This window comes from Paenibacillus sp. NFR01 (assembly GCF_900111565.1).
Lineage (GTDB): Bacteria > Bacillota > Bacilli > Paenibacillales > Paenibacillaceae > Paenibacillus_AQ.
In genome coordinates this window covers 1,129,995-1,360,680 of sequence record NZ_FOIK01000001.1, presented here as the reverse complement: position 1 = coordinate 1,360,680, position 230,686 = coordinate 1,129,995, and the positions used below count along the sequence as shown (strand labels likewise).

Below are 230,686 nucleotides of genomic sequence, written 5' to 3'. Positions count from 1 at the left end.
TTTTCGGCTTCCTGATCCACGAGCGTCGTTGTAATCAGGTTGTCGAGCGTCGTTTCGCCGCCGGCTTCAACCAGTTTATCGTAAAGCTGTTCCTTCGTAATTTTTGAGCCGTTTACCGTTGCTACGGCCGTTTTGCTGTCGTTCTTTTGGAACGGCTGAACAATCAGCACCACAACAAGCGCGGCAGCGAGAACGATGGAAGCGGCCATCCAGCCTTTTCCGCTTTTCGGAGCAGAAGGAGGAGTAGGGGCGCCGGCGCCGACTTTATTCATTACGGGAACGCTTTCTTCCGCAGTCACAGCAGCAGGAGCAGCTTCAGCCGGTTCAAGGTTTACCGGTTCAGTTTCGGTTTCGGAGGCAATAACCTCCGCATCCGGATGGGTTACTTCAGCTTCGGTCGCTTCGGAAGAGGTAACTTCCGGTTCCGTGATGTTCTCAAGCTCTTCGTTGCCGTTCAGATCTTTCTTGTCCATTATAAGTAATGACTCCCTTCAATATAGGTGATGCCTGTCTTTCTACAACTTTACCAGAAAACAGGATTCCAAACCTTAAGAATGAATAAAAAAACCGCCTGAACTTTTTAAGAATTATTTAATAATGAACTTTTCCGCAAATAAAAAAACCGAAGCGTCATGGATTCTCCACGCGCTTTCGGCTTTTCGGGAAAATACAGGGGTACGGCGGTATCAGGATCGCAAGCCTTGAAGCAAAAGGCGGATGTTTTCCTGTTTCCGGCGCGGAACGCGAACATTTTTGGCATAGTGGCCTTTTTCACCAAAGTAGATGCAGTCGTCCTCGATGGTGCTGATCTTGTTAAGATTGACGTAGCAACCTCCGTACACATGATAGTAATTGGAATTTGACAACAGGCGTCCAAGCTGCTCGGCAGACATTCTCTTTTTAATGTTGTAGTTTCTGCCGTGAAAAATGACCAAATCATGGTCTCCGACCTTAAAGAACAGAATGTCCGTATCCACCTCGAAGTCCTCGTACACATTTCTGGCTTCCAGCAGGCTGCTCATTCATGTTCCCCCTTTAAATTGAAAATAAACTCAATGTTAGCGCTTTCATTATAGCACATTGGATTATTCTTGAAAAGTCTAATTTTTAAAATGTTTTGTGTCCTTTTTTTCGTAGGATTTGTCATAGACGTTTAAAAATTGTAAATTATAAAGACGGCTTAACGTACAGAGGAGGAGACAAACGATGAGTGAACAGTCCAGACTGCTGATCTTTACGGGTTCTTACGCAGCGGCAGGGGAAAACGGTGTGCAGGTGTATGCCTTTGATCCCGAAGCGGGAGGCCGGCTAGACAAATTGAGCGGGATCGGGGGAATCACCAACCCGACGTTCGTGAATGTGGATCCGGACCACAAGCGGCTGTATGCCATCGGAGAACAGCCGAACGGCGAAGGCGGCAAAGCCGGGGAGGTGGCGGCATACGCCATTGATGTGAGGGAAGGAACGCTGGCGGAGCTGAACCGCATCCCGACGATGCCGGCGGAGGGCAAAGGCCAAACGACCACCTGCCATATCAACCGGGACAAGGCAAGCGAGTTCCTGCTCGTGAGCAGCTACCATGGGGGAAAAGTCGGCCTGCTGACCCTGGATGCCGAGGGCAGACCGGAGAAGCTTGCCGATACCGCCGTACATAACGGAGCCGGCGCAACGCCACAGCAGGATCGTCCGCATCCGCATTCGGCGATTTACAGCCCGGACGAGCGGTATGTGTTCGTATCCGATCTGGGACTCGACCTGATCCGTACGTACCGGATTGATAAGGAAGCCCGGAAGCTGGAGGTTGTCCGTGACACGAAGCTGCACCCGGGCGCGGGACCGCGGCATTTTATCTTCCATCCGGACGGCCGCTCGGCCTATGTTATTAATGAAATCGAATGTTCGATTACTTCGTTCCGTTATCATGCGGAGGAAGGCATGCTCGAAACCGTCGCTACCGTATCGACTTTGCCGGAGGGCGTTTCGGCCGAGAATAACGCCTGCGCCGAAATCGCGATCTCCGAAGACGGCCGCTATATTTACGGCAGCAACCGCGGGGACGACAGCATCGTTGTCTTTGCCGTCGATGCCGAAATGGCAAAACTAACGCTTGTCGAGCATGTAAAAACGCGCGGCGGCCATCCCCGGCACTTTGCCTTGCTGCCCGGCGGGGCTTTCCTGATCGTCGCCAACCGGGACGGCAATAATCTGGTCGTCTTTGCAGTGGACCGTAAAAGCGGAAAACTTACGTTCACCGGCCATACGGCCGAGCAATCGAAGCCGGTATGCGTAAAACCGGCCGTGTTCGGACTGGAGTAAAATAAATAGCGGTGTAAATAATAAATGAAGGAACACCGGACAGGCATCCCGGTGTTCCTTCGATTTTGTTGCCATGCAGCGAGGAGCCCCGCTGCTACTTCAATGAGACCGGCTTCAGCGGGACTACGGTCGAAACCGCGGACTTGAACAGTACGTTCTGCTTGCCGTCGCCTTGACCCTGCAAGGTGATTGTATAAGCGTCATAGGAGGTCACAAGTCCCTGCATCTTAACCCCGTTGGTCGTGAAAATCGTTACAGGCATTTTGCCTGCAATGCATTGGTTTAACAAACGCTCCTGCAGTTTCAGTCCGTCCACAATGGCAGCACTCCATTTTTAGTTAGTCTACTCACAGCGATTATACCACCGAGGGGGATTATATGTACAATTATCATGGGGGAGCCAGAGGCTTCCGCCTGTTCGTTCTTTTTTTGTTGTTCTTTGCAGCAATTGCATTGTATGTGTTGTCGGGCCGGGTGAGCGCATTCGATGAATCGGTCATCTCGTTCGTTCAGAGCGCGGAATCGGATCGCCTGACTGCCCTGGCCAAAGGTCTATCGCTGGTCGGGTCCACCAAACTGGCCATCGGCATTTCGCTAGCCGCTATGGCCGTGCTGTTTTTTTTCCTGAAGCACCGGATGGAGCTGGTATTCTTTCTGTGGGTTTCCATCGGTTCGCTCCTCCTGAACAAGCTGATTAAAGCTTGGTTCCATCGCGAGCGGCCCGATATTCACCGCATCATCGAAGAAATCGGCTACAGCTTTCCGAGCGGCCACTCGATGGCGGCTTTTTCGCTGTATGGCGGGCTGGCTTACCTGCTGTGGCGTCACATGCGCAACCGCCGGGAGAGGTTTGTGCTGGCTGCCTTTGCGGTGGCGATGACCGCCGGCATCGGATGGAGCCGGATTTATCTGGGCGTACATTATCCCAGCGACGTAATCGGCGGATATGCCGCCAGCGGCGCTTGGCTGATGCTCTCGATCGGCCTGTTTGAAGCCTACCGCAGCAGACGAAGCGGAGCGGGGAGACGTTAGGCTGAGCCGAAAAAACGGACATCCCGCTTCACGTAAGGGGATATCCGTTCAAGGTAAAGACATGCGAGGATCAGGATTCGTTCTGCTTGAGATAGTTGACCCCGGCCGGTTTTTTCGTGTGGAACTGCTCGGCATGGCTGATGCTCAGCTTAATGAGGGCCGGGAGTCCGGCTTTCAGCTTGCTGACTTCATCTGCCGTCAGTTTGCCGCTCTTCACCGATTCGTCCAGCTTGGCGCTAGCCACCTCGCTCAGTTTCTGGATGTAATCGTCTTCGCTCCAGCCCTTTTTCTCTTTGGCCAGCTGGTAGAGCGTTTTTCCGCTTTTCAAACTGGCGGCAAGCTCATCGCGGCTCAGCCCGAACAGCTTGGCCGATTCATTGAAGATGAAAGGCCCGCCGGTGCGGAAGCCGCCGTGCCCGTGACGGGGATGCGGTTTTGCTGTGCCTGCATCCGCGGAATCCGGCGCCGCCGTGGACAAGTCGCCGGGTGCGGCGGACGCGGAGTGCGGAGCCGGCACGAGTGCGATCATCGCGGCCGCTGCCAAAGCGGCGGCCGTTTGAAGGCAACGTTTCATATCATTCACCTCCTTTTCAGGAACTTGGCAGTGCCGTACCCAGTATTCCCCGAAAGCTGAAAGAATCCTGAAAGCGGGCTTAAGGCATACTAAAATTCGCCAGCCGGCTTCATGGGTAATAAAAACATATGCAATTCTTATAAATTGGCCTAAATGCCCAAAGTTATACATAAAGTGCTTGTAAACGGGCCTCTTCGCGCCAGATCACTTTAGAAGGAGGGAAATCCCGTGGCCTTTGGCGCCCGCATTCTTAAAACCGGGCTGGCGGTGACGCTTGCCCTGTATTTATCCATGTTATTGAAATTTTCGTCACCGGTTGGCGCGGCCATCGCGGCCATCTTCGCCATGCAGCCCTCGATCTACAGGTCCTGGCGGTATTTTCTGGACCAGACGCTGACCAGTACGCTCGGTGCGGTTTTGGCCCTGCTCGGCGGCAGGCTGCTTTCCAATGAACCGATCGCGGTCGGGCTGGTATGTATTCTGGTCATCATGATCAGCATGAAAATCAAGCGCGCAGACACGATCGGCCTGTCGTTGGTTACGGTGATTTCGGTGATGGAGGCGTCCGGCCAGTGGGAGTTCGCGCTGACGCGATACCTGCTGACGCTCACGGGCATTGCCTCCGCATTCGTCATTAACCTGACTGTCCTTCCGCCGAAGCCGCATAAACAATACATCCAGCAGATCGAAAAGGTGTTTTCGAGCCTTTCATTGCTGCTGCGCACCGCGGTATCGGATGAAATGAAGGAAAATGTGTTCCGCGACCAAAAAAACGCGCTCGAGGGTTCGATCCGCGCCTTGGCCGACAAATATGCCTTGTTCGAAGAGGAGCAAAAGAAGCTAAAGCGGGCGAAATACAGTGAAACCCGTAAAATGGTTGTTTATAAAAATCTGCTGGCTTCCCTGCAAAAGGGGGCTGAAGTGCTGGAAGCGATCGACCGCCACTATTTCCAGGCCGAGCGAAGCGAGTACACCGACCGGTTGTTTGACGGCCATCTGGAGCAGCTGATCAAATATCATGAGTCGATCTTGCTGAAATTCGAGGACAAATTAAAGCCTGGCGTCGTGGATGCGGATCCGATCAGCCTGCAGAACGACCGCTTTCTTGAAACAGCGATCCGCCGGTATGATGCGGAGAAAGCGGGGCAGCTCCGCTTATCCATCGTGGCTGCCGCCATCTATGATTACGGTTACCAGCTCGAACGTCTGGACAAGGTCGCGGACCAAATTCACCGGCAAACCGGCGAGGAAAAAGAATAAGCCGGAAGTGGACAAGGACAACGGCGGCCGGACAGCGAACATAACATAAAAAAGCCGGTCCCTTAGGACCGGCAACATATGTGGAACGAGCGAAATCACCTTGAAAAGGATAGCAAAAATTGCTACAATAAAAAAATATGAGATAATCACGTTCATAAAAACGCAACTCCTCAACGGTAATTATACCACGTAAGGAGTTTGATGTCAACCTTTTGAAGGGGATGAATTGCAGTGGAGAAGCAGGACAATCTGTGGCAAGCCGAACAGAACCGCGTGAACGGCATTACGAAGCTGCTTGCCGCCCATATCCGGCGTTTGTCGGAGGAATTGGGGATGCACCGCACGGATGTGGTGGATATGCGTAAGGATTTCTGGGATGAAGTTACCGTCAATTTCAGCAGCCCGGACGATCTGGGAGAGACGTCGACCAGCTTGCGGCAGCAGTCGCAAATATTGAACGAACGCGAACGGCATCACTTGCAGTCAAGCAAAGCGTTGAAAAAATACCGCAAGCTGATCGATTCCCCCTATTTCGGGCGGATCGATTTTGCGGAGGACCCGAATACGGCGGCCGAACAAATCTATCTCGGCATCGGCTCGCTGATGGACGACGACGGCACCTTCCTGATCTACGACTGGCGGGCACCGATCTCCAGCCTCTATTACGACGGCGCGCCAGGCCCGGCCGCCTACGAGACGCCCGGGGGCACGGTCTCTGGCAGGATGGAGCTGAAACGGCAATTCGTGATCGAGGACGGCCAAATCGAAGTGATGTTCGATACCGGAATGACGATCGGGGACGAGCTGCTGCAGCAGGTGCTCAGCCACAGCGCGGACGACAAGATGAAATCAATCGTCGCTACGATCCAGAAAGAACAGAATGCGGTCATCCGTAATGACAGAAGCCGTATGCTGGTTGTGCAAGGGGCCGCGGGCAGCGGCAAAACCTCGGCGGCCCTGCAGCGCGTCGCGTATCTGCTGTATAAATACCGCAGCGTGCTTGAGGCCGATCAAATGCTGTTATTTTCGCCGAACCCGCTGTTCAACAGCTATGTCTCGACAGTGCTTCCGGAGCTTGGCGAAGACAACATGCAGCAGACGACCTTCCAAATGTATCTCGAGCACCGGCTCAGCCAGGAATTCCAGCTCGAGGATGTATTCAGCCAGGCGGAAATGCTGCTGAACACGCCGGACAGTCCGGAGGCGACGCTTCGCCGGGAGGGCATTTCGTATAAATCCTCGGTTCAGTTTCTGAACTGCATCCGCCGGTATGCGTCTTTGCTAGAGCATGAAGGCATGAGGTTCAAGCCGCTGATGTTCCAGGGGCGGGCAATCGTAAGCCGCGACGAAATGGAGCGGCAATTCTACGGCTATGACGCGAACATCAAGCTGGCCAACCGGATCGAGCTGATGACCGGGTGGCTGCTCAAGCGCATCGCGGCGTTTGCGGCGGAAGAGCGCGACAGCGCATGGGTGGAAGAGCAGATCGAGCTGCTCGACACCAGCGATTACCAGCGCGCGTATCAGGCGGTGCGCCGCAAGGGAGGCGCACATGACGATAGCTTCGACGATTTCGAGGCGGAGAAGAGCATGCTGGCGCGATATGTCGTCAGCCAGCGGCTGAAGCCGCTGCGCAGCTGGATCAAGCGCGGCCGGTTTGTCGATGTGCCGGGCATGTACTGCCGGCTGTTCCAGGACCGTGAGCTGCTGGAACGTTTAAACGAGGGCGCCAAATTGCCTGAAGCGTGGGCAGGCATCTGCCGGCAGACGCTGGAGACGCTGTCGGAGGGCGGCATGAGCTACGAGGATGCAACGCCGTTCCTGTATTTGAAGGAGCTGAGCCAGGGCTTCCGCACCAATACGCGGATCCGGCATGTCATTATCGACGAAGTGCAGGATTATTCGCCGTTCCAGCTCGAGTTTATCCGGCGGCTGTTCCCGCGGGCCAAAATAACGGTGCTGGGCGATTTAAACCAGGCGATTTTCGCCCAGGGCGAAGTACTCGGCGAATTGTCCGGGCTGGTCAGCATTTACGGCGAGGAGAATACCGAGGTCATTTCGCTAACCCGCAGCTATCGCTCCACGTACGAAATCGTGGAATACACGAAGGCGATGATCCCGGGGGGAGAACATATCGTACCGTTCAACCGCCGCGGCGAGGCGCCGTCGCTGACGGTCGTCAACTGCGAAACGGATCTGCTTGAAGCCGTCAAGCAGGATGTTAGAGACATTCATGCCGCCGGCTACAATTATGTTGCGGTCATCTGCAAAACCGCCGAAGAAAGCGCTGCGGTCTACGGAAAGCTGAAAGACAGCCTGCCGGTACGGCTGGTGACCAAGGAAACGCCGAACTTCCAGAAAGGCACGCTGGTGCTGCCGGCCTATCTGGCGAAAGGCGTCGAGTTCGATGCCGTTATCATTTACGACGGCTCGGCGGAGCGCTACGGCAGGGAGCATGAGCGCAAGCTGTTTTATACGGCCTGCACGCGGGCGATGCATCTGCTGCATATCTACAGCCTGGGGCAGCCGAATGCTTTTCTGCAGGATGCCCGGCAGACGGTAGGTGCTGGCGCGCGAGCGGAGTAATAACGAAAGTGAAAAAGCCGGGCTGCGATCCTCCATAAGGCGGAGGAAGCAGCCCGGCTTTTTGCATGGCAGCGTTTCGTAATGAATGCGTTTATTGCCCCAGCACTTTGTGGTTTGCGTCCGCGTTTGTTCGGTTGCGGCCTGCCACCTGCGCCGCAACGAAGGAGAGCAGCAAGAGCAGGGGCGCCAGCGCCGACAAGCGGTACATACCGGCATAGCCGGTTTGCTGGGCGATGGCGCCGAGAATCATCGTACCGATCGCGACACCGAGATCCAGCGAGTTGAAGAACAGCCCGGTGGCCGTGCCGCGCTGGCGCGGAGCAACGCTCTGGATCATCCAGGTCTGCAGGGCAGGCTGCATGGAGCCGAAGCCGATGCCGTAGCACAACGCCGCCGGGAATAATCCGGCGCTTGAGGTGGCAAAGGATAGCAGTACAAGACCGCCGATGATAAACAGGCTGCCGGGGGCGATGATCGCCGCCGGTCCGTACCGGTCGTAAATGCGTCCCGACAATGGCCGGACGATGACGACGGCTGCGGCGTTGAACAGGAAGAACAACGCCACATGGCTGAGATGCGCTTCCTGGCCGAACAGCGCCATAAAGCCGAGCAGCCCGCCGTAGGAGAGCGACATCAGGAAGTTCAGCAGGCTGGGCAGCGCCAGCTTGCGCAGGATGCCGCCGGTTTCCTGCGGCTCGGGGTCCTCGTGCCGCAAGGCGGTACGGGCGCCTACCGGCTTGCGGCTTGTCAACCGCAGGCTAAGCGGCACGATGAGCGCAAGGGCGATCCCTGCGGCGAGCAGCAGCGAACCAAAGCCGGGACCGTCCAGCAGGCTGAGGCCCATGAGCGGACCGGCGGACATCGCCAGGCTGGTGGACAGGCCGAAATAGCCCATGCCTTCGCCCATGCGGCGCAGCGGGATAATGTCCGAGGCCATGGTCGGAAACGCCGTGCTGGCCATGCCGAAGCCGATGCCAAAGAGCATGCGCAGCAGCAGAAAGGCCAGCATGCTGCCGGCGAAAGCATAGCCAGCAATGGCGGCAACGGTGGTGACCAGGCCGCCGTAGATCAGTAAATTGCGGCCGCCGCGTTCCATTGCTTTACCGGCAAATAAGCGGGAGACGATGGCGCTGAGCGCAAACAGGCTGGTGACGAGGCTGATTTGCAGAGGCGAGGCACCAAAATGGTCTTTTGCATAAGCGGGGAGTGTCGAGAGCGTCATCTGCAACCCGGTAAACAGCATAAGGTTACAGAAGGTCAAGAGGATAAAGGACTTGGTCCATAAGCGTTCTTCGTAATCGTTCAAGTTCAGTTCTCCTTTTCCGGATGTGTGAGTTCTATGTTGCGGTTCATCTGCAGGAGCATTTGCAGCATATCGTTTTGCTGTTCAGCGCTCAGTCCGGCTACGGCGACTTCGATATTATTCGCTTCGAGCGCCAGCGTGTCCGCGATCAGCGTTTTGCCGGCATCGGTGGCATACAGCAAAAAAGCGCGGCGGTCGGCCGGGCTGACGCATTTGGTAATAAACTGCTTGCGCTGAAGCTGCTCGATAATACGTGCGGTAGTCGGCTGGTCTTTGGCGGCAGCGGCGGCGATTTCCTTCTGGTTGACGCCTTCATGGCCGGTAACGATGAGCAGGACGGACCATTGTTCAGGGGTGATGTCGTAGGGCTTCAGTGCTTTGGCAAATCCGGCGGAGATGCGCCGGTACGTCATGCCGAGCAGGAAGCCGAGCATTTGCTGGGGGGAAGGATAAGCCATGTTCAAAACTCCTTGCCAAATTAGTTGTCATAACAATTATATCTAAGACAACTAAATGCGTCAATGCTGCGGCTGGAACCGCGGATCGTGAATCGTGAACTGTGAACCGCGAACCGCACTATATCGCTGCAGCCCTAGTGTTTTTTTTGCGGCACAACAAAAAAGCCCTCCCCGCCGGAGCGGAAAAGGGCATGGGTCTGTATATGGCAGCCCGTATACGGTTAAGCTTTCGGTACGGATTCCCAATCCTTCAGGAAACGGGCAATTCCGTTGTCCGTGAGCGGATGTTTCCACAGGCTAGGCAGCAGGGAGCCCGGAATGGTCGCGATATGCGCGCCGGCAATAGCCGCTTGTTCCACATGGGCAATGCTGCGGATGCTGGCGGCGATGATTTCGGATTTCAAGCCGTAGTTGGTCAGGATCGTCTTCAAATCCTTGATCAGCTTCATGCCGTCCACGCCGATGTCGTCGAGGCGTCCGACGAACGGACTGATGTACGTTGCGCCGGCTTTGGCGGCCATCAGGCCCTGGGCGGCGGAGAAAATCAGCGTAACATTGGTTTTGATCCCTTTTTTCGTCAATTCATAGCAGGCTTCGAGACCGTCTTCGGTCATCGGCAGCTTGATCACGACGTTCGGTGCCCATTCGGCGATTTCAAGAGCTTCTTTCAGCATTTCTTCGGTTTTAAGGCCGATGACTTCTGCGCTGACCGGTCCGGGAACAATTTCAACGATTTCTTTGATGACATCCTTAAAGAGCCGGCCTTCTTTGGCAATCAGCGATGGGTTGGTCGTAACGCCGTCCACCAGGCCGAGACGGGTAATCCGTTTGATCTCTTCAATATTTCCGGTATCCAAGAAAAATTTCATGTCCTCTTCAGTCCTCCTTGATTTCCTATGGATTGAATAGCCAAATGTACAACCTCATTATGAGTCATGCCCCAAAAAGTTTCAACTGTTAATCTGAATATTTCAAAATAACTTTTTAAAACGGCGTTTCCGCCGCGTCATGGACATGATAATATAGAATCGGCAAAGACCATTCCGGGTATAAGATGAGGTGAGCCGATTTTGTTGGTCAGTATTGGAAGCGTCGTGGTATTCCTGCTGTTTGCAGCCGGATTGCTCGCTTATCAGAACAGCAGGTTGATTGCCGAACGGGAAGCTGCCGAGCAGTCGGGCCCAACCGGAAAACGCGCCTATACCGTTTTTTACGAATCTTTTGCCGACACGGGCGAACGGCCCGAGGCAACGCCGCTGTTTGAATACAGCCTGCAGGATGCGCCTGAGAACGGTTCCTTTAAGGATGGCGCTCCCCCGGAAACGGTGGCGTTATGCCGCGTACCTGCGGGAACGGGCGAGCTGGCGCTGGCCGATGCGCAGCGGTATATGGTGCACAGCATCCGTAAGACCGCGATGTCTGGGAGAACGCTGAGCTACATGACTTATAAACCGAAGGATACGCGGAGAGGCGAAAAAGAACTGGTCGCCCGGCTGGAGGCGGCGGCAAAGGAGGAAGTCCGGTATGCAGATCAAAATTCGTAATGCCGAAATTGCTTCATCCCTTGGCGATATCACCAAATGGAAGGGCGACATCATTGTAAACGCGTCCAATTCAGGGCTCTACGGGGGCGGAGGCGTCGATGGGGCCATCCACCGTGCCGGCGGGCCGCAGATTGCCGAGGAATGTGCGGTCATCCGGCAAAAGCAGGGCGGCTGCCTCCCGGGCGAAGCCGCGTTTACGACCGCCGGGCAGCTGCCGCTGCAGGGTATCGTACATACCGTCGGGCCGATCTGGAAAGGCGGAAACGCGGGCGAGAAAGACATTCTCGCTAAGTGTTACGTCAGCAGCCTGGAGCTGGCCATTATGCATGGCGCGCAAAGCGTGGCTTTTCCGAATATCAGCACAGGCATTTACAATTTTCCGAAAACGCTGGCCTGCGAGATCGCGGTGGCAACGACTGTCCGTTATGTACAGGAGCGGGGCGATGCCTTCATGACCCTGAAGCGGATCGAGTTCGTCTGCTTCGAGCCGGATAACGCGGCTTTGTACGAAGCTGAACTGGGCCGGTACCCCGGTGACCCGCAGCGCTAAAGATGATAACTGCCGGTCGGGGCGTCCAGCACCCATTCGAGCATGAGGATCATGTCTTCGAGCCGCAAATGCTGGGCAAGGAGGGATTCGCGCTGCGGATGGTCCCCAGGAAGCTGCGTCAGGCGGGCTTCGAGATTTTTTTTCTGCAGGGTAAGTTCGTTGATCTTGGACTGAATTTGCTGTTCGGTTCTCATTGGAAGATCAGCCTCCTGTATTCAAGGGTTCAAGGCGCGACAGCGCCATAATTTCATTAAAAACCATTATAACGGATCATGTGGAGGGTTCAAAATGAGCATCAATGTAAAGCAGTTGGCGGCCGAAAAAGCGGTAGAATACGTCCAGGACGGCATGAAAGTCGGTCTCGGCACCGGTTCGACGGCGTATTACGCGATCAATAAAATCGGCGAACGCGTGAAGGACGGGCTGCGCATTACGGCGGTCGCCACTTCGCAAGCCTCCGAGGACCAGGCGCGGGCGCTGGGCATTCCGCTGGTCGCGTTCGGCGACATCGACCGGCTGGACCTGACGATCGACGGGGCCGACGAGCTGGACGGCAAGCTGCAGCTGATCAAAGGCGGCGGCGGCGCGCTGCTGCGCGAGAAGATTGTGGCTATGGGCAGCGGGCGGATGATCGTCATCGCCGACGAGAACAAAGCGGTGGACACGCTGGGCAAGTTCCCGCTGCCGGTGGAGATCGTGCCGTTTGCCTGGGAATGGACAGTGGCTGCCCTGGCCAAGCTTGGCTGCAAGCCGGAGCTGCGCCGCAGCGGGGAAGAGCTGTACCGGACCGACAACGGAAACTACATTGCCGATTGCCATTTTGGGGCGATAGAGTCGGCTCCGGAGCTGGCAGCGTCGCTGCAGCGAATCCCCGGCGTCGTCGAGCATGGTTTGTTTATCGGCATCGCTTCCCTGGCCATCATCGGCAAAAAGGACGGCAGCATCGAAATCGTGGAAGCCGAATAACGGAAGCATAGGGGAGGAAATTCAGCATGTTGATTGATCTGAAAAACAAACTGGACGACCCGGAGATTGCCGAGCTGCTCGGTTATGCCGTAATCGACGATCCGCAGGAGCTTGAACGCGCGCGGGTTGAATACCGCGACCAAAGCGCTCTGCAGCTAGCCGGCTGGGAAGAGGACGGTCTGGTGGTCGGACTGACCGGGTTCGAGGAGACGGAGGACGGCTCGCTGGTGCTGCGCCATATTGCGGTACTGCCGGAGAACCGGGGCAAGGGGTATGCCCGCGGGATGATTTTGGAGCTGCTGTCCGCCCGGGAACCGCGCTATGTGCTGGCGGAGACCGAGGACGAGATCGGGGCCGATTTTTACCGCAGTCTGGGGTTTATGGTATACAGCCTCGGAGCGAATGCCGCAGGCATTGAAACCTTCCGTTGCGTGTACGAGGTGGACGAATCGGAAGAAGAATAATGAGATCACATCACAAGCCGTCCTTTGCCGTTTGGCAGGGGGCGGCTTGTTTGCGTCCCGGGATGCGAAGACAGCTGCGGTCCTGCATCAAAGCATTCAAAGGATTGCGGTAAACAAATAAGAAAAAATACGGCAAACGCCGTTGACAAATCAGCTACTACGTGATACTTTATAGCAGTAGTAAGTAACACTTGATACCAGTCATACAGAATAGCAAAGGGTGATTACGCTGGAAAATTTAACGGAAATGCTCAAAGGTGTGCTGGAGGGCAGTGTCCTTGAAATTATTAGCCGCAACGATACCTACGGTTACGAAATCACGCGGCGGCTGAATGCCCTCGGCTTCACGGATGTCGTGGAAGGAACGGTATATACCATCCTGATCCGGCTTGAAAAAAACAAACTGGTGGAAATCACCAAGAAGCCTTCCGAAATGGGACCGCCGCGAAAGTTTTTTTCGATCAACGACGCGGGGCGCGAGGAGCTGCGGAGGTTCTGGGAAAAGTGGGAGTTCGTATCCTCGAAAATGAACGAATTGAAGGAGGAGAAAGAATGAATTTTTGGGAAAAAATCACCGGCAGCGACATGACGAAACAATTCAAAGCATTTGAAGCCCGCGCCAAACAACTGCCGGCCGAATATCAAACCGCATGGAAAGAGATCCAGACGAATCTTTGGGGCCACTCCGATTTCACCGGCCGTAATCTGATGCCCATTCTTGACGGCGTGCTTGGCCTGCTGGAAGAAACGGCGGCGGACGGTCAGAGCGTACAAGAGGTTCTGGGGGGCGATATCAAAGGTTTCTGTTCCGCGCTGGCCGGAGAAGAAGGGGCTAAATCCTACCGCGACAAATGGCGCGAGCAGCTCAACAGCAATGTCGCCAAAAAATTAGGCAAATAGGAGGGGGATTCAATGAACATTCGCGATATCATCGAAGGCAAAAAAGAGTGGAAGGCTCATGTGGCCCGCGTCAAAGCGCTCCCGCAGGATTATCAGATCGTGTACAAAGAGATCCAAAAGTATCTGTTTAAGGTTGGCCCAGTAGAATTGACTGAGGGAACGGGGCTGCTCTCGGGGATCGTCGATCTGTTTGAAGAAGGAGCAGCGTCTGGAAAAGGCGTACTTGAAGTGACGGGCAATGACGTTGCAGCGTTCAGCGATGAATTAATCAAAGATTCAAAAACGTACGCTGACCTCTATCAGGATTCCGTGAACCGTGAAGTGAACAAGGCCATTCAAAAGGCTACGGATAAATTAAAGTAAGGGGAGGAATATGGGATGGAAAAAGCAATCGAAGTGCGGAACCTGCGTAAATCCTTCAAAACCACGGAAGTTCTGAAGGGTGTCGATCTTGAAGTGAACCGGGGCGAAATTTTCGCCCTGCTTGGCTCCAATGGCGCGGGCAAGACGACGATGGTCCGAATTCTTACTACGCTGCTCAAACTGGACGCCGGCACCGCAACCGTCAACGGCTTTGATGTCGTCTCCAAACCGGAGAACGTGCGGCATGCGATCAGTCTGACCGGCCAGTTTGCCGCCGTGGACGAAATTTTGACCGGTCGGGAGAATCTGATTATGATCGCCAAGCTTCGGCATCTCGATCATCCGCGTCAGGTAGCGGACGATTTGCTGAAACGCTTCGGGTTAACGGATGCCGCCGACCGTAAGCCGTCCACATATTCGGGCGGCATGCGCCGCAGGCTCGACATCGCTTTAAGCCTGGTCGGGAAACCGCAGATCATTTTCCTCGACGAGCCAACCACCGGGCTGGACCCCGAGGCAAGGATCGAGGTTTGGAAAATTGTGAAGGAGCTTGCCGAAGCCGGCACGACGGTATTCCTGACCACGCAGTATTTAGAAGAAGCTGAACAGCTCGCCGACCGGATCGCCATTCTGCATGAAGGAAGGATTATCGCAAGCGGCACACTGGCGGAACTGAAAAAGCTTTTTCCAACCGCTAGGGTTGAGTATGTTGAAAAACAGCCGACGCTCGAGGAGATCTTCCTCGCCATCATCGGCAAAAAGGAGGTTATCTAACGTATGGATACAGCTAAAAATCATTTTTTCAGCGACATGGGCGTGATGCTTGGCCGTTCTATGCGCCATATTTTCCGGAGTATGGACACTATCCTAACGGTCTGTATTACTCCGATTGCCATGATGCTGCTGTTCGTCTATGTGTTCGGCGGGGCCATTGAAACGGGTACGGATAACTATGTGAACTACCTGCTGCCGGGCATCCTGCTGATGGCGATTGCCAGCGGCGTGGCCTATGTCGCATATCGCCTGTTCATGGATAAGCAGCGGGGTATCATTGAGAGGTTCCACTCGATGCCGATTGCGCGCTCCGCCGTGTTGTGGGGGCATGTGCTGACTTCGGTGGTATCCAACGTCCTTTCGATTGTCGTCATCCTCCTGGTAGCGCTAATGATGGGCTTTCGTTCGTCGGCCGGGGTATTGTCCTGGCTTGCCGTAGCCGGTATCCTTGTGCTGTTTACGCTGGCGTTGACCTGGGTGGCGGCCATTGCCGGATTATCAGCCAAAACGATGGAAGGCGCCAGCGCTTTTTCCTACCCATTAATCTTTCTGCCCTTCATCAGCTCGGCGTTTGTGCCGACCGGTTCGATGCCGACCGTTGTCCGCGTTTTTGCCGAACATCAGCCCGTGACCTCAATTGTGGAGACGATTCGCGCCTTGCTGTCCGAACAGCCGGTGGGCAATGACATCTGGGCCGCGCTTGCGTGGTGCACCGGAATCTTGCTCGTAGCTTATCTCTTTGCGGTGCGGGCCTACAAACGGCATGGGGCAGCTTAGAAATGAATATGTCAGAACAGACTGCTGCGGGCAGTCTGTTTTTTTATTTTGCCGGAGCCGGCTGAACCTTTATAAACGCCTAGAAAGCGGGTTGACTTTTTGGGCGCTCCGCCATATAGTTTTACTGTCGAATAGTTCTACTGTGAAACTAATTACATCAAGAAGGTGAGCGGATTGAAAGAAGAGACGAAAGGCTGGATCCGAAGGTACCTCGATGCTTATGTGATCGTGACCCGGCAGATTGCCGCCCGGATCAAGGAGCGGATTCCCGAAGGACTGACGAACGACCAGTTTACGATCCTTCGTTTGATCCACGGTCAAATCCAGTGTACGTCCACGTACCTGGCGGATGTCATCTCCGTCGGCAAAAGCTCGATTACCGCCATTATCAACCGTTTGGTTGAAGCCGGATTAATCGATCGGACGCGCGACGAGGAGGACCGGCGGCAGGTGTATTTGACGCTGACCGAGGCGGGGAGACAAGTGTTCGACGTGTCGGAGAAAGAGGTCATGGAGGTCATTTCGCCTTATCTGTCCGAATTTGAGGATGAGGATATCGAGAAATTTATCACCATGTTCGAGAAGCTGGCATCGTTAATGCAAGAGAGTGGAGGGAAGAGCAATTGAAAACCATACTGAAATTTAGATGGGCCTTGATTGCCGTATGGGTGGCGGCAGCGGTCCTGCTCGTGCTGACGGCGCCGAAATTTGGCGAGCTGGTCCGGGAAAAAGGGCAGATTAACGTGCCGGACGGCTATTCGTCATCGCGGGCATCGGAAATTATGAAAGAGGTTGCCGACGCCAAGGGCGGAGCGGTCGTCCACCAGGTCGCGCTGGTGTTCAACAAGCCGGAAGGGCTGTCGGATGCCGACAAGGACAGCATCAAGAAGGGGATCGAGACGCTTGCGGCCAATAAAGACGCGCTGCAGATCGATTCGATCACCGATCCTTTTTCGCAGGAAGCGCTGAAAGATACCTTGATTGCCAAAGACGGCAACACGATTATGGCGGCATTGTCCGTCAAAGACGGGGAGGGCAACGTCAAGGAGCTGCCGGATAAAGTCGACAAGCTATTGAAAGATGTCTCCGCCGACCATTATCTGACCAGCGAGAATCTGATCACCGAAGATACCATTGTCAGCTCGGAAGCCGGGCTGAAGAAATCGGAATACATCACCGTTGTCTTTATTTTGCTGATACTGTTCGTGGTGTTCCGTTCGTTCGTGGCGCCGTTCGTGCCGCTCTTGACCGTGGGCATCAGCTACATTGTCTCGCAGTCGATCGTGGCATTTCTGGTGGACCGGTTTGACTTCCCGCTGTCGACCTTTACCCAAATCTTTATGGTTGCCGTCATGTTCGGGATCGGGACCGATTACTGCATCCTGCTGATCAGCCGGTTTAAAGAGGAGCTGGCGGAAGCGGAGGATACGCGTTCGGCCATCGTTTCGACTTACCGCAAAGCGGGCGGCACCGTATTCTACTCCAGCCTTGCCGTATTCGTCGGGTTTGTGGCGATCGGTCTGTCGAAGTTCATGTTGTTCCGTTCCGCGGTGGCGGTGGCCGTCGGCATTGCCGTTATGCTGCTCGCGCTCGTCACGATTGTACCGTTTTTTATGGCCGTTCTGGGCAAAAAGATGTTCTGGCCGTCCAAAGCGGCGCTGGGCCACAGCGAAAGCCGGATTTGGGGTACGGCGGGCTCGTTCTCGCTGAAACGCCCTTGGGCTGCCTTGCTGATCGTTGCCGTTATCGTTGCGCCGTTCCTGCTGACGTACAGCGGCAAGCTGTCTTTCAACAGCCTGGATGAAATCGGGTCGGATTACGCTTCGGTCAAAGGGTTCAACATCATTTCGGAAAGCTTCGGGCCGGGCGAATCGATGCCGGGAAAAATCGTCATCAAAAACGACGACAAAATGGACTCTTCCGAATATATCGGCTTGTCCGAGAAAATTGCCCGCGAGCTGGAAAAGGTGGAGGGCGTCAAGGCGGTGCGCGGCATGTCCCGTCCGACCGGCGACCTGATCGAGGATTTCCTCGTGCCGAAGCAGGTGGCGACGCTGTCAAGCGGCCTGGATCAAAGCAGCGAAGGATTGACCAAAATCCAAACCGGGCTGGAGGATGCCAGCAAGCAGCTGAAGGATAACGAACCGAAACTGGCTGAAGCGGCATCCGGCAGCACGAAGCTGACGCAAGGCACGGCTGATTTGAAAAAAGGCATCGACGCCCTGGCCGGCGGCCTTGGCCGGATCGAAGCCGGCATCCGCAGCGGGTCCGCCGGTGCCGGCGAGATCAAAGCCGGCCTGTCGCAGGCGGCGGCCAGCGCCAAGCAGCTGGCGGCGGCGAACGATTCGCTGCTCGCCGGCTACAAGAAAATCGGCGACGGGCTGGGCGCGCTGGACGGCGGCCTCGCGGGCGTCCAGACGCAGCTGAAGGGCGTCGCCGATGCCCTGACCGGACTGAACGGTTCGTTCAGCGGTCTGGAATCGAGCCATCCTGAATTGCTTCAGGATGCCGATTACCAGACCATCAAGGGAACCGTCACCCAGTCCGGCACCGGCGCGGCGCAGCTTGCCGCCGGCCTCGGGCAAATCTCCGGCCAGCTGAAAGGCGCGGCCGCGGGGCTTGGCGAAGCCAACAGCGGCTACGCCAAAGCGGCGGCCGGGCAGGCGGCGCTGGCCGAAGGACTGGCGAAGCTGACCGCAGGCATCGGGCAGCTGCAGGCCGGACTGGACCAGGCAGCCGACGGGCAAGGCCAGATCGTCGATAAAATTCCGGCGATCTCCGGCGGGTTAGACCAGCTGCAGGGCGGCCAGCAGCAGCTTGCCGACGGGTTTGGCCAGCTGAGCGGCCAGCTCGGACAGTTGACCGATGGCCTCAGCGCCAGCGCCGACGGCCTGAAACAGATTACCGGCGGGCTCGCTTCCGCGCAGGATTATCTGAACCAGCTTCAGGGTACTAAAGACGATGAACTCAGCGGCTTCTTTGTACCGGATGAAGCGCTGCAGAACGAGTCGATGCAGACGATATTCGACACCTACCTGTCAACGGACCGCAAAGTGATGACGATGGACATCGTCTTCGCCGAAAATCCGTACAGCGCGAAAGCGATCGACAGCATGGGGGATATCGAAGCGGCGCTGGACCGCGCCGTGGCCGGCACCAAGCTGGAGAACGCGGATATTGCCATCAGCGGGGTAACCAGCACGTACCATGATTTGCAGACGATCTCGAACGAAGACTACACGCGGACCGTTATTCTGATGCTCGGCGGGATCTTCATCATCCTCGTCGTGCTGCTGCGTTCGGTCGTAATGCCGGTCTACCTGATTTTGTCGCTGGTCGTAACCTACTACAGCGCGCTTGGCGTCACGGAAGCCATCTTCGTCCATCTGCTCGGCTACTCCGGGATTACTTGGACGACACCGTTCTTCAGCTTTGTTATGCTGATTGCGCTCGGCGTCGACTACAGCATCTTCCTGATGGCGCGCTTCAACGAGAACAAGACGTGGGAAGTGCGCGAAGCCATTCTCCACGCGATGCGGACGATGGGTACCGTCATCCTCTCGGCGGTCGTCATCCTGGGCGGAACCTTCGCCTCGATGATCCCTTCGGGCGTACTCTCGATGATGCAGATCGCCACGGTCGTACTGGCGGGCCTAGCGCTGTATGCCCTGGTCTTCCTGCCATTCTTCGTACCAGTGATGGTGCGGATGTTCGGACGGGGCAACTGGTGGCCGTTCGGAATGAAAGGCCATGAAGACCGTCCTGCGAAGGATATTAGCCTGTAAGGACATCCAACTGTAACCACAACAAAGAACCTCTTACGGATTGCCTTAAAGCATGTTATCCGCAAGAGGTTCTTTATTCATCCGGCAGGTCCCGGTTATTTCATGCCGGCAAAATAGCTGCGCAGCGCCCAGCCGCGTTCCTGCCGTTTCTTGTATTTGGGTAGCGAGCGGTAGACCGCGATCGATTCGCGAAAGGCTTGCTTTGCTTCTTCATTTCGGCCAAGGGCTTTGTACATCGATCCGGCCAAATAATAAGCTTCGCTGGAAGAAGATTGGATTTCCTGAAAATTGTGCACATAACGCAGCGCCTTATCGTGGTCGCTGTGGCGGAACGCTTCGGCCAGCCGCAGGTATGGCCGCCCGTACTGTGAGCGTTCATTGAGGCTCAGGCCCTGCAGCATCTGTGTTTCGCCTTCGGCCAGCTGTCCCAGCTTCAAATTCACGTAGCCCAGCTCCACCCAGTAGTCGGCGGAATCTTCATAACGGCTTTCGATCTGCGTCAGCAGCGTTTTCGCTTCCTGGAAGCGGCCCCGTTCGCTTAACAGCCGGGCGAGTTCGAATTTGGAGGAAACGTCGTTCGGATTGAGCGAGATGACGGTCCGCAGCTTGGAGGTTTGCCGGCTCCGGCGAAACGGTTTGGCAATGCTGGGGAAAATCCCGACATATCGCCGGTCCAGCACATACAGGATCACCAATAGTACGATCAGTGCGAGAAAAGGATTGCCGAGCAGGCGGTAAAGCAGCAGGAACCCGAAAATTTTTAACATGATTTCCCTCCGTGAAATGGTGTAGCCGATTGCCGATGCAGCCCATGCGAAATCGCAGGGCAATTATACCATAACGATAAATGTTTCGGATATTACAAGTTAACCTAATATTTACAAGAAGGGAGCCGAAAATGCAGATCAAGGCCATCGTATCCGATCTCGACGGGACGCTGTGAATTTCGTGGGTGCAGATCTTGCAAGCCTTGGCATTGTTGTCTGTTATAACGGGGCTTTGTATCATTGTCCTGCAGCGGACATGACCTTTCATCACCCAATCCCGGCACCGCGGGCGGCGGAAATTATCGATTTCTGCATGGAGCTTGAAGGGGAAGCAAAGGTCAGCATCGAAGTAATGGACCGTTGGTATGCTCGGTATCCCCTGGACGAAGGAGAGAAGCTTCATTTCAAAACGGATCCCGAGGTTATTCCGCTTCTGCAAATGAAGGCGATGGATTGCACAAAGGTCCTGGTAAGCGGCTTCGGATTCCCGGACAAAGTTACCACCCGCTTCGGTTCCGTTTGCAATGTGATCGTTACGGATGGCGGCTCGCTGATTCAGATCATGTCGTCTTCCGCCTCCAAGGAAGCGGCCGTAGCCCAGCTCTGCGCCGGACTGGGCATCGAAATGGAACAGGTGATGTGTTTCGGAGATGATCATAACGATCTTGGTATGTTTCAGGCCTGTGGGTATCCGGTCGCCATGGGCAATGCCGTGCCGCTTCTCAAGGATATCGCCGCAGAGATTACGGAAACGAACGACAACGACGGCGTAGCGCTGATATTGGAAAAAATCATAGCAACTAAATGATGGTTACTATACGGAAAGAAGGATGAGCGATGGAACACGGTCAAAATCGTTTGGGACTTCGGCGGTTGGGGCAATCGGAGCTGATGCTGTCGCCGCTCGGGCTGGGCTGCTGGCAGTTTAGCCGGGGCAGCGGTCTCGTCGGCCGGTATTGGAGCAATCTGGATGAAGGAGCGATTCTGGATATCGTCCGGGCGAGCCTTGCCGGGGGAATGAACTGGGTCGATACGGCGGAGGTCTACGGCGGGGGCAAATCCGAGGAAGCGATAGCCCACGCGCTCGACAAGCTGCGCCAGGAAGGCAGCCCGCATGCCGAACCGGCGGTCGCCACCAAATGGTGGCCGATGATGCGCACGGCCAAATCAATTCCGGCGACGATCGATGAACGGCTGCGCTGCCTGGGCGGCCGGCAGATTGATTTATACCAGATCCATCAGCCGTATTCGTTCTCTTCGGTTGCCAGCGAGATGAAGGCGATGGCCGGACTGGTGAAGGCAGGCAAAATCCGTTATATCGGGGTCAGCAATTTTTCGGCTAAGCAGATGGCTGAAGCGCATCGGCAGCTTGCACAATACGGGCTGAAGCTGATCTCCAACCAGGTGAAATACAATCTGCTCAACCGCCGCATCGAACAAAACGGGCTGATGGAAACCGCCAAGGAGCTGGACATCTCCATCATCGCGTATTCGCCGCTGCAGCAGGGCGTGTTGACCGGGCGCTTCCATAAGGATCCCGCTCAGATCGGAAAGCTCTCCCGTATCCGGCGCATGCAGTCCGGACTGGACACGGCGGGCCTGAACCAAAGCCGTCCGCTGATCGAGGCGCTGGGCATGCTTGCGGAGCGGTATCGGGTTACCCTGGGTCAAGTCGCGCTGAATTGGCTGATTACCTATCATGGCGAGACGGTTGTGGCTATTCCGGGGGCTTCCAAGCTGCGGCATGCCGAGGAGAACGTCGGAGCCATGAGCTTTAAGCTGACGCCGGATGAACTGGCGCTGCTGAACGATACCTCATGGGCGGCGGTTAAACCGCGGACCTGAATTTGACGGATAGGTTGCATCTTTCTGCATGATCCCTATCGAAATTAAACATGCTTTCAGCGGTTAACGCCGCCGGGAGCATTTTTTTTCGAAAAAAATACCAAAAAGCGTTTGACGATGGAAAATTGCGGTTAATTAGGGATAACAAATGATGCACATTCATGCAAACCTGTGCCAAGTATCCCAAGGAGGCGGAACCCTATGAGTATGGCCGTACATAATTTGATGGCATTCAACCACCAGTACTTCAGACCTCAGCCGGTGGTCCAGCCGAAGCCGCAGCGTAACGACGATAAAGCGCAGAGCTTCCAGGATATTCTTGACGAAAAGCTGAAATCAATGAATTCGATGAAACGATAGAAGATCAACAGATGTGAAAAAAGCTGCCGGAGCCCATGCTCCGGCAGCTTTTATTATTCTTCACACGGCAGGACCAATGATGCGGCAATCCCGCTCCTGCTAGGGTCTAACCTCGTAGAACTGGCAGGAGGACCGGGAATAGTAGGTCAAATCGCTGACCCGGGACTGGATGACGACATCGGAATCGGTATAACGGACGATGATGCCGCCGTTCAGCACGAAATGGTCGTTCTCAAAAACGCGTACGGGAAGCTTCCGGTCTGCGGCTTCCTGCAAATCGGCATCGGTAAGCAAAGGCCGGTTAATCGGCATGTCTTTTTTCTCCTTTACATTTTGCGGAATGAAGATGAACATCAACAGTATAAACGCGAACGCGAGCAAACGCCATAAGGTTACAGTCGTCACTGCCGCCGCGGCAAAACTTTATGCTAGAATAAAAGAGCAGGAACACAGCTGAACAAAAGGATGGCAGATATGCAGAAGTGGCATCATATTTTTCATAAAAGCACGGGACTCAGCCCTTATGTATGGGTGGTCTTTTACATTCTGCCGTTTTATTCGATTTTCCGTACGTCGCCGATGGACCGCTGGGTGTATGGGATCGTCATGATCATGGTGTTTTTCGCCAGTTACGTGCTGGCGTTCAAATCGAAGAACTGGCTCATGTATATTTGGACCAGCGTACAGATCGTCGTGTCGATTACGATGACGCTGATGTTCGGGTATATGTATTTTGCGCTGTTCCTTGCTTTTTTTATCGGGAATATGCGGAACCGGATCGGTTTTTTTACACTGTACACCATTCATTTGCTGACGACGATCGTCGCCATCAACTATGAGCTGATTACCCGAAATCAGGTATTTATTTCGCAGCTGCCGTTCGTCCTCGTCAGTATCATTGCCGTTGTGCTGCTCCCGGCTACGACCTATAACCGCAACAGCCAGGACAAGCTGCAGGGGCAGCTGGAGGATGCCAACAAGCGGATCGCCGAGCTGGTCATTATGGAAGAACGCCAGCGGATCGCGCGCGATTTGCATGATACCCTCGGGCAAAAGCTGTCGCTCATCGGGCTGAAAAGCGATCTTGCCGGCAAGCTGATCACCAAAAATCCGGCGCAGGCCGTGATTGAAATCGGGGATGTGCGGCTGACGGCGCGCAGCGCGCTGAAGGAAGTGCGGGAGATGGTCACGCAGATGCGCGGCATCCGGTTAGAAGATGAAATGCCGCGTATCCGGCAAATTCTGCAGGCGGCGGAAATCGATTTCCGGCTCGAAGGAGATCTCCAGCTGGCGAACACCTCTTTGTTTACGGAGAACATGCTGAGCATGTGCCTTAAAGAAGCCGTCACCAATGTGGTCAAGCACAGCGGGGCGACGGAATGCCTTATCCGGATTGAACCGGCACTGTCGGATCTGGTGATCGCGGTGGAAGACAACGGCAGCGGTATCGGCAGCGGTGTAAAGATGGCCAAAGGCCACGGGCTGCAGGGCATGCGGGAACGGCTGGAATTCGTGAACGGCAGCATGGACATCCAGAACGGAACGGAAACAGGAACGGGAACGCAAATCGTGATCCGGGTTCCGAATGTGATTAAACAACCGGAAAGAGAGGCGAAAGAGAGCCCATGATTAAAATCGTTATCGCGGAGGACCAGCGCATGCTGCTTGGCGCGCTCGCTTCGCTGCTTGATCTGGAAGAAGACATGAAAGTGGTCGGCCGGGCGACAAACGGCGAGGAAGCCGTGAAGCTGGTGCGGAAGCTGGCCCCGGATATTTGCATTATGGACATTGAAATGCCGGTGATGACCGGACTCGACGCGGCTGAAGCGCTCCAGGATTCCGCATGCAAGGTCATGATTCTGACCACCTTTGCCCGGACCGGCTATTTCGAACGCGCTTCGCTGGCCGGCGTGGATGCCTACCTGCTCAAGGACAGTCCCAGCGAGGAGCTTGCATCGTCGATCCGCAGCGTGATGGCCGGCAAACGGATCTATGCGCCCGAGCTAATGGACGGTGCGTACGGCCAGGAGGCCAATCCGCTGACGCAGCGGGAGAAAGAAGTGCTCGGGCTGATCGCCGACGGGAAAAATACGAAGGAAATCGCCAGCCAGCTTTACCTGACAACAGGGACGGTGCGCAATTATATTTCGGTTATCCTCGACAAGCTGGACGTGGGCAACCGGATTGAAGCAATCACAAGGTTCAAGGAAAAAGGCTGGTTTAAATAATCGCAATTGGAAGGGCGGCGGAAGCCGTCCTTTTGTTATGCCTGAATCCTTTCTTTGGGTAAAAAGAATTGGAAGCGCAGGTCATTTTTGCTAAGATATAGGCAAACATGTGCTCTTATCATATCCATCTTACCAGTCGGGAGGAACCAAGTTGCCAGACATTACATCGACCTATGTGGATTCACTGGCCCCGAATGCGGCGGCGGTCAAAAACGGCCAGAACCTGGTGCGCAAGAACAGCTTTACGGAGCTCAGCCGGACGGATTCCGGCGACCTGCTGTTCGGATTATGCGCGGGGAGCGGCAAGCTACCTTATGCCTGCTCCGTGGATTTTATGGTCCCGGAGAAGCCGGTTTTCCGCTGTACCTGCCCCAGCCGGCAATTTCCATGCAAACATGCGCTGGGCTTGCTCTACGCCTATGCGGAAGGAAAGGACTTTGCCATGAAGGAGGTTCCCGGGGAGATTGCCGCCAAGCGGGAGAAGGCGGAGAAACGGGAAGAGAACAAAGCCAAACAGGAAGAGAGCCGTGTGGAAGACAAGCCGAAAAAGGTCAATAAATCGGCGCTGCGCAAAAAAATGCAGGCCCAGCTTGAAGGACTGGACCAGCTCGAGAAGCTGGCACTGGGAGTAGTCCGCGGCGGGCTGGGGGCCGTGGATGCCAGACGCATCAAAGAGCTGAAAGGCTACGTGAAGGAGCTGGGCAATTATTATTTGCCCGGGGCGCAAAACGAACTGCGGCGCCTGCTGATCGTGCTGGGCGAAGAGCCGCGGAATGAAGAAGGCTATTCCTATGCGATGGAGCAGCTGACGGTCATTCATGCGCTGATCCGGAAGGGCCGCGCCCGTTTGCATGCGCGTCTCGAAGACCCTGAGCTGGCGCTGGATGCGGAATCGACTATCGAGGAATGGCTGGGCCACGCCTGGCAGCTGTCGGAGCTTAAGAGCTTTGGCCGGATCAAGGATCATGCCGAACTGATCCAGCTTGCCTTTCATAGTTACAATGACCTGGCACGCGAGGAATTTGTGGATGAAGGCTATTGGCTTGATTTGGGCTCGGAGGTTGTCCATCGCACGGTGAGCTACCGTCCATACAAAGCCGCCAAACTGATGCGGGAAGAAGACAGCTTTTTCGAGGTCGCGCAAATCCCTGCATTATACGTGTATCCGGGAGACATGAATACGCGTGTTCGGTACGAGGAGATGACCAGCCGGCCTTCCGGGGCTGAAGATTATCAAAAAATTCGCAAGGCAGCGATCCGTACGTATGCCGTTGCCGTGAAACAGGTCCGCCAGCAGTTAAAGACGCCGCTCGGCGATAAGCGGCCTGTACTCCTGCTGCATGCTGCCCGGATCGGCGTGACCGAAGGCGGGCAATTCACAGCAACGGATGAAGCGGGGCAAACCATCGTCCTGGAGGATATTTATTCGCTGGCGGAAGGAACGGTGCACCTGCTGCCGTTTTTGCCGGCGGAAGCGCTCAGCGACTGCACACTGCTGGCCATGTTCCACCATAATCCGGATACGAGCCGGCTCAGCGCGCAGCCGTTGACCGTCTTCAAGGGCGATGAAGCCTACCGGCTGTTGTACTGACAATCCGCATGACCCGAATAGGATTCAAAGGAGGAGAAGAAGTGAGTACAACACTGCTGCTGGAGCTTCATCAGGAAGCGAAAAGACTGTATATTGCCGGGAGCGAGCTTGCGGCTGGCGATTTCCGGCTGAAGCGGCTGCTTCCGCAATTCCGCCAGCTTGGAGAGCGGTCGCCCGTGTTCAAACGGATCGGGGAGGGCATTGCCTCCTTGGTGGAGCCGGAGCCCGGCGCCGAACCGCCGGCGGTCAAACTGCAGGAGCTGGCATTGCTTCTGGAATCGGTTCTGTACACCCAAGGCTCAATGGCCCCGGATGGTGAACCCGGACCGGTTGAGGCGCCGACGGTTCAAGGCGTAAAGACCACGCTATCGTATCGCCGGTTGGCAAAGGTCCGCGAAGCGCTGACCACGACGGGCGGAGGCCGGTATGAAGTCGTGATAGAGGCGTTCAAAGAAGGCTTTTTCCGGGATTTGCGGCTGCTGCCGCTGGCGATCCGGGCGCTGGACGATCCGTACGCGGAGCTCGCAGAGTATGCAATGACGACCATTCTGCCTTCCTACGGGCCGGAGATCGCCGGCGTGCTGGCCGGCCAGTTCGACTTGCAGGGCGGCAAAAGCGAAGTGCGCAAGCTGAAGGTGATCGGTACAGCCGGTGGCCCGGCCTGGCGGGAACTGCTGTTTACTGCGGCTAAAGAGGGCAAAGAAGCCATCCGTACGACCGCCATTGAATTTCTTGCGGAGGATCCGGAGGCGCTTCCCGCATTGCTGGAGTGGTCCAGTGAATCGCGCAGTGCCATCCGCAAAGCCGCTTTTGCGGCACTCGCATCCGGCGGGACAACGGAAGGTGAAGCGCGAATTCTTGAAGCCTTTGCCGGGAAAGACAGGGAGCTGGTTGCGGAGGCCATATCCACCCTCGTCCGCCCAACGCTGGCCGAGCGGTTGACGGCGCTTTTTCAGGCGGAGCTCCTCGAAATCAAGGAACCGGTCACAGACGCAAAGGAGAAAGAGAAGGCATGGAAACGCCTGGAACCGTGCATTGTAGCGCTGCGCGGCACGGAAACACCGGAGCTTCGCGAAGCCTATCGGCATGTGCTGCGCCATCTCCATGTTTATGCGCCATTAGGCGGCGGAAGTTTAATCACGTATGCGGCTAATTATATGGAAAGATACGGGGAAGAAGCCGATTTAGCTCTCCTGCAGGAGCTGGAGCGCCAGCAGCCGGTATACGTGTCGCAGCATTTTCATCTGGCCCGCCGTCTGCTGGAACCGAAGGAGCTGTATCAACGGTTCGCCGGTTCCTTGCTGGACATTCTCAAAACGATCGGCTCCAAGAAACGGGAACAGCGCGAGCGCATGCTGCTGGATATTATCGAGAAGATGGTGCTGCACCGGGAATGGTCGGGCGTAGAGCGGGTCTGGAGTTATTCGGGATATTACAACTCGCTCAATTATGAAATGCCAACGCAAACGGAGCTCGAGACATGGGACCCGCGCTGGCTCGACTGGTTTGTGGCACGGGGCTCGGTGAAGCTTACGGCTGCCTTCGCCCGCCCGGGCCACGCCAAGGCTCAGGACTTTCTACTGAAACAGCTCCATAACCTGGAAGCGCGGGACCGAAACGAGCTGGTGCCGATTCTGTTTCAGGGCCTGGAGCGGACCGGCTTGACGCTGGGTGAACGCCAGGAGCTGCTGGTGTCGCTGCTGGAGCAAGAGAAAAAATATTACCGGCCTTATGATTTCGATCCCCATCTGTTCAACATGCTGATGGAGCTTCCGGCAAGCTATGCCGGCCGCATTGAAGCACTGGTGCCGCGTTACCAGTATGAAACGGCGAAGCAGCTTGAATATGTGAAGCAGCAGCTTCAAGCCAAAGGCTGATGCGCTGGATGAAACCAATTCTAAGGGAGAGATGACGATGTCGACGGAACAGAAGCAGCAACAGGATTATTTACGCCTGCCGGCGGAAGTGCTGTACCGGGAGGAGCTGGAGGCGCTGCGCCGGGAAGACAAAGGCAGCATTCCGGCTGGCTGGCAAATGTCGCCGCGTTCGGTCCTAACATTCATCGCCGGCGGCAAAGCCGGCAAAACGCCGATTACGCCGAAATATATCGGCAATACGCGGCTGATTGAGATGGCCGTTGCGACGCTTGTTACCGACCGCGCGCTGCTGCTGATCGGCGAACCGGGTACGGCTAAATCATGGCTGTCGGAGAATCTGGCCGCGGCTATTTACGGCCATTCCGGACTGGTGGTGCAAGGGACCGCGGGAACCAGCGAGGAGCATGTCCGCTACTCCTGGAACTATGCGATGCTGCTGGCAAACGGTCCGAGCCCGGAGGCCTTGGTTAAAAGCCCGATTATGTGGGCCATGGAAGCCGGCGGCATCGCCCGGTTCGAGGAAATCTCCCGCTGCGCTTCGGAAGTTCAGGATGCGCTGATCTCAATCCTGTCCGAGAAGACGATTTCCGTTCCCGAGCTGGGAAGCGAAACGAGTGCGCGCAAGGGCTTCTCGATTATCGCGACCGCCAACACGCGGGACCGCGGCGTCAACGAAATGTCGGCCGCCCTCAAGCGCCGCTTCAATATTATCGTGCTGCCGGCGCCCTCCGATCTGGAGACGGAAATGGCAATCGTGAAAAAGCGGGTGGGCGAAATCGCCGCTTCCTATCAGCTGCAGGCTGCAGCTCCGGCGGACGAAGCGCTGATGAAGGTCGTAACGATCTTCCGCGAGCTGCGCAGCGGCATGACCCTTGACAAGAAGGAGAAGGTCAAATCGCCGGCCGGCGTCATCTCCACCGCTGAAGCCATCTCGCTTCTGACCAACAGTATGGCGCTGGCCGCCAGCTTCGGCAGCGGCGAGCTGACCGACGGCGATCTGGCCGCCGGACTGCAGGGAGCGATCGTCAAGGACGACGACAAAGATAAACTCGTCTGGAAAGAATATCTGGACAATGTGATGAAGAAACGGGGAAGCGAGTGGCGCAGCCTGTATCAGGCCTGTAAGGAGATGAATGAGTGAATACGGTCGTTAGCCAGGGCGTAAATATCTTCGGGGTCAGACATTTGTCGCCAGGCGCGGCCAACCATTTGCTCGCCGCACTCAAAGACATCCGGCCGACGGCGGTGCTGATCGAGGGACCCTCCGATGCGGATCACGAAATTCGCCACCTGACGCATCCGTTGACCCAACCGCCGGTGGCCATTCTTGCGTTTACAGATGAAATGCCTGTGCGAACCGTCTTGTGGCCGTTTGCCGTGTATTCGCCGGAATACCAGGCGATGAAGTGGGCGGCGGAGAACGGGGCGGAGGCTTCGTTCATCGATCTTCCGTCATCCGTAACGCTGGGGTTTCAAGAAGTGCTGGACCGCCGCGAAGCTTCCGGCGCCAAGGCGCAGCCTGACCCGTCCGGGCAGGCCGGTCCGGACGAACCGGCGGAAGAATCGCTCTACAGCCGGATCGCCGCTCTGGCGGGCGAAACCGACTACGAGATGTATTGGGAACGCCACTATGAACACAACCTGAATCCGGGGGCTTACCGGGAAGCGATTACCGCATTTTCGGGGCAAATGCGCGAGCTTTCCGAAGGACGGGAGGAGCTGGAGCGTCCGCATGACTACGCGTACAACGCGCTCAGAGAAGCGTACATGCGCCGCAAGATCCGAGAGACCATCACTGCCGGACATCTGCCAAGCAAAATTGTCGTTGTCTGCGGCGCCTACCATGCCGCTGCGCTGTCGATGGAGGCGGAAGGCATCGACGATGCGGAGCTGAAAGCCCTCCCGTCACGCAGCTCGAAGCTGACGCTGATGCCGTACTCTTATTATAAACTCTCTTCGATGTCGGGTTATGGCGCCGGCAATGCGGCGCCGCATTACTTCCAGATAATGTGGGAGATGATGGAGAGCGGGCGGATGGATGCACTGCCCCACCGGTATTTATCATCGGTAGCCGGACATGTGCGCAGCGGCGGAACCTACCGGTCCACGGCGGAGGTCATCGAAGCCGTGCGGCTGGCGGAATCGCTGGCAGCCCTGCATGGCGGCAGCGCCCCGACGCTGCGCGATCTGCGGGATGCCGCGCAGACGCTGCTCGGCCACGGTGAGCTGGCGCCGGTGTCCGAAGCGCTGGCCCGGGTCGATGTGGGTACCGCCATCGGCAGCCTGGCCGAAGGCGTCAGCCAGACGCCGATCCAGGAGGACCTGGGCCGGCTGATGAAGCGCTACAAGCTGGAGAAATACAAGAGCACCGTTGCCGCCGAGCTGATTCTGGATCTGCGTGAGAACCGCAGAGCGGCCAGTGAGGAATCCGCGTATCTCGACCTGGGGCGCTCTACGCTGCTGCACCGGCTCCGATTCCTGGGCATCGCCTATGCCCATCAGCGGCCGGCCCGCCAAGACGGGGCCAGCTGGGCCGAAGAATGGGTGCTGCAATGGTCGCCGGAGGTGGAGATCCAGGTCGTGGAAGCGACGCTCCTGGGCGAGACCGTGGAGACGGCCGCCGCTTACCTGCTACGGGAGAAGCTGCAGCAGTGCCGGGCGATTGGCGACGCCTCGGCCTTGATCCGGGAAGCCTGCCTTTGCGGCATGACCGCCCAAATGGAAGCATCGGTCCGGGTGCTTCAGGGGCTGGCGGTCGACAGCCGCGATGTCGCCGGCATTGCGGCGGCGGCGCGCGATCTGGCCGCCATCATTGGCTTCGGCGGCATCCGCAAGGTCGACACCGCGCCCCTGCTGCCGCTGCTGACCGAGCTGTTCACGCGCGGCTGCCTGTTTCTGCAGGAAGCGGCCGGCTGCAACGATGAAGCGGCCGACGCGATGGTAGCCGCGATGAACGGGCTGAACGCCGTCTCGCTGGATTTCGGCGAGACGGTCGACGCAGCGCTCTGGCAGCGCGAGCTGCTGGCACTGGCGGAGCGGGATGACCGCAATCCGCGCCTCTCCGGTTTGGCCTGCGCCATCCTGCTGGAGCGGGGCAGCATGGACGGCGAGCGGCTGGCCGCCGAGGTCTCACGGCGGCTGTCGCCCGGCAGCCCGGCGGACCTTGGCGCCGGCTGGTTCGAGGGGCTGTCGATGCGCGGCCGATACGCGCTGCTGTCGCGGCTCAACCTGTGGGAGCAGCTGAATGAGTACATTAACCTGTTGGACGACGACGAATTCAAGCGGGCGCTGGTGTTCCTGCGCCGGGCCTTTAGTTCGTTCACCGCGCGCGAGAAGACGCTCGTCTCCGAGCTGCTGGGTGAATGCTGGGGTGTCAATGCTGAGGCGGCTGCCGAGTTTTTGACCGGCGAGCTGAAGGAGGAGGAAGCCAAAATGCTGGATGAGCTGAACGATTTTGACTTCGAGGATTTGTAATGGAGGATAACGATCACGTAAAGTCCCATACCGCGGCCCGTTGGCGGCTGATCCTCGGACAGGAAGCCGAGACATCGCTGTCCTCTAATGCGCCGGGCGGATCGATCCGGCTTACGGAGGAAGAGCGCATAATGGATGCCGCCCTCGCAGCCATTTATGGCGGAGACTCCACCGAACCCGCTGGCGTACCGGGCGGTGCAAAAGGTGCCGGAAGCGGACGCGGAGCGGTGCATCTCGCCAAGTGGCTGGGCGATGTGCGTAATCTTTTCCCCGAAGATGTCGTATCCGTAATCCAGAATGACGCCATGGAGCGCAAGGGCTGGAAACAGCTGCTGTTAGAGCCGGAATTGCTGGCTTCGGTCAAGCCCGATATTGCGATGGTCGGTACGCTGCTCTCCCTGAAGGGCAAAATCCCGGAGAAAACCAAAGACACTGCGCGAAGGCTGGTTCAAACGCTGGTGGACGAACTCGTCAAGCTGCTGGAGACCGACATTCGGCGAGCCGTGACCGGGGCGCTGAACAAACGCCAGCATTCGCCGCTGCCTTCGCTGAGCGGACTGGACTGGAAGACGACGATCCGCCGTAACCTGAAAAATTACGACCGTGAACGGAAGATCGTCATCCCCGAGCGGATGTATTACTTCGACCGATCGCGGCGCAGCAAGGAATGGACGATTATCGTCGATATCGACCAGAGCGGCTCGATGGCCGACTCCATTATCTGGGCGTCAATCGTTGCTTCGATCTTTGCCAGTATCCCGGCGCTCAATACCCGTGTGGTTGCCTTCGATACGGAAATCGTCGATCTGACCGAGCAGTGCGGCGACGATCCCGTGGATATGCTGTTCGGCATTCAGCTGGGAGGCGGAACGGATATTCACAAATCCGTCAAGTATTGCGAGCAGTTCATTGAAGAGCCGCGTAAAACATTGTTCATTATCGTGTCCGACCTCTATGAGAACGGCAACCAGGCCGGCCTGGTGCGGCGGATGCGCGAGCTGCGGGAAGCGGGGGTGCGGACGATGACGCTGCTGGCGCTATCGGACAGCGGCAAACCTTCGTATGACGAGCGGCTGGCGGCCCAGCTTACCCGTGACGGCACACCGTGCTTCGCCTGTACGCCTGCGTTGCTGCCGGCGCTGGTCGAGGGAGCGCTTAAAGGAATGGATCTCGCCGAGCTGGCAAAACGTCTGGGAACCGCATAAGGTAACCGTTACTTTTTAAATCACATATTGTGTAAGCAAGGTATATCCTTTATAATCGGTTATTAAAAAAGCACCTATCCCATTAGGAGCGGCCTGAAAGGAAATGAACTGCGAATGTCTAGTAAATTGAGAGCGGGTATCGTTGGCGGTACGGGCATGGTGGGTCAACGTTTTATTGCACTCCTGGAGAATCATCCCTGGTTTGAAGTGACGAGCATTGCGGCAAGTCCGAGTTCGGCCGGCAAAACGTACGAAGAATCGGTGAAGGGCAGATGGAAGCTGGACACGCCGATGCCGGAAGCCGTTAAGCGCATTATGGTTCAGGACGCTTCCAAGGTGGAAGAAGTCGCCGCTGACGTGGACCTGATCTTCTGCGCCGTAGATATGAAGAAAGAGGAGATCAAAGCGCTGGAGGAAGCGTATGCCAAAACCGGCACGCCGGTCATCTCCAACAACTCCGCGCACCGCATGACGCCGGACGTCCCGATGGTGGTTCCCGAAATCAATCCGGACCATCTGAAAGTGATCGAACAGCAGCGCAAGCGTCTGGGCACGGAGACCGGCTTTATCGCCGTCAAACCGAATTGTTCCATTCAAAGCTATGTTCCCATGCTGCATGCCTTGCAGGAATTCAAGCCGTCCAAGGTCGTGGCTACAACCTACCAGGCGATTTCCGGCGCAGGCAAAACGTTTACGGATTGGCCGGACATGGTGGACAACGTCATTCCGTACATCGGCGGCGAAGAAGAGAAAAGCGAGCAGGAGCCGCTGCGGATCTGGGGCGAAGTTACCGAAGCAGGGATTGTAAAAGCTCAGGAGCCGGTGATTACCACGCAATGTATCCGCGTTCCGGTAGCGGACGGCCATATGGCCGCCGTATTCGTAACCTTCGACGAAAAGCCGTCCAAGGAAGACATTCTGGACCGCTGGCATAATTTCAAGGGCCGTCCGCAGGAGCTGGAGCTGCCGAGCGCACCGAAGCAGTTCATTACCTATTTCGAAGAAGAAAACCGTCCGCAAACGCGGCTGGACCGCGACATCGAGAAAGGCATGGGCGTATCGGCAGGACGTCTCCGCGAGGATTCGCTGTACGATTTCAAATTCGTCGGCCTGTCGCACAACACGCTGCGCGGGGCTGCCGGTGGCGGCGTGCTGATTGCCGAGCTGCTGAAAGCGGAAGGTTATATTTTGCCGAAAAAATAAATCGCTGCACATAGAAAAAGGTCTCACCGCCATCCCGGCGGTGGGACCTTTTGATTGTGTGCGGGTCAGCAGAACAAGCGGCGTGGCAGTTATCCCGGTAAGTCCAGCAAAGGCGCAGTGCTCCCCGCAAGCGATCCCGACATACTTTAGACCTCTACCCCTGGACAACCTGCGGCTTCGCGCCGAACTGCTTGTCATGCAGCTCGCGGTATAAGCCGCTATGCTCCAGCAGCTCCACATGCGTGCCTTCCTCGATAATGACGCCGTCTTCGATCACGAGAATATTGTCCGCGGCGCGGATCGTCGACAGGCGGTGCGCGATGACGAGACTCGTTTTGTCGCGGAGCAGCAGCTGCATCGCCTGCTGAATGGCATGCTCGGACAGCGTATCCAGCGCCGAGGTTGCTTCGTCCATGATGATAATGGGCGGGTTTTTAAGCAGCACGCGCGCAATGGACAAGCGTTGTTTCTCGCCGCCGGACAGCTTGATGCCCCGGTTGCCGACGATCGTGTCATACCCTTCGGGTAACCCGGCAATGAACTCATGGATGCTCGCCGCCCGGCAGGCGGCAATGATCTCCGCTTCGCTGGCTTCCGCATTGGCATACAGCAGATTGTCCCGGATTGTCCCGTTGAACAGGTACGTATCCTGGGTAACCAGGCCGATCTTGGCGCGCAGCGAATCCAGGGTTACGCTTCGGATATCGGTGCCCCCGATGGTAATGCGGCCTTTGGAGGCGTCATAGAGCCGCGGCAGCAGGTTCGTGATCGTCGTTTTCCCGGCGCCGCTTGGCCCTACAAGTGCAGTTAGTGTGCCCGCACGCGCCGTAAACGTGATTCCCCGCAGCGCCGGTTTATCTTCCTGATAGGCAAAATGCACGTCCTCGAATCGGACCTCCGTATCCCGATCCTCCAGCGGTGCCGCATCCGGCAGGTCGGCGATCCCCGGTTCCATATCGAAATATTCGAAGATCCGTTCAAACAGCGCCACCGAACGTTTGATGTCCACATACAGGTTCGTCATTTGCATCACCGGCGCATAAAGCCGTCCGAGCAGCGCAACAAACGTGACAATGGCCCCGACCGTCAGCTCTCCCTGAATAAACAGATACCCGCCATACAAATAAATCAGCAGCGGCCCTAGGCTGGTGAAGGTGCTCATCGTCATCATGAACCAGCGTCCGGCCATCGATTCGCGGATTTGCAGCCGCGTGACCTCGGCATTCGTATTCCGGAAAGCGGCATATTCCGCCTTTTCCTTCGTGAACAGCTTCATGAGGAGATAGCCGCTGATGCTGAGCGTTTCCTCGATGATCTGGTTTTGCCGGGCAAACTGCTCCTGCGTTTCTTTGGCCAGCTTCCAGCGGACATTGCCCATTTTGCGCGTCGGTACTATAAACAGGGGAATGACGAGCAGACTAAGCAGCGCGAGCTTCCAGTTCATGACCATCAGCGTCGCCGCGGTGCTGACCAGCACCAGAATATTGGTGGCAAAGCTGACAACCGTGCTGTTGAATACGCTCTGGATGCCGGTAATATCGCTGGTCATGCGGGTGATGACTTCGCCGGGCTTTACGGTAGAGTAGAACTGCAGCGGCATGCGCTGCAAATGGCGGTACATCTGGTTTTTCAAATCGTGGACGATATTCTGCGAGATGACGGCATTCAGATAACTTTGCAGCACGCCGAGCAGACCGGAGATCACCGTTGTCGCAAGTGAGAGCCCGACCAGAAGTGCGAGGAGGCGCATATTTTTGTCCGGTAAAGCTTGGTCGATGATATGCTGCACCAGCAGCGGCGGGAGCAATCCGAGTACCGAGGTGAGGGACAGCACGGCGAGAACCAGCAGCGTTCGTTGCCAATAAGGAATGAAATATCGCGCAATCCGCAGCAGCATGGCTTTGGAGAAGTCCGGATGAAGCGAGCCGTCGTCGAATTTAAGCTTGCCGAATCCCGGGCCTAAGCCGCCTACTCCTCTCGACATAAAGAATCATCGCCTTTGCTCATGGAAGTGTGCATCTGTGTCAGATGCGCTAACAGCTCTTTGTTCAATCGGGCCAGACTGCGGACTTCTTCGTCGTTGAACCGCTCCAGCGCCGAGCCAAGCATTTTGTAGGAAAAAGCCTCTTCATTATACCGCTCGCTTAATGCTTTGCCTGCAGGGGTGATGAACAGCCGCGTCTCCCGGCGGTCCACCTCCGAGACGGAGCGGGTGACCAGTCCTTTGTCGACCAGTGCTTCGATGTGCAGGCTGACCCGGCTTTTGGCAAACACCAGGCGTTCCGTGATCTCCTTCTGCGTTTGTCCCGGATGCTTCACGACGGAATTCAGGATGCCGATCTGATGAACGGTCAGGCCGAAGGCGCCGGCGCTTTGATGGGCCAGCCGCTTAAGCTGCCGGGCAATGGCGAAAAAGTGATTATGGATTTCAATAATGTGTTCGGGTTCATGCAAAAGGGCAATCTCCTCTCCGAATATAGTTGTCCTTGTAAACAGTTGACATTGTAAACTAATAATAAGCCATGAAGTCACGGATGTAAACATACGGGCGAACGGTGCCTCGGACAAAAAAACAGCGCCGTAATTTACGGACGCTGCGGAGTTGCAGGGTTATGGAGCTGAAGCGCCTGACGGAATCGCTTCGCCATGAGTTCGGGATGCTCCGCCGAAGCGATGGCGGAAATGACGGAGACACCGTCCGCGCCGGCGGCGATGACGGGAGCGGCGTTCTGCGGCGTGATGCCGCCGATGCCCACGACCGGAACGGTAATCCCGGCGGCCCGCAATTGCCCGATCAGGGCCGTACCGGCCGCAGCCTTCGCATCGGGCTTGGAACTTGTCGGATACACCGGTCCGACGCCAAGGTAATCGGCGCCGTCCGAAATGGCCCGCTGCGCTTCCTCCAGCGTGTGGGCCGAGACGCCGACGATTTTGGAAGGGCCGAGCTTGGCCCTGAGTATAGCGGCCGGAGCATCGTCCTGGCCGACATGCACGCCGTCGGCATCCAGCTTCAGGGCGAGCCCGATGTCGTCGTTGACGATAAAGGGAATGCCGTGCGCCCGGCAGATGGCCTGCAGCTGCCGGCCGAGCTGCTCGGCGTCCGCTCCTACCAGGGCTCCGGCACCTTTCTCGCGGAACTGAAACATCGTAACGCCGCCGGATATCGCTTGAAGCAGCGTATCTGGCGGGGACAGGAGGCAGTTCGGGCTTCCTGCGATAAAGTACAGGCTTAACAGACGGCGGATTTCGGATTCGTGTTTTCTTGTCATCCCCGTTCACGCACCTGTCTGTTCCGGAAGGCGAAATGATTGGTCGGGCCGTGGCCTGAGCCGATGCCCAGGCCGTCCCCGATCGCCGCGGAGATAAAAGCTTTTGCGAGATTGGCCGCTTCGGGAACCGATGCGCCGCCGGCCAAAGCTGCCGTTAATGCCGCCGAATAGGTGCATCCGGTTCCATGCGTATGGCGCGTGGGAATGCGCGGGCTCTCCAGCGCGGTGAATCCGGTTCCGTCGTACAGGAGATCGGTAACCGTTTCGGAATCCGGGCCATGTCCGCCTTTCAACAGGACGTAGCCTGGTCCCATGGCGTGGATGATCCGCGCGGCGGCTTTACGGTCTTGAATGCTGACGATGGGCATGCCGCTAAGGAGCTCCGCTTCCGGAATATTCGGGGTCACGACAAGCGCAAGGGGGAGCAGCTCGCCGACAAGCGCGTCGACGGCCTCCGGCTGCAGCAGGGCGGCGCCGCCTTTGGCGACCATGACCGGATCGACGACCAGCTTATCCCAACCGTAAGCCCGGACCTGTCCGGCCACGGTGCGGATAATTTCGCTGTTGAAGAGCATACCGGTCTTGAGCGCGTCGGGCGCGAGATCCGCTGCGATGGATTCCAGCTGTGCCTTCACCGCATCGGCCTGCAGCGGAAAAACGCCCTGTACGCCCAGCGTGTTCTGGGCGGTGACGGCGGTGATCGCCGACATGCCGTATACGCCAAGCTCCTGGAAGGTTTTGAGATCGGCTTGAATGCCTGCACCGCCGCCGCTGTCGGAACCGGCGACGGTAAGGGCTTTGCGGATGGCAACCATGGTTTATTTTCTCCTTTCGCTTTTTGTAGTTATAACACCAGCAAGCGGATTCGCGCTCTTTCAGCCGCGGCGCTTGCCGTCAGCACGGAAAGCTGGTTAAGGAATTCGATCTGGAAGCTGCCCGGTCCTCTGCCATCCGTGATTTCGGCGGCGATTTCGGCCGCAGCGCCGTAGAAAGCGACCGCTTCCGCCGCGGCCTCCAAGTGTGAGCCTTCGCTGACGGCCAGGAAGGCGCCGACGACCGCACTGAGCAGGCAGCCGGTTCCCGTCACTTTGGTCAGAACGGGATGCCCGTTATCGACCATGAATACCCGTTCGCCGTCGGTAACGCAGTCCTCCTTGCCGGTAACAATGACGACGCAGCCCAGCTTGCGCGCCGCCTTGAGTGCCAGGGCGACGACGTCGCCGTCGCCTTGGCCGGCATCGACGCCTTTGCTTGCCCAGTCGACTCCGGCTACGTTGGCGACTTCGGCGACGTTGCCGCGCAGGGCGGTCAGCTTCAGCTCGCGCACCAGCCGCCCGGTAACGTCGCTGCGGTATGCTGTCGCTCCTGCGCCGACCGGATCAAGGACGAGCGGAACGCCGGCGGCATTTGCCGACTGGCCGGCAAGCAGCATGGAATGGATGGCGTAATCGTTCAGCGTGCCGATATTCAGCACGACGGCGCCGGACATGGCCGCAACGTCGGCAACCTCCTCATGGGCGTCGGCCATAAACGGCGAGGCGCCAAGTGCCAGAAGGCCGTTGGCGGAGAAATTAGCGACGACGATATTGGTGATGTTGTGCACCAAAGGGTTTAACTGACGGATTTTTTCAATATACAGCATAATTGTGTTCGCTCCTTTTGGAATGAGTTATAGGTTGATAAAAGCATCCTTGGCGGCAAGTTGCCCGCTGAGCAGGGCATTGTCCCGCAGCCACTGCGCGACATGTTCCCACGATTCGGGGTCTTGATAGCCGAAGAGCTGATTTCCGGCGTCCATCAGCGGAAGCAGGAGCTTCAGGCTTTGTCGTTCGATTTCGGGATCAAGGGGCGCCGTTTCATCCTGTTGCTTCATAAGCAGTTCGAGGGCTTCCTGCGGATGCTCCTGTACATATTCCTGGCCTTTGCGCAGCGCATCGAGCAGTTTGCGGAGATCGTCGGTTTTGCTTTGGATGCCGCTTTCGCTAGCAACCAGCACCAGCTCGTAATAGTCCGGCACGCCATAATCGGCAGGATCAAAAGAAACGACGGGATAACCTTGTTTCTCCAGAATCAATTGTTCGTGATTGATGAAACCGCCCATAATCGCATCGGCATGCCCGCTGGTTATCGCGGGGACGAGATCGAAGCCGACATCCACGAGCTTCAGCTTGCGGGGATCGCCTCCGTCGTAACTTACCATGCTCTTCAGCATCGCTTCATAGAGCGGAATGGAGGAAAAGCCCGCCGTTTTGCCGGTCAGGTCTCTCGGGCGGTTGATCCCGGAGCCTTTCCGGACCATTAGATGGTTCAGCGGATGCCGGACAATCGCCGCAATCGACCGGACAGGGAGTTCCTCGCTCCGCGCCAGCAGCACCTGCGGCTGGTAGCTGAGCGCCAGATCGGCCTGGCCGGCAGCGACCAGCCGCAAGGCGTCATTGCTGTCGGACGGCATTTGGATATCCACTTGCAGTCCCTGTTCGGCGAAATAACCGTTGTTTTGGGCTGCGTACAAAAAGGAATGCACGGCATTCGGATACCAGTCGAGCACAAGACTTAGTTTATGAGGTTCAGAAACGGCCGGCTGCTTGCCGGCGCTACCCGAATCCTCCGGGGTGCCGCCGCTGCAGCCCCCCAGTACAAGCAGTAGGGCGATGAAGACGGCATGGGCCGCGAATTTAGGGTTCATTATCGATAACGGCTCCTTTTCTTGAGTATCCATTTTTCGAGCATGCTGACTGACAAAGTTAATGCAGCTCCTAGCAGAGAGAGGAGCAGTACCGCCGCGAACAGCTTCCCGCTCTGCAGGCTGCCCGCCATGCGCCGGCTGTAATACCCGAGTCCCCTGCTGCCTCCCAGCCATTCACCGATCGTCGCGCCGATAACGCTGTACACGGCAGCGAGCCTTGCGCCGGAGAACAAAGCGGGCAGGGCCGGCGGGAGTTGCGCTTTTCGCAGCAATTGCCCCCGTGTTGCTCCCAGCGTCAGCATCAGTTCGCGGTATGTGCATTCGCTTTGCTTCAAGCCGTCGTATGTACCTGCCGCTACCGGGAAAAAGGCGGTAAGCCAAACCACGGCAACCTTGCCCCATACGGAGTATCCAAACCACACCATAAAAATGGGTGACAACGCGACCAGCGGTATAGTCTGGCTGAAGAGAAGCAAAGGATACAGAGCTCTGGCAACCGGCTCGTAACGAAACATTAGGATGCCGATGATGATGCCGAGCACCAGCGATAACGCAAGGCCAAGCAGTGCTTCCTGAAGCGTAGCCGGTAAATGCAGGAGCAGCAGCGGGCGCCATTGCCGGACCAGCTCCGTCATCACCTCCGAAGGGGCGGGCAGAATGAACCGGGGAATAAGGCCAAGCCGTGCTTCCGTTTCCCAGCCGCCCAGCAGCGCGCCGGCCAGCAGCGCGAACGGGAAATACCTGCGGAGCGCTCGGCGCCTTTCAGTCTTCACGGGCATCCAGCTCACGCTCCAATAAAGCCCGCAGGGCGATAAACGATGGCTCAAAACGCATATCCCCGTGTCGCGGACGGGGCAGGTCCACCCGGATCTCCTGCAGCCGGCCGGTTCCGGCTTCCATAAGATAAATTCTGTCGCTGAGCAGCAGCGCTTCCTCCAGATCATGGGTGATCAGCAGAACCGTGCGGGACAAGCCGCTCCACATTTCCAGCAGCCAGCGGTGCAGCTCGCGTTTGGTGATCGCATCCAGAGCGCCGAACGGCTCGTCTAGCAGCAGCGGCTCGCCTCCGGCAACCAGCGTGCGCAGCAGAGCGGCGCGCTGCCGCATCCCGCCCGACAGCTCTTCCGGATAGGCCGTCGCCTTGCCTGCAAGGCCAAAACGTTCCAGCATTTTCAAAATCTGCGGCACAACATCTTGCCGGGGAGCGCCCCGCTTTAGCTCCCAGGGCAGCAGGCAGTTGCCGAGCACCGTTCGCCATGGCAGCAGCAAATCTCCCTGCGGCATATAAGCGACTGCGCCGAGGCGGCCGGAAGCGGGGGCGGTTGTTCCGCCCAACCGGATTTCTCCGGCGGCCGGTTCGAGCAGGCCGGCAATCAGCTTGAAGAGCGTGCTTTTGCCGCAACCGCTGGCGCCGACCACCGAGACAAATTCGCCTTCCTCCGCGTAGAGGGACAACCCATGAATCAAGGGCGGCTGTTCCGCCGCGGGATAAGCAAAGGTAAGCTTGCGTACATCAAGAACATTGGCGATTTGGCATTCCTCCTTGGCAAACCAAAAAGACCCATCGACTCCCGGAGGGAGTCAATGGGTCTGAAGATGCGGCAGAAGGAAATGCCTCTTGGGGCAAGACTACTGACGAAACGTTCTGCTCCACTTCCCTCCGCTGGTATGATCCAGATCAGGTTCAAAGGGTCCGAAGCGTAACGCTCCGTCTCAGCCTGGGCGGCTCCCCTAGTGATTTCAAGGTCGTATTTGTTTGTAATTGGATTCTACTATATCATCCGGCACCTTTGAGATGCAAGAGTTTCCATTCCATCTTTCAGGATTTTCGCTCTGCCCGGATTCCGTCAACGAAGAGCTTGATGATACCATCGGCGATCTGCGTTTTGCCGGCTTGGTGCAGCTTCTGCTGATAGAGGAACAGATCCGGGCTGAGCGCGGAGATCAGGGCGGTCGCGGTAAATGGGATATCTATGCTCCGAATTTCCCCGCGTTCAAGCGCACGAAGCAGCAGCGTGGCCATGATGCCGTTTAATCTTTGAAAAATCGGATGCTCGAACTGGGTCAGCTGGCGTTTGCCGGTGAACTCGGTTTTGATGGTATACAGCAGTTCGGCGTGCTGGTCGATAAAATCCACGATCTGTACGATGCAGGTCTGGAGATGCTCCAGCCAAGGCTGCTGCCGGCCATCTGCATGCTCCAAGTCTTGTTCGAGCATCGTTAAAAAACGTTCGGAGCCGCTGCCGAGCAGGTCGGAGCAGATTTCGCCCTTGTCGGCATAACGGCGGTACAACGAACCTTGCCCGATTCCGGCTTTTTTGGCGATCTGGTACATGCTGACCGCTTCCAGCCCTTGCTGCGCGAACAGCGTCTGCGCGGCCTCAAGAATGCGCTCGCGGTAGGCGTCGGGCGGCTGATTCTTATATTTGCTCATATAGGCGACCTCTTTCGGATCGGACCAATTGACAATGCGGACAATTGTCCGTAGACTGTGAGTATTAAGGACGGACAATTGTCCGGTCCAATCCATTATAAAGATAAAACCGGTAGGCGGTCAATGAAGCCATGCCTCCGGTCAACAGGAGGAGAAAAGAATGGAACTGACGTCTAAAGCGGACCCCGAATTCAAACTGACAAGCATCCTGGTTCCGCTGCTGGCGATCATCGCCGGCGTATTTATGGTCGTTCTGGATAGCACGGCGATGAATGTGGCGCTCAGCACGCTGGTGAAGGATTTCGATACAAACTTGAATACATTGCAATGGGTCGTTACCGGCTATATGCTCGCCCAAGCCTCCGTGATCCCGTTATCCGGCTGGCTGTCCGACCGCTTCGGCGCGAAGACGGTGTTTTTGTCGGCCGTTGTGCTGTTTACCGCAGGCTCGATTCTGTGCGCCACGCCGAATTCGGCGCCGCTGCTCATTGCTTTCCGTGTGCTGCAGGGCCTCGGCGGAGGCTTTGTGCTGCCGGTGGCAATGGCCTACGTGTACCGCTTGGCCCCGGTGAGCAAGGTCGGCGTCGTTATGGGCATTATGGGCATTCCGGTGCTGTTCGCGCCGGCCATCGGACCCGTGCTGTCCGGCTGGCTGGTGGAATACCACTCCTGGCGCTGGATTTTTCTGATCAACATTCCCATCGGCATCCTCTGCCTGCTGATCGGCCTCCGGAAGCTGCCGAAGGTGGAACGCAATACGGTGGGCGGCATCGATAAGTTCGGGATGGTGCTGGGCCCGCTGGCATTCGCCTCGTTGTCCTATGCGGTGAGCCAAGGGGCGGAAAGCTGGACCTCCGACAAAACGATCATCGGCTTAATCGTGGGCATTGTTGCGCTGATTGCTTTCGTCATTGCCGAATTCCGCACGGCGAACCCGCTCATGGAGCTGAAAATATTGCGCTCGGTGGATTTCAGCGCCGGCATTATCGTGCAGTGGGTGGCGCAGTTCGGTCTTTACGGAGCCCTTTTCCTGTTGCCCCAGTTCCTGCAGCAAGCGCGCGGCTTCGGCGCCTTCGACACCGGCCTGACGCTGCTGCCGCAGGCCATCGCGTCCGGACTCATGATGCCGATCGCAGGAATTCTCTTTGACCGCATCGGGGTGCGCTGGCTCGTGGTATGCGGGCTGAGCCTCGTTTCGGGTGCACTGTTCCAATACTCGCATGTGGATTTGACGACAGAAAGCCGCGATGTCATTGTGCCGCTCATCATGTGCGGAGCGGGGATGGGGATGATGATGATGCCGATGAACACGCATCTTCTGAACAAAGCGCCGCGAAATCTCGTAAGCCGGGTAACTTCGTTGACCAACTCCATGCAGCAGGTCATCAATTCCCTGGCGGTATCGACCCTCGTTACCATTCTGACCGCGAGAGCGACAACCCGCGGCAACGAAATGAAAGCCGCAGCGGCGGCGGCCGCCAAAGCGGGCAAGGCTGTGGATTCCTCGCCCGAAGCCATGCAGCATGCGGCCCAGACGGTGCTGGCCAAAGGTTTTGACGATACCTTCCACATCATGATGTTTGTGGCGATCGGCGGCGCTCTGCTCGGCTTGCTGCTTCGCCGCAGCAAGAAGGCCGAAACGGAAGAGGGAGCCGACAAGGTCCGGCCTGAACCAATGCACGGTTAACTTGAATTACGACGATTTATTCAATGATTAGGATGCAGCTATCCCCGGAGCACTTTTAAGAAGGTCTTAAAGGTGTCCGGGGATATTTTTGTCTCAGAAAGGGCAAAAGAAGAGAGCAGAGACTGGAAGAGAGGAGAATAGCGATGAAGAAGTTTAGCTTGACCATTGCATTGATCCTGACCCTGATGCTGGTCGCGGCATGCGGGAATAACAACAATAACAATAATGCCGGGAATACCGGAGCCGGCGGTAACAATGCATCGGCAACCGAGCAGCCGGCGGCTGCGCAGAACAGTCTCGACGCGGTGAAAGCCAGCGGTAAGCTCCGGATCGGAACCGAAGGCACTTATGCGCCGTTTACGTTCCATGACGCCAGCGGTACGTTGACCGGGTTTGACGTGGAAATTGCCGAGGAGGTAGCCAAACGGCTGGGCGTGAAAGCCGAATTCATCGAGACCCAATGGGACGGCATGTTCGCAGGCCTGGATGCCAAACGTTTTGACGCCATCTTCAACGAAGTGTCAGTCACCGACGAGCGCAAAGTTAAATACGACTTTTCCGATCCGTACATCATCTCAAAAGCGGTACTGATCGTTAGCGAAAATAACAAGGATATCAAGAGCTTCGACGACCTGAAAGGTAAAAAATCCGGCCAGTCCCTGACCAGTAATCTGGGTAAAATCGCCACGGACCACGGCGCCGAAATCGTATCCGTCGAAGGCTTTAACCAAGCAATCGATCTGCTGACCTCCGGCCGTATCGACGCGACGATCAATGACGGTTTGTCTTTCCTGGATTTGAAGAAACAAAAACCGGACGTCAAGATTAAAAGCGTCGACGAAATCGACAACGGCTCCCGCAGCGCGGCAACCTTTCTGAAAGGCAACGACGAGCTGGTGAAGGCGGTCAACGATGCGCTTGCGGCCATGAAAGACGACGGAACGTATTTGAAAATCTCTGATAAATATTTCGGTGCGGACGTCTCCAAATAATATTTCCGAAGAAGGATGTATGCATGATGGATGACCGCAAACTGCACATCTTGCTGGATTCACTGCTGCCTCTGCTCAAAGCAGGGGTGGCTTTTACCATTCCGCTTACTTTATTATCGTTTGGCTTTGGGCTTATTTTGGCGGTGCTGACGGCGCTGGTCCGTTTATCCTCCTGGACCATCCCGCGGCAAATCGCGCGCTTTTACGTCTGGATTATTCGCGGAACGCCGCTGCTGCTGCAATTGTTTATTATTTTTTACGGATTGCCTTCGGTCGGCATCATTCTGGATCCGCTGGTTGCGGCCGTCATCGGGTTCTCGCTCAGCGTAGGCGCTTATGGCTCGGAAATCGTCCGGGCCGCCATCCTGTCGATCGCCAAGGGGCAATGGGAAGCGGCGTTTTCGGTCGGCATGACCCGCAGCCAGGCGCTGCGCCGGGTGATACTCCCGCAAGCCGCCCGGGTATCGGTGCCGCCGCTGGCGAATTCCTTCATCAGTCTGGTGAAGGACACGTCGCTCGCCGCCAGCATCACTTACGTGGAGATGTTCCGGACGGCACAGCAGATCGTCGCAACGACTTACGAACCGCTGCTGCTGTACGCTGAGGCAGGGGGCATCTACCTGATCTTCAGCTCCGTGCTGTCTGCCGTGCAGAATGTGCTGGAGCGCAGGCTCAGCCGGTATTCCGCGCATTAAAAGGAGAAGATCCATTTGATTGAAATACAGGATTTGCATAAATCGTTCGGCGGGCTGGAGGTGCTGAAAGGAATCAGTCTCAAGCATGCGCACGGCAAAGTGCTGGTCGTTATCGGACCATCCGGTTCGGGAAAAACCACGCTGCTGCGCTGCTTCAATCTGCTGGAGATTCCGGACCGCGGAACCATCACGGTGGGAGAGACGGAGCTGGATTTCACGGATTCGCGGAAGCTGCCGCTAGGCAAGGTTCTGGAGCTGCGCCGCAAGACGGGGATGGTCTTCCAGTCCTATAACTTGTTTCCGCACATGACGGCGCTCGGCAACGTGATGGAAGGACAGGTTACCGTACAGAAACGGTCCCGCGAAGAGGCGCGCAAGCTCGCGCTGGAGCTGCTGGAGAAAGTGGGACTTGGCGATAAAGCGGATGCTTATCCGCATCAGCTGTCCGGCGGCCAGCAGCAGCGGGTCGGTATTGCCCGGGCTATGGCGACCCAGCCCGAGGTGCTGCTCTTCGATGAGCCGACCTCGGCGCTTGATCCCGAACTGGTCGGCGAGGTGCTGAAAGTCATCAAGCAGCTCGCAGCCGAAGGGATGACGATGGTGATCGTCACCCATGAGATGAAGTTCGCTGCCGACGTGGCCGATACCATCATTCTCATGGACGGCGGCCACATTCTGGAGCAAGGAACGCCCGAAGAGGTCCTTAAGCACCCGCGGAGCCAACGGGCCCGCCAGTTCCTGAACCGGCTGAACGGGGAAGAGGAATAAAGCTTCCACCTCTATGTATGTAAAAAAATAAAGCTGTCCTATCAGCCATTTTAATGGCTTTTGGGACAGCCTCTTTTTATACCTGCTGAATATCGTTTACGGTTGGGCCGTTTTGTTGACGGTCTTCAAGTAGTCCAGCGCATTGTAGAGCATTACCGCCGCTTCGGCGCGGGTCAGCTTGCTTTTCGGATGGAACTTGCCGTTTGCGTCGAGCGAGACAATCTTGTATTTCAGCGCGCGCTGGATGCTGCCCTGATAGGAAGGATCGAATTCGCTTTCGTCGGCGATATCGGCCGGCACGATGTTGATCATCGGCAAATTGCCGACATGCTCTACGCCTTGAACCAGCAGGTTCGTAAACAGCTCTTTGGTGATCGGTTGGGCCGGATCGATATCGGCGTCGATGTTCACCCCGTTGTAATAGGCGTTGATGAAAGCTTCGGTGTACCAGGCATTGTCTTTGACTTTGCTAAAAAGGTTGCTGGCAACCGGCGCTTTGTTGAAATCGATGGCCGCCAGGCTAAGCTGCAGGCCGCCGGAAATAAATTGTACCGCCTGAGCCGTCGTCACTGTGGACGCGGGCAGGAATTGGGTATCCGAGATCCCCTTGATCAAGCCTTGCTGCTTGAGCGAGTTGATCTTTTCTTTGCCGCTGACATTGTCGATGTCCTTGAAGCTGCCGGTTGCGGCAAACACGGTGCCGCCGAGGGAGAACGTAAGCAGGGACACGGATGTTATGACAGCGAATGCGCTTTTTTTGATATTCATTGTTATCCACCTCTATTCATAGATTAACCAGTTTGGAACCTGTTCACCTGAATAGACGCAGAAAGTTTTGGTAATGTTGCAGCGCCTTCAGTCCGTGTCCTGAAAAATCAGATTGCGGTACGGATATTTACTGTAAGGCGTCCGGAACAGCAAGGCGATGCCGACTTCCTCGATCGTTACGGATTTCAGCAGAGGACTGACGACAACGCTGCGCACCGCCTTGCGTACGGCAGCCGCATCGTTGTTGCGGATCGCTGCCGCCAGGCGAATCGCGTAAGACCGGTCGAACGCAAGCCGGCGGTACAGCGGAATCACAGCCGCGGCAATGGCGCGGTGCGCCCGTGTGCTGAAGGTGAACTGCACGGTTCCCGGAGGTATCGTCGTACCGTTCACATCGTACAATTCCGAATTTTTGCGCGGCAAAAAAATAAAATACCCGATTCCGTTCGTTGCATAGTTGTTGACGCCGGCAAGCGTCTTGATTTCGGAGAGCAGAGTACCCATTTCTGCTAAATCGGTATGGATGACCGCTTCGCTCCAGCGCTGCGCATAACGGCGGTTAGCTGCGATTTTCATGTAAAAAGGCAGCATCGCCCGGCCCACCTTTTGCAATGAGGCACCTGTAACCATCATAAATCCACTCCATTCCGGTTATGATGTTACAGCATATGCCCGGGGTCAGGATCGGGAAGGGACGAACGACTTGATCCAGGTACCGAAGCTGCCCGGATTGCGCGTCTGGACGAGCACGACGCCTTCGCCGCGAAACCGGCAGACCAGCGCCTCGCCGCTGGTGAAGCTGCTGAGCCAGCCGGAGGCGGCTTTTTCCACCTTGTAGTCCATATAGTCTGGCCAAGCGACCAGATGCCCATTGTCGATGATCATCTCTTCGCCCGGAGCCAGGTTGATGGCGTGGATCGCGCCGAAGGAAGAGAGGAACACTGTGCCGCGCCCGCTGATCTCGACGATAAAGAAGCCTTCGCCCGAGAAAAGGCCGCGCGTCAGGTTCTGCATTTTGGTGTTGACCTGAATACCCTGCGTCCCGGCCAGAAAACCGTCCTTCTGCACATACAGCTTGTACGAGCCGTCCAGTTCAATCGCTTCGATATCGCCGATGGCGCCGGGGGAGAGCAGCACTTCGCTTGCGCCGCGCGTCGCCGTCAGCTCCTGGAAGAAAAATTTCTCGCCGCTTAGCATCCGTCCGAGCCCGCGCATAATCCCGCCGTCCACCGTACCGCGGAGCTCCACATTCGGCGACATGGCGACCATGGCCCCCATCTCGGCTTTGACGCTTTCCCCTGAATTCAGTTGAACCTTCAGCATGGCAAATGCGCCGTCGTATAAAATGTCGTATTTCACAGGCAAACCCCTTTCGCGTGCCAACCATTTAATTTTAAAAGAAATGTACCGCCAGTCTTACGCTTACGTATGTTAAAATAGCAATAAATGCGTGGTGCCTGTTTCTATTGTCGGGCAGGAAACGCTGCAAAGCAAATGTTTCATATCAAATAAAGGAGTGAAGCCCTATGGCCCGCACGAAAACGCAAAAAGCGATACGCAAGGCCGATTTAAGCGGCCTCCGGTGCCCGGAGCAAAACCGCAGATCCAATGAAGATTTTGGCGCCATTTCCCAGCATACCCGGCTCACGCCGACCAAACGCCAGCAACTGAATAAAATGAAACACAAGGAGCGAATCTATAACGAAGATGGCGCTCCTTTTTTGTGCCCGATTATTGTATGGAGGCCGGGTTTCACTTTGCGGGAGAGCTAACCGCCTGACGGTTCCGTTCGCGGCTGGTCTGACGGTATTCCTTCGGCGACATGCCGAAGCGGTTTTTGAAAATGCGGTGGAAGTACGTGTAGTTGGCAAAACCGCAGGTTTCCGAAATATGCTCCAGCGGCAGCGGGCTGAAGGTGATGCGCTCGCGGGCCATTTCCAGCCGGACTTCATTGATGTATTTGACGATCGTGGTATTGAATGCTTCTTTGAATAAGTGAACCGCCCGGGAGACGGAGATATCGACATGCGCCGCCACGTCCTCCAGCCTAAGCGAAAGCGCAGCATGTTCTTCAATGTACTGCTTCATCCGGTAAGCCAAATGGCGTTTGGCGGTGACGGAAGGCTGATCGGCGGTCAGGCGGTCGATTTCCATGCAAAAAATCTGAAGATAACAGGCCGAAATTTCCGGTGAGAAGTTGGCTAGGCGGCGCTGTTCCAGGACAAGCTGGCGCAAAATGCCAAGCAAATTGTCGCTGGGCGGCAAATGCACGACGAACGGGCGCTGCTTCTGCTGCCACCATTCCTCGATCCACGGCCCTCCGCAGAAGATATGGTAGTCGCCGCTTTCGATCCGCGGTTTGCCTGTCGGATGGTTTTCCTTGTCGATGCTCAAATAATACGGGTCGTTCGGGGCGAACAGCATCAGGTCGCCGGTCTCCACGGTGGTGATGGCGCCGTCGATCATCGTCCGGCTGCGGCCTTCGGTCTGATAACGGAGCAGGTAACTCTGTACGCCCTCGCTCCGTGACATATGAAAGGGCTTGCGGTGAAACGAAAAGCCTGCTGACAAAACATGGCAGGCAGGAACATTGTTCATGGTTGGCCTCCCGGACGGATATTAAAAGACAAGCAAATTGTTCATGTTTCAATCATATTATTCATTTTATTATAGACGCTTTCATATTACCATGTAGCTAGGCAAGACGACATAGAAATATGACCTATGAATGTCGTTTCGCGGCTCCATTTGCTACATAATCCACGACCCGGAACAAATTGGGTAATTACGGAAGGGATGCAACTTGCTGTGTGTGCAGCCCTTTTGTTCAGGTGTACAAATTCGAAATTAACTCTAGACAAACAGGAGTGAAGTCCAAATGCTGAAGATCGGCCTGCAGCTGTATACCGTTAGAGAAGAGCTGGAGAAAGATTTTGAAGGAACGATCCGCAAAGTCGCGGAGCTTGGCTATGCCAGTGTGGAATTTTTCCATTTCTTCGGTCGCAGTTCGGCAGAGGTTGCGGCGCTGCTTGAGGAGACCGGGCTGGTTGCGCTCGGCGCGCACCGTCCGTATACCGAGATGCTGGAACATACCGCAGAAGAAATCCGCTACAACTTAGAAATCGGCAACAAAAACTTGATCATCCCTTATTTGACCGAAGAGCAGCGGAACTGGGAACAGGTGGTTTCCGATCTGCGCGCAATCGGCGCGAAAACCGCCGAGCAAGGCGCGGTGCTGTTCTATCATAATCATGATTTCGAATTCACTCAAAAAGTCGGCGAACAAACGGCGTTTGATTATATTTTCGCCGGCGTGCCCGCCGAGCAGCTTCAGGTAGAGCTGGATACCTGCTGGGTGCATTTTGCCGGTTACGATCCGGTTGCCTATATCGAAAAATACGCCGGACGCCTGCCGATCATTCACTTGAAAGACGTAAAGAGAAGCGAAGACGGCTCGCCGGAGACCGTCGTGCTCGGGGAGGGCGAAGTGAACCTCGCCGCCATTCTGGAAGCCGCCGATAAGGCCGGTGCCGAATGGGCCGTCGTGGAACAGGATTTTTGCGCGCGTCCGGCTATGGATAGCATCGCAGACAGCATGAAATGGATAAAAGCATATGCCAATCAAGGGGGAAACGTACATGTCTAAAGTTTTGAAAATCGCCATCGTAGGTTGCGGAGGCATCGCGAACGGCAAACATATGCCGGCGTTGTCCCGTCAAAAAGACGCAGAAATGGTTGCCTTCTGCGATATCGTGAAAGAACGCGCCGAGAAAGCGGCTGCCGAATACGGCGTTGAAGGCGCTAAAGTATATACCGATTTCCGTGAAATGCTGAGTGAAGGCGGATTCGAAATCGTGCATGTCTGCACGCCGAACGACAGCCACTCCGAAATCACCGTAGCCGCTTTGGAAGCCGGCAACCATGTGCTGTGCGAGAAACCGATGGCCAAAACGACGGCCCAAGCGCAGGAAATGCTCGATGCGGCCAAGCGCACAGGCAAAAAGCTGTCCATCGCTTACCAGAACCGTTTCCGTTCGGACAGCCTGTATCTGAAACAATTGATCGAAGCCGGCGAACTCGGAGAAATCTATTTCGGCAAAGCCATCGCGCTGCGCCGCCGCGCCGTGCCGACCTGGGGCGTATTCCTCGACGAAGAGAAACAAGGCGGCGGCCCGCTGATCGATATCGGTACGCATGCACTGGACTTGACGCTGTGGCTGATGGACAACTACAAACCGAAGATGGTTGTCGGCTCCACCTTCCACAAGCTGGGCCAACGCGCGAATGCAGCAAATGCCTTCGGTCCGTGGGACCCGGAACAATTCAAGGTTGAGGACTCCGCATTCGGCTTTATTACGATGGAGAACGGCGCAACGATCTCGCTGGAGTCCAGCTGGGCGCTGAACGTCTCCGAATTCGGCGAAGCGAAAACGCTGCTCGCCGGAACCGAAGGCGGCGCGGATATGAAAGACGGACTGCGCGTCAACGGCGAACGCAATAGCCGTTTGTTCGAAACGAAATATGATTTGTCCGCAGGCGGCGTAGCCTTCTACAGCGGATCCGAAGAAAGCGATGCCGACCGCGAAGCCCGTTACTGGCTGGAAGCGGTACGCGAAGATAAAGCACCGGTAGTCAAACCGGAGCAAGCCATCGTTGTTACGCAAATTCTTGAGGCGATTTATGAATCGGCCCGCACAGGACGCGCGGTATACTTTGACGGAAGCTCCGATAACTAAGACTAGAGAAACAGGAGTGGAACAACCATGAGTCAAGCAGAACATTCCGTAGTGATCATCGGATACGGAGGTATGGGCAGCTACCATGCGGAACTGATCAAGGAGAACGCCCGGCTGAAAGTGGCTGGGACGTTCGACTTGCTGGAGACGCGCCGCAGCGCTTCGGAAGCCAGCGGATACCGCGCATACGGCAGCTACCAGGAAGTGCTGGATGATAAAGGCGTCGACGTCGTGCTGATCGCGACACCGAACGATGTGCATAAGGAGATTGCCATTGCCGCGCTGCGCGCGGGCAAGCATGTCATCTGCGAGAAGCCGGTAACGCTGGATTCCGCGGAGTTCACGGAAATTCTCGCCGCGGCGGACGAAGCGGGCCGCATCTTTATGGTGCATCAGAACCGTCGCTGGGATGAGGATTTCCGGATCATCAAGCAGATGTACGAGAAGGAGACGATCGGCTCGCTGTTCCAGCTGGAGTCCCGCGTGCATGGCGCGAACGGCATTCCGGGCGATTGGCGCCATGTCAAAGCCCAAGGCGGCGGCATGCTGCTCGACTGGGGCGTCCATCTGCTTGACCAGCTGCTGTTCATGATCGACAGCAAGGTAGTCAGTGTCAGTGCGAACCTGAGTTTTATTCTCGGCAACGAGGTGGATGACGGCTTTGAAGCAACCCTCCGTTTCGAGAATGGCGTCAAGGCAATTGTCGAGGTGGGGACGACCAACTTCATTACGCTGCCAAGATGGTACGTTAAAGGCACCGAAGGAACAGCAGTGATCGAGGACTGGTCCCTAACTGGCCGCAGCGTCATTCGCAACCAGGAAAGCGAGCACCGCGAACCGACGCCGATTCGCGCCGGCGTGGGCTTGACCAAAACGATGGCGCCGCCGTCCGAAGGAGCGACGCTGACTGAAGCGCTGCCTGCGGCTGCCGAGCTGCCGTCCGGGTTCTTCGACAACTTTGCCGATTGCCTGGAAGGCAAAGCCGAGCCAATCGTCAAGAATGACGAAGTGATGCGGGTGCTGAAGCTGATCGAAGCCATTTTTGCCGCGGCGGAGACGGGCGAAGTCATAAAGGATTTTGATGTTTACCGGAGCAAAGTTACGGTATAACTTATACAAGGAGAGGCGGACAGGTATGAAATTAGGCGTATTTATGGTACTGTTTGGCGGCCGCAAGCTGGAGGATGCCCTGGATTACGTGGCTTCCAAAGGATTGAACGCGGTCGAGATCGGAACAGGAGGCAATCCGGGTAAAAGCCATTGCGACCCGAAAGTGCTGCTGGAGAACGAAACGGCGCTCAAGGAGTTCAAACATGCGGTGGAATCGCGCGGCCTTATGATCAGTGCGCTCAGCTGCCACGGTAACCCGCTGCACCCGCAAAAACATTTGGCCCAGCAGGATCATGAGGATTTCGTGAATTCGGTGCTGCTTGCCGAGAAACTCGGCGTGCAAGTCGTGAATACGTTCTCCGGCTGTCCGGGCGACCATGAGAATGCAAAATATCCGAACTGGCCGGTGGCGCCTTGGCCGAACGACTACCAGGAGATTTTGGCATGGCAATGGGAACAAAAGGTAATTCCTTATTGGAAGGAAATGGGCGAGTTCGCATCCGCACACGGCGTGAAGATTGGTCTTGAGCTGCATGGCGGATTCTCCGTGCATACACCGGCTACCCTGCTGCGTCTGCGCGAAGCAGCCGGCGAAGCGATCGGCGCGAACCTGGACCCGAGCCATATGTGGTGGCAGGGCATCGATCCGGTGCAAGCGATCCATATTCTCGGACGCCAAGGGGCGATTCACCACTTCCACGCCAAGGATACCGTAATCGATCCGGTGAACGTGAACATGCATGGCTTGACCGATATGCAATCTTATACAAATATGCTGGACCGCGCATGGCAGTTCCGTTCCGTCGGCTACGGCCACGACGTGAAGACCTGGGCGGATATCGTCAGCGCCCTGCGCCTGGTCGGTTACGACTACGTGGTCAGCATCGAGCATGAGGACGGCTTGATGTCCGTGGAGGAAGGATTCTCCAAGGCTGTAAGTAATCTGCGTCAGGTGCTGATCGAAGAGCCGCTGACGGAGATGTGGTGGGTGTAATACGCCTTGAAGTTGACGTTCCGGCGTGAGATATCTGCTGAATTGTCCGTTTGAACTTTACGATGATCCTATTGTTATGTTAGGATTATTGACGGCGGTACAAGAGTGAGTTTCATGTCGGAATCATGAAGGCCGGTGCTCCGCCGCGGAGCTGCCGGCCTTTTTCGCCTTATTATAGAATAATCCGCTAACGAACAATGCGACGGAGGAGATTTTCCTGGAAAGCGCAACGAAAAATAAATTAACGGCGGAGCAGCTGGACCTCATCGTTGCCGGGGCTTTTGGGGACCATGTGAAGGTAAAAGCGTGCCGGGAGCTTACCGGCGGATATTTCAACGCTGCCTATGAAGTGCTGCTTAGCGATGAAAAAGAGCTGGTGCTCAAGGTCGGCCCGCTTCAGGATACGGATACGCTGAGTTATGAGCGCAATATCATGAGCGCGGAGGTATCGGCCTTGCAGCTTATTCGTAGCAAAGGTACGGTTCCTGTGCCTAAGGTGCTGTTCTATGACGACAGCCGGAGCAAGATCGCCGGCGAATATTTTTTCATGGAAAAAGTCCACGGAGAGCCTTACAGCGACATCAAGGACGGGCTGCAGCCGGACCAGCGGGCAGCGGTCGAGACGGAGCTGGGCCGGTACAACCGGATGATCAATGAGATCCGCGGCGAGCGCTTCGGGTTGTACAGCACGCTTCCGCGAAGCGGCGGCCGCTCCTGGCGGGAGACGTTTCAAGAGATCATCGGCGATTTGCTGAATGATGCCCGGCGGCTTGGCGCCGTCATGCCGGTTCCTCTGGAACGGATTGAGGAAGAGGTGGCGAAGCTGCTGCCCGCACTGGAGGAGGTCACCGAGCCGCGGCTCGTGCACTGGGACCTCTGGGACGGCAATGTGTTCGTAAAAGGCGGCAAAATCGTTGCGCTGATCGACTGGGAACGGGCGCTTTGGGGCGATCCCCTGATGGAATATTATTTTCGCTATATCGAGGATACCCAGCATTTCCTGAGGGGTTACCATGGCGTTTTTGACAGCCCGAACGAACGGGCCCGCATCAGGCTGTACGATCTGTATATCGATTTAATTTACTTCATTGAATGTTACTCCCGCAAATATGACAGCGCCGGGCATTTCGAATGGGCGCATGACAATTTGCTGGCCGGTTGGGAACGGTTCCTAAAATGAAAATTGTTTGAAAATTCTTGACTTCATGTCGGAATTATAGATAAAATATTACTTATTGCTTGTTAATATAATGAGAACCATTATCATAAACAAGATAGCAGAGAGGGTGACAGGATGGATCGCCTTTTAGAGGTCAATGATCTGGCAATTTCGTTTAAAACCCGTGGTGGAGAAGTGCAAGCTATCCGCGGCGTAAGCTTCCATGTAAACAAAGGTGAAACGCTCGCGCTGGTGGGCGAATCCGGTTCCGGGAAAAGCGTTACCTCCCAAGCGATTATGAAATTGATTCCTCAGCCGCAAGGTCAATACAAGCGCGGACAAATTTTGTTCGACGGCCAGGAAATCATCAGCAAAAATGAAAAGCAAATGCAAAAAATCCGCGGTAAAGAAATCGGCATGATCTTCCAGGATCCGATGACATCGCTGAATCCAATGATGAAAGTCGGCCGCCAAATTACCGAAGTTCTGTTCAAACATGAAAAAATCACGAAAAGCGCCGCTTACACGCGCGCCATCGAACTGCTGCGTCTTGTAGGCATTCCTTCCCCGGAACGCCGCTTCCAGCAGTATCCGCATGAATTCAGCGGCGGGATGCGCCAACGCGTCGTAATCGCCATGGCGCTGGCTGCCAATCCGAAGCTCCTGATTGCGGACGAGCCTACCACTGCGCTCGACGTTACGATTCAGGCGCAAATTCTGGACCTGATGAAGGACCTGCAGAAGAAGATCGGTACCGCGATCATCTTCATTACCCATGACCTTGGCGTCGTGGCCCGTATGGCTGACCGCGTAGCGGTTATGTATGCCGGCCAAATCGTTGAAATGGGCACCGCGGAAGAAATCTTCTACGATCCGCGCCATCCGTACACTTGGGGTCTGCTGGCTTCCATGCCAAGCCTGGAGAGCAAAGGCCAAATGCTGACTGCCATCCCAGGGACGCCTCCTGATTTGATCAAGCCGCCGAAGGGCGACGCGTTCGCGCTGCGCAGCTCGTACGCCATGCAAATCGATGTGGAGAAGGAGCCTCCGATGTACAAGGTTTCCGATTCGCATTTGGTAAAATCGTGGCTGATGCATCCGCTTGCGCCGGCTGTGCAGCCGCCGGAAATCGTGCAAAAACAGCGCCGCGAACTGCCGGGCAACTACCCGCAGCCGATTTTGGCCCAATAAACAGTAGATATGATAAAGCGTCAGGCGTGATAAGCGTCTGGCGTTTTTTTTGATGTTTTGGGATTTATTTATTTTAAATAAACATAAAACGAATCATGTATATATAAATAAAAAGATTGACTATTCCGCTGGCCCGTTGCAAAATGTAGAAATGTAAGGGTATACATAGGGAGGCGGAAGCATGAAAAAAGCAAAAATGACCACTATATTGTCTTTGGCGCTGTTAACGGCCTGCAGCGCGGGTAACGGCAGCACACCTGAATTCAAGAACGTATCGGTGCATGATCCATCCGTAATCAAAGTGAAGGATACCTATTATGTGTTTGGGTCGCATCTGGCCTCCGCCAAGACCAAGGATCTGATGAGCTGGAAGCAAATTTCGTCCGTCGTGGAAGACGGGAACCCGCTGATCCCGAACGTCACGGAGGAATTGAGCGAGACCTTCAACTGGGCACAGTCGGACACGCTTTGGGCCCCGGATGTCATCGAACTGGCCGACGGGAAGTTCTATATGTATTACAACGCCTGCCGGGGCGATTCGCCGCGTTCCGCCATGGGCATTGCCGTTGCCGACAAACCGGCCGGGCCGTACAAGAACCTTGGCATCATTCTCAAATCGGGAATGTCCGGCCCGGGGGAGGACGGGGAGATGTATGACGCCACGCAGAAGCCGAATGTGGTCGACCCGGATGTCTTTTTCGATAAGGAAGGCAAGCTGTGGATGGTCTACGGTTCGTATTCGGGCGGGATTTTCATTCTTGAACTCGATCCGACAACAGGCTTCCCGCTGCCGGATCAGGGCTATGGCAAAAAGCTGCTCGGAGCAAATCACGCCCGCATTGAGGGCCCTTACATGCTCTACAGTCCGGAGACCGATTATTACTACCTGTTCCTCTCGTACGGCGGCCTCGACGCCAAAGGGGGCTACAACATCCGTGTAGCGCGTTCCAAAAATCCGGACGGTCCGTTCGAGGATTCCGAAGGCAAAGCAATGATCGAAGCGCAAGGCACCAAAGGCAAGTTGTTCGACGATCCGGCCTATGCTCCTTACGGCGTGAAGCTGATGGGCAATTTCGAGTTTGTTGCTCCGAACGGAGGCATTGAAGGCGAGGGTTACGTATCTCCGGGCCATAATTCCGCTTACTATGACGATAAGACGAACCAGTATTACCTGATCTTCCATACGCGCTTCCCGCGCAGAGGCGAAGAGCATGAGGTGCGCGTGCACCAGATGTTCATGAACAAGGACGGCTGGCCGGTCGTGGCGCCGCACCGGTACAGCGGGGAGAAGATCGGTTCCTACAAAGCCGAAGAAGTGGCAGGCACATACAACTTTATCAACCACGGCAAGGACATCTCGGCAAAGATCGTCCACTCCAAACGGATCGAGCTTTCGGCGGACGGACAAATCACCGGCGCGGTAACCGGAACCTGGTCGCTGGAAGGCGAGAATAATGCGGTTCTGAACATCGGCGGAGAAACATACGACGGCGTGTTCGTGACGGAATGGAACGAAGAGCTGGCAAGCCATGTCATGACCTTTACGGCATTGTCGGCAAAAGGCGTATCCGTATGGGGAAGTCATGTAAAAACGAACTGACATAAGCTAATAAAATTAATTTATGCAATCATAAAAAACAATAAATATGCAATGGGGCTTTTGCCGTATATACTCCTTGTAAGAGGTTTATTCCCATGGGGACGGAAAAGGAGCAGTGTACATAATGGCAAAAGTAACGGGTTTGGAAGGCGTAGTCGCCGGGGAGACAGATATCGGCCTGGTAGACGGGGAAAAAGGGTATTTGGTCTATCGCGGGTATTGGGCGAAAGAGCTTGCGGTCAGCAAAAGCTACGAAGAGGTGGCTTACCTGCTGTGGTACGGGCACTTGCCGAATGAATCGGAGCTTGCGAAATTGAAGCGGGAGATGGCGGAAGCGCGAGAAATGCCGGAATATTTATGTCAAATGATCGATCTGCTTCCGGCGTCGGTTCCGCTTATGCTTGTACTGCAAAACGCTGTCGCTGCGCTGGGCGAAAAAGGGAGTGCGACCTGGCCGCCAAGCTTGCAGCAGGGAATCCGCTTAACGGCCGTGCTGCCGACCATCATCGCCTATAGATACCGTAGGCTGAAAGGCCTGGAGCCGGTTAAACCGGACATTACTCTGGGGCATGCAGCCAACTATTTGTATATGCTTAGCGGAAATGCTCCGGAAGAAGCGCATGTCAAGGCGCTTAGCGCTTATCTGATTTTATGTATGGAGCACGGCATGAATGCTTCGACGTTTGCGGCCCGCGTGGTGCTGTCGACTGAATCGGATATCTGTGCCGCCATCGGCGGCGCGATCGGCGCCATGAAAGGCCCGCTGCATGGCGGCGCGCCGTTTGAGGTGATCTCGATGCTGGAAGAGATCGGTACCGTGGACCGCGCTGAAGCATGGATCCGCAATGTACTGGACAACAAAGGCAAAATCATGGGCTTTGGGCACCGCATTTACAAAACCAAAGATCCCCGTGCGGAAGCGCTCAAGATCGCCACGCAGGAAATGATCGGCAAAGATCCATCCTTCGACGTAGCGATCGAAGTTGAACATATCGCGATCGCGCTTCTGGAAGAATATAAGCCGGGACGCCGGCTGTTCACCAACGTCGAATTTTACGCGGCAGCCATTCTCCGCGCATTGGAACTGGATCCGGAAGTGTTTACGCCCACCTTCACCTCCGGACGCATTGTCGGCTGGACGGCCCATTTGATGGAGCAGGCGGCCATTAACCGCATCTTCCGTCCGCAGTCCGTCTATACCGGACCGATGCCCGAAACGGAAGCGTAACTGCCAGCTGCCTAATCTATGCTGGTTTGAACTTACCCAAAAGCCTCTCCCGAAAAAGCTGCGGGAGAGGCTTTACTTTGGTAAAAAACAATTATAGTCATTGACCGTTTACGCTTGTGAGAATTACAATTAATTACATTCCAAGAAAGGATGTGTTGTTATGAGTAGCATTGTGCGTGTTCGGAAGGTGAATTTTAAATAACCCTGTAAAGGGCATAAACATGCAAATGAGTTCTTTATGTCCTTTGTTGTAATGACCTTTACAGGGATTACAAAAAAGGAGAATGAATACATGCGATCTTATCGTTTTAAAGCAAAATACGGCGAACTGATCAACGATCTAATTAAAGACTACGAAGAGGAAACGAACAGCCCATATATTATTGGACCGGATGCGGTATGCCTGCTCGAACTGCTGTGCGAAAAGATGGAATTGTCTCCGGGGATGCGCATTTTGGATATGGGCTGCGGTGCGGGATTCACTTCGATTATCCTGGCTAAAGAATTCGGCGTAACCGTATTTGCGAACGATCTGTGGTTCAGTGCCAGCGATAACTATAAGCGTTTCGTTAAGGCGGGAATCGAGAACCAGGTGTATCCGATGCGGGCGGATGCCCGCGCATTGCCATATGCCGACGGATTCTTCGATGCGGCCGTAAGCATTGATGCGTACCATTATTTTGGTACCGATGAATGTTATTTCGGCAATCATTATGCCCGTTTGGTGAAGCCGGGCGGACAGTTCGGGATGGTCCTGCCTGCGCTCACGCGCGAATTCGAGCACGGGCTGCCGGATGGGCTGGTTCCGCTCTGGGAGCCAGATATGTATGCCTGGCACAGCGCCGATTGGTGGAGCCGGATGTGGCAGAAGACCAACCTTGTCGATGTCCGTTGTGCGGAAGAAATTTCGGGCGGCAAAGCCTTATGGAATGCGACAGCCGATCATGAACTGCATGAAGCCGATACCGAGAACTATTTGACGCTGATGCGATTGACTGCAATCAAACGATAGTGCTTTCCGTTACGCAAAGAGACTGGAGCGACACAGCTCCGGTCTCTTTGCCGTACAGTTTATTCGGCATATACCGTGGATTTGGTCAACGGCTCATATTTTTGATCCGATTCCGCCAGACGTTTGGACGCCTCTTGGGCAATCGCGTAGGCGGTTGTTCCCATCAGCAGGTGTAAAGGCGGATCGCCCATTTCGGCCAAGCTCCAGACGGCATCCGCAATTTTGGCCGGATCACTGAGCGTTCCGATCCGTTCTTCGGCTGAAGCAGCGCTCATGCCGCGCAAATGCCGGGCGACTCCGCCGATCAGTTCTTTATAAGGTTCGCTGACCGGTGGAACATCCATGGATGATCCAGCCCAGTCCGTAGCTATGCCTCCCGGCTCCACGACGGTCACTTTAATCCCGAAGGGAGCGACCTCTTTGGCCAGCACTTCAGTGAAGCCGTTAACCGCAAATTTGGAACTTTGATAGGCGCCAAGCCCTGCGTTGCCGACCCGGCCTCCGATGGACGAAATGTTGATGATGGAGCCGCCGCCCTGCGAGCGCATGGCCGGCAGAACGGCTTTGGCGGCATAAACGACCCCGAGAAAATTGGTCGCTACCTGCTGCTCGAAATCGGCAATGGTTATGTCTTCGATCGACGAGACATTCGCATAACCGGCGTTGTTGACCAGGACGTCGATCCTGCCGAAGCGGTCCAGCCCCTTCCGGACGGCCGCCAGCACACCGGCATTATCCGTTACATCCATAGATACCGGATATATTTGTTCACCGTATTCAGCCGCGAGACTCTCCAGCGAAGCGGCATTGCGTGCGGTTGCGATGACCCGCTCCCCATGTTTAAGCGCGGCCAGCACGATTTCCCGTCCCAACCCCCGGGAGCTTCCCGTTACCATCCATACTTTGTTTGACATTAAAGAGCACCTCGTTTTGTATTGGAATGAAATGAAGTATAATCAATTCGAGTAACTCGAAGTCAACAGTGAAATGACAAAGGTGGTTAGGAGTTTGTCTTATTCCGTTAAAGAGGTTGCCGAGAAATTCAACATTTCGCCGCATACCGTACGTTATTATACCGATATGGAACTGATCCCCGGGGTGAAGCGGGATGCCAATAACCGCAGGTTGTTTGATGATGCTTCGCTTGGCTGGCTGAAGACGATAATCGCTTTCCGGACGGCAGGCATGTCGGTGGAGCTGATCAAAAGTTATCTGGAGTTGTATGAACAGGGCGACGCGACGATTCCCGACCGTTACGGGCTGCTGGTGGAGCAGCGGCGGCTCACCGCGGAGAAACTTGAAGAGATGAACAAACAGATGAAAGTGATCGACGAAAAGGTGGATACGTATTACGACAAAATGGCTCAAAACAAAAAGCAGGCCGGAAATTAATTTCCGGCCTGCTTTTTTCTCTTCGTTTGCTTCACCGTTCCCAGCGTCGTCCCTTCCGGAACTGTCAGAAAATGGGATTTCGGGACCCCGATTTTCTGCGAGGTATAGATCCCGGTATGCCCGGAGAACAGGAAGCTGACCAGGCAAGCAATAAACAGATAGACGGCTCCGCTGGACCCGAACAGTTCAATACCCATTATGAAGCAGGCGATCGGCGTATTGGTTGCTCCGCAGAACACGGCTATGAATCCTAACGCGGCCAGAAAAGGGGCGTATAATCCCAGGAATCCGGAGAGCGCATTCCCCAGTGTTGCTCCGATTGCAAACAGCGGCGTCACTTCGCCGCCCTGGAATCCGGTGCCCAGCGTCAGGGAAGTGAAAAGCAGCTTCCAAAGGAATGCGAACGGAGACATCTGCCCGGTAAAGGAATCCTGGATAAGCGGAATGCCGAGGCCCAGGTAATCACGGGTGCCCACTACATAGACCAAGCCGATGACCAGGACGCCGCCGACGGCGCTTTTGAACACCGGATTCTTGAACCATTTTGTAAAATTCTTCTTTAGCGAATGGGTCAACTCGCTGAAGAATACGCTTGTCAGTCCGAACAGCACCGAAGCGAAAATAACCTTGGCCAAGACCGAGAGAGAAAGCACGGGAACGACTCCCATATGATAATGGATGTGCGCTACGCCCCAGAAAGATGTCGTAACCAGATTTCCGACAAACCCCGCGATAAAAGCGGGAATGAGCGCCTCGTGAGAGATGAGTCCGATCGCCAGCACTTCCAGGCTGAAGACGGTTCCGGCCAGCGGCGTGCCGAATACGGAGCCGAATCCGGCGCTGATGCCGCAGATAAGCAGGATTTTTCTGTCGACGGCATTTACGCGCAGCGTTTTTCCAAGCCATTCGGCTAGGCTTCCGCCCATCTGGACCGCGGTGCCTTCCCGGCCGGCGGAGCCGCCGAACAGATGCGTCACGACCGTTCCGAATAATACCAGAGGCGCCATGCGCAGAGGAATGGGCTCGCTCCCGGCATGTATTTGTTCCAGGATGAGATTGTTGCCTTTGGCGCTGTTTTTGCCATACTTCATATAAATAAAGCTGACGAGCGCTCCGCCGAGCGGAAGAAGATATAACAGCCACGGATGCGCGATACGTTGATCCGTCACATAATTGAGGCTGGTAAGGAACAAAGCGGATGCCGATCCAGCCAGAATGCCGACGCCGGAACCGAGCAGGATCCATTTGATAAAGGAGGAGAGAAGAGCGATTGAGATTGTTTTTCTGGAAAAATGGTCTAGCTTTGTTCTAAAATTATCCATTCCGCGTCCACGCTTCCCTTCAGGGGTATTACCGCTTAAAACGAACAGACTCCTACCAGGAACTCGTGCATTCGCTGGTAGGAGTCATTAGCCTTGCGGCGGTTATGGCGAACTCCATCGCCTATTCAGCTATGTTATATTTTATGCGGTCCCGGCGGTATAGTCAATACGGTTTCTGGTGTTTTTGGGATGGCTTGAGGCCGGCTGTGCCTGACATCGCATCGGGTCTCCGACCTCAGTTTTTCTTTTACCCAAGCGTTCGATTGGAAGGAAACAGGCTTCCCATGTATAATTATATCTATTAAGAAACAAACAATCGGGCAGGAGCGGGGGAATCCAAGCAGCAGCTTAGGCGGAGGCAGACAATAACTGTAGCGTTTTTCACACATTGCTGGAATTAAAGTCTACGTGATATAATAGCAGGAAAGTTTCTCTCAGGTCTTGAATATACTTCTGAACAATCTAATCGAACCGATGGGGGTACGTCATATGAACAAATCCATTAACATCCAAGATACGTTCTTGAATCAGCTGCGTAAAGAGAATATCCCTGCTACAGTATATCTGACCAACGGATTTCAAATCCGGGGAATCATTAAAGCCTTTGACAATTTTACCATTGTGATTGACAGCGACGGGCGCCAGCAAATGGTGTACAAGCATGCCATATCGACCTTTACTCCGCAGCGCAGCGTATCGCTGATGCAGGACAGCGGATCGGAGGAATAAGCTTTTATCGATTCAGCACGAAACCTTTTTGTTTATAAATCGTTTGAATAGATGGGTGAGAGAGCAACCTGCACAAGGTTGTTCTTTTCATTCTGGGAATGTATGTAATCAAAATGATCAAAATGCAGCAATTCCGCAAAAGGGAAGTCAGGAGGCAACATGTCCAGAGACGAAATATCACGGGTGAACCGTAATCGAGACAGGGGAACAAGCCCTTCGAATTCCAAAGCCAAAGGAAACGGCAAGGGCGGGGGCAAGAAAAAGAAGTTTCTAACGAAGAAAAAAGTGCTGTGGAGTTTGTTTTTTGCTATGGCGTTGGCGATCTTTTGCGCGCTTGGCGGGTATCTTTTCATTATGGTCAACGGTGAAAAGCTGCTCATGGAGAACCAGGATAAGCTGACGGTCAATGAAACGACCAAAATCTACGACCGCAATGCGAACCAGATTGCCGAGCTGTCGCTGGAGAAAAGCGATCCGGTCGAATACGAAGCGATTCCGAAGCTGCTGATCGATGCGTTCGTGGCAACGGAGGACCGGCGTTTCTTCGAGCATAAAGGCGTCGACTTCTGGTCCATCGGCCGTGCGGCCGTGAAGGATATCGCAGCCCGCAGCATGGTCGAAGGCGGCAGCACGATCACCCAGCAGCTGGCGAAGAATATTTTTCTGACTCGGGACAAAACATTCTTCCGCAAAGCGACGGAGATGTCGATTGCCGTAGCGCTGGAGAACAAGAAGACCAAAGAAGAAATCATCACGATGTATTTGAACCGGATTAATTTCGGCGGCACCGTATACGGCATCAAAGCCGCTTCAATCCGTTACTTCGGCGTAAGCGATTTGAACAAACTGGATCTGTGGCAGATGGCGACGCTGGCGGCTATGCCGAAAGGGCCTTCCCGCTACAATCCGCTGCGCAATCCGGAGCTCTCGAAGGAGCGGCGCGCAGTCGTACTTCAGCTGATGTATGAACAGAAGTATATTACGAAGGAACAGATGGATGAGGCCAAAGTCGTCGATTACAACTATAAACCGCCGGAAACGAAGCAGCGGTACCAGGCATTCATCGATTATGTCGTGGATGAGGCGGAAGATAAATTCGGCCTGTCCGAAGATGATCTGAATATCGGCGGCTACAAGATTTATACGACAATGGATAAACATGCACAGGAAACGGTCGAAGACGCATTTGCGGACAGCGACAATTTCGAGAAAAGCGTGGACGACGAGCTGGTGCAGGGTTCGATGACGATCATCAACCAGGAGAACGGCAGCATCGTCGCTCTGCTGGGTGGCCGTAACTATGAGAAAAAAGGTTACAGCCGCGTAACGGGCAGCCGGCGTTCGCCGGGATCCTCGATCAAGCCGCTGGCCGTATACGCGCCGGCGCTGGAGAGCGGCAAATTTACGATCGATTCGCAGCTCAGCAATGAGAAGCAGTGCTTCGGCAAATATTGCCCGAACAACCTGCATGGGTACTCGACGAGCATCAGCATGACGGACGCCTTGACCAAATCGGAGAACATTCCGGCGGTCTGGCTGCTGAATGAAATCGGAGTCAATACCGGCTTCCAGTTTGCCAAGAAGCTCGGCATAAACCTCAGCGACGATGACAAAAATCTGGCGCTGGCCCTCGGCGGCGTTAGCCAAGGCACGAATACGCTGGAAATGGCGCAAGCTTACAGCGCCTTTGCCAACGGCGGCGAGCTTCGCGAGGCGTATACGATCAAATCGATCACCGACAGCACCGGGGAGACGGTCTATAAAGCAAATACGTCTCCGACCCGTGTGATGAGCGAAGAAACCGCGTACCAAATGACGCAGATGATGCAGCATGTCGTACAGGAGGGTACCGGTAAAAAGGCCAAAATCGACCGGCCGGTCGCCGGTAAAACCGGTACGACGCAGAGCGGATACGAAGGCATTAGCTCCAACCGCGACGTCTGGTTCGTCGGCTATACGCCGGAATGGACCGCTGCCGTCTGGATGGGGTATGACAAACCGAGCAAAAGTCATCTGCTTAAGAACAGCAGTCCGCTTGCGGCAGCGTTCTGGGGCAAGGTCATGGAGAAGGCGCTGGAGGGCATCCCGTCCAAGTCCTTCCCGGTACCGAAGGGCATGAATGAAACCGAACCTTCGCCGACGCCGGATGCGGCCCAGCCGGTAACAGGGTTGACTGCCTCCTACGATCCGGCCACGATGACGGTGAACCTCGCGTGGGATGCGGTGCAGACGGCCAATGCCGAATACCGTGTATACCGCCGCGAGTCGTCCGAGACGGATTTCTCGTCGCTGCTTAACACGCCGGCGACTAGCGTGGGCGATATCAGCGCCATGCCGGGCTTGACCTATGAGTACTACGTAACGGTGTACGATCCGGAACAGGAGGTCGAAAGCGCTCCTTCGGCTACCGTCACAGTGTCCGTGCAGGATGAACCGGCGACGCCGGAGCCGGAAGTGACGCCGGATCCGAACTTCCCGGAAGGCACGCCGGGCACGGATAACGGCGGCGCTGGCAACGAGGGGGGCGGCCCGGGCAATGGCCAGGGTAACGGTCAAGGTAACGGTCAAGGCAACGGGCAGGGTAACGGTCAAGGCAATGGTCAAGGCAACGGCCAGGCCACCCCACCTGCAGCTACTCCGTCACCGTCAGCTCCACCGCCTTCCACTTCACCGGTTACAGCGCCGGGTGGCACAGGGGATGGCACGGGCGCCGGGGCCGGCAACAGCACCGACGGCACCGGCACCTTATAAGGCACTGCAAGCTGAAGAGTACTCAACCGTCCGCCAAAGCTTTCGCACCTGAATTGCGGAAGGTCTGGCGGACGGTTTTTTTGCGATGAAACAGGCAATCCTTGGCGCCCCGAGTTGACGCGGAGATTCCGGAAGAATTAACATAGGGATAGGAAATGATTTCATTAGCCTCAGCTTTCTGCAGAGAAACGATGGAAAGGGTTATTCATATGAAACGTAAATTCGGAGACCGGGCCAACTGGCGCCGGATTACGCGCCGCCATTTTGCCTGCCGCTATGTGGAAACCCGGGAATTCAGCGGATATATCACGCTTTATACCATCTACGGGCTGAAGGAGCCCTTGTGGAAAAGCTACGGCAGGCATACATATCGCATTGCGGATAAGGGGTATTCCTGGCTGCAGTATTTTCCCAAGGACGGCCATTATATCGTGACGGCAATGTTTGACGAGAAGCAAAATATCGTGCAGTGGTACATCGATACATGCAAGGTCCAAGGGGTGACGGACCAGGGCGTTCCCTGGTTTGACGATTTGTATCTGGACGTCGTCGTGCTGTGGAACGGGGAAGTGTATCTGCTGGACGAGGACGAGCTGGAAGAAGCGCTGGAGCGCGGAGAAATCACAGAATCGGATTATCAATTGGCATGGAACACCGCGAGCAGCATTATGCGCAGTATCGATGCGCACGCCTTTCCGTATTTTGCGCTGTCGCTGAAGCATCGGGCGGATTTGTTCCATCACGGAGATTTCAGGAGGAAATAAGATGGATTGGTATGTTTATCAAAGGGGCTCATCCCCGATCCGCAAAGTATCCGGCAAACGGATGAGGCGGCGCAGTCACCGGAAATGGGTGGCCGCCGCTATGGTGCCTGTCGCCGCCGGGTTGGTCTGGTGCGCGTATTGTCTCAGCGTGATTAACGGGGCGAAAACCGCGGTTCCGTTGATGGAAGCGGATACAGCCGTGGTGCTCGGCATGGCCATGTGGGGCGACGAGCCTAGCCCGGGCCTGAAGGAGCGGCTTGACTACAGCCTGCAGTTATACCAGGAAGGGAAATTCCGGCATTTCATCGTATCCGGGGGATTGGACCGGGAGGGCTATAAATATACCGAGGGCGAAGGCATGAAGAATTACTTGGTCGCCCAAGGCGTACCGGAGTCAGCCATTCTCGTGGAGAACGAAGCTACCAGCACTTACGAGAATCTAAAGTTCAGCGAGGAAATCATGAAGCGGGAGAATCTGCAGACGGCCATCATCGTGACCCACGACTTCCATGGCAGACGTTCGCTTGAAATGGCCAAAGAGCTTGGCTACTCCCGTCCGGAGCTTGCCCTGACGGAATCCGTGACGATGTCGAACTTCAAATACAAGACGCGCGAGATTTTGGCATACACCAAGTGGAAAGTACAGCAGCTGTTTTTGTAAAACTGCTAATAACGCCCCGTCCCGGGGAATAGACTTGAGATAGAGCAAGCTAGCCCTTGGGATATGAGGTGAACCGATGAACGGACGCGTAGCGGCGGCAAGCGGGCGGGAGGAAGGCAGACCGTCTCGCCAAATCAATATTGTGCTGCGGAATCAGGAGCCGCCGGCGGCGGCAAACGGAGAACGTGAGCAGGCAGGAACGCAAGCGGCAAAACCCAGCGGACACAGCGTCTTGTTTCAGGAATTGAGCAAGGAGCTCGATGCGCTGGTCGGGCTGGAGAATATCAAAGAGCTTGTATTTGAGATTTATGCACTTCTGCAGATTGCCCAAATGAGAAACGATGCCGGACTGGTCAGTGGAGCCCAGGCGTACCATATGGTGTTCAAAGGCAATCCGGGAACCGGAAAAACAACGGTGGCGCGGATTGTCGCCAAGCTGTTCTCGCGGATGGGTGTTTTGAGCAAAGGTCATCTTATCGAGGTGGAACGGGCAGATCTGGTCGGCGAATATATCGGCCATACTGCGCAGAAGACGCGGGATCTGGTGAAAAAGGCGCTCGGCGGCATTTTATTCATCGATGAGGCCTACAGCCTTGCGCGCGGCGGGGATAAGGATTTCGGAAAAGAAGCGATCGATACGCTGGTGAAAGCGATGGAGGATCACCGCAATCAATTTGTGCTGATCCTGGCCGGTTATTCGGGCGAAATCGATTATTTTTTGATGAGCAATCCCGGACTCCCATCGCGGTTCCCGATTCAGGTGGAGTTTCCGGACTATACAATTGACCAGCTGCTGCAGATCGCCGAGCTGATGGCGAAGGAACGCGATTATATTTTGATGCCGCAGGCGATACTCAAACTAAAGCAGCATTTGCTGCTGGAAAAAACGGAAAGCCTGCATGCCTTCAGCAACGCCCGTTATATACGCAATGCGATTGAAAAAGCGCTGCGGGCCCAAGCGGTGCGCCTGCTGAACCAATACGAGAATTCGAGTCCCGGCAAACAGGAACTGATGACGCTGCGGACCGAGGACTTCAAGCTGTAGGCTCACCGGATACGACATTCAACCAAGATACCCCCGGTGGGTATGTAGATGAGGGGCAAAGATAAGTATGGCTTCAACGACCCATGATACAATGACAGAGATGCAGGACCGGGCCATTCTGGTCAGCCTCGTTACGGACGGCATTAAGCGCAGCGGCATCGATCCCGAGTTGTCCCTGCAGGAACTGGTACAGCTTGCCGAAACCGCTGGCGTCGAGGTGCTGGATGTGCTGCGGCAAAACAGGGAGACGCCTGACTCCCGATGGTTTATCGGAAAAGGTAAAGTGGAGGAGCTGCGCATGGCCGCGGAGGCGCTTGGCGCAAACACAGCGATATTTGACCAGGAGCTGTCCGGCGCGCAGGTCCGCAATCTGGAAGAATCGCTGGACCTGAAGATCATCGATCGGACACAGCTGATTCTGGACATCTTTGCCGGGCGCGCCAAGACGCGCGAAGGCATTATCCAGGTCGAGCTGGCCCAGCTCACCTATCTGCTGCCGCGGCTTTCGGGCCACGGCATTAATCTGTCCCGGCTCGGCGGCGGCATCGGGACGCGCGGTCCCGGTGAAAGCAAGCTGGAAACTGACCGCCGCCATATCCGCGGACGGATCACCGAGCTGAAGCGCCAGCTGACCGACGTCGTGAAGACGCGCGAGCTGCACCGCGAACGCCGGCGCAAGGCCGGTGCCGTTCAAGTGGCGCTCGTCGGTTACACCAACGCCGGCAAGTCGACGCTGCTGAAGCAGCTGACCGCCGCAGACGTCTATATCGAAAACCAGCTGTTTGCGACGCTGGACCCGACCTCGCGCGTGCTGGCGCTGCCCGGCGGCAAGGAAGTCGTGCTGACCGACACCGTCGGCTTCATTCAGAACCTGCCGCATGATCTGGTGGCGGCGTTCCGGGCAACGCTGGAGGAGGTCAATGAAGCCAACCTTGTGTTGCATGTCGTCGACGCCTCTTCAGCGATGCGCGAAGAGCAAATGCAAGTGGTCGACGAAATCCTGCAGGACCTCGGCGCGGCGGGCAAACCGCAAATCGTGTTGTTCAATAAAAGCGATGTCTGCCAGCCAGAGCAGCTAGAAATGCTGACTTCGGATGCAACGCATCTGAAGATCAGCGCGCTGGACCGCGCCGATCTGGAGCGGGTTACGAAAGCCATTGCCGATGTGCTGGCCGGCGAGACGCTGCGCTTCCGCATTCCCGGCGACCGCGGAGATTTGTCCGCGCTTCTGTACCGGGTGGGAGAAGTGCTGAAGCAGCGGGTCGAAGACGGAGATATTTTGTACGAGGTGCGATTGAACAAGGAAGACTATGCGAAGTGGGGCTATAAGCTGGAAGATTATAGCTATACGGAGCAAACCGAATAAGCGAAACGCAACTAAGGAGCGAAACAGGGGAAATGGCAGTTTTTGCAGAGGATTTGTTACAAGCGGCGGAAGCCGCGGAGTTGGAAATTGGACAAGCCGTCAAAACACTGGAAGGCATCGTTGATTACAACCAATGGAAGGTGATTGAAGCTTTTCAGAAGCGGCAGGTCAGCGATTTTCATTTTGCGGGATCAACGGGGTATGCCTACAACGACCGGGGCCGGGAAGTGCTGGATCTCCTCTATGCAGATATTTTCGGCGCGGAGGCGGCGCTGGTGCGGCCGCATTTCGCTTCAGGTACGCATACGATTGCAACGGCGCTGTTTGGCGTGCTGCGCCCGGGCGATGAATTGATGTATATTACGGGCCGTCCTTACGACACGCTGCACAAGGTTATCGGCAAGCCGGGCGACGGAACGGGCTCTCTTGCGGATTACGGCATTACTTACCGGGAGATTGCTTTGACCGGAGACGGCCATGTCGATTGGGATGAGGTCGCCTTGAATATCGGGGAGCAGACCAAAGTCATCGGGATCCAGCGCTCCCGGGGGTATGACTGGCGTTCTTCGTTTACCGTTGCCGAAATTGGTGAAATGGTGGACAAAATCAAAGCTCTGAAGCCGGGCGTCATTGTCTTCGTAGATAACTGCTATGGGGAGTTTACCGAGAAAATAGAACCGACACAGGCCGGCGTCGACCTGATGGCCGGTTCCTTGATCAAAAACCCCGGCGGCGGCATCGCCGAGACCGGCGGCTACATTTGCGGACGCGCCGATCTTGTCGAGCTGGCGGCATACCGCCTGACGGCACCCGGCATCGGCGGGGAGGTCGGTGCGATGCTCGGCACAACGCGCGGTTTGTATCAGGGGCTGTTCATGGCCCCGCATACGGTTGGGCAGGCGCTGCGCGGCAGCATGTTCGCCGCTGCCGTCTTCGCGCGCTGCGGTTTTACGACCAAGCCGGCGTGGAACGAGCCGCGTACCGATTTAATCCAGGCCGTGTCTTTCGACGGGCCGGAGCAACTGATTGCCTTTGTCCAGGGTATCCAGCGGGCCGCGGCGGTCGACAGCCATGTCGTGCCCGAGCCGTGGGATATGCCGGGTTATGAGCATCCGGTCATTATGGCGGCCGGAACCTTCATTCAAGGCGGCAGCCTGGAACTGTCCGCCGATGCGCCGATCCGCGCTCCTTACATCGGCTATATGCAAGGCGGATTGACGTATTCCCACGTCAAATACGGCGTGCTGATGGCTCTGCAGAGCATGCGGGACCGCGGGCTGCTGTAGCCTGCCAAACGGCGGAGCGGTAACTGACAGACTCGGGGAATAACCGCCCCCTAAAAAGATAGGAGAACCGTTAAGCCGGCGCTTGCCGGGCGATCTGCTTCGCCGGCAAGCGCTTTTTCACATAGAAAAGGCTTTCATGCAGTGCTTTGCTTCCAACTAACAGGATGTGTTATACTTCTGGAGTCCAGATTCCATAGAGCTTACATTTCTTTGAACCGTATTATGGCGTTGTTGAATAAAAGCTGTAAGTATATCTAACATACCATTGACACGCCAAATGAGGAAATGTACAATGAGATGAGAAAAAGATCATTGGAAGGTTGGATGAGTCATGGGTGATGAAATCCGCAGAAATATGGCATTATTCCCAATAGGAATTGTAATGAAATTAACCGATTTATCTGCAAGACAAATACGCTATTATGAACAGCACAGCCTGATCGTACCTGCGCGCACCTCCGGCAACCAGCGTTTGTTTTCATTTAACGACGTTGAGCGCCTGCTTGAAATCAAGGCCTTGATCGAGAAGGGCGTCAACATTGCCGGCATCAAGCAAGTCATGAATCCTGTGTCCAAGGAATCGGAAGAAGCGACGGTCATTACGCCGGATACCGAAGTCAGACGCAGAGAATTGTCCGATTCACAGCTTCACCGTTTGCTTAAGCAGGAACTGGTTTCCGGGAAAAGACCGGGACAGGTTTCGCTTATCCAGGGCGAGCTATCCCGGTTTTTCAATAAATAAACATAACGCACTCGTGAAAGGGAGAGGGTAAAGTGAGCTTTTCTAAAGAGGATATTTTGCGCATTGCCAAGGAAGAAAACGTCCGTTTCATCCGTTTGCAATTTACCGATCTGCTCGGCACGATCAAAAACGTCGAGATCCCGGTAAGTCAGCTTGAAAAGGCACTCGACAATAAAATGATGTTTGACGGTTCTTCCATTGAAGGTTATGTCCGCATCGAAGAATCTGACATGTACCTGTACCCTGACCTCAGCACCTGGGTTATTTTCCCATGGGTAACCGATAGCCGCGTCGCACGGTTGATTTGCGATGTCTATATGCCGGACGGCACACCGTTTGCCGGAGACCCGCGCGGCATTCTGAAACGCTGCCTGAAGGAAGCGGAAGAGATGGGCTTCACGGCAATGAACGTTGGACCAGAACCGGAATTCTTCCTGTTCCGTACCGATGAGAACGGTAACCCGACCAGAGAACTGAACGACCAAGGCGGATATTTCGACCTTGCGCCGATGGATCTGGGCGAGAACTGCCGCCGCGAGATCGTACTTACGCTTGAAGAAATGGGCTTCGAAATCGAGGCTTCCCACCACGAAGTGGCTTCCGGCCAGCATGAAATCGATTTTAAATATGCCGACGCCATTAAAGCGGCTGACCAAATTCAAACCTTCAAGCTTGTCGTGAAAACGGTAGCCCGTCAGCACGGCCTGCATGCAACCTTTATGCCTAAGCCTTTGTTTGGCATGAACGGATCCGGGATGCACGCGCATCAATCCTTGTTCAAAGATAACACCAATATGTTCTATGATGAAAGCGATGACCTGGGCCTTAGCGAAACCGCCCGTTATTATATGGCGGGTATCCTGAAGCATGCCCGTTCGTTTGCGGCCATCACCAACCCGACGGTAAATTCGTACAAGCGTCTGGTTCCTGGCTACGAAGCGCCTTGTTATGTGGCTTGGTCGGCGAGCAACCGCAGTCCGATGATCCGGATTCCGGCCTCCCGCGGACTCAGCACACGCATCGAAGTGCGTAATCCGGACCCTGCGGCGAACCCGTACCTGGCTTTGGCGGTTATGCTGAAAGCCGGCCTTGACGGTATCAAACGCCAGCTTGATCTTCCGGCTCCGATCGACCGCAACATCTACGTGATGTCCGAGGAAGAACGGATCGAAGAAGGCATCCCAAGCCTGCCGGCCGACCTGAAGGAAGCGCTGAACGAAATGATCCGCAGCCATGTGATTGCCGAAGCGCTCGGCGAGCACGCCCTGGCCCACTTCTATGAGCTGAAAGAAATCGAATGGGATATTTACCGGACCCAAGTGCATGAGTGGGAAAGAGATCAGTATATGACGCTGTACTAGGACAAATCCAAAAAGCCTTCGACACCATTGGTGTTGAAGGCTTTTTTTGAGGATACTAATAATTTTTTGAGTTTGAACACAATCTTCCAGGTTGCCGCGCTTAATATATTGTTCTATGGACTCGCAAGTTGTCCGTAAATCAGCAGCATAACCGCCCCTAAAGTTCCCAAAGAATATTTACTATATTCGATGCATATAATTCTCTCAAACTAGGCGTAACCGCGCTAGATGCGCCAGGGACGCCGGGAGAAGGTATGCGTCAATGGTGCAAAGACAGGAGACGATGGACAGCGCGAAAGGACTGGCGATTTTTCTGGTGGTGTTTGGCCATGCCCTTCAATATACGATAGCGCCGGCAGGCGGAGACTATTTTGGCAATCCGCTTTTTCAGGCTATCTATTCCTTTCACATGCCGCTCTTTATGTTGATCAGCGGTTATTTGGCTGTATTCAGCGTGCAAAACCGTACGCTTCACGCCAATCTCCGCAACAAAACAACAGGGATACTCGTTCCGTATACCGTTTGGACAGTAATTTTAGTGTTCATTTCGGCTGCAGCAAATATAATCGGGGTTGGAGGTATCCATCTGGGCGAGATCCCGTCAGCTTTGTGCTCCGCTTTGTTCCGCTCACCGGATTTGTGGTTTTTGTATGCGCATTATTTCATGTATTTGCTCTTGTTCTTGTCCGTTGCTTTGGCAAGATGGATCGGGCCGGCTGCATACGTGCTGATGCTGATCTTGCTGTGGACTGTTCCGGAACCCATTCATTCACAATATGGAATCTATTATTTGCAGTTTTTTTATGTGTTCTTTCTAGGCGGGTATGCACTGAACAGGCCGGCCGTAACTGAAATATTGAGGCCGATGACCCGAAAATGGACTGCCGTACTGCTCCTAATGGTTATTGCTTTGGAAGTAGTGCTCATTGCGGAATGGAATACGACGGATTTTATTTATGTACACAAAATGACGCTCGGTTCAGGCAGCCCGATCCTTGAAATGGCACGAATGGCTTACCGGATGGTCACGGGTTTCACGGGAAGCCTGCTGGTGCTGTATCTGTGCAAAGGACTGGTAAAAACAAAGCTGGGTCAACCGTTTATTCTGCTGGGACGTTATTCCCTGGACATCTATCTGCTCCAGCATGTGCTGTTTAATGTCGTGTATGAGCGAGTCTATCCGCTGCTTCATTGGAAGCTAAACGACGGGCAGGCGCTTTTTTATGGCTATTGCCTTTTCGGTTCTGTTATAGCAGTCAGCTGCTGTGTGGCTTTCTCTCAGGTTGTCATCCGACGCTCGAAGGGATTGAATGCGCTGCTGCTCGGAGGAAGAGGTAGCAAATGAAAACTCCCATTTAGGTATGCCGAAATGGATAAGCCATTGATAATATCAATAACATGCTTGAACAACCCTGCCGGTCCGGCGGGGATTTTTTGGCTTACGGGGAGGACAAGCATGGGATCCCGGACTTGCGTTCCTATCAGGTTTCCGCTATATTGTAGGTCTGGCATATTGTACGGAAAATAATCGTAGATAGAGACAAGGAGGAGAATCATTGAATTCAACCTATCGAGTACTGGAGACGAATGCTGACCTGCTGACAGCAGCGCTTTCGGAATCCAAGGTATATGTAGTCCAGCTCAAAGACGGTAAGCCGCTTGTCATCGCGGATTATGCGGGTCCGCTGCAAAAATGGACGCCGGAGACCGTTACCGTGGCCGGGATGGAGTACCGGCGGGACGCTTACGAGTTTCGTGTTCGTCTCGCTGCCGAAGAGAAATAAAAGATTGGCAGATTCATTCGTATAATCGCACAAGCCGAGCCGGTTGCGGCTGCATCTCTTATAGGAAAACGAAAAGAGGTGTGGAATATGGCTGCTTGCTGGCGTGTAAGACGTTCCATTATTCTGCTAAGAAAACAAAGAGCCGTGCTGCTTGACCGGCTGGCGGATATTCGGCATAATCTCCGCCGTGTGCCCAATCCGAGCGTGGCACGCACCGAACTGCTGGAAGCTAAAGCTTCCATTAAAGAAGCGCTTCGTTTGAACGCCGCGGTTATTCAGACCTTGCGCAACATCCCTTAAGGCTTCTCGGCCGGAAAAAAGATAAGCTTCCCGATAATCGGGGAGCTTTTTTGTGTCGCGCGATAGTAAAACAGAAGTTGACCGAGAGAAGATCAGGCCCGGATGGTGACGCGAGTGCCGATGGGCACGGTCGCGGCGAGGGAGAGGACGTCTTCATTATACATACGAACACAGCCGTGCGATACCATATGTCCGATGGAAGCGGGGTCGTCCGTGCCGTGAATGCCGTAATGCGGCTTGGACAGACCCATCCAGAATGCGCCGAACGGTCCTCCGGGGTTGGGTTGTTTGTTGATAATGGTATATTCGCCCACAGGGGAAGCTGTCAACATTCGGCCGATGCCGACCGGAAATCCGCGGGTGACCTGGTCGTTATCCAGCAAATAAAGCATGCGCTGCGATAGATCGACAATGATGCGGTAATTGGGCATGTTTATCCACGCTCCTCTCTTTGGAGCAATATATGTGTTTGTTGTGGCGCTTGTGCCTGCAGCCGAGAGTGAATAAAGAAAGACGCTCCGGCGTGAACGAACACGCGGGAGCGTCTGATGCAACAAAATGAAATATCGCGGAAGCTGTGCACTGCGTCTTACATTAATGGATATCGCGGAACAGTCCGATTACCCGGCCAAGAATCGTGACCCGGTTCAAGCGCAGCGGTTCGTACGTTGGATTCTCCGGCTGCAGACGAATGTGGTCGCGTTCCTTGTAAAAGGTCTTGACGGTCGCCTCATCGTCTTCCGTCATCGCAACGACGATATCGCCGTTATCGGCCGTCTGCTGCTGGCGGACAATGACGTAGTCGCCGTCCATAATGCCTGCTTCGATCATGCTGTCGCCGGAAACCGAAAGCATAAATACCTTGTTGTCGCCGACATAATGCACCGGCAGCGGGAAATAGTCTTCAATATTCTCGGTGGCCGTAATCGGAACGCCCGCGGTTACCTTGCCGACAACCGGCACACGCGCAACAGTCTGCACGAATTGATGCACATTCTCCGATTCTTCCTGACCGAGCAATTCAATCGCGCGCGGTTTGGTAGGGTCGCGGCGGATCAGGCCCTTCTTCTCCAGACGGTCCAGATGGCCGTGTACGGTTGAACTGGAGGCCAGGCCGACAGCCTCGCCAATTTCACGAACAGAGGGAGGATAACCCTTGCTGCGGACTTCGTTACGTATAAATTCCAGAATCGCCAGTTGACGGTTCGAAATCTTAGACATCGGAATCAACCCCATATCATATGTTTGGGAAAATTATAACATAGAACTGCCGTTCGTACAAACATAAGTTCTTGAACGGAAAGAGATTCGCAAAAGATTAAGAGAGTCTAAAAAACGTCCTCCGAAAAAATAAGGGAACAATTGTTCGAAAAAGGGATTGAACGAAACACATGTTCGTGTTATATTGTGAGTAGAACTAAGAACAAATGTTTGGAGGTTATGTACATGTTAAAATACAGCACCTACCGGAGCATCTACGATAAAGAGCCCAAGACCGGAGCTTCCGCTCCTTCAGGAGCCTTGTCTTCCATACAGTCCCTTAATTTCACTTCTGCAACTTCTACGGCATCGGCGATTGTCCGCAGACTGCTGCTGCGCGGCGGATTTATGAAGCTGGCATTGATTCTCATGCTTATTATCTCCGGGTTCACCGTTGTAAGTAATGTATTTGCCGGTTCGGTAACGCCGGTGAAGCAAGGAAAGCAGATCGTTGTAGAATATGGGGACACGCTATGGGGAATTGCCCAAGATAACAAACCCGCGGATATGCGGACGGTAGTATATATTGAAGGAATTAAACGCTCCAGCGGGCTGCAGAGCGGGGATATTAAGGCCGGAGATGTACTGACATTGCCTGTCTATGAATGATGGGTGAACAGATAGGCAGGATGCGAGAGCTTGCAGGGAGTAAACCTTGACAAGCTCTTTTTCTCATGGCAAAGTTAGTATGAATTTATAGGGGAGGGAATCGAATTGAACATTGACGATCTGGTCGCACGCATCAACGAATTGGCCCGCAAACAAAAGAGCGTCGGCCTGAACGAAGAAGAGCTTGCGGAACGTGCAAAGCTCCGGGAAATCTACCTTGGCAACGTCCGCCGCAATTTCCGCGCACAGCTCGATAACATCGAGATCGTGGACGAACCTTAAATGAGCAAGACACCGGCCTAAGCCGTTGTTTTTTTCATAGCATAAATTGATTTCTCGCTGATCACGGGAAACCTAGGGGGAACTGACAAATGGCCCGTTCTTGGGAAAGAATGGTTCAACGCAACCAGCAGCAAGTGAACAAGCAGCGCAAAAAGCAAGGCAAAGATTCGATTTACGCGGCAAAAGCGGCAGGCGCAACGAAAAACACGGATACCTTTAAAGGCCGGAACATTATTTTTCCGACGATTCTGGTGTTGCTCGGCATCATGTTCTGGGCGATCAGCGCCGTGGATTCGACCAAAGGCAGCGGTATGCTGACCAACTGGGTCGGTACGGTATTGTACTTCCTGCTTGCGGCACTGATGTTCTTCCGCCGTCCGTATTTGAAGGTGGACCGCTCCAGACTGTCGACGTTTAAGTTCAACCGGGAACGGGTGCTGACCGCAAATGAGATCGAGAAGATCATTTTGTCGCGCGGCATGGTTTCGATCAAATACAAAGGCAAACGCAAGCATTGGGTATTCACCCGGTTGACGAACCGTTATGATATCAAAGCCATGGGTGAACGGCTGACCGAATTTGCCAAAGTGAACCACATCGAGCTCGTGCATGAATAAAATTCGCTTCATATAAAAAGACAGGATAGGGAGAGGGAGACCATTATGCCGATTACTGCCGTACTTTTTGATCTGGACGATACGCTGCTTTGGGATGAGCGAAGCGTGGAGGAAGCGTTCCGCGCTGCGTGCGAAGCCGCCGGCCACGGGGTTGACCCTGCAGAGCTGGAGGCGGCTGTACGCCGCGAAGCGCGCGGCCTTTATGAATCGTACGAGACGTACGCTTTTACCAAAATGATTGGCATTAACCCGTTTGAAGCACTCTGGGCGAATTTTACGGCCGGAGAACAGCCGGAATTCCGCCAATTGGAGCAGCTTGCTCCGGTCTACCGCGAGGAATCGTGGCGGCGCGGCCTTGCCTCTCTCGGCATCCAGGAAGAGGGTCTGGCTCTCAGGCTGGCGGACACCTTCGCCGCGGAGCGCCGCAAACGCCCTTATATGTATGAAGAAACGCTGCAGGTGCTGGAGGCGCTGAAGGGCAAGGTGAAGCTGCTGCTGCTCACGAACGGCTGCCCGGCGCTGCAGCAGGAGAAGCTGGAAGGCGTGCCGGAGCTGACCCCGTTTTTTGACCATGTCGTAATCTCGGGAACGTTCGGCAAAGGCAAGCCGGATGTGGGGATTTTCCGCCACGCCCTTTCGCTGCTGGACATTCCGCCGGAAGAGGGCGTTATGGTCGGGGACAAGCTGACGACCGATATTCTTGGCGGTCTGACCGCGGGCCTGACGACGGTCTGGATCAACCGGACCGGCAAACCGGCTGACCCGGAGATCACCCCGGATTACCGGATTAGCCATCTGGGCGAGCTACTGCCGCTCATTCAAGGTCTTTAATACCATTAACCGGAGCCATATTGGCTTCGGTTTTTCTTTTTTTGCCAAGATGCCAGGTTCGGACTCTCGTAAAAGTGAATTTTGTGTGTATAATGGTAAAAATGATTCTTTGACGCCGGATGTAAGTTGTGCAGGCGAATGGGAGGAATGCCGGATGGTCGAAACGGTCAAACGATGGCTTTTAGGCGGATTCATGATTCTTCTCGTGGGCGGATGTTCCGCCGGAGGGACCGGTCATGAAGGAATGGCCCATAATATGTCGGGGATGTCCATGGAGCCGATCCATGTCGAGCTGAGCTGGTCACCGGAGGAAGTAAAGGCCGGCGAGCCGGTCACTTTTACGGCTGAGGTCACGCAGGATGGCCAGCCGGTGGATGATGCGAAAGAAGTGATGTTCGAAATTACCGACCAGGAGTCGGGAAAGGTCTTGGATAAGCTGCAAGGAACGCTTAAAGAGAAAGGGATCTACCAGGCGGATGGGAATATCGCTGAAGCGGGGTCTTATTCGGTTACCTCGCATGTCACCGCAAGGACGCAGCATTCCATGCCGACACTGACGTTAGCCGTTTCGCCGTAGACTTCCCCAATTCCCTTTATTCTGCTAAACTTACTCTAATGTTTTTACGGGGGGATACTGAAGTGGCAAAACTCACACTTGCTGAAAGCATGCAGCAGCGCATTCTTATTTTAGACGGGGCTATGGGCACGATGATTCAACAGGTGCCGCTTACCGCAGCAGATTTCGGCGGGGAGGATCTGGAGGGCTGCAATGAAATGCTGACCTTGACCAGACCGGATGTCATTCAGCATATCCATGAGCAATATTTAGCCGCAGGTGCGGATCTGATCGAGACGAATACGTTTGGCGCGACCTCGGTCGTGCTGGCCGAATACGACATTCCTGAAAAAGCGCGGGAGCTGAATCTGGAGGCGGCGCGGCTGGCCCGGAACGCGGTAGACAAATACGCAAGTAGCGAACGTCCGCGTTATGTGGTCGGGGCGATGGGGCCAACGACGAAGACGTTGTCCGTTACCGGCGGCGTTACTTTCGCGGAGCTGGTGGACAGCTATGAAGAGCAAGCGGTCGCGCTGATCGAAGGCGGCGTGGATGTCATGCTGCTGGAGACCTCGCAGGATACGCTGAACGTAAAAGCGGGAAGCATCGGTATCCGCAATGCTTTTGCCAAGACGGGCATTACGCTGCCGATCATGATCTCGGGGACGATCGAACCGATGGGTACGACGCTCGCCGGTCAGAATATTGAAGCATTCTATATTTCGCTGGAGCATTTGAATCCGATTTCGGTGGGACTCAACTGCGCAACCGGACCGGAATTTATGCGCGACCATATCCGTACCCTGTCCGATATTTCTTCGGCGGCGGTAAGCTGTTACCCGAATGCGGGGCTGCCCGATGAGAACGGCAATTACCACGAATCCCCGGATTCGCTGGCGAGAAAGCTCGGCGGTTTTGCAGAAAAGGGCTGGCTCAACATTGCCGGCGGCTGCTGCGGAACGACTCCGGAGCATATCCGTGCAATGGCCGATGTATTGGCTAATTACGAACCCCGTGCGCTTACAGGCGCCCACCCGCCGGCTTTGTCCGGCATCGATCCGGTCTACGTCGAAAACGAAAACCGTCCGTACATGGTCGGCGAGCGTACCAATGTGCTCGGTTCCCGGAAGTTCAAGCGGCTGATCGTCGAAGGCAAATATGAGGAAGCTTCGGAAATTGCCCGGGCCCAGGTCAAAAGCGGCGCCCAGGTGGTCGATGTCTGCGTGCAGGACCCGGACCGCGATGAAGCGGAGGATATCAAGAAATTCCTCGAACTGGTCGTCAAAAAAGTAAAGGTGCCGCTGATGATCGATACAACGGATCCGAAGGTTATCGATTTGGCGCTGCAATACTGCCAAGGTAAGGCGATAATTAACTCCATTAATCTTGAAGATGGTGAAGAAAAATTCGAGCATGTCGCTCCGCTGATCCATAAATACGGCGCAGCCGTGGTCGTCGGCACCATCGACGAAACCGGCCAGGCCATTAAAGCCGGGGACAAGCTGGAAGTGGCCAAACGCTCCTATGACCTGCTCGTGAACAAATACGGTCTGCAGCCGGAGGACCTGATCTTTGATACGCTCGTGTTCCCGGTCGGCACCGGCGATGAGCAATACATCGGCTCCGCCAAGGAGACGATCGACGGAATCCGTCTGATTAAAACGGAATATCCGCAGGTGCATACGATTCTTGGCATCAGCAACGTGTCGTTCGGCCTGCCGGAAGCGGGGCGCGAGGTGCTGAACTCGGTGTTCCTGTATGAATGCACTAAAGCAGGCCTCGACTATGCCATCGTCAATACGGAGAAGGTGGAACGTTATGCCTCGATTCCCGAAGAGGAACGCAAGCTTGCCGAAGAGCTGATCTACAACACCAATGACGAGACGCTTGCCGCATTCGTGGCGGCTTTCCGGGAGAAAAAGGTGGAGAAGAAAGAAAAGATCTCCAACCTTTCACTGGAGGAGCGTCTGGCCTCTTATGTCGTGGAAGGCACGAAGGAAGGGCTGATTCCCGACTTGAACGAAGCGCTGAAGACAAGCGCTCCGCTTGAGATTATCAACGGACCGCTGATGGCAGGAATGTCTGAGGTAGGCCGGCTGTTCAATAACAACGAGCTGATTGTCGCGGAGGTGCTCCAGAGCGCCGAGGTCATGAAGGCTTCGGTCAACCACCTGGAGCAATTCATGGAGAAAAACGAGTCATCCGTGAAAGGGAAAATTATCCTGGCCACCGTCAAAGGCGATGTACATGACATCGGCAAAAACCTGGTCGAAATCATTCTCTCCAATAACGGGTACCAGATTGTCAATTTGGGCATCAAGGTTCCGCCGGAGACGATCATTGAGGCATACCGCAAGGAAAAAGCGGATGCGATCGGCCTGTCCGGCCTGCTCGTCAAATCGGCGCAGCAGATGGTATTGACCGCCCAGGATTTGCGCAATGCCGGCATCGACGCTCCGATTATGGTTGGCGGCGCTGCACTCACCCGCAAATTCACCAAAACGCGGATCAAGCCGGAGTACGACGGGCTTGTGCTGTATGCAAAGGATGCGATGGACGGGCTGGATCTCGCCAACCGGCTGATGGACCCCGTGGAACGGGCGAAGCTGGAAGAAGAGTCCCGGATCGATGCCGAAGCTGCTGCGGTTGCCGCACCAAAAACGGAGCTGCCGGTACTGACGCGCGCCGTGCGCTCCAAAATATCGGCGGATGCGCCGGTATTCACCCCGCCGGATCTGGAGCGCCATGTGCTGCGGAACTATCCGCTCGGCCACATCGTGCCGTATGTGAATATGCAGATGCTGCTGGGGCATCATCTGGGAGTGAAGGGTTCCGTCGAGACGCTGCTGGCTTCCGGGGATAAACGCACGACGGAACTGAAGGAGACCGTTGACGGGCTTTTGCATCAGGCGATTATGGAGGGTACAATAACTCCAAACGCCATTTATCAGTTTTTCCCGGCCCAGTCGCAAGGCAACGATATTCTGATCTATGACCCGCAGGATCAAGCGAAGGTACTGCACCGGTTTACCTTCCCGCGCCAGAACGTCGACCCTTATCTGTGCCTGGCCGACTTCCTGAAGCCGGTGGAGAGCGGGATTATGGACTATGTCGGCTTTATGGCTGTAACCGCGGGCCAGGGCATTCGCGATCAGTCGAATGCTTTGAAGGAGAAGGGCGATTATCTCCGCTCCCATGCGCTGCAGGCCGTCGCACTGGAGGTCGCCGAAGGGCTGGCGGAGCGGGTGCATCATATGATTCGCGATACATGGGGTTTCCCGGACCCGGCCGATATGACGATGAAGCAAAGACATGGGGCGCGGTACCAAGGCATACGGGTGAGCTTCGGGTATCCGGCATGCCCGGATCTGGAGGACCAGGGTCCGCTGTTCAAACTGATTAAACCGGAGGATATCGGCATCGAACTGACGGACGGCTTTATGATGGAGCCGGAAGCGTCGGTTACGGCGATGGTATTCGCGCATCCGCAGGCACAGTATTTTAATGTGGAAAAGCAATAAATTAGCGATAACTTCAATTTCGTCGTTTCTGCTGCCGCTCTAGCGGTTCAGGAACGGAACCTCCCGGTCGCCGGGAGGTTTTCTTGATGATACAGAAGGAAAGGAGGACAGAAATGGAACTTTATTTTTTGGGCACAAATGCGGGTGTCCCGACCATTCAGCGGAACGTGACATCCATTGCCCTGCGGCTGCTGGAAGAAAGACGTTCGTTTTGGATGTTCGACTGCGGCGAAGGCACGCAGCATCAGGTGCTGCGCTCGCCGCTGCGCCTGGGCAAGCTGGAGAAGCTGTTCATCACCCATCTGCATGGTGACCACCTGTTCGGCCTGCCGGGCCTTTTGTCCAGCCGCGGTTACCAGGGCGGCATCTCGCCGCTGACGGTGTACGGACCGCCGGGGCTGAAGGTCTTTCTGGATACGGCGCTGTCGGTAAGCCAATGCCGGATTCCCTATAAACTGGACATTATCGAGCATACCGGAGGACTGGTCTTCGAAGACGACACCTTCAAAGTGGAGGCGCTCCTGCTGGAGCACCGGATTGACAGCTACGGCTACCGGATTACGGAGAAGGACAGTCCCGGCAGCCTGAATACCGAACTGCTGCAAAGCCATGGGCTAAAGCCTGGGCCGCTTTACGGCAAACTGAAGAAAGGCGAGGATATCACCACGGATACCGGAGTGGCCCTGCGGGCCGCTGACGTGCTGTTTGCGCCGAAGCGGGGGCGGATTGTTGCGATTCTTGGCGATACGCGGCCCTGTGCGAATGCGGTGAAGCTGTCGCAGGGTGCCGATCTGATCGTACACGAAGCCACCTTCGCGCATGACCTGGCCGAGACGGCGTACCAGTATCACCACAGCACATCCCGGCAGGCGGCCGAGTTAGCGCGGGAAGCAGAGGGGCGAGAATTGCTGCTGACGCACTTCAGCTCACGCTACACCTCGCCGGAGGAGCTGCTCCCTCTGCTGGAAGAAGCGCAGGAGATTTTTCCCAAGACGCAGCTGGCCGAGGAGTTTTGCACTTTTCCGGTGCTGCGCCGCAGTTCGGGGAAATGATTTTCGGAGATTAAATTATTTTCCGGGAAAGCGCAGGAAGTGACAAGATTGTGTCAAAAAGAGTACAACTAGCTAACTGTTCGCTATCTTTCGACGCTGTATGCAACCAATCTCGTCACTGCGGCTTGTTTGGCGTCGATCGGATGGCGGGAAATAACCGGCACGGCAGTAGTACATCATGAATGGAGGAACGGAGATGAAGGACATCGGAGCGCTGCTGATCGACCTCGACGGCACGCTGTTTCACGGCGGAATCATGATTAAAGATGCCGATAGACTGATAGCGGGCCTCCGCGTTGCGGGGGTCCCTTTCCTGTTCGTCACCAATAATTCCTCGCGGACGCAGGAGCAGGTCGCGGCCCATCTGCGCGGCATGGGCATCAAAGCAGAGGCGCATGAAGTATGCACATCGTCGCTGGCGTCGGCGCATTTCGTGGCGCAAGAATCGCCTGGGGCGCGCGTGGCGATACTGGGAGAGGAAGGCCTCCATACCGCATTTAAAGAAGCGGGATTATTCGTGGTCGACGAATCGCCGCAGGTTGTGGTCCAGGGGATTTACCGTGCCTTCGATTACGCCGCGCTCGCGAAGGCCTCCCGCTGGATCCGCGAAGGGGCCCGGTTTGTGCTGACCAATCCCGATCTCATGCTGCCGACCGATGACGGCGTGATGCCGGGGGCGGGTTCAATAGGAGCGGCGATCGAGGCGGCCAGCGGCATGCCGCCGGTAGTAATCGGCAAGCCGGAAGCGTACATGATTCGTTATGCCGCCGAGATGCTCGGCATCCCCGTGGAGCAGGCCGTCGTGGTCGGCGACAATATGCGGACGGATATATCCGCCGGAGGGAAAGCCGGGTGCCGCACTATATTGGTGCTGACAGGCATTACGACGCGGGATAACTACGAGGACTATGCAAAGCTGACAGGCGCCGTCCCTGACCTGATCTGCGAGGATTTAGCTGAACTCATGGTCACGCTCGGTGTATAATGGCAATTGTGACTACATTTACTTACTGGAAGGACGATGACCAATGCCGGAATTTCCGGAAATGGAGAATTACCGAATGCTGCTGGGCCAGCATATCATAAATATTCCGATTACCGCCGTAACGGTGAACCGGGAAAAGTCAATCAACATGGACGCCGATGCCTTTGCCAAAGCGCTGGTGGGGGCCAGAGTGGTATACGTAGAACGGCGGGCCAAACATCTGCTGTTCCATCTGCACGACGGCCGCCGGCTGCTGCTTCATCTGATGCTGGGAGGGCTCTTATACTACGGACCCGAGTCTGAGCGGCCGGACCGCACGACGCAAGTGGAAATCGCATTCGGCGATAACCTTTTGTATTTCATGGGCCTGCGGCTGGGCTACTTGCATTTGCTGTCCGTAAAAGAAAGCGAAGCGGCCATGGGCAAGCTGGGACCCGAACTTTTGGATCGGCGGATGACGGCAGAACGTTTTGCCGAGCTACTGCGCGGGCGGCGCGGGGCGCTTAAGAGCCTGCTGGTCAACCAGCAGGTCATGGCAGGCATCGGCAACTGTTATGCCGACGAAATTGCCTTCGAGGCGCGTCTGCTGCCGTCGGCGCTCGTTCAGAATCTGTCGCCGGAAGCTGTCGGGCGGCTGTATGATAGCGTCCGCAAGGTGCTGACCGAAGCGACCGAGATCGGCGGGTACATGGAGATGCCGTTTATGGCCGGCGATACGGTGACAGGCCGGTACAATGATTGCTGCAAAGTGTATGACCGCGGAGGCGAACCGTGCCTACGCGACGGGGGAACGATTGTCAAAACCGAGCTTTCCGGCCGCAAGGTGTTCTACTGCCCGGAATGCCAGCATGAAGGCTAAACCTTATATTGGAGCGCATGTCAGCATCCGCGGCGGTTATGGGCAGGCAGCCCGGTTCGCCAGGGAGAGCGGCGCGACATGCTTTCAATATTTTCCGAAAAATCCGCGCAGCCTGAAGCCAAAGACATTGGAAGCGCGCGATGCGCACGCCTGCGCGGAATATTGCCGCGAGCATGGCATCGTTTCTTTTGCGCATACACCCTATCCAACGAATCTGGCCGCGCCTGCCGCCGGCCCTTCGCCGCGCAGTCTGATGGTCGCTTCGCTGCGCAACGATCTGCACATCGCCGAAGCCTGCGGCTCGCTTGGAATAATCGTTCATTTTGGCCAATTTTCCGGCTTGGAGCCGTTACAAGGCTATCAAAATATTATACAATGTTTAAACGAAGTGCTTGCCGATTGGCAGGGGAAGGCGAGGGTGCTAATCGAGAACCAGGCCGGGAACCATGGCCGCGAAGGAATGATGCTGGAGGAACTTGTCAAGATCAGGGAACTCTGCTTATATCCGGACCGAATCGGCTTTTGCCTCGACACCTGCCATGCATTTGCGGCCGGCATTTGGGATCCGCGGCGGACGGAAGATTTGCTTGAGCATGGGGCAAAGCTGAATTATTGGCCTCATCTCGGAGCCGTTCATTTGAATGACTCGTTATATGATTACGGCTCGCGCCGGGACCGCCATGCGCCGCTGGGACAGGGAAGGATCGGCATGGAAGGCTTGAAATCGCTGATCACGGCACCGCCAATGCAAGGAATGGCAATCGCCATGGAAACGGAAAAAGGGCCGGATGGCACTCACCGGCATGAAATTAATGTCGTTAATCAATGGTTTTGAAGCGGGGAGGGATCCGGGTGATCCATGTGTATATGGACGATCTCAGGAAACGGCCGCCCGGGTTCACGCTGGCAAGGACGACAGAAGAGTGTCTGCTGCTGCTGCGGGAATGCGAGATCGGCGTTTTGTCGCTGGATTACGATATGGGGCCGGAGGATGTAAGCGGCGGGGAGGTCGCCCGCAAGATGGTGCTTGAAGGGCTGTACCCGCGGGAGATCTATCTGCATACCTCCAGCGCGCTCGGGCGAAAGGCAATGTACGAGACGCTGTACCCTGCAGTGCCGCTGGAGACGTCGCTGTACTCCGGTCCCCCTGATGCACGCCGGTTGAAGGAAATTGCCGAAGAAGCGGAGGCGAAACGGCCGTGAACGAGATGGAGCAGAAGGAACTGCTGGAGCTGATCGGGCAGGCCGGCGCACCGCTGGTCGTATTCGGTTATACCCCGATATGCGGTACCTGTAAGGTTGCGCTGCGGATGCTGGAGATTGCCGGGACGATGCTGCCTTCCGAGGTGACCCTTGTAAAGGCAAACCTGAACCTCATGCCTCAGCTGGTAAGCCAATATAAGCTGTCGAGCGTTCCGGTGCTGATGGCGGCTCCGGCAGACCGCAGCGGCGTGATGAACATTTTATACCGTATGGGCTCCGTGCAGCATGTTCTGGACTACATAAGGAGAGTGGCCTTATTATGATATCATTGCAGCATTTATATTTGCGGCGGGAACAAACGCAAATCCTTGAAGATGTTACGCTTGAGATGCACCAAGGAGAGAACTGGGTCATTCTCGGGCGCAACGGCTCGGGTAAAACTACGATCCTTGAAATGCTGACCGGGTATTTGTTTCCGAGCAGCGGTACGGTAACGGTGCTGGGCCACAAATACGGCGAGGTTGATATCCGCGAGGTGCGCAAGGAAATCGGCTACATCGGCCCGTCCCTTATGGAAAAGCTTTCGCTAAGCGATCCTGTCTGGGAAGTAGTGGCTACCGGGGCATATGCTTTTCTGCGGTTCTATCAAACGATCCCGGAAGAGGTGAAGGTCCAGGCGATCGCGCTTCTCGAAGAAATGAACCTGGGCGACCTGGCCTTTCACCCTTTCGGAACGCTGTCCCAGGGAGAGCGTAAAAAGGCGATGCTGGCCCGCTGCCTGATGGGGAATCCCAAGCTGCTGATTATGGACGAGCCATGTGCCGGACTGGATTTGTACGAACGCGAAAAAATGCTTGCCGAAGTGGACAAGCTGAAACAGCGCAACGTAATGGTGGTCTACGTGACGCATCATGTAGAGGAGATCGTTCCGCTCTTTACGCATGTGGCGCTGATCCATGGCGGACAATTGGCCGGCGCCGGCCGCAAAGAAGAAGTGCTGACGAAGGAAATGCTCCAGGCGGTCTACGATCTTCCCGTCGAAGTGGAATGGCAGGACGAACGCCCCTGGATAAAAATAAAAGCTGGAGGCAATACCCATTGAATGAGAATCTAAACCTGGCCGGCGATCTCGCCGAGAATCGTCAGGAAAAAGCGGTCTCCCGCTATATTTGCACTGCCAACCACGGGTTTGCACCGTATGCCCAGGAAGAGCTGCGTCGCCTATTCGGGGCGGTAAAGAGCACGCTGCTGATCCCGGGCGAGATTTTCGTGGCGACGCTGGAGGTTGAGCCGGAGGAAGTGCCGCAGAAGCTGCTGGCAGAACCGCCGGTCTTTCTGCGCCATATCCAGCCCGTACAATTCCAGGATCAGGGCAGCCTGGAGGCACTGGAACGGCTGGCAGTGTATCTGAGCCGCCGTACGGAACTGGAGCACGAACGGGTCGCGCTGCATGTCCGCAAAGGCGCCGTGTCATTCTGGGAGAGCAGTCCGGGCGAACTTCGCGAGTGGCTGCAGGAGCAGTTGGAAGGACTGGAAGCGGATTTTACGGTGCAGGACCCGGCCTGGATCGTTTCGGTGTATGCCGACAAGGATGCGCTGTATGCCGGCGTATCGCGACCGGAACATAATTTATCCAGCTGGAACGGCGGAATGATCCGCTTCCGCAAGGAGGACGGTCAAATCTCCCGCGCAAAGTTCAAGCTGATGGAAGCGGAAAAGGAGTTTGGCATCCCGTTCGGCAGTTTCCGCAAAGCCGTCGATATCGGCGCTTCGCCGGGCGGCTGGACGTCATTCCTGCTGGAACGCGGGGTTCACGTAACTGCCATTGATCCGGCGCTGATGCATGAGTCCCTGCGCAAACATCCGAATCTCCGGATTCTGCGCAAAAACGCCGGCGAGGTCAAATTCAGCGACAATGAATTCGATCTGCTCGTCTGCGACATGAGCTGGAGCCCGAAGCTGATGGCGAAGCTGGTTACTGGCCTTCTGCATGGCCTGACGCCGGGTGGAACCGCCTTGGTCACCGTAAAGTTGATGCACAAAAAACCAATGGCGCTGATCAAGGAAGTCATTGCGATGTTCGAAGGCCAGCGCATGCAGGTACAGCGGGCGAAGCAGCTGTTCCATAACCGCGATGAGATTACGCTTTATATGATTAAATACTAAGGCGCAACTAACCTTAGATGATTTTTGTAAAAGGGAAAGCATCCCTTCTATTCGGCGGCCGACAGGCTGTACGTAGAAGGGGCTTTCTTTTTTTTGTGTCCGCTGAACTCAAAAGGGGGAAAATTGATGGGCATTCAAACGAATTTGGCTGTCGGCAATGTCTTAGGGGGAAGGTATGTGATTCGGGAACGGATCGGCTCAGGCGGGATGAGCCATGTGTATTTGGCCGAAGATCTGCGGCTTCCGGGCAAGCGGTGGGCGGTGAAGGAAAGCGTTGGGGCCGATATGGCCAAAGGCGGCGAGATCGAAGCGGAAGCGAGGCTGCTAACCACGCTCAGTCACCGCAGGCTCCCGCGGGTAGCTGACTTTTACCCGCCGGACGAAGCGGGGTATTGCTATCTGGTGATGGATTACATCGAAGGCGTCACGCTGGCTGAATCCATGCGCAGCGCCGGATTCCCGCCGACCCCCGAGTTCATTGCCCGTTGCGCCCGGCAAATCCTTGAGGTACTGATATATTTGCATGAACTGTCGCCTCCGGTCATTTACCGCGACCTTAAGCCGTCTAACATCATGTTTGACCGGACAGGGGAGCTGATGCTGATCGACCTCGGCATCGCCAGGCAGCACCGGCCCGGTGCGGCGGAAGATACGGAAAAGCTGGGGACGGAGGGCTTTGCCGCGCCCGAGCAGTACGGGGGCGGGCAGAGCAGCCCCGCGTCGGATTTGTACGGGCTTGGCGCGCTCCTGCTCTATATGGCGACCGGCGGGCGGCACACCGCCTGGCAGCCGCGGATGGAGGAGCGGCTGCGCGGTGCGGTGCCGGAGGGGTGGATTCCGCCCCTCCGCCGGCTGCTGCGCTATCACCCCGAGGAGCGCTTCGCCAGCGCGCGGCAAGCCCTTGCCGCGCTGGAGGCTTGCGGGCCGGCGGAGGACCGCCCCGGCCGTGCAAGCGGGGGCCCCGACCGAAGGCCCGGAACGGGCGCCTTCGGGCAGGGCACGCAGCGGGAAAGCCCCGGCGCGCCGCCGCCGGTGCTGATCCCGCTGCTCGGCGTCGCGCCGGGCCTCGGCACGACGCATGCGTCGCTGGCCGCCGCCGCCGCGCTGGCGGCCCACGGGACCGTGGCGTGGGTGGACCTCACGCCGCAGTCCCCGGTGTTCCGCCGGTTCGCCCGGCTGCTCGCGCCGGGCGAACCGGCAGCGACGCCAGCCGATCCCTCCATCGGCTGGCGGGGTGTCCGGCTGTGGGCGCTGCCGGACGGAGGCGCCCTGGACGAAGTGCTGGCCACCCGCCCGGACTTCGTCGTGCTGGACCTGGGCACCGGGGAGGAAGTCGCGGCGCGGGAGCGGTTCGCCCGCGGGGACTGCCCGGTGCTGGTGGCCTCCGGCGCGGACTGGCGGCTCGCCGAGCTGCCCGCCTGGCTCCGCCGGAGCGGCCTTGCGCCGGAGCCGCGCTGGCGCCTGGCGCTGCCGCTGGCGGAACGCGCCGCCGCGGCATACCTGGAGTCGGCACTGGGCGCGGGGGAAGCCCGCGCGTTGCCGCCACAGCCGGACCCGTTCCAGCGCAAGGGTAAGCTTGGCGCCGTCCTGCTGGAACTGCTGGAACCGGCATTGCGTCTTCGCCGTGAGCGTCAGAAAACAGCCGCAAAAATGAAGCCGCAGTAAATCATTCGAGCCCAAGGATACCTCGGCTATTTCCTCCAACCTTGGAGCTATGCTAAAATGAGCAAATGATTCAGCTTGTCCGGAGTTCCAAATATGTTGAACGGGGGAAAAGGGAGATGGGCAATAACGAAATAGACAAGACACAGGAGAATCTGCTTGGCCGGGAAGGCCGTTACTCCCGCCAGGTGCGTTTTGCGCCATTCGGGGCTGAAGGGCAGCGGGGGCTTGCAGCCTCCACCGTGCTGATCGTCGGCGTGGGGGCCCTCGGGACGGGGATCGCGGAAACGCTGGCCCGCTGCGGCGTCGGACGGATCATCCTGGCCGACCGCGATTATGTGGAATGGAGCAATCTCCAGCGCCAGCAGCTATATACGGAAGCGGATGCCGAAGCGCGGACGCCCAAGGCTGCGGCCGCCCAAGAGCGGCTGCGGCAGATTAATTCCGGTATCGTGATTGAAGCCCATATTATGGACGCGCGTGCGGAGGAACTCGAGGGGCTGGTAGCGGGAGTGGATGTGATCATGGACGGGACGGACAACTTCGACACCCGGCTGATCATCAACGATCTGGCACAAAAGCACGGCATCCCCTGGATTTACGGTGCCTGTGTCGGCAGCTACGGCATTACCTATACAATATTGCCCGGCGAAACCCCTTGTCTTCATTGCTTGCTCGGTACGGTTCCGCTGGGCGGCGATACCTGCGACACGGCGGGGATTCTGCCGCAGGCGGTGCAGCTGGTTACCGCACATGCGACGGCGGAGGCGATCAAGCTGCTCGGCGGTCGCCGCGACCAGCTGCGCAGCCGGCTGCTGTCCTTTGATATTTGGCACAACGAACATCAGGAGATCGGCGTCAAAGCCGCGAGAAAGGCGGATTGCCCATCCTGCGGTTCCCGGCCTGTGTATCCTTATTTAACGGCAGCCAATACAGAACGCAGCGATGTGCTGTGCGGACGGGACACCGTGCAGATCCGTCCGGCTTGCCGTCAACCGCTGGATTTACCGGAAACGGCCAGACGGCTGGCCCGGCTGGGAACGGGAACCGTGGAGAGCAATCCGTTCCTCGTGTCCTATGCCGAAGGGCCTTACCGGATGGTTATCTTCGGGGACGGCCGGGCGCTGGTTCACGGCACCAGCGACATCGCGGCGGCCCGCAGCTTCTACCACCGCTATTTTGGATAAGTGATTATAATGCCAAAGACCATTCCGCAGAGGCAATAACGGAATGGTCTTTGGCATTTTCGGAGACAATAGGCGCTGTGCGAACAGGTAATTTTGTAAGCGGGGGATGTCGATGAATGAAACGGTAATCGGATATGCCACCGGTTACGCCGGACAATCGGAAGAGGACCGAAGAGGCACAGCGGAGTTTCCGGTAAAACAATACCTGGCCGAGCTTGGGCTTAATCTGTTGTACTGCGACAGCATGACCAAGCTGCAGGAGCTGCTGTTATCGTCAGAGCCGGCGCTGCTGCTTGCGGCACTGCCTGTCGGGGCGAATTGGGAAGGCTGGCCGCTAATTTCGGACATCCGCGAGCGCGGCATTGTCCTGCCGGTGATGGTTGTGGCCTTTACCGGTTCACCGGAGGATGCGGCGGGAGCGTTTGCCGCCGGAAGCAATGAATATATGCCGCTGCCGCTGCACGGCGGCGAGTTCAAGGCAAGAGTCGCCAACCTTTTGCATCTATCGGGCAGAAGGAGCGCCGGGACCCCGCTGCGGGTCGACGGGCTGATCTTCGATCCCGGCCGGCGGCATGTCAGCAGAGACGGCGTCGAAATTTCCATGACGCCCAAAGAATACGAGCTGTTGTACTATCTTGCCCGGCATACCGGCAAGATTTGCTCGCGCGAAGAGATTTTGCGGCATGTTTGGGGGTACCATTTTCATGTCGGAACCAATGTCGTGGATGTGTACATCCGGCATATCCGGCAAAAAGTGGACCGCGGAAAACGCAAGAAGCTGATTTCCACGGTCCGGGGCAGCGGTTATGTATTGCGGGCGCCGGATGACGGCGCCGCGGAGTGACACTGCGCAATAGTCGTTCGGGTCAGGTGTGTTCACTTTGAACGTTTACAGGACGCGACGTGCCTTCAGGTACGTCTTTTTCCAGTTGCCTGCGTTCAGATTGGAGATTGTCACGCCCGGAGAACCGTAGGTATGAAGGATTTTACCGTTGCCGGCATATACCGCGACGTGGGTAACGTTATGGCCGTTGGCTCTGCTGCCGCTGGAGAAGAATACGAGATCGCCGACTCTAAGGTTGGCTTTCGACACCGCCTTACCTACTTTGGATTGGGCAACGGATGTACGTGGCAGATTAACGCCGTATTTCTTGAAAATATATTGAGTAAAGGAAGAGCAGTCGAAATAACGGGTCGTCGTATTGGAAGCCCCGAATCTATAGGGTGTACCCAAGAATTTTTTCCCAAGTGTAATGATCGATTGACCGGTTGAAGATACGGATGCTGCAGCCACCGGTTTGGTGCCGACTTCAGTCGCCATCAGGCCTCCAAGGCCGATTGTCGTGCACATGCTCACGATAATTGCTTGCTTGAACCATTGATGTTTTTTCATGATGTAAATACCTCCCAGTTTTGAATCTATCTATCAGTTTCGATCTCTGATTCGTAGTATAGCAGGTAAATGGTAACCTAATTGTTTCCAGAGAGGGCTTAAAGTCAAGCGGGGAGCGGGGTGGAAGCGTTTTATTAAAAGATCATTAAAAGTTACAAAAAATTAATATTTAAGCTCTGCTTAAGCGTAAAAAAACCAGGAAACCCTTAGAGCAGCAAGGGAATCCTGGTTTTTTCGTTTTGAATCAAAAAGGTTACAGCGATGTCTCTTTCTATGTATCAATCCTTACTCTGAAGGATCAGCAGCAGCCCGCTTTCAATGGCCACCGTCCCCGTTGCGCCAAGCAGACGGTTGCTCACGGCAAGCGATTGTCCCAGCTTCAACGTGGCATTGTCCAGCGGATACTGAAAGCCCTCCAGCGTAATGCCCGTTACTTCCGGCGTCAGAGGGAGCAGGGACACGTACGTATAGCCCCGATCCTCCACGACGGCCTGTGAGCCGGTCAGCGTAATGTAGTTATGCGCGTCGACGATCGTACAGTTGACCTGGCGTTGCTGCGCCCGGGTCATCATCTGGATGGCAGCCAGCGTCTGATCCAGGCGGGAGCCGGTAACTCCTGTCATCAGAATACTCTCCGGCTGAAGTCCGAGCGCCAGATCAAGCGCCAATTCGCTGTCGGTCAAATCCTTGTTGATCGGATCACAGCTCATGATTTCCTTACTTCCTTTTTGAATAGCTTCATATTCCTCCGGCGACACGGAATCGAAATCCCCTACCGAAAGATCGGGGGTTATCCCGTGGGATACTAGAAATAGCGCGCCACGATCCGCACCGATAATATAATCTTCTTCATCTAATAGATTGAGCAGTTCTGCGGTCATCGTACCGCCGGCAACAATCACAACACGTTTGTGCGGCATCATCGTTCCTCCTTATGCAATCGGCTGCAACCTTACCCTGCCCAGTATAAAGCAGATCATAAAGTTGTACAATTGGTGACAGCCGCGTTAAAATAAAGAAAGCGTTACTTTCCTATCAGAAAGAAACGCGATTATGATCACAGGACGAAGGGAAGGTGAGGGTCATTAGCGTAAACGTTCTATTCGTGTGCCTGGGCAACATCTGCCGGTCGCCGATGGCGGAAGCGGTTCTGCGCCACAAAGTCGCCCAGCGCCGGCTGCCGGTAGATATCAGCGTCGACTCTGCGGGAACGGGGAGCTGGCATACCGGGCATCCGCCGCATGAAGGGACCCGACGAATGCTGGACCGTTACGGCATCAGCTATGCCAACATGAAGGCCCGTACGGTGAACAGCGAAGACTTCAGAACATTTGACTACATTATATGCATGGACCCGTCCAACGGCGTTCACGTCCGCAAAGTTCCGGGCGGTGAGCAGGCCAAACTGCTGTATTTCATGGATTTCCTGCCGGAGCATGAGCTGCGTGAAGTACCGGACCCGTATTATACGGGCAATTTCGAACAGGTGTACGAGCTGATTGACGCCGGCTGCGAACAGCTGCTGGAGCATATCGTTGCCGAACATACCGCGGGATGAGGTCAGATGCGGTACCTGTAACCGTTATATTTGAAAGCGCGACCAGAGGCAAGACCTTACATAAGTTTTCCGCTTGTTCACGATTTATTCAATAAAGGCTGTTTAATGGTTCAAAAAATAGAGTAATGATTCAGGGAGCTCTTTTTGCCAAAATCCCCAGAGATGGCGTCCGTCTTTTTCACGGTAATCGACTGTGGCCCCGCGGTCTTCGAGCAATTTCTTTGTTTCGCGGTTCATTTGGACAAAGTCATAAATCCCTGTATCGGTCTGAAACTCCGTCTCTTGCAGGCCGACGACCATGTTGATCTGAAGCCAGGACAAATCGTCTTCGGCGGCGATTAGCTCCCGGGATTGCGGATAGTAGGCTCCTGAGAGACTGAGCACGCGGGTGAAGATGCCTGGATACGCTAGGGCCAGGTGCAGAGAGACGCTGCCGCCAAGGGAATCGCCGGCGACGATACGGCCTTCGGGAACGCGGCTTACGGCATAATTGTGTTCGATAAAGGGAATAATCTCTTCGGCAAAGCAAGAGAGATAGGCTATGAACCGGCTGCCGAACGGAGCGTATTCCTCGGTACGGACCGGGACATTAACCTCGACCCCTACAATAATGAAAGGCGTTACTTGGTTTTCTTGTTGCAGCTGGCCGGCAATTGTGGCGATGCGTCCGAAATTGAAAAATTCTTCTCCGTCCTGGCAATAGACGACGGGGTAGCTCATCGCTTCATTATAACCGGGCGGGAGGTAGATGCGCAGCCGGCGCTCTTCGTTCAGATAAGAGCTCCAGAGCGTTTTTTTGACAATCGTTCGTTTCAGAAAAACAGGTTCGTTCATCGCGGATTCGTCACCTTTCGTGTTTGTTTTTGGAGCGCTTCCGGCATTTCTGCGCGGAAACACTTTATGGTGGATTGTGCTAAATATCATTTCCATGATCAAATATCAAGACTCTGTTACATTATATCAGATCACCTGTTATACATACAAAATTTATGAATTCATAAATTTTATGCGCTTTTCTTTGACGAAAACGATACAACAGGTGTATAATAATTCTATAACAGAGGCCACTGATATTCAAACTTTTTATTGAGGTGAAGATGATGACTAAAGTTCCTTATGAAGTGTATACAGAGGACGTAGAAGCCCTTTCGGTGCTCTCTCCGGACGGCGAAGTGATCAACAAGGATAAGATGCCTTCACTTTCCGACGATCAATTGAAAGAAATTATGTACCGCATGGTATTTACCCGTACTTGGGACGACCGCGCTGTCAACCTGGGACGTCAAGGACGCCTTGGCTTCTATGCCCCGGTATCCGGCCAGGAAGCGACAATGGTCGGCAGCGAATTCGCACTGCAAAAAGAAGATTTCGTTTGCCCGGGCTACCGCGACATTCCGCAGCTGGTATGGCACGGACTTCCATTATACCAGGCGTTCCTGTATTCCCGCGGCCATCAACACGGTGGACAAATTCCTGACGGCGTGAACGTACTTATGCCGCAGATTATTATCGGCGCGCAAATCCTCCATGCCACAGGCATTGCGATGGGCTTCAAATTGAAGAAACAAAACAACGTGGCCATTACGTATACCGGCGACGGCGGTTCCTCCGAAGGTGACTTCTACGAAGGCCTGAACTATGCCGGACGCTTTAAATTGCCGGTTATCTTCTTTGTTCAAAACAACGGTTATGCGATTACGACTCCGTTCGCAAAGCAAACGGCTTCCAAATCGATCGCTCATAAAGCGGTTGCTGCCGGTATCCCAGGGATCAAGGTTGACGGCATGGACGTATTCGCCGTTATTTCCGCCGTGCAGGAAGCTGCCGAACGTGCCAGAAAAGGCGAAGGCGCAACGCTGATCGAAGCGGTAACGTACCGTTTCCGTCCGCATTCCCTTTCCGACGATGCGACTAAATACCGCACGAAGGAAGAAGAAGGACAATGGAACGAAAAGGATCCGATTGCCCGCCTTGCCAAATACCTGGAGAAAAAAGGCCTTTGGACCGAAGAAGACACCGTGCGCGTAAGAGAAGAAGCGAAAGCCACGGTCAACGAACAGATTAAAAAGGCTGAACAAACCGAAAAAATGACTATTCCTGGCTTGATCGACAGCATGTTTGAAGTAACACCAAAACATCTGGAAGAACAAAAAGCCGATTTCGAATAAGGGGGATTACAGGCAATGGCACAAATGAATATGAAAGAAGCAATCCGCGACGCGATGCGCGTTGAATTAAATCGTGATCCAAATGTCCTGATCTTCGGCGAAGACGTCGGGAACGTCGGCGGCGTCTTCCGTGTAACGGAAGGTCTGCAAAAAGAATTCGGCGAAGACCGCATTTTCGATACCCCGCTGGCTGAATCCGCAATCGGCGGCCTTGCTTTCGGACTTGGCGTTCAAGGCTTCCGGCCGATCGCTGAAATCCAGTTCGTCGGCTTTATCTTTGAAGCGCTCGACCAGATCGTGGTTCAGGCCGCCCGCCTGCGCTACCGTTCCGGCGGTAAATATCATGCACCGGTTGTATTCCGCACTCCGTTCGGCGGCGGCGTAAAAGCAGCCGAGCTGCACACGGATTCCCTCGAAGGCCTGATCGCTCAGAGCCCGGGAATTAAAGTGGTTATTCCTTCCAATCCTTATGATGCCAAAGGTCTTTTGATCGCCTCGATCCGCGACAATGACCCGGTATTCTTTATGGAACACTTGAATCTGTATCATGCATTCCGTGCCGAAGTGCCGGAAGGCGAATATACCGTCGAGCTCGGTAAAGCGAACGTTGTACGCGAAGGTTCGGATGTTACCATTATCTCTTATGGCCTGATGGTACATACCGCGACCAAAGCGGCAGACCAGCTTGAGAAGGAAGGCATCAAGGCCGAAATCATCGACCTGCGTACGGTTAGCCCGATCGACATCGACACCATCGTGGCATCCGTCAAGAAGACCAACCGTGCCATCGTCGTTCAGGAAGCGCAAAAGAGCTCCGGCGTAGCGGCAGAGGTTATTGCCCAAATCAACGAAAAAGCTATTCTTCATCTGGAAGCGCCGGTGCTTCGCGTTGCCGGTCCGGACACAATCTATCCATTCGCGCAAATTGAAGATAGCTGGATTCCTACACCTGCCCGCGTGATCGCAGCCGTGAAGAAAGTTCTGGAATTCTAATCAATATACTTGGGAGGTTTTTAAGGTGGCTAAATTTGAGTACCGGTTCCCTGAGCTGGGCGAAGGTCTGCATGAAGGCGAAATCATCAAAATGCATATTAAAGCCGGCGATAAGGTAACCGATGACGATATCATTATGGAAGTACAAAATGACAAGGCGGTTGTGGAAGTGCCTTGTCCGGTAAACGGCACTGTAACGGAAGTATTCACGAAAGACGGCCAAGTATGCCGCGTCGGCGAAGTCGTCGCCATCATCGAAGCGGAAGGCGATATTCCGGAGCAAGCGGGCGGTCATGCCGAAGCGCAAAGCGCGCAGGAAGCGGATGCGGCCAAAGGCAGCGCGAACACGACTTCGTCTCCTGCAGCAGCTGCTCCATCGGCAGCAGGCGGTTCCACGAATTTCAAATATCTGTTCCCTGAGCTGGGCGAAGGTCTGCACGAAGGCGAAATCATCAAAATGCACATCAAACCCGGTGACAAGGTAACCGACGACGATATCATTATGGAAGTACAAAACGACAAAGCGGTTGTAGAAGTGCCTTGCCCGGTTAACGGAACCGTGCTCGAAGTGTTTGCCAAAGACGGTCAAGTGTGCCGCGTCGGCGAAGTGGTAGCCATTATCGCAGCCGAAGGCGAAGTGCCGCAGCAAGAAGGCGGACATGCCGAACCTGCTCCTGAAGCGGCTGCACCTGCGGCAGCTCCTGCAGCGGTTAGCGCGGCTCCAGCTCCGAACCGCGACGTATTGGCTACGCCAAGCGTGCGCAAATTTGCCCGTGACAACGGCGTGGACATTGCCCGGGTAAACGGCACCGGCAAAAACGGCAAAATCGGCCGTGAAGATGTCGAAGCCTTCCTGAAAGGCGGTTCCGCAGCACCTGCTGCTGCAGCACCGGCAGCAGCGGCAACTCCTGCAGCAGCACCTGCTGCGGCAGAAGCACCGAAAGCGAAAGCGGCGGCGCCTGCGGCAGCAGCCGGCGGAGCAGCGCTGGAAGAAGAACGCGTGCCGTTTAAAGGCATCCGCAAAGCGATCAGCAATGCAATGGTTAAATCGGCATACACCGCTCCGCATGTTACCATCATGGACGAAGTAGATGTGACCGAGCTGGTTGAATTCCGTAAACGGATGAAACCTGTAGCCGAGAAGAAGGGCATCAAAGTGACTTACCTGCCATTCATCGTGAAGGCTCTCGTTGCAGCTTCCCGTCAATTCCCGGCTCTCAACGCCATGATCGACGAAGAAGCGAACGAAATCGTCTACAAGAAATACTACAACATCGGTATTGCTACCGACACCGACAACGGCTTGATCGTTCCGGTGATCAAGGATGCTGACCGTAAGAGCATCTGGATGATCGCTAGTGCCATCAGCGACCTCGCCCTGCGCGGACGCGACGGCAAGCTGACTCCGAACGAAATGAAGGGCAGCACGATCTCCATCAGCAACATCGGCTCCGCCGGCGGTATGTTCTTCACGCCAATCATCAACTTCCCTGAAGTTGCGATTCTGGGTACCGGCCGCATCACCGAAAAGCCGGTTGTCAAGAACGGCGAAATCGTATCCGCTCCGGTTATGGCGCTCTCCCTGAGCTTCGACCACCGGATCATCGATGGCGCAACAGCACAAAACTTTATGAACTACATCAAGTCCCTGCTTGCAAATCCTGATATGTTGGTAATGGAGGTGTAATTAATGGTAGTCGGAGACGCTTCAATCGAAATTGACACATTAGTTATCGGGGCAGGTCCCGGCGGGTATGTGGCGGCAATTCGTGCCGCCCAGCTCGGTCAAAAAGTCCTTATTGTCGATAAATCCGAACTCGGCGGCGTGTGCCTGAACCGCGGCTGTATCCCATCCAAAGCCCTGATCTCTGCAGCTCATCAATATGAGGCAGCACAGCACGGCGAAGTATTCGGCATCAGCACCGAAGGCGTTAAAGTCGACTGGGCCAAAACCCAGGAGTTCAAAAACGGCGTCGTTAAACGGATGACGACCGGCGTAACCAGTCTGATGAAGGGCAACAAAATCGAAGTATTCAGCGGCGAAGCGATGTTCATCAATGCAAACGAAGCCCGTTTGTTCAACGAGCATGAATCCCCGCGCTACAAATTCAATAACTGCATCATCGCGACCGGATCCCGTCCGATTGAGCTGAAGCCGTTCCCGTTCGGCGGACGCATTCTGTCCTCGACCGAAGCGCTTGACCTGCCGGAGATTCCGAAAAGCATGATCGTTATCGGCGGCGGCTACATCGGCGCCGAGCTCGGACAAATGTACTCCAAATTCGGCACCAAGGTTACGATCATTGAAGGCATGGACACCGTGCTTCCTGGCTTCGACAAGGATATGACCCGTCTTGTTGCCAAAAACATGGCGAAGACCGGCATCGAAATCGTTACCGGCGCGAAAGCTGAAAGTGCCGTGCAAACCGATAAAGACGTAACCGTAAAATACTCCGTGGGCGGCGAGTCCAAGGAAGTTACTGCGGATTACCTGCTCGTTACGGTGGGCCGCCGTCCGAATACGGACGGAGAACTCGGCCTCGATCTGATCGGCATCGAGCTGGATGAACGCGGACTGATCAAGGTCGACCATCAAGGCCGGACCAACATTCCGAACATCTATGCGATCGGCGACATCGTACCGGGTCTGGCGCTGGCACACAAAGCTTCCTACGAAGGAAAAATTGCTGCCGAAGCCATTTCCGGCCACAAATCCGTCGTGGATTACAAAGTCATCCCGGCTGTAGTGTTCACGGATCCGGAATGCTCCAGTGTCGGCTTGACCGAAAAAGAAGCGAAAGACAAAGGCCTTAAAGTTAAAGCCGGCAAATTCCCGTTCGCGGGCAATGGCCGCGCCGTATCCCTGAACGCACCGGACGGCTTCATCAAGATTGTAGCCAACGCGGACAACAACTTGGTGCTTGGCGCGCAAATCGTCGGTCTGGAAGCTTCCAACCTGATTGCCGAGCTGGGTCTGGCTATCGAAATGGGCGCTACGCTTGAAGACATCGCGCTCACCATCCACGCGCATCCAACCCTTGGCGAAATCGTCATGGAAGCGGCTGAACTCGTGGAAGGTCATCCGATCCACGTCGTTAAATAATCATTCAAAAGCATCGGTATATAGCGGCATGTCTTCCGGAATTCCGGCGGCATGCCGCTTTTCATATATGTATCTTTTATGCAGTACGGAATTGGGTACACGAACCGGAACGATCATGGTAAACTGTAAAAAGATAAAGGACAGAGGGGCGATACACGTTGCGTAATTATCTGGATTTACTGCAAGATATACTGGATCACGGGACGGAGCGGAGCGATCGGACGGGAACAGGAACGATTTCCGTATTCGGCCGGCAGCTGCGGTTTGATCTGGCGAAAGGCTTCCCGCTGGTCACGACGAAACGTATGCATTTGAAGTCGGTGATTCACGAGCTGCTGTGGTTTTTGAGCGGAGAGACGAACATCTCTTATCTTAAAGAGCATGGTGTGTCCATATGGGATGAATGGGCCGACGAGAACGGCAATTTGGGTCCGGTGTACGGCTCGCAGTGGCGGAATTGGGAGACCAAAGACGGCCGGCATATCGATCAGATCGCTGCGGTGATCGAATCTATTAAACACAATCCCGATTCGCGCCGGCATATCGTCAGCGCTTGGAACGTAGGTGAGATCGAAGAAATGAAGCTGCCGCCATGCCACTTCGTGTTCCAGTTTTATGTGGCGAAAGGCAAGCTGAGCTGCATGCTGACGATGCGCTCCGTGGATACGTTTCTCGGTTTGCCGTTTAACATTGCCAGTTATGCGCTGCTGACCCATATGGTCGCCCAGCAGACAGGTCTTGAGGTCGGAGAGTTTATCTGGTCCGGCGGAGACGTGCACATTTACAGCAACCATCTGGAGCAAGTAGCGACGCAGCTGGCGCGCGAGCCCTTCCCGCTGCCGACGCTGAAGATTCTGCGGAAGCCGGACAGCATTTTCGACTACAAGTATGAAGACTTTGAATTCTTAAACTATGAATATCATCCGACCATCAAGGCCCCGATTGCGATATGAGCATTACTTTGATCTGGGCAATGGCGGAGAACGGCGTGATCGGAAAAAACAACGAGTTACCCTGGCATCTGCCGAAGGATTTCGCGTATTTTAAAGCACAGACTTTGGGTAAACGGATGCTCATGGGCCGCAAAACCTGGGATTCGCTCGGCGGCAAGCCGCTGAAGGGCAGAACGAGCATTGTCATTACCCGTGACCCCGGCTTTGCGCCGGAAGGGGCCGAGGTCGTGCATACCCTGGAGGAAGCGTTGGCAGAAGGCCGCAAGGGAGATGAGCTGATGGTCATCGGAGGTGCGGAAATCTACAAAATGTTGCTGCCTTACGCCGATAAGTTGCTGGTGACGCGGATCGCGGCGATAGTGGACGGAGATGCGGTTTTTCCGGACGTGGATTGGCGCCGGTGGGTAGAAGTTTCCAATATTGCTGGCGAACGCGACGAAAAAAATCCGTATGATTACCGATTCCACGTGTATGAACGTTCGCACTAAAAATGAAGCGTTTTCCCTGACACGACATGTGAAATAGTACAAACAATCAGCAAATTAATCCATTACTGTGCAAAAGTGCGGAATGCTACTATAATTAAAATTAGAAATGCTAAACTTAAAAATAGCGCAACATCAAGAGAAGAGAACGGATGGGGGAATCGTATCGATGTCTACACCTACAGGATTCATGGAATATAAACGCCAGCTCCCAAGCGACCGGGAGCCTGAACAACGCGTTAAAGATTGGGAAGAGTTCCACCTCCATCTTTCCGAGGATGAGCTGCGCACCCAGGGTGCCCGCTGCATGGATTGCGGAACCCCTTATTGCCATACGGGAATCGACATGACCGGCGGAACCTCCGGTTGTCCGCTGCACAATCTGATTCCGGAATGGAACAACCTGGTTTACCGGGGACTCTGGCGGGAAGCGCTGGAACGGCTGCATAAGACCAACAACTTCCCCGAGTTTACCGGGAGTATTTGTCCTGCCCCTTGCGAAGGTTCATGTACCGTCGGATTGATCGGACAGCCTGTCACGATCAAGACCATCGAGCTGGCAATCGTCGACAAAGGTTTCGAGGAGGGCTGGATCGTACCGAATCCGCCGGAGAAGCGTACAGGCAAAAAGGTCGCCATCGTCGGTTCCGGCCCGGCGGGTCTTGCCGCAGCAGCCCAGCTGAATAAAGCAGGCCACAGCGTAACGGTCTTTGAACGCAGCGACCGTATCGGCGGCCTGTTGACTTATGGCATCCCGACTATGAAGCTCGACAAAGGCGTCGTACAGCGTCGCGTGGACCTGCTGGCTGCGGAAGGCATTCAATTCGTGACGAATACCGAGATCGGCAAGGATATCAAGACGCAACAGCTTGTGGATGAATACGACGCGGTCGTGTTGTGCGGCGGTGCTACTAAAGCACGCCAGTTCAATGTTCCGGGCAGCGAGCTGAACGGTGTGATGTATGCGATGGACTATCTGACCGGCACGATAAAAAGCTACCTGAATTCCGGCCTTGAGGATGGAAATTACGTATCTGCAGCGGGCAAGGATGTCATCGTCCTCGGCGGCGGCGACACCGGTTCGGACTGCGTGGCGACTTCGCTGCGTCATGGCTGCAACAGTATTACGCAGTTCGGTACGCATGACAAAGCGCCGCTGGAACGTGATCCGATCAACAACCCGTGGCCGCAATTCCCAAATGTATATACGCTGGACTACGCGCAGCAGGAAGCCAAAGCGGTGTTCGGCAACGATCCGCGCGAATTTTCGATCATGACGACAAAGTTTGTCGGCGATGAGAACGGCAACCTGAAAGAGCTGCATACCGTGCAAATCCACCGGACGGTCGATGAAGCCGGACGCAAAATCTATCAGCCGATCCCCGGCACCGAGAAGGTATTTCCGGCGCAGCTTGCGCTGATCGCCATCGGTTTTGACGGACCGGAGCAGGACATGATCCAGGAGATGAACCTGGAAACCGATCGGCGCTCCAACGTGAAGGCACGCTACGGCAAGTACAACACGAACGTGGATAAAGTGTTCGCTGCCGGCGACATGCGCCGCGGCCAAAGCCTGGTCGTTTGGGCGATCCACGAGGGCCGCGAAGCCGCACGCGAGGTCGACAAATATTTGATGGGCTCCACCGTTTTAGCCTAGAATTTGAACATACAAAAAGCCGCCCCCGGAGTGGGGGACGGCTTTTTGTATGTGTGCTGCCGGCTGGAGGAGAGGCTAGGCGCGATGCCTAGTCCTCCAGCTTGAAGCGTTCGACCTTTTGCTGCAGGTTGCCGGCCATTGTAGACAACTCCCCGGATGAGGCGCTGATCTGTTCCATCGACGCAAGCTGCTCTTGGGTCGCGGCCGTTACGCTCTGGAACGCATCCGAGGTCGAACGGGAGATGTTTGAAATTTCGACGACGGAAGCGGCAACCTCTTCGGCACCGGCCGACATTTCTTCGGTGACGGCGGAAATATCGTGAATCTGGCCATTAATTTTGGCGGTCGATTGCTCGATATTCGCAAAGGCGGCTTTGGCCTCTTCGGTAACTTTGATGCCGAGATCTACATCGGCGGACACCCGGTTATGGATCGCTTCATACGTCTGATCAATCAGTACAGTCATCTGTTCAATGGTATCCTGGATGTTTCCGGCGGTGGTTTTGGATTGGTCCGCCAGCTTGCGTACTTCCGAAGCCACGACTGCGAAGCCTCTGCCATGCTTGCCGGCCCGTGCAGCTTCAATGCCTGCATTCAGGGACAACAGATTGGTCTGAACGGCGATATCGGAGATCGCACTGCTCATCGCGGATACGCGGCTATTCAAGCCGTTGAGCTGTTCGATCAATTCAGATGATAAATGGGTCGATTCGCGGATGGCATCCATCTGACGGCTGACCTGACCGATTTTCTCGCTGCCGCTGTGGACATCGGCCTCGGTATCGGCCGAAGAATCCACAATGGAAGCAGCGGCTTCGGCGATTTTTTGAATACCGGCTGACATCTCTTCCATCGCCCGGGACGTTTCGGCCATCGCGGCGGTCTGGGTCTCGGCACCGGCCGTGGAGTCTTGTACCAGCTCGGCTACATAGGCGGTTGCCTTGGAGTTCTCCTCCGTGGTGGCCGTCAGCTGCTGGCTTGAAGAGGCCAAGAGTCCGGAGGTGTCCGAAATGTCGGCTACGATATTGCGCAGCGATTCTACCATGAGATTGTAGTTTTTGGCCAGCTCGCCGATTTCATCGGCGCGTTTAATCTGAATATGTTCGTTCAGATATCCCTCGCTCACACGGCGTGCGGAGACGTTCAAGCGGCTGATCGGGCGGGAGATGGCTCTGACGATAAAGTACATAAGGATCAAGGCGATTACCAAAGCGGCACCCAGAACAATAAGTCCTGTGTACACAATGGGCATGGTCGCTTCCTTAAACTCATTCGAGTTGACTACCCCGACGACCGTAAAGCCGGTTTCTTCATCCGTCGTATAATATCCGCGCATGTCTGCGCCCGTATCGGGATTAACGTAAGATAAATTTCCGTTCTTGCCGGCGAGCAGCTTGACTACATAGTCGGCCACGTCATCTCCGGCTTTTTTGACCGGATGGGCTACGAATTTATGATTACGGTCAACGATATAGTAATATCCCTCTTTGCCGAGTTTAACCGAGCTGATCCGTTCGCTCATTTGCTTGAGATTCAGACTTGTCGCAATCGCGCCTTTGCCGTCCTTTAGCGTCTCGGAAATAAACAAGGTATAATTACCGGTGGTCAGAGAGACGGTTGGGTCGGTAAGGGTAACCTTCCCGGCATTGCTCATGGCCGCTTTATACCAGTCCCGCGTACGGGGATCATAGTCTTGTTTGCCGGGATCCGGGGACTTCACCCAGGCTCCGTTGTTATTGCCGGCGACGAAAAGCTCAAGGCCTGGATGCTCCTTCATGAACAAATCCATGAGCTTTCGCGTATCGGCAGTCGGACTGTCAACTTCCGCAGAGGTCAGCTGTTGACTGAGCTGCTGTACATTCTGCTTGGCCGCAGCGATAGATTGATTAATGGTCGTGGCCATCAGTTCAACGCTGGCGTGCGTGGAATTCTGCATGCTTTTCTCCAACTGTTTGCTGGCGCTGGAGTAAGAGAAATAGCTCACCAGCAGAATAGGGACCGCAAGCGTTACGGCAAAGATGAGCATCATCTTCCGTTGTAGCGATCGGGACGTGAGATTAAGTACGGTTTCTTTAATTTTTGTAATCATGCGATGACTCCCCCTTGGATGCATAGAGGCTGTAGTAATGGAGTTTACAACGTCCTCTCAAATGCTTATTCATATATTCGGTAAATCGGTATAATAATTTCATATGAAAAACCAATATTTAAAAAAATTTATTTACGAACAGCCAAAGGAATGTAAGCGGATACAGTGCTTGACGTATCTGGAAATATCGATTAGATTGGAAAGCAGATTGATATAGCAACAGCGTTGACCATGGACCTGCATGATTCGGATATCGCCAGAACAGAGAGAGAACCCGCCGGCTGAAAGGTTCTTCGGCCCGCGATGAATAAGCATCCTGCCTTGGAAGCTGCAGCACGGATTATATCCGGTATGCTGCCGGTCCCGGCCGTTATCCGGACAGAGGACTGTTAGGTAAGATCTGACGGTTGAAAAAGGGTGGTAACACGGCGCATTCGTCCCTGACGAATGCGCCTTTTTTGCGTTTGCTGCCTGATACTTCGCGAAGCATGGTCATTTAGAGAGGGGAATGGTTTTATGCGTCAAAGCCAAATGCTGCTGCCAACATTAAGGGAGGCGCCGGGTGGTGCCGATACAGCGGGACATCAGCTGCTGCTCAGGGGCGGTTACATCCGCCAGCTTGCGGCAGGAATTTACAGCTACCTCCCGTTAGGCCGGCGTGTGCTGCGGAACATCGAGACGATCGTCCGCGAGGAAATGGAGCGCGCAGGGGCACAGGAACTCCTTTTGCCGGCGCTGCAGCCTGCAGAGCTGTGGAGAGAATCCGGCAGGTATGAGGTGTACGGCAAGGAGCTGATTAAGCTTCAGGACCGCCACGAGCGGGACTTTGTGCTGGGCCCGACCCATGAAGAAACCATCACTTCGCTGCTCGGCGGCGATATTAAGTCCTACAAGAAGCTGCCGCTCATGTTGTACCAGATTCAGACGAAATTCCGCGACGAACGGCGTCCGCGCTCGGGTCTGCTGCGCGGCCGGGAGTTTCTGATGAAAGATGCCTATTCTTTCGATTCCAGCCTGGAGGGGCTGGATGAATCGTACCGCCGAATGTACGAAGCCTACTGCCGCATCTTTGAGCGCTGCGGGTTGGATTTCCGTCCTGTGCATGCCGATGCCGGCGCAATCGGCGGCGAGGGAGGCAGCCATGAGTTCATGGCGCTCTCCGCGATCGGCGAAGACACTCTGGCCGTCTGCCCGGCATGCGCCTATGCGGCCAATCTGGAGAAGGCCGCTGCTGTGGTACCGCCAAAAACAGTGGCGGACGGTGCCTTACCGCCTGCAGAAGCCTTTTCGACGCCGGGATCGCGAACGATCCCTCAGCTCGTAAGCGAGTACGGACTGCGCGCCGAAGGAATCATCAAGACGCTGGTCTACGAGGCAGACGGGCAATATGTTGCCGTGTTGGTGCGCGGCGATCATGAGGTTAACGAGATCAAGGTCAAGAATGCGCTTGGAGCGGTAAACATCGCACTGGCTTTGCCGGAAGCCGTACAGGAGCAGGCCGGGATGGAGAACGGTTTTGTCGGACCGGTAGGCTTGAAGCTGCGCATGCTGATTGATGGAGCTGTAGTGGCAATGGCCGAAGGCGTTACCGGTGCCGGCCGCAAAGATTACCATCTGCGTCATGTGGTGCCAGGCCGTGATTTTGCTATTGAACAGGTTGGAGATTTCCGCAACCTTGAAGCCGGCGAGATTTGCCCGGAATGCGGAGCGGGTCATATCCGTTTTGAAAGGGGCATCGAAATCGGGCATGTCTTCAAGCTGGGGACCAAATATAGCGCCAAGCTTGGCGCAATGTTCCTCGATGCGACCGGTGTGAATACGCCGATGATCATGGGCTGCTACGGCATCGGCGTCTCCCGTTTGCTGGCGGCGGTAGCGGAGCAGCGGCTGAACGACGATGGCGTAGTCTGGCCTTCGGGTTTGGCTCCGTATCATGTGCATCTTTTGCCAGTATCCGTTAAAGACGGGCAGCAGTTGGTACTGGCGGAGCAGCTCTATATGGAACTAACAGGACGAGGTTTCGACGTGCTGCTGGACGACCGGGACGAACGCGCCGGAGTCAAGTTCAAGGATGCCGCGCTGATCGGTTGTCCGGCGATGATCGTTGTCGGTAAAGATGCGGCCGAGGGTAAGGTGGAATACACCGACCGGAGGACTGGAATTCGCGAAGTGCTGGAAACCTCAGAAGTTATCGAGCGAGTGGCAGCGTCCATGTCCCCGAATCATTGAGTGGACGGACCCGAAAGATAGAGAAAACGATGGCAACTTGTATGCTTAGGAAGAACTGGAGATGCAATTACTTTAAAAGTGCGGAGATGCACAAGCCATTTTTCGCTTCTCTGGTCCTTGGCGAGCCGGATGCGGTTTATAGTATAATAGAATACTGGACGCATTTTGGAAGACCGATAGAAGGCTAAGGAGCGATTGTTTTGAAGACACTTATCATTGCGGAAAAACCGGATATGGGACGCAACATCGCGGCCGCAATTGAGCCGAAGGCTAAAAATCACCGCTCTTATCTCGAAGGGGAGCAATACATCATTACCTGGGCGATCGGGCATTTGATCGGTCTGGCCGAACCGGACGCCTATGATCCAAAATACAAAAAGTGGAACATCGGCGATCTCCCGATCATTCCCGAGCATTTCAAGCTGGTGCCGAATCCGCGGACGGTGGATCAGCTTAAAGTGATCGGCGAGCTGGCCAAACGCTGCGATCTGCTCGTCAACTCGTGCGACGCCGGGCGGGAAGGACAGCATATTTTTTCATTGATCCAGCGGCATTTGAAGCTGAGCCAGCCGGTGAAACGGCTGTGGATTTCGGACCTGACGCCGGAGACGATCCGCAAAGGCTTTCAGGAGCTGAAGGACGGTTCGGAATACGAGAATCTGACCAAGGCGGCAAAAGCGCGCAGCGAAGCGGATTGGCTGATCGGCATGAACGGTTCGCGGGCGTTTACGACCAAACATCAGGTGCTGCTGTCGGTGGGACGGGTACAGACGCCGGTGCTGGCGCTCATTTATGACCGGCAAAAAACGATCGAGTCGTTTGATTCGCTGAAATATTTTGAGGTAGAAGGCCAGTTTGCGCAGGGAGATACGGCGTACAAAGGGCTCTGGCAGGGAGACCGCCTGACGGAGCGGGACAAAGCGGAAGCCATTGCCGCCAAGGTGAAGGGCCAGCCCGGTCGGATTGCATCCTACGAGGTGAAGGATACGCGGGAGTTTCCGAACAAGCTGTATGACCTGACGCTGCTGCAGCGGGAAGCGAACGGCAAATATTCGTTTTCGGCCAAAAAAACGCTGGATCTTGCCCAAGCGCTCTATGAAAAGCATAAAGTGATTTCGTATCCGCGTACCAATTCGAACTATGTCACCGAGCAGAATATTCCGGAGATGCACAAGACGCTTTCCTCGCTGCAAGGCGGGAACTACGACGAATGGGTACAGGGCGCCAGCCGAAATCTCGTGCATACCGGCAATAAATATGTGTGCAATCCCGCAAAAGTCGAGGATCACCACGCGATTCTGCCGACGCCGCGCAAGGCCAGCGGGCTGAGTCCGGACGAAGCCAAGCTGTATGATATGATCGTCCGGCGTTTTCTGTCGCAGTTCTATCCGGCGGCGGAATACAAAGTCCATACCGTTCTGACCGAGGTGTTGGGCGAAACCTTCAAAACATCGGTCAAAGAGCTGCTCAGCCTGGGTTGGAAGGTCATTTACGCCGACCAGAACTCGAAAAAGGACAAGGCAAAGGCCGCGAAGGGTAAAGGCAAAGAGGACGAAGAGGAAGAAGAAATCGAGGTCAATGAACCGTTTTCGCTGAGCCGCACCGAAGGCGTGACCTGCCGCGACGCAGAAGTGAAGGAGAAGGACACGCAGCCGCCGAAGGCCTACACGGAAGGGACTTTGCTCAAGGCGATGGAAAGCGCAGGCAAACAGATCGAAGACGAAGAGCTGCGCGATGCGATGAAGGAATCGGGACTTGGCACGCCGGCGACCCGCGCGGCGACGATCGAACGGCTCAAGAATGTCGGATACATCGAAATGCAGGGGAAAAAGATCGTCATTACGCAAAAGGGGCGCACCGCCATCGAACTGATCCGCGGCGCCGGCGTGGAGCTGCTGACCTCGCCGGAGATGACCGGCCAGTGGGAACGCCGGCTCAACCAAATTTCGCGCGGCACGGCCTCCGATCTCCAGTTCATGGAGAACGTCAAGCGATTCGCGACGATGATTGTGGAGAAGGTCCGCGTGCAGTCGCGCGCGGACAAAACCTCTTTTGAGGGCGACGCTCCGCAGGCGCGTCCTCGGGGCGGGGCGCGCGGCGAAGCGGGCGCCGCGCGCAAGGGCACGGCCGCGAAGGCGCCGGGGCGCCGGGCGGCCGGAGCGGAGGCCGGCGGCTCAGGTGCCGCCGCCGGTTCCGCCGTCGCGGCGCGTAGCGCAGCCGCGACGGAAGGCACGCCCGCGGCAAAGCCCCCGCGGGCGCGCCGATCCGCAGCCGCGCCGGAGGCGGACGCGGGGCCGAAGGTGATCGGCCCCTGCCCGCGGCCCGGCTGCGGCGGAGCGATCTTTATGGGCCGCAAAGGCTACGGCTGCTCCAACTACAAAACCGGCTGCGGCTTCGTCATCTGGAAGGAGACGCACGGCCGCACTTTGACCGACGCGCAGGTTAAAGCGCTGCTCGAGAAAGGCAAAACGGGCAAGCTGAAGCTCGGCGGTCCCGGAGATGACGCCGCAGAAGGCAAGCTGGTGCTGGCCGACCGCAGTACCGGCCGGCTGGAAGTGGAATAGCCGGGCAAAGGAATCGGGGCCGTTAAACGAAATGGGCGGATTTAAAGGGAGAAAATCCCGCTAATTACTTCGGAGATTGGTTCTCCGGGAATTTTGAATTACAAAAGAAGCGTACCCGATGATGACTTCTCATTACGGATACGCTTCTTTTTTGTACATGCTGCAATTCCTATTGTTCCAGCTGCGCGTCAATCGCTGCAGTTAGGCCTTCATAGGAGGAATCCTTCAGCAGCACGCCGTTGACCATAAACTTCGGTGTGCCGTTGACGCCGTACGCGCCGGCGATTTTGAAATCTTCTTTGACGTCGTACATGTACGTATGATTGGTCAGGTCCTGTTCAAACTGGGTGTAATCGATGCCTTCGATATTTTTCTTCACAAAATTCAGGATGAATTTCTGTGTAGCCCAAATCTTGCTCTCGTCGCCCTGATGATCGTACAGCTTATGTACGTATTCCCAGAACTTCTCGTTGCTTTGGTGATAGATGGCTTCTCCGGCGCTGGCGGCCAGGTAAGAATCGCGGTCGATGAAGGCGAAATTCATGAAGTAATATTCGGCTTTGCCGGTATCGACATAATCCTTGATGAAGGTGTCCATATACGTGGCGGTCCATTTTTTGCATACCGGACATTTGAAATCGGCGAATTCAATAACCTTCACTTTAGCTCCGGCGTCGCCCAAATGCGGCTGCTTCTCGTACTTCAGGCCGTCAACGACAATCGTGCCTTTGACATCCGTGTAGTTGGGCAAGTTCTCCAGCGCGGCGTCATCCTTCGAGTTAGCCCCAGTCCATACATACAGCAGCAAGCCGAGCAGCACGACGACTGCGATACCCAGCACCATCGGCAGCAGCATGCGGTTATTGCTTTTGTTGCTCCGTGCAGGATCGGATTTTCTGTTCATTTGTAACCTCCCGCAATGATCGAAATCTACTCGAACATTATAAGCATCGCAATGTTGTCTGCCTATGCTTTTTGTAACAAAACAGGACATTCTTAGAAAATTAGGAGCTGCGTCTTAGTGAGTATGGACCACGGTAGCTTCGAAACAGCAGCACCGTGGTTCTGGCCGTTCCGCTAAACTCCTGTCATGATTAGGGCAATCGGTAATCGATGAAGCCGGATTTAGAAGGGAACGGGGGCAAAAAGGATGATTAGAAAAGCCAAACCGGAGGATGGGAAAAAGTTATCCGAACTTTTGAGCCAGCTGGGCTACCCGGACACCGAAGTCTTCATGAAAGCAAAAATGGAGCGGCTTCTTGCTGACCCGAACGAAGAATTAATGGTCTATGAAGAGGCAGGACAAGTGGTTGCCTGTATTTCGTTGCATTATATCCCGCAGCTGGGCTTAGAAGGCGACATTGCTTCGATCAGTTATCTGGTTGTGGACGCTTCGATCCGCAGTAAGGGAGTCGGTAAGAAACTAGAGGACTATGCTTCTGCCTCCGCCCGAAAAAGAGGATGTGACCGCATTCAGGTTCACTGCCAATCCAGAAGAACCGACGCCCATCGCTTTTATGAGCGGCAGTGCTTTACGGAGGCGCCTAAGTATTTTTCGAAAAGTTTATTGGATCATTGACGAAAAAAGCGACAGCCCAAGACTTTGTTTCCCGTCCTTAGCTGTCGCTTAGTCAATAGTTGGAGAAAGCGATTGTCACCCGTGGTGCTTACGTCTGGATGCGTTCCGGATGACCGGCAGCACTTCATACAACGCATTGATGGTTGTTACGGCATGTTTGCGTTCATGCTGCAGTTCAATGAGATTATAGAGCCACTCGTTTTGCTGCTTCAGATAAATGCTGTGAATGCCGGCCGTTAAAGCCGGAAGCACGTCGGTACGCAGGGAGTTGCCGATCATCCAGGTCCGGGTCCGGTCGAAGGACAGGGCGGAGAGAATGCCCTCCAGCGCTTCGACGTTTTTGTGCTGCCGGATATAAATCCGTTCGTTGAAATAACTGTCGAGCTTCATTTGCTCGATCTTGCGCCGCTGGATCGTGTCGTCACCGCCGGTGTAGAGGTACAGGTCATGCCCATCCTGCTTGAGCGCGTCCAGCGTCTCCACCATACCCGGATAGGCTTCGATCTCCTGATCGTAGACGGACAAGCCAAGCTTCATCAGCTGGCGTTCTTCGAACGGATCGAAGGCCCGGCCGTATTTTTCGCAGAAAAAGCGGTAAGTGGCAATCAGCGATTTCGGAAAATTGTCGCTCGCCAGCCCGCTTGCGTTAACCGTTTCCACGTCGATCTCCACTTGCTTGGCGCGCACTTCACCGGTTGTCAGTCCGGTATCGCCGAACCATCCAGCCATCAGCTCGAAATATTGCCCCAGGATGAGGTCAAAATACTTGTTGCAGTGCACCAGGGTGTCGTCGAGATCAAAAATCACTTGCTGCGGCAAATATTTCATGTTCTTTCACTCCTGTCTCTCTATGTCTCTAAAGAATACTTCAATTATATACGAATATAGGACTCCAGGAACATCTGCAGTTCCGAAGCGCCATCCGTGCGGATGCTGAACCTTTCGTTGCCTTCGCCGCTTAAGTGGATCCTCAGCAGTCCGGCAACGCGAAGCGTGAGCAGATGATGCATCAGCATTTCGCTGGACTGGTGCAGATCGGACTGGATCTCCCACAACGTCTTCGGCTCATCCGCCAAATAACGCAGCAGCCGCAAGCGCGTCGGATCGGAGAGAGCTTTGGTCATGCGCAGCAGCACGAGCGGCGGCTCCTCTTCGTTATCGGTGGGAACCTCCACGGGATACTGGATAATCATGAGCGTGGTGTAGAAGCAGTACGTATTCAGCGGACGGTTATGAACGGTAGGGAGCAGGACGACGGTTTTCAGATCGGGAATGTCCTCCAGAACCACGCCGCCGGAAGCGAATTCGATCAGCGCTTCGGGGTCCATCTTGCTCTCGAGCATCTTTTTCTCCGCGGCGTCTTCGATCAGCAGGGCCAGCATCTTATGCTCCACATGGCGAAAATATTGCTCATACCATAGGCGCAGCAGCGGAACATAGCCGCTCTTGATGCGATTACATTCGTCCAGCGTAATATCCGGGAAAAACGGCGTCGAGCGCAAAAAGCAGTCCTTAGGACTGCATGCCTCCAGCTCATCCAGAAACTGCGTCACCTTGGACGCGGGACCGCGGCTGTAAGCCCAGGCATACAGCACATCGTAATCGCTGAACGGCCAATCGGCCGCCTGGCGGAGCGCCAGCACCTGCTGCGGAGGAATGCGGTTGTCCAGGTCGCGGACCCACTCATGCCCGATGTCCAGGTTGGAGACCCATTTTCGCGTTACATATAACATAAAACTGTCCAGCAGTTCATAAACAGGCGAAACGTCAATTTTCAGTTCATAGCTCACGAAAGCTTTACACCCCTTCGGATTTCCTTGCTTCAATATATTATCTCTTGTTTTGAAGAGGGTTGTCTACTATAATGTTCCGTGTTTGCCATTTGGCGTAAGGTTCTCAAAGACATAATGTAGGAGGAAAAAAATTGTCCGACCGGCAGGGACTTTCGCATGCAAGCGAAAGCCGTACACACTATTTCATTCTGATTACTGTCATAATCGCCGCAGGCCTCAGCCAAGGGCTTCTTCTGCCGGTATTATCCATTCTGCTGGAGCAAAAAGGAATTTCCTCATCGCTGAACGGCTTGAACGCCGCCGCTTTATATCTCGGTTCCTTTGGCATGACGCTGATTGCGGAGCGGGTGCTCGGCGCGCTCGGTTTTAAAAAACTGATGGCCGCCGGCATTGCGCTGGTGCTGGTGACGCTGGTTCTGTTTCCGCTGTTTCCCGGCATAAAGATCTGGTTTTTCCTGCGTCTATTGATCGGTATCGGCGATTCGGCCATCAACTACGCCGCACAGCTCTGGGTGCTGCTCATGGCCCCGGCGGAGCACCGGGGGCGCAATCTGTCGTTGTACGGCATGTCCTACGGCCTGGGTTTTAGCCTCGGCCCGGTCGGCATCAGCCTGCTGCGGTTCGGCCAGCCGGCTCCGTTTATCGTGCTCGCGGTCTTGTTCGCGCTCATCCTGCTGTTGGTGGGGATCAAGTTGCCGGATTCGCATCCGGATAAGGTCGAGCACGGCGAAAGCCAGGCGCGCCGCTTCGGGCGCAGCTACAGCCTTGCCTGGTATGCGCTGATTCCGGCGCTGCTTTATGGGTATATGGAAGCAAGCCTGAACAGCAATTTCCCGGTTTACGGCCTGCGCATCGGCTTTACCGCCGATCAGATTGCGGTGCTGCTGCCGTTTGCCGGCATCGGCGGACTGCTGCTGCAGCTTCCGCTCGGCATCTGGAGCGATCGGTACGGACGCAAGAATATCCTGATTATGGCCGGTACCGCGGGTGGAATCGCGTTTATGCTGCTGCCGCTGGCCGGTAACCATTTTGCTGCGACGTTTGTCCTCCTCATGATCGCCGGCGGACTGGTCGGGTCCTTTTTTTCGCTCGGCCTCAGCTTTGCCGCCGATATTTTGCCGCGCAATCTGCTGCCCGCTGCGAATGTGGTTTCTTCCTTCCACTATAGTTTAGGGAGCATCATCGGCCCGGGAATCGGCGGACTTTTGCTGCAATTCGGCTTCGGTGGCGGCGTGTTCGCGCTGCTTGGAGGTTTTTATATTTTATTCGGTTTGACGGGGTTATTATTCTCGCCACAGCGGCGGATTTGAGGTAAGATTAGTATTGTATGCAAGAGAACGAATGCTCGTATGGAATTTGAATTCGATTTCGGAGTAAACTACAAAAAACTTATATAGATTGAACTTGATACTTGGGAGCAACTGAGGGAGCGCGAAGGATGTTTGGAACTGTAGGAGCGCAAGCGATTGCCTTTGAAACAATCCATAGCTGCGACCGGTTCATTGCCCCAACTTTTCAATTCAATTTATATAAGACCAGACAAAGAGAGGCTTAGACGATGATTACAGTCGAACATTTGGCCAAAGCGGTGGGAGAGGACAAGCTGCCTGTGCTGCAGGATATCGGCTTCCAGCTGGAAGAAGGCGAGTTCGTCGTGCTGCTTGGCGGCAGCGGTACCGGCAAGTCGACCCTGCTGCGCTGTTTGGCCCTGAAGGAATCGTGGGACCGGGGAAATTTCAGGGTAGACGGATTGGATATTATGAAAAACGCTTTCGCCGGCAAACGAAAAATCCGCCGCGAATGGGCGTATCTGGAGCAAAATGCCGAGCTTAACCCGAACCGCACCGCGCTGAAGAACGTACTGATCGGGCAGTCTTCGCAGACGCCGCTCTGGCGCATGGTGACCGGCATGGTGCGCTCGGATGATTATATGGGCGCGATGGACGAGCTGGACGCGCTCGGCCTGCTGGACAAAGCCAAGCTGAAGACCGGTAACCTCAGCGGGGGCGAACGCCAACGCGTGGCGATCGCGCGGGCACTGGTGCATGGCGCGAAGGTCATACTGGCCGACGAGCCGGTTACGGGCCTTGATCCGAAGACGGCAGAGGGCGTGCTCGACACGCTGCGCCGGTTGTGCAAAGAGACGGGATTGATCGTCATTACCGTCATCCCCCTGGAGCTCGCGGAACGTTATGCGACGCGGCTCTGGGTGCTGGAAGACGGCAGAATCAAACATGACGTAAAGGGCCGACGGCTGACTTCGCAGGAGCGCCTGCACCTGTAGCGGCATCGCCCGGGAACTGGGAAAGAGTGATGAAGATGAACTTACGGTTTGTATCACGACTGGCGGCGGGGAGCCTGCTCCTGTCCGTATTATCGGGCTGCACCTTCATCAGCGATCCGGTTTCGCGGATGAAATCGCCGCAGCTGTCCGCCGACAAAGCTTCGCTGAGCAAGGCCATTACCTCGATGATTCCGGCGGGATCTTCGCTGATCCGGCCGGAAAGCGACGACGACAGCTCGATTTTTACCGTGGATTTGGATAACGACGGCACGCTGGAGACGCTGGTTTTTTACCTCACCAAGAATGAAGCGGTGGTCATCCACGGGATGATTCTCGAGAAAAGCGACGACGGCTGGGTGAAGAAGCTGGTGTTCGACGGCGATGGCACGATGCTGGATTCGGTGAATCTGGTCGATGTAACGGGCGACGGCAAAACGGACATCGTGGCCGGTTATTCGCGCGGCGACGCAAAGGGCATGGTCGTATACCAATATAATGGCGGCGAGCTGGAGGAATTGCTGACCCAGCCGTATACCAAATATTTAATCGATGATTTGAACGAGGACGGGATCGAAGATATTACCGTGGTCTATTTTCAGCGGAATGATTTTTCGACCATTACGACATATCAATATAATGACGGCTTCAAACCCCTGGATGAAATGGATGATCTCGATCCTTACTTTAATAATTATTACAATATTGTCTCAGGAAAAGTCGCCGAGAATAAAGAAGGTATAGTTCTGGATTCCGCGGTGGATTCCCGCTCCGCTTATTCGACGATGGTCGTGATGGAGAACAACAAGCTGCGCGTCGTCGTGCCCGGCGATGCCGGTACGTTCAAGGACCGGAAAATCGTCAGCGAGGACATCGACGGTGACGGGATTATCGAAATCGGTCAGCTGGAGGCGCCAAGCGGCTGGGAGTTTTTCGATCCGGAGAGCATTCCGTATTTCAACGCCTATTACAAATGGGACGGCAAAAACGGGTTGACCTTCAGCTCGCTGCAGTATCGTGATCCTTCGGACCGGTTCGTCATTAATTTTTCGCCGGACCTGTACCGTAAAATTACGGTGGATACGAAATCCGTGCTGGATAAATCGCTGAAGTTCGTGAACGCCGAAACCGGGGAAACGGTGGCGGAGGTTGCGTTTTTCTCGCAGACGGAGTGGGATCGGGTGAAGGGTGCGGGCTGGACGATGCTCGGCCGGGACCTGGACCGCATTATCGGCTACCGCGGAGCGCTGGAGCAGAGTACGAACGGGGGAGAGGACAGCCTGGTGTTCCCTCCGGGTGGAAAGGAAGGAATTCGATGAGTAAAGTTCTGATCTTGGAGGATGAAGAATCCATCCGCAGTTTTATCGTCATTAACCTGAAACGCAACGGGTTTGAAGTGCTGGAGGCCGGGGACGGCAACGAAGCGCTGCAGAAGCTGAGTACCCATCCCGACATCGATATCGCCCTGCTGGACGTCATGGTGCCCGGCATCGACGGTTTCGAGGTGTGCCGGCGTATACGGGAGAGCAACGAACGGATCGGGATTATTTTTCTGACCGCTAAAGTGCAGGAGCAGGATAAGGTATACGCGTTGTCCGTGGGCGCGGACGACCATATCAGCAAGCCGTTCAGCCCGACCGAGCTGATTGCCCGCATCCAGTCGCTGCTGCGACGGGTCAATGTCCACCGTGAGCAGGTTGCGAAGGTGTCGTTCCAATCGGGGCCTTTTACGCTGGATTTAATCTCGAAGCAGTTCAAGCGCGGCGGGGAAGCGATCGAGCTGACGCCGACCGAGTTTTCGCTGATCCAATTTTTCCTCGAAAAAGAAAACACGCCGCTTAGCCGCGACCTTCTGCTTGACCATGTGTGGGGCAAGGAGTATATGGGCGATCCGAAGATCGTTGACGTCAATATCCGCCGGCTGCGGCAAAAAATCGAAAACAATCCGTCCGAGCCCGAATATCTGCAAACCGTCTGGGGCCACGGATATAAATGGAAAGGTCAGGGACAATGATCAAGAAGGGGATGCGCAGACAGATTGTACTGCATTATATACTGGTGGTCTTTGTAGCGCTTCTCCTCGTCGAGGTCATCTTTCTGCTGGCGATCCGCACCTATTACTACGACAGTGTCTACAGCAAAATCACGACGCAAATCGCTACGGCGGAGGACTACTTAAAATACAAGTTCACGGGCGAGCGTTCGCCGCATCAGATGCAGGAGCTGCTTAATTTCTTTGCACTCGACAATACGGAGCTGCAGGTGTTGACCACCAAAGGCGACATCATCACCAGTTCCACGGGATTCCAGCCGGACCGCACGATTACGACGAGCGATGTCAGCGAAGCAGTGGGCGGGAGCGTCGGCCGCTGGGTCGGACGGCAGGCGGGGACGAACGAAAGCGTCATGGCCGTCTCCAAAATGCTGCATATCAACGGCCGAGAAACGTACGTGCTGCGGTATTTGACTTCCATGGAGCGGATCAACAAGGATCTGCTGAACCTGACGCTGGTCTCCGTCGGCATCGGCGCGGCGGTCATGACGATCGTCGTCCTGTTCAGCTTCGGATTGGCCAACTCGATCGTCAAACCGCTCAACAACATCACCGCCGTCTCGGCGCAAATGGCGAAAGGGCGGTTCACGACCCGGATCAAAGGCGACTACAAATACGAGATCGGCGATTTGGCCAATACGCTGAATTATATGGCCGAAGAGATTGTGCGCAGCAACCAGATCAAAGATGATTTCATTTCTTCGATTTCGCATGAGCTGCGGACGCCGCTGACCTCGATCAAAGGCTGGAGCGAAACGCTGATCTCCGGCGGCTACGATCCGGAAGAGACAAAGCTCGGAATGGGGATCATCACCAAGGAGAGCGACCGGCTGATCAGCATGGTCGAAGAGCTGCTGGACTTCTCCAAGCTGCAGCAGAACGAGATGAAGTTGTCCATCGGGTTCGTCGATATCCGTGCGCTGCTGCAGGAGACGACGCTCAACATCTGGGCTAAGGCCGAGAAGAAGCGGATTCATCTCGTGCTCGAATGCGAAGACACCATCTTTGTGAAAGGCGATCCCAACCGCCTGAAGCAGGTGTTTCTGAATCTGGTCGACAATGCCGTTAAGTTCTCTCCGGAGGACTCCAGCATCGTCCTGTCGGCGCAACGGCTGAACGCGAAGGAGATGGCGGTTGTCGTCCGTGACAGCGGCATCGGCATCAGCGAAGCCCATCTGGCGCGCGTGAAGGACCGTTTCTTCCAGGTCGATGCACTGAACGGAGGCACCGGCTTGGGTCTTGCGATCTCGCAGCAGATCGTTGAGCTGCACGGCGGCAAGCTGGAGATGTCCAGCGAGCTGGGTCAGGGCACGCAGGTTACGGTCGTGCTGCCGCTCACCGATGAGATGCCGCCGGCGGGTCCGGCGCTGCAGGATATGATGTGATGTAGGGTAAGCCCCGACTCTCCGTGAATCGCGGAAGGTCGGGGCTTTTTGCTGCGGAGAGGGCCCCGTAACCCCGAACCCCGCAACTCAAATTCAGAAACCTCAGCAACCAAGGGCCCAGCTTTCAATCTGCTTCAGCGGTCACAATGTCACTGCTTTATCTACCCACAGATGTTGTTACGGACCTGAGAGCCGTTATTTTCCAATAAACGCGCGTTTACCGATTCTAACGGACCTGAGAGCCGCTATTGCTGCTATAACACGCAAATATGCATCGATTTGCCGAGAATAAGGTCTCTCAGGTCCATTACTTTTCAAAAAAGCCCGATTTGTTGAAAATAACGGCGCTCATGTCCGTTACGCAGGCGGGGTTCGAAGGATTCCGTAGAATTGCGAGCGGAGGGACTAATTAGTTGTATATAACGGCGCTCGAGTCCGAAGCGTCTATAGGTGTACCAAACCTTGCTAAAGCGAAGCAGCAGAATTAGCGTGGTGGTGAGACACGTGTTTATCACATGCCAACCGGCCTAAGGAATAAACGCAATCATGAAAAAGCGCCCGGCGCTCCGTTCCCTTAAACAAGGGAAGCGGAAGCGCGCAGGCGCTTGAATTTGTTAAGTAAACTTGCTGTTTCCGATCTCTTGGATCAGGAAGGCAGGCTTTCCGCCCGCAGGCGGTTGGTTTTTTCGTACACCTCTTGCAGAAGGCGGGCCGGCTGGGTACGGACGACCGGCTTCGCGGCGACGATTTCGTTCGGGCCGACGACGACGATGTTGTCCGGGCTGCCTTTGATAATAGCACCATCCTTGATGACTGCGCCTTCGCCGATAATGGCGTTCTCGACGATGACGCCGCGGCCGATGCGCACACCAGGCATGATTACGCTTTGTTTGATTTGGCTGAACTTGCCGATGTCGACGCTGCCGAACACCACCGAACGCGACAGGCTGCCTTCCGTCTGGCTGGATTCATGAACCAGGCTTTCCGGCGTAGGGATATGGATACGCGGCTTGATGGATGCGGAGCGGATTCGCCGGGAACGGCTGTACATCGGCCACTGCGCGTTGTCGAGCTGGAAGCCGTCGGCCGACTTGAGCAGATCCATGTGCGCTTCCCAGAGGCTGTAAACGGTGCCCACATCTCTCCAATAACCGTCGAAGCGGTAGGCAAACAGCGCATCGTTGCCGCTCAGCATCGCCGGAATCACGTCTTTGCCGAAGTCGTGGCTCGATTCCGCTTTGGCTGCGTCGGCCAGCAGATGCTCCTTCAGGTATTTCCACTCGAAGAGGTAAATGCCCATCGAAGCGAGGTTGCTTTTTGGCGCCTTCGGTTTTTCTTCGAATTCGTAAATCTTCAGGTCCTCATTTACGTTCATCACTCCGAAGCGGCTGGCTTCGTCCCAGGCGACTTCCATGACAGAAATGGTCGCTTTGGCGCCTTTTTCGATGTGATGCTCCAGCATTTTGCGGTAATCCATATGGTAAATATGATCTCCGGACAAAATCAGCACATGCTCCGGATCGTGATTATCGATAAATTCGATGTTTTTATAAATGGCATCTGCGGTCCCTGTGTAGCTCTCCCGTCCTTCCACACCCGATGGAAGCAGTTTAACGCCTCTTTCTTCCGAACTGTGCAGACCCCATGGCTCCCCTTCGCCAATGTGCCGATGCAGCGAATCTGCTTCATATTGGGTCAGTACGCCGACCGTGTCGATCTGTGAATTCACGCAATTGCTGAGGGGGAAATCAATGATTCTATACTGTCCGCCGAAAGGGACTGCAGGCTTTGCCATAGCCGATGTCAAGGGAGCCAATCTGCGGCCTTCCCCGCCTGCCAGGAGCATGGCAATACATTCTTTTTTACTCATTTGTTATCCCTCCCATTTTTTTGTCAATGCTTGTAATATACACTCCAGGGCAGCGGATGAAACGCTTCTGTGAAATATATTGCGGTGTTAACGAAAAAATTACATAAATAAAATTGTTTACACTGCGAATACCTAATTCTGGTTATTAATCATTTTCAAAACCCTGCGATTCGGGTAATGTAATAGGTACTCCTATATCAATAAGGTGGTGATGATTTGGTTGTCTTACCAGATACAACAAACCTCCCGTCTTCGGATGATATTTACCTGTTCCATGAGGGAACCAATTATCGCAGCTACACGATGCTTGGCGCGCACATTGCCGCGGAAGAAGGGATAACGGGCGTACGCTTTACCGTGTGGGCTCCTCATGCGACATATGTAGGATTAGCCGGTGACCATAACGGCTGGGATGGAACACAGGACAAGGACTCGTTATATAAGATACCCGATTCAGGATTTTGGAGTCGTTTTTTTCCGGGGGTAATGCCGGGAACTTTTTACAAATACAGGATGATCGGTCCGGACGGAACGAGTTTTCTCAAAGCCGATCCTTATGCTTTCAAAGCGGAGGTTCGTCCCGCGACGGCATCCGTCGTAGCGGACCTCAGCGGTTACACATGGGGCGATGCCGCGTGGCAGCGCAAGAACAAACTTCCGTACAATCAGCCGGTCAACATTTACGAAATGCATTTCGGAACCTGGCGCCAGAAGGAAGACGGCGAATTTTACACTTATAAAGAAATGGCGGACCTGCTGATCCCTTACTTGACGGAAATGAGCTACACCCATGTGGAATTCATGCCGCTCGCCGAGCACCCGTATGATCTGTCTTGGGGTTATCAGGGGACAGGCTATTTTGCGACAACCAGCCGTTACGGTGAACCGCAGGAACTGATGTATTTGATCGACAAACTGCATCAGGCAGGCATCGGCGTTATATTGGACTGGGTTCCTGCACATTTTGCGAAGGACGCACATGGTTTACGGATGTTCGACGGTACTCCGCTGTATGAATATGCCGATCCCATGCTGGCGGAAAAGCCGGGCTGGGGCACATTATCCTTCGATTTCAGCAAACCTGAAATTATTTCGTTTCTCATCTCCAATGCGCTCTTCTGGTTCGAGGTTTACCATATCGACGGCATGCGCGTAGATGCGGTCACCAGCATGCTACGGCTCGACTTTGAAAAACAGGGGCATCAGTACCGGCGCAACCGCAACGGAGGCTTGGAGAACCTGGAGGCCATTCAGTTTATCCAGACCCTCAACAAAACGGTGTTCCGCTATTATCCGAAAGCGCTGATGATGGCCGAGGAATCCAGCGCCTGGCCCGGCGTGACGGCACCCGCGCATGCAGGCGGACTGGGCTTCAATTACAAGTGGAACATGGGGTGGATGAACGACACCTTGGGGTACATAGAACATGATTTTTGGGCACGTCCCCATCATCATAATTTGCTGACCTTTCCGCTTTGTTATGCGTATTCGGAGAATTACGCGCTGCCGTTGTCTCATGACGAAGTGGTGCACGGCAAAAAATCGCTGCTGGACAAAATGCCAGGCACCTATGAGCAGAAATTCGCCGGCCTGCGGCTGTTGCTTGGTTATCAGATTACGAGTCCTGGCAAAAAGCTGCTGTTCATGGGCGGCGAATTCGGCCAATTCATCGAATGGAAAGACCAGGAGCAGCTCGATTGGCTGTTACTCGATTATGAAAGCCACCGGAAAATGCTGGCGTATACCGCCGCGCTCAATAAGCTGTATTTGGGACAAAAAGCGCTGTGGGAACAAGATCATCAAATGGAGGGCTACCAGTGGATCAACGCCGACGACAGCGGCCAAAGCGTCATATCGTATGTGCGCAGCGGCAAGAAGCCGTTCGACAGCGTCATTGTGGTCATCAATTTCCAGCCGGTGGAACACAAAGCGTACCGGATCGGCGTGCCTCGTGCAGGTGTTTACGAGGAGCTCTTCAGCTCGGAGACAGTGGAGTTCGGCGGTTCAGGCTTGCATAACTTACCCGTCAAAAGCCAGAAGAATGAATGGCATAACCAGATCAACAGCATCGAGTTGACCTTGCCGCCGCTCAGTTTCCTGGTGCTTAAGAAGGCGGGACGCAAGCCGGCTAAATAAGGGACGGAGCGTATAAGAACTGCGATATTTTTAAAGGGGGAAAACCACACATGAAAGTATTGTTTGCCGCAGCCGAAGGCCATCCGTTTATCAAAACGGGCGGATTGGCCGATGTCATTGGAGCTTTGCCGAAGGCGCTCAAAGGCGCCGGAGTGGATGTACGCGTAATTCTGCCGAAATATCGCGGAATTCCGGATGCCTATACGTCCCAGATGGAGCAGGTGGCCGTCATTGATGTTCCGGTTGGCTGGCGCAGACAGTATTGCGGAATTTTGCAGACGACTTATGACGGCATCCCGGTTTATTTTATCGACAACGAATATTACTTTGGCCGCGACGGCATTTACGGTTATATGGATGACGGCGAACGGTTTGCGTTCTTTAACCGGGCGGTGCTGGAGTGCCTGCCGGCCATCGATTTCCAGCCGGAGGTGCTGCACTGCCACGACTGGCATGCGGCGGTGATCCCGCTGCTGCTGAACGCCCATTACCGGCATGAGCCGTTTTATGCGAATATGCGCACAGTGTTTACGATCCACAATCTGCTGTACCAGGGCGTTTTTCCGTATTCGGTGCTTGGCGAGTTGCTGGGCGTCGGGGATAATTACTTCCTTAGCGTCGAGTACTACGGCAACGTCAACTTCATGAAAGGCGGCATCGTGCACAGCGATCATGTAACGACCGTCAGCCCGACGTATGCGGATGAAATACGGACTTCCTATTACGGCTACGGCCTGGACGGCCTGCTGAGCTCGCGCTCGGGCAGCCTGAGCGGCATTGTCAACGGCATCGATACGAAGAGTTACAATCCGGCGACCGACCCGAAGATCTTCACCCGTTACCGCTCCAACCTGGCCAAAAAAGCCGAAAACAAAACGGGATTGCAGGAAGAGCTGGGTCTGCCGGTCAGACCGGAGATCCCGCTTGTGGCGATGGTAACCCGGCTCGTCGATTCCAAAGGCCTCGATCTGATTACCCGCGTGCTGGATGAAATCCTCTACACCGACGACATTCAATTCGTACTGCTGGGTACCGGAGACCAGGAGTATGAACGCTGGTTCCGCGAAGCGGTGTGGCGTTATCCGGATAAACTGTCCGCGCAAATTCTGTTTAACGATGGGTTATCGCGCAAAATTTACGCCGCCAGCGATATATTCCTCATGCCGTCGAAGTTCGAGCCTTGCGGCATCAGCCAACTGCTGGCGCTGCGTTACGGCAGCATTCCGGTAGTGAGGGAGACGGGCGGACTGAACGATACTGTGCATTCGTATAATGAAGAGACCGGCGAGGGCAACGGCTTTACCTTCAAAAACTATAACGCCCATGATATGATGCATACCTTGCGCCGTGCGGTTTCGCTCTATCATCAACCGGAGCATTGGAAAAAAGTGACCAAAAACGCCTTTGCCGGCGATTACAGCTGGAATGTTTCGGCGCAGGAATACATCGATATTTACAACCGGATTTTACAGTAGCATGAGCTGCAAGGCACAGCAAAGCCCTTTGAACCGGATGCACCCAGCATCCAGAGTTCAAAGGGCTTTTTGACGTTCTAAACAATTTGCCGGCTCAGAATCCGGTAACCGTAAGGATCCAGTGATACGTTCATCACGCCGTCCTCGGGAGCGACCGGCTCTCCGGTCAGGGCATCCAGCCAGTCATCCGTCTCCATCGGATGGCTGAGCGTTCGCTGCTCCGGCGAATTATTCATCCATACCGTGAAATGCGTGTGCTCGTCGGCACGCTCGTAAACGATGCAGGGATCATCCTCGCAGGCGAGCAGAAGGCGGAACCGGCCTTCCCGCAGCGCCGGATTGCTTTTGCGTAGCGCGATCATCATCCGGTAAAAATCGTACAGCTCCCGGTCCTGCCGGCTTTCATCCCACTCCATGCATTTACGGCAGTCGGGGTCTTCATTGCCCGTCAGGCCGACTTCATCGCCATAATAGATACACGGAGTCCCCATAAAAGTGAATAGGAAGACGACTGCAAGCTTCAGCTTCCGTTTATCGCCTCCGACGACCGTAAGCAGACGGGGCGTATCGTGGCTTCCCAGAAGGTTGAAGACGACCTCATTGGTCTGCTGCGGATAACGCATTAACAGGCCGCCGATCCGGTAGCCAAACGTGATGCCGTCCATACCGCCGTTGACGAATTCCAGTACCGTGCCGGAGAACGGATAGTTCATCACGGAATCAAACTGGTCCCCGAGCAGCCAGGTTAAGGAGTCGCTCCACACTTCGCCGACGATGTAGGCGTCAGGGTTGGCATTTTTGACGACCTTACGGAAATCGCGCCAGAAATGGTGATCGACCTCGTTGGCCACATCCAGCCGCCAGCCATCCACCTTGATCTCCTTGATCCAATATTCGGCGACCTCCAGCAAATAGTTGCGCACCTCGCGGTTGGCCGTATTGAATTTGGGCATATTGCCGTAAAAACCGAAAGTATCATAGGTGGGGATGCCGTTTTGGACTTCCAGGGGGTAAGCATTGATGTGGAACCAGTCCTTATAGACGGAGAACTCCCCTTTTTCCAGAACATCCTGGAACGGCGGGAACTGGTCGCTGCAGTGGTTAAAGACGGCATCGAGCATCACGCGGATACTCCTTTTGTGGCACTCGTCGACCACGCGTTTCAGCAGCTCGTTGTCGCCGAAATGGGGGTCGACATTTTTATAATCCACCGTGTCGTATTTATGGTTCGTGGGGGAGACGAAGAGCGGGGTGAAGTACACGGCGTTGATGCCCAGCGCCTGAAGGTCATCCAGATGGTCGAGCACCCCCTGCAGGTCACCGCCGAAAAAATTATCGATCCGCGGCGTTCCGCCCCATTCCTCGGTGCCCTCAGGATCGTTTTCCGGATCCCCGTTGGCGAAACGTTCGGTCATAATCTGGTAGAACACTGCATCCTTTGCCCAGGCCGGAACCCGGAACAAGTCGATCTGGTGGATGTATGGGAACTCATAGAAATGCGTCGGTGGCAGGGGACAATCGCTGCGGATGCCGTTGTCGAGCAGGTAGACATGTTCTTCGCCCTTGCTGACACGGAACGTGTAGCATAGCCGTTTATATTTCGGCCGGACTGCGCACTCCCAATAATCGAACATATCGTCCGAGGCAGCTTTTTCCATGGTGATGTCGAATGAGGTACGGCCCCAATCATATTTATCCCCGGTGAGCGCAGTGACGCTGTCGACGTCGTCCCGTTTGGTGCGCACACGCAGATGTATGGTTCTGGAATCGTAGGCGTAGGCCCACTTGTCTCTTGGTACATGGTACATGGCTTCGAGCAGCATGACAGCACCTCCTGATATCGGGATTCGCAAAATTCAAAAGCGTCCAGTTTCAATTCATTCGGTCGTGTTTGCGTACTAGCATGTTAATACCACCTGCGGGGACGCTGTGAACCAGCCTGTGATTCGGCGGTCATGAAATCGAGTATAACGATAGTACCATAGTATATCCGCTTTTTCATAGTTTGTGCAATCCGGGGGAATACTCTGAAGAGAAAATCGTCAGTGAACGCACAAAAAAACTAACTTGCGTTGTCACAAAATATTCTTTGCATAATCATGCGTCATGTTCTATAATAAGTCGGTCTGTGTTACTAGCGAATAGCAATTTCATAAGAGAATAGGGGAGAGATGGAAATGAATAAATGGGGTAAACTTTCGATGGGGCTTCTGCTGGCGGCATCCGTACTGGCTGGCTGTGGTTCCAATAACAACGCAAATGAACCGGCAAAAGAAACAGGAAACGGCGGCAATGCAGCTGCAGCCAAAAAGCTGATCCTCGGAACAAGCGCGGATTTCCCTCCGTATGAGTTCCACAAAGTGATCGATGGAAAAGATACAATCGTCGGCTTTGACATCGACATCGCCAAGGACATCGCTGCCGACATGGGCGCAACGCTTGAGATCAAGGACCTGCCGTTCGATTCCCTGCTGAACGAGCTGTCCAGCGGACGCGTGGATATGGTCATTTCCGGCCTTAGCCCGACGCCTGAACGCGCGGAAGCGGTGGGACTGTCCGACATCTATTATAAAGCGGAGCAAGCGGTCGTGGTCCGTGAAGCGGACAAAGACAAATTTGCTACCATGGACTCGCTGAAGGGCGCTAAAATCGGTATCCAAACCGGATCGATCCAGGAGGATATCGCCAAGGGCATTGAAGGCGCAAAGCTGACCTCCCTCGGTAAAATTTCCGAAATCGTCATGCAGCTGCAATCCAACCGCGTCGATGCTTCCATTATGGAAGGACCGGTAGCGAAATCGTTCGTGAAGAACGTCAAAGGGCTGGTCATCACGGACGCTAAACCTGAAGTGACGGACGACGGCTACGTCATCGGCGTAAAGAAAGGCAACGACGAGCTGCTGAATCAAGTCAACACCACGCTGGCCAGACTGATCAAAGAAGGCAAAGTCGACCAATACGTTGCGGCTGCGAGCGAACTTGCCGAAGCGGAATAAGCTTTCCGAAGAGAGAGCATCACGGGTACGGGAAAATGGCGGATTTCCGCCGTTTTCTGCGTTTTCCGGAGATTATAGTTTATATTTGACAGGAGGTAATGCCGGACATGAATGTATTCGATATCGCCTATGAATACCGCAATTTTTATTTAACCGGTCTGCAGTACACGCTGCTGCTGGCAGTGCTCGGCGTGTTCTTCGGCTTTGTGCTGGGGATTATCGTCTCGCTGCTCCGCATGTCCAAATGGAGAGTACTGCGTTTTATCGCCACTGCGTGGGTGGAGTTTCTGCGCGGCACGCCAATGCTGGTGCAGCTCTTTCTGATTCACTACGGCCTGCCGGAATTCGGCCTTAATTTTACGCCGATCCAGTCGGGCGCCATTACACTGACGATCAACAGCTCGGCTTATCTGGCCGAAATTTTCCGTGCGGGCATTCAGAACGTTGACCGCGGGCAAGTGGAAGCAGCGCGTTCGCTCGGGATGCGTCAAGGCATGACGATGCGCTACATCGTGCTGCCGCAGGCGCTCAAAAACGTGCTGCCGGCCATCGGCAATGAATTTATTACCATCATTAAAGAATCCTCCATCGTATCCATGATCGGCGTCGCGGATTTGCTGTTCCAGGCGCGTTCCATCACGACCATTACGTATGAGGGCCTGAGCCCGCTCATCGTTATCGCGGTAATGTATTTTGTAATGACCTTTACCTTGTCCAAGCTGCTCGGCTTGTTTGAACGGAGGCTGAATACCGATGATCACCGTTAATCAATTGCAGAAGCATTTCGGAAAACTGGAGATCCTCAAAGGCATCGATCTCGAGATCCATAAAGGCGAAGTTGTCGTCGTTATCGGACCAAGCGGCTCCGGCAAAAGTACCTTTTTGCGCTGCCTGAATCTGCTGGAGCAGCCGACCGGCGGCAGCATTACGTTCGAAGGCCAGTCGATCACCGACAAGAAACACGATATTAATGTCACCCGGGAAAAAATGGGCATGGTGTTCCAGCAGTTTAACCTGTTTCCGCACAAGTCGGTCCTTCAGAATATTACGCTCGCGCCGATCAAAGTGAGAAAACAGCTCCCGGCGGAAGCGGAAAAAATCGCCATGGACCTGCTGCGCACGGTAGGCCTGGAGGATAAGCGCGACGCATATCCGGCGCAGCTCTCCGGCGGCCAGAAGCAGCGCATTGCCATTGCCCGCGCGTTGGCCATGCAGCCGCATGTGATGCTGTTCGACGAGCCGACCTCGGCACTCGATCCGGAAATGGTCGGAGAAGTGCTCGAAGTGATGAAAAAGCTTGCCGATGACGGAATGACGATGGTCATCGTCACGCATGAAATGGGCTTCGCCCGCGAGGTTGGCGACCGCATCCTGTTCATGGACGGCGGCGTGATTATCGAGCAGGGCACGCCGGAGCAGGTATTCGGCAATCCGCGGCATGCGCGGACGCGCGATTTTTTGAGCAAGGTGCTTTAAAGGACGGAGAAGACAGCCGGCGGATCGGATCCGTCGGCTATTTTTTGTTTTTGCGGAGAAGAAAATGGGTGGTATAGTATATAAAACACCATAGTCCACTGGAAAGGAAGTACATAAAGATGAGCGAAGACCTGTGCCGCATAGGCATCATTGACATCGGTTCCAACTCCATCCGTCTCGTCATCTATGACACGACGCCGGAGGGAGGGTACAAGAACGTCAAGGAGTGCAAATATTCCGCCCGGCTCAGCGAGAAAATTACGAAGGACAACCGGCTCGAGCGCGAAGCAATGGATACGGTCGTACCCGTTCTGCGGCAGTTCAAGCAAATCTGCGCCTCAATGGGCGTAGAGAAGATCCGCGCCGGGGCAACGGCCGCGATCCGCAACGCGGCCAACTCGCAGGAGATTATCGACTATTTATCGGCGGCTTCGGCTATTCCGATTGAAATTATCAGCGGCCATCAGGAAGCGTATTTCGGTTTTCTCGGCGTAATCAACGCGTTCGACATTAAGGACGGTTTTGTGATCGACATCGGGGGCGGCAGTACGGAGGTGACGTTGTTCCGCGGACGGCGGCATCAGCACAGCATTTCGTTCCCCTTCGGAGCGGTCAACACTAATCTGCTGTTCGGCCACAACGGAAACTGGACGTCCGACCAAGTGAAAAAACTGGAGGCGTACGTAATCGGCAGGCTGGTCGAGCATGACTGGTTGACCGAAGGGGAAGGGCTGCCGCTCTTCGGGCTGGGGGGTACGATCCGCTCGCTCGGCAAGCTGGATCAGAAGACCCGGGATTATTCGCTGCCGAATTCCCATGGTTATGTGCTCTCCGGTGAGACGATCGAGCACTTCATGGACATGCTGCCGACCATGCCGTACGACAAACGGAAGGAGCTCGACGGCATCTCCAAAAGCCGCGGCGACATTATCGTGTCCGGCTTGATAATCTTCCGTACAGTTTACCGGTACATCGGAGCCAGTATGGCGCTGATCAGCGGGGAAGGGCTGCGGGAGGGCATGCTTCACGATCTGCTGGAGCCGGTCCAACCGGTGCGTGACAGCGCTCTGGAATACAGCTTGGGAACGATCCTGCGGTTCGGCAGCAATGCGTCGCGGGAGCATCTCGAGCATCTGTGCGCGCTGGCGTACAGCCTTCTGGACACGCTGGGCGAAGAGAGCGAACGTGAGGAGCAGCGCAAGCTGGTGTATGTTGCGGTGATGCTCCACCGGATCGGCGCCAACATCAACTATTACCAGTCCAAGCGCCATACGCGCTATTGGCTGATGAATTCACCGATCCGCGGGCTTACGCACCGTCAGCTGATTCTGTGCGCGCTGATTGCTTCCTACAGCACAAAAAGCCGGAAGCAGAAATTGTCCCAGGTGCATAAAGACATTTTGCTGGCTTCCGACGAGGAATGGATTCATAAATTGGGAACGCTCGTACAGCTGGCCGTCGCGCTGGACAGCACCGAAATCGGCATGATCCGGGGCGTATCCGCCAAGCTACACGGCAATTCCTTTGACCTGGATCTGATCGGCGACGGCGAGGTGCTGATCGGACTGGAAGACATTGAGAACGCGGTTAAGGCGTTCAGGAATGTTTGGGGATTGAAGGTAAAGCTCGGCTTCCCTTCCAACGGGTAACCTCCATAGCGGCATACTGGCTCCGGAACGGAGCCTTTTTGTCGTTCGGACGCGTATAATAGCCATTCGGCTGCAAGAAGCTGGCCTTGACATTGTCGCTTAACGTCAGATCGAGAATTTTGACGATCTGCTTTCGGATCATATTGTCTTTCACCGGACACATCAGTTCGATCCGGCGGGTCAGGTTACGGGTCATCCAGTCGGCACTGGAGATATAGACCTCCGGCTTGCCGCCATTTTCGAAATAGTAGATCCGGGAATGCTCCAGGAACCGGTCCACAATGCTGCGCACCGTAATCCGATCGCTGAGGCCCTCGATGCCCGGGCGCAGGCAGCAGACGCCGCGGACGATCAGATCGATGTTCACGCCGGTCTGAGCGGCATTGTAGAGCGTATCGATGACTTCCTGGTTGGAGAGCGAATTCATCTTGGCGATGATCCGCGCCGGACGGCCCGCAGCCGCATGCTCGGCCTCGCGCAGAATCAGCTTTTGCAGGGATAAACTCATGCTCGTTGGAGCGACGATAAACGACTGCCACTCGTGATTGGCGGAATAGCCCGTAATCTGATTGAACAGTTCCGACGCGTCCAGCCCGATTTCGGGATTGGCGGTAAACAGGCTAAGGTCGGTATAGGCCTTGGCCGTGCTGTCATTGTAATTTCCGGTGCCGACATGCACGTAACGGCGCAGTTCTGCGCCTTCCTGACGCACGATCAGCGTGATTTTGGCATGAGTCTTCAGCCCGACGAGTCCATACACGACATGGCAGCCGGACTGCTCCAGCTTGCGTGCCCATGCGATGTTACGTTCTTCGTCGAACCGCGCCTTCAGCTCCACGACGACCGTTACCTGCTTGCCGGATTCGGCGGCATGGGCAAGGGCTGTAATAAGGGGCGAGTTGCCGCTGACACGGTACAATGTCATTTTAATGGCGCGGACCTGCTCGTCCTCGGATGCCTGGGTAATAAAATCGGTCATGGCATCGAACGATTCGTACGGATGGTAGACCAGCACGTCGCGTTCGCGCAGTACCTCGAAGAAATCCTCCGTTTCATCGAACTCTGCCGGGTAGACCGGCTCGATCGGCTCCTCGAACAAATAGTTGAAACCCTTCAGGCTTCCGGCAAAGCTGCGCAGAAATCCAAGATCGAGCGGACCGTCGATTTCAAACACGAAATCCTCCAGCTCGAACTCCGCCTGCAGCTGTTCCAGTGCATAGGGATGGATGCCTTTTTGAACCTCCAGGCGGGCGGGAACGCCGCGGCGCCGTTTGCGCAGTTCTTTTTCAATCTCCTCCAGGAGGTCCTCCGCGCCTTCTTCGTCGATCGTCAGGTCGGAGTTCCGTGTCAGGCGGAATTCGCTGACGGCAACCGGATCATACCCGCTGAACAAGGTTTGTATATGATGGCGGATGACATCTTCGATGAACACGAACTGCCGCTTTTTGCTGTTGGAGCGATGGGGAAGGGGAATGCATCTCGGCAGGTTCGAAGGAATCTGCAGGATCGCGAAATAAGGCTCTTCCTCTTCGTTATGTTTTCGGGTCAGCACAACCGCCAAGTAGATGAATTGGCTATGTACCAGCGGGAATGGCCGGCTTTGGTCAACCGCCATCGGCGTAAGTATCGGAAAGATGATATCGCGGTAATACTGCTCGATGGACTGCTCCTGGGCTTGCGTCAAATCCTCGTAATCGACAAAAACAATGCCTTCCTTATGCAGGTGGCGGGAGATGTCGCGGAAGGTCCGGTACTGGTCGGCGACGATGGCAGTAACCCGCTTGCTCAGCCGCTTGTAAAGCCCGGAGGGTGTATAGCCGGTAAAATCCTTTTTCGCGTAACCGGCCCGAATCTGATCCTGGATACCCGCAACGCGGACGCTGATGAACTCATCCAGATTGCTCGACACAATCGCCAGAAATTTCGCCCGTTCCATTAGGGGATTGTCCGGATCTTGCGCTTCCTGCAGCACGCGGCGGTTGAACTCGATCCAGCTCAAATCCCGGTTCAGATAGGCCGAGGCCGGGCTATTGTGGTGATTTTTTTTCTCTTCTGCGTTCATAAGGACCTCCAACAAGTTTCAAGCATATTTATCCTATTCTATTATGCTATCATTCTACCTTTTTAGGCGGCTTGTTTTGTTAACTCTGTGTAAAATTTTATCCGATTTATTTGGGCTGTGCAAAATCTGGTATCGGGTAAGGAGAGCTGCAATCAAATTGTCATCATTTTTTGAGCGAAAAAAGGCGTAATCATGCGGGTTTATCATCGAATGGTAACAATTTCATGCGCACAGGTTACAAAATTGTGATATATTCAGAGACGTCAGTTAACAAACTATAACAGTAATTTTACGGACCGGATTACATACGTCCATAATTAATCGGATAGCGATGCCTTAACCGGCGCGATCCGCTCCTGAGGAGGACAATCATGAAGTTCAGCACCAGAATGTTCAAGACAATGGCAGCCGCAATCGGCGTTACGGCCCTGCTGCATGCTTATCCCGCACATGCCGACAGCGTACATATTGCCGGAGAGAGCACAACCTTTTACACGCTATCCAATTACTACGGAATCAGCGCGGATGAGATTATGAAGGCCAATCCAAATATCTCGGCGTTAAATATTTATCCCGGCCTCCGCTTGACCATCCCGGGGATCACCAGTATCAGCGCGAATACCGCACAGGCAGCCAAAACGGTCGCTGCGGAATCCGATGCTGCAGCCGGGACTTCGATTCTAGATGTCGAGCCCGCATCGAATACATTGACCGCCTGGGGCAAACCTTACAGCTACAATAAAGTGCTGCAGGTCAAAGCGACCGCTTACTCTTCGGCAGCCAGCGAGAACGGCAAATGGGGCGCGGTCGACTATTTCGGCAATCCGCTAAAACTGGGCACCATCGCAGTTGATCCCAGCGTCATTCCGCTCGGTACCAAGGTGCTGGTCACAGGATACACCCATCCCGGTCTTCCGAAGGAAGCGTTCGTAGCGGTTGCAACGGATATGGGAAGCGCAATCAAAGGAAACCGGATCGATATTTTCATTCCCGGCAGCCAAAGCTTTGTGTCGGATTTCGGATTCCAATACGTAAATCTATACTTTTTGAATTAGGAGTATCCTATAACAGGATTATCATAAAAACGGGCTTGCCGCTAAACGGCAGGCCTGTTTTTTCGTGCAGATGCTATTTGCCCTTGTTTACCGACAGCATCTGCGGGACGGTCATGAAGACGTAACCCCGCTTTTGCAGAATGCTGATGACCTCCGGCAGCGCCTGGATCGTGCCGCGCAGATCGCTTCCCTTGCCGCCGCCGCCATGCTGAAGAATAATCGCCCCTCTGCCCGTATGGGAAATGATGTTGTTGCGGACCTGCGCTTTGGACAATCCGCGCCAATCCAGGGAGTCGACATTCCAGTTGATGATTTTGTAGCCATGATCCTTGGCCCAGCGAAGCTGCGGCTCCCTGATCTCGCCGTAAGGCGGCCGGATCAGCCGGGGTTTGTACCCGGTGAGCGGCGTGAGAACGTGCTCGGTGCGCAGGATTTCGGTGCGGAAGACACTGACGCTGGCTTTGCTGAACTGCGGATGGTCATACGAATGGTTGCCGACCACATGGCCTTCGCTTACCATCCGCCGTACCAGCTCGGGATGTTTTTTCGCCCGGCTGCCGACGACAAAAAACGTCGCTTTGATCCGATATCTCTTCAGCACATCGAGAAGCTGCGGCGTATAACGGGGATCGGGAACATCGTCAAAGGTCAAAGCGACGATTTTGCGCCGCGGCCCCTGAGTCGATATCGCGCCAGGATATTTACGCATCAGCTGGCTGACGGTCAAACCTTTGCTGCGTTTATGCCTGTGCGCCGCTGACTGCGCGTTTGCCTGGGCCGGTACGGTCGGCTGCTGCGAAGGTTTTGTGACGACGGCTTGCTGCTTCTCCCGGAGATGTTCGGCGGGGGCTGCCGCGGCAGCGGTGCCGGGTAGAGGGCATATTTGCCCCATCGCCAAAAGTGCGGTAAATGCCGCCAGCACAGCTTTTCGAATCAAACGCCCATTGACCATTGGAACTGCCCCCTTATCTTCCTCTAATACTGATTCTTCCGTTGTTATCTCCTTACCGCCGCCGAATTATGCCCGAATGCGGACCGGCTTGATCAAATGGATAGATGAAATCGCGCCGCCATAGCGTGTATACTGGATATTGCAGAGTAGAATGCTGCCCGGTATCCGGGACATAAGAGAACGGAAGGATGAACGGAATGACGGATTTGTTTGCGCCCTATGAATTGAAGGCGTTAAGCCTTAAGAATCGGATCGTTATGCCGCCGATGTGCCAATATGCGGTTACCGAACAGGATGGTACCCCAGGCGACTGGCATTTGGTTCACTACATAAGCCGAGCTGTCGGCGGAACCGGGTTCATCATTGTCGAGATGACCGGCGTCCATCCCGATGGACGCATTACCAATCGAGATCTGGGCATCTGGGAGGACGGACAAATCTCCGCGCACCGCAGAATTACGGATGGCGTGCATGCCTACGGAGCTAAAATCGCCATCCAGCTCGGCCATGCCGGCCGCAAAGCGCTGGATGCCGAGCCGCCGGTCGCACCTTCCGCAATTGCTTTTGATGCCAAGTCCAAACAGCCGCAGGCGCTGAGCAGGGACGGCGTAGAGCAACTCATCGAAGCGTACCGCGAAGGCGCTCGCCGGGCAGTGGAAGCAGGCTATGATACGGTAGAGCTCCACGGTGCCCACGGCTACCTGATCCACCAGTTCCATTCGCCGCTGACCAATACCCGGGAGGACGAATACGGACAGGATCTGTTTCTCTTCGGGGAAAAGGTCGTACGTGCCGTCAGAGACGTTCTGCCGGCCGAAATGCCGCTGCTCATGCGGGTGTCGGCAAAAGAATACGTCGACGGCGGGTATGACGAGAATTACGCCCTTGAATTCTGCCGCCGATATATGGAAGCGGGCGTCGACCTGTTCCATGTCTCGTCCGGCGGCGAAGGGCCGATTGGATCAAACGGCGGACCGAATGCGGGGCCGGGCTATCAGGTGGCCTTGGCGGAATTTATCCGCAGCGCGCTGCATGTACCGGTGATCGCCGTAGGCAGGCTTGACGCCTATGAGGAGGCGCAGGCGGTAGTCGCGGAGGAGAAGGCGGAGCTTGTCGCTATCGGTCGCGGTCTTTTAAGCGATCCGTACTGGGCGCTACATGCCGAAGAGGCGCTTGGCGGGATCGATAGTGCTCATGTACCGAAGCCATACGAGCGCGGGGTATGGAAGCGAAAATAGTTCTTAATCATGTGAACTATGTCACAGAATTTATACTCCTTCTAAGGCATGGTTAATAAGATAAAATTTGAAGGAGCTTGATAACGTGGCAACGGTAATAAGTAACGAGCTGCTGGCTGACGGAGTGTACCACCTTCAGGTGGAAAGCGGTCAAGGCGGCGAGATGGGCCAATTCTACATGCTGCGGGCATGGGATGCCTATCCGCTGCTCTCCCGGCCGCTGAGCATACATCTGGCCCGGCCTGATCGTATTGAATTTCTGTATCATGTTGTAGGTGAAGGAACCCGGATGTTTGCGGAACTGAAGCCGGGGGACAAGCTCCAATTGGAAGGTCCGTTCGGAACCGGGTTTCCGCATGTTGAAGGAAGAATCGCCCTCGTCGGCGGCGGAATCGGCATCGCTCCGCTGTATTATTGCGCCCATGAACTGCCGGACAGCGACATTTATCTCGGCTTCAGCCGGGAAGCATTCCGTACGGATGCTTTCCGCGAACTCGCAGCGGAATTGACGGTGGATGTCGGCGGTTTGATTCTGGATTCCGTCGATTTCTCCGAATATGACCATATTTTCGTGTGCGGACCGCATCCGATGCTGAAAGCGGCGCAGCTGAAGTGGATCGCCGCCGAGACGTCCGGCCATCGCCCGAACGTATATTTGTCGCTGGAGAACCGGATGGCCTGCGGCATCGGCGCCTGCCTCGTGTGCAGCGTATCCTGCCGCGACGGACAGCGCAAAGCCTGTGCCGACGGGCCGGTCTTTTTGGCGGAAGAGGTGATTTTCCATGATTAATACCACTGCTACCATCGCTGGGGTTAAATTCAAGAATCCGATCGTCATGGCCTCCGGTACGTTTGGCTTCGGCAGGGAATACGGCAAGTTTTACGACGTCTCCATGCTGGGCGGCATTTCCGGCAAGGGACTTACGTTGAACCCGAAAGCGGGAAATCCAGGCGTACGCGTCTATGAAACGGCTTCAGGCTTGCTCAACAGCGTCGGCCTGGAGAATCCGGGCGTCGAAGCGTTCCTCGCCAAAGAGCTGCCCTATTGGGAGACGCTCGACACGGCCCGGATCGTTAACCTGGGCGGGAATACGCTGCAGGATTATGTCCGCGGCGCGGAGCTGATCCAGGAAGACGCGAACGCACGCAAAGCATCAGGCCGCAAAGCCGTGGATATGATCGAACTCAACATCTCTTGCCCGAATGTCAAGGAAGGCGGCATTGCGTTCGGCGTTAAAACCGTTGCCGCCAAAGAGGTGGTGCGTGCGGTCCGCAAAGCGACCAAGCTGCCGCTGGCCGTGAAGCTCTCTCCGAACGCAGAGGACATCGCCGAAATGGCGCAGATGTGCGAAGCGGAAGGCGCGGACGCCGTGTCGCTGATCAATACGATCTCGGGCATGAAGATCGACGTACGCCGCCGGCGCAGCGTCTTCAACAATCTGTATGCCGGCTTGTCCGGTCCGGCCATTAAGCCCATTGCCCTGCGTATGGTTCATCAGGTAGCCACACGCGTGTCCATTCCGGTCATCGGCATGGGCGGTATCACCTCGGCAACGGACGTTATTGAATTTATAATGGCAGGCGCTACTGTCGTCCAGGTCGGAACTTACAACTTTATGAACCTGCGTGCGGGCAGTGAACTGGTCGAACAATTGCAGCAATTCATGCTCGAGGAGAACATCATGTCGCTCGGCGAAATCCGCGGCATTGTTTAGACCTAGCCTTTGGGGTTATTATAGTAGACAATAGGAGGATGCTCATGTCAGTTGAACTGAAAGGTTATGAAGATATCGAGCTGTCCTCCATCGAGGTCGGGCGCGACCTGCTCCTCCTGATTACGGGGGGAGAACGGCATATCGGCGCAGCCAGCACCGCATATACCTACGGGGAAGAAGTGAAAGCCGCGACTACCGCGGTACCCCATCATAAAGAGCATACGCTCAGCGAAGCGATCGCCCTGAAGGCAGCAGCACGGCTCGGAAAAACGGTCACCGTCGTGATGGGTATCCATTACGACAATTTGAGCAAAGAAGGCATCGCCGCAGTCGTGGAAGCCGTGAACCGGAAAGTCGATTATTTTTTGTTTGAACAAAAATGAAACGGCAATGGCACTCTCTGCGTAAAAGATTAGCAAATGCGATTGACTAATTTTACTGGAGGAATGAACGATGTCCATTTTTAAAAGATTGCGTGACCTGACCATGTCCAATATCAATGCCATTATCGACAAAGCGGAAGACCCGATCAAGATGACCGACCAATACATCCGCGACATGACCGAAGATCTGGAAGATGCCGAGAAGGCCGTCGCCGCCCAAATCGCCATCGAGAAAAAGTTCAAGCAGCTGTACGAAGAGCAGCAGGAGCTGGTGGAACGCCGTAACCAGCAGGCGCATACCGCGGCACAAGCCGGCAACGTCGATCTGGCCCGCCGGGCGCTCGAAGAGAAGAAGTCGGCAGAGATCAAGCTGAACGAGTACAAAACAAGCTTTGACCAAAACAAAGCGTCTGCCGACAATCTGCGCGGCAAGCTGGAGGAAATGCGCAAACAGCTGGGCGAAATGAAGAACAAACGCGAAACGCTGGTTGCCCGTTATAACGCAGCCAAAGCGCAAACCGAAATCAACAAGGCGATGAGCGGCTTCTCTTCGGATTCCGCTACTGCCGGTCTTAAACGGATGGAAGAAAAAATGCTGCAAGCGGAAGCGCAGGCAGAAGCCAGCAACGAAATGAATTCCGGCAAAAAATCACTTGACGACGAATTCGCCGCACTGGGTAAAGATAAAGCGGTGGAAGACGAGCTCGCCGCGCTGATGAAGCAGTACGAAAAACAATAATATCGCGTTTTACCGGTGATCATCCGGCATCAGTCAGGCGAAGGGGAGCATATGTGATCGTCCCCTTCGCCTTCTTCATGCCGGTTTCGGGAGCTTAGGGAATCTGAACAAGCGGGGCGATGCTTATGGATACCCATACGCTGCTGTCGATGATCGTCTGGACAGTCAGCGGAAGCGTGCTGCTGGTAGTGCTGATGTTCGTTGATTCACTGTTTACCCGGTACAACGACCTGGAAGAACTAAGAAAGGGCAACTTGGCGGTGACGACCCGCTTTGTGCTCAAGTTAGTATCCCAGGGTTATATTTTATCAAGCTCCATCGCTGCTTCCAGCCGACTGGGGGATGCATTGTTCGTATCGTTCGTATCTTTTTTACTGTTATTTGCGCTTGAGAAGGCAGTACGCCTGCTCCTCGCAGTATGGGGCAGACTGGATCTAGATCACGGCACCCAGCTCGGTAAGGTGGGTTACGGGCTGCTGGCCGGCGCGCTGCATTTGATCGGCGCGCTGATCATCGGTGCCTTTATACAGTCGTAGGAAGGAAGAGGGTTATATTGGGCCTTTTTAAACGGATCGGAAATTTATTTTCCAAACAGGAGGCGCCTGCAGCGCCGAAAAGCATGCTCAGCCTGGCGCCCGGCGACATTTGCGAAGTCTCGCTCGTTACCTACGAGGTGGCCGGACGGACGCAGACGAGCGGAAGAAATGCCGTCGTGCTTACGCTTCGTGACGGGAATGATATCGCTTATCTACATGTCGAGGAACGGGAACAGCTGAAATACAGCCTGTATCGCCCGATCGACGGCAGGCTCGACAATCCGTCGGAAGTTCCGGCTACGCTCGAGCTGGATGATGATACCTATTATCTGGAAGAAGAGTATGAAGGGTATGCTGCTGTGACCGGCCAGACGCCGTTTATGAATGGCGGAGCGCAGCATGTATGGCAGTACCAGTCGGATAACTCGCGGCTGCTCCGCCTCGAATGGCAAAACGGGCGGTTTATGCTGTACGAAGGCGAGCGGATCATTGCCGGCGACGTTCGCGTAATCCGTGCCTGAATCAAGGATGTTCCCGCAGGAAGCGCGGGAACATCCTTTTTTTGTATTTGGTGATAATAAGGGAATCGGTTTGTAGGCGGAAGGATAACCAACGTAGGCAGTTCGTACGATGAAGGTTGCTTTTTAGGGAATTTAAAATTTATTTGCAATATTCTCTTGAAGGAATATTCATAAAGTGGTATATTTGGGGAGCAAAGCCGGATGCAACCGGCAGTGCGAATCCGTAAGGAAAGAAGCATGGAATCATGGATACGGCGATGTTTAGCGCGCTGGCAGAACCGAACCGCTTGCATATAGTGGAGCTCCTGCAGGAAGGTCCGCTGACCGTAGGCGAAGTAGCCGGCCGTCTGGAGCTTAGGCAGCCCCAGGCTTCGAAGCATCTGAAGGTGCTGCTGGAAGCCGGGCTGGTGGATGTCAGGGCCGAAGCCAACAAACGGACCTATCGGCTGAGAGGCGAAGCTTTTCAGGAGCTGGAACAATGGCTGATCATCTGCCGGAGAGGCTGGGAAGCCCGGTTCGACCGCCTGGATGATTATCTTGGACAACTCCAGGCACAGAATCGACCGAAAGATTAGGGCTTGCTGCAGGAAGATCTTATGCAGCAAGTCACTACCCAATGAGGAGTGTGGCTGATGTCGGAGAACACAGTATTCCGCACGGAAGGTCAGGAACTTGTAATGGAGCGTGTATTCCATGCGCCCAGAGAGCTGGTCTTTCAAGCTTTTACCCAGGCAGAGCATTTGAAGCATTGGTGGGGACCGCAGGGCTGGGAGTTGCCTTACTGCACAGTGGATTTGCAGCCCGGCGGCGTATGGCATTACTGCATGAAATGCGTCGATCCTGCTCAAGGGGATTTTTACGGCATGGAATCCTGGGGCAAAGCGGTGTACGAAACAATTGAGGCACCCGAGAAGCTGGGGTACACCGATTATTTTTCCGATGCTGAAGGTACTGTAAATGAGGAGTTGCCTTCCGCCAAAAATGAGCTGACCTTTGTGGAAGAGAATGGAAATACCCGTCTGATCAGCGTTACGCGTTATACTTCCGCCGAGGAGCTGGCCAAGGTGCTGGAAATGGGGATGGAGCAAGGCATCAAGGAGACTTGGGACCGAGCCGAAACTTACTTGCAGACGTTGAAGTGAAAAATAGGCTTGCAGCCGCACGATGAGCGGTAACAGGAATCTTGCACGCAGCTGAGATGTAAAGCTAACGAACTTCGGCTTGTGCCGGAGTTCGTTGTTTTTGTTTTGTATAGATATTGCTTAAGGGTAGAGGAGGAAGGCAGATGAATAATGAGCAAGACTTCAGTCGAGGCAAATTTCAGCGTACAGCGCTGGAGGTAGGCGAAGCGCAGTCCCGTATCATGGCTTTCGCGCATCCGCTCGAGACTGAGACGGTACCGCTGGGGGAGAGCCTTGGGCGGATACTGGCGGAGCCGGCAAGGACTGCGCATCCTTTTCCCGCCTTTAACCGATCGTCCATGGATGGTTATGCGATCATAGCAGACGATACGACAGCACTGGGGGCGAATGATATCCTTTGGCTGGAAGTTATCGAGGAGATTCCTTGCGGAACAGTTGCGCAGAAAAGAGTGGAATCCGGCACCGCCGCAAGGATCATGACCGGCGCGCAGCTTCCGGAAGGCGCCGATGCCGTGGTTATGCTGGAGGCGACGGAAGGCAAAATAGCGGACGGCCAACGTTTTATTGGGCTGCGCAAACCAGTATCAGTAGGGCAAAACATTACGCCACGTGGACTGGAGCTCCAGCAGGATGAAGAAGTGCTGCCGGCCGGCAGATTAATCGGCGCGGGCGAGATTGCCGTTCTGGCCGCACTGGGCAAAGCTCGAGTGCAGGTACGCCGGCGTCCGAAGGTGGCCATCTTTGCTACCGGCTCCGAACTCCTGGATGTGGACGAGCCGCTCCAGCCGGGCAAGATCCGTAACAGCAACTCGCCGATGCTTGAAGCGCTGGTGCGCCAAGCCGGAGGAGAGCCGGTGCTGCTGGGCGCAGTCGCCGATGATCTGGAGCTGGCGCGCAGCAAAGTGCAGATGGCGCTGGAGCATTATGATCTTGTAGTAACCACAGGGGGCGTATCCGTGGGAGACTATGACATTATGGGCGATCTCGTCCGCGAGCGCAGCGGCGAGATGCTGTTCAACAAAGTGGCGATGCGCCCGGGAAGCGTAACGACGGCAGCTGTACGGGCAGGGAAACTGCTGTTTGCCTTGTCAGGGAACCCCGGAGCCTGCTTCGTCGGCTTTCAGCTCTTCGTCCGCCCGGCGATGGGCAAGATGCTTGGCGCAACGCAGCCCTTTTTGCCGCAGTGGATGGCCGTATTGGGCGAGGATTACACGAAAACCAACAATTTCACCCGGTTTATGCGCGCCCGCTTGGAGTTCCATCATGGCATGCTGCACGCTTATCCCGCCGGAGTCGATGAGTCTTCGGTCACCGTCACTATCAAGGACAGCGACTGCCTGATCATTGTCCCTTCCGAAACCGTTAAACTGGATGCGGGCGCGAGGGTGGATATTTTGAAGCTGCCGGGCGAGTTTTACTAATTATTGCAGGTTCAGGAGACCGAAAGTCAAGCGAGATAGGCGGTGTGCCTCGGCGGCTGGATTAGAAGGATAATATCCCACTATTTTGTTTCGTAACTTCGGGTTTAAGTATTAGAGGGAAAACCTCCCCTTAATTTTGGCGTATTCCTCGTATTTGAGGGTATGTATCGAATTAGGGGGACGTTTTCCCTTTATTCTAGAGAATGTTGGATTTTTGAGCGGAATAGAGGGACAATATCCCACTAACTTTTCTAACCAACTTTCAATATATGAAAAATTCACAACTATGGAACCGAACTTTTGCGGGCATACCCGCGAATTTGATTTGGTCCTTTGAATTTTGAAAAGGCAGGCTTCAAGCAAGTAGGATTCGTAGAACGAGAGAACGTAAAGACACCGAAGAGAGACCACAATATATTATAGGAAGATCGTAAAAACATCTAGATAAACTTTGCTTAGTACCCCACGATCACTTACCACCAATTTTCAACACATGAAAAATTCACAATAAAGACAGCATTTTTCATTCCCTTTATCGTATGCTCCAGTTCTTTATAACCTCGTTAAAAAGGCTGGCATGAACAGAATTTTACACAAGGAAGCCGCCTGTCCTAATAATGTATTTCAGGACAAGCGGCGAGCGAAATGGTATTTTGCAATGAAGCTCAATACATAAGCCATGGTAGACAAGAGAGATCTATATCGTTTGTTTTCCCGCCCAATGACCCGGACGGGAGAGATGTTGCGGCAGTTTCGTCGCCGCATCGCCGATCGCCGCGTTGACCTGGAACGGGGTCAAATAGAGGCTGTCGGTCAGATCGGCTCCGCGCAGATCTGTATCGCGGAAATCTGCGCCGATCAGATCGGCATGGCGCAGATCGGCTCCGCGCAGGTCCGCGGCGATCAGCAGCGCGCCGCGGAGGCTCGCTGCGCGCAGGTCCGCGCCGCGCAGCCTGGCGCCCAGCAGATCGGCGCCCCGCTCGCCGATCTTGCGGGGCTGCCGCGGCGCGCCCAGCTCGCGCCGCGCCCGTTCCCGAACGAGCCTGCTGACCTGCAGCAGCAGCTCGTTCGCTTCGGCGCGCTGGACGCCGATGTCCAGCGCCAGCAGCTGACCCGGCCGCAGGCGGGTCAGCCCGTCCACGCGCCGCGCTGCAGCTTCCAGCGCGGGCCAAAGCGGCTGCGCGGCCGTACGGCGCAGCCCCTCGGCCAAATACCACAGCAGCTCATGCAGATGGCGCATCACCGGAAAAACCGCGAACATCTCCTTCGCGGTTTCCGGGGCCTGGCGCCAATCTTGCCCGCCGTAGGTGAGCTGCGAGACCTTTTGGCCGGCCCCGAAGCATTCGTACACCGTGCAGCCGCGGTAACCGCGTTCGCGCAGCGACGTGTGAATGCCGCAGCGAAAATCGCTGCGCAGGTTGGGGCAGGGCTGGCCGGCTGCTTTGTCGGCCGCGAAATCGGCCGAAGCTCCGAAAGGCAGCGCCGCGCAGCACAATCCGAAGCATGACGCACAATCGGACGTCAGTTCATTCAGGCTCCAGCCGTGTGCATCAATCGCGGTATCGGTCTCCAGCTTTTTGGCCTCCCGGTCGGGTGAGAAGGAGCCGGTGTTCTTTGGATCATAACCTGCTGAAATCTCGTTCAAAGCATAAACCTCCATACAAAGCTTTTTGCGCACAATCATATTTTTCATATACCAAGCCTCGGCATTTCATAACTCTTCTAGCCTCAACTCTCCATGCGGCGCTCAATCGCCTCGGACATCGTCTTATCCGTCAAGTGAGCGTACACCTCCGTAGTTTCCGTCGAAGCGTGTCCGAGCTGTTCTTTGGTTTTGTAGATATCGTTCTGCAGGTAATAGTCGGTCGCGAAGGAGTGGCGCAGCTTATGCACCGTTAAATACGGCTTGCCGAACCGTTTGGCGTATTTGATGATCATCTCCTGGATAGCCCGTTTGGTCATACGCGCGCCTTCCGTGCTGCCGTTTTTAAGGGCGATGAACAACGCCTTTTCCCGTTTCGGCGTCTTGTAGCGGGTGGTTCGCAGGCTGAGATACTGGGCCAGATCGTCCTTGGCCTGCTCGCGGAAATACACCGGCGTCTTGAACGTCTCGTCGTTGTTGCCTTTACGGGAGACATACAGCAGCTTGTTGTTCAGATCCAGATCATCGACATTCATATTGACGACTTCCGACACCCGCAGTCCCGAATTAAGGATCAGGCTGGCAATGCAGGCATCCCGTTCGCGGTTTTGCAAATGAGCGTGATAAGCCTGTTTGTTGCCTTCGACATCATGGCCGTAGCCTTCATAAATATAGCCGACGAACTCCAGAAGCTCCTCTTCCTCAAGGATTTTGCCCTTCAGCTTGGCTGCGGTATCTTTGGGTTTGTGGATGCGTTTAATCTCCACCTTGGCCATCACATTGCGTTTAAGGAGTGGATAGAAATTTTCGTCTTCGGCGATCTGGCTTAAATAATGAAAAAGCGAGCGCAGCGCGGACAGCTTGCGGGACACGGTCACCCGGCTGTTCGTGCCTTCGCTTCGGGTTGTCAAATAGAGGCGGTAGCCGACGATGCTGTCCATCCGGAGCTGCTCCAGCTCCAGCAAGGTGATCTTCTGGTTGCTCTCTGCGGCCGACAAGCCCTCGCCGCGCAGCCAGCCGAAAAAAGATTCATAGTCCCGCACATATTCAAGCAGCGTGGAAGGCGACAGATCGGGTCTTTTGTAATCGATAAACTGCTGGACGAACCACGGCATAAGCGGGAGTTTCTCGTCCAAATGCCGGCGGTCGCTGATTTTCTGGATGCTGATCGTATTCACCTGCTTTCCTGAATGGCAAAGTTAACCTGTCTTTTATTTTACCATGATTGTTCTGTTAAGGGGGAGAGCGGAGAGACGCAACCTTGCCGCACCGGAAGCAAAGTTATAAAATGTGATATAAACGCTTGAACGACAGAGGTGAACAAACATGGAACTTGGACTCGAACTCGTGCCGAAAGATCAAAGACAGACGATTCACCGGCTGATGCAATTTTACTTATACGACTTCACCCGTTATCTGGAGCTCGACGTCGACAGTGACGGGAAGTTCCCCTCCTACCCGGGGCTGGATTCCTATTGGAACAGCGGCAACAACAAGTTCGCTTATTTGTTTACCGCGGATGGTCATATCGCCGGCTTTGCCCTCGTGGACCGGCTGCTGCGCAGTCCGGAAGGGGATTATTATATGACCGAATTTTTTGTGCTGCAAAAATACCGCCGCTGCGGCGTCGGCACCTGGGCCGCCCACCGGCTCTTCGATATGTTTCCGGGAGATTGGAAGGTTTCGCAGATCCGCGCCAATGCGCCAGCCCGCGCCTTTTGGCACCGGGTCATCGGCAGTTATACCGGCGGCGAGTTTAAGGAGCGCTTTAATTCGAAACAAGGCAATCCGAGTCAGTATTTCAGTACATTGAATATTAACAACATTAATTAAAAGAAAAAAGGCTCCAAATCCGGCTCGCAACTTTCACGGTTTTCCAGCGTCTGGATATCCGGAGGGATGAGCGATGTTTATTTATAAAAAAACGATGCTTCGCCGCTGCGCCATGACCGGCTTGGCGGCCATAAGCTTATGGATAGCCGGTTGCGAGAATGCCGGTACGGGAGGGATGACTGCTGGAGCCCCCGCGGCTTCACCTGTATTAACGGCAGTGCCTGAAGTCAACCTGGTTTCTGTATTCACCGGCGGCATTCCGGAATATGACGGGAGCGGGCGCGAGTTTGAAGTGGGGGGCGAATACGTAAAGACGGACTATTCCACCCATTTGACGTTGCCGCTCGGTATCTTCAAACCGGTAAACATGGAACGATATGCGCTAGAAGGCGGAACGGCCTGGGGACCGGCAGACAAACTCAATTATTTGGCGATTCTACCGGGCGCAGGAGCTGCGGAGGAGGAGGGGGAGCTGGTCAGAGACTCGGCTTCAAGTATGGCCCAATACAAAGAATATCGGGGTACTGTCCGGGATATTGAGGGAACGGTCGATGTGTTTACCTTCGAGGTGAAGGGCGAAGCCTACCGGGCGAAGATCCGGACAACGCCTGATCAGCAGGACAGGCTCCAGCCGGTCTTTGTATCCATGCTTGGCGAGCTGCAGTATATGGAGAAAAAGCCGCCCATTGAGCCAGGCATCTTTTTCAAGCTGCCGCCAAACGGCGGGGACAAGGATCGCAGCCAGATTTATAAGGAGATCCTGACAGCCCTTCAGGCCATTGTCGATCATGATCACGACCGGCTCAAAACCACGATGTACTCGGAAGGGGCTGCCGAATACCTTGGGCATTTTGCCGACAATATCGCGGAATACCGCTTTACGGAAATGAGCGTGGGCCGGGATCCGGCAGGTGACCGCAAAACGGCCATTGTCTATGTCGGGTACACCCGCATGGATAAGGAAGGTTATATCGACGAACGCAGTGTAGGCATTGCGCTGATCCGGAACAAACAAGGGCTTTTTAAAATTGCAGATATTGATTGAAGCAATGCTGCTCTAGGAAAGAAGGAACGTTTGGTGGCTAGTTCTACGCAAGGAATACGGCCGGGATTTCGTCTGTTGATTACGTTTGGGACCGCGGCTGCCGGAGGTTTGTTATTCATGTTCATTGCGCTTCCGGTGCCGTGGCTGCTTGGGCCTATGGTGGGGGTGCTGATCGGGTCGAATATCGCAAAGCGGTATTACAGCTGGCCGGGCATTGTGCGCAACGGGGGAATGATCGTCGTAGGCTATACCATCGGAATCTCGCTTACGGCGACGGCGCTGCGGGAGATCGGTCGCCAGCTTCCGGCCATGCTGCTGATGACGGCGCTGCTGCTTGTTTTTTGCGCTGGAATTGCATTTATCGTCTCGAAAATATCAGGCGTAAACTATAGAACCGTTCTGCTTGGCAGTATTCCGGGCGGACTCACGCAAATGGTGCTGCTGGCGGAAGAGATGGAGGACATCAACATCACGATTGTGACTGTCATCCAGGTGATCCGGCTCATGATGATCATTATCTGCGTTCCACTGCTGATCTTCAGTCCTCTGTTTGCTGGCCAGCCGGCTGCCGAAGAGTTTTATGATCCGGCTTCCGCATCTGTTTCGGCCTCCTGGGCAGGGTTATTTCCTAATATCTTCTTTTTTGCGGCTGCCTGCATAGCGGCTGGAATACTTGGGCAAAAAATCAAATTTCCAACCGCCTATTTGCTGGGTCCGGCCATTATTGCTGCGATTCTCCAGCTTTTCGGCCTGCAAGCTCCGGTGCTGCCAGCGATTCTGCTGAATGCGGCCCAGCTCGCCATCGGCGTATTTGTCGGACTGCTGCTCGATCCGCGCAAGCTGAGCCATAAGTGGATGACTTTGTCGCTTGCGGTCGGCAGCGGGATGGTACTCCTTGGCGGAGCTTATGCACTCAGTTATTTGTTTGCTGCATTCGAGTCGGTGGGAGCTTCTACGGCACTGCTCAGCCTCGCTCCAGGCGGTATGGACCAGATGAGCCTGATCGCCCATGAGGTAGGCGCAGATTTGCCGACGGTAGCTGGGTTTCAAATTTTTCGTACGTTTTTTATCTTTTTTGCGGTGCCGCCGCTGTTCAAATTGATTTTTCGGGAGAAAAAAACAGAGAGCTCGGCTATTAGTTGACGAAAAATATATTATGTAAACCAGAAAAAGTTATATGCCTATGCTCAATTCAAAGGGAGGAAAGCCACATCCATAAAAACAGTGAGCGACTGATCAGCCTCGTTCAGGAAGTAAGAGAGACTTAAAAGTGAAGACTTGTCCGTGAGAGATGAGTTGCGTTTTTTATTTGCCCCTACGGGAACACTTCAGGAAATATCTATTGATAGTGGATGGGGCTACGAATTTATAGAATTATCCAAATTGTTCGATTCTTTGATTTAATTTTTATAAGTTTGCAATGGCAAAAACGGCGGCGATCGGGCTCTCTTCTGATTACCGCCGTTTTTATGTATTCTATTCATAAATTTCATCATACGAAAAATTCATAATAATCATATCCAATTCGCTCCTTAATTCATCTTTCCCAACAACAACTATTACTCTCCTCACTAACTTGTTCATTCGAAAAAGCAGGATTATAAATCAACCTTGCTCTCGTTGCAATCGCCATATTCATGGCTTTCAGCGCATGGTCCAACGACAAAACGGAGGGTTCGCCGGTTTCGATACAGAGCAGTGCGTATTCGAGCGTCAGCGCATAGGGATCCGCCGCGTTTAAATGGATTTGACGTTTTCCGCCTGGGCCATGCTCGACAAGAGCAGCCTCGATTTTTCCGTTTTCAAAACTGCTTTCGTCATAAACAAGCTTGGCATGTTCGAAGTAAGCCTCATACCCGATTGTAAAAGGATAAGTGTCCGGCATCGCCGAGGAGACGACAATTTCAGCGGAAATCGCGGTTTCGGGGCATACGAAAGATGCCTGAACCAGCGAACGGTCGCCTGCAACGACCTTTGTGCCATGAACAGCTGTGATCTCCGGTTCCTTCAACAGCCAACAAACGAGATCCAGCTCGTGAATCATCAGATTCGTGGTGATGCGTTCCAGCCCCAAATCCCCCCAGAGCGGGGCGGTTTCTCTCCGCAGGGCTAAATGCAGCAGTCTGCCGTAACGGCCGGAGTGGACGGCGTCAATCAAGTAACGGTAGGCGGGATCGAATTTGATAAATTGGTTCACCTGAACGCTTTTTCCAGTCTGGACTTGAACCTTCTGCATGGTGATGCCGTCTGCAGCTTCCAGGCATACCGGTGTTTCACAGAAAACATCCTTTCCGGCCTGCAGCGCCAAGGATGCGTACTTCGTGTGCAGATCGGAGGGCAGACAGATGTCGATTACCTGGATCTGCGGATCGTTGATTAAGGCCTCGGCAGATTCCGCAATGTTTACCCCGAGCTCTTCTTTTAGCTTCAGCAGCTTGTCCGCCTGTCTTCCCCAGATCGTTACGCTTTCCACTAACTCCATATTTTTTAACAACTTTGCATGGTAGCTTCCAAAATTTGTGCCTAAAATACCAATATGCATAGCGCTTTCACCTCTATTTCGGATATAATCCATCATAAAGCAGAAACGTTGACAGCTGTCTGGCAACAATAAACGGAGCCTCGCAGCCCAATTTCTGAATGATCGGGGTGAATCTATGCGGCTACACCGGCTAATCGCCATTCTTTTACTGATTGAATCGCGGGGGAAAATGAGAGCCCATGATTTGGCGGAAGCACTGGAGACCTCCGTGCGTTCCATTTACCGGGACATTGACGTGCTGGCGGAGGCGGGAATTCCGCTGGTGTCCAGCCCCGGCCGCAACGGCGGCATCCGGCTGATGGAAGGTTATACGGCCAATTTGCGGCAGATTCATGGGGAAGAAGCAGTTCAGTTGTTCCTTACCGGCATGGGGATGCCCTTAAACGGAAGCGGCGAATCTGGAATCAAGCTGAAGAATGCACTGCTTAAGCTGGAACAAACGCTTCCGGAAGCTTATCAGAAGGACATTCGCAAAGCCCGGCGGGGATTTTATTATGACGATACGCCTTGGTGGCAGGAGCCAGCGACATTATACGGACTGGATATTCTTCGGACCGCGGTATGGCGGTCACAGAAGCTGAAGGTCGAATACCGCAAAAGCAATGGGAGTGTGTCGGAGCGGATCCTGTCTCCATACGGGCTGGTCTTCATTCAGGGTGACTGGTACATGGTGGCTTATTGCGAGACCGCAGACGATTTGCGGAATTTCAAATGCTGCCGGATGATCCATGCTGCGTTGACGGATGTTACGTTTATGGTTCCGGAAAGCTTCTCCTTAAAACATTACTGGCAGGAGCAAAAGCATCTATTCAAGCAGCAGCGAAGGGCAGCGGAGCAATATCCGGTCGTGCTTCGGACAGCGGCTGCACATCGCGCCGAGCTTACGGAGTACCTTGAGATAATGAGCGTTAAACAAGAGGGAAACTTCGCTCAAGTTACGGCCAACCTGTACAGCTTCGAAGAGGCATGCCGTATGATATTTGGTTTGCCCGGTCATCCGGAGGTTCTGGAACCCCCTGAATTGAGAGAGTACGTTATCCGCAAAATCGATGCCATGCAGAAGGTGTATGCTTTCCATCCAATGGAGACAACATCAACCCACTTTTAGAAGTATACATAATTTATATTATGTAAACCTACGAATAAACAATAACAATAATACACTTCATATAAACAAAAACAGCCCGCTGCGGAAATTCGCCGAGGGGCTGTTGCGTTGGCTAGATTGTGGTCTGTTATAGATTAGCGTTTTGCAATTTGCCTGAAGCAGTGCCGGCTGCTTCCTTGATTCTAAGACGTTTATGACCGAGCACCAGGAAGGGGAGACCGATCGCCGTAATCAATGCAAGCGGGATAAAGACGGCAGGGCCGTTGCTGGCCGTGTAGCGGTCAAGCAGCATGCCCCCGATTACCGGGGCCAGCACGTTGCCGAGGCCGTTGAAGCCCATCGTACCGAAATAAGTGCCTTTCCACTCGGGCTTGGCGATCCGGTCGATCAGCATGTCGGTCATCGTAAACATCAGTACCTCGCCAATGGTGAAGAGGACGACGCTGAACATCATGAGCGGAACTCCGCCCGCGGCGCCGAACAGCAGCATACTGCTTGCCACGCAGAGATTGCCTGTGATTAGCGAAACGACCGGCGGAAATTTGCTGAAGGTGCGTACAATCGGATACTGGACGATCAGTACCGTAACCGCGTTCAGGGAGATCATATACGAGAAAAGTCGGCTGCCATTAGTGAACTGTGGGCTTTGTGCCAAATATTGCGCCAATGTGGAATCAAAGATACCATAGCCGAGCACGCAGAAGATCATACCGAGCAGAATAGGCATGAAGACGCGGTCTTTACCGGTAACACTGATGGCGGTGCGAAGCCTCGGCGCTTCGGCCACAACCCGTTTAGGCAAATTGGCACGATGCACGGCAAACTGCCGGACAAGCACCAGCCCGTACACAATGTAGACGACGCCGGCAATGGCGAACGGGAACAGTGACTTAGCGGAGCTCAGCTGAAAACCGATGATCGGCCCGAATACGACGCCCAGATTAATTGCCGCGTAGCGTAAATTAAACACCAGAAGCTTTTTCTCCGGCGGGGTGATGTCCGAGAGCAATGCCCGGGAAGTCGGCTCAAAAAACGAGCGGCATACGCCGTTCAGCGTATTGACGATAAAGAAGACCCAGACATGCTGAGCTGCGGCAAAACCGAAAAACACCGCCGCCCAGCCGAACACCGCGATCAGCATGACGATTTTTCGCCCGATTTTATCGGAAATGTATCCGCCATGAAAACTGATCAGCACGCCGGCCAGAGAACTGACTGCGACGGTAAAACCTGCTTCGATATGGCTTGCGCCAAGCATTTTGGTCAAGTAAATCGACAGGAACGGAATGCTCATGGAGGTGACCATCCGTCCGAACAATGTCCCGATGATGATCGTCCAGGCCATCGGATGAATGTGTTGCAGATGCTTTTTCATTGCCAGTTGGGTCTCCTAATCCTCTTGCAAAATTGTAAATTGCCATTCACGCCGCGGCAACACATAGGTATAATTGTAAGTATAAAAGGGGGAAATAAAAGTGTAAGGTTTCTCCTGAGCTTTTCACCTTTAAAGGAGCGTTTCGCTATGGACCAAACAACGGCTCATTATCTGCGTTTAACTGCCGCACTGAATACGCCTGTTCAGATTCATGAACCGATCCCCGTTACGATCGGAGGTTTGTCCGATATTCTATTCTGCACGCAGCGGAACGTGAAGTTTATCCTGCGCCGGCTGGAGGAGAAGCGACTGATCGACTGGCAACCGGGCCGCGGACGCGGGCATACCTCGGAGCTCACATTCCTGCGCAGCATCGAGGAGGTGCTCGAGAGCAACCTGCAGGAGCTGATTGCCGCCGGGCGTATCCGGCAGGGCATTGAACTGATCGGGCTTCCGGAAGTGAGCGGCCCGCTCAAGGAGCGTTTGCTTGCCTTGCTCAACAAGCAGATGGGTTATCACAGCGAAGAGGAGTCGACCTCCGGCCTCGATATTTTGCGCATCACCCGTAACCGTCACAACGAGAAGCTGGACCCGGCCTTCGTCTACCGTGCTTTCGAGGCGTACCTGATCGGACAATTGTGCAGCACGCTTGTCTCCTACGATACCGTGCATGACGTCTTTCTTCCCGGTCTGGCGCATATGTGGGAAGCGAACAAGGACTGCACCAGCTACATGTTTTATCTGCGCAAAGGCGTAAGGTTTCATCATGGCCGGGTGATGACCGCAAGGGATGTTAAAGAAACGGTCCAGCGCCTAATCGATATACAGAGCTCTGCTCTGTGGCATCTGCGCGACCTTAAGCAGGTGGAGGTGCTTGGCGACCACCGCATCCGCTTTGATCTGCACCGGCCGAATCATTTTTTCCTGCACCTGCTTAGCAGCGTCGATATGTCGATCATTCCGTACGATCTGGATTTTCAAACAGAGCCATGCGGAACCGGACCGTATCGTTTGCTAAAAATGAACGAGGATGTCATGGTGCTTGCCGCTTTTGACGACTATTACGGCATCCGGCCGCTGCTTGACCGCGTGGAGATCTGGTATTTGCCGCCGTACGAGAACATCAGCGAACGGATGTATCAGCTGCCGGGCTGTGAACCGGCCTATGCGCCGGGAGATGAAACCAACACGAGTATGGACTATTCGGCGCTCGGCTGCCGATATATTATTGCAAATTTCCATAAGCCGGGGAAACACCATTCTCCGCTGCTGCGCGAAACGCTCGGCCTGCTGTATCATCCGGTAGCCCTGATTCGCGAATTGGGCGGGAACCGCGCTACGCCGGCAAGCAGCTTCCTGCCATGGATGAGCCGGAGCCGGCAATGGAAGGAGCCGTTGCTATCCGACGCGCAAGCGCTGCTAGAGCAGAGCGGGTATCAGGGAGAAGAGTTGATTTTGGCCTACCCGCTGCGCAAGGAAGATCATGAGGAAGCCGAGTGGCTGCATAAGCGTGCGGACCAAATCGGATTAAAGCTCCGGCTGCTTCCATACACGGACTTCGATGAAGCTTGGATCCGAAAAGAAAGTGATCTGCTGATCGCCGAGGAGGTGCTGGAGGATGACTGGCAGTGGGGGCTGTTGAACTATTTGGTCAACGAATCGAACTTTCTGCATGCCTGCCTGCTGGAGGAACAGCGCGGCATGCTGCATGAGCTCGTCAAGGATGCAACCACGCTGCCGGCGCCGGAACGGATTGCTCTTCTGGAGCATACTGAATCGGTCATGCGCGATAACCGCTGGCTGCTGTATGGCTGCCACATGAACAAAACGGCGCTGCTGAGCCAAAGCCTGTTCGGTGTGCATACCGGGCCGTTTGGTTTTCTCGACATCTCCAAGGTCTGGATCAAGTCGAGTTTTCCGGAAGCTTCGTCCGGGGAGAAGAGAACCCTGCCGGCCCCGCACGCCTGACGTTTCCTTTTCCCGCCAAAGGGTATATTGTATAAGATGTGCGAACTATCCCTAGCGAAAGCGCTACTAAAGGAGGCAGCTCTCTTTGGAAAAACGCAAATACGGCAATACAGACATGGAAGTCAGTGTTCTTGGCTTTGGAGGCGCGGAAATCGGTGGCTCGGACCAGAAGACCGTCGACCGCTTACTCGGAAGCGCGGTAGATGCCGGACTCAATCTGATTGATACGGCGGAATGCTACGGCAACAGCGAAGAGCTCATCGGCAAAACGCTGGGATCGCGGCGCAAAGATTATTACCTGTTCACGAAATGCGGACATGCCGCCGGCTTGGATTATCCGGATTGGGATCTCGTTCTGCTTGAAAAAAGCATCGACCGCAGCTTGAAACGGCTGCAAACCGATTACGTGGACATGATCCACCTGCATAGCTGCCGCGAAGAAGTGCTGCGCGACGGCGGCGTAATCGAGGTGCTACAGCGGGCCAAGGAAGCGGGGAAAACGCGGTATATCGGCTATAGCGGTGATCGCAAAGATGCGCTGTATGCGGTGCAAACCGGAGTATTCGACAGCCTGGAGATTTCGGTCAACATCGCCGACCAGGAAGCCATTGACCTGACGCTCGGCGAAGCGATCAAGCGGAACATGGGCGTAACCGCCAAGCGGCCGATCGCCAATGCGGCCTGGATGTTCGAGACGATGGATGAGCGCGCGTATCCTTTTGTATACTGGAACCGCCTGCGCGACCTGCAGTACGGGTTCTTTTCCGATCCGCAGCAAGGCGTCGGGACGGCGCTGCGCTTTACGCTTAGCACACCCGGGGTGCATACGGCCATTGTCGGAACAAAGAATCCCGAACGCTGGCAGCAAAACGCCGCGCTGCTCTCCCAAGGAGCGCTGCCAACCGAACAATATGAAGAAATCCGCAGCATTTGGCGGGGAACCGCCGGTGTGGATTGGGTGGGCCAAACCTGAGCGGAAGATCGCGAGGGGTTTATTACCCGCATGAAATCATACAAGGGCAGGCGCCGCTATGCGGTGCTTGCTCTTTTTACATCCAAAAGGTTCGGCAACAAAGTGATAGAAGTTCGCCTTTCGAGGTTAAGTAAAAACATAGGAACCGGAAAGTGACGCGTAAGGAGGCACCAGCGACCTATGGCAGAGGAGAAGGAAAGTCTCGCAAGCTTAATCCGAAAAGGCAACAAATCTTCCGGCTCGGCGGCCGTCGGCAATGCCGGGATTTCAGTGGTTAAAGGGATCGCTTTCGCCCTCACCGGCAGCGGCTCGATGTTCGCGACCATGATGCATTCGATCGCCGACACGATCAATCAAATCTTTGTTTTTACCGGCAGCGTGCTGGCCGAGAAAAAGCCGACCCGCCGATTTCCCGACGGCTTTGGCCGGGTGATCAATATTTTTTGCATGGTGGCGGTGATTGTCGTTACCGTGATGGCGTACGAAACGATTCTGGAGGGCTTTCACCTGATTAAGCATCCCACAGACGCTTCGGGAGGGTACTGGATCAATGTGATCGTACTTCTGTTGTCCATCGCGGCAGACGGCTTTGTCTGGACCAAAGCCATGAAGGAAGTGCTGCATGAGGCGCATGTGGAAGCGAAGGGGCTTAAGAAGTTTACCGTTTCCCTGAAAAATGTCGGCCGCGCCGCGCCGCCGACCCGGCTCGTCTATTATGAGGATCTCGTCGCCACGACCGGGGGCACGCTGGCCATGATCGCCGTACTCGTCACGGCATTTACCGATTTCCATCTGCTGGACGGCGTGTCCAGCATCCTGATCGGCTTCATGATGGTCGGCGTCGCCTTCCGCGTCGGGTTCGACAATATGGTCGGCCTGATCGGCGTCGCTGCGCCGCCGGAGATCGAACGCCGCGTCGCGGATATAATTTTCAACGACCCGTATGTTACGGACATTTATCAGATGCGCATTTTGCAGGAGGGCCGGTATTATCATGTCGAGGGTTTGATCGAACTGAAACGGGGCTTGTCGCTGGCGGATGCCGACGACATCAAATTCAAGGTCAAAGACAAGCTGATGAGCGATCCGCATATCTCGGATGTGACGCTCGGCATTATCGAGGACAACGGTGTCCGCAATTATGTGCCGCAGGAGGAGCTTACGGAGTATAGTTAACGACATTCACTTTGTGGGAATTAAAAAGGCATCCGCTTCAGGGATGCCTTTTTGCTGTACGCATTACACCGCAGCCTGCTTACCGTCGCATTTTTTACAGACATTCAGTTTTTCGCCGGCAGCGTCTTTTCCGAGATAAAGCAGCTTGATGCGGGTGCTGCCGCAGATCGGACAGGTGCCTCTGGCCCGCGAAGGCATGCGCCACAGCGCTTTGCCGCGTTTATTTTTGGACATGGATATTCCCACCTTCACTTGTAATACCCTATCCTATGCCTGGCCTAGGCAGAGCATTCTTTTTTCGCGCGGAAAAAAGTATACAAGCTGTACAGGGGGAACTAACCCTTGAGAACGAATGAGCTTACATATTCTTTTGGTATTTGAAGATCAGGTAACTGCTCATAAAATGATAGATTAGGAAGACGATCACCACAGCCAGGGTAACCCATAACGGAGCAGAGATCAAAATGGTAATGTACGCAACGGCCATGATCAGCCACTGCGTAAAATCGCCGGCCTTCGCTTTGGCCTGATTACGGATAATCGTATTCCGTTCATCGTGGTAATCGATCGAGGCTTGCTTTTCAAGCTTGGGATTCCTGCGCACGGCACGAAGCATTAATAATTTAGAGATGCTAAACCCGACCGAGCTGGCGCCGATGCCAATGAAAGTACCGGATAGAGGCTTTAAGTCATCCCCTTGTATGAAGAAACTCGCGGATATTGCACAAACTCCGATAATCAGCAATGCAATATAAAATGCCTTCGAACGTTTCATTCCTTTTCCTCCTCATAGATAAAAATTTCTTCAACGGACAGATTGAAAAAACGGGCTAGTTTAAATGCCAAGATGATGGAAGGGTTGTATCTTCCATTTTCGAGCGAGCCAATCGTCTGTCTGGACACTTCCAAAGCTGCCGCAAGCTCTTCCTGCTTGATGCCATGCTGTTTTCGGATTTCTTCAAGTCTGTTTTTCAAAAGATCACCTCTCATTGAGCGATGGAAAGTTTGCTTTCCATAACTAAAATAGCACTATTTGCTCCCAATGTAAAGCCTGCTTTCCATAAATCAGATGATGCTATAATTCTTCGCGAAAAGGGGCTATTTATGCTCTGAAAAAATAGCGTATAACATAAATTATACGCTGTTTTAGTTTTAAGGGGATTTTCGGAGGTTCATCGGGCAGGTTTACGTCTCTTTGGACTGCGAATATATATGATTTCTGGAAATTTTATGATTTCCCCCTGATCTTCAAGTTGCCGGTCACATTCATTGCGTCCATGCTATAATGATTGAAAAAAAACAAGTGGAGGGTTTGCATTTGAATGTGAGCGGACTAGGCAAGCGCTGGAGATCGGACAAGTTGTCCCATCTCGGTTCATCGATATTTGCGGAAGTGGAAAGCTGGAAGGCAGAAGCCAGACAATCCGGGCATGCGGTTATTGATCTGGGGATCGGCAGTCCGGATCAGCCGCCTGCACCGGAAATCCGCCGGGCGTTAAGCGAGGCAATGCTGCGGGAGGACAGTTATGGGTACCCGGTCTCCAAAGGAAGCCGGGCATTCCGGGAAAAGTCAGCGGAGTGGATGTCATGGCGGTTTGGCGTGGAGATCGATCCGGAGGAAGAATTGACCCTGCTCATGGGCTCGCAGGACGGACTGGCGCATCTGGCTATGGCGGTGTGCAATCCCGGCGATCTGGCCATCGTGCCTGATCCGGGGTATCCGATTTATTCGGCCTCGCTCGCGATTGCCGGCGTCCGCGCATGGCCGCTGCCGCTGCTGGCAGACAATCAATTTGTTCCTGACTTGGACAGCATTCCGGAAGCGGTATGGCAGGAAGCCAAATTTATACTGCTGAGCTTTCCGGGGAATCCGATCGCGGCCGTTGCCGATTTGGCCTATTTCGAGAAGCTGATTGCCTTGGCACGGCACTGGAACGTGCTGGTAATTCACGATCTGGCATATTCGGAGATGGGCTTCGCCGGGTATCGTCCTCCGAGCATTTTGCAGGTCGACGGCGCGAAGGAGCAGGCGGTGGAATTCCATTCCTTCTCGAAAAGCTTCAATATGGCCGGCTGCCGGATCGGCTTTCTGGCCGGCAACCGCGAAGCGGTTGGGGCGATGCGCGAGCTGAAAGGGAACATCGACTACGGGGTATTCGAGCCGATCCAGGAGGCGGCGGTTATTGCGCTGGAGCGTGCGATGGCCGCCGGGCCGGAAGCCGGCGTCGCCTGGCGGTATGAGCAGCGCCGCGATTTGTTTATTGCGGCGCTGGAGCGGGAAGGGTGGCGCGTGCCGAAGCCCAGCGCCACCATGTTTATCTGGGCGCCGCTGCCGGAAGGCTGCGGCGTGCCCGGTGCTGCCGGCAGCTCGCGCGCGTTTGCACAGGAGCTATTGCTGGGAACCGGCGTCGCCGTCATTCCGGGCGACGCATTCGGCGTGCAAGGCGAAGGTTTCGTCCGCATGGCGCTGGTCGAGCAGGAGGCGACGCTGCTGGAGGCGGCGCGGCGGATTGGGGATTTTTTGAAGAACAAGCATGCTAGGTAACATAATTAATATTATGTAAACAAATGATCGTAGAATGATGCATAGGGGTATTTAAAATCCTTGTCGAGAGGGTGGAGGATGGATTATCGAAAGGCAGATCAATTAAATAAAGAAGGCATTGAACTTGTCCAGCATTCTAGATTTCTTGAAGCCATCTCCCGTTTTGAACAAGCTTTAATGCTGCTCCCTGACAGTGCAATTCTATATTGTAACCTTGCAAATGCGCTCGCTGAATTAAATCGGCATGAAGAAGCTATTTTTTATTATAACCATGCACTGGAGGCGGAGCCGGATCATCTTGATTCGATTTATAATATGGCAAACTCTATGTCTTTTTTCGGAAATTCAGCAGAAGCCTTAGAATTATATAAAAAAGCAATCGAATTGGCTCCTACATTTCCTTCAGCGCACTTCAATATGGGGAATGAACTGAAAAGGCTTGAACGTTACAATGAAGCATTGGAGGCTTATGAAAAGGCCATTAAGGCAGATCCAACGCACTCCGGTGCTTACTTTAACAAAGCTATTGTATTGAGTGAACTGGGTCAGGAGAATGCTGCAATTGATTTCTATAAAATATCTATAGATCTGGACCCTGAAAAAGACGAAGCATTATATAATTTGGCAAACCTCATATATTTGCAAGGGAATTATAATGACGCTCTGACTTTTTATAACAAAGCTATAGAACTCAATCCCAAAGACCCGGATTACCATTACAACAAAGGGATTACGTTAATCAGATTAGGCTGGATTCCCGAGGCGGAAACCGAATTTAAAACGTACCGTAAGCTTCGTGCGGCAGAAGAATCTTCATGATACGGCATGCAGCATTTGTTTGCCCAGCCCCCTGCCGGGTAATAAAGAGCAACTACAGATTACGGGAGGGGATCGTATGGGTTTCAAATTAGGCGGGTTCGGGGATAAGCTGCAGGGGATGGTGGAGTCGGTTAAAAGCGGGAATGTCGGCGAGATGCTGCAGCATCTCCCTCTGGATCAACTGCCTTTGGATCAGCTGCTCGACAAGCTTCCTCTAGATCAATTGCCGCTGGATCAACTGCTTGAGAAGCTGCCGCTGGACCAGCTGCTGAACAATTCGTTTTTACAGAAGTTCACAGATTTTGCTTCCATTCAAGAACTGTTAAGCAACTGGGGGATTGGCGGCCATTCCGCTGAAGCGCTGCAATCGCTGCCGCAGGATCAGCTTAACGCCCATGTGCAGCAGACGACCTCGTTCGGTTCGTTCAAGGAAATGCTGTTGAAGGCCGCGGACGATGTGAAACAGGGGAAATAAGATAAGACAAAATCGTCTCATACGGTATGAGACGATTTTTTTGTAGTGGAGTTGTGGCGCTTTAGCCTTTATAATATGACGAGTATACAGAATAAAGGAAAAGGTGTTAAAAACTCATGAGCATACTAAACGTTGAGCGGCTGAGCCACGGTTTCGGCGACCGAGCGATTTTCAGCGACGTATCTTTCCGCCTGCTGAAGGGCGAGCATATCGGCCTGATTGGCGCAAACGGCGAAGGCAAATCCACTTTTATGAACATCATTACCGGCAAGCTTCAACCGGACGACGGCAAAGTCGAATGGGCCAAGCGTACCCGGGTCGGCTATCTGGACCAGCATGCGGTACTGCAGAAGGGACAAACCATCCGCGATGTGCTGCGCAGCGCCTTTCAATATTTGTTCGACCTGGAACAGGAAATGAACGATATGTACGGCCGGATGGGCGAAGTGACCCCGGAAGAGCTGGAACAGCTGCTGGAGGATGTCGGCACCATTCAGGACACACTGACGAGCCAGGACTTCTATATGATCGACGCCAAGGTCGATGAAACGGCGCGCGGTCTGGGACTTACGGATATTGGTCTGGATAAGGATGTCAACGATCTGAGCGGCGGGCAGCGGACCAAAGTCCTGCTGGCGAAGCTTTTGTTGGAGAAGCCGGACATTCTGCTCCTGGACGAACCTACGAACTATCTGGACGAACAGCATATCGAGTGGCTGAAACGGTATTTGCAAGGGTATGAAAATGCATTTATCCTGATCTCCCATGACATTCCGTTCCTGAACAGCGTGATCAACCTGATCTATCATATGGAAAATCAGGCGCTGTCGCGTTACGTGGGAGACTACGACTACTTCCAGCAAGTGTATGAAGCGAAAAAGCTGCAGTTGGAATCTGCTTTTAAACGCCAGCAGCAGGAGATTGCGGATCTTAAGGATTTCGTCGCCCGGAACAAAGCGAGTGTCGCAACGCGGAACATGGCGATGTCCCGGCAGAAGAAGCTGGACAAGATGGACGTCATCGAGCTGGCGAAGGAAAAACCGAAGCCGCAATTCAACTTCAAGGATGCCCGTACGTCCGGCAAACTGATTTTTGAGACAAATGATCTCGTAATTGGCTATGATTCGCCGCTGTCCCGTCCGCTGAACCTGCGCATGGAGCGTGGACAAAAGATTGCTCTTGTCGGCGCGAACGGTATCGGGAAAACGACGCTGCTGCGCAGCATTCTCGGCCAGATTCCGGCGATCTCCGGCTCCGTGCGCCTCGGCGACCTGCTGGAAATCGGCTACTTCGAGCAGGAAATGAAGGATGCGAATTATAACACCTGCATCGAAGAGGTATGGAACGAGTTCCCTTCGTTTTCGCAGTTTGAAGTCCGCGCGGCACTGGCGAAATGCGGCCTGACCACCAAACATATCGAGAGCAAGATCGCGGTATTAAGCGGCGGCGAAAAAGCCAAGGTGCGTCTCTGCAAGCTGATCAACCGCGAGACCAACCTGCTCGTACTCGACGAACCTACGAACCATTTGGACGTCGATGCGAAGGAAGAGCTGCAGCGTGCGCTCAAAGCGTACAAAGGCAGCATCCTGCTGATCTCCCATGAACCTGAATTCTACCGTGAAGTGGTTACCGAAACGTGGAACTGCGAGTCGTGGACGACAAAAGTATTCTAAACTTATATGGATGATTGCATGAGAAGCCGGCAGACGCCGGCTTTTTTATAACGGAAAATTACCTATGCTCTGGCTGCCGGGCGCGGGTATGCTTATAGAAAAAGGCAGGGGATGCCGAATGTTCGGTCAATTAAGCCGTTACGCCGTCAAGCCGGAGCTGTATGCGTCAAGTACGGCCAAGTTTTGGGATGATGCGCATATTTCAAAAGGAATGCTGGAAGCGCATTTGCATCCCGAGTGGGATGCCGCCAGCCGGAATTTTGCTTTCCTGGACCGGTCGGTACAGTGGATCGCATCGATCGCACCTTCGCTTGATTCGCCGGATCTGCTTGATCTCGGCTGCGGTCCGGGGCTTTATGCAGAGCGCTTCAGTGCCGCCGGGTATACGGTGATGGGCCTTGATTTCTCGAAGCGTTCGATTGAGTATGCTGTAGCGCAATCTGTGTTGAACGGAAGCGGGATCAAGTACAGCTATCAAGACTATCTGGATCTTGACCTGCCGGGACGCTTTGATGTCGTCACATTAATTTACTGTGATTACGGTGTACTTTCTCCCCTGGAACGCTTCAGACTGTTAGGAAGAATCCATGCCGCGTTAAAGCCCGGCGGGACTTTTATTCTGGATGTACATACGACTCTAAACCGTAAGGAAGAAAAGGAAACCCGGCAGTGGGAGTACCATGCAGACGGAGGCTTTTGGTCGGCGGAACCGCATATGTGCCTGAATTCGTTTTATCGGTATATACAGCAACAGACGGTTCTTGATCAGACCATTGTCGTTAACGATTCAAGCATTCAGTGTTACAACATCTGGGAACAATATTTCACCAAGGAATCCTTGTATGCGGAAATTCAGAACGTGGCGGAGTTCAGGGCAGCCGCTTTTTACGACGATATCGCCGGGGCGCCGTATACCGGAGACAGTTGCACGTTGTGCGCAGTGTTTACGAAATGATCTGAGTTTTGTTATAAAAAACAGCCGCATTCGCTAAGGAATGCGGCTGTTTGCCATTATGACTTCAGCCAAGAGGAGGCGAGCAGCAGCGCGCCTTTTTTGGCATTGGTTTCGGCAAGGACATTCAGCATTACGAAGTCGTGGATGATGCCCGTGAACCGCGCCGCCGTCACCGGCACGCCGGCTTCGCGCAGCTTAGCGGCATAGGCTTCGCCTTCATCGCGCAGCACATCGGCTTCCGCTGTAATGATCAGCGCCTGCGGCAGACCGGACAACTGCTCCGTGCTGGCCCGCAGCGGAGAAGCGGTAATCTCGGCGCGTTGACCGGAATCGGCCGTATATTGGTCCCAGAACCATTTCATGCCTTCGCGCTGCAGGAAGTACCCTTCAGCAAATGTGTGATAAGATTCGGTATCAAACGAAGCATCGGTTACCGGATAGAACAGCAGCTGCTTGGCAATGGCCGGACCTTTGCGCTCCTTCGCAAGCAGCGTGATGGCCGCCGTCATGTTGCCGCCGACGCTGTCGCCGGCCACGGTAAGCTGTCCGGCATCCAGTCCGAAGCTGCTGCCCTCGCGGGCAATCCATTCCAGTACGGCGTAAATTTCTTCAAGCGCCGTCGGATACTTCGCTTCCGGAGACAGGCTGTATTCGGGAAAAACAACCGCCATGCCGCTAAGTGTAGACAATTCACGGATCAGGCGGTCATGCGTATGGCTGTTGCCGAACACCCAGCCGGCACCGTGAATGTATAAAATGACCGGGAGCGGCGTTTGCTCCGTTCCCAGCGGCCGGAGGATGCGTATTTTAACTTCTCCGCTAGGTCCGCCAGCAACGGACAAGTCCCGGACTTCGGCTTCCGGCTTTGCGATAGCGCCGGATTGGACTTCATTCACCGTTTCCCGCCCTTTAACGGGTCCCAAGTCAGGCAGAAAAGGGGGCTTGGCATTGTCGTCGGCAAATTTTTGGGCGGCAGGTTCTAGCACAGGCTTTTTGTCAGCTTGCATTCATGATCGACTCCTTTAAAGTGGGGAATGGTTAGACAGGTTCCTCTTACCCATAACCATCTACGAGCCCTCTGAAACGGAGTAAACCGGCGGCAGATCCCGGCTATAGCGCCTGCTTTGTGCTGCCCTGGTCTGCCGTTTCTTCGGCTGGGGCTGGAGAATCGGCCGGTGTTCGCTTCCTCCAAACCACAAAGCCAAATACAGTAACAATTACGAGCGGATACAGAATCGCCCAGCCGGTAAACGGAAATACCGCAACGGTTGCGGCAAGCGAAACCCAACTGATGACGATACCCAATCGGCTGCCCTTCAATAGCCGGATGCCTGCGGCGCATCCGCCAATATACGTCAGGATGTACGTCGCGTTCGGGATTTGAATTAACGTCGTTAACGATAACCAGCGGCTGCCGTACAGGAACAGGACCGCCACGAAGCAGACGAACATGAAGCCCAGCGCGCCGGTCGGCGTATGATACCGCTTCGACAAGCTGCCCATCCACTCTGGCGCATTCCCTTCGCGGGCGAGAGCAAAAGCGACGCGCGAAGCGGCTCCGGAATAAGCAATGATCGTCGCCGTACAGATGAACATGCCGGTGACGCCGGCAATGGCGGCGCCGATGTTGCCAAGCGGTTGTTTGACAATCCAGATCAGGGAGGCGTCTGCTCCGCCATGCAGATAACTCTGCGTACCGACGGTGGCGAGCGCGGAGAGAAAATACAGCACGCCCACGATGATAGCAGCAATGGTCACACCTTTCACGGCAGCCCGCTGCGGGTCCTTAAATTCCTCCGACAGATGGGAGACCGCCTCCCAGCCGATAAAACACCAGAACAGAATCGCTGCCGATTGTCCTACGCTGATCCAGCCGCTGGGCATAAACGGTGTAAAATGATCGCTTTCGATCCGCGGCATAGCTGCGGCGATGGTAAAGATCAGCACGGCGATAATCGCGAGGACAACCGCGATCTGCACTTTGCCGGCCAGCTTCATTCCGCGCCAGTTGGTCAGAAGGCCGGCTGCCAGCATCAATCCGGCCAGCAGTATGCGCACGCCGTCGTTCCATCCCATGGCGGCCGTCAAATATCCCGCGCCGGTCAAAGCGGCTACCGGAGCGCCAATCGGCACGGATAGCAGAAAGAACCAGCCGACCAGCGCGCCGGTCCGCGGCCCAAAGGCCAGCGTGACAAAATGCGATACCCCGCCGGCGTTCGGGTAACGTGCGGACAACAAGCCCATGGATAAAGCCAGCGGCAAAATCAGCAGCGTCATGGCACCCCAGGCGAGCAGCGAGGCCGGTCCGGACATTTCCGCGGCCAGCCCCGGGACAATCAGCACACCTGAGCCAAGGACGGCGCCGATATATAAAGCGATGGCCTGCGGCATTCCGATGGTGCGTTCAAGCGATGGATGTTCCTTCATCAACGAATGTTCCCGCTTTCCTTGAAATTAGGTTTATAGTATCAGATAATAGATGCATTCGCTGAAAAAAGAAAGCATTATTCAACGTGGGGAAAGGGGGAGAGGCGATTGTACGCGCTGGAAGCGGATTATGGGGAAGAATTGGAAGCTTTTCTGATCTGGATGAAGGATGCCGGCTTTACGGCATATACCCAGAAATCGTATCTGGCCGACGCGCGGGAGTTTCTGGGCAGCCTGAACGGCAAACCGCTGGGAGCGGTCAAGCGGCTTCACGTCGTCTCTTACCTGACCTCGGTCCGTGAACGGGGCGTAAGCGATGCGACGCGCAACCGTAAGCATGCTTCCGTTAGCTGCCTGTTCAAAGCACTGCAGGAGCTTGAGCTGCTGGATGTCAATCCGGCGACGGGCATCAAGAAATCGAAAACCGAAAAAAACCGCGAACCGGTCTTTCTGGATGAAAGCGACCTGGAGCGGTTTCTGGGGGCCGTAAAGGGCAAATACCGTGCGCGCAATCTCGCGGTGTTTCTGCTTATGGCCTATATGGGGCTGCGCGTTGGCGAGGTCCATACGCTGAATTTAAGCGACTATAATGAAGAAAGGCGTTCGCTCCGCGTGTTCGGCAAAGGCCGGAAGTGGCGGAACGTGCCGGTTCCCGAGGACGTGTCGCCTTATCTGGAGCAGGCTATTGCAGAGCGTTTATCGCCATGGCGCAGCAAGGAGGAGGCGATGTTTGTCTCGCAAAAAAGCCGGCGCCTGTCAATCCGGACGATCCAGGGCATCGCATCCGAGACCTTCGCCCGCTTCCAGCAAGAAATACCGGAATCCCGCCGGAAGGCGTACTCCAGCCATAAGCTGCGCCACAGCTTCGCAACGATGCTGCTGCGAAAGGGGGCCGATCTGCGTACCGTGCAGGAGCTGCTCGGGCATTCGTCGATCCAGACGACGACGGTCTACACCCATATCACGAGCCGTGAAAAAGAGGAAGCGATGGCCAAACTGCAGGTCAGCCTGCCTGATCAGTCGCGATGATTCTTGAGTATGCGAAATTTAGCACAATTGGCGTTAGCTCCGTGTAATATTGCGAAAAATGTAAATAAATCCATTGGCAGCGCTATCGGATTCATGTTATTTTGGATTTGCAAGCAAAAAGGGGCCGAACTTTGTCACTTTGCGTGACATAAGCATCAGCCCCTTCGGTTTGTTTATTGACCACATAAGCCGTTTTCTTACAGCTCGAGTTTGCTGATCTCCGCTTTCAGCTTGTCCGCCGATTGCTTGAACAATGCTTGCTCGGATTCGCTCAGCGGCAGGTCGAGTACCTCGCGGACGCCGGAGCGATCTACGACGCAGGGAACGCCGAGATAGACGTCGGACACGCCGTGATAATTGGAGAGCAGGGTCGAAACATTCAGCACAGCGCCTTCGTTATGAAGGATGGCATCGACAATCCGGTCCAGCGCCAGCGCGATGGCATATGAAGTAGAGCCTTTGGCATTGATGATTTCATAGGCGGCATTTTTGGTGTCTTCAAAGATCTCATTGCGCACGCCTTCGTCGAAGCCAAGATCAACGCCGGCAACGTTCGCAAGGCTCCAGACGGGAACCTCGGAATCCCCGTGTTCACCGATAATTGAGCCGTGGATGCTGCGCGGGTCCAGTTCCTTGTGCAGTCCGATCAGGTAGCGGAAACGGGCGCTGTCGAGCACCGTGCCGGAGCCGATGACGCGTCTGCGGTCAAAGCCGCTGATTTTGAGCGTGGCATACGACAGGATATCGACCGGATTGGTAGCGATCAGCACGATGGCATGCTGGTTGTATTTTGCGATTTTCTGGATAATGTCCTTAAAGATCGAGATGTTTTTCCGTAAGAGGTCAATGCGGGTTTCACCCGGTTTCTGCGAGGCGCCGGCCGTAACAATGATAATATCGGCTTCGCGGCAATCCTCGTAGGTTCCTGCCCACAGCTTCACGCCGCCGACAAACGGCATGCCGTGATTCATGTCGAGCGCCTCACCGAGCGCCTTCTGGTGGTTGACGTCGATCAGGACCAGCTCAGGCATCCGTCTGCGCAAGAGCAGCGTATAGGCTGTGGTTGTTCCGACTGCGCCTGTGCCGATAACAACGACACGATTGGGCTTAAAAGGGGGGGCCATATTTCCATCTCCTCTACAAAATTCGAATTTTTTGTGTCGAATCATACTAATCATAATCGCTGGGATTATTGTTTTCAAGCAGGCCCGGTTCAATGCATCGTTGAAAAAGTGGATATGCTAAATGATGTTCTGCCATCCTTAATGAATGGTTCGGCATTGTCAACGTGGACTTCGGCCTTAGGCCGTTGATCACTTCATTATAAACCTGCAACCTCAAGCTGCTATTTATCTATCGACGGGAGAGAAAAAGAACCATGGATTTATTTCGCAAGAAGCCGCTGATTGCTCCAAAGCTCGGCGAGAACTCATCGCTGAGCAAAACGCTGGGCGCATTCGATTTGACAACACTTGGCGTAGGGGCGATCATCGGCACCGGTATCTTCGTCATGACCGGTGTCGCGGCGGCCGAACATGCCGGACCGGGCCTGGTATTATCCTTTATTTTGGCCGGAATTGCCTGTGTGCTGTCGGCGCTATGTTATTCTGAGTTTGCTTCAACGCTTCCGGTATCGGGAAGCGCTTATGCTTACAGTTATGTTGCGTTCGGCGAACTGCTCGCCTGGGTGCTGGGCTGGGATCTAGTGCTCGAATACGGCGTGGCGGCGGCGGCCGTCAGCAGCGGCTGGTCCGGATATTTCCAGGGGCTGCTCGACGGCTTTGGCATTCATCTGCCAACGGCCTTATCGGGTGCCTATAACCCGGACGCAGGCACCTACATCAATTTGCCTGCCGTGATCATCATTTTGCTTATCTCGCTCCTGCTTACCCGCGGGGTCAAAGAAACCGCGCGCTTTAACGCGGTAATGGTTGTCATTAAATTGGCAGTCGTGCTGCTGTTCATCATTACCGGCGTCTTTTATGTCAAGCCGGAGAACTGGCATCCGTTTCTGCCGTTCGGCATGCATGGCGTCGTGAACGGGGCAGCTACCGTATTTTTTGCTTACATCGGCTTTGACGCCTTGTCGACCGCGGCCGAAGAGGTTAAACGCCCGCAGCGGGACTTGCCGATCGGCATTATCTCTTCGCTGGCGATTTGCACTGTGCTGTATATTTCCGTATCGTTAGTATTGACGGGGATCGTCCCTTACCAAAACCTGAACGTCAGCGATCCGGTATCGTATGCGCTGCGGTTCGTGAATCAAGATATGATTGCCGGCCTAATCTCCGTGGGCGCCATTGCCGGGATGACAACGGTGCTGCTGGTGATGCTGTTCGGACAGACCCGTCTGCTATTTGCGATTTCCCGTGACGGCCTGCTTCCGCAAAGCCTATCCAAAGTCAGCGGCAAAACGCATACGCCAGTACGCAGCACCTGGATGGTTGGCGGAATCATCGCCGTACTGACCGGTTTCGTTCCGCTCGACCGCTTGGCTAACCTGACCAGTATCGGCACGTTGTTCGCCTTCCTGGTCGTTTCGCTTGGCGTCATCGTGCTCCGCCGGACATCCCCGGATCTGAAGCGAGGCTTCCGCGTACCTTGGGTGCCCGTGATTCCGATCCTTAGTGCGCTGGCCTGTGGATATTTGATGTATAATCTGGGAAGAGAAACATGGTACGGCTTTTTGATCTGGCTGGTTATCGGGATCGTCATCTATGCGCTGTACGGCTACAAACGAAGCAATTTAAATAAATAACCAAATATAGGTGAAGTTTGGAACTGTAGGAGCGCTAGCGTTCGCCTGAAAGCTATTCGTAGAAAAGCTCGCATCGGAAGCATATGCCGTTTCCGGATTTCATCCGCGAAAAGCGGTATATTCAAGAAATCTGGAAACAACAGCGACCGGAAGTCCAAACATTCACCGCAGCGCCGACCGAGCAATATAATAGTGATTTTAAGTTTATCTTAAATTACACCCACGAAAAAGGAGGAGAGGGAAATGCCCAACCGCATAGCATGCCGCAGGCTGATTTATGGGGCGGCTTTGTTTCTGTTCATTGTCCTTCTATCCTCCTGCTCGTCCGCCGCGACGCCGGAGCCGTCATTCACTCCGCAACCGACGGAGGCGCCGGCGGAAGGGCAGACGATTACCGTCATTACCCCGGATGCCAAAAATGTCGGTGATGAGAATGCGCCGAAATATCAGATTCAGACCCGGCTGACGGATTTTCATCTGCTGAACGAATCCATCGGGCTGGCCTGGGGCGTCACCAAAAGCGAGCTGCGGCTGTACATGACCCGGGATAACGGCAGCACTTGGACCAACATTTCGCCGTCCCCCAATGTGCAGTTTCATGCCGATCCGGTGTACGGGCAGGAGCTTTTTTTCACAGATCCGTATAATGGCTGGATCGTACGCAGTGCGTTCGGCATGACGGAAACGGTAGTGCTGCGGACAAATGACGGCGGGCGGACCTGGAAGGTTACGTCCTTCCCGGATGCGAACACGATATCCTCGCTCTATTTTTTATCGCCTCAGCGGGGATGGCTGATGACCGCCTGGGATAGCAATGCGACCAAAGAAAGCAAGGCTCTTTACTCCACAGCTGATGGCGGGGCGACCTGGAATCTGGTCATGCAGAATGAACAGTACAATCCAAATATCCCGAATAATACGGTGCCGATGGCCGGCGTAACGACCGGCATGATCTTCCGGAATCCGCATTACGGACTCGTGACGCTGCAAACCGGCGCGTTGCCGAAGCTTTACAAAACCTCTGACGGCGGAGCCACCTGGAGTCAGGGAGCCGAATTCCTGGTCAATAAGCAGCTGGAAGGCTGCGATAAGGTGATTACCGGGGAACCCGAATTTTTTGACAAAGACGGGCTGACCGGCTGGATGTCCGTCGGTTGCCAACTGGACAAGAAGGAGACGGTTACATACCATGGTTACTTCACAGCGAATGGCGGCGTGGACTGGAAGTTTGCTCCGTTCGGCCTAGGGGCGATCTCCGGCATTAACCGCTTCATTGCCCCCGATTTCTACAATTTGCGGACAGGCTGGATTCTGATCGGGAATCGGATCTACCGGACACTGGATCAGGGGGCAACCTGGACGGTACTGCCGCCGAGCAATGTCCTTCAGGCTAAACTTAAAGATTATCCGGAGATCGTAAAGCTGCAGTTCATTTCGAGCCAGGTGGGCTGGCTGCTGATTGAAAAAGAAGAGGCCCGCAAGTCGATCCTATTGCAGACAACCAACGGAGGCGTCAGCTGGCGCATCATGTAACAGGCTAATTCAAGTAGAGTGGGAACCGCCATAAGGCGGTTCTTTTTTGTACATTTATGTTTAGCCCGGCAAATTTGACAATTTAAAAACTTACTTAAAATTTTCTCGAAATGTGAAAAAAATCACATGACAAACCTCCTAACCTGTGATACATTTAACACATAGAAAGCAAGTTACTTTTTTCACAAACTTTTAACTACAAGAGGAGCGATTACCATGACATTCGAAACGGATTATGTAACCAGAAACCTGCTGCAATTGTGCTACAACTGCGATGATGCGCATCTGTGCGAGACGGAAGAACAATGCAGAGCTTGCTGGGCAGAGAACGGAATGCTGCCGGAAGAAACAGACGAAACCAAGCACTTTCTTGATCTTGTACATGCGTAATAATTCCTATCCTGCAAATAACAAATGACCGCTGCCAACTCAGCTGATGAGTAGGGGCGGTCTTTTTGCGTGTTCAATAATTTCGTAGACGAATGATGCTGAAAGACAAGGGAGGGCATATACATATAGCAAGGCGCTGCCCTGGCAGACGGCCGTTAGCGATGGCGTATAAGGGGGAATGAGTCATGGGAATAGGTCCGGATCCGGAATGGATGTTTGATCTGACCGGAACGGTGATACCGATTTTTCTGATCGTGGTGATCGGCATTATCGCAGTTACGGCCGGAAGGGGAATATTTCAATGGAGCCGGAACAACAGTTCCGCGGTCCAGACTGTCCCCGCACGTATTGTCAGCAAGCGCAGCGAAGTCCGCCAGCGGCAGTTTCAGGACGATGCGCCGTTTAGCCAAACGACAACAACCTACTTTTTAACCTATGAGACGGCAGGCGGCACACGGATGGAATTCAAAGTGGACGGCAGCGAATACGGCATGAGCGTCGAAGGGGACCGTGGCATGCTCACCTATCAGGGGACGCGTTATCACGGCTTTGAACGGTTGCCCGGCTATTTAACGGCCAAATAACGGCTTCTTGGTTTACAATCCTCTATCATCCTTGTACAATCCCCTTGTTTCCGGTTTTCGGAAGAAGGGGATATTTATGTTGTGCAAGAAATTGAAAGGATGGGTTGCAATGACATATTCGAAAAAAACAGTAATCGTTACCGGCGCGGGACGCGGTATCGGCAGTGCCGTCGCTGCCGCTTACGCGCAAGAAGGGGCGAATGTCGTCATCGCCGAAATCGATGAAATCGCAGGACAAAAGACAGCCGCATCTATTTCTGAAAACGGCGGAATCGCCGAATTCATCCGCTGCGATGTCAGCCGGGAGGCCGATATCGCGCAAATGGTGCAGGAGTCCGTTCGCAGGTTTGGCACCGTCGATATCCTGATTAATAACGCCGGCATCGCAAACGCACATCAGGCATCGTTCTATGAGCTTTCGGCAGAGATGTGGGACAAGGTGATGAATACGAATGCACGGGGCGCTTTTCTAGCAACCCGCGAAGCCGCCAAGGTCATGCGAGGCAATGCCGCCGGCGGTGCGGTGGTGAATATTTCTTCCACCCGCGCGCTGATGTCAGAGCCGGACACGGAGGCTTATGCGGCGTCGAAAGGAGCCATTTCGGCATTGACCCATGCCACGGCAGTCACGCTGGGACCGGATGGCATTACGGTGAACTGCATTTATCCCGGCTGGATTGAAACCGGAGATTACAGCGGACTGCGGGAGATCGATCATCTTCAGCATCCGGCTGGCCGCGTTGGCAAACCGGAGGATATCGCACGCGCCTGCTTGTATCTGACAAGCCCGGAGAATCGCTTCGTTACAGGCGCACAACTCGTCGTGGATGGCGGAATGACGCGGAAAATGATCTATGCGGAATAAAATTTGAGCCGCCGCCCGGAAAATGTCTGGGCGACTGTCACCTCTTAGGCGGATGCACATACAATACAGCGAGCAGTTAAGAACTGTATTGAATGATGACAAGGAGGAGTACGCGTGGCTGTCATCAAGGCGAACTCGGAGGATGTGAAGGTGCTGGCGCGCCTGATGCGAGCGGAAGCGGAAGAAGACGGGGACGCCGGCATGCTGATGGTGGGAAATGTCGGTGTGAACCGCATTCTCGGCAATTGCCTGGACTTCAACAATATCCGCAGCATCAATGATATGGTGTACCAGAGTCCCGGCGGCTTTGAAGCGCCGACCAAGGGGTATTTCTATCAGCGCGCCCGTGAAGCCGATATCCGGCTGGCCCAGCGTGCCATTAACGGTGAACGGACCCGGCCGGCAACCAATGCCCTGTGGTTTTTCCGCCCGGTCGGCGATTGCCCGGCAACCTGGTATAACCAGACGAACTCAGGCCGCTACAAAGCGCATTGCTTCTTCATTCCGACGCAGACCGATTGCCCTAGAGTGTATTAACCACATCCAATTTAGGAGGTTTCAGCTCAATGATCGTTCAACCTTACCGCCCCATGACGTATATGATGGGAACGCCGGCCCATACGGGTATGGCTCCGATGGGAACAATGCAGACCGGTTCTGCACCAATGGGTTCTGCACCAATGGGTACCACGCCGCCGCAAGTCACAAGCGGCAGCCCGATGACACCGGGAGGAACCGTCGTATCCACGCCGGCCCCGGTTTACGAACAGTCGTACATCGAGAATATTTTTCGCTTGAATCTGGGCAAGGTCGGCACGTTCTACTTTACTTACGAGAACAACAAGGAATGGAATGCCAAAATCTATAAAGGCGTTCTGGAAGCGGCCGGACGCGACCATATCATTATCAGCGACCCCGTAACCGGTGTGCGCACCGTGCTGCTGATGATTTATTTCGACTATGCCACGTTTGATGAACCGCTGAAATACCAGTATCCGGGCGTGATCGGCAATCCGGTTACCCGTAATTGCCGCTAAGCAGAAGCACCAAAACCATACGATAGCTCTATGAAACGGCATTCCCCCTTTAGAAAAGGAGGTCTGCCGTTTTTACTTGTTTGCTTGAAAAGATTGGAGGTATGATGGCTTGGTTTTTATGTAAGGACACGCATGCTTGCGGGAAGACCCCGTATATTTATATAATATCTATATATTTTTAATCCGTGATTCCAGTCAGGAGCTGAATGCAATTGGGAAATTGACGATGATTTCGAAAGGTTTAAGCGGCGTGAAGAATGCCGACATTCTGAAAAAACGAAGGAGGTGGGCCTATCCGTCCGAAGCGTTCGCGGCGGATAGGAGTGCAAATTGAGTGACCCCTTACCCGGTATATTACATTTAATTCTTATTTTATTATTGGTGCTGTTCAACGGTTTTTTTGTTTCGGTGGAATACGCGATGGTGAAGGTGCGCAGCGGGCGCATTGACACACTGATCGAGGAAGGCAGCAAAAAGGCCCTGGCGGCCCGGGCCGTCCTGAATAATCTGGATGCTTATCTCTCTGCCTGCCAGCTTGGCATTTCACTCGCTTCACTTGCGCTCGGCTGGCTTGGCGCACCCGTTATCGAGACGGTGGCTGAGCCGTTTTTTGCCGGGCTGGGCATGGGCGATACCGCAGTTTACGTAATCTCGCTGGTCCTTTCCTTTATGCTGATTGCCGTGCTGCACATCGTGCTCGGGGAGCTTGCTCCGAAGACGATTGCCGTAAACAAGGCGGAAACGGTGCTTCTGCTGACCTCGGGCATCATGAATGTTTTTTATAAACTGATGTATCCTTTTATCTGGGTGGTAAACGGGCTTGCCAGCATCCTGCTTCGCGTCTTTCGACTTTCGCCGACTTCGGAGCTGGCCACTGCGCATACGGAGGAAGAAATCCGCATCATCATGCAGGAGAGCAATAAAAGCGGGCTGATCGACAATACGGAGCTGACGCTCGTCGACAACATATTTGAATTTGCCGATACGATGGCCAGAGAGATCATGATTCCCCGCACGGAGATGATTTGCCTCAACGTCCACTTATCCCCCCAGGAGAACGTGGAAATCGCGTTTGAAGGCATGCGGACACGTTACCCGGTCTGCGATGGCGACAAGGATCACATTCTCGGCTTCATTCATATCAAGGATCTGATCAAAGACGGGGAAGCCGCTTTCGGAAAGCTGATCCGGCCGATCCTTACCGTTCCGGAATCGATCCAGATCAGCGCATTACTCAAAGTGATGCAGCGCGCGAAGACGCAAATTGCCGTGCTGATCGATGAATACGGCGGCACCTCCGGGATGGTTACGCTGGAAGATATTATGGAAGAAATCGTCGGGGAAATTCAGGATGAGTTCGATGAGGAGCGTCCGGCGATTGAAACGCTGGGGGAGGACGAATACTCCATTGACGGCCTGATGCTGATTGAGGAGATCAACGGGACCTTCGGTCTGCATATGGAGACGGACGATTACGATACCATAGGCGGCTGGCTGTACTCCAAGCTGGAGGTCAATCCGCCGCAAACCGGCCAATCGTACGAATTCGACGGGCATTTGTTTATGGTTGCGGAAACGGAACAGAAGCGGATTTCGCGGATCAAGCTGATGAAGCTGCAGTTCCTTTCCGAGGAAGCAGGCGCGTAACAAAGCTGATTGGAATATAAGGCACGGCGTGGATTTGTTCACGCTGTGCTTTTTTTAATTGCGAATTCCAGAAATTTGGCAGCAGTGAAGCCGATTCGTTGCGTTTGAAGCTGGGTAAAGGAAGGTTAAATCGTACCGTTCTATAAATCATTATTGGAAAGGAGGGGGGCCATTGCCATACCATCATGAGCATTACAACAATCTTCTGGTCCTCTTATCCGTTCTCATCGCCTTTCTTTCTTTATTTACCGCGCTTGATCTGGCGGAACGTTTGGCTCGCAAACGCAAAGGGCCGTTATTCATTGCCCTGAATGCATCGGTGATGGGACTCGGAATGTGGTGCATGCATTTTATTGGAATGCTGGCCATGGATCTGGAGGTTCCGGTTTCGTATAATCTGCTTTTACTGGCGGTATCGCTCGTTGTGCCGCTCGCGGCTTCGGCGCTCTTGTTAATGCTGATTAACCGCACGCAGACTCGCAACCGGGCTGCTTTAACCTTTGGCGGCGTGCTGCTCAGCGGAGGAATTCTTGTGATGCATTATACCGGCATGCTGGCGATTATTGTATCGGCCGAGTACCGGCAGAGTGCCGCGTCCATTATCGCTTCCGTGCTTTGTACACTGGTTGTCCCGGCAATGGCGATGGCGTTCCGCCCGGAATGGCTGGCCAAGCCGTATAATATGCTGTCTACGCACAAAATGCTGTTCGCAGTCATCCTGACCGCCTCCCTGGTCGGAACGCATTACACCGCGATGACCGGGGCATCGTTTGTACCGAACCGGCAACCGGTAGAACCCGGAACAAACCTGGTGCTGGACGAGACCGTATTCAGCCTGGTGCTGAGCGGGACCTTCATCCTGATCGTCGTCATCCTGCTGGTGTTGCTGTACCGGGACCGTAGCAAAGTGCTGTCCTCCGCAAAATTTAACGAAGAGCGTTACACGGCGCTTTTTGAACATAGTCCAGACATGGTTATTTGCCTCGATCCGGCAAAGCAAAAGATTATCAGCGCCAACGCTTCGCTGCGCGAAACGACGGGATATGGCAAGGAGGAACTGCTGGACTATAAGCATATCCTGGCGGATCGAACCGACGAGGCCCGCCTGAAGTCAGCCGTGAAGCTGGCGGCGCTGGGACAGTCTTCAAAGCTGGAGGCGAAGATCATCACCCGCGCCGGAAATGTGCTCGTATGCAGTTTGACCGTGTTTCCGGCCGGCACCAAAACCATGCGGCTTGTTTATATTGTAGGCGAGGACATTACGGCACTTGCCGATTATCAACGCGATCTGATTATCGCTAAAGAGGCGGCGGAAGAGGCGGCCCGGGTGAAGGGGCAGTTCCTGGCAACGATGAGCCATGAGATTCGAACCCCGCTGAACGGCATTATCGGGATCAATCAGCTGCTCACGGACGAGTTGACCGATGAGGGTCAGCTGTCGCTTCTGGAGCTGCAGAACCGGAGCAGTCAGGCCCTGCTCGGCGTTATGAACGATCTGCTCGATTTATCCAGCCTGCGGGCAGATGAGCTTAAGCTGAAGCGAGGCGTTTTGAACCTGCCGGAGCTTGTGCAGCAGAGCATAGAACTCTTTGACGCATGTGCCGCGGAGAAAAATATAACGTTGCACCTGGAGTATCAGGCATCGGGCACAGGCCGGTTTATCGGGGACGGCGTACGGCTGCGGCAAGTGCTCGTCAATTTGATTGGAAATGCCGTGAAGTTTACTTCCAGCGGTTCCATCCGGCTGCGGGTGGAGCCTCTGGGAATCGCCGCATCCGGCGAAATGCTGAAGTTTAGCATCGTGGATACAGGAATCGGGCTTGATCCAGAGAAGCTGGACCTGCTGTTCAAACCTTTCTCTCAGGTAGACGCCTCCTTTACGCGCAAATATTCGGGACCTGGACTTGGCCTTGCCATCTCCAAGGAGCTCGTGGAGCTCATGGGCGGATCGATAGGGGCGGAGCAGGCGCCGGGGGGCGGGGCTTTATTTAGCTTTACGGTGCCGCTTCAGCCCGTGCTTCATGCGGTGGATGAAGCACAGGAAGAACAATCGGAGGCCGAGGAGGAATTTTCGAACGAAGCCGTATAAGCGGGGTTTGCCAACGGGAGAGCTTTGATATTATAATTTTAAAGTAATCCAAATTATTCAGAGGTCCCCAGCGGCGGACGGAAAGGAACCCAACTTGAGCTCAAATAAGCCCAAACGCGCCCCGATTCCCCAAATGAGCAAGCAGGAAAGACGCAGAGTCGAGCAGGAGCAACAGAAACAAAAGACACGGATCTGGGTCATCGGCACCATCGCTCTGGTAATCGTTATTTTTGTCGGATTATTTCTTTTAGCTTCCAAGGATACGAAGGAGCCGACGGCTTCGGCAGAACCGGTAACCATTGACTACTCGGGATTGCCGGTGCTCGGACAAGCGGACGCTCCGGTCAAAATTGTGGAGTTCGGCGATTTCAAATGCCCGGCCTGCGCACAGTTTACCGGCGTGATCAAGCCGCAAATCGTACAGGAATATGTTACCCCGGGCACAGCCGCATTTTATTTCGTCAACATGGCGTTTGTCGGCGCAGACTCGACGACCGCTTCTCTGGCGGCGTTGTCCGTCTACCATCAGAACAGCGAGGCGTTCTGGACATATTACGATGCCATTTATGCCAATCAGGGGGACGAGAACAAAGAGTGGGCAACCACCGATTTCCTCGTAGATCTGGCCAAAAAGCAAAACCTGCCGGTCGATTACGATCTGCTGCGCAAAGATATCGAAGAGAAAACCTATAACAGCGAACTGCAGACCGATATTCAAAAAGCATCAAATGCCGGCGTTCAATCCACGCCAACCTTGTTCATTAACGGCGTAAAGGTTGCTGAACCGTTCAATATGGAAGCGATCGATGCGCAAGTAAAAGTCGCTGCCGCTGCAGCAGAGGCCAAGTAGATGGGCTTCCGGGAGTTTTGCCGCCGTCACTGTCTCTATCTCGCCTGGTTTGTGTCCATTATCGCCGTGGCGGGAAGCCTGTATCTCAGCGAAGTGCTTCATTATGAGCCCTGCAAGCTGTGCTGGTTCCAGCGCATCTTTATGTATCCGCAGCTGTTTCTGCTCGGAATCGCGACTTACCGGGGAGACAAGCGGATTATCCCGTACGTATTGCCGCTCACCATCGTGGGTGGAAGCATCTCCGTCTATCATTATGCGCTGCAAAAGATTCCGGGGCTTGAGCGAATTTCGAACTGCACCATTGGTGTTCCTTGCAGCAAAGATTATTTGAATTACTTCGGATTTATTACAGTTCCGCTCCTTGCACTTATTGCATTCGTACTGATCACGGTCCTGCTATGGTTCGGCCGGGAAAAAGAGGAAGCCGATAGCTAAGATTCGTCACAAAAAACGTCCAAATCGCTCTAAAATCACGGGAACAAGGGATAATGAAAGAAAACGACACATCCTGTTATCTCTGATCTTAGATTTAAGCGATTTGGATGTTTTTTCATTTTTTTCACCGCTTTACTGAAAACCCGTTGTAGACTAATATTAGTCCTTGTGAGAAGTTGAATATTCGCTGAATTTCCCGCAAGGGAAAACGGGGGAACCAAATTGGCGAAAGCTGCCAACGGGGTGAATCGGTCCAGGCTAAACCAGCCGGATCGTAGGGCTACCACAGCCCGAATCCGCCAGCTAACCTCGTAAGCAACGTGGGATAATGACCATGCGATTAAGCATGCGGATTTATTTCCGTATGCTTATTTTTGTTTGTCATTTATGAAATGAAGTGATGAAATGAATGAAAATCACGCATTTCAACTTAAAATCAGAGAGGAACTGTTACTACAATGGTAAGCAAGGTAAAAAGACTTTTGATCGGCCGTCCGATGAAATCCGACGAGTTGGATCATGAAAAGTTATCCAAGGTGAAAGCACTGGCTGTTTTGTCTTCCGACGCGCTATCGTCAGTTGCCTACGGAACGGAACAAATCTTAATCGTGCTGGTAGCGGCCGGTTTTACCGCTATATGGTACTCATTGCCAATTGCATTAGCCGTATTGGGCCTGCTGGCTATTCTGATTTTATCTTACCGTCAAACCATTTTCGCCTATCCGCAAGGCGGGGGCGCATACATCGTATCCAAAACGAATCTGGGCGTTCCGACCGGGCTTCTTGCCGGCGGCTCGCTGCTCGTCGATTATATCCTAACCGTTGCGGTAAGCGCCTCGGCGGGAACCGACGCCATAACGTCGGCGTTCCCGAATCTGCACAGCCATAGCGTTCTTATTGCCGCTACCGTCATTTTGATTCTGACCATCATCAATTTGCGCGGCGTCACCGAGTCGGCTTCCTTCATTATGGTGCCGGTCTATCTCTTCGTTGTTTCGATTCTCGTAATGATCGTAGCCGGGTTCATCAAATATGCCACTGGCGGCGCCCATGCGCATGTGCCTGAGATCGGCACGGCCGTATCGAACGTCAGTCTGTTCCTGCTGCTGAAGGCGTTCAGCTCCGGCTGTTCCGCGCTTACCGGGGTGGAGGCGGTCTCGAACGCCATTCCGAACTTTAAAGTGCCTTCCGAGAAAAACGCGGCAAAAACGCTGGCTATGATGGGCGTGATCCTCGGCATCATGTTCACCGGAATTACGCTGCTGGCCTATTGGTACGGCATTACGCCGGATGAAAAAGCGACGGTGGTTTCGCAGATTGCCGAATCGACCTTCGGCCGCGGCGGTTTGTACTTTTTCATCCAAGGCATTACGGCTGTAATCCTGTTCCTGGCTGCCAATACAGCGTACTCGGCGTTCCCGCTGCTGGCCTTTATGTTTGCCAAAGATAAGTATCTGCCGCATGCCTTTATGGTCCGCGGCGACCGTCTGGGCTTCTCTAACGGGATTATTTTTCTCGGCGTGTTATCGGCGCTGCTTGTAGCGGCTTTCCACGGCAATACCGAAGGGTTGATACCGCTCTACGCCGTCGGCGTATTCATTCCGTTCACGTTGTCCCAGCTGGGCATGATGGTTCACTGGACGAAGCTTAAACCAAAGGGCTGGACGAAGAAATTCGCCGTCAACACTGTCGGTATGCTGACAACGCTGACCATCACCCTGATTTTTATCATTACCAAATTCTCAAGCGTGTGGATGGCATTCATCTTCCTGCCGGTCGTCATGTTTGTTTTCCACCGTATCCACCGTCACTATCTGAACACCGCGGATCAGCTGCGGATTTGCCTGGCGACCGATAAACCGGTCATTAAAGGAAGTACCGTGGTCGTGCCGATTTCGGGCGTAACCCGGGCCGTGCTTCATTCCATCAGCTATGCCAAATCGCTGACCGATAACGTGGTTGCCGTCTATGTCGGCTTTGATGAAGAAGAGATCAATAAGCTTGAGCAAAAATGGGAAGAGTGGGACCCGGGCGTACGCCTGATCGTCCTGCGCTCGCGTTACCGCAGCGTCCTTCGCCCGCTGGTCCGTTTTATTGATACGGTGGAATGGAAGACCGCGTCGACCGACCATATTACGATTCTGATTCCGCAATTTATCACAAAGCATTGGTGGCAGGCGATCCTGCATAACCAGACCAGCTTGTTTATCCGCTCGTACCTGATGAATCAGAAGGATATCGTAGTGGCAACCGTGCCATACCATTTGCACAAATAGTCATCATTCATTGATATATATACAGCCGCTTCCTTTGGGGGAAGCGGCTGTTTTTTTGTAAGATGATGAAAAGAATAAACTTTAGAGTTGACATTAATAATGAGAATCAATATCATTTAACTGAACGAGACAAAACAAGCTACATACTACTTGGAGGGATCATGATGTTTTGGGTACAGACAAATAAAAAGCGGGGCATGAAGCTCGCGCTGACCGGAATTATCGCCATGACGTTGTTGTTGTCCGCCTGCGGAAATAACAATAGCAATAACGCAAGTAACGCGAATGCAAGCACGAATGCCTCGCCGACGGCCTCGGCGGAAGCTACCGCCGCACCGGCAGAAACCGCTGCTCCTGCAGAAGCGAAGACGGTAACGGACGCTATGGGCCATCAAGTAACCGTACCTGCCAACCCGCAGCGCGTCCTGGCTTCTTATCTGGAAGATTATCTGGTTACGCTCGGCGTCACGCCTGTGGCGCAGTGGTCGGTTACAAACGGCATACAGGATTACCTGGCGCCTGCCCTCAAGGATGTTCCTACCATCAGCTACGACTTACCGCTGGAAGCGGTAACCAGCTTCGCGCCGGATTTCCACATCGTGCAATCCGAAGGCACCGTGCAGAACGGGCTGTATGACCAGTTGAACAAGATTGCTCCTACTTATGTGCTGGGCGACGAAATCAGTAAAGACTGGCGCGCATCGCTGCGCAAAATCGGCGAACTGCTGAACAAAAGCGACGCAGCGGAGAAAGCCATTGCCGACTATGATCAAAAAGCGGCCGACGCCAAAGCCAAGCTGACCAGCGCCGTGGGCGAACAATCGGTAGCCATTCTCTGGCTGGTGCAAAAAAACTTCTATATCGTGGATAACACCCGTGCGAGCGGCGCGGTATTGTACGGCGATCTTGGCCTGCAACTGCCGAATCTCGTAACCGAAATCCCGGAAGCCTCCCGCGCGACCTGGAATCCGATCACGCTGGAGAAGTTGGCTGAATTGACGGCCGATCATATTTTCCTGGTGAACAGCGACAAGGCTCAGGGCTCGGATGTGCTGAACAGCGCGATCTGGAAGGGGATCCCGGCTGTTAAAGCAGGCCATGTGTATGAAATGAGCGCCGCCAGCTCCTGGTTATACAGCGGAGCATACGCCAACAACCTGACGATCGACGATGCGCTTGCGAATCTTGTGAAATAATCCTCCCGCATGTGGAAAAAGTAATGCAGGTGCTTGTATCTCGATACAAGGCCTGCATTTTTTGTAAATCGAATGTGAATGGATGAAGGCCAAGACTGGGCAAGTTCACCGTAAATTGTTATAATCGGTTAATGAGAATGAGTTGCACTATCATTAGGGTGATAGATGTTATCAATTAGAGTCGAAGCATAGATTAGGGGAACGTCAATGGTAACGTCACAGAAAACCTCACAAGCAAGAAAACCGGCGGATGAGAGCATGATCCGTTCCAAACCTGCGGCGGCGATTCTGATTCTAATCGGCGGGCTAGCTGCGATAACCTTCGGACTGGCGTTATCGGTGTCGGTCGGGGCCGTCGACATCAAACTGGGCACCGTATGGGATGCGGTCTTCCACTTCCATGCGGATTCGCAACAGCATCAGGTCATTCGCAGCCTGCGCATTCCCCGCGCACTCACGGGGGCGCTGGTCGGGGCGTGCTTCGCAGTGGCCGGCGCGATCATGCAGGGCATGACGCGCAATCCTTTGGCGGATTCGGGCCTCCTCGGCCTGAATGCCGGGGCCAGCGCCGGTCTGGCGCTGGCTTTCGCCCTGGCGCCGACATTGTCGTTCAGCTATATCATGCTGTACTGCTTCCTCGGCGCCGCGGTGGCGGCGCTGCTCGTTTTCGGCATCGGCTCGCTGTCGCGCAGCGGGATGACGCCGCTGCGCCTGACGCTTGCCGGCGCCGCCGTCAGCGCCTTGCTGCTGGCCGTCAGCCAGGGCGTGGCGATTCTGTTTCACCTATCGCAGGACATCGCTTTCTGGATGGCCGGCGGCGTAGGGGGAGCGAGCTGGAAGCAGCTCCATTATATTTTTCCATGGACAGCCGTTGCGCTGGTTGCGGCCATGATGATATCACGGTCGATTACGCTGCTCAGCCTCGGAAAAGATGTCGCGGCCGGGCTCGGCCAGCGTACCCGGCTTGTGCAGACCGCCGGAATTCTGATTGTCATCATCCTTGCCGGCGGCGCTGTATCGACCGTCGGTCCAATTGCTTTTGTCGGGCTGATCATCCCGCATATTACCCGTTATCTGGTCGGGTCGGATTACCGCTGGATTATTCCTTGCTCCGGCGTGCTTGGCGGCGTCCTGATCGTGTTTGCAGATATCGCTGCCCGGATGGTCAATGCACCGTATGAGACGCCGATCGGCGCGCTCATCGCCTGTATCGGTGTACCGTTCTTCATCTACCTGGCCGGTAAGCGGAAGGGGGGAGCGCTGTGAGCGGGCGAAAGCCGTTATCTCCGTCAGCGAAACGCCGCTCCCGTGAAAGCGCGGTCGTTACGCTGCTTGCCGTTATCATCCTTATCATGTTCCTGGTCAGCATGAACACCGGGTTAATCCGGCTGTCTCCCATGGACGTCATACATACCTTGCTTGGCAACGGAACCGATAAACAGAAGCTGATCCTGTTCGATTTCCGCTTGCCGCGCATCGTTATCTCATTGCTGGTCGGTGCGGGTTTGGCCGTGTCGGGCTGCATTTTGCAAGGGCTGACGCGCAATGCGCTGGCCGAACCGTCCACGCTGGGCATTAATGCCGGTGCGGGTCTTGCCGTTATCGTCTTTATTTCGTTTTTCCCGGCTGTATCCTCGGCTCCGGTATTTGTATTGCCGCTGCTGGCGCTCGCCGGCGGTACGCTCGCAGCCGTCTTTGTTTATGTATTGTCGTTTCGACGCGTTGACGGCTCCTCGCCGATCCGGATGATCCTGATCGGGATCGCCGTCGGCGCAGGCATTTATGCCATACAGATGATTTTGTCGCTGAGATTGGATCCGCAGAACTACCAGTTTGTCGCTATCTGGCTGGCCGGCAAAATCTGGGGCGGCGACTGGCGGTTTGTGCTGGCTCTGCTTCCCTGGATCGTAATCCTTCTGCCGTTTGTTTTTTATAAAGCGAGAGTACTTAATGTGCTTAATCTTGGCGACGAGACTTCAGCCGGGCTAGGAATGCCAGTCGAACGGGAGCGGCTGCTCCTGCTGGGTGCGGCGGTCGCCTTATCCGGGGCGTGCATCTCAGTCAGCGGCGGAATCGGCTTTGTGGGCCTGATCGCGCCGCATTTGGCCCGGCGGCTGGTCGGACCGCGCCACCAGGCTCTGCTGCCGGCTTCGGCACTGACGGGAGCATTGCTGCTCCTTACCGCGGATACGCTTGCCCGCTGGATTCTCCAGCCTGCCGAGATTCCGACCGGCATAATCGTTGCGCTGATCGGGGCGCCTTACTTTTTATACTTATTGGCCAAATCCAAAGCCTAATCGATATCGAAGGAGTGAACATGATGTCAGAACGCTTAAATACGGAACAACTGACGATTGGATATGCAGAGGCAACGATTGTGGAGGGATTGAACTTAACGTTGCCGACCGGGAAAATTACGGCGCTGGTGGGGGCAAACGGCTCCGGAAAATCAACGATTCTAAAGACAATGGCGCGCATCATGAAGCCGAAAAGCGGCAGCGTGCTGCTGGACGGCAAGTCGATCCACAGCCAGTCGACCAAAGAGGTAGCCCGCCAATTGGCGATTTTGCCGCAGAACCCAACCGCGCCGGACGGACTTACGGTATCCGAGCTTGTGGGTTATGGCCGTTATCCGCATCAGAAGGGCTTCGGCACACTGACGAACGAAGACCGCAAAATCATTGAGGATGCAATCCGCCTGACCGGTATGGAGGCTTTCCATGACCGGCCGATCGATCGGCTGTCGGGCGGGCAGCGGCAGCGGGCGTGGATCGCGATGGCGCTCGCGCAGCAAACGGATATTCTCTTCCTTGACGAGCCGACGACATTCCTGGATATGGCGCATCAGCTGGAAGTGCTGCAGCTGCTTCAGAAGCTGAACAATGAAGAAAACCGCACGATCATTATGGTTGTTCACGATTTGAACCACGCCTCGCGTTATGCGCAGCATATGGTAGCGATCAAGTCGGGAACGGTAGTCAGCGAAGGTACGCCGGAACGTGTCATGACACCGGAAGTGCTTCGCGAAGTCTTCGGCATCGAAGCGGATATCGTACCGGATCCGCGTACCGGCGTTCCGCTGTGTCTGCCATATGAGCTGGCTTCGTATAAAGCTGTGGGAATGTAAGCGGCACGATGCCGTGGGAATCAGAAGTTCAGGGAACGGGGGTATCGGGATGTACGAGGAGCAACTAAAGGATATCGCGGTTAAATTTGATTTGCATCTGCGGCGGCCGGCGGAAGCACTTTATTCCTTCCACGCGGCGGAATTGTTGGACGAAGCCGGGATGCGGTCGTTTGCAGAAAGCTACAAGCCGCTGATGAAAGCCCTCGACGCAGGGGCGGTTGGCGCCTATTTTGCGGGGTGGCTCGCCAGCGTCGCGCTCGCGGTGCAATATTCGCTGTCTTTTTATCCGGCGGTTCCCGTCATCGCTTTATCGGACCTGGACATCCATTTGATCCCGGCCGGCACATACTGCCGGATTGCTTATTCCCTGAGGAATCTTCGGATGGAGGCGGCACCGGAGGATCCGGAAGCACGCGCTTGCTGGCGCGACCGGCTGCTTACGGAATTGTACCGTGACACGATTGGGCCGCTGTTTGAGACGATGACTGTCGTCAGCGGTCTTCCTGCCGGTGAGCTATGGGGGCAGTTTCCCTCCAAATTCAATTATTATCTTGAGATGTTTGCAGCCGGCAACGACAACACAAAGCAGGTGAAGCGGCTTCAAGCCGATTACGAAGCGCTCAAGGGCAAGCTTCCGGGCGAAATCTTCGGACTGCGACGCAATCCCTTTCAGGTCCAGGTTCGCTGGATCCAATCGCTGGCCGATCCGGAGCAAAAGGTGCAGATGAAAACCCGCTGCTGCCTTTATTACCGCACTGAAGGCGGAAGCTGCTGTTTTACTTGTCCGCGCCTGAAGGAAGAGGAACGCGAACGCCAGCGGACGGAGTACCGGCAACTGGCTTCCGCTGCACCTGCAACCGAATAGAAGATGTCCGCAGGCTCCCGTCATTGACAAGGGAGCCTGTTCGTTGTTACAGTTGGGGTTGCGATAGCGCAATGGATGCGCTGAATGTGATGGGAATTATGGGGATACAACAACTTAATTAATGGGATTAAGGAGTTAATGAAATGGATATTGCCAACCTGTATGAAGAACTGAGTGCGCTGGTTCCAGGCAGCAAGCTGAAGATGCATGAACCCTTGAAGACGCATGTCTATACCCAAATGGGCGGGACAGCGGATTTGTGGGCGGAGCCTGCCAGCTACGCAGAGATTGAGCGGATTGTCGCGTACGCGAAGGAGCGGAGCCTGCCGCTTACGGTACTGGGTAATGGCTCCAATGTAATCATCCGGGACGGCGGGGTTCGCGGTATTGTACTGCAGACGTCCGGGCTGGAGCATATTCGTACGGAGGGCCAATGGGTGGTTGCCCAGTGCGGCGCTAAGATCATCGACGTCTCGCGCTACGCGCTGGAGCAGCGGCTGAGCGGACTGGAATTTGCCTGCGGCATCCCGGGAACCGTGGGTGGTGCACTCTACATGAACGCCGGCGCTTACGGCGGGGAAGTAAAGGATGTGCTGCACAGTGCGCTGGCAGTCGATCCGGAAGGCCGGATCATAGAGCTGACCGCAAACGAGCTGGCCTTTGGCTACCGGAAAAGCTTGTTCTCCGGCGGCGAGTATGTCGTGCTGGAAGCCCGCTTTGCATTGACACCGGGCGATCCGGCTGTCATCAAGGCGAAGATGGACGATTTGACCTTCCAGCGCGAGTCGAAGCAGCCGCTGGAGTATCCGTCCTGCGGCAGCGTCTTCAAGCGGCCGCCGGGGCGCTTTGCCGGCCAATTGATCCAGGAGAGCGGCCTGCAGGGCACCCGGATCGGCGGGGCCGAAGTCTCGCGCAAGCATGCCGGTTTTATTATCAACGCCGACAACGCAACAGCAAAGGATTACATCGGGCTAATCCAGCATGTCCGTGAGACGGTAAACGGTAAATTCGGCGTAATGCTGGAGACCGAAGTCGAAATTATCGGCGAAGAATAACCAGGGGAGCCGCGTAAATGGATCTCGCGGACCGATAAGGCAAACAAGAGCCGTGGCAACTGCCGCGGCTCTTTGCTTTTCCAAAAATAAATTATTGGGCTTCTTCAACCGACAGTGCGTAATTGCCCCGATCGGTATGCAGTTCAGTGTAATTCCCGTCCATTCCGCCGATGCGAAGGCCGTGGAGGGCGATTTCATAACTTTGCTGCGGCAGCGGGACCAGCTCCCCTTCCTGATTCAGCGTGCTTCCGGAGCCCCGCAGAATCAAAGCGCTGTCCAGATAATCGTCGAGCACATCGTCCGCGTCCCGGTATTCCACCGCATCCAGCTTGAAATGAACGGTATCCAGGTCGTTCAGCTCTTTTTTCTCAATCTTGACGGTATGTCCCGATTGGCTTTCCAGCCAGTTCTTCAGCGTTTGCACAGACTGTTCCACTCTAGATCCCATCCTTGTTTGGCAAGTTGTCACTTTTAAGTTACCCCATAGCGCGAAATTGAATCCATATCCAAATGATCGTTCATCCTGTTAAACATTTGTCAGTTGTCAGGATGGGCGGGGCATGGTATAGTACAAACGCTAGAGCGCATCAAGAAGAATTCTGTGCATCCGCGCAGGAGAGGTTCGCAAACTCCCTCTATAAAAAACTAACGCGCTTCCGCATGTACGGGACGAGTCTGTCTGCGTGCGGGAGAGTTGAAGCTTGGTAGAGCCATGTTTTCGAAATCTCATTCTTCTTTCCCGATTAAGGCGTGGAGCCAAGGAAAAAGGAAGGGGTTTTTTGTCGTGTCAGAAGGAAGATTGCCAGAGGAAATGAAAGAGGTGACCCTGCTGGGAAATCAGGGGACCAAGTATTCGTTCAGCTATGACCCGGGAATTTTAGAAGCTTTTGACAACAAGCATCCCGGACGGGATTATTTCGTCAAATTCAATTGTCCGGAGTTTACGAGTCTTTGTCCGGTAACGGGACAGCCCGATTTCGGAACGATGTACATTTCGTACATTCCCGACGTGCGCATGGTGGAGTCCAAATCGTTGAAGCTTTATTTGTTCAGCTTCCGCAATCACGGGGATTTCCATGAAGACTGCGTCAACATTATCATGAATGACCTGATCGCACTGATGCAGCCGCGGTATATCGAGGTGTGGGGTAAATTCACGCCGCGCGGCGGCATTTCCATTGATCCGTACTGCAACTGGGGACGTCCGGGGACCAAATACGAGGCGATGGCCGAGCACCGGCTGATGAACCATGACCTGTATCCCGAGAAAGTGGACAACCGCTAAAGGCGGCGTCGAGAGGAGCGTAGACGGATGAATAAAAAAGCACTGGTTGTATTCAGCGGCGGACAGGACAGCACAACCTGCCTGGTCTGGGCGTTGAAGCATTTTGAAGAAGTCCAAGTTGTTACGTTTAATTATAATCAGCGCCACGCGGCCGAGATTGAAGTTGCCACCGCGCTGGCCGAGAAGTTCGGCGTCAGACAGCATATTCTTGATCTCGGGCTGCTGAACCAACTCGCCCCTAATGCGCTGACGCGCAGCGACATTGAAATTGCCCATGGGGAGGAAGGCGGCTTGCCGAGCACGTTTGTCGATGGCCGAAACCACCTGTTCCTGTCGTTTGCTGCCGTTCTGGCTAAGCAGCTGGGTTATGCCCATATTATTACCGGCGTGTGCCAGACCGATTTCAGCGGGTATCCCGACTGCCGGGACGTGTTCATCAAATCGCTCAACGTTACGCTCAACCTGGCCATGGATTATGAGTTTGTCATTCATACACCGCTTATGTGGCTGGATAAAAAGGAAACCTGGAAGCTGGCCGACGAGCTCGGCTATTTCGAAGAGATCCGCGAGCATACGCTGACCTGCTATAACGGCATCATCGGCAGCGGCTGCGGCGAATGCCCGGCATGCGAGCTGCGCCGGCGCGGCCTCGAGCAGTATGAAGCGGAAAGGGAGGCGCACCGGCATGCTTAACGAGGTTTCCGTTTGTAAAATCTTTACCTTTGACGCTGCCCACCAGCTGATCGGGCATAAGGGCAAATGCAGCAACCTGCACGGTCATACGTATAAGCTTGAAGTGGTGCTTAAAGGCGTGCCGGTGACCGAGCCCGGCCATTCCGACGAAGGATTCGTCATCGACTTCGGCGACATCAAGGCGCTGGTCAGACAAAGTCTGGTCGACCGGCTGGATCATGCCTTTCTGGCGAAAGGCGACGAGCCGGTGCTGGAGACGCTTCAAAGCAGCGGCTCCAAGGTGGCGCTGCTCTCGTTCCGGACAACGGTGGAGAACATGGCGGCTTACATTGCCTACAAGCTCAAACAGGCGGCTTTGCCGCTCTATTCGGTTAAGTTGTGGGAGACGCCGACCTCGTGGGCCGAGGTCCTTGCTGCCGATGTTCCGGCGGATGGGCCGTCATACCGTCTCCACGGAGGCTGCGATTGTGAGTAAAATTCCCGTAATTGAAATTTTCGGCCCCACCATTCAGGGGGAAGGCGCCGTGATCGGCGTAAAGACCATGTTTGTCCGCACCTACGGCTGCGATTATCGCTGCAATTGGTGCGATTCGGCTTTTACCTGGGACGGTTCGGCCAAAGCGGCGGTTCAGCAAATGTCACCGGAGGAAATCATGGAACGGCTGATCGAGCTGGGCGGCGACCGGTTCGAGACGGTGACGATCTCCGGAGGTAATCCGGCACTGATCGGCGGGGCGATGGCCGAACTTATCGGCCTGCTTCACCAGCGCGGCCTGCAGGCGGCGATTGAGACGCAGGGCAGCCGCTGGCAGGACTGGTTCTCTGACATCGACGCGCTGACGATCAGTCCAAAACCCCCAAGCTCCGGCATGCCGACCGATTGGGAAGTGCTGGACGAAATCCTGGCTAAGCTCAAGGATAGCGGCAAAAACAACCATACATTGAAGGTTGTCGTTTTCGATGAAACCGATTATGCCTATGCGCAAAACGTGCATGCCCGTTATCCGGACATTCCGCTGTTCCTGCAGCCGGGCAATGACGACGTGACCGAAGAAGGCGATATTTCCGCACGGCTGCTCGGGCGGCTGGAATGGCTCTTTAACCTGGTTATCGCCGACCCGGCCATGAACAGGGCGAGAGTGCTGCCGCAGCTGCACGCACTGATTTGGCATAATAAACGCGGTAAATAATATATAGACATTAAAACAGGCCCCGCTTTTTCTCGGAGCCTGTTTTTTTATCCTTGAAACGGAAGCGCCTGTCCCCGAAAGCCGTGCCAACCGCTGACATCACACTGTCCTTCGTTGTTGCGTCCCGCGGCAACCACTGTTCCGTCGACTTTAAGTCCCACGGTATGCGCGCTGCCCGCCGAAATCGCCACAATATTGCTCCAGCCGCCTACATCGCATTGGCCATGTTGATTCCACCCCGCAGCCAGCACTGTCCCATCTGACTTCAGGCCAACGGAATGATTGCTGCCCGCTGCAATTGCAACGATATTGCACCAGCCGCTTACATCGCATTGGCTTCGCTGATTCATTCCCGTAGCCGCTACCGTGCCGTCCGCTTTCAGGCCAACGGTATGAAGGTATCCCGCCGCCACCGCCGTCATCCCCTCCCAGCCGCTTACATTGCCTTGGCCATATCGGTTATTACCTGCGGATAACGCTGTGCCGCCCGATCGAATCCCGACGGTATGCCAGTCGCCTGCCGCGATCTTTACGATCTCGCGCCATTCGCCGATGTTGCATTGGCCTTCATTATTCCGGCCTACAGCCACCGCCAAGCCATTCGCTTGCAGGCCGACCGTGCGGCGCCAGCCCGCTGCAACGGCCACAATGTTGCGCCAACCGCTGACTTCGCATTGGCCGTATTTGTTCCATCCCGCAGCCACTACCGTGCCGTCGGCCTTCAAGCCTACGGTATGGGAGCTGCCGATATGGGCAGCCCCCGCGGCGATCGCTATAATCTCGCTCCAGCCGCTTACATTGCAAGGACCATATTTGTTATCTCCTACCGCTATCACGGTACCGTTCGACAGGAGTCCGGCAGTATGGCGGTAACCGGCAGCGACTCCGGCCGGCAGGCCGGCAGGTACGTTTCTGATCTGAGGCGTAAATTTTGCCATTTCGTTTCTCCTTCAAGCACCATAGTACCGCTAGTATTGCAGACCCCTAATGATTTTTCAATACGTAAGAGATCAATGGATTGTTGTCCGCACGTAAAGACCGCATCCGCCTAATTTGGTATAATCTTGATAAGTTAAAGAGAAGGGAGCACTGGCACTAATGACAACCGCCTTGTTAATTATTGATGTTCAGGAAGCGATGTTTGCGTACCCGGGAATGGAGCCGTACGACAAAGAGGGGGTCATCGGCAGAATCCAATCCTTGCTTACCAAAGCCCGCACCAGCGGAACGCCCGTGATTTACATTCAGCATACGGAGGATGGCGACAGCGAGTTTGCCAAAGGAACGCCGACCTGGGAGATCAACCATTTGATCGCTCCGCAGGAAGGAGAGACGGTGATTGAGAAATCCGTCTGTGATTCCTTCCATCACACGACGCTGGATGAGGAGCTGAAGCGGCGGGGAATCACCGAACTGGTGATTTGCGGCATGCAGTCGGATTATTGCGTCGATACGACGACACGCCGGGCGTTTACAATGGGTTACCGGCCGATCCTGGTAGCCGACGCGCACAGTACGTTCGACAACGGCATTTTGTCCGCTGGCGATATCGTGAAACATCACAACCTCGTGCTGGAAGGCAGCTTCGCCGTGCTCAAGCCGGAGAGCGAGGTCGAGTTTGCGTGAACCCCGCCTTTTCTGCGATGAAGCCCATTCGAAGATCGCGAATGCGCCTGTTTTTTGGTAAACGGTATTTTACCTGGAAAAGATACGGCATCTGGCTTACGAACAGCAGAAAACGCGCGACACGCCGCGAACCTAATGCCTTGCCGGAGCTGGCCTTCTCCCACGCAACGCCGCTGCTGCGCCGTCTTCGGGGCGTGGACATGCAGCTTCAGCATAATAAAATCGTCAACCTTCGCCTCGCCGCTGCCCGGTTGGACGGCCTTATGATCCGTCCCGGCGAAACCTTCTCCTACTGGCGCACCATCGGTAAGCCGTCCCGGCGCAAAGGGTATGCCGACGGCATGGTGCTGCACTACGGCAGCTACCGGTCCGGGCCGGGCGGCGGCCTGTGCCAGCTCTCCAACCTGATCTACTGGATGACGCTGCATACGCCGCTTACCGTAACGGAACGCCACCGTCACAGCTACGACGTTTTTCCCGACGAGAAGCGGACCCAGCCGTTCGGCAGCGGGGCGACCTGTTCATATAACTATCTGGATCTCGGGATCCGCAACGATACGGACCAGGTGTATCAGCTCAAGATTTGGCTGGATGAGACGCATTTGCAAGGCGAATGGCGATGCGAACAAACGCAGCTGTATCATTATGAAGTCTACGAGAGCGAACATGCGATTTCGCTGCAGCCCTGGGGCGGTTATGTCCGCAGCAACAAGATCCGACGCAAAATTTGGACCCGTTCGGGCGAGCGGGCAGGCGACGAAGCGGTCGCCGAAAATCATGCCTTAATGATGTATTCGCCGCTGCTGACGAACGCTTAATTGCGCCGAAGCGGATAATTCCGGGGAATTGTGGGTTATATAACAGGTGACACCTCAACTTCCGAAGGAGTGATCGCGGCATGAAGGCAGTTACTTATCAGGGAAAGACGAAAATCGAAGTGAAGGACGTTCCTGACGCGAAGCTGGAGAAAAAGGATGACATCCTTGTACGCATTACATCGACGGCCATCTGCGGCTCCGACCTGCATATTTATAACGGGGAAATTCCCGGAATGTACGATAATTACATCATCGGTCACGAGCCGATGGGGATTGTGGAAGACGTCGGGCCGGAGGTGACTAAGGTCAAAAAAGGCGACCGTGTAATCATTCCATTCAACGTGGCCTGCGGTGAATGCTTTTTCTGCAAAAATCAGATGGAAAGCCAATGCGACCATGCCAACGAAGCGAAGGATACCGGCGGATATCTCGGATATTCCGATTCGTACGGAGGTTTTGCCGGCGGACAAGCGGAGCTCTTGCGGGTGCCTTACGGGAATTTCGGGCCTTTTGTCATTCCTGAAGATGCGGAGATGGAAGACGAGAAGCTGCTTTTCTTGTCGGACATCGTGCCTACGGCATGGTGGGGCGTGGAGAACGCGGGCGTAAAGCCGGGCGATACCGTCATTGTGCTGGGCTGCGGGCCGGTCGGGCTGCTGACGCAGAAATTCGCCTGGATCAAGGGCGCCAAGCGGGTCATCGCGGTCGATCACGTTCCGTACCGGTTGCAGCATGCCAAGCAAAAGAACAACGTTGAAATTTTCAATTTCGAGAAAATCAAGGATTTTGAGAAGCACATGAAGGAAATTACAAATGGCGGCGCCGATGTGGTCATCGACTGCGTCGGACTGGATGCCAAGAAAACGGTGATGGAACGCATCGAGACCAATCTCATGCTGCAGGGGGGCTCGCTCGGGGCGTTTCGGATGGCGGTGGATATCGTCCGCAAATTCGGTACGATCCAGCTGGTTGGCGTCTACGGGCTGACGTACAATATGTTCCCGCTGGGCAACTTGTTCGAGCGTAACATTACGCTGAAGATGGGACAGGCGCCGGTTATCCATTACATGCCGGAGCTGTACAAGATGATCAAAGAGGGAATATTTGACCCGACCGACATCATTACGCACCGGCTTCCGATCAGCAGAGCGGAGCATGGCTATCATGTTTTTAACGACAAGGAAGAAGACTGTATCAAGGTCATACTTAAGCCATAGGTATGGGAATGATGGATTGGCCGTAAAAGGCACGGTTCTCCGCGTTGCTGCGGGTGACTGTGCCTGTTTTCATTTTCGGCGAAAAAATGCTGCTTTTTTTCACGAATTACGTTAAATTTACATAGTACACTTTACCCGGAAAGGACACCGCCCGTGAAATCTCAAAAATCTCCGCTCCCGGTTCCGCTGCTGATGCTGATCGGAATTATCGCTATTTCGTTTTCTTCTATTTTTATCAAATGGTCGTCCGCACCGGCTTCCGTTCAGGGCATGTACCGGCTGCTGTTCACCTCGCTGCTGATGCTGCCGTTTGCCCGCAAATACGGAGGCAGCGTCAAACGTCTGACCTTGAAAGACTGGCTGCTGCTGATCGGCTCCGGATTGATGCTGGCGCTGCATTTTCTGCTGTGGATGGGCTCGCTGAAATACACCTCCGTGGCAAGCTCGACGATGATCATGGCGCTGGAACCGGCATTTATCATGCTGGGGGCTTATGTACTATATAAGGAAAAATCGGGCGTTGCCGCCATTCTCGGATTATTGATCGCCATCGTCGGGGTTGTCTTCATCGGCTGGGGCGATATCGGTTTATCTGCCGATAATTTGAAAGGGGACCTGCTATCTGTCGGCGGTACTGCGGCGGTTGCTGTTCATCTGATGCTCGGCCAGCGACTTGTAGCCCGAATGCCCTCTTACTTGTACAGTCTGATGGTGTTCTTGACGGCCGCGTTTGCGTTTGCCGTATATAATGGGGCTGCCGGAATCCCGTTTTTTGATTATCCGCCGAAGGAATGGGGAATTTTTGTATTGTTGGCCGTCGTACCGACCGTGTTCGGCCATATCCTGTTTAACTGGCTGCTGCAATACGCTTCGGCGACCACCGTATCCATGAACATTCTTGGCGAACCTGTCGGCGCAAGCATTCTCGCGTTTCTGCTTCTTGGGGAACAGCTCAGCGCGATTCAGTGGATTGGCGGCATTCTCGTCACCGGCGGCCTCGCTTACTACTTATATTCGGGACGTAAGCCGGCAACCGCTATCCAGGAGCCGCTGCAAAATGCTTCATAGGGTTAATAATATAATAAACAAGGGGTATTTAATGCCATGAATGAAATAAATAACGGTACACCGGAAATCAGCCGTTCCAGTGAAGAACTGTGGAATGAAGATACGTATGCCGCATGGGTTGGGCGTTTCGGGACGCCTGCGGAGGCTGCAGCGAAACTCGTAAAGGCTCCCGCAGCAAAACTTGCGCCTCTGCTGCATTATCTGGGAGAGGTGAAAGAGAAGCACATCATGAATTTGATGGGTTCGAACGGCATCAAAGCCGTGGCGCTCGGGCTGCTGGGCGGAAAGGTAACGGTCGCGGATTTCTCCGAAGCGAATGGACGTTACGCAGAGGAATTGGCGAAGGAAGCGGGGATTGACCTGGAGTATATCGTATCCGACGTACTGAAGCTGCCTGCAGCGCTTGAGGGGAAATACGATACCGTGTTTGCGGAAATGGGGATCGTGCACTATTTTACCGACTTGGCGCCGTTCATGGAGACGGCGCTCCGGCTGCTTGCTCCGGGCGGGAGGTTTGTGCTCCGCGATTTCCATCCGGTCACGACGAAGCTGATTTCTTCCAGAGGATCGACGGCCAAAGTGCGGAAGCATAAGGTTGACGGTGACTACTTCGATACGACGCTCGAGGAGAAAATCATCTCCTATGCCAAATATTTGCCTTCCGGCGCGCTTGCGGGGGAGACGGAGCAGCGCGTCGTTCATTGGCGGCGCTGGACGTTAGGCGAAATCGTCACCGCGGCCGCCGCCGGCGGGTTGATGATCCGCAAACTGATTGAAGAACCGAATTTATCTTCGGATGTCTATGACAAAGGCATTCCGAAGGCATTCGCCCTTATCGCAGAAAAGCAGAAATAATTACTGAGGTTCGAAACTTAATCGGACGATAAAAAGCCGGTATTCCGCGTTTATCCCTTATGGATAGACGCCGGAATACCGGCTTTTTCTTAAGCTGGGGCAGCAGCACTCAGTGTGCAGGCTGAGCGGCCGCAAGCTCCACGAATGCTTCCTGCAGCGGCGTCAGCGTATAGTCTTTCTGCCAGGCAAGAACAGAGGAGATCGGGCCGGGCGATTCTCCGGGGAGGGAGGCAAAGGCGAGCGTTCCGGCTTCAAGCTCGTTTTTAATCGCGTTTTTGGGCAACAGGCCGATGCTTCGGCCTTCGCGGAGCGTGCGTTTTAGCACCTCCGGCGAATTGACCGCCATATGGCCCAGGATTCGAACATCGTTCAGTGTCGCCCATTTCGCCGTCATGTCGCGGAGAAAGGAGCGGGGCTCATGTTCGATCCACAGCTCGCGCGCGGCTTGCTCCGGAGAGAGGTGCTGCTCTTTACGGATCGGATGATCCGGAGCAAAAACAAGCACCGGCTCGTCCACGGCCACTATACGAGTATTAAAGAAGTAATCCTCGTACTCCGCTACCTCGAGCACGCCTAGCTGGATCTCCTGCGCGCGCAGCCGCTCCCGAATGAGATGCCCGGATTGGACGGTGAGGGCAAGATCAAGTCCCGGATACATTTCAGCGAAACGGGACAAAATTTTGGGAAGCACGTAATTGCCGGAGACCTGGCTGGCTTCGAGTACTAGCGTACCGGTGGTCAACGAGGTAAATTGCTTCATGTTGCGTTCCGCTTCCGCGGTCAAAGCAACGATTTTCACTGCGTACTGATATAGCGATTTGCCGGCGTCGGTCAGCAGCACGCGGCCGCTGCGGTACTGGAAGAGCGAGACACCCAGCTCGGTTTCCAGGCTTTTCATATGAAATGAAACGGTAGGCTGCTTTAAGCCAAGCTCCGCAGCGACTTCGGTGACCTTCTTGTATTTTTCAATTAGAACGATGATTTGCAGCTTCACAATATTCATGAATTTCCTCCGGGACTCTAACGATCTGTTAATAAATGTAGGATCGAAATAGAAATAATCTATTTAACTATATATAAATTATTATAATATTTATCTTTCAATTTACAAAGAAAAAACAATTAGCTGACGAACGGGCCCTAAAATAAGAAATGTCAGAACGGTGCTGACAAGGTGCGGCAGCTTCTGAAAAGCATTTGTAACTATCATAAATCCGTGCGGCATTTCAGCAAGCACAAACCATTTTAGAAGGAGACTAAACAACAATGAAACTCAGAAAATCTTGGATTATGGCTTTGGCACTCACCAGTGTGGTGGCTCTTTCGGCTTGCGGCAACAACAACGGCAACAATACGGGAAACAATAGCACGGGCAACAATGCTGCGGCAACCAATGCTCCTGCCGGCAACAGCGGCGCGGAACTGAGCGGCTCGATTCTTGCTTCCGGCTCCACGGCATTGCAACCGCTCGTTGAACAAGTAGCGGAGAACTTTATGAATGAGCATTCCGGCGTAGATATCCAAGTGCAAGGCGGCGGTTCCGGTACAGGTCTTACGCAAGTGGCCGAGAAGCAAGTAGACATCGGTAACTCCGACGTATTCGCTGAAGAGAAATTGAAAGACGCCGACGCCGAAAAAGCGAAAGCGCTCATTGACCATCAAGTAGCTGTTGTTGCGATTGCAGCGGTAACTCACCCGGATGCAGGCGTTGACTCGCTGACGAAGCAACAACTGGTTGATATTTTCACAGGTAAAGTAACGAACTGGAAAGAAGTTGGCGGCGCAGACCAAAAAATCCAAATCATCAACCGTCCTAGCAGCTCCGGTACCCGCGCTACGTTCGAAGGTTTTGCCCTGGGAACAAAGACTGAAGACCTTCCAGGCTCCATCCAAGAAGACTCTTCGGGTACTGTTAAGAAAATGATCGCTGAAACTCCTGGAGCCATCGGCTACCTGGCTCTGTCTTACCTCGACGATACCGTTAAAACGATCAATTACGACGGCGTAGAGCCATCCGTTGACAACGTGGTATCCGGTAAATATCCGGTGTGGGCTTACGAGCATATGTACACGAACGGCGAACCGAACGAAACCGTTAAAGCATTCCTGGACTACATCATGACAGACGAAGTGCAAAACGGCGACGTGGTAGACCTCGGTTACATCCCGGCTTCCCAAATGCAAGTATCCCGTGACGTTAGCGGAACGGTAACAACGAAGTAATTTCGGTTCTCCAAAGTTTCACAAGAATTTATGTGAAAAGAGGCGGATACACTCTGCCTCTCTTTTCACTTTAGAAAGAGGGAGCATCTTTGACTGTAAATCCAAAGAAAAAACGGATTGAAAAACATCATATCGAAGATATGATTGGACGCAGTTACATGTCCTTATGCGTTCTTTTACTTATTATCATCATTGTATCAATGGTGTATTTTGTTGCGTCCAAGGGGATCTCGACGTTCACTTCGGGCGATGCGACCGTCGGTGAGTTTTTGTTCGGCACCAAATGGTCTCCTGACGGAGACACGCCTTCGTTCGGCGCGCTGCCGTTTATTTCGGGCTCCTTCCTGGTCACGCTGCTGGCTGCGCTCATTGCCAGTCCGCTCAGCATCTGCGCCGCGCTGTTTATGACCGAGATCGTGCCGGGCTGGGGGAAAAAGCTGCTGCAGCCTGTCATCGAACTGCTGTCGGGGATTCCGTCGGTCGTGTACGGCTTCGTTGGCCTAAGCGTTATCGTTCCGTTTCTGCGGAATACGTTTCCGGGGCAGGGGATCGGCGTTGCTGCGGGTGCGCTGGTGCTGTCGGTGATGATCCTCCCGACCATTACGAGCGTCGCCGCCGACGCGCTGGCCGCGCTGCCGCCGAATTTGAAGGAATCCTCGTTCGCCTTGGGCGCAACCCGCTGGCAGACGATTTCCCGCGTGATTCTGCCTACAACTTTCCCGTCGATCATGACGGGGGTGGTCCTGGGGATGGCACGGGCCTTCGGCGAAGCGCTGGCTGTGCAGATGGTTATCGGCAACGCGCCGTTCGTTCCGCATTCGCTGTTCCAATCGGCTTCGACCCTGACCAGCGTCATAACGCTCGGCATGGGGAACACGACCATGGGCTCGGCTCACAATAATGCGCTTTGGAGCATGGCGCTCGTGCTGATGCTGATGACGTTTGTGTTCGTGCTCCTCGTAAGAATGCTCGAAAGGAGAAATAAGATTTGAAGCCGAGAACTGCTGATAAAATCGCTACCTTTGTCATTGTCTTTTTCGCCCTGATTATCGTTGCTATCCTGGTGGGGCTCTTGGGTTACATTCTTGTCCGGGGGCTTAGTCATGTAAGCTTCGACTTCCTGACCTCCGCACCGCAAAAAATCCGGGCTGGCGGCGGTATCGGACCACAATTGTTCAATTCCTTGTTCCTGCTAGTCCTGACGCTGATAATTACTGTGCCGCTCGGGCTCGGCGCCGGCATCTTTATGGCGGAATACGCGCGTCCCGGCAAATTAACGGACTTTATCCGTCTTATCGTCGAAGTGCTGTCGTCCTTCCCGTCGATTATCGTCGGTCTGTTCGGCCTTCTGCTGATCGTAAACTATTTCAATCTTGGGTTCTCGCTCATCTCCGGCGCACTTGCGTTGACGGTCTTTAACCTGCCGCTGATGGTACGGATCACGGAGCAGGCGTTCCGTACGGTGCCAAAGCAGCAGAAGGAAGCCGGTTTTGCCCTCGGATTATCGAAGTGGAAAATCGTAACCTCCGTGCTGCTGCCGGTTGCACTGCCTACCATCATTACCGGCACGATCCTGTCCGCCGGCCGCGTCTTCGGGGAAGCGGCGGCTCTGATGTTTACGGCGGGGATGAGCAGCCCGCGGCTGGATTTCAGCAACTGGAATCCGCTCGACAACAATTCGCCGCTGAACCCGTTCCGCCCGGCTGAGACGCTCGCGGTGCATATCTGGAAGGTCAACAGCGAAGGTCTGGCTCCGGATGCTGTGCAAATCGCAGCCGGCGCCTCGGCGGTGCTGGTGATCACCGTATTGATCTTTAACCTGGCGGCCCGATACTTCGGCCGGTTCATTTATCGCAAGCTGACGGCATCCAAACGGATGAATTAGGTTTTATTTAACCTTTAGGAGGAATTATCATGGGGATCGCAGAAGCACCGGCACGGGAATCATTTCAAACGGAAGATTTGAGCATTTTTTATGGAAGCTATGAAGCGGTTAAGGGTATCAGCCTTCCCTTCGGCGAAAATACGGTGACAGCGCTGATCGGGCCTTCCGGCTGCGGTAAATCGACCTTCCTGCGTTCGCTGAACCGGATGAACGACGAAATCTCCGGCTCAACCACGAAGGGCAGCATCTGGATCGACGGCGTCGATATCAACGATCCGGGTACGGATGTCATCAAACTTCGCCAGAAGATCGGCATGGTATGGCAGAAGCCAAACCCGTTCTATAAATCGATCTATGACAACATCGCCTTCGGCCCAAGATACCACGGCATTAAAGGCAAACAGGCGCTCGACGAAATCGTCGAAAGCAGCTTGCGCCGCGCCGCCTTGTGGGATGAAGTCAAAGATCGCCTGAAGGATTCCGCGCTTGCGCTCTCCGGCGGCCAACAGCAGCGCTTGTGCATCGCCCGTGCGCTGTCGGTTAACCCGCAAATCCTGCTGCTCGACGAACCGGCATCCGCGCTTGATCCGGTGTCGACCGGCAAAGTGGAAGAGCTGATCAAGGAATTGAAGGAAGATCTGCGCATCGTTATCGTAACGCATAACATGCAGCAGGCTGCCCGGATCTCCGACTACACTGCTTATTTCTACCTGGGTTCGCTTGTAGAGTATGGCAAAACCGAGAAGCTGTTCAGCAACCCGGACAACCAAATGACCCAAGAATACATTATGGGCCGGTTCGGCTGATTCCAGATTAATGAGCAAAAAAGCATCCGTGAGGGTGCTTTTTTTATGGCCGAAGTACGGGTGAAACTGATACATTGAAATCAGCGGCTAGAAAAAAATGGGGGAGAGGAACTACTATGGAGAAGAAAGAGACCCAAAAGGAAATGAAGAAATCAAATCTCCAAAGAAGCCTGTGGGCAACGTTGGTGTGGGCGGCGGTGATGCTGCTCTGGGACGGACTGGAACCGGGTAAATTCGATGTGAGAGAAAAGTCTGCTAAGCACGCTGGTTGGGTCGGTTGTGTTCTTCCTGTGCATTCTTGCCTTAATGACGTTTACCGTGAAGCGCTCAAACAAAAAGACGCCTTAGGCTCAAGGAACAGAAAATGCCCCCTTGAAAAACTAATTTAATTAGTTTATTATTTAACTATTAACATTAGTTTTTATGGAGGGATATTCATGAGAATCCGCCAATACGAGCACCTATATCAATTGACCTGGATGCCAAAGCTGTTTCCGGTCAACTGTTACCTTGTGGAAGAGGAAGACGGCTTGACACTTATTGATGCCGGGATGGGCTTTTGTGCAAAAGGAATCCTGCGAACCGCCGCGGAGCTGGGCCGTCCGATAACCCGAATCGTGCTCACCCATGGTCATGGCGATCATGTCGGGGCACTGGATTCGCTGGTTAGGCTGCTACCGGAAGCCAAGGTGTACATCTCCGAACGGGATGCCCGCCTCCTGGCCGGTGACCGTTCGCTGCTGCCCGGTGAAGTGCAAATGCCCGTTAAAGGGGCGGTGCCCAAAAATGTCCGTACGCGCGCGGATGTATTGCTCCGCGAAGGCGACCGGATCGGCGCTTTGACGGCTTTGAACTCGCCCGGACATACGCCGGGGTCCATGTCCTTCCAGGATACCCGGACCGGCGCGCTGATTGCCGGAGATGCTTACCAGACGTTTCGCAGGACGGCGGTGTCAGGGACCATCGTCCCCGGATTCCCGTTTCCGGCCATGGCAACCTGGCATAAGGAGAGCGCCTTGGACAGTGCTCTGAAGCTGCTGAAGACCAAGCCGACGCTCCTGGCCGTCGGCCATGGCGATATGATTGCAGAGCCGGCGCGGGCAATGGAATCAGCGATCGCACAGGCAGCGCGGCTGCTCGGGAAGGAGCTGGCGTAATGTCTCCGAGAGCCGGGTTGGATGAGCTGACCATCGTCGAAGCCGCCGCACAATTGGCCGACGAGCAGGGGATTCAGGCGGTGACGCTGGCCGCGCTTGCGGCCAGGCTGGGCGTGCGGCCACCGTCATTGTATAATCATATTGCGAGCCTGGACGCGCTCCGGAGCCTTATCGCCATTCATGGGCTGGCCGAGCTGGGTGCTGAACTAGCTGCAGCATCCAGGGACAAGCGGGGTGAGGCTGCTGTAATTGCCATGAGCAAAGCTTACCTAGCGTATGCGAAGCGGCGCCCGGGCGTCTACGAAACGACGCTGCGCGCGCCTGAATCCGGCAACGCCGCCATGGAGGCGGCCAGCAGCCGGATTTTGGCTTTGATCATCGGTGTCCTGGCCGATTATGAACTTGGCGCTGTGGGTGAGCTGCATGCGGTGCGCGGGCTGCGCAGCCTCATGCATGGCTTTGCCTCACTGGAAGCTGCAGGCGCGTTCGGGATGCCTTTAGAGACGGCAGACAGTTACTCCCGCTTAATCCATGCTTTTATTACAGGAATCGGTTGCATGAAGGACGAGGCGGAACGTCAAGTCTGAATTTGTAATGGGTTCATTTGCTGGAAACCTTAGGAGGCGCGTTATGGAGAACACGGGGATGAAGCAGGTTGTTACGTATGAAGAGATGGCTGAAGTTTTGAACCGGATGGGTATCATTCCGCTCGCGGGCTTGATTCCGGAGCATCCTTCGCTGAATGGTCTAACCAAGGAAGAGAACTGGCATACCGGATCGGAGCAGGACCCTTGGGGCTGGCGGGTCCGCTTTCCGGGGGACGGACTGGCCGCATACGGAAAACTCATCAAGAAGAAAGCGGTACTGATCGCCCGCGAGTGGGTTCCGGCCTTTGCCAAAGCGATAGGAAGCGACAAGGAGCTGGAGGAACGGTACAACAGCGGGCTGGCGAGCAAGGAGTCGCTGGCGCTGATGCGAATCATCCGTGAACAGCCGGGAATCGAAACCCGCGAGCTGCGCAGCAGGGCGGAGATGAAGGCAAAAGAGAGCAAGACAACATTCGAGAATGCTCTTACGGAGCTTCAAGGCAATTTCGATATCGTCATTTCAGGTGTAAAAGCTCGCATTAACGCCGAAGGCGAGGAGAGCGGATGGAAGAGCACGTCCTATGAACCTGCTGATATCTGGATGGTGCAGAACGGGATAGAGCCGTTTGAAGGAACAAGAGAAGAGGCGATCGTCTGGCTGCGCGGGCATATGGAATCCTCGTGGACGCGAGAGGCGGTCCGCTGGATCGAAAAAGCGTTGGCGTTCTAAATGGTGGGTTAACGCCAATACGGCCAATCTTCTCCGATAGGGGAGATTGGCCGTAAGCGTTTTCGAAAATGGACTACTCAAGCATCGGCGCCAAATAAGCGACCAGGAAATATAAAAAGCCGAATAGTAGCATGACATAGGCTGTGTATTTTATCGCGTTGGAGGCAGCAATGCTCGCTTCGGTCGGCGTTTTGGCCTCCGTTCGAGCGGCTTCGGGTTGTTCCCTATCCTGGAACATCGATTCTTTCATCGGTAACCCTCCTCACCAATAATTCAAGATGTATCCTAATAATATTGTGGCATAATTGTGAACTAAATTCAACAATTATGTGAATAAAATTCGGAGTAATCTTCAAAAATATATAGTTAACCATATTAATCGGAGTTGTTAATCACATTAAATGACTCGAAAAAGCCCCGCATCTCCACAAAATGGAGGCACGGGGCTGAAAATGTTGCTCTATCGATTAAGCCCAATCACCGGAACGGAAGATCGGCTCTGCGGTGCCGTCGTCCAGGATGCCGTCGATATTCATGTCTGCAGAACCCATCATGAAATCGACGTGGGTCAAGCTTTGGTTCATCCCCCGTTCGGCGAGCTGTTCCTTGCTCATGCTGATTCCGCCTTGCAGGGTGAATGCATAAGCGGCGCCGAGCGCCAGATGGCAGGAAGCATTCTCGTCAAACAATGTCGTGTAGTAGAGGATGCCGCTCTCGGAGATCGGCGAGTGATACGGAACGAGCGCGACCTCACCGAAGGAGACAGCTCCTTCGTCCATCGCTAGCAGCGCTGCGAGTGCATCATGGCCGACCTCTGCAGTGAAGTCGGTTACTTTCCCGTCCTTCAGCGTAAGGGTAAAGCGGTCAATGATATTCCCGCCGTAACTCAGCGGCTTGGTGCTGCTGACCGTGCCGTTTGCGCCGTCTTTATGCGGGGCAGTAAATACTTCCTCGGTCGGAATATTTGCCAGGAACGGCATTCCCTTACTGTTCACGGCACCGGCCTGACACCAGATATGGCCTTCCGGCAGCTCGATGGTCAAGTCCGTACCCGCAGCGGTGTAATGCAGCTTGCGGTATTTCCGTTCATTCAGCTGGTCGCAGCGGGCTTGCAGGCCGCTCAAATGCTGCTGCCAGGCTTCCACCGGATTTTCGGTATCCGCGCGGCAGGCTTTGAAGATGGCATCCCAGAGCAGACCGACTTGTTCTTCTTCCGGCGCTTCAGGGAATACCTTGGCTGCCCAGGCAGGAGAAGGGAAGGCAAGGCCGTTCCAACTGACGAAGTTGGACATCATCATTTCGCGGTAAGGCATCATAGCCTGGCCGGCCGTACGCTGGAAGTCGGCAATCCGCTGCGGGTCTACGCCGTTCAGCAGATCCGGATCGGCAGAGATGATCGTCAGGAAAGCCGCCCCGTTCCGGGCAAGATCCTCAAGCTCGTCGGCCTGCCACTTGGGCGGCATCAGGAAGCTTTCCGCCGGCGCAAGATCGTAGCGCGTGCGGGTTACTTTTTCGTCCGTATAATTAACTTTAACCCATTTGGCGCCTGCTTCATAAGCGTTGCGCACGATCAGGCGAGCCAGTTCGGCGGCGGCAATGTCGGCATTCAGCACGAGGGTTTGGCCCGGCTGGATGTTGACTCCGATTTTCACCGCAAGCAATGCGTAATTTTCCAGCTTTTGCTTAAAATCCAGCATCGATTCTCCCCCTAAATCTTAACTTTTAAAATGCCCAATTGCCTTTCAGGAAGACCGCTTCGCGCGCGCCGTCCTCGGTAATGCCGTAGATATCCATGTCGGCGGAGCCGATCATAAAGTCGACGTGGGTGACGCTGCTGTTGAGTCCGCGTTCGATCAGTTCTTCCGGCGTCATGTCTTTGCCGCCTTCAAGGCAGAAGGCGTAAGCCATGCCGATGGCCAGATGATTGGACGCATTTTCGTCAAACAGGGTGTTGTAATACAGGATTCCGGAATCGGAGATCGGCGATTGGTGAGGCACAAGCGCAACTTCGCCGAGGTACTTGGCGCCATCGTCCGTCGCCATCAGATGTTCCAGCGTATCTTGGCCTTTTTCGGCGCTGACGCCGACGATCCGCCCGTTCTCGAAGGTAATCGAGAAATTGTCGACAATGTTGCCGCCGTAACTAAGCGGTTTGGTGCTGCGGACCGTGCCGTTCACTCCGGTCTTCAATGGAGCGGTAAACACTTCTTCCGTAGGCATATTGGCTACAAAGGTGTGTCCTTTGGCATTGATGCTGTCACCCTGAGCCCAGAGATGACCTTCCGGCAGTTCGATCGTCAGATCGGTACCAGGGGCTATGTAGTGGAGTTTTTTGTACTTTTTGGCGTTCAGCACTGCGGATTTGCTCTCGAGGTTGTCCAGATGGGCTTGCCATGCGGCAACCGGATCCTCCTGATCGATGCGCACGGTGTGGAAGATGGCGTTCCAGAGCTTGTCGACCCGTTCTTCGGCCGGTACGTCAGGGAAGACTTTGTCTGCCCATGCCTGGGAAGGTACAGCAACGAGACACCAGCTGACTTTGTCCGACATCTGCAGTTCGCGGAACTTCGTCAGCGCCGTGGAACGCGTCTTCTGGTTAGCTGCGATGCGGGCCGGGTCGATGCCTTTCAATGCGTCCGGATTTTCTGCCAGTACCGACAAGAATGCGCCGCCTTCTTCGGCGAGCTCGGTCATTTCGCCGGCGAACCATTTCGGCGCTTTGGTGAATACTTCATCGGCGGCATGTTCATACTGCTGACGGGTCACAAACTCGTCATTCCAGTTCACCTTCACGAGGCCTGCGCCAGCGGCGTATGCCTTGGCCGTAATCAGCCGGATGAACTCGGCGGCGGAGACCGGCGCGCTGATGACCAGGGTTTGCCCCGGCTGGACATTGATACCGATACGTACGGCTAGATCTGCATACTTGCCAAGCTTTTCTTGAAAATCTGACATTCGTTTCCCTCCTGATAACGTATTTTTATTCTAATAGTAAATTATCAACCGCCGGATGAAAAAAGTCAATGAAGTAGGCAATGCGGCGAAACGCCGCTATCAATGATATACTATGAAGGGACGAGAGCATTGCGAAAGGATGAATGATTATGAATGTGGACATTCAAAAAGCCGAACTGAAGAGCGTAGAAGAAGGCGGATACGTCGGCCGGACCGTTTTTGCTCTGGAAGGGCATAAATTTCCTTACGAAGTTACCTTTTACAGCAAGAACGGAAGCGATTGGGACTACAGCCTGAGCTTTGCCGGAGAACCCGGAAGCGAAGAGCAATTTCTGCAGGCGGACGAGCAGTTGGAGAAAGACGACGATCTTTATAACCTGCTGTTGGATGCCGCGCTGGATACCCAGGAAGCGTAAGTACAGTCCGCAGATGTACAAAGCAAAGCCCGGAGGCAAAAGCCGTCCGGGTTGGTTCTTTTTCCGAAAGGTTGGTCAGCCGATGCTGACGGTGCCTTCGGGATAACGGAATATTTCCTTGGATTGCTGCGATTTGAAGGCATAAGCAAGCGTCAGAGGACCGGTCCGCCCGACAAACATGAGGATGATGACGAATAGTTTTCCAGCAGTGGTAAGCTCCGGAGTCAGGCTCATTGACATGCCTGCAGTACCGAATGCCGACACCGCTTCGAATAAGATGCTCAGAAAATCTGCGTGTTCCGTAACTGACAGCAGCATGGTGGCGATGACCACAAGCATCAGGGAGAGCAGGCTTATGGAGATAGCACGGTAAACGTTGTTCTTGGAGATGCGGTGCCGGAACATGACGATGTCGTCTTTGCTCCGCAGCTTCGAGTAAGCGGTAACGATCAGAATGGCGAACGTCGTGATTTTGATGCCGCCTCCGGTCGAACCCGGTGCTGCTCCGATGAACATCAGCAGAATAGTCAGGAACTGCGTCGATTCGCGAAGCGCGAGAATATCTACGGTGGCCACACCGCCCGAACGCGGGGAGATGGACTGCATGAGCGATGCCATGATTTTGCCCCCGGGATGAAGCGGAGCGAGCGTATGGCGTACTTCTAGCCAGAAGAAGATTATAGCGCCGATGACGACCAGCAGAACGGACGTGGACAGCACTACTTTGGAATGAAGCGTTAACCGTTTGCGTTTCGGCCAGTCCAGCACATCGGACAATACGATAAAACCGACTCCTCCCAGAAAAATAAGCAGCATGGTAGTTATATTCACGATTGGGTCTTCCGCATACTCGGTCAGCCCGCTGAACGGTCCGTGGATGTCTCCGAACAGGTCAAAACCGGCGTTGTTGAAGATGGAGATGCTGTGAAAAAGGCCGTAGTAGACCGCTTTGCCAACCGGCATGTCGATCAGAAACCGGCCGGCCAGCAGCGCTGCGCCGCTCAACTGGATAACCAGGGAGTAAATCAATACCCGGCGGATCAGCTTGACGATGCCTTGCATGGAGTTCTGGTTCATCGATTCCTGCAACAGCAGGCGTTCCTTGAGCGAGATCTTTTTGTTCAGCACGAGAGTGATCAGCGTTGCCATCGTCACAAAACCGAGCCCGCCAAACTGTATCAGCGTCAGAAGCACTATCTGGCCGAAAAAAGTCAGTTGGGTACCCGGATCAATCACCGCCAGACCGGTGACGCAGGTGGCTGAAGTCGCCATGAATAAAGCATCGATGAAGGACAGGTCCCGGCCTGTGCTTGAAATTGGCAAATATAGCAGTACCGTTCCCACAACTATGAGCATGACAAAGCCGATGGACAAAATTTTGGGCGGCGTCAGCTTAAGTTTCCCGTAGAATAGATTTGCCAACGACATTACCCCTGACGTAAGGATTCTATGAATGCAATGGCCCCATTATAGCATGAGCCTATAAAGTTCACGAAATCGGCAGGATAATGGCAAATTTTATCGAATACTACCTTTTGGAAGACGATTTCCAATCAGGCAAAGGAGGCATTTGTTCCCGTGACAAGTCCGATTTTGAATCAAATTGGCGGTGTGTTTGTTCCGGTAAGCGACATTGAACGTTCGAGAGACTGGTATTGCGGATTGCTTGGTCTGCCGTCGGACGGCGAAATCCTATTCGGGCATTTATTTGTCGTTCCGATGGAGGGGCCGTCGCTGGTGCTGGACAGCAAAATTTATACGCCCGAAGTGGTGCTAAAAGCCCCGGCTTTCCATTTGAATACCCTCGACATTGACCGTGCATACGATTACGTCAAGGCTAGCGGCGCCGAACTGCTGACCGATATCGAACATGACCATTGGTTTAATTTCAAGGACCCGGACGGGAATGTGCTCATGATTTGCCGAAACGGGGACGATGAATGATTGGCCAGGCGCTTGGCAAGGGGGAAGTAGAATGATGATCACACTGCGCAGGTTGATTCCAGCGGATGCGGCAGAGCTGCTAACGCTCCAGCACCGGCTGGACGATGAAACTTCGTTTATGCTGCTGGAACCCGGAGAACGGCAAAGCGGGCTTCAACAGGTTCAGGACATGATACAAGGTTTTGAACGGGCGGACAACTCCATCCTGATCGGAGCGGAAGCGGACGGCAAGCTGGCCGGCTACTTATCCTTGCGGGGCGGGAGCGTGAAGCGGAACAGGCACAGCGCCTATCTCGTCATTGGTATTCTGCAGGAGTTCCAGGGAATCGGGGTCGGTGCCGCGCTGTTTCAAGAGATGGAGAACTGGGCGAAGGGCGCAGGGCTGATCCGGCTGGAATTGACGGTGATGACGCACAACACCAAAGCTCTTGCGCTGTATGCCAAATGCGGCTTTGAAATCGAAGGAACGAAGCGGAAATCGCTGCGGATCGGCGAAGCGTGGGTCGACGAGTATTATATGAGCAAAATACTCGCCGACTGACGGCTTCGCCCGTCCGGCTTGATTATTTCTTGATTTCGACTTTATGAATCCGGTGACGGCTCATCTCGCGGACGGTCAGTTCCCAATCGCCATAAGTTATGGATTTGCCGGCTGCCGGTTCAGGCATATGGCTGTAAAGCCAGCCGCCGATGGTCGTCACTTCTTCATCAATAATGTCCATACCGGTTAATTGATTAAGCTCAAGCAGGGATACCTTGCCGTCGACTGAATAGTGGTCTTCCGCGAGCTTTTCAAATTCCTTGCGTTCATCCCCGTCGAATTCGTCGCGAATCTCGCCGACAATCTCCTCCAGAATATCCTCAATCGTAATCAGACCCGAAGTCCCGCCATATTCATCCAGCAATAAAGCGATATGAACCCGCTCCTGCTGCATGCGCGTGAGCAGGGTTTTGACCGGCATCACCTCGGATACGGTCAGCAGCGGCTGCAACAGGCTTTTGAAGTCAAAATCCGGATCGTTGTCATATTTCAAAAAGAGCTGCTTCGTATTGATCATCCCGACGATATTATCCTTGCTGCCGTCCGCTACCGGAAAGCGTGTGTATTGTTCTTTGCGGATGATGGCGAAATTGTCTTCGAGCGAATGGTTGGTGAACAGGCACACCATGTCGGTGCGCGGCACCATGATGTCTTTCGCCAGCATTTGGTCGAAGGTGAAGATCCGGTTCACATACCCGTATTCCGCTTTGTTGATTTTGCCGTTCTCATAGCTTTCGGACAAAATAAGCCGGATTTCTTCCTCGGAATGCGCATCCCCGTGCTCGCTGGCCGGCTTCATGCCAAATACGCGGACCAGCAGATTCGCCGAACCGTTCATCAGCCAGATGAGCGGATACAGCAATTTATAGAACCAGATGATTAACGGAGCGGTAAATTGACTGATTTTTTCCGGAATGTTGATCGCCGCCGTCTTGGGCGCCAGCTCGCCGACCACCACATGCAGAAACGTCGCAATCAGGAACGCCAGTATAAACGCGACCGGCTCGCTGAAGCTGTGGCTGAGATGAACCCAATCGAAAACCGGCAGCAGCAGCTGCTCGAAAGCGGGTTCCGCGAGAGCACCGATGCCCAGAGCCGTAATCGTGATACCGAGCTGGCATGCGGATAGGTATCCGTCCAGGTTGGCGGCGACTTTTTCGATCGCCAACGCGTTTTTACGGCCCTCCAGCACCATTTGGCTGATCAGGCTGCCTCTGAGCCGTACCATCGCAAATTCCGTCGCTACAAAAAAAGCGGTTAAAACAATCAAAATGGCCACCAGCGTCAAACTAAGTCCTATACCCATAAAACTGTTACCATCCCTCTCTTGGTTATAAATAAGTGCATATTCCTACAGTTTAAGTTGTTTAAAAAGAAAGAGCAATTTTTGCGCGGAGGCAATTTCTTGATTTTTGCACTTTACATCACTAATATTAGGAAAAGAAATAGATAAAATGTCGAAATTGTGAAGTCAGGAAGGGGTGGGTCGACATGAGTCATATGCAAATGCTCCGGGAACCGAAGCAGCGGAAACTGCTGCTGAGCGCAGGCATCAGCTGGATGTTTGACGCGATGGACGTGGGAATGATTTCTTTCGTCGTTGCTGCGCTGGCAAAGGAATGGTCGCTCGGACCGGATAAAATCGGATATTTAACCAGCATTAACTCGGTCGGAATGGCGATCGGCGCCGCAGCCGCGGGGATTCTCGCCGACCGTTTCGGCCGCAAGTCGGTGCTGCTGTGGACGCTGCTGGTCTTCTCGGTGGCCAGCGGGCTGTCTGCGTTTGCGGCAGGGTACGCGGTGTTATGCGTTTTGCGCTTCATCGCCGGGTTCGGGCTCGGGGGCGAGCTTCCGGTTGCCTCGACGCTCGTTTCGGAGAGCATGCCCGCCAAAGAACGCGGCCGCGCTGTCGTGCTGCTGGAAAGCTTCTGGGCCGTTGGCTGGATTGCCTCGGCGCTGATCGCTTATTTCGTCATTCCGAATTACGGCTGGCGAATCGCCTTTGTCATCGGCGCCATTCCGGCACTGTACGCGCTGGTGCTGCGACGGACCATCGACGACTCGCCGCGCTTCGCTGCGGTCAAGAGTGCGCCAGTGTCGCTCCGCAAGCGGATCGCAACCGTCTGGAATGCGGAATACCGCAAATCGACGGTGATGCTCTGGATTCTGTGGTTCACGGTTGTCTTCTCTTATTATGGAATGTTCCTGTGGCTGCCGACGGTCATGGTGCTGAAAGGCTTCAGTCTCGTGAAAAGCTTCGAGTACGTGCTGATCATGACGCTGGCCCAGCTACCTGGTTACTTTACCGCGGCTTATTTCATTGAAAAATTCGGCCGCAAGTTTGTCCTGGTTATCTATCTGCTGCTTACCGCCGGCAGTGCCGCCTGGTTCGGCAACGCGACAACGGAAGGCATGCTAATGGCGGCGGGGATTTGCCTTTCGTTCTTCAATCTCGGCGCCTGGGGCGGCATGTACGCCTACACGCCGGAGTTATATCCGACCGCGCTTCGCTCCACCGGGGCGGGTCTGGCTACCGCATTCGGGCGGATCGGCGGCATCATTGCCCCGACGCTGGTCGGCACGCTGGTCGACCGTTCGGTCCACATCAGCACGATTTTCATGCTGTTCTTCGTGACCATTATCATCGGGGCGCTCGCGGTACTGCTGCTGGGCAGGGAGACGAAAGGACTGGAGTTAAGTTAGCCGGCCATTAAGAACAATTGTTTGCCTTTCTACTTGATGTGACTCTGCCTGCAGTGCTAATATGGATAGTATGACGACGGTTCTTCACGATTTGTGAACAGAACCGTTTTTTTGTAAAACCGGGGGTTGAGAAACATGAGCCATGAACGGAACGACCCGTATTTTTCAGAGCTGGTCTTCGAGAGCACCGAACGGGAGATGCCCATTCCTCCGCGGGAATCAAGCGCAGCAGCGGTACCGAAGCCGGCCCCGGCCAAACGGACTAGCGGAACACCGGAGGTGCAGCAGCTGGCGCTGTGGGCAGAAGAACGGCGGGAGCCGGTAAAGACGACCGAAGGCGAGTTCGTCCAGCGGGCCAAAGAAATGGCGGATTACAAGGAAGCACCGGCACTGTTTGTTCCATTTAAAAGCTACTGGCCCACCTACGGCCACATGACAGGCGCCCAAAGCCGATGGTATTTCTACTGGCGCGGGGAAGTGCGGGAGGGCCGTTATCCGAAGACGGATCTATCGTATATTTTCCTGCATGTGTACGAGCTGATCAACGGCGTCGGCTGGAATGAGCCGAAGGAAGGTCTGCGGCAGCTGGAAGGACTATGGGAAGCGTACAGGGACAGCTATAAACGGCTCGATCAATATATGAGTGCGTGGATTGCGGATTTCTCGTTTGTGCACAAGCTGAACATTTCGCTCTCCCGCATTGTTGCACGCACCCGTGGACTTGCCGGCGACCTGGCAGAGATGGAACTGATGCGCTGTCTGACGACTGCTCCGGAGGAGCTGACGTTCGATGCGCTGACCATCATGTCCGACTATGACATCACCAAATCGAAATTCTACGCCGGTGAAGGAAAAATACTGGCAGAGCGCTATATTCCTCGCGTCATCGCGCTGATCAATGCCTATGTTGCGCGAAAACACGGCCAGGGTCTCATCGAGATGTTTCCGCCGGGACCGGCGGTTCCCCGCGAACGTTATCTGTTCCGCAGCGCGGTATACGATATTTCACTGTACGGCTACTCCGTGCTTGTCCCGGTTGCGCGAATCAGCAAATCCGCACCGCTGAGGAGCTTGTTTACGCGCCTGTTCCGGCTGACGGAGAACAAACTGCGCGAATTGACGGGTTACCGCGGCCGGCTGAAAGGCATCAAGATCGAAGCGGAGATGGAGGACGCCGTCTCGCGGTATCTCGAACGCGAGTTCCGCAGAGAACAGCAGGAGGCGAAAGGGCCCGCGGTCGTCATTGATCCGGAGAAGCTGACCCGCCTGGAGAACGATTCGGACATCGTCCGCGGGCTGCTGACCGTCGAAGACAGCCAAAACCCAATCGAAGAGACTGACGGAATGGCGGGGCTATCAGAGCAAACTGCAGCTGACGTGCTAGAGGCAGATATGCCGACGGAAGACATCGATAAAGATATTGTTAATGATATTAATGAATCTGTAAAGAGCGGTGAACCGGGCGTTAACTCCGGCGGTAATCCGGAATGGATGGAGTTTAACGTAGCGCTCCAGCCGCTTGAGCGAAAGGCGCTGCTGCTTCTTGCCGAAGGGGGGATCAGCGCGCTTCAACCCTTCGCGGCAGAATCAGGAACGATGGCGGAGCTATTAATTAATGATATTAATGAAATTGCGATGGAGCATCTCGGCGATCTGCTGATCGACGGAGATGAGCTGTCCGAAGAATACGAACCGTTGCTGCAATATTTGAGAGGTGAGTCGTCATGAATGAAGTGAAAATACCGAAACGCGTCACGACCGCGCTGGTCAATTCCCTGACTGCCGGCGTTGTACCGCGGATCGGCCTGGAGCATATCGCGGTCGGCCGGCTGCCCGAGGTGGAGGCCATCCTGCGCGATCTTGACAATATTGCCGAAGGCGGAGCCGCGTTCAAATTGATTACCGGACGGTTCGGCAGCGGCAAAAGCTTCCTGCTGCAAATCATCCGCAACTATGCGATGGACCGCGGGTTTGCCGTAGCCGACGCCGACTTGTCGCCGGAGCGGCGCCTCGTCGGAACGAAAGGGCAGGGGCTGGCGACCTACCGCGAGCTGATCAGCCATTTGTCGACCAAAACGCGCCCGGACGGAGGCGCGCTGGAAATCGTTCTGCAGAAGTGGATCGTTACGCTTCAGCAGGAAGCGATGCGGGACAGCGGCGCCGCGGCGGGTTCGCCGGAGCTGAGCCAGGAAGTCGAGCGGCGCATTTACGAAGCCGCTTCGCAGCTGCACGGCCTCGTGCACGGCTTCGACTTCGCCAAGGTGCTGGCCGCGTACTGGAACGGTCAGCGACTTGCCGACGACGGGCTGAAGCAGGACGCCCTGCGCTGGCTGCGCGGCGAGTTCGCCACCCGGACGGAAGCGCGGAAGGCGCTGGACGTCGGGGTCATTATCGATGACGACAACTGGTACGATTATATGAAGCTGTGGGCAGAGTTTACGGGGAACATCGGCTATCAGGGCCTCTTGCTGTTTATCGACGAAGGCGTCAATCTCTACAAGATTACGAACAGCGTCTCCCGGCAGAGCAATTACGAAAAGTTGCTGACGATGTTCAATGATACGATGCAGGGCAAAGCGGAGCGGCTCGGCATCTACATCGGCGGCACGCCGCAGTTTGTCGAAGACCAGCGGCGCGGCTTATTCAGCTATGAGGCGCTGCGCTCGCGGCTCGTAGCCGGACGTTACGGCGGAGCCGGCCTCGGCAATTTCACCGGCCCGATTATCGCCCTGCAAATGCTGTCGCACGAAGAGATCCTTGTGCTGCTGCAGAAGCTGCGGGATATTCATGCACTGCATTTCGGCTATGGCGCTGCGCTGACTCAAGCGCAGCTGGTGCATTTTATGGAAGAAGCCGTCGGCCGGCTCGGCGCCGACGAGCTGCTTACCCCGCGCGAAGTAGTGCGCGATTTCATGGATCTGCTGCATACGCTGCGCGAGCATCCGGAGCTGTCGTTCGAGCAGCTGGTCGGCGAACTGAAGGCGAAGCCGGGTGTCCCGCCAGAGGATGAACTCGACGGCCTGCTTGCGGAGTTCGACCTATGAGCGGCGGCAATCCGTTTCATCGGCTGGCGCCGTTCATCAAGGAATTCATCTACCGCAACCGCTGGGAGACGCTGCGCGAAGCGCAGGTCGATGCCTGCCGGGTGCTCTTCGATACGCCGAATCATCTGCTTATCGCTTCGGGGACGGCTTCGGGCAAGACGGAAGCCGCCTTTTTTCCGGCGCTTACAACGCTGCATGAGTCTCCCTCCACCTCGGTCGGCATCCTGTATCTCGCGCCGCTCAAAGCACTGATCAACGATCAATTCGCACGCTTGAACGATTTGCTGCGCGAAGGCAATATCCCGGTCTGGCACTGGCATGGCGATGTGCCCCAAGCCGATAAAACGAAGCTGATGCAGAACCCTTCGGGCGTTCTGCAGATTACCCCGGAATCGCTGGAGGGACTGCTGATGAACCGGCCGAACGCGATTCCTGCCCTGTTCCACGATCTGCGCTACATCATCGTGGACGAGGTGCATGCCTTCATGGGCGCGGACCGCGGCATTCAGGTGCTCAGCCAGCTGGCGCGGATCTCGCGTATGGCCGGCTGCTATCCGCGGCGCATCGGGCTGTCCGCCACGCTCAGCGACTACGCGTCGGTGACGAGCTGGCTGGCCGCCGGCACCCGCCAGGCCGTCGAAGTGTCCGCGCCGCAGGGCGGGCGCAAGCTGCGGCTGAGCATCGAGCATTTCTCGTTCCCCGACGCGCGGGACGAGGTGCAGGCCGAGCAGCTGGAGCAGGCGAAGCAGGCGTATTACGGTTTTGTCTACGATCATACGCATCTGAAAAAGGCGCTGATCTTTACGAACAGCCGCACCGACGCCGAAGAGGCGATTCTGGAGATGCGGCGCATTGCCGCGAAGCGGGAAGAGCGGGATATCTTCCATGTGCACCATGGAAGCATTTCCGCGATGCTCCGCGAGGAAGCGGAGGCCGCGCTCCGGCAAGGCCCCGGACCGGCCGTAGCCGCAGCGACGCTGACGCTGGAGCTCGGCATCGACCTCGGCGAGCTGGAGCGGGTCGTGCAGCTCGGCGCGCCGTACAGCTGCGCGAGCTTCGTGCAGCGGCTCGGCCGCTCCGGAAGGCGCGAGGACGCCGCTTCCGAGATGATCTTCGTCACCCCGGAGGAGGAAGACGAAGAGGCGCAGCTTCCGGCACGAATGCCGTGGGCGCTGCTGCGGGCCATCGCGGTGATCGAGCTGTACGTCCGCGAGAAATGGGTGGAGCCGCTGCAGGTGCGCAAGCTGCCGACCGGACTGCTGTACCATCAGACGATGAGCATCCTGAAAAGCATGGGCGAAGCGGAGCCGGAGGACCTGAAGGAAGCCGTATTAAGCCTGCCGTCCTTCAAAGGGATTGAAGACAGCGATTACGAGGCTTTCATGGAGTATATGTACGCCATGGGACATATCGAAAAGATGGATGAAGGCGGATTAATCGTCGGCCTCGGCGGCGAGAAAATCGTCAACAACTTCCGATTTTACGCGGTGTTCAAGGACGACGAAGAGCATGTCGTTTATAATGGCACCGAAGAAATCGGCTCCATTACGACCGTACCGCCGCCAGGATACTGCTTTACGCTGGCCGGCAAGCTGTGGAAGGTGGAGGAGGTCGACAACCGTCACAAGGCGGTTTATGTCAAAGGCTCGCGCGGGAAAGTCGATACGCTGTGGCTTGGCGCGGGCGGGGATGTGCATACCCGCATCATGGACAAAATCCGCAGCGTGCTCGGTGCGACCGATCTGTATCCGTACCTGGCGCCAAGTGCCGCAGCACGGCTGGAACGGGCGCGGCGGCTGGCCAAGGAAAGCGGCCTCCTGGAGCGTTCGGTGCTGCCGGCGGGCGGGGATTCCATGTTCATTCTCCCATGGGCCGGCAGCCGGCAGTTCCGCACTTTGGAGCGGATGCTGAAGAATAATCTGCGCGACCGGATGGGGCTGCGCTCCATCGTGCCGATGGAACCTTATTATATGGTAGTGGCGGGAAGAGCGGATGCCGAAACGCTGGAACGGGAGATCATGGCGGAAACCTTCGACATCCAGGACCCGATCGCGCTGCTCAAGGCGGATGAAGCGCCTTATTTAGGAAAATACGACGAGTTTATCCCGCATGACCTGCTGCGTAAGGCGTTTTCGCTGGACGGCCTGGATGTGGACGGCTTACGGGAGATTCTGAAGCATTGGCAGCGGCCGCGGACGTGATATACGTCCGGGCCGCTTTTTTCATATGCCGCAAAAATTGAAGTTTTTCGTTTATTACTGCAACTTGCTGAAAATATTTGCGAGCAACTGAAAGACACTGCATAATAATTGCGGTTCGGCGCGGAAATCCTGCATGTTTTCCCACATCCCGACAAATCATACAGTACATGATGGACCCGGGAAAGGGGAGGAGGTTTGTTTTTACTCGTAAAAATTTTGGCATCACCTAAAAAAAACAAACCTTTATTCTGTAGTTATCACCTTGTTGGAAGCGCTTAAACCGATGATAATGAACATATCACGAAGAAGGGGGCAATACAAAGATGGCAAACAGCAACTTGAAAAAGCCGGCTGCAATCGCAATGGCGGCAGCGCTGGCAATGAGCTTGGCAGCTTGCGGCAACAACAATAACGACAACAGCAGCAATACCAGCACCAATTCCGGGGGCAACACTACAAACAACTCCGCCGATGCAACTGCAGCTCCTGCAGCGGACAGCGGCAAAAAAGTCACCATCACGTTCCAAAACATCCAACCGGATCCATCGACGCCTTCCTACAAGACGTTGCACACGATCGTTGAACAGTATGAAAAGGAACATCCAAACGTTCACATCGAACTGGATTCGCTGAATACCGACCAACAAAAAGTGAAGCTGAAAACGCAAGCGGCTTCCAAAGAAGTACCGGACATCACGATCGTTAACCCTGCAGCGCAAATGAAGCCGTTCGTCGATGCCGGCCTGCTGGCTCCGCTGAACGACATGCTCGACCAAAACGGCCTGAAAGACACATATCAAGCCGGCCTGCTCGACTACTACAGCTTCGACGGCAATACTTACGCGGTACCGGACGGCAACAACATCGAAGTCGTCTACTACAATAAAGACCTGTTTGCACAAGCAGGCATCGCTAAAACACCAACAACCTTCGAAGAAATGCTGCAGGACGTAAAAATCCTGAAAGACAAAGGCATTACGCCATTGGCTATCGGTGAAAAGGATTCCTGGACCGGTTCCTTCCTGTTCATGAACATCCTGCTCCGTACCAATAACGGCCCTGGCTTCCTGAGCGACGTGCTCGCCGGCAAGAAAACATTCGAAGATCCTGCTTTCATCGAAGCGGTTGACGCGTTCCAACAACTGGTTCAAGCCGGAGCTTTCCCTGACGGTGCAACATCGATCGACGCTAACGCCGGCGGTAACATCTTCAAAACAGGCAAAGCGGCTATGTGGGTTATCGGTTCCTGGGAAACTGGCGCCATCGACGCTTCTTCTGTAGCAGGCAAGGTTGGAGCATTCCAATTCCCTACTGTTAACGGCAAAGGCGATCCAAACCAATTCATGCTGGCTCCTGGTAGCGCATTTGCAGTATCCGCTAACAGTGAACACCTGCAAGAAACCAAAGATTTCCTCAACTACTTTGCATCGAACTATCCTAAGCAACAGTTCGAAAACAAAAACGCTGTTGGTATCGGCCAAAAAGTGGACGGCGACCTGAAAGCTGCCGGCTACTCCGACCTGGCGATCGAAATTTCCGACCTCTTTAACCAAGTTAAAGGCGGCGACCTGGCATTCGATAACACGATGAACCCAGCGACTGCACAAGTTCACTTGAGCAGCATCCAAAACCTGTTCGTACAAAAAGTTGACTCTGCCAAAGTAGCAAAAGAACATCAAGCCGCTTTTGAAGCCAACAAAGAATAAGATATAAAAAGGGCAACCTAATCGATGCGAAGCAGCGCTGGTGTGCTGCTTCGCATCGAACTATATGAGTGGAACGAGAAAGAATCAGTTTTGTTTAGGGGGCGGGAAAGATGAAAGTACTGAAGGTGCCAGCACGCACAATAGCCGTCTTCGTATTGCCATGTCTGCTGCTGTACGTGTGCCTTGTGTTTGTACCCATACTGGTATCGATTTATACAGGGTTATTCAAGTGGGATGGACTTACGGCAATGCATTTCGTCGGTTTCGGCAATTTTAAGGAAATGTTTACGAATGACCCGGTCTTTTGGCCGTCGGTCCGCAGAACGCTGCTGTATGCAGTAGCTTCGATGATTGAGATTCCATTCTGTTTGGGAATGGCGATTCTGCTTAACCGTTTTGTGAAAAAAGGCAATACGCTGGTGTCGATCTATTTTACACCGGTTATCCTGTCCGTCGTTATCCTCGGTCAATTGTGGAAAACGATTTACAACCCTACCTCCATGGGGGGGATGATCAACGGGATTTTGACTTCGCTGGGATTGGAAAGCTGGACGCATAACTGGCTGACGGAGCCGAACATCGCCATGTTCGCAATCTACATCGTATCGCTCTGGCAGTACTTTGGTTACCATCTGCTGATCCAGTTCACCGGTGTGCAAAATATTCCGGACGAGCTTTATGAAGCGGCCAAAATCGACGGAGCGGACGGCTTCAAGGCAGACCGTTACATTACGCTGCCGCTGATCGTTCCGATCTTTAAAATATCGATTGTTCTTGCGTTTATCGGTTCCCTGCAGGCGTTTGACCTCGTCATGGTTATGACCGCAGGCGGCCCGGCACATGCTACCGACGTTATTTCGACACATATGTATAACAGTTCGTTTATGTCCTTCAAGTATGGTTACGGCAGTGCGATTGCCACTTTCCTGGTCGTTGTCTGTCTCGCATTTACAGGTGTTATTAACGGAATCTTCAATAAACTCGAGAAAAAATTCGGCTAGGAGAGGAGTGCGCGATCATGCAAAAAGTAAAAAAAGGAATCGTGTATCTTCTTTTCGCAATTCCTGTCGTTACGCAATTATACCCGCTGTTATGGCTGTTCCTGTATTCCCTAAAGACCAATGAAGAAATTTTGGACGGAAGCTTCTTCTCGTTACCGAAAGTTTTTCAATGGCATAACTACAAGGAAGCTTATGAGGCCGGCAACTATCTTAAGTATTTGACGAACAGCGTGTTCGTTACCGGCGTTACCATGGTTTGCGTCATCGTGCTCGCTGCGATGGTGGCTTATGCGATCTCCCGTTTCCAATGGAAATACGGCAATGCGGTTTTGACCGTGTTCCTGATGGGGATGATGATTCCGATGCAGGCAACGCTGCTGCCGCTGATGATCATCTTCAAGCATGCGCATATCCTTAACACGCATTGGTCGCTGATTCTGCCGTATGTCGCGTTCCAGACGCCGATCGCGGTCTTTATCCTCAGCGGCTTCATGAAGGGCATTCCGCATGAAATCGAAGAATCGGCCTTTATCGACGGAGCGACCGTATACCGCATCTTCCGCAGCATTATTCTTCCGATCTCGGTTCCGCCGGTCATGACCGTGTGTATTCTGACTTTTATCAATATCTGGAACGAATACATCCTGGCGGCTACGTTCATCTCTACCGAGAAGCTGAAGACCCTGCCGTTCGGGGTATACACCTTCGTCAGCCAGTATTCGGTTAACTACGGTGACATCGGCGCATTCCTCGTCATGGGCGCGCTGCCGGTCATTCTGATGTACTTCTTCCTCTCCAACCAAATCACTAAAGGGATGGTTGCAGGGGCGGTCAAAGGTTAATAAACTGAAGCATTGCTAAAAATTTTGCTTAGGCGCTATAATAGGAGCGGCAGGAATCAGGTGCACGAGGGAGGAAGTCATATGCGTAGCGGCTTTCACTCCATCCATCACCGGTTGTTTCTGCTGTTCCTTTTTTGCATGTCCGGAATTCTGCTTATTGTCAGCCTGCTGTACTATAACCGGACTTCGGATCAAATGCATAAAAAGATCGGCGATTTGTCGCAGAAAAACGTCTCGCAGACCGCTGGGCTGTTTAACTTGCTTTATAAGGGTTACGACTCGATGTCCAAGTCGCTCAGCAACAACTTCGAGATGATTCGCCTGCTCAACGAAACAACGGATGAACCGGCAGTGGAGTACATCAATGAACGCGCTATTACGAATATCATCGGTTCCATTTTTTATTCCCGGGATGATCTTATCGGCATCCATGTCATCACGGACAAAGGGAAGATTTACAATTACGGCAATTATCTCAATGTAGTGGATCCGGATTACCGCAGCAAGGATTGGTACGGCGAACTGCAATCTTCTTCCGGAAAAATGGTTTGGCTGGGCGTGTATCAGCATTCGCTGATCGATCAGGTGGAGGAGAAGCCCGTCTTTGCCTTCGGACGGCAAATTTACGATCTCAACGAGCATAAGCCGATCGGGATCGTACTGTATGAAATGGATCCGCAACCGGTTTTGGACGCGCTGGACAACCTGAAGCTCAGCGATAACAGTCAGGTATACCTCATGTCCCAGGACGGCCGTTTTGTGTCATCGACCATCGATACGACACTGGACGACGAGAAATTCCCGGAGCTGCAAAATACGGCTGATGTTGTCGTAGATCAGGAGAAGGACCGGCTGATCGTGGCGTCGAAGCTTTCTTTCGTTAACTGGTGGATTATGAGCATTACGCCGAACAAAGACCTGAATGTGGAATCCATGCAGATGAAGCGGTATCTCTTGATCGTCATTTCCATTCTCATTCTGGTCTCCACGTTAATCGCTTCCATCGTGTCGCAGACGATTTCGTCGCCGATCAAGAAGCTGGTGCGGGAGATGAAGCAGGTCGAAATCGGTAATTTCCGGGGTATGCTGAGCGTCGCTTCATACCAGGAGATCAACATTCTCGTCGCGTCCTTTAACCGGATGGTCCGTCGAATCGAGGAGCTGATCGAGCGGGTCAAGCTATCTTCGGTCAGCGAGAAAAACGCCGAGCTGCACGCGCTGCAGTCCCAGGTAAACCCGCATTTCCTGTATAACACGCTGGATATGATCTACTGGATGCTGGACGAGGAAGGCAACGAGCAGCTCGGCGAGCTGGTGTTGTCGTTGTCCTCGATGTTCCGCTACAGCAGCCAATGGGATGACGGCATGGAAGTCACGCTCCGCGAAGAGCTGGAACAGATCGGACATTATTTGAAGATTATCTCGATCCGGCTGGAAGGCCGGCTGGTCATCGTCAAGGAGATTGAGGAGCGCTGGATGAATATCCGCGTGCCGAAGATGACCGTGCAGCCGGTCATTGAAAATGCAGTCAAACACGGTCTGGAATCCCTGGGCCGCCAAGGCGTGCTGAAGGTGTACACCGAAGCGGAGGGCCAGGTGCTTAAAATCATCGTGGAAGACAACGGCCACGGAATGGATGAGCTGCAGCTGCAGCGTCTGCAGCAATCGTTAATCGACGGGGCCGCAAAAGAAAACCTCAAGGAAACCGGTAAAGGCGGCATCGGGCTGCTGAACCTGCACCGGCGCCTCCAGCATATGTTCGGGGAGCGCTATGGGCTTGAAATTGCGAGCTCGCCCGGGGAAGGTACACGGGTGGCCATCGTGCTCCCGATCCAATCGGAAGGAGATCAGTAGCGTGAACATTCTCATCGCCGATGACGAACGGGTGATCCGTGAAGGCATCAAACGCACCATCCGCCATATTTTTCCCGATTATCAGGTGTTTGTTGCGGAACGGGCGGAAGAAGCGGTCAAATTTATGGAAGAAAACCGGATTCATATCGTATTGACCGACATATTAATGCCGGGAATGAGCGGGCTTGAATTCATGAAGATATCCAAACGCAGATATCCCTATGTGAAATGGGTGGTGATCTCGGCGCACAGCGAGTTTGCCTATGCCCAGGAGGCGGTCCGGCTCGGCGCGCGGGATTATTTGCTTAAGCCGATCGGCAAGCCTAAGCTTGAGGAACTGATCAACAATCTGGCCGCCGAAATTCAGCGGGACAGCGATATTACGAAACAGGGCGAACGGCTGCGGGCCAGCTTGCGTTTTCTGCGCGAGGGCGTGTTTCAGCGGCTGGCGTCGGGCCTCGATATCGGTAACCTGGATATCCGTTCCTTCGTGGAGGATTATCGGGATTTCTACCTGGTGATGATTCTGCTGGACGATTCGGAACGCAGCGTGCGGCTGGAGCATTTTATCGTGGAGAATGTCCTCACCGAACTCATTGAATTGCATGGACACGGTTTCGTGGTCAGCCATGACCGGCAAAGCCTGATCGGCCTGGTTACGCTGCACGAGGATGCGCGGGTGGAGCAGTTCCAGGAAGAGGTGCGTTCGCATCTGACGCATTATCTGAAGATACCGTTCCAGATCCTGTACTCCGGACTCAGCAGCGACATCAATACCGTTCCGCAGACCGTCAAACGGATGCGCGAGGCCTCTGCTTCGCAGGCTTTCGAGCTGGAGCCGCTGAAGGGCAGCGGGGAGAAGGCAATCGATGTGGCGCTGCATTATATCAAGGAGCATTTCGGCGAGGATTTGTCGCTAGAGAAGATGGCTTCGGTGGTCTTCCTGAACCCGGCGTACTTCAGCCAGCTGTTCAAACAGAAGACGGGTCTGGGCTACAAGGAGTATGTTACCTCGCTCCGCCTGGAGCAGGCCAAACTGCTGCTGCTCAATCCGAAGCTGAAGCTGGCCGAGATTGCCGAGCGGGTGGGCTATCAGGACATGCGGCATTTTACCCAAATGTTCCGCAAGAAATTCGGATTGACGCCAACGGAATACCGTCAGCAAGAGGATATGAATATTCAAATGACCAAAGCGAGTCCGCCGCAAAGCTGATGGGCTGGCCAAACATGAAAAAAGCCGGTGCCGGGAAAAATTCCGGGCATCGGCTTTTTTTGCTGTATGCATAAATCGCTTAAATATCATTAAGGCTATTAAATGAATTGAAGTTGATATTGTTGTAATTATTGTTGTAATAATCATTCAAATTGTTATACGTCTCCGACCCTGCAACGATCAAAGAGATGACGATTACGGCGATTAGGAAGAGCCCAAACAGCGTGCCGAGAATGCCGGTAACCAGACCGGCGATGGCCATGCCTTTGCCCTGCTCATAGCGTATGCGGATTTCCTTGAAAGAGATGGAAGCCAGAATAATGGCAATGATTCCAAGCAGGAATCCGACAAACGGAATCATCAGGGACAGAATGCCGAGCACCAGTGCGCCGATGGATTTCCCGTTGGTTTTAGCCGGGGGCGGCGGAGGCGGAGGGGGGCTGAAATATTGCTGCTGGTCATAAGATTGGTAAGTCATCGGATGGCTCCTTTTAAAAGTTATGAATGTTCAATTGTCTATGATTCGTCTATGTATACACTCCTCCCATTATATCTGATTTCTAAGGTCCGGCGTTCATTTTTTTGGAGGATAGTCAACCATAGGTAAAAAAAACACCCGACAACTGCCCATGAAGGCGATTGTCAGGTGTTTTTTCATGCTTACGTTTCGTTTTTGGGTACGTTATTCAGGCTTGGCACATAGTCTGCCAGCTTGCTGTTCTTCAGCGGCTCCGGTTCGTCGGTCAGATGCGCGGCATCGTACCGGTTGTCTTTATTGTCCGCATGATTGTTGGCACGGCTTAATTTAGCGTCGGAATTGTTTTTAGGCATTGGCTCACCTCCGTTCAGCATTTTTAATATGGAAAAGAACGGGCGGTTTTATCCGGGGCCAAGCCCATTTCTCGCATCGCGGCATTGACACTGTTCAGAATAGTGTATATATTAAATATGTACACTAATTACATTAATCACAGAGATATGGGGTTTGCCATGAATATAATTATATCAAGCACATCGGGTGAGCCGATCTATGCCCAGATTGTCGTTCAGTTCCGCCAAATGATTCTGCAGGGCGAACTCTCATCCGGGATGCCGCTGCCCTCGATCCGTCAGCTTGCCAAAGAGCTGCAGATCAGCGTGATCACGACCAAACGGGCATATGAGGAGCTGGAACGGGAAGGGTTGATCAATTCGGTCGTGGGCAAGGGCTCATTTGTCTCCGGAGCGGATACGGAGTACATCCGGGAACAGCGGCTGCGGCTTCTGGAGGGCCGGCTGAAGGAAATCATCGAGGAGAGCAGGCAGCTGGGCATGGAATACGCGGAGCTGGCGGACATGCTGAAGCTTTTATGCGAGGAGGATGCATAATATGAACTATTGTATCGAACTGAACGACTTGAACAAAAGTTACGAACGTTTTCAGATGCAGGATGTGAACCTGAGCATACATACCGGATACATCACCGGATTGATCGGGCCTAACGGAGCCGGCAAAACCACCTTGATCCGGATGATGATGGGAATGGTCCGCCCGGATCAAGGCGAGGTGAAGCTGTTTGGTCAAAAGACCGATGTGGATCACGCCGAGCACAAAGGCCGGATCGGTTATGTCTCGGATGAAAGCTATTACTACCAGCAGCTTTCGGTCAAGCAGATGAAGAAGATTATCGCCCCGTTCTACAGTTCCTGGAACGAAGATACATACCAGATGTACGAGGAGCAATTCAAGCTGCCGCCCGGCAAGAAGATCAAGGATTTGTCCAAAGGGATGAAGATTAAGTTTTCGCTGGCGGTCGCGCTCTCCCATAACGCGGAGCTGCTGATCATGGATGAGCCGACCTCGGGACTCGACCCGGTTTTTCGCAGAGAACTGCTTGATTTGCTCCGCGAGCAGCTCCAGGATGAACGGAAATCGATCCTATTCTCGACGCATAACACGACCGATTTGGACCGGATTGCGGATTACATTGTTTTTGTGAACGAAGGTCGGGTCGTGTTCCATGAAACGAAGGATGCGCTGGCGGAGCGCTATATGCTCGTTAAGGGCGGAAAAGAGCTGCTGGACAACGATGTGCGCCGGATGTTCGTGGGCTTGCGCGAGAATGCCCATGGGTTTGAAGGCCTGGCGGAGCGGAAGGCGGAGTCGGAACGTTATTTTCAGGATCATGGCATTTGCGAAAATCCTTCGCTCGAAGAGATTATGTATTTTTCCGTGAAGGGAAGTGCTTCCCATGTCTAGCGCTTATCTTCTGATCCGTAAGGATTTCGTGCTGATCCAGAAAATGCTGCTGATCTTCATTCCCTATTACGTCATCATGGGGTTGTTTACGGATGCGACTGGCCTGACGATGTTCGCACTGTTTCCGGCAATGCTGCTGCTCGTGAATTCATGCTCTCTGGATGTGCAGCATCACAATCTGCGGTTTGTGGCCAGCTTGCCGGTAAGCCGCTGCCTTGTGGTCCGGGCCAAATATTTGGCACTGATACCATACGCCGTGTTCAGCATCATATGCACGCTGGCGTTGACCTTCGTCGCCGGGGCCATAGGTAAAGAGTGGTCGTTATTGACTTGGCGGGAGACCGTGGTATTTGCCGTAGTATTCGCGGTTTTGGCCGCAATTTATTTGCCGCTTCATTACTGGCTGGGGCAAAAGGGAGCACAGGTGGTGAACCTCGTATTTATCATGTCGATCATGTTCAGCGCTTCCGCCTTTGCCAATCTCAGGAACTGGTTTCCTGCTCTGGATACTTGGATGACAACAGGGGCGTCCGGCGCCGGTATTCAACTGGTCCTTACGGTTCTCGGCTGTGCCGTTGTCGTTTATGCCTCCTATCTGATCTCGCTGCATGTATATACCTCCAAAGATATTTGATGAAAAAAGAAACTGTCTGCTGCCGTTATGCGGTTATCAGGCAGTTTTTTTCTATTAGGGCAGATGCCTGAAACATCATAGCAACAGCCATCTTCTGCGTAGAAACGCTTCTTATGCTTGCCGGAGCAACTGCTATAATCAGTTTGTGCCATCCAGCATCTCCCATTTCATGCGAAAGTAGGTGATCATGTTCCGAATACCGGTGCTTAACCAGATCATCAACGCTTCATGCGTAAAAATGTAACCGCTATCAACAATGAATCCGCAGTGGTTCTACTTGACTCGCAATTTATCCGAGGAGGTTAATCATGCGCAACAGGTTTTTTATCTGGTCGCTGATTGCAGCGATGCTTATTTCTACTTTGGTGTTCGGGGCCGGCAATCCGTCGCCGGTACAAGCTGCGGGCGGAAGCAATTTGGCGCTCGGCAAAACCGTTACCGCCAGCGGTCAATCCCAGACCTACGGCCCAGGCAACGTGAATGACGGCAATCAAGCAACTTATTGGGAGAGCGTTAATAACGCTTTTCCAGGTTGGATTCAAATCGATCTTGGTAGTAGCACCAGCATCGACCAGATCGTGCTGAAGCTGCCTGCCGGCTGGGAGACGCGTACACAAACGCTGACGGTTCAAGGCAGCGCGAACGGGTCCAATTTTTCGACCCTTGTCAATTCCGCTGGTTATGTGTTTAATCCGGCGGTGTCCGGAAACTCCGTGACAATCAATTTCGCCGCTGCCAGTACGCGGTATGTGCGTTTGAGCTTCACGGCGAATACGGGATGGCCAGCCGGCCAATTGTCGGAGCTGGAGATCTATGGCGCCGGCGGTACGACGCCGACACCTACGCCTACTGTCACGCCTACAGCCACGCCAACGCCTACAGCTACGGCAACGCCTACGCCGACCGTGACGCCTACGGCAACACCAACGCCTTCGCCGGGCAGCAACATCGCACCGGGCAAGACGCTCACTGCGTCTTCCTATACACAGTCGTTTGTGGCATCCAATGCCAATGACAATAATACCGGTACCTATTGGGAAGGAAGCGGGAACCCGAGTACGCTAACGCTCGATCTCGGCGCCAACTACAATATTACCTCCATCGTGCTGAAGCTTAATCCGGCGACGGAGTGGGGAATCCGCACGCAAACCATCCAGGTGCTCGGCCATGATCAGAACACCACATCCTTCAGCAATCTGGTATCTGCTACAGCCTATACCTTCAACCCGGCCTCCGGCAATACCGTAACGATACCGGTGACGGCCACCGTGAAACGGCTGCAGCTGAATTTTATCTCCAATACCGGCGCGCCTGCAGGGCAAGTAGCCGAATTCCAGGTGTATGGTACTCCGGCACCGAATCCCGATCTGACGATCACCGGGTTGAACTGGACGCCGGCTTCTCCGGTGGAGACGAATCCGATCACGCTGAACGCTACCGTGACGAATAGCGGTAACGCCAGCGCCGCCGCAACCACCGTCAACTTTTATCTGAACAACGAGCTGGCCGGTTCCGCCGCAGTCGGAACGCTGGCCGCTGGCGCGTCTACGACAGTAAGCTACAACGTTGGGGCTAAAACAGCCGGAACGTATACCGCTGCAGCCAAGGTCGACGAAAGCAATGCCGTTATTGAACAAAATGACGGCAACAACAGCTTTACAAGCTCCGCTTCACTGGCGGTAACGCCGGTGTCCAGCTCGGACCTTGTGGCTGCTACCACCTGGTCGCCATCGACACCTGTTGCCGGCAACGCGGTGGCCTTCACCGTCAATCTGAGCAATCAGGGAACGATTGCTTCCGCCAGCGGCGCGCATGCAATTACGCTTGTCCTTAAAAATGCTTCCGGTACAACGCTGCAAACCTTCAGCGGTTCGTATAATGGAGCCTTGGCTGCCGGCGCTTCCGTCAGCCTTCCGATTACCGGAACATGGAGCGCGGTCAATGGCACTTATACGGTAACGACTACCGTTGCTGCGGACGGCAACGAAGTCGCCGCCAAGCAAACCAACAATACTTCCACGGCCAATCTCGTCGTCTATGCGCAGCGCGGGGCCAGCGTACCGTACAGCCGGTACGATACCCAGGATGCGACGATCGGAGGGGGAGCCGCGCTGAAATCGGCACCGACCTTCGACCAGGATCAGATCGCCTCGGAAGCCTCCGGCCAAAGCTATATCGCGCTTCCATCGAACGGCTCGTTCCTGCAATGGAACGTGCGGGCAGGACAGGGCGGAGCGGGCGTGACGATGCGCTTCACGCTGCCGGATTCCTCGGACGGCATGGGCCGCACCGGTGCGCTTGATGTCTATGTCAACGGAACGAAGGTCAAAACGGTTTCGCTGACCTCCTATTACAGCTGGCAGTACTTCTCCGGCGATATGCCGGGCGATACGCCGAGTGCCGGACGACCGCTATTCCGCTTCGACGAAGTGCACTTCAAGCTGGATACGGCGCTTCAACCGGGCGATACGATCAAAATCCAAAAGAA

Annotated in this window: 224 protein-coding genes, 1 pseudogene and 4 riboswitches (2 of these 229 only partly in view); of the genes and pseudogenes, 167 read left to right on the top strand and 58 right to left on the bottom strand. The window is 54.6% G+C overall.

The window, feature by feature from the left end:
* Both BMW84_RS06210 and BMW84_RS06205 read right to left on the bottom strand, forming a co-directional pair.
* On the bottom strand, window positions 1–473 hold the 5' end (the start) of the coding sequence (locus tag BMW84_RS06210) for a peptidylprolyl isomerase (RefSeq protein WP_091065622.1). Its footprint begins 745 nt before the window's first position; 473 of the gene's 1,218 nt are visible here — the first part of the coding sequence; the start codon lies at window positions 471–473; its stop codon lies beyond the left edge, outside the window.
* A 213-nt stretch (window positions 474–686) separates the two neighbouring features.
* Complete coding sequence (locus BMW84_RS06205) at window positions 687–1,022, bottom strand: hypothetical protein (RefSeq protein ID WP_091065620.1); 336 nt, start codon at window positions 1,020–1,022, stop codon at window positions 687–689.
* A gap of 184 nt (window positions 1,023–1,206) precedes the next feature.
* Here BMW84_RS06205 and BMW84_RS06200 point away from each other — a divergent pair, with 184 nt between their 5' ends.
* Complete coding sequence (locus tag BMW84_RS06200; protein WP_091065617.1) at window positions 1,207–2,316, top strand: lactonase family protein; 1,110 nt, start codon at window positions 1,207–1,209, stop codon at window positions 2,314–2,316.
* A gap of 94 nt (window positions 2,317–2,410) precedes the next feature.
* Here the strand turns inward: BMW84_RS06200 and hfq (BMW84_RS06195) are convergent, their stop codons facing one another.
* Complete coding sequence (gene hfq / locus BMW84_RS06195) at window positions 2,411–2,632, bottom strand: RNA chaperone Hfq (protein ID WP_091065615.1); 222 nt, start codon at window positions 2,630–2,632, stop codon at window positions 2,411–2,413.
* Between the two features lie 62 nt (window positions 2,633–2,694).
* Here hfq (BMW84_RS06195) and BMW84_RS06190 point away from each other — a divergent pair, with 62 nt between their 5' ends.
* On the top strand, window positions 2,695–3,348 hold the full coding sequence (locus tag BMW84_RS06190; protein ID WP_091065613.1) for a phosphatase PAP2 family protein: 654 nt from the start codon (window positions 2,695–2,697) through the stop codon (window positions 3,346–3,348).
* Between the two features lie 70 nt (window positions 3,349–3,418).
* On the opposite strand, the gene BMW84_RS06185 is transcribed toward BMW84_RS06190, so the two are convergent.
* Window positions 3,419–3,922, bottom strand: a complete 504-nt coding sequence (locus BMW84_RS06185; protein WP_091065609.1) for a hypothetical protein — start codon at window positions 3,920–3,922, stop codon at window positions 3,419–3,421.
* 228 nt (window positions 3,923–4,150) lie between these two features.
* On the opposite strand from BMW84_RS06185, the gene BMW84_RS06180 reads away from it, so the two are divergent.
* Window positions 4,151–5,182: an FUSC family protein gene (locus BMW84_RS06180; RefSeq protein WP_091065608.1), complete on the top strand. Its 1,032-nt coding sequence runs from the start codon at window positions 4,151–4,153 to the stop codon at window positions 5,180–5,182.
* 225 nt (window positions 5,183–5,407) lie between these two features.
* On the top strand, window positions 5,408–7,768 hold the full coding sequence (gene helD / locus BMW84_RS06175; protein ID WP_091065605.1) for an RNA polymerase recycling motor HelD: 2,361 nt from the start codon (window positions 5,408–5,410) through the stop codon (window positions 7,766–7,768).
* 91 nt (window positions 7,769–7,859) lie between these two features.
* Here helD and BMW84_RS06170 read toward each other — a convergent pair whose 3' ends face one another.
* From BMW84_RS06170 to fsa, 3 genes are all read right to left on the bottom strand, one after another.
* Entirely contained in the window at window positions 7,860–9,074 is a 1,215-nt protein-coding gene (locus BMW84_RS06170; RefSeq protein WP_091065602.1) for an MFS transporter, read from the bottom strand.
* A 2-nt stretch (window positions 9,075–9,076) separates the two neighbouring features.
* The gene (locus BMW84_RS06165) at window positions 9,077–9,529 is read right to left on the bottom strand and encodes a MarR family winged helix-turn-helix transcriptional regulator (RefSeq protein WP_091065600.1); all 453 of its coding nucleotides are present in this window, start codon (window positions 9,527–9,529) and stop codon (window positions 9,077–9,079) included.
* Window positions 9,530–9,750: 221 nt separating this feature from the next.
* Window positions 9,751–10,398, bottom strand: coding sequence for a fructose-6-phosphate aldolase (fsa, locus tag BMW84_RS06160; RefSeq protein ID WP_091065597.1), 648 nt, complete (start codon window positions 10,396–10,398; stop codon window positions 9,751–9,753).
* Between the two features lie 201 nt (window positions 10,399–10,599).
* Between fsa and BMW84_RS06155 the strand changes: the two genes are divergently transcribed.
* Window positions 10,600–11,073 carry a hypothetical protein gene (locus BMW84_RS06155; protein WP_091065595.1) on the top strand — a complete coding sequence of 158 codons (474 nt, stop codon included), beginning with the start codon at window positions 10,600–10,602 and terminating at the stop codon, window positions 11,071–11,073.
* On the top strand, window positions 11,054–11,623 hold the full coding sequence (locus BMW84_RS06150; protein WP_091065593.1) for a macro domain-containing protein: 570 nt from the start codon (window positions 11,054–11,056) through the stop codon (window positions 11,621–11,623). Before BMW84_RS06155 ends, BMW84_RS06150 begins: the two co-directional genes overlap by 20 nt.
* Here the strand turns inward: BMW84_RS06150 and BMW84_RS06145 are convergent.
* Window positions 11,620–11,817 (bottom strand): hypothetical protein, encoded by a 198-nt coding sequence (locus BMW84_RS06145; RefSeq protein WP_091065590.1) that lies wholly within the window; start codon window positions 11,815–11,817, stop codon window positions 11,620–11,622. The two genes, BMW84_RS06150 and BMW84_RS06145, sit on opposite strands and share 4 nt — an antisense overlap.
* Window positions 11,818–11,917: 100 nt before the next feature.
* On the opposite strand from BMW84_RS06145, the gene rpiA reads away from it, so the two are divergent.
* The 9 genes from rpiA (at window position 11,918) to BMW84_RS06100 (ending at window position 19,652) form a co-directional block, all read left to right on the top strand.
* Window positions 11,918–12,589 (top strand): ribose-5-phosphate isomerase RpiA, encoded by a 672-nt coding sequence (gene rpiA, locus BMW84_RS06140; RefSeq protein ID WP_175498759.1) that lies wholly within the window; start codon window positions 11,918–11,920, stop codon window positions 12,587–12,589.
* A gap of 26 nt (window positions 12,590–12,615) precedes the next feature.
* The gene (locus BMW84_RS06135) at window positions 12,616–13,053 is read left to right on the top strand and encodes a GNAT family N-acetyltransferase (RefSeq protein WP_091065585.1); all 438 of its coding nucleotides are present in this window, start codon (window positions 12,616–12,618) and stop codon (window positions 13,051–13,053) included.
* Between the two features lie 247 nt (window positions 13,054–13,300).
* Window positions 13,301–13,609: a PadR family transcriptional regulator gene (locus BMW84_RS06130; RefSeq protein ID WP_091068113.1), complete on the top strand. Its 309-nt coding sequence runs from the start codon at window positions 13,301–13,303 to the stop codon at window positions 13,607–13,609.
* A complete protein-coding gene (locus tag BMW84_RS06125; protein WP_091065583.1) occupies window positions 13,606–13,953 on the top strand; it encodes a DUF1048 domain-containing protein in 348 nt (115 codons plus the stop codon). The genes BMW84_RS06130 and BMW84_RS06125 overlap by 4 nt, the downstream gene beginning before the upstream one ends.
* Window positions 13,954–13,965: 12 nt before the next feature.
* Window positions 13,966–14,316 (top strand): DUF1048 domain-containing protein, encoded by a 351-nt coding sequence (locus BMW84_RS06120; RefSeq protein WP_091065581.1) that lies wholly within the window; start codon window positions 13,966–13,968, stop codon window positions 14,314–14,316.
* A gap of 15 nt (window positions 14,317–14,331) precedes the next feature.
* Entirely contained in the window at window positions 14,332–15,090 is a 759-nt protein-coding gene (locus tag BMW84_RS06115) for an ABC transporter ATP-binding protein (RefSeq protein ID WP_091065578.1), read from the top strand.
* A gap of 3 nt (window positions 15,091–15,093) precedes the next feature.
* Window positions 15,094–15,867 (top strand): ABC transporter permease, encoded by a 774-nt coding sequence (locus tag BMW84_RS06110; RefSeq protein WP_091065575.1) that lies wholly within the window; start codon window positions 15,094–15,096, stop codon window positions 15,865–15,867.
* 174 nt (window positions 15,868–16,041) lie between these two features.
* Window positions 16,042–16,494 (top strand): MarR family winged helix-turn-helix transcriptional regulator, encoded by a 453-nt coding sequence (locus BMW84_RS06105; protein WP_091065573.1) that lies wholly within the window; start codon window positions 16,042–16,044, stop codon window positions 16,492–16,494.
* Window positions 16,491–19,652, top strand: a complete 3,162-nt coding sequence (locus BMW84_RS06100) for an MMPL family transporter (RefSeq protein WP_091065571.1) — start codon at window positions 16,491–16,493, stop codon at window positions 19,650–19,652. The genes BMW84_RS06105 and BMW84_RS06100 overlap by 4 nt, the downstream gene beginning before the upstream one ends.
* A gap of 95 nt (window positions 19,653–19,747) precedes the next feature.
* Here the strand turns inward: BMW84_RS06100 and BMW84_RS06095 are convergent, their stop codons facing one another.
* Window positions 19,748–20,419 (bottom strand): tetratricopeptide repeat protein, encoded by a 672-nt coding sequence (locus BMW84_RS06095; protein WP_091065568.1) that lies wholly within the window; start codon window positions 20,417–20,419, stop codon window positions 19,748–19,750.
* Between the two features lie 109 nt (window positions 20,420–20,528).
* On the opposite strand from BMW84_RS06095, the gene BMW84_RS06090 reads away from it, so the two are divergent.
* From BMW84_RS06090 to BMW84_RS24700, 3 genes are all read left to right on the top strand, one after another.
* Window positions 20,529–21,227 (top strand): HAD hydrolase family protein, encoded by a 699-nt coding sequence (locus BMW84_RS06090; RefSeq protein ID WP_091065566.1) that lies wholly within the window; start codon window positions 20,529–20,531, stop codon window positions 21,225–21,227.
* Between the two features lie 29 nt (window positions 21,228–21,256).
* On the top strand, window positions 21,257–22,264 hold the full coding sequence (locus BMW84_RS06085) for an aldo/keto reductase (protein WP_091065563.1): 1,008 nt from the start codon (window positions 21,257–21,259) through the stop codon (window positions 22,262–22,264).
* A 201-nt stretch (window positions 22,265–22,465) separates the two neighbouring features.
* A complete protein-coding gene (locus BMW84_RS24700) occupies window positions 22,466–22,624 on the top strand; it encodes a hypothetical protein (RefSeq protein ID WP_175498692.1) in 159 nt (52 codons plus the stop codon).
* A gap of 99 nt (window positions 22,625–22,723) precedes the next feature.
* Here the strand turns inward: BMW84_RS24700 and BMW84_RS06080 are convergent, their stop codons facing one another.
* The gene (locus BMW84_RS06080) at window positions 22,724–22,936 is read right to left on the bottom strand and encodes a hypothetical protein (protein WP_091065559.1); all 213 of its coding nucleotides are present in this window, start codon (window positions 22,934–22,936) and stop codon (window positions 22,724–22,726) included.
* Between the two features lie 162 nt (window positions 22,937–23,098).
* Between BMW84_RS06080 and BMW84_RS06075 the strand changes: the two genes are divergently transcribed.
* The 8 genes from BMW84_RS06075 to asd all read left to right on the top strand — a co-directional run bounded on the left by BMW84_RS06075 (window position 23,099) and on the right by asd (window position 34,202).
* On the top strand, window positions 23,099–24,253 hold the full coding sequence (locus tag BMW84_RS06075) for a sensor histidine kinase (RefSeq protein WP_091065556.1): 1,155 nt from the start codon (window positions 23,099–23,101) through the stop codon (window positions 24,251–24,253).
* Window positions 24,250–24,852, top strand: a complete 603-nt coding sequence (locus BMW84_RS06070; RefSeq protein WP_091065553.1) for a response regulator transcription factor — start codon at window positions 24,250–24,252, stop codon at window positions 24,850–24,852. Before BMW84_RS06075 ends, BMW84_RS06070 begins: the two co-directional genes overlap by 4 nt.
* Before the next feature lie 151 nt (window positions 24,853–25,003).
* On the top strand, window positions 25,004–26,443 hold the full coding sequence (locus BMW84_RS06065; protein WP_091065552.1) for an SWIM zinc finger family protein: 1,440 nt from the start codon (window positions 25,004–25,006) through the stop codon (window positions 26,441–26,443).
* A gap of 41 nt (window positions 26,444–26,484) precedes the next feature.
* The gene (locus BMW84_RS06060) at window positions 26,485–28,320 is read left to right on the top strand and encodes a HEAT repeat domain-containing protein (protein WP_091065549.1); all 1,836 of its coding nucleotides are present in this window, start codon (window positions 26,485–26,487) and stop codon (window positions 28,318–28,320) included.
* A gap of 37 nt (window positions 28,321–28,357) precedes the next feature.
* Window positions 28,358–29,461, top strand: coding sequence for an AAA family ATPase (locus BMW84_RS06055; RefSeq protein ID WP_091065547.1), 1,104 nt, complete (start codon window positions 28,358–28,360; stop codon window positions 29,459–29,461).
* On the top strand, window positions 29,458–31,794 hold the full coding sequence (locus BMW84_RS06050) for a DUF5682 family protein (RefSeq protein WP_091065544.1): 2,337 nt from the start codon (window positions 29,458–29,460) through the stop codon (window positions 31,792–31,794). The genes BMW84_RS06055 and BMW84_RS06050 overlap by 4 nt, the downstream gene beginning before the upstream one ends.
* Window positions 31,794–32,999, top strand: a complete 1,206-nt coding sequence (locus BMW84_RS06045) for a VWA domain-containing protein (protein ID WP_091065541.1) — start codon at window positions 31,794–31,796, stop codon at window positions 32,997–32,999. The genes BMW84_RS06050 and BMW84_RS06045 overlap by 1 nt, the downstream gene beginning before the upstream one ends.
* A 114-nt stretch (window positions 33,000–33,113) precedes the next feature.
* Complete coding sequence (gene asd, locus BMW84_RS06040; RefSeq protein WP_091065538.1) at window positions 33,114–34,202, top strand: aspartate-semialdehyde dehydrogenase; 1,089 nt, start codon at window positions 33,114–33,116, stop codon at window positions 34,200–34,202.
* Window positions 34,203–34,356: 154 nt separating this feature from the next.
* On the opposite strand, the gene BMW84_RS06035 is transcribed toward asd, so the two are convergent.
* From BMW84_RS06035 to BMW84_RS05995, 9 genes are all read right to left on the bottom strand, one after another.
* The gene (locus tag BMW84_RS06035; RefSeq protein ID WP_091065536.1) at window positions 34,357–36,186 is read right to left on the bottom strand and encodes an ABC transporter ATP-binding protein; all 1,830 of its coding nucleotides are present in this window, start codon (window positions 36,184–36,186) and stop codon (window positions 34,357–34,359) included.
* Window positions 36,171–36,656, bottom strand: coding sequence for a MarR family winged helix-turn-helix transcriptional regulator (locus tag BMW84_RS06030; protein ID WP_175498691.1), 486 nt, complete (start codon window positions 36,654–36,656; stop codon window positions 36,171–36,173). Before BMW84_RS06030 ends, BMW84_RS06035 begins: the two co-directional genes overlap by 16 nt.
* 131 nt (window positions 36,657–36,787) lie before the next feature.
* A complete protein-coding gene (thiE, locus tag BMW84_RS06025) occupies window positions 36,788–37,471 on the bottom strand; it encodes a thiamine phosphate synthase (protein ID WP_091065531.1) in 684 nt (227 codons plus the stop codon).
* Complete coding sequence (gene thiD, locus BMW84_RS06020) at window positions 37,468–38,286, bottom strand: bifunctional hydroxymethylpyrimidine kinase/phosphomethylpyrimidine kinase (protein WP_091065529.1); 819 nt, start codon at window positions 38,284–38,286, stop codon at window positions 37,468–37,470. The genes thiE and thiD overlap by 4 nt, the downstream gene beginning before the upstream one ends.
* 29 nt (window positions 38,287–38,315) lie before the next feature.
* Window positions 38,316–39,113 carry a hydroxyethylthiazole kinase gene (thiM, locus tag BMW84_RS06015; RefSeq protein WP_091065526.1) on the bottom strand — a complete coding sequence of 266 codons (798 nt, stop codon included), beginning with the start codon at window positions 39,111–39,113 and terminating at the stop codon, window positions 38,316–38,318.
* 27 nt (window positions 39,114–39,140) lie between these two features.
* Window positions 39,141–40,157: an ABC transporter substrate-binding protein gene (locus BMW84_RS06010; protein WP_254772880.1), complete on the bottom strand. Its 1,017-nt coding sequence runs from the start codon at window positions 40,155–40,157 to the stop codon at window positions 39,141–39,143.
* A complete protein-coding gene (locus BMW84_RS06005) occupies window positions 40,157–40,930 on the bottom strand; it encodes an ABC transporter permease (protein ID WP_254772879.1) in 774 nt (257 codons plus the stop codon). The genes BMW84_RS06010 and BMW84_RS06005 overlap by 1 nt, the downstream gene beginning before the upstream one ends.
* Window positions 40,920–41,624, bottom strand: coding sequence for an ABC transporter ATP-binding protein (locus BMW84_RS06000; protein ID WP_254772878.1), 705 nt, complete (start codon window positions 41,622–41,624; stop codon window positions 40,920–40,922). The genes BMW84_RS06005 and BMW84_RS06000 overlap by 11 nt, the downstream gene beginning before the upstream one ends.
* Window positions 41,625–41,795: 171 nt before the next feature.
* Window positions 41,796–41,900, bottom strand: a riboswitch (TPP riboswitch).
* A 76-nt stretch (window positions 41,901–41,976) separates the two neighbouring features.
* The gene (locus BMW84_RS05995) at window positions 41,977–42,591 is read right to left on the bottom strand and encodes a TetR/AcrR family transcriptional regulator (RefSeq protein WP_175498690.1); all 615 of its coding nucleotides are present in this window, start codon (window positions 42,589–42,591) and stop codon (window positions 41,977–41,979) included.
* Between the two features lie 160 nt (window positions 42,592–42,751).
* Between BMW84_RS05995 and BMW84_RS05990 the strand changes: the two genes are divergently transcribed.
* The 4 genes from BMW84_RS05990 to BMW84_RS05975 all read left to right on the top strand — a co-directional run bounded on the left by BMW84_RS05990 (window position 42,752) and on the right by BMW84_RS05975 (window position 46,733).
* Complete coding sequence (locus BMW84_RS05990; protein ID WP_091065511.1) at window positions 42,752–44,278, top strand: DHA2 family efflux MFS transporter permease subunit; 1,527 nt, start codon at window positions 42,752–42,754, stop codon at window positions 44,276–44,278.
* A 143-nt stretch (window positions 44,279–44,421) separates the two neighbouring features.
* Window positions 44,422–45,270 (top strand): amino acid ABC transporter substrate-binding protein, encoded by an 849-nt coding sequence (locus tag BMW84_RS05985; RefSeq protein WP_091065508.1) that lies wholly within the window; start codon window positions 44,422–44,424, stop codon window positions 45,268–45,270.
* Between the two features lie 26 nt (window positions 45,271–45,296).
* Window positions 45,297–45,965: an amino acid ABC transporter permease gene (locus BMW84_RS05980; RefSeq protein WP_091068110.1), complete on the top strand. Its 669-nt coding sequence runs from the start codon at window positions 45,297–45,299 to the stop codon at window positions 45,963–45,965.
* Window positions 45,966–45,980: 15 nt separating this feature from the next.
* Window positions 45,981–46,733, top strand: a complete 753-nt coding sequence (locus BMW84_RS05975) for an amino acid ABC transporter ATP-binding protein (RefSeq protein WP_091065505.1) — start codon at window positions 45,981–45,983, stop codon at window positions 46,731–46,733.
* Between the two features lie 96 nt (window positions 46,734–46,829).
* Here the strand turns inward: BMW84_RS05975 and BMW84_RS05970 are convergent, their stop codons facing one another.
* The 3 genes from BMW84_RS05970 to BMW84_RS05960 all read right to left on the bottom strand — a co-directional run bounded on the left by BMW84_RS05970 (window position 46,830) and on the right by BMW84_RS05960 (window position 48,860).
* On the bottom strand, window positions 46,830–47,501 hold the full coding sequence (locus tag BMW84_RS05970) for an S-layer homology domain-containing protein (RefSeq protein ID WP_091065502.1): 672 nt from the start codon (window positions 47,499–47,501) through the stop codon (window positions 46,830–46,832).
* 87 nt (window positions 47,502–47,588) lie between these two features.
* Window positions 47,589–48,134 (bottom strand): hypothetical protein, encoded by a 546-nt coding sequence (locus BMW84_RS05965; RefSeq protein WP_091065501.1) that lies wholly within the window; start codon window positions 48,132–48,134, stop codon window positions 47,589–47,591.
* A 45-nt stretch (window positions 48,135–48,179) separates the two neighbouring features.
* A complete protein-coding gene (locus BMW84_RS05960; protein ID WP_091065498.1) occupies window positions 48,180–48,860 on the bottom strand; it encodes a TIGR00266 family protein in 681 nt (226 codons plus the stop codon).
* 167 nt (window positions 48,861–49,027) lie between these two features.
* On the opposite strand from BMW84_RS05960, the gene BMW84_RS05955 reads away from it, so the two are divergent.
* Complete coding sequence (locus BMW84_RS05955) at window positions 49,028–49,273, top strand: hypothetical protein (protein WP_091065497.1); 246 nt, start codon at window positions 49,028–49,030, stop codon at window positions 49,271–49,273.
* On the opposite strand, the gene BMW84_RS05950 is transcribed toward BMW84_RS05955, so the two are convergent.
* Entirely contained in the window at window positions 49,254–50,099 is an 846-nt protein-coding gene (locus BMW84_RS05950) for an AraC family transcriptional regulator (RefSeq protein WP_091065494.1), read from the bottom strand. The two genes, BMW84_RS05955 and BMW84_RS05950, sit on opposite strands and share 20 nt — an antisense overlap.
* Before the next feature lie 280 nt (window positions 50,100–50,379).
* Between BMW84_RS05950 and BMW84_RS05945 the strand changes: the two genes are divergently transcribed.
* The 9 genes from BMW84_RS05945 (at window position 50,380) to BMW84_RS05905 (ending at window position 60,531) form a co-directional block, all read left to right on the top strand.
* Window positions 50,380–51,147 (top strand): sugar phosphate isomerase/epimerase family protein, encoded by a 768-nt coding sequence (locus BMW84_RS05945; RefSeq protein WP_091065493.1) that lies wholly within the window; start codon window positions 50,380–50,382, stop codon window positions 51,145–51,147.
* A complete protein-coding gene (locus BMW84_RS05940; protein ID WP_091065490.1) occupies window positions 51,140–52,237 on the top strand; it encodes a Gfo/Idh/MocA family protein in 1,098 nt (365 codons plus the stop codon). The genes BMW84_RS05945 and BMW84_RS05940 overlap by 8 nt, the downstream gene beginning before the upstream one ends.
* Window positions 52,238–52,264: 27 nt before the next feature.
* Window positions 52,265–53,347 (top strand): Gfo/Idh/MocA family protein, encoded by a 1,083-nt coding sequence (locus BMW84_RS05935; protein WP_091065488.1) that lies wholly within the window; start codon window positions 52,265–52,267, stop codon window positions 53,345–53,347.
* Window positions 53,348–53,372: 25 nt separating this feature from the next.
* Complete coding sequence (locus BMW84_RS05930; RefSeq protein WP_091065486.1) at window positions 53,373–54,341, top strand: sugar phosphate isomerase/epimerase family protein; 969 nt, start codon at window positions 53,373–53,375, stop codon at window positions 54,339–54,341.
* A 211-nt stretch (window positions 54,342–54,552) separates the two neighbouring features.
* Window positions 54,553–55,521, top strand: coding sequence for a phosphotransferase family protein (locus tag BMW84_RS05925; protein WP_091065483.1), 969 nt, complete (start codon window positions 54,553–54,555; stop codon window positions 55,519–55,521).
* Window positions 55,522–55,635: 114 nt separating this feature from the next.
* Window positions 55,636–56,691: an ABC transporter ATP-binding protein gene (locus tag BMW84_RS05920; RefSeq protein ID WP_091065481.1), complete on the top strand. Its 1,056-nt coding sequence runs from the start codon at window positions 55,636–55,638 to the stop codon at window positions 56,689–56,691.
* Between the two features lie 196 nt (window positions 56,692–56,887).
* Entirely contained in the window at window positions 56,888–58,291 is a 1,404-nt protein-coding gene (locus BMW84_RS05915) for an arabinan endo-1,5-alpha-L-arabinosidase AbnB (protein ID WP_254772942.1), read from the top strand.
* A 124-nt stretch (window positions 58,292–58,415) separates the two neighbouring features.
* Entirely contained in the window at window positions 58,416–59,519 is a 1,104-nt protein-coding gene (locus BMW84_RS05910; protein ID WP_091065477.1) for a citrate synthase/methylcitrate synthase, read from the top strand.
* A gap of 292 nt (window positions 59,520–59,811) precedes the next feature.
* Window positions 59,812–60,531 (top strand): SAM-dependent methyltransferase, encoded by a 720-nt coding sequence (locus BMW84_RS05905; protein ID WP_175498689.1) that lies wholly within the window; start codon window positions 59,812–59,814, stop codon window positions 60,529–60,531.
* A gap of 59 nt (window positions 60,532–60,590) precedes the next feature.
* Here BMW84_RS05905 and BMW84_RS05900 read toward each other — a convergent pair whose 3' ends face one another.
* On the bottom strand, window positions 60,591–61,445 hold the full coding sequence (locus BMW84_RS05900) for an SDR family NAD(P)-dependent oxidoreductase (RefSeq protein ID WP_091065472.1): 855 nt from the start codon (window positions 61,443–61,445) through the stop codon (window positions 60,591–60,593).
* Window positions 61,446–61,539: 94 nt separating this feature from the next.
* Here BMW84_RS05900 and BMW84_RS05895 point away from each other — a divergent pair, with 94 nt between their 5' ends.
* Window positions 61,540–61,923, top strand: a complete 384-nt coding sequence (locus tag BMW84_RS05895) for a MerR family transcriptional regulator (RefSeq protein ID WP_175498688.1) — start codon at window positions 61,540–61,542, stop codon at window positions 61,921–61,923.
* Here the strand turns inward: BMW84_RS05895 and BMW84_RS05890 are convergent.
* Window positions 61,920–63,245, bottom strand: a complete 1,326-nt coding sequence (locus BMW84_RS05890) for a voltage-gated chloride channel family protein (RefSeq protein ID WP_091065467.1) — start codon at window positions 63,243–63,245, stop codon at window positions 61,920–61,922. The two genes, BMW84_RS05895 and BMW84_RS05890, sit on opposite strands and share 4 nt — an antisense overlap.
* Window positions 63,246–63,316: 71 nt before the next feature.
* Window positions 63,317–63,376, bottom strand: a riboswitch (Fluoride riboswitch).
* Window positions 63,377–63,734: 358 nt separating this feature from the next.
* Here BMW84_RS05890 and hfq (BMW84_RS05885) point away from each other — a divergent pair.
* From hfq (BMW84_RS05885) to BMW84_RS05830, 12 genes are all read left to right on the top strand, one after another.
* Window positions 63,735–63,974 carry an RNA chaperone Hfq gene (gene hfq, locus BMW84_RS05885; RefSeq protein ID WP_019910673.1) on the top strand — a complete coding sequence of 80 codons (240 nt, stop codon included), beginning with the start codon at window positions 63,735–63,737 and terminating at the stop codon, window positions 63,972–63,974.
* 159 nt (window positions 63,975–64,133) lie between these two features.
* On the top strand, window positions 64,134–66,725 hold the full coding sequence (locus BMW84_RS05880) for a PBP1A family penicillin-binding protein (protein WP_091065465.1): 2,592 nt from the start codon (window positions 64,134–64,136) through the stop codon (window positions 66,723–66,725).
* A 209-nt stretch (window positions 66,726–66,934) separates the two neighbouring features.
* Entirely contained in the window at window positions 66,935–67,489 is a 555-nt protein-coding gene (locus tag BMW84_RS05875) for a ribonuclease FAU-1 family protein (RefSeq protein ID WP_091065462.1), read from the top strand.
* A gap of 1 nt (window position 67,490) precedes the next feature.
* The gene (locus BMW84_RS05870) at window positions 67,491–68,150 is read left to right on the top strand and encodes a YdcF family protein (RefSeq protein ID WP_091065459.1); all 660 of its coding nucleotides are present in this window, start codon (window positions 67,491–67,493) and stop codon (window positions 68,148–68,150) included.
* 76 nt (window positions 68,151–68,226) lie between these two features.
* Window positions 68,227–69,195, top strand: coding sequence for an AAA family ATPase (locus tag BMW84_RS05865; protein WP_091065457.1), 969 nt, complete (start codon window positions 68,227–68,229; stop codon window positions 69,193–69,195).
* 67 nt (window positions 69,196–69,262) lie between these two features.
* Window positions 69,263–70,561 (top strand): GTPase HflX, encoded by a 1,299-nt coding sequence (gene hflX, locus BMW84_RS05860; protein WP_091065454.1) that lies wholly within the window; start codon window positions 69,263–69,265, stop codon window positions 70,559–70,561.
* 32 nt (window positions 70,562–70,593) lie between these two features.
* Window positions 70,594–71,847 carry a methionine gamma-lyase family protein gene (locus tag BMW84_RS05855; protein WP_091065451.1) on the top strand — a complete coding sequence of 418 codons (1,254 nt, stop codon included), beginning with the start codon at window positions 70,594–70,596 and terminating at the stop codon, window positions 71,845–71,847.
* A 331-nt stretch (window positions 71,848–72,178) separates the two neighbouring features.
* Window positions 72,179–72,589, top strand: coding sequence for a MerR family transcriptional regulator (locus BMW84_RS05850; RefSeq protein WP_019910684.1), 411 nt, complete (start codon window positions 72,179–72,181; stop codon window positions 72,587–72,589).
* A 32-nt stretch (window positions 72,590–72,621) separates the two neighbouring features.
* Window positions 72,622–73,950 carry a type I glutamate--ammonia ligase gene (gene glnA, locus BMW84_RS05845; RefSeq protein WP_091065449.1) on the top strand — a complete coding sequence of 443 codons (1,329 nt, stop codon included), beginning with the start codon at window positions 72,622–72,624 and terminating at the stop codon, window positions 73,948–73,950.
* 262 nt (window positions 73,951–74,212) lie between these two features.
* The gene (locus BMW84_RS05840; RefSeq protein ID WP_091065446.1) at window positions 74,213–75,295 is read left to right on the top strand and encodes an acyltransferase family protein; all 1,083 of its coding nucleotides are present in this window, start codon (window positions 74,213–74,215) and stop codon (window positions 75,293–75,295) included.
* Window positions 75,296–75,506: 211 nt separating this feature from the next.
* Window positions 75,507–75,734, top strand: coding sequence for a hypothetical protein (locus BMW84_RS05835; RefSeq protein ID WP_091065444.1), 228 nt, complete (start codon window positions 75,507–75,509; stop codon window positions 75,732–75,734).
* Between the two features lie 87 nt (window positions 75,735–75,821).
* Window positions 75,822–76,034, top strand: coding sequence for a hypothetical protein (locus BMW84_RS05830; protein WP_091065442.1), 213 nt, complete (start codon window positions 75,822–75,824; stop codon window positions 76,032–76,034).
* Window positions 76,035–76,126: 92 nt separating this feature from the next.
* Here BMW84_RS05830 and BMW84_RS05825 read toward each other — a convergent pair whose 3' ends face one another.
* Window positions 76,127–76,465 carry a L,D-transpeptidase gene (locus BMW84_RS05825; protein WP_091065440.1) on the bottom strand — a complete coding sequence of 113 codons (339 nt, stop codon included), beginning with the start codon at window positions 76,463–76,465 and terminating at the stop codon, window positions 76,127–76,129.
* A gap of 163 nt (window positions 76,466–76,628) precedes the next feature.
* Window positions 76,629–77,255, bottom strand: a complete 627-nt coding sequence (gene lexA / locus BMW84_RS05820; protein ID WP_091065438.1) for a transcriptional repressor LexA — start codon at window positions 77,253–77,255, stop codon at window positions 76,629–76,631.
* Window positions 77,256–77,480: 225 nt separating this feature from the next.
* Between lexA and BMW84_RS05815 the strand changes: the two genes are divergently transcribed.
* From BMW84_RS05815 to BMW84_RS05735, 17 genes are all read left to right on the top strand, one after another.
* Window positions 77,481–77,903 carry a LysM peptidoglycan-binding domain-containing protein gene (locus BMW84_RS05815; RefSeq protein ID WP_091065436.1) on the top strand — a complete coding sequence of 141 codons (423 nt, stop codon included), beginning with the start codon at window positions 77,481–77,483 and terminating at the stop codon, window positions 77,901–77,903.
* A 105-nt stretch (window positions 77,904–78,008) separates the two neighbouring features.
* Entirely contained in the window at window positions 78,009–78,185 is a 177-nt protein-coding gene (locus BMW84_RS05810) for a DUF896 domain-containing protein (protein ID WP_091065434.1), read from the top strand.
* A gap of 89 nt (window positions 78,186–78,274) precedes the next feature.
* Window positions 78,275–78,802, top strand: coding sequence for a hypothetical protein (locus BMW84_RS05805; protein WP_091065431.1), 528 nt, complete (start codon window positions 78,275–78,277; stop codon window positions 78,800–78,802).
* 45 nt (window positions 78,803–78,847) lie between these two features.
* On the top strand, window positions 78,848–79,633 hold the full coding sequence (locus tag BMW84_RS05800) for an HAD family hydrolase (RefSeq protein WP_091065430.1): 786 nt from the start codon (window positions 78,848–78,850) through the stop codon (window positions 79,631–79,633).
* Window positions 79,634–79,787: 154 nt separating this feature from the next.
* The gene (locus BMW84_RS05795) at window positions 79,788–80,210 is read left to right on the top strand and encodes a FixH family protein (protein WP_175498687.1); all 423 of its coding nucleotides are present in this window, start codon (window positions 79,788–79,790) and stop codon (window positions 80,208–80,210) included.
* A gap of 62 nt (window positions 80,211–80,272) precedes the next feature.
* The gene (metH, locus tag BMW84_RS05790) at window positions 80,273–83,710 is read left to right on the top strand and encodes a methionine synthase (RefSeq protein WP_091065425.1); all 3,438 of its coding nucleotides are present in this window, start codon (window positions 80,273–80,275) and stop codon (window positions 83,708–83,710) included.
* A 113-nt stretch (window positions 83,711–83,823) separates the two neighbouring features.
* The gene (gene rnz / locus BMW84_RS05785; RefSeq protein WP_091065423.1) at window positions 83,824–84,762 is read left to right on the top strand and encodes a ribonuclease Z; all 939 of its coding nucleotides are present in this window, start codon (window positions 83,824–83,826) and stop codon (window positions 84,760–84,762) included.
* Window positions 84,763–84,958: 196 nt separating this feature from the next.
* On the top strand, window positions 84,959–85,747 hold the full coding sequence (locus tag BMW84_RS05780; RefSeq protein WP_091065421.1) for an HAD-IIA family hydrolase: 789 nt from the start codon (window positions 84,959–84,961) through the stop codon (window positions 85,745–85,747).
* A gap of 43 nt (window positions 85,748–85,790) precedes the next feature.
* On the top strand, window positions 85,791–86,606 hold the full coding sequence (locus tag BMW84_RS05775; RefSeq protein WP_091065419.1) for an Fpg/Nei family DNA glycosylase: 816 nt from the start codon (window positions 85,791–85,793) through the stop codon (window positions 86,604–86,606).
* Window positions 86,596–87,441, top strand: a complete 846-nt coding sequence (locus tag BMW84_RS05770; protein WP_091065416.1) for a deoxyribonuclease IV — start codon at window positions 86,596–86,598, stop codon at window positions 87,439–87,441. Before BMW84_RS05775 ends, BMW84_RS05770 begins: the two co-directional genes overlap by 11 nt.
* A gap of 17 nt (window positions 87,442–87,458) precedes the next feature.
* Entirely contained in the window at window positions 87,459–87,809 is a 351-nt protein-coding gene (locus tag BMW84_RS05765; RefSeq protein ID WP_091065414.1) for a cyclic-phosphate processing receiver domain-containing protein, read from the top strand.
* A 5-nt stretch (window positions 87,810–87,814) separates the two neighbouring features.
* On the top strand, window positions 87,815–88,132 hold the full coding sequence (locus BMW84_RS05760; protein ID WP_254772941.1) for a thioredoxin family protein: 318 nt from the start codon (window positions 87,815–87,817) through the stop codon (window positions 88,130–88,132).
* The gene (locus BMW84_RS05755) at window positions 88,129–88,911 is read left to right on the top strand and encodes an ABC transporter ATP-binding protein (protein ID WP_091065409.1); all 783 of its coding nucleotides are present in this window, start codon (window positions 88,129–88,131) and stop codon (window positions 88,909–88,911) included. The genes BMW84_RS05760 and BMW84_RS05755 overlap by 4 nt, the downstream gene beginning before the upstream one ends.
* The gene (locus BMW84_RS05750) at window positions 88,908–89,975 is read left to right on the top strand and encodes an SAM-dependent methyltransferase (protein ID WP_254772876.1); all 1,068 of its coding nucleotides are present in this window, start codon (window positions 88,908–88,910) and stop codon (window positions 89,973–89,975) included. Before BMW84_RS05755 ends, BMW84_RS05750 begins: the two co-directional genes overlap by 4 nt.
* Window positions 89,976–90,101: 126 nt before the next feature.
* Window positions 90,102–91,640 carry a serine/threonine protein kinase gene (locus BMW84_RS05745; protein WP_091065404.1) on the top strand — a complete coding sequence of 513 codons (1,539 nt, stop codon included), beginning with the start codon at window positions 90,102–90,104 and terminating at the stop codon, window positions 91,638–91,640.
* A gap of 116 nt (window positions 91,641–91,756) precedes the next feature.
* The gene (locus BMW84_RS05740) at window positions 91,757–92,824 is read left to right on the top strand and encodes a ThiF family adenylyltransferase (RefSeq protein WP_091065402.1); all 1,068 of its coding nucleotides are present in this window, start codon (window positions 91,757–91,759) and stop codon (window positions 92,822–92,824) included.
* A 112-nt stretch (window positions 92,825–92,936) separates the two neighbouring features.
* On the top strand, window positions 92,937–93,668 hold the full coding sequence (locus tag BMW84_RS05735) for a response regulator transcription factor (protein WP_175498686.1): 732 nt from the start codon (window positions 92,937–92,939) through the stop codon (window positions 93,666–93,668).
* A 45-nt stretch (window positions 93,669–93,713) separates the two neighbouring features.
* On the opposite strand, the gene BMW84_RS05730 is transcribed toward BMW84_RS05735, so the two are convergent.
* Window positions 93,714–94,217 (bottom strand): C40 family peptidase, encoded by a 504-nt coding sequence (locus tag BMW84_RS05730; RefSeq protein ID WP_091065398.1) that lies wholly within the window; start codon window positions 94,215–94,217, stop codon window positions 93,714–93,716.
* A gap of 278 nt (window positions 94,218–94,495) precedes the next feature.
* Window positions 94,496–95,137: a thiamine diphosphokinase gene (locus tag BMW84_RS05725; RefSeq protein ID WP_091065396.1), complete on the bottom strand. Its 642-nt coding sequence runs from the start codon at window positions 95,135–95,137 to the stop codon at window positions 94,496–94,498.
* Between the two features lie 164 nt (window positions 95,138–95,301).
* Between BMW84_RS05725 and BMW84_RS05720 the strand changes: the two genes are divergently transcribed.
* Window positions 95,302–95,775 (top strand): low molecular weight protein-tyrosine-phosphatase, encoded by a 474-nt coding sequence (locus tag BMW84_RS05720; RefSeq protein WP_091068109.1) that lies wholly within the window; start codon window positions 95,302–95,304, stop codon window positions 95,773–95,775.
* A gap of 102 nt (window positions 95,776–95,877) precedes the next feature.
* Here the strand turns inward: BMW84_RS05720 and BMW84_RS05715 are convergent, their stop codons facing one another.
* Complete coding sequence (locus tag BMW84_RS05715; protein WP_091068106.1) at window positions 95,878–96,609, bottom strand: alpha/beta hydrolase; 732 nt, start codon at window positions 96,607–96,609, stop codon at window positions 95,878–95,880.
* A gap of 266 nt (window positions 96,610–96,875) precedes the next feature.
* On the opposite strand from BMW84_RS05715, the gene pdhA reads away from it, so the two are divergent.
* The 7 genes from pdhA to BMW84_RS05680 all read left to right on the top strand — a co-directional run bounded on the left by pdhA (window position 96,876) and on the right by BMW84_RS05680 (window position 105,134).
* Window positions 96,876–97,943: a pyruvate dehydrogenase (acetyl-transferring) E1 component subunit alpha gene (gene pdhA, locus BMW84_RS05710; RefSeq protein WP_091065394.1), complete on the top strand. Its 1,068-nt coding sequence runs from the start codon at window positions 96,876–96,878 to the stop codon at window positions 97,941–97,943.
* A gap of 15 nt (window positions 97,944–97,958) precedes the next feature.
* Complete coding sequence (locus BMW84_RS05705; protein WP_091065392.1) at window positions 97,959–98,936, top strand: alpha-ketoacid dehydrogenase subunit beta; 978 nt, start codon at window positions 97,959–97,961, stop codon at window positions 98,934–98,936.
* Between the two features lie 25 nt (window positions 98,937–98,961).
* Window positions 98,962–100,623 (top strand): 2-oxo acid dehydrogenase subunit E2, encoded by a 1,662-nt coding sequence (locus BMW84_RS05700; protein ID WP_091065389.1) that lies wholly within the window; start codon window positions 98,962–98,964, stop codon window positions 100,621–100,623.
* 3 nt (window positions 100,624–100,626) lie between these two features.
* On the top strand, window positions 100,627–102,039 hold the full coding sequence (gene lpdA / locus BMW84_RS05695; RefSeq protein WP_091065387.1) for a dihydrolipoyl dehydrogenase: 1,413 nt from the start codon (window positions 100,627–100,629) through the stop codon (window positions 102,037–102,039).
* 158 nt (window positions 102,040–102,197) lie between these two features.
* Complete coding sequence (locus BMW84_RS05690) at window positions 102,198–102,992, top strand: thymidylate synthase (RefSeq protein WP_091065384.1); 795 nt, start codon at window positions 102,198–102,200, stop codon at window positions 102,990–102,992.
* The gene (locus BMW84_RS05685) at window positions 102,989–103,480 is read left to right on the top strand and encodes a dihydrofolate reductase (protein WP_091065382.1); all 492 of its coding nucleotides are present in this window, start codon (window positions 102,989–102,991) and stop codon (window positions 103,478–103,480) included. The genes BMW84_RS05690 and BMW84_RS05685 overlap by 4 nt, the downstream gene beginning before the upstream one ends.
* Window positions 103,481–103,646: 166 nt before the next feature.
* A complete protein-coding gene (locus BMW84_RS05680; protein ID WP_091065379.1) occupies window positions 103,647–105,134 on the top strand; it encodes a glutamate synthase subunit beta in 1,488 nt (495 codons plus the stop codon).
* Window positions 105,135–105,222: 88 nt separating this feature from the next.
* Here BMW84_RS05680 and BMW84_RS05675 read toward each other — a convergent pair whose 3' ends face one another.
* Window positions 105,223–107,223, bottom strand: a complete 2,001-nt coding sequence (locus BMW84_RS05675; RefSeq protein ID WP_091065376.1) for a methyl-accepting chemotaxis protein — start codon at window positions 107,221–107,223, stop codon at window positions 105,223–105,225.
* A 516-nt stretch (window positions 107,224–107,739) separates the two neighbouring features.
* Here BMW84_RS05675 and BMW84_RS05670 point away from each other — a divergent pair.
* Window positions 107,740–109,452, top strand: a complete 1,713-nt coding sequence (locus BMW84_RS05670; protein WP_091065374.1) for a proline--tRNA ligase — start codon at window positions 107,740–107,742, stop codon at window positions 109,450–109,452.
* Window positions 109,453–109,652: 200 nt separating this feature from the next.
* Window positions 109,653–112,016, top strand: coding sequence for a type IA DNA topoisomerase (locus BMW84_RS05665; RefSeq protein ID WP_091065372.1), 2,364 nt, complete (start codon window positions 109,653–109,655; stop codon window positions 112,014–112,016).
* A gap of 169 nt (window positions 112,017–112,185) precedes the next feature.
* On the opposite strand, the gene BMW84_RS05660 is transcribed toward BMW84_RS05665, so the two are convergent.
* Entirely contained in the window at window positions 112,186–112,920 is a 735-nt protein-coding gene (locus BMW84_RS05660) for a DsbA family protein (protein ID WP_091065370.1), read from the bottom strand.
* Window positions 112,921–113,166: 246 nt separating this feature from the next.
* Between BMW84_RS05660 and BMW84_RS05655 the strand changes: the two genes are divergently transcribed.
* Entirely contained in the window at window positions 113,167–113,595 is a 429-nt protein-coding gene (locus tag BMW84_RS05655; protein WP_091065367.1) for a GNAT family N-acetyltransferase, read from the top strand.
* 75 nt (window positions 113,596–113,670) lie between these two features.
* Here the strand turns inward: BMW84_RS05655 and BMW84_RS05650 are convergent, their stop codons facing one another.
* Both BMW84_RS05650 and BMW84_RS05645 read right to left on the bottom strand, forming a co-directional pair.
* Window positions 113,671–114,423, bottom strand: a complete 753-nt coding sequence (locus BMW84_RS05650; RefSeq protein WP_091065364.1) for an HAD family hydrolase — start codon at window positions 114,421–114,423, stop codon at window positions 113,671–113,673.
* A gap of 44 nt (window positions 114,424–114,467) precedes the next feature.
* On the bottom strand, window positions 114,468–115,385 hold the full coding sequence (locus tag BMW84_RS05645) for an ArsR/SmtB family transcription factor (RefSeq protein WP_091068104.1): 918 nt from the start codon (window positions 115,383–115,385) through the stop codon (window positions 114,468–114,470).
* A 134-nt stretch (window positions 115,386–115,519) separates the two neighbouring features.
* On the opposite strand from BMW84_RS05645, the gene BMW84_RS05640 reads away from it, so the two are divergent.
* The 5 genes from BMW84_RS05640 to BMW84_RS05620 all read left to right on the top strand — a co-directional run bounded on the left by BMW84_RS05640 (window position 115,520) and on the right by BMW84_RS05620 (window position 121,107).
* On the top strand, window positions 115,520–116,698 hold the full coding sequence (locus BMW84_RS05640) for an MFS transporter (protein ID WP_091065362.1): 1,179 nt from the start codon (window positions 115,520–115,522) through the stop codon (window positions 116,696–116,698).
* 248 nt (window positions 116,699–116,946) lie between these two features.
* The gene (locus tag BMW84_RS05635; protein WP_091065360.1) at window positions 116,947–117,672 is read left to right on the top strand and encodes a phosphonate ABC transporter ATP-binding protein; all 726 of its coding nucleotides are present in this window, start codon (window positions 116,947–116,949) and stop codon (window positions 117,670–117,672) included.
* 35 nt (window positions 117,673–117,707) lie between these two features.
* Window positions 117,708–118,988 carry a hypothetical protein gene (locus tag BMW84_RS05630; RefSeq protein WP_091065357.1) on the top strand — a complete coding sequence of 427 codons (1,281 nt, stop codon included), beginning with the start codon at window positions 117,708–117,710 and terminating at the stop codon, window positions 118,986–118,988.
* On the top strand, window positions 118,985–119,683 hold the full coding sequence (locus BMW84_RS05625; protein ID WP_091065355.1) for a response regulator transcription factor: 699 nt from the start codon (window positions 118,985–118,987) through the stop codon (window positions 119,681–119,683). Before BMW84_RS05630 ends, BMW84_RS05625 begins: the two co-directional genes overlap by 4 nt.
* Window positions 119,680–121,107 (top strand): sensor histidine kinase, encoded by a 1,428-nt coding sequence (locus BMW84_RS05620; protein WP_091065350.1) that lies wholly within the window; start codon window positions 119,680–119,682, stop codon window positions 121,105–121,107. Before BMW84_RS05625 ends, BMW84_RS05620 begins: the two co-directional genes overlap by 4 nt.
* A gap of 646 nt (window positions 121,108–121,753) precedes the next feature.
* Here the strand turns inward: BMW84_RS05620 and BMW84_RS05615 are convergent.
* On the bottom strand, window positions 121,754–122,977 hold the full coding sequence (locus BMW84_RS05615; protein WP_091065347.1) for a glucose-1-phosphate adenylyltransferase: 1,224 nt from the start codon (window positions 122,975–122,977) through the stop codon (window positions 121,754–121,756).
* 216 nt (window positions 122,978–123,193) lie between these two features.
* On the opposite strand from BMW84_RS05615, the gene glgB reads away from it, so the two are divergent.
* Window positions 123,194–125,113: a 1,4-alpha-glucan branching protein GlgB gene (gene glgB, locus BMW84_RS05610; RefSeq protein WP_091065345.1), complete on the top strand. Its 1,920-nt coding sequence runs from the start codon at window positions 123,194–123,196 to the stop codon at window positions 125,111–125,113.
* Window positions 125,114–125,163: 50 nt separating this feature from the next.
* Complete coding sequence (gene glgA, locus BMW84_RS05605) at window positions 125,164–126,588, top strand: glycogen synthase GlgA (protein WP_091065342.1); 1,425 nt, start codon at window positions 125,164–125,166, stop codon at window positions 126,586–126,588.
* A gap of 77 nt (window positions 126,589–126,665) precedes the next feature.
* Here the strand turns inward: glgA and BMW84_RS05600 are convergent, their stop codons facing one another.
* Window positions 126,666–128,411 (bottom strand): alpha-glycosidase, encoded by a 1,746-nt coding sequence (locus tag BMW84_RS05600; RefSeq protein WP_091065339.1) that lies wholly within the window; start codon window positions 128,409–128,411, stop codon window positions 126,666–126,668.
* 354 nt (window positions 128,412–128,765) lie between these two features.
* Between BMW84_RS05600 and BMW84_RS05595 the strand changes: the two genes are divergently transcribed.
* The 4 genes and pseudogenes from BMW84_RS05595 (at window position 128,766) to BMW84_RS05580 (ending at window position 132,709) form a co-directional block, all read left to right on the top strand.
* The gene (locus tag BMW84_RS05595; RefSeq protein ID WP_091065337.1) at window positions 128,766–129,584 is read left to right on the top strand and encodes a transporter substrate-binding domain-containing protein; all 819 of its coding nucleotides are present in this window, start codon (window positions 128,766–128,768) and stop codon (window positions 129,582–129,584) included.
* A 110-nt stretch (window positions 129,585–129,694) separates the two neighbouring features.
* A pseudogene (locus tag BMW84_RS05590) lies at window positions 129,695–130,351 on the top strand (amino acid ABC transporter permease); the annotation flags it as partial.
* Complete coding sequence (locus BMW84_RS05585; RefSeq protein ID WP_091065332.1) at window positions 130,338–131,060, top strand: amino acid ABC transporter ATP-binding protein; 723 nt, start codon at window positions 130,338–130,340, stop codon at window positions 131,058–131,060. The pseudogene BMW84_RS05590 and the gene BMW84_RS05585, both read left to right, overlap by 14 nt.
* Before the next feature lie 119 nt (window positions 131,061–131,179).
* The gene (locus BMW84_RS05580) at window positions 131,180–132,709 is read left to right on the top strand and encodes a Ppx/GppA phosphatase family protein (protein ID WP_091065329.1); all 1,530 of its coding nucleotides are present in this window, start codon (window positions 131,180–131,182) and stop codon (window positions 132,707–132,709) included.
* Here the strand turns inward: BMW84_RS05580 and ppk1 are convergent.
* On the bottom strand, window positions 132,657–134,771 hold the full coding sequence (gene ppk1, locus BMW84_RS05575) for a polyphosphate kinase 1 (protein ID WP_091065327.1): 2,115 nt from the start codon (window positions 134,769–134,771) through the stop codon (window positions 132,657–132,659). The two genes, BMW84_RS05580 and ppk1, sit on opposite strands and share 53 nt — an antisense overlap.
* 389 nt (window positions 134,772–135,160) lie before the next feature.
* On the opposite strand from ppk1, the gene BMW84_RS05570 reads away from it, so the two are divergent.
* On the top strand, window positions 135,161–135,826 hold the full coding sequence (locus BMW84_RS05570; protein WP_254772938.1) for a 3D domain-containing protein: 666 nt from the start codon (window positions 135,161–135,163) through the stop codon (window positions 135,824–135,826).
* A gap of 73 nt (window positions 135,827–135,899) precedes the next feature.
* On the opposite strand, the gene BMW84_RS05565 is transcribed toward BMW84_RS05570, so the two are convergent.
* Entirely contained in the window at window positions 135,900–136,778 is an 879-nt protein-coding gene (locus tag BMW84_RS05565) for a polysaccharide deacetylase family protein (RefSeq protein ID WP_254772875.1), read from the bottom strand.
* A gap of 197 nt (window positions 136,779–136,975) precedes the next feature.
* Between BMW84_RS05565 and BMW84_RS05560 the strand changes: the two genes are divergently transcribed.
* The 10 genes from BMW84_RS05560 (at window position 136,976) to glp (ending at window position 144,473) form a co-directional block, all read left to right on the top strand.
* Window positions 136,976–138,016, top strand: a complete 1,041-nt coding sequence (locus BMW84_RS05560) for an NADH:flavin oxidoreductase/NADH oxidase (RefSeq protein WP_091068100.1) — start codon at window positions 136,976–136,978, stop codon at window positions 138,014–138,016.
* An 85-nt stretch (window positions 138,017–138,101) separates the two neighbouring features.
* On the top strand, window positions 138,102–138,806 hold the full coding sequence (locus tag BMW84_RS05555) for a dihydroorotate dehydrogenase electron transfer subunit (protein WP_091065322.1): 705 nt from the start codon (window positions 138,102–138,104) through the stop codon (window positions 138,804–138,806).
* Window positions 138,799–139,731 (top strand): dihydroorotate dehydrogenase, encoded by a 933-nt coding sequence (locus tag BMW84_RS05550; protein ID WP_091065319.1) that lies wholly within the window; start codon window positions 138,799–138,801, stop codon window positions 139,729–139,731. The genes BMW84_RS05555 and BMW84_RS05550 overlap by 8 nt, the downstream gene beginning before the upstream one ends.
* Before the next feature lie 44 nt (window positions 139,732–139,775).
* Window positions 139,776–140,114 carry a prenylated flavin chaperone LpdD gene (locus BMW84_RS05545; RefSeq protein WP_091065316.1) on the top strand — a complete coding sequence of 113 codons (339 nt, stop codon included), beginning with the start codon at window positions 139,776–139,778 and terminating at the stop codon, window positions 140,112–140,114.
* A gap of 70 nt (window positions 140,115–140,184) precedes the next feature.
* Window positions 140,185–140,853, top strand: coding sequence for a PspA/IM30 family protein (locus BMW84_RS05540; RefSeq protein WP_091065313.1), 669 nt, complete (start codon window positions 140,185–140,187; stop codon window positions 140,851–140,853).
* A 125-nt stretch (window positions 140,854–140,978) separates the two neighbouring features.
* Window positions 140,979–141,389: a DUF350 domain-containing protein gene (locus BMW84_RS05535; protein WP_091068098.1), complete on the top strand. Its 411-nt coding sequence runs from the start codon at window positions 140,979–140,981 to the stop codon at window positions 141,387–141,389.
* Window positions 141,390–141,406: 17 nt separating this feature from the next.
* Entirely contained in the window at window positions 141,407–141,910 is a 504-nt protein-coding gene (locus BMW84_RS05530) for a DUF4178 domain-containing protein (RefSeq protein ID WP_091065310.1), read from the top strand.
* Window positions 141,911–142,155: 245 nt separating this feature from the next.
* Window positions 142,156–142,485, top strand: coding sequence for an ArsR/SmtB family transcription factor (locus BMW84_RS05525; RefSeq protein WP_091065308.1), 330 nt, complete (start codon window positions 142,156–142,158; stop codon window positions 142,483–142,485).
* A gap of 57 nt (window positions 142,486–142,542) precedes the next feature.
* Window positions 142,543–143,052 carry an SRPBCC domain-containing protein gene (locus BMW84_RS05520; RefSeq protein ID WP_091065305.1) on the top strand — a complete coding sequence of 170 codons (510 nt, stop codon included), beginning with the start codon at window positions 142,543–142,545 and terminating at the stop codon, window positions 143,050–143,052.
* A 143-nt stretch (window positions 143,053–143,195) separates the two neighbouring features.
* Window positions 143,196–144,473 (top strand): molybdopterin molybdotransferase MoeA, encoded by a 1,278-nt coding sequence (glp, locus tag BMW84_RS05515; protein WP_091065304.1) that lies wholly within the window; start codon window positions 143,196–143,198, stop codon window positions 144,471–144,473.
* 697 nt (window positions 144,474–145,170) lie between these two features.
* Here the strand turns inward: glp and BMW84_RS05510 are convergent.
* On the bottom strand, window positions 145,171–146,166 hold the full coding sequence (locus BMW84_RS05510) for a pentapeptide repeat-containing protein (protein ID WP_254772874.1): 996 nt from the start codon (window positions 146,164–146,166) through the stop codon (window positions 145,171–145,173).
* A 35-nt stretch (window positions 146,167–146,201) separates the two neighbouring features.
* Window positions 146,202–147,284: a tyrosine recombinase XerS gene (gene xerS, locus BMW84_RS05505; RefSeq protein ID WP_091068093.1), complete on the bottom strand. Its 1,083-nt coding sequence runs from the start codon at window positions 147,282–147,284 to the stop codon at window positions 146,202–146,204.
* 157 nt (window positions 147,285–147,441) lie between these two features.
* On the opposite strand from xerS, the gene BMW84_RS05500 reads away from it, so the two are divergent.
* From BMW84_RS05500 to BMW84_RS05490, 3 genes are all read left to right on the top strand, one after another.
* The gene (locus BMW84_RS05500) at window positions 147,442–147,948 is read left to right on the top strand and encodes a GNAT family N-acetyltransferase (RefSeq protein WP_091065302.1); all 507 of its coding nucleotides are present in this window, start codon (window positions 147,442–147,444) and stop codon (window positions 147,946–147,948) included.
* Window positions 147,949–148,021: 73 nt separating this feature from the next.
* The gene (locus BMW84_RS05495) at window positions 148,022–148,993 is read left to right on the top strand and encodes a hypothetical protein (protein WP_091065300.1); all 972 of its coding nucleotides are present in this window, start codon (window positions 148,022–148,024) and stop codon (window positions 148,991–148,993) included.
* 33 nt (window positions 148,994–149,026) lie between these two features.
* Entirely contained in the window at window positions 149,027–150,136 is a 1,110-nt protein-coding gene (locus BMW84_RS05490; RefSeq protein WP_091065299.1) for an AbrB family transcriptional regulator, read from the top strand.
* A gap of 394 nt (window positions 150,137–150,530) precedes the next feature.
* Here BMW84_RS05490 and BMW84_RS05485 read toward each other — a convergent pair whose 3' ends face one another.
* Window positions 150,531–151,535, bottom strand: a complete 1,005-nt coding sequence (locus tag BMW84_RS05485; RefSeq protein ID WP_091065296.1) for a Gfo/Idh/MocA family protein — start codon at window positions 151,533–151,535, stop codon at window positions 150,531–150,533.
* A gap of 115 nt (window positions 151,536–151,650) precedes the next feature.
* Between BMW84_RS05485 and BMW84_RS05480 the strand changes: the two genes are divergently transcribed.
* A complete protein-coding gene (locus tag BMW84_RS05480; RefSeq protein ID WP_091065294.1) occupies window positions 151,651–152,643 on the top strand; it encodes a helix-turn-helix transcriptional regulator in 993 nt (330 codons plus the stop codon).
* Between the two features lie 127 nt (window positions 152,644–152,770).
* Here the strand turns inward: BMW84_RS05480 and BMW84_RS05475 are convergent, their stop codons facing one another.
* Window positions 152,771–154,018, bottom strand: a complete 1,248-nt coding sequence (locus BMW84_RS05475; protein ID WP_091065291.1) for an MDR family MFS transporter — start codon at window positions 154,016–154,018, stop codon at window positions 152,771–152,773.
* Between the two features lie 147 nt (window positions 154,019–154,165).
* Between BMW84_RS05475 and BMW84_RS05470 the strand changes: the two genes are divergently transcribed.
* From BMW84_RS05470 to BMW84_RS05460, 3 genes are all read left to right on the top strand, one after another.
* On the top strand, window positions 154,166–155,986 hold the full coding sequence (locus tag BMW84_RS05470) for an ABC transporter substrate-binding protein (RefSeq protein ID WP_091065289.1): 1,821 nt from the start codon (window positions 154,166–154,168) through the stop codon (window positions 155,984–155,986).
* Between the two features lie 85 nt (window positions 155,987–156,071).
* Window positions 156,072–156,959, top strand: coding sequence for an aldo/keto reductase (locus BMW84_RS05465; protein ID WP_091065287.1), 888 nt, complete (start codon window positions 156,072–156,074; stop codon window positions 156,957–156,959).
* Window positions 156,960–157,139: 180 nt separating this feature from the next.
* A complete protein-coding gene (locus BMW84_RS05460) occupies window positions 157,140–158,135 on the top strand; it encodes a cation diffusion facilitator family transporter (RefSeq protein ID WP_091065285.1) in 996 nt (331 codons plus the stop codon).
* A gap of 63 nt (window positions 158,136–158,198) precedes the next feature.
* Here the strand turns inward: BMW84_RS05460 and BMW84_RS24695 are convergent, their stop codons facing one another.
* From BMW84_RS24695 to BMW84_RS05450, 3 genes are all read right to left on the bottom strand, one after another.
* Window positions 158,199–158,369: a hypothetical protein gene (locus tag BMW84_RS24695; protein WP_175498685.1), complete on the bottom strand. Its 171-nt coding sequence runs from the start codon at window positions 158,367–158,369 to the stop codon at window positions 158,199–158,201.
* 124 nt (window positions 158,370–158,493) lie between these two features.
* Window positions 158,494–158,910: a hypothetical protein gene (locus BMW84_RS05455; protein WP_091065283.1), complete on the bottom strand. Its 417-nt coding sequence runs from the start codon at window positions 158,908–158,910 to the stop codon at window positions 158,494–158,496.
* Window positions 158,907–159,110, bottom strand: coding sequence for a helix-turn-helix transcriptional regulator (locus BMW84_RS05450; protein ID WP_091065280.1), 204 nt, complete (start codon window positions 159,108–159,110; stop codon window positions 158,907–158,909). The genes BMW84_RS05455 and BMW84_RS05450 overlap by 4 nt, the downstream gene beginning before the upstream one ends.
* Window positions 159,111–159,453: 343 nt before the next feature.
* Between BMW84_RS05450 and BMW84_RS05445 the strand changes: the two genes are divergently transcribed.
* The 5 genes from BMW84_RS05445 (at window position 159,454) to BMW84_RS05425 (ending at window position 164,602) form a co-directional block, all read left to right on the top strand.
* Window positions 159,454–160,680: an aminotransferase class I/II-fold pyridoxal phosphate-dependent enzyme gene (locus tag BMW84_RS05445; RefSeq protein WP_254772872.1), complete on the top strand. Its 1,227-nt coding sequence runs from the start codon at window positions 159,454–159,456 to the stop codon at window positions 160,678–160,680.
* Between the two features lie 78 nt (window positions 160,681–160,758).
* Window positions 160,759–161,499: a tetratricopeptide repeat protein gene (locus BMW84_RS05440; protein ID WP_091065275.1), complete on the top strand. Its 741-nt coding sequence runs from the start codon at window positions 160,759–160,761 to the stop codon at window positions 161,497–161,499.
* Window positions 161,500–161,575: 76 nt separating this feature from the next.
* A complete protein-coding gene (locus BMW84_RS05435; protein WP_091065273.1) occupies window positions 161,576–161,974 on the top strand; it encodes a hypothetical protein in 399 nt (132 codons plus the stop codon).
* Between the two features lie 116 nt (window positions 161,975–162,090).
* The gene (locus tag BMW84_RS05430) at window positions 162,091–163,647 is read left to right on the top strand and encodes an ABC-F family ATP-binding cassette domain-containing protein (RefSeq protein WP_091065271.1); all 1,557 of its coding nucleotides are present in this window, start codon (window positions 162,091–162,093) and stop codon (window positions 163,645–163,647) included.
* A gap of 118 nt (window positions 163,648–163,765) precedes the next feature.
* Window positions 163,766–164,602 (top strand): class I SAM-dependent methyltransferase, encoded by an 837-nt coding sequence (locus tag BMW84_RS05425; RefSeq protein ID WP_091065270.1) that lies wholly within the window; start codon window positions 163,766–163,768, stop codon window positions 164,600–164,602.
* Between the two features lie 56 nt (window positions 164,603–164,658).
* On the opposite strand, the gene BMW84_RS05420 is transcribed toward BMW84_RS05425, so the two are convergent.
* Window positions 164,659–165,609, bottom strand: coding sequence for an alpha/beta hydrolase (locus BMW84_RS05420; protein WP_091065268.1), 951 nt, complete (start codon window positions 165,607–165,609; stop codon window positions 164,659–164,661).
* A gap of 103 nt (window positions 165,610–165,712) precedes the next feature.
* Window positions 165,713–167,029, bottom strand: coding sequence for an APC family permease (locus tag BMW84_RS05415; protein WP_091065267.1), 1,317 nt, complete (start codon window positions 167,027–167,029; stop codon window positions 165,713–165,715).
* Between the two features lie 108 nt (window positions 167,030–167,137).
* Between BMW84_RS05415 and BMW84_RS05410 the strand changes: the two genes are divergently transcribed.
* On the top strand, window positions 167,138–168,058 hold the full coding sequence (locus BMW84_RS05410; protein ID WP_091065265.1) for a tyrosine-type recombinase/integrase: 921 nt from the start codon (window positions 167,138–167,140) through the stop codon (window positions 168,056–168,058).
* Between the two features lie 197 nt (window positions 168,059–168,255).
* Here the strand turns inward: BMW84_RS05410 and BMW84_RS05405 are convergent, their stop codons facing one another.
* On the bottom strand, window positions 168,256–169,182 hold the full coding sequence (locus tag BMW84_RS05405; RefSeq protein ID WP_091065264.1) for an L-lactate dehydrogenase: 927 nt from the start codon (window positions 169,180–169,182) through the stop codon (window positions 168,256–168,258).
* A gap of 254 nt (window positions 169,183–169,436) precedes the next feature.
* Here BMW84_RS05405 and BMW84_RS05400 point away from each other — a divergent pair, with 254 nt between their 5' ends.
* The 18 genes from BMW84_RS05400 to murB all read left to right on the top strand — a co-directional run bounded on the left by BMW84_RS05400 (window position 169,437) and on the right by murB (window position 188,765).
* Window positions 169,437–170,816 (top strand): branched-chain amino acid transporter BcaP, encoded by a 1,380-nt coding sequence (locus BMW84_RS05400; RefSeq protein WP_091065262.1) that lies wholly within the window; start codon window positions 169,437–169,439, stop codon window positions 170,814–170,816.
* Between the two features lie 243 nt (window positions 170,817–171,059).
* Window positions 171,060–172,349 (top strand): WD40/YVTN/BNR-like repeat-containing protein, encoded by a 1,290-nt coding sequence (locus BMW84_RS05395; protein WP_091065259.1) that lies wholly within the window; start codon window positions 171,060–171,062, stop codon window positions 172,347–172,349.
* A 216-nt stretch (window positions 172,350–172,565) separates the two neighbouring features.
* Window positions 172,566–172,739, top strand: coding sequence for a hypothetical protein (locus BMW84_RS24690; RefSeq protein ID WP_175498684.1), 174 nt, complete (start codon window positions 172,566–172,568; stop codon window positions 172,737–172,739).
* 185 nt (window positions 172,740–172,924) lie between these two features.
* Window positions 172,925–173,323, top strand: coding sequence for a DUF2500 domain-containing protein (locus BMW84_RS05390; RefSeq protein WP_091065256.1), 399 nt, complete (start codon window positions 172,925–172,927; stop codon window positions 173,321–173,323).
* A 109-nt stretch (window positions 173,324–173,432) separates the two neighbouring features.
* A complete protein-coding gene (locus BMW84_RS05385) occupies window positions 173,433–174,188 on the top strand; it encodes a glucose 1-dehydrogenase (RefSeq protein ID WP_091068091.1) in 756 nt (251 codons plus the stop codon).
* A gap of 114 nt (window positions 174,189–174,302) precedes the next feature.
* Window positions 174,303–174,725: a cell wall hydrolase gene (locus tag BMW84_RS05380; protein ID WP_091065254.1), complete on the top strand. Its 423-nt coding sequence runs from the start codon at window positions 174,303–174,305 to the stop codon at window positions 174,723–174,725.
* Between the two features lie 98 nt (window positions 174,726–174,823).
* On the top strand, window positions 174,824–175,225 hold the full coding sequence (gerQ, locus tag BMW84_RS05375; RefSeq protein ID WP_254772936.1) for a spore coat protein GerQ: 402 nt from the start codon (window positions 174,824–174,826) through the stop codon (window positions 175,223–175,225).
* Between the two features lie 330 nt (window positions 175,226–175,555).
* Window positions 175,556–176,872, top strand: a complete 1,317-nt coding sequence (locus tag BMW84_RS05370; protein ID WP_091065252.1) for a hemolysin family protein — start codon at window positions 175,556–175,558, stop codon at window positions 176,870–176,872.
* A 172-nt stretch (window positions 176,873–177,044) separates the two neighbouring features.
* Entirely contained in the window at window positions 177,045–178,961 is a 1,917-nt protein-coding gene (locus BMW84_RS05365) for an MHYT domain-containing protein (protein ID WP_091065249.1), read from the top strand.
* Window positions 178,962–179,055: 94 nt separating this feature from the next.
* The gene (locus BMW84_RS05360) at window positions 179,056–179,811 is read left to right on the top strand and encodes a DsbA family protein (RefSeq protein WP_254772871.1); all 756 of its coding nucleotides are present in this window, start codon (window positions 179,056–179,058) and stop codon (window positions 179,809–179,811) included.
* Window positions 179,812–180,246 carry a disulfide oxidoreductase gene (locus BMW84_RS05355; RefSeq protein ID WP_091065247.1) on the top strand — a complete coding sequence of 145 codons (435 nt, stop codon included), beginning with the start codon at window positions 179,812–179,814 and terminating at the stop codon, window positions 180,244–180,246. It begins immediately after the preceding gene.
* A gap of 175 nt (window positions 180,247–180,421) precedes the next feature.
* Window positions 180,422–180,578: riboswitch (cyclic di-AMP (ydaO/yuaA leader) on the top strand.
* Window positions 180,579–180,704: 126 nt separating this feature from the next.
* A complete protein-coding gene (locus BMW84_RS05350) occupies window positions 180,705–182,522 on the top strand; it encodes an APC family permease (protein ID WP_091065246.1) in 1,818 nt (605 codons plus the stop codon).
* Window positions 182,523–182,683: 161 nt separating this feature from the next.
* Complete coding sequence (locus tag BMW84_RS05345; RefSeq protein WP_254772870.1) at window positions 182,684–183,718, top strand: iron-hydroxamate ABC transporter substrate-binding protein; 1,035 nt, start codon at window positions 182,684–182,686, stop codon at window positions 183,716–183,718.
* 207 nt (window positions 183,719–183,925) lie between these two features.
* The gene (locus tag BMW84_RS05340; protein ID WP_091065242.1) at window positions 183,926–184,984 is read left to right on the top strand and encodes a FecCD family ABC transporter permease; all 1,059 of its coding nucleotides are present in this window, start codon (window positions 183,926–183,928) and stop codon (window positions 184,982–184,984) included.
* On the top strand, window positions 184,981–186,015 hold the full coding sequence (locus BMW84_RS05335) for a FecCD family ABC transporter permease (protein WP_254772869.1): 1,035 nt from the start codon (window positions 184,981–184,983) through the stop codon (window positions 186,013–186,015). The genes BMW84_RS05340 and BMW84_RS05335 overlap by 4 nt, the downstream gene beginning before the upstream one ends.
* A 23-nt stretch (window positions 186,016–186,038) precedes the next feature.
* Window positions 186,039–186,845 (top strand): ABC transporter ATP-binding protein, encoded by an 807-nt coding sequence (locus BMW84_RS05330; RefSeq protein ID WP_091065239.1) that lies wholly within the window; start codon window positions 186,039–186,041, stop codon window positions 186,843–186,845.
* 49 nt (window positions 186,846–186,894) lie between these two features.
* Window positions 186,895–187,710, top strand: a complete 816-nt coding sequence (locus BMW84_RS05325; RefSeq protein ID WP_091065236.1) for a (2Fe-2S)-binding protein — start codon at window positions 186,895–186,897, stop codon at window positions 187,708–187,710.
* A 143-nt stretch (window positions 187,711–187,853) separates the two neighbouring features.
* Complete coding sequence (gene murB / locus BMW84_RS05320) at window positions 187,854–188,765, top strand: UDP-N-acetylmuramate dehydrogenase (protein WP_091065234.1); 912 nt, start codon at window positions 187,854–187,856, stop codon at window positions 188,763–188,765.
* Between the two features lie 91 nt (window positions 188,766–188,856).
* Here murB and BMW84_RS05315 read toward each other — a convergent pair whose 3' ends face one another.
* Complete coding sequence (locus BMW84_RS05315) at window positions 188,857–189,201, bottom strand: protein YmzB (RefSeq protein WP_091065232.1); 345 nt, start codon at window positions 189,199–189,201, stop codon at window positions 188,857–188,859.
* 175 nt (window positions 189,202–189,376) lie between these two features.
* Window positions 189,377–189,420: riboswitch (PreQ1 riboswitch) on the top strand.
* Window positions 189,421–189,576: 156 nt separating this feature from the next.
* Between BMW84_RS05315 and queF the strand changes: the two genes are divergently transcribed.
* Genes queF through queE form a run of 4 tightly spaced genes read left to right on the top strand, consistent with a single transcriptional unit; the run spans window position 189,577 to window position 191,933 of the window.
* Entirely contained in the window at window positions 189,577–190,050 is a 474-nt protein-coding gene (queF, locus tag BMW84_RS05310; protein ID WP_217646127.1) for a preQ(1) synthase, read from the top strand.
* Between the two features lie 27 nt (window positions 190,051–190,077).
* Complete coding sequence (gene queC, locus BMW84_RS05305; protein ID WP_091065228.1) at window positions 190,078–190,743, top strand: 7-cyano-7-deazaguanine synthase QueC; 666 nt, start codon at window positions 190,078–190,080, stop codon at window positions 190,741–190,743.
* Window positions 190,736–191,218: a 6-carboxytetrahydropterin synthase QueD gene (gene queD / locus BMW84_RS05300; RefSeq protein WP_091065226.1), complete on the top strand. Its 483-nt coding sequence runs from the start codon at window positions 190,736–190,738 to the stop codon at window positions 191,216–191,218. The genes queC and queD overlap by 8 nt, the downstream gene beginning before the upstream one ends.
* Window positions 191,175–191,933: a 7-carboxy-7-deazaguanine synthase QueE gene (queE, locus tag BMW84_RS05295; RefSeq protein ID WP_175498757.1), complete on the top strand. Its 759-nt coding sequence runs from the start codon at window positions 191,175–191,177 to the stop codon at window positions 191,931–191,933. The genes queD and queE overlap by 44 nt, the downstream gene beginning before the upstream one ends.
* Before the next feature lie 47 nt (window positions 191,934–191,980).
* Here the strand turns inward: queE and BMW84_RS05290 are convergent, their stop codons facing one another.
* Window positions 191,981–192,871, bottom strand: coding sequence for an RCC1 domain-containing protein (locus BMW84_RS05290; RefSeq protein ID WP_091065224.1), 891 nt, complete (start codon window positions 192,869–192,871; stop codon window positions 191,981–191,983).
* A 160-nt stretch (window positions 192,872–193,031) separates the two neighbouring features.
* On the opposite strand from BMW84_RS05290, the gene BMW84_RS05285 reads away from it, so the two are divergent.
* The 5 genes from BMW84_RS05285 to BMW84_RS05265 all read left to right on the top strand — a co-directional run bounded on the left by BMW84_RS05285 (window position 193,032) and on the right by BMW84_RS05265 (window position 197,517).
* On the top strand, window positions 193,032–193,559 hold the full coding sequence (locus BMW84_RS05285) for a cysteine hydrolase family protein (RefSeq protein ID WP_091065223.1): 528 nt from the start codon (window positions 193,032–193,034) through the stop codon (window positions 193,557–193,559).
* Between the two features lie 17 nt (window positions 193,560–193,576).
* Window positions 193,577–194,377 (top strand): VanW family protein, encoded by an 801-nt coding sequence (locus BMW84_RS05280; RefSeq protein WP_091068081.1) that lies wholly within the window; start codon window positions 193,577–193,579, stop codon window positions 194,375–194,377.
* Window positions 194,378–194,457: 80 nt separating this feature from the next.
* Window positions 194,458–195,594 carry a zinc-dependent alcohol dehydrogenase gene (locus tag BMW84_RS05275; RefSeq protein ID WP_091065221.1) on the top strand — a complete coding sequence of 379 codons (1,137 nt, stop codon included), beginning with the start codon at window positions 194,458–194,460 and terminating at the stop codon, window positions 195,592–195,594.
* A gap of 153 nt (window positions 195,595–195,747) precedes the next feature.
* A complete protein-coding gene (locus BMW84_RS05270; protein WP_091065219.1) occupies window positions 195,748–196,662 on the top strand; it encodes a DMT family transporter in 915 nt (304 codons plus the stop codon).
* Between the two features lie 36 nt (window positions 196,663–196,698).
* Window positions 196,699–197,517 (top strand): class I SAM-dependent methyltransferase, encoded by an 819-nt coding sequence (locus tag BMW84_RS05265; RefSeq protein WP_091065217.1) that lies wholly within the window; start codon window positions 196,699–196,701, stop codon window positions 197,515–197,517.
* Window positions 197,518–197,626: 109 nt separating this feature from the next.
* Here BMW84_RS05265 and BMW84_RS05260 read toward each other — a convergent pair whose 3' ends face one another.
* Window positions 197,627–198,520 (bottom strand): LysR family transcriptional regulator, encoded by an 894-nt coding sequence (locus BMW84_RS05260; protein WP_091065215.1) that lies wholly within the window; start codon window positions 198,518–198,520, stop codon window positions 197,627–197,629.
* A gap of 263 nt (window positions 198,521–198,783) precedes the next feature.
* Between BMW84_RS05260 and BMW84_RS05255 the strand changes: the two genes are divergently transcribed.
* The 8 genes from BMW84_RS05255 to BMW84_RS05220 all read left to right on the top strand — a co-directional run bounded on the left by BMW84_RS05255 (window position 198,784) and on the right by BMW84_RS05220 (window position 204,905).
* The gene (locus BMW84_RS05255) at window positions 198,784–199,740 is read left to right on the top strand and encodes a phosphate ABC transporter substrate-binding protein (RefSeq protein WP_091065214.1); all 957 of its coding nucleotides are present in this window, start codon (window positions 198,784–198,786) and stop codon (window positions 199,738–199,740) included.
* 140 nt (window positions 199,741–199,880) lie between these two features.
* On the top strand, window positions 199,881–200,732 hold the full coding sequence (gene pstC, locus BMW84_RS05250) for a phosphate ABC transporter permease subunit PstC (protein ID WP_254772935.1): 852 nt from the start codon (window positions 199,881–199,883) through the stop codon (window positions 200,730–200,732).
* A complete protein-coding gene (pstA, locus tag BMW84_RS05245) occupies window positions 200,729–201,625 on the top strand; it encodes a phosphate ABC transporter permease PstA (RefSeq protein ID WP_091065211.1) in 897 nt (298 codons plus the stop codon). Before pstC ends, pstA begins: the two co-directional genes overlap by 4 nt.
* A 29-nt stretch (window positions 201,626–201,654) precedes the next feature.
* Window positions 201,655–202,431: a phosphate ABC transporter ATP-binding protein PstB gene (gene pstB / locus BMW84_RS05240; protein WP_091065209.1), complete on the top strand. Its 777-nt coding sequence runs from the start codon at window positions 201,655–201,657 to the stop codon at window positions 202,429–202,431.
* A 116-nt stretch (window positions 202,432–202,547) separates the two neighbouring features.
* Window positions 202,548–202,820, top strand: a complete 273-nt coding sequence (locus BMW84_RS05235) for a hypothetical protein (protein WP_091065207.1) — start codon at window positions 202,548–202,550, stop codon at window positions 202,818–202,820.
* Window positions 202,821–202,868: 48 nt separating this feature from the next.
* Window positions 202,869–203,588, top strand: a complete 720-nt coding sequence (locus BMW84_RS05230) for an MBL fold metallo-hydrolase (RefSeq protein ID WP_091065205.1) — start codon at window positions 202,869–202,871, stop codon at window positions 203,586–203,588.
* Window positions 203,588–204,175: a TetR/AcrR family transcriptional regulator gene (locus tag BMW84_RS05225; protein WP_091065203.1), complete on the top strand. Its 588-nt coding sequence runs from the start codon at window positions 203,588–203,590 to the stop codon at window positions 204,173–204,175. The genes BMW84_RS05230 and BMW84_RS05225 overlap by 1 nt, the downstream gene beginning before the upstream one ends.
* Before the next feature lie 43 nt (window positions 204,176–204,218).
* Window positions 204,219–204,905 (top strand): AlkZ-related protein, encoded by a 687-nt coding sequence (locus tag BMW84_RS05220; RefSeq protein WP_091065201.1) that lies wholly within the window; start codon window positions 204,219–204,221, stop codon window positions 204,903–204,905.
* Between the two features lie 73 nt (window positions 204,906–204,978).
* Here the strand turns inward: BMW84_RS05220 and BMW84_RS24685 are convergent, their stop codons facing one another.
* The 3 genes from BMW84_RS24685 to BMW84_RS05210 form a co-directional block, all read right to left on the bottom strand.
* Window positions 204,979–205,155, bottom strand: a complete 177-nt coding sequence (locus BMW84_RS24685; protein WP_175498616.1) for a hypothetical protein — start codon at window positions 205,153–205,155, stop codon at window positions 204,979–204,981.
* A 217-nt stretch (window positions 205,156–205,372) separates the two neighbouring features.
* Entirely contained in the window at window positions 205,373–206,602 is a 1,230-nt protein-coding gene (locus BMW84_RS05215) for an aminopeptidase (protein ID WP_091065200.1), read from the bottom strand.
* Window positions 206,603–206,627: 25 nt separating this feature from the next.
* The gene (locus BMW84_RS05210) at window positions 206,628–207,860 is read right to left on the bottom strand and encodes an aminopeptidase (protein ID WP_091065198.1); all 1,233 of its coding nucleotides are present in this window, start codon (window positions 207,858–207,860) and stop codon (window positions 206,628–206,630) included.
* Window positions 207,861–208,009: 149 nt separating this feature from the next.
* On the opposite strand from BMW84_RS05210, the gene BMW84_RS05205 reads away from it, so the two are divergent.
* Window positions 208,010–208,276, top strand: coding sequence for a hypothetical protein (locus BMW84_RS05205; protein WP_175498682.1), 267 nt, complete (start codon window positions 208,010–208,012; stop codon window positions 208,274–208,276).
* Between the two features lie 75 nt (window positions 208,277–208,351).
* Here the strand turns inward: BMW84_RS05205 and BMW84_RS05200 are convergent, their stop codons facing one another.
* On the bottom strand, window positions 208,352–209,704 hold the full coding sequence (locus BMW84_RS05200; RefSeq protein WP_091065196.1) for a TrkH family potassium uptake protein: 1,353 nt from the start codon (window positions 209,702–209,704) through the stop codon (window positions 208,352–208,354).
* Between the two features lie 150 nt (window positions 209,705–209,854).
* On the opposite strand from BMW84_RS05200, the gene BMW84_RS05195 reads away from it, so the two are divergent.
* Complete coding sequence (locus BMW84_RS05195) at window positions 209,855–210,220, top strand: VOC family protein (protein WP_091065194.1); 366 nt, start codon at window positions 209,855–209,857, stop codon at window positions 210,218–210,220.
* Between the two features lie 31 nt (window positions 210,221–210,251).
* Window positions 210,252–210,761, top strand: a complete 510-nt coding sequence (locus tag BMW84_RS05190) for a GNAT family N-acetyltransferase (protein ID WP_091065193.1) — start codon at window positions 210,252–210,254, stop codon at window positions 210,759–210,761.
* Window positions 210,762–210,783: 22 nt separating this feature from the next.
* Here the strand turns inward: BMW84_RS05190 and BMW84_RS05185 are convergent, their stop codons facing one another.
* Entirely contained in the window at window positions 210,784–212,067 is a 1,284-nt protein-coding gene (locus BMW84_RS05185) for a hemolysin family protein (RefSeq protein ID WP_091065191.1), read from the bottom strand.
* A 185-nt stretch (window positions 212,068–212,252) separates the two neighbouring features.
* Between BMW84_RS05185 and BMW84_RS05180 the strand changes: the two genes are divergently transcribed.
* The 9 genes from BMW84_RS05180 to BMW84_RS05140 all read left to right on the top strand — a co-directional run bounded on the left by BMW84_RS05180 (window position 212,253) and on the right by BMW84_RS05140 (window position 225,325).
* A complete protein-coding gene (locus BMW84_RS05180) occupies window positions 212,253–213,464 on the top strand; it encodes an MFS transporter (RefSeq protein WP_091065189.1) in 1,212 nt (403 codons plus the stop codon).
* Between the two features lie 135 nt (window positions 213,465–213,599).
* A complete protein-coding gene (locus BMW84_RS05175; protein WP_091065188.1) occupies window positions 213,600–215,192 on the top strand; it encodes a TerB N-terminal domain-containing protein in 1,593 nt (530 codons plus the stop codon).
* On the top strand, window positions 215,189–216,508 hold the full coding sequence (locus tag BMW84_RS05170) for an ATP-binding protein (RefSeq protein WP_091065186.1): 1,320 nt from the start codon (window positions 215,189–215,191) through the stop codon (window positions 216,506–216,508). Before BMW84_RS05175 ends, BMW84_RS05170 begins: the two co-directional genes overlap by 4 nt.
* Complete coding sequence (locus BMW84_RS05165; protein WP_091065185.1) at window positions 216,505–218,709, top strand: DEAD/DEAH box helicase; 2,205 nt, start codon at window positions 216,505–216,507, stop codon at window positions 218,707–218,709. Before BMW84_RS05170 ends, BMW84_RS05165 begins: the two co-directional genes overlap by 4 nt.
* Before the next feature lie 323 nt (window positions 218,710–219,032).
* Window positions 219,033–220,415: an extracellular solute-binding protein gene (locus tag BMW84_RS05160; RefSeq protein WP_091065183.1), complete on the top strand. Its 1,383-nt coding sequence runs from the start codon at window positions 219,033–219,035 to the stop codon at window positions 220,413–220,415.
* 110 nt (window positions 220,416–220,525) lie between these two features.
* Window positions 220,526–221,416, top strand: coding sequence for a carbohydrate ABC transporter permease (locus BMW84_RS05155; RefSeq protein ID WP_091065182.1), 891 nt, complete (start codon window positions 220,526–220,528; stop codon window positions 221,414–221,416).
* 17 nt (window positions 221,417–221,433) lie between these two features.
* Entirely contained in the window at window positions 221,434–222,258 is an 825-nt protein-coding gene (locus tag BMW84_RS05150) for a carbohydrate ABC transporter permease (protein ID WP_091065180.1), read from the top strand.
* Window positions 222,259–222,339: 81 nt separating this feature from the next.
* Window positions 222,340–224,112: a cache domain-containing sensor histidine kinase gene (locus tag BMW84_RS05145; protein WP_091065178.1), complete on the top strand. Its 1,773-nt coding sequence runs from the start codon at window positions 222,340–222,342 to the stop codon at window positions 224,110–224,112.
* 1 nt (window position 224,113) lies between these two features.
* Window positions 224,114–225,325 (top strand): response regulator, encoded by a 1,212-nt coding sequence (locus tag BMW84_RS05140; protein ID WP_091065177.1) that lies wholly within the window; start codon window positions 224,114–224,116, stop codon window positions 225,323–225,325.
* 79 nt (window positions 225,326–225,404) lie between these two features.
* On the opposite strand, the gene BMW84_RS05135 is transcribed toward BMW84_RS05140, so the two are convergent.
* Window positions 225,405–225,803 (bottom strand): DUF4190 domain-containing protein, encoded by a 399-nt coding sequence (locus tag BMW84_RS05135; protein WP_091065175.1) that lies wholly within the window; start codon window positions 225,801–225,803, stop codon window positions 225,405–225,407.
* A 182-nt stretch (window positions 225,804–225,985) separates the two neighbouring features.
* Window positions 225,986–226,156, bottom strand: a complete 171-nt coding sequence (locus BMW84_RS24680; protein ID WP_175498681.1) for a hypothetical protein — start codon at window positions 226,154–226,156, stop codon at window positions 225,986–225,988.
* Window positions 226,157–226,315: 159 nt separating this feature from the next.
* Between BMW84_RS24680 and BMW84_RS05130 the strand changes: the two genes are divergently transcribed.
* The 4 genes from BMW84_RS05130 to BMW84_RS05115 form a co-directional block, all read left to right on the top strand.
* Window positions 226,316–226,693, top strand: coding sequence for a GntR family transcriptional regulator (locus BMW84_RS05130; protein WP_091065174.1), 378 nt, complete (start codon window positions 226,316–226,318; stop codon window positions 226,691–226,693).
* A 1-nt stretch (window position 226,694) separates the two neighbouring features.
* Window positions 226,695–227,564 (top strand): ABC transporter ATP-binding protein, encoded by an 870-nt coding sequence (locus tag BMW84_RS05125; protein WP_091065172.1) that lies wholly within the window; start codon window positions 226,695–226,697, stop codon window positions 227,562–227,564.
* Entirely contained in the window at window positions 227,557–228,198 is a 642-nt protein-coding gene (locus BMW84_RS05120) for an ABC-2 transporter permease (RefSeq protein WP_091065170.1), read from the top strand. The genes BMW84_RS05125 and BMW84_RS05120 overlap by 8 nt, the downstream gene beginning before the upstream one ends.
* A 308-nt stretch (window positions 228,199–228,506) precedes the next feature.
* Window positions 228,507–230,686: the 5' portion of a galactose-binding domain-containing protein gene (locus BMW84_RS05115; protein WP_091065168.1), read on the top strand. Its footprint extends 1,264 nt past the window's final position; 2,180 of the gene's 3,444 nt are visible here — the first part of the coding sequence; it begins with the start codon at window positions 228,507–228,509; the stop codon falls past the right edge of the window.

Excerpts from the sequence above, each read along its gene's own strand:
- BMW84_RS06205 (WP_091065620.1), bottom strand. The coding sequence starts at position 1,022 with ATGAGCAGCCTGCTGGAAGCCAGAAATGTGTACGAGGACTTCGAGGTG.
- BMW84_RS06200 (WP_091065617.1), top strand. The coding sequence starts at position 1,207 with ATGAGTGAACAGTCCAGACTGCTGATCTTTACGGGTTCTTACGCAGCG.
- BMW84_RS06190 (WP_091065613.1), top strand. The coding sequence starts at position 2,695 with ATGTACAATTATCATGGGGGAGCCAGAGGCTTCCGCCTGTTCGTTCTT.
- BMW84_RS06185 (WP_091065609.1), bottom strand. The coding sequence starts at position 3,922 with ATGAAACGTTGCCTTCAAACGGCCGCCGCTTTGGCAGCGGCCGCGATG.
- BMW84_RS06165 (WP_091065600.1), bottom strand. The coding sequence starts at position 9,529 with ATGGCTTATCCTTCCCCCCAGCAAATGCTCGGCTTCCTGCTCGGCATG.
- fsa (WP_091065597.1), bottom strand. The coding sequence starts at position 10,398 with ATGAAATTTTTCTTGGATACCGGAAATATTGAAGAGATCAAACGGATT.
- BMW84_RS06150 (WP_091065593.1), top strand. The coding sequence starts at position 11,054 with ATGCAGATCAAAATTCGTAATGCCGAAATTGCTTCATCCCTTGGCGAT.
- BMW84_RS06145 (WP_091065590.1), bottom strand. The coding sequence starts at position 11,817 with ATGAGAACCGAACAGCAAATTCAGTCCAAGATCAACGAACTTACCCTG.
- BMW84_RS06135 (WP_091065585.1), top strand. The coding sequence starts at position 12,616 with ATGTTGATTGATCTGAAAAACAAACTGGACGACCCGGAGATTGCCGAG.
- BMW84_RS06130 (WP_091068113.1), top strand. The coding sequence starts at position 13,301 with ATGCTCAAAGGTGTGCTGGAGGGCAGTGTCCTTGAAATTATTAGCCGC.
- BMW84_RS06125 (WP_091065583.1), top strand. The coding sequence starts at position 13,606 with ATGAATTTTTGGGAAAAAATCACCGGCAGCGACATGACGAAACAATTC.
- BMW84_RS06120 (WP_091065581.1), top strand. The coding sequence starts at position 13,966 with ATGAACATTCGCGATATCATCGAAGGCAAAAAAGAGTGGAAGGCTCAT.
- BMW84_RS06115 (WP_091065578.1), top strand. The coding sequence starts at position 14,332 with ATGGAAAAAGCAATCGAAGTGCGGAACCTGCGTAAATCCTTCAAAACC.
- BMW84_RS06110 (WP_091065575.1), top strand. The coding sequence starts at position 15,094 with ATGGATACAGCTAAAAATCATTTTTTCAGCGACATGGGCGTGATGCTT.
- BMW84_RS06095 (WP_091065568.1), bottom strand. The coding sequence starts at position 20,419 with ATGTTAAAAATTTTCGGGTTCCTGCTGCTTTACCGCCTGCTCGGCAAT.
- BMW84_RS06085 (WP_091065563.1), top strand. The coding sequence starts at position 21,257 with ATGGAACACGGTCAAAATCGTTTGGGACTTCGGCGGTTGGGGCAATCG.
- BMW84_RS24700 (WP_175498692.1), top strand. The coding sequence starts at position 22,466 with ATGAGTATGGCCGTACATAATTTGATGGCATTCAACCACCAGTACTTC.
- BMW84_RS06080 (WP_091065559.1), bottom strand. The coding sequence starts at position 22,936 with ATGCCGATTAACCGGCCTTTGCTTACCGATGCCGATTTGCAGGAAGCC.
- BMW84_RS06075 (WP_091065556.1), top strand. The coding sequence starts at position 23,099 with ATGCAGAAGTGGCATCATATTTTTCATAAAAGCACGGGACTCAGCCCT.
- BMW84_RS06070 (WP_091065553.1), top strand. The coding sequence starts at position 24,250 with ATGATTAAAATCGTTATCGCGGAGGACCAGCGCATGCTGCTTGGCGCG.
- BMW84_RS06055 (WP_091065547.1), top strand. The coding sequence starts at position 28,358 with ATGTCGACGGAACAGAAGCAGCAACAGGATTATTTACGCCTGCCGGCG.
- BMW84_RS06045 (WP_091065541.1), top strand. The coding sequence starts at position 31,794 with ATGGAGGATAACGATCACGTAAAGTCCCATACCGCGGCCCGTTGGCGG.
- asd (WP_091065538.1), top strand. The coding sequence starts at position 33,114 with ATGTCTAGTAAATTGAGAGCGGGTATCGTTGGCGGTACGGGCATGGTG.
- BMW84_RS06035 (WP_091065536.1), bottom strand. The coding sequence starts at position 36,186 with ATGTCGAGAGGAGTAGGCGGCTTAGGCCCGGGATTCGGCAAGCTTAAA.
- thiE (WP_091065531.1), bottom strand. The coding sequence starts at position 37,471 with ATGACAAGAAAACACGAATCCGAAATCCGCCGTCTGTTAAGCCTGTAC.
- thiD (WP_091065529.1), bottom strand. The coding sequence starts at position 38,286 with ATGGTTGCCATCCGCAAAGCCCTTACCGTCGCCGGTTCCGACAGCGGC.
- thiM (WP_091065526.1), bottom strand. The coding sequence starts at position 39,113 with ATGCTGTATATTGAAAAAATCCGTCAGTTAAACCCTTTGGTGCACAAC.
- BMW84_RS06010 (WP_254772880.1), bottom strand. The coding sequence starts at position 40,157 with ATGAACCCTAAATTCGCGGCCCATGCCGTCTTCATCGCCCTACTGCTT.
- BMW84_RS05995 (WP_175498690.1), bottom strand. The coding sequence starts at position 42,591 with ATGAGCAAATATAAGAATCAGCCGCCCGACGCCTACCGCGAGCGCATT.
- BMW84_RS05990 (WP_091065511.1), top strand. The coding sequence starts at position 42,752 with ATGGAACTGACGTCTAAAGCGGACCCCGAATTCAAACTGACAAGCATC.
- BMW84_RS05985 (WP_091065508.1), top strand. The coding sequence starts at position 44,422 with ATGAAGAAGTTTAGCTTGACCATTGCATTGATCCTGACCCTGATGCTG.
- BMW84_RS05980 (WP_091068110.1), top strand. The coding sequence starts at position 45,297 with ATGGATGACCGCAAACTGCACATCTTGCTGGATTCACTGCTGCCTCTG.
- BMW84_RS05970 (WP_091065502.1), bottom strand. The coding sequence starts at position 47,501 with ATGAATATCAAAAAAAGCGCATTCGCTGTCATAACATCCGTGTCCCTG.
- BMW84_RS05965 (WP_091065501.1), bottom strand. The coding sequence starts at position 48,134 with ATGATGGTTACAGGTGCCTCATTGCAAAAGGTGGGCCGGGCGATGCTG.
- BMW84_RS05955 (WP_091065497.1), top strand. The coding sequence starts at position 49,028 with ATGGCCCGCACGAAAACGCAAAAAGCGATACGCAAGGCCGATTTAAGC.
- BMW84_RS05950 (WP_091065494.1), bottom strand. The coding sequence starts at position 50,099 with ATGAACAATGTTCCTGCCTGCCATGTTTTGTCAGCAGGCTTTTCGTTT.
- BMW84_RS05945 (WP_091065493.1), top strand. The coding sequence starts at position 50,380 with ATGCTGAAGATCGGCCTGCAGCTGTATACCGTTAGAGAAGAGCTGGAG.
- BMW84_RS05940 (WP_091065490.1), top strand. The coding sequence starts at position 51,140 with ATGTCTAAAGTTTTGAAAATCGCCATCGTAGGTTGCGGAGGCATCGCG.
- BMW84_RS05935 (WP_091065488.1), top strand. The coding sequence starts at position 52,265 with ATGAGTCAAGCAGAACATTCCGTAGTGATCATCGGATACGGAGGTATG.
- BMW84_RS05930 (WP_091065486.1), top strand. The coding sequence starts at position 53,373 with ATGAAATTAGGCGTATTTATGGTACTGTTTGGCGGCCGCAAGCTGGAG.
- BMW84_RS05920 (WP_091065481.1), top strand. The coding sequence starts at position 55,636 with ATGGATCGCCTTTTAGAGGTCAATGATCTGGCAATTTCGTTTAAAACC.
- BMW84_RS05915 (WP_254772942.1), top strand. The coding sequence starts at position 56,888 with ATGACCACTATATTGTCTTTGGCGCTGTTAACGGCCTGCAGCGCGGGT.
- BMW84_RS05910 (WP_091065477.1), top strand. The coding sequence starts at position 58,416 with ATGGCAAAAGTAACGGGTTTGGAAGGCGTAGTCGCCGGGGAGACAGAT.
- BMW84_RS05905 (WP_175498689.1), top strand. The coding sequence starts at position 59,812 with ATGCGATCTTATCGTTTTAAAGCAAAATACGGCGAACTGATCAACGAT.
- BMW84_RS05900 (WP_091065472.1), bottom strand. The coding sequence starts at position 61,445 with ATGTCAAACAAAGTATGGATGGTAACGGGAAGCTCCCGGGGGTTGGGA.
- BMW84_RS05890 (WP_091065467.1), bottom strand. The coding sequence starts at position 63,245 with ATGGATAATTTTAGAACAAAGCTAGACCATTTTTCCAGAAAAACAATC.
- hfq (WP_019910673.1), top strand. The coding sequence starts at position 63,735 with ATGAACAAATCCATTAACATCCAAGATACGTTCTTGAATCAGCTGCGT.
- BMW84_RS05880 (WP_091065465.1), top strand. The coding sequence starts at position 64,134 with ATGTCCAGAGACGAAATATCACGGGTGAACCGTAATCGAGACAGGGGA.
- BMW84_RS05875 (WP_091065462.1), top strand. The coding sequence starts at position 66,935 with ATGAAACGTAAATTCGGAGACCGGGCCAACTGGCGCCGGATTACGCGC.
- BMW84_RS05870 (WP_091065459.1), top strand. The coding sequence starts at position 67,491 with ATGGATTGGTATGTTTATCAAAGGGGCTCATCCCCGATCCGCAAAGTA.
- BMW84_RS05865 (WP_091065457.1), top strand. The coding sequence starts at position 68,227 with ATGAACGGACGCGTAGCGGCGGCAAGCGGGCGGGAGGAAGGCAGACCG.
- hflX (WP_091065454.1), top strand. The coding sequence starts at position 69,263 with ATGGCTTCAACGACCCATGATACAATGACAGAGATGCAGGACCGGGCC.
- BMW84_RS05855 (WP_091065451.1), top strand. The coding sequence starts at position 70,594 with ATGGCAGTTTTTGCAGAGGATTTGTTACAAGCGGCGGAAGCCGCGGAG.
- BMW84_RS05850 (WP_019910684.1), top strand. The coding sequence starts at position 72,179 with ATGGGTGATGAAATCCGCAGAAATATGGCATTATTCCCAATAGGAATT.
- BMW84_RS05840 (WP_091065446.1), top strand. The coding sequence starts at position 74,213 with ATGGTGCAAAGACAGGAGACGATGGACAGCGCGAAAGGACTGGCGATT.
- BMW84_RS05830 (WP_091065442.1), top strand. The coding sequence starts at position 75,822 with ATGGCTGCTTGCTGGCGTGTAAGACGTTCCATTATTCTGCTAAGAAAA.
- BMW84_RS05825 (WP_091065440.1), bottom strand. The coding sequence starts at position 76,465 with ATGCCCAATTACCGCATCATTGTCGATCTATCGCAGCGCATGCTTTAT.
- lexA (WP_091065438.1), bottom strand. The coding sequence starts at position 77,255 with ATGTCTAAGATTTCGAACCGTCAACTGGCGATTCTGGAATTTATACGT.
- BMW84_RS05815 (WP_091065436.1), top strand. The coding sequence starts at position 77,481 with ATGTTAAAATACAGCACCTACCGGAGCATCTACGATAAAGAGCCCAAG.
- BMW84_RS05805 (WP_091065431.1), top strand. The coding sequence starts at position 78,275 with ATGGCCCGTTCTTGGGAAAGAATGGTTCAACGCAACCAGCAGCAAGTG.
- BMW84_RS05800 (WP_091065430.1), top strand. The coding sequence starts at position 78,848 with ATGCCGATTACTGCCGTACTTTTTGATCTGGACGATACGCTGCTTTGG.
- BMW84_RS05795 (WP_175498687.1), top strand. The coding sequence starts at position 79,788 with ATGGTCGAAACGGTCAAACGATGGCTTTTAGGCGGATTCATGATTCTT.
- rnz (WP_091065423.1), top strand. The coding sequence starts at position 83,824 with ATGGAACTTTATTTTTTGGGCACAAATGCGGGTGTCCCGACCATTCAG.
- BMW84_RS05780 (WP_091065421.1), top strand. The coding sequence starts at position 84,959 with ATGAAGGACATCGGAGCGCTGCTGATCGACCTCGACGGCACGCTGTTT.
- BMW84_RS05775 (WP_091065419.1), top strand. The coding sequence starts at position 85,791 with ATGCCGGAATTTCCGGAAATGGAGAATTACCGAATGCTGCTGGGCCAG.
- BMW84_RS05770 (WP_091065416.1), top strand. The coding sequence starts at position 86,596 with ATGAAGGCTAAACCTTATATTGGAGCGCATGTCAGCATCCGCGGCGGT.
- BMW84_RS05760 (WP_254772941.1), top strand. The coding sequence starts at position 87,815 with ATGGAGCAGAAGGAACTGCTGGAGCTGATCGGGCAGGCCGGCGCACCG.
- BMW84_RS05755 (WP_091065409.1), top strand. The coding sequence starts at position 88,129 with ATGATATCATTGCAGCATTTATATTTGCGGCGGGAACAAACGCAAATC.
- BMW84_RS05745 (WP_091065404.1), top strand. The coding sequence starts at position 90,102 with ATGGGCATTCAAACGAATTTGGCTGTCGGCAATGTCTTAGGGGGAAGG.
- BMW84_RS05740 (WP_091065402.1), top strand. The coding sequence starts at position 91,757 with ATGGGCAATAACGAAATAGACAAGACACAGGAGAATCTGCTTGGCCGG.
- BMW84_RS05735 (WP_175498686.1), top strand. The coding sequence starts at position 92,937 with ATGAATGAAACGGTAATCGGATATGCCACCGGTTACGCCGGACAATCG.
- BMW84_RS05730 (WP_091065398.1), bottom strand. The coding sequence starts at position 94,217 with ATGAAAAAACATCAATGGTTCAAGCAAGCAATTATCGTGAGCATGTGC.
- BMW84_RS05725 (WP_091065396.1), bottom strand. The coding sequence starts at position 95,137 with ATGCCGCACAAACGTGTTGTGATTGTTGCCGGCGGTACGATGACCGCA.
- BMW84_RS05715 (WP_091068106.1), bottom strand. The coding sequence starts at position 96,609 with ATGAACGAACCTGTTTTTCTGAAACGAACGATTGTCAAAAAAACGCTC.
- pdhA (WP_091065394.1), top strand. The coding sequence starts at position 96,876 with ATGACTAAAGTTCCTTATGAAGTGTATACAGAGGACGTAGAAGCCCTT.
- BMW84_RS05705 (WP_091065392.1), top strand. The coding sequence starts at position 97,959 with ATGGCACAAATGAATATGAAAGAAGCAATCCGCGACGCGATGCGCGTT.
- lpdA (WP_091065387.1), top strand. The coding sequence starts at position 100,627 with ATGGTAGTCGGAGACGCTTCAATCGAAATTGACACATTAGTTATCGGG.
- BMW84_RS05685 (WP_091065382.1), top strand. The coding sequence starts at position 102,989 with ATGAGCATTACTTTGATCTGGGCAATGGCGGAGAACGGCGTGATCGGA.
- BMW84_RS05680 (WP_091065379.1), top strand. The coding sequence starts at position 103,647 with ATGTCTACACCTACAGGATTCATGGAATATAAACGCCAGCTCCCAAGC.
- BMW84_RS05675 (WP_091065376.1), bottom strand. The coding sequence starts at position 107,223 with ATGATTACAAAAATTAAAGAAACCGTACTTAATCTCACGTCCCGATCG.
- BMW84_RS05670 (WP_091065374.1), top strand. The coding sequence starts at position 107,740 with ATGCGTCAAAGCCAAATGCTGCTGCCAACATTAAGGGAGGCGCCGGGT.
- BMW84_RS05660 (WP_091065370.1), bottom strand. The coding sequence starts at position 112,920 with ATGAACAGAAAATCCGATCCTGCACGGAGCAACAAAAGCAATAACCGC.
- BMW84_RS05655 (WP_091065367.1), top strand. The coding sequence starts at position 113,167 with ATGATTAGAAAAGCCAAACCGGAGGATGGGAAAAAGTTATCCGAACTT.
- BMW84_RS05650 (WP_091065364.1), bottom strand. The coding sequence starts at position 114,423 with ATGAAATATTTGCCGCAGCAAGTGATTTTTGATCTCGACGACACCCTG.
- BMW84_RS05635 (WP_091065360.1), top strand. The coding sequence starts at position 116,947 with ATGATTACAGTCGAACATTTGGCCAAAGCGGTGGGAGAGGACAAGCTG.
- BMW84_RS05630 (WP_091065357.1), top strand. The coding sequence starts at position 117,708 with ATGAACTTACGGTTTGTATCACGACTGGCGGCGGGGAGCCTGCTCCTG.
- BMW84_RS05625 (WP_091065355.1), top strand. The coding sequence starts at position 118,985 with ATGAGTAAAGTTCTGATCTTGGAGGATGAAGAATCCATCCGCAGTTTT.
- BMW84_RS05620 (WP_091065350.1), top strand. The coding sequence starts at position 119,680 with ATGATCAAGAAGGGGATGCGCAGACAGATTGTACTGCATTATATACTG.
- BMW84_RS05615 (WP_091065347.1), bottom strand. The coding sequence starts at position 122,977 with ATGAGTAAAAAAGAATGTATTGCCATGCTCCTGGCAGGCGGGGAAGGC.
- glgA (WP_091065342.1), top strand. The coding sequence starts at position 125,164 with ATGAAAGTATTGTTTGCCGCAGCCGAAGGCCATCCGTTTATCAAAACG.
- BMW84_RS05600 (WP_091065339.1), bottom strand. The coding sequence starts at position 128,411 with ATGCTGCTCGAAGCCATGTACCATGTACCAAGAGACAAGTGGGCCTAC.
- BMW84_RS05595 (WP_091065337.1), top strand. The coding sequence starts at position 128,766 with ATGAATAAATGGGGTAAACTTTCGATGGGGCTTCTGCTGGCGGCATCC.
- BMW84_RS05585 (WP_091065332.1), top strand. The coding sequence starts at position 130,338 with ATGATCACCGTTAATCAATTGCAGAAGCATTTCGGAAAACTGGAGATC.
- BMW84_RS05580 (WP_091065329.1), top strand. The coding sequence starts at position 131,180 with ATGAGCGAAGACCTGTGCCGCATAGGCATCATTGACATCGGTTCCAAC.
- ppk1 (WP_091065327.1), bottom strand. The coding sequence starts at position 134,771 with ATGAACGCAGAAGAGAAAAAAAATCACCACAATAGCCCGGCCTCGGCC.
- BMW84_RS05570 (WP_254772938.1), top strand. The coding sequence starts at position 135,161 with ATGTTCAAGACAATGGCAGCCGCAATCGGCGTTACGGCCCTGCTGCAT.
- BMW84_RS05565 (WP_254772875.1), bottom strand. The coding sequence starts at position 136,778 with ATGGTCAATGGGCGTTTGATTCGAAAAGCTGTGCTGGCGGCATTTACC.
- BMW84_RS05560 (WP_091068100.1), top strand. The coding sequence starts at position 136,976 with ATGACGGATTTGTTTGCGCCCTATGAATTGAAGGCGTTAAGCCTTAAG.
- BMW84_RS05550 (WP_091065319.1), top strand. The coding sequence starts at position 138,799 with ATGATTAATACCACTGCTACCATCGCTGGGGTTAAATTCAAGAATCCG.
- BMW84_RS05545 (WP_091065316.1), top strand. The coding sequence starts at position 139,776 with ATGTCAGTTGAACTGAAAGGTTATGAAGATATCGAGCTGTCCTCCATC.
- BMW84_RS05540 (WP_091065313.1), top strand. The coding sequence starts at position 140,185 with ATGTCCATTTTTAAAAGATTGCGTGACCTGACCATGTCCAATATCAAT.
- BMW84_RS05535 (WP_091068098.1), top strand. The coding sequence starts at position 140,979 with ATGGATACCCATACGCTGCTGTCGATGATCGTCTGGACAGTCAGCGGA.
- BMW84_RS05525 (WP_091065308.1), top strand. The coding sequence starts at position 142,156 with ATGGATACGGCGATGTTTAGCGCGCTGGCAGAACCGAACCGCTTGCAT.
- BMW84_RS05520 (WP_091065305.1), top strand. The coding sequence starts at position 142,543 with ATGTCGGAGAACACAGTATTCCGCACGGAAGGTCAGGAACTTGTAATG.
- glp (WP_091065304.1), top strand. The coding sequence starts at position 143,196 with ATGAATAATGAGCAAGACTTCAGTCGAGGCAAATTTCAGCGTACAGCG.
- BMW84_RS05510 (WP_254772874.1), bottom strand. The coding sequence starts at position 146,166 with ATGAAAAATATGATTGTGCGCAAAAAGCTTTGTATGGAGGTTTATGCT.
- BMW84_RS05500 (WP_091065302.1), top strand. The coding sequence starts at position 147,442 with ATGGAACTTGGACTCGAACTCGTGCCGAAAGATCAAAGACAGACGATT.
- BMW84_RS05495 (WP_091065300.1), top strand. The coding sequence starts at position 148,022 with ATGTTTATTTATAAAAAAACGATGCTTCGCCGCTGCGCCATGACCGGC.
- BMW84_RS05485 (WP_091065296.1), bottom strand. The coding sequence starts at position 151,535 with ATGCATATTGGTATTTTAGGCACAAATTTTGGAAGCTACCATGCAAAG.
- BMW84_RS05480 (WP_091065294.1), top strand. The coding sequence starts at position 151,651 with ATGCGGCTACACCGGCTAATCGCCATTCTTTTACTGATTGAATCGCGG.
- BMW84_RS05475 (WP_091065291.1), bottom strand. The coding sequence starts at position 154,018 with ATGAAAAAGCATCTGCAACACATTCATCCGATGGCCTGGACGATCATC.
- BMW84_RS05470 (WP_091065289.1), top strand. The coding sequence starts at position 154,166 with ATGGACCAAACAACGGCTCATTATCTGCGTTTAACTGCCGCACTGAAT.
- BMW84_RS05460 (WP_091065285.1), top strand. The coding sequence starts at position 157,140 with ATGGCAGAGGAGAAGGAAAGTCTCGCAAGCTTAATCCGAAAAGGCAAC.
- BMW84_RS24695 (WP_175498685.1), bottom strand. The coding sequence starts at position 158,369 with ATGTCCAAAAATAAACGCGGCAAAGCGCTGTGGCGCATGCCTTCGCGG.
- BMW84_RS05455 (WP_091065283.1), bottom strand. The coding sequence starts at position 158,910 with ATGAAACGTTCGAAGGCATTTTATATTGCATTGCTGATTATCGGAGTT.
- BMW84_RS05440 (WP_091065275.1), top strand. The coding sequence starts at position 160,759 with ATGGATTATCGAAAGGCAGATCAATTAAATAAAGAAGGCATTGAACTT.
- BMW84_RS05435 (WP_091065273.1), top strand. The coding sequence starts at position 161,576 with ATGGGTTTCAAATTAGGCGGGTTCGGGGATAAGCTGCAGGGGATGGTG.
- BMW84_RS05430 (WP_091065271.1), top strand. The coding sequence starts at position 162,091 with ATGAGCATACTAAACGTTGAGCGGCTGAGCCACGGTTTCGGCGACCGA.
- BMW84_RS05425 (WP_091065270.1), top strand. The coding sequence starts at position 163,766 with ATGTTCGGTCAATTAAGCCGTTACGCCGTCAAGCCGGAGCTGTATGCG.
- BMW84_RS05420 (WP_091065268.1), bottom strand. The coding sequence starts at position 165,609 with ATGCAAGCTGACAAAAAGCCTGTGCTAGAACCTGCCGCCCAAAAATTT.
- BMW84_RS05415 (WP_091065267.1), bottom strand. The coding sequence starts at position 167,029 with ATGAAGGAACATCCATCGCTTGAACGCACCATCGGAATGCCGCAGGCC.
- BMW84_RS05405 (WP_091065264.1), bottom strand. The coding sequence starts at position 169,182 with ATGGCCCCCCCTTTTAAGCCCAATCGTGTCGTTGTTATCGGCACAGGC.
- BMW84_RS05400 (WP_091065262.1), top strand. The coding sequence starts at position 169,437 with ATGGATTTATTTCGCAAGAAGCCGCTGATTGCTCCAAAGCTCGGCGAG.
- BMW84_RS05395 (WP_091065259.1), top strand. The coding sequence starts at position 171,060 with ATGCCCAACCGCATAGCATGCCGCAGGCTGATTTATGGGGCGGCTTTG.
- BMW84_RS24690 (WP_175498684.1), top strand. The coding sequence starts at position 172,566 with ATGACATTCGAAACGGATTATGTAACCAGAAACCTGCTGCAATTGTGC.
- BMW84_RS05390 (WP_091065256.1), top strand. The coding sequence starts at position 172,925 with ATGGGAATAGGTCCGGATCCGGAATGGATGTTTGATCTGACCGGAACG.
- BMW84_RS05385 (WP_091068091.1), top strand. The coding sequence starts at position 173,433 with ATGACATATTCGAAAAAAACAGTAATCGTTACCGGCGCGGGACGCGGT.
- gerQ (WP_254772936.1), top strand. The coding sequence starts at position 174,824 with ATGGGAACAATGCAGACCGGTTCTGCACCAATGGGTTCTGCACCAATG.
- BMW84_RS05355 (WP_091065247.1), top strand. The coding sequence starts at position 179,812 with ATGGGCTTCCGGGAGTTTTGCCGCCGTCACTGTCTCTATCTCGCCTGG.
- BMW84_RS05350 (WP_091065246.1), top strand. The coding sequence starts at position 180,705 with ATGGTAAGCAAGGTAAAAAGACTTTTGATCGGCCGTCCGATGAAATCC.
- BMW84_RS05345 (WP_254772870.1), top strand. The coding sequence starts at position 182,684 with ATGATGTTTTGGGTACAGACAAATAAAAAGCGGGGCATGAAGCTCGCG.
- BMW84_RS05340 (WP_091065242.1), top strand. The coding sequence starts at position 183,926 with ATGGTAACGTCACAGAAAACCTCACAAGCAAGAAAACCGGCGGATGAG.
- BMW84_RS05330 (WP_091065239.1), top strand. The coding sequence starts at position 186,039 with ATGTCAGAACGCTTAAATACGGAACAACTGACGATTGGATATGCAGAG.
- BMW84_RS05325 (WP_091065236.1), top strand. The coding sequence starts at position 186,895 with ATGTACGAGGAGCAACTAAAGGATATCGCGGTTAAATTTGATTTGCAT.
- murB (WP_091065234.1), top strand. The coding sequence starts at position 187,854 with ATGGATATTGCCAACCTGTATGAAGAACTGAGTGCGCTGGTTCCAGGC.
- queF (WP_217646127.1), top strand. The coding sequence starts at position 189,577 with ATGAAAGAGGTGACCCTGCTGGGAAATCAGGGGACCAAGTATTCGTTC.
- queC (WP_091065228.1), top strand. The coding sequence starts at position 190,078 with ATGAATAAAAAAGCACTGGTTGTATTCAGCGGCGGACAGGACAGCACA.
- queD (WP_091065226.1), top strand. The coding sequence starts at position 190,736 with ATGCTTAACGAGGTTTCCGTTTGTAAAATCTTTACCTTTGACGCTGCC.
- queE (WP_175498757.1), top strand. The coding sequence starts at position 191,175 with ATGGGCCGTCATACCGTCTCCACGGAGGCTGCGATTGTGAGTAAAATT.
- BMW84_RS05290 (WP_091065224.1), bottom strand. The coding sequence starts at position 192,871 with ATGGCAAAATTTACGCCTCAGATCAGAAACGTACCTGCCGGCCTGCCG.
- BMW84_RS05285 (WP_091065223.1), top strand. The coding sequence starts at position 193,032 with ATGACAACCGCCTTGTTAATTATTGATGTTCAGGAAGCGATGTTTGCG.
- BMW84_RS05280 (WP_091068081.1), top strand. The coding sequence starts at position 193,577 with ATGAAGCCCATTCGAAGATCGCGAATGCGCCTGTTTTTTGGTAAACGG.
- BMW84_RS05275 (WP_091065221.1), top strand. The coding sequence starts at position 194,458 with ATGAAGGCAGTTACTTATCAGGGAAAGACGAAAATCGAAGTGAAGGAC.
- BMW84_RS05265 (WP_091065217.1), top strand. The coding sequence starts at position 196,699 with ATGAATGAAATAAATAACGGTACACCGGAAATCAGCCGTTCCAGTGAA.
- BMW84_RS05260 (WP_091065215.1), bottom strand. The coding sequence starts at position 198,520 with ATGAATATTGTGAAGCTGCAAATCATCGTTCTAATTGAAAAATACAAG.
- BMW84_RS05255 (WP_091065214.1), top strand. The coding sequence starts at position 198,784 with ATGAAACTCAGAAAATCTTGGATTATGGCTTTGGCACTCACCAGTGTG.
- pstC (WP_254772935.1), top strand. The coding sequence starts at position 199,881 with ATGATTGGACGCAGTTACATGTCCTTATGCGTTCTTTTACTTATTATC.
- pstB (WP_091065209.1), top strand. The coding sequence starts at position 201,655 with ATGGGGATCGCAGAAGCACCGGCACGGGAATCATTTCAAACGGAAGAT.
- BMW84_RS05235 (WP_091065207.1), top strand. The coding sequence starts at position 202,548 with ATGGAGAAGAAAGAGACCCAAAAGGAAATGAAGAAATCAAATCTCCAA.
- BMW84_RS05230 (WP_091065205.1), top strand. The coding sequence starts at position 202,869 with ATGAGAATCCGCCAATACGAGCACCTATATCAATTGACCTGGATGCCA.
- BMW84_RS05225 (WP_091065203.1), top strand. The coding sequence starts at position 203,588 with ATGTCTCCGAGAGCCGGGTTGGATGAGCTGACCATCGTCGAAGCCGCC.
- BMW84_RS05220 (WP_091065201.1), top strand. The coding sequence starts at position 204,219 with ATGGAGAACACGGGGATGAAGCAGGTTGTTACGTATGAAGAGATGGCT.
- BMW84_RS24685 (WP_175498616.1), bottom strand. The coding sequence starts at position 205,155 with ATGAAAGAATCGATGTTCCAGGATAGGGAACAACCCGAAGCCGCTCGA.
- BMW84_RS05215 (WP_091065200.1), bottom strand. The coding sequence starts at position 206,602 with ATGCTGGATTTTAAGCAAAAGCTGGAAAATTACGCATTGCTTGCGGTG.
- BMW84_RS05210 (WP_091065198.1), bottom strand. The coding sequence starts at position 207,860 with ATGTCAGATTTTCAAGAAAAGCTTGGCAAGTATGCAGATCTAGCCGTA.
- BMW84_RS05205 (WP_175498682.1), top strand. The coding sequence starts at position 208,010 with ATGAATGTGGACATTCAAAAAGCCGAACTGAAGAGCGTAGAAGAAGGC.
- BMW84_RS05200 (WP_091065196.1), bottom strand. The coding sequence starts at position 209,704 with ATGTCGTTGGCAAATCTATTCTACGGGAAACTTAAGCTGACGCCGCCC.
- BMW84_RS05190 (WP_091065193.1), top strand. The coding sequence starts at position 210,252 with ATGATGATCACACTGCGCAGGTTGATTCCAGCGGATGCGGCAGAGCTG.
- BMW84_RS05185 (WP_091065191.1), bottom strand. The coding sequence starts at position 212,067 with ATGGGTATAGGACTTAGTTTGACGCTGGTGGCCATTTTGATTGTTTTA.
- BMW84_RS05180 (WP_091065189.1), top strand. The coding sequence starts at position 212,253 with ATGAGTCATATGCAAATGCTCCGGGAACCGAAGCAGCGGAAACTGCTG.
- BMW84_RS05175 (WP_091065188.1), top strand. The coding sequence starts at position 213,600 with ATGAGCCATGAACGGAACGACCCGTATTTTTCAGAGCTGGTCTTCGAG.
- BMW84_RS05170 (WP_091065186.1), top strand. The coding sequence starts at position 215,189 with ATGAATGAAGTGAAAATACCGAAACGCGTCACGACCGCGCTGGTCAAT.
- BMW84_RS05165 (WP_091065185.1), top strand. The coding sequence starts at position 216,505 with ATGAGCGGCGGCAATCCGTTTCATCGGCTGGCGCCGTTCATCAAGGAA.
- BMW84_RS05160 (WP_091065183.1), top strand. The coding sequence starts at position 219,033 with ATGGCAAACAGCAACTTGAAAAAGCCGGCTGCAATCGCAATGGCGGCA.
- BMW84_RS05155 (WP_091065182.1), top strand. The coding sequence starts at position 220,526 with ATGAAAGTACTGAAGGTGCCAGCACGCACAATAGCCGTCTTCGTATTG.
- BMW84_RS05150 (WP_091065180.1), top strand. The coding sequence starts at position 221,434 with ATGCAAAAAGTAAAAAAAGGAATCGTGTATCTTCTTTTCGCAATTCCT.
- BMW84_RS05145 (WP_091065178.1), top strand. The coding sequence starts at position 222,340 with ATGCGTAGCGGCTTTCACTCCATCCATCACCGGTTGTTTCTGCTGTTC.
- BMW84_RS05135 (WP_091065175.1), bottom strand. The coding sequence starts at position 225,803 with ATGACTTACCAATCTTATGACCAGCAGCAATATTTCAGCCCCCCTCCG.
- BMW84_RS24680 (WP_175498681.1), bottom strand. The coding sequence starts at position 226,156 with ATGCCTAAAAACAATTCCGACGCTAAATTAAGCCGTGCCAACAATCAT.
- BMW84_RS05130 (WP_091065174.1), top strand. The coding sequence starts at position 226,316 with ATGAATATAATTATATCAAGCACATCGGGTGAGCCGATCTATGCCCAG.
- BMW84_RS05125 (WP_091065172.1), top strand. The coding sequence starts at position 226,695 with ATGAACTATTGTATCGAACTGAACGACTTGAACAAAAGTTACGAACGT.
- BMW84_RS05120 (WP_091065170.1), top strand. The coding sequence starts at position 227,557 with ATGTCTAGCGCTTATCTTCTGATCCGTAAGGATTTCGTGCTGATCCAG.